The 230,686-nt window shown below is 35.5% G+C and carries 205 protein-coding genes, 10 tRNA genes, 1 other RNA gene and 1 riboswitch (2 of these 217 running past the window's edge); of the genes, 112 read left to right on the forward strand and 104 right to left on the reverse strand.

Annotated elements, in window-relative coordinates; genetic code table 11:
• Nucleotides 1-1,858 carry the 3' portion of a hypothetical protein gene (locus ACWPWS_RS17335; RefSeq protein ID WP_454047357.1) on the forward strand. The gene continues 1,367 nt to the left of window position 1, outside the view, so only the last 1,858 of its 3,225 coding nucleotides appear in the window; the start codon falls outside the window, past its left edge; it ends in the stop codon at nt 1,856-1,858.
• A gap of 78 nt (nt 1,859-1,936) precedes the next feature.
• Here the strand turns inward: ACWPWS_RS17335 and ACWPWS_RS17340 are convergent, their stop codons facing one another.
• Entirely contained in the window at nt 1,937-3,907 is a 1,971-nt protein-coding gene (locus ACWPWS_RS17340; RefSeq protein ID WP_454047358.1) for a T9SS type A sorting domain-containing protein, read from the reverse strand.
• A 198-nt stretch (nt 3,908-4,105) separates the two neighbouring features.
• On the opposite strand from ACWPWS_RS17340, the gene dusB reads away from it, so the two are divergent.
• Nucleotides 4,106-5,101 (forward strand): tRNA dihydrouridine synthase DusB, encoded by a 996-nt coding sequence (dusB, locus tag ACWPWS_RS17345; RefSeq protein ID WP_034694897.1) that lies wholly within the window; start codon nt 4,106-4,108, stop codon nt 5,099-5,101.
• Between the two features lie 52 nt (nt 5,102-5,153).
• Here dusB and deoC read toward each other — a convergent pair whose 3' ends face one another.
• The 5 genes from deoC to ACWPWS_RS17370 form a co-directional block, all read right to left on the reverse strand.
• Nucleotides 5,154-5,897 (reverse strand): deoxyribose-phosphate aldolase, encoded by a 744-nt coding sequence (gene deoC / locus ACWPWS_RS17350; RefSeq protein WP_309512805.1) that lies wholly within the window; start codon nt 5,895-5,897, stop codon nt 5,154-5,156.
• Nucleotides 5,898-5,901: 4 nt separating this feature from the next.
• A complete protein-coding gene (locus ACWPWS_RS17355; RefSeq protein ID WP_002976659.1) occupies nt 5,902-6,372 on the reverse strand; it encodes an Lrp/AsnC ligand binding domain-containing protein in 471 nt (156 codons plus the stop codon).
• A 27-nt stretch (nt 6,373-6,399) separates the two neighbouring features.
• Complete coding sequence (locus ACWPWS_RS17360; protein WP_309512806.1) at nt 6,400-7,335, reverse strand: endonuclease/exonuclease/phosphatase family protein; 936 nt, start codon at nt 7,333-7,335, stop codon at nt 6,400-6,402.
• Nucleotides 7,336-7,715: 380 nt separating this feature from the next.
• Nucleotides 7,716-8,387 (reverse strand): tRNA (guanosine(37)-N1)-methyltransferase TrmD, encoded by a 672-nt coding sequence (gene trmD, locus ACWPWS_RS17365; RefSeq protein WP_454047359.1) that lies wholly within the window; start codon nt 8,385-8,387, stop codon nt 7,716-7,718.
• Nucleotides 8,384-9,646, reverse strand: coding sequence for an NAD(P)/FAD-dependent oxidoreductase (locus ACWPWS_RS17370; RefSeq protein WP_454047360.1), 1,263 nt, complete (start codon nt 9,644-9,646; stop codon nt 8,384-8,386). The genes trmD and ACWPWS_RS17370 overlap by 4 nt, the downstream gene beginning before the upstream one ends.
• Before the next feature lie 66 nt (nt 9,647-9,712).
• On the opposite strand from ACWPWS_RS17370, the gene ACWPWS_RS17375 reads away from it, so the two are divergent.
• Entirely contained in the window at nt 9,713-10,576 is an 864-nt protein-coding gene (locus ACWPWS_RS17375) for a glycoside hydrolase family 25 protein (RefSeq protein WP_209787304.1), read from the forward strand.
• Between the two features lie 99 nt (nt 10,577-10,675).
• Here ACWPWS_RS17375 and ACWPWS_RS17380 read toward each other — a convergent pair whose 3' ends face one another.
• Nucleotides 10,676-11,188, reverse strand: coding sequence for a 5' nucleotidase, NT5C type (locus ACWPWS_RS17380; protein WP_454047361.1), 513 nt, complete (start codon nt 11,186-11,188; stop codon nt 10,676-10,678).
• A gap of 214 nt (nt 11,189-11,402) precedes the next feature.
• Here ACWPWS_RS17380 and ACWPWS_RS17385 point away from each other — a divergent pair, with 214 nt between their 5' ends.
• Nucleotides 11,403-13,295, forward strand: a complete 1,893-nt coding sequence (locus ACWPWS_RS17385; RefSeq protein ID WP_454047362.1) for an ABC-F family ATP-binding cassette domain-containing protein — start codon at nt 11,403-11,405, stop codon at nt 13,293-13,295.
• 162 nt (nt 13,296-13,457) lie between these two features.
• On the opposite strand, the gene ACWPWS_RS17390 is transcribed toward ACWPWS_RS17385, so the two are convergent.
• Nucleotides 13,458-14,513 carry a Gfo/Idh/MocA family oxidoreductase gene (locus tag ACWPWS_RS17390; RefSeq protein WP_454047363.1) on the reverse strand — a complete coding sequence of 352 codons (1,056 nt, stop codon included), beginning with the start codon at nt 14,511-14,513 and terminating at the stop codon, nt 13,458-13,460.
• Between the two features lie 180 nt (nt 14,514-14,693).
• Here ACWPWS_RS17390 and ACWPWS_RS17395 point away from each other — a divergent pair, with 180 nt between their 5' ends.
• The 3 genes from ACWPWS_RS17395 to ACWPWS_RS17405 all read left to right on the forward strand — a co-directional run bounded on the left by ACWPWS_RS17395 (nt 14,694) and on the right by ACWPWS_RS17405 (nt 18,448).
• On the forward strand, nt 14,694-16,979 hold the full coding sequence (locus ACWPWS_RS17395; RefSeq protein ID WP_209787298.1) for a TonB-dependent siderophore receptor: 2,286 nt from the start codon (nt 14,694-14,696) through the stop codon (nt 16,977-16,979).
• 95 nt (nt 16,980-17,074) lie between these two features.
• Nucleotides 17,075-17,590 carry a hypothetical protein gene (locus ACWPWS_RS17400; RefSeq protein ID WP_454047364.1) on the forward strand — a complete coding sequence of 172 codons (516 nt, stop codon included), beginning with the start codon at nt 17,075-17,077 and terminating at the stop codon, nt 17,588-17,590.
• Nucleotides 17,591-17,857: 267 nt separating this feature from the next.
• Nucleotides 17,858-18,448, forward strand: a complete 591-nt coding sequence (locus tag ACWPWS_RS17405; protein WP_034694879.1) for a hypothetical protein — start codon at nt 17,858-17,860, stop codon at nt 18,446-18,448.
• Between the two features lie 104 nt (nt 18,449-18,552).
• Here the strand turns inward: ACWPWS_RS17405 and ACWPWS_RS17410 are convergent, their stop codons facing one another.
• A complete protein-coding gene (locus ACWPWS_RS17410; protein ID WP_454047365.1) occupies nt 18,553-19,188 on the reverse strand; it encodes a peroxiredoxin in 636 nt (211 codons plus the stop codon).
• Nucleotides 19,189-19,283: 95 nt separating this feature from the next.
• Between ACWPWS_RS17410 and ACWPWS_RS17415 the strand changes: the two genes are divergently transcribed.
• Nucleotides 19,284-20,168: a mechanosensitive ion channel family protein gene (locus ACWPWS_RS17415; RefSeq protein WP_209787294.1), complete on the forward strand. Its 885-nt coding sequence runs from the start codon at nt 19,284-19,286 to the stop codon at nt 20,166-20,168.
• A gap of 106 nt (nt 20,169-20,274) precedes the next feature.
• On the opposite strand, the gene ACWPWS_RS17420 is transcribed toward ACWPWS_RS17415, so the two are convergent.
• Nucleotides 20,275-20,463 (reverse strand): hypothetical protein, encoded by a 189-nt coding sequence (locus tag ACWPWS_RS17420; RefSeq protein WP_454047366.1) that lies wholly within the window; start codon nt 20,461-20,463, stop codon nt 20,275-20,277.
• A gap of 64 nt (nt 20,464-20,527) precedes the next feature.
• Here ACWPWS_RS17420 and ACWPWS_RS17425 point away from each other — a divergent pair, with 64 nt between their 5' ends.
• Entirely contained in the window at nt 20,528-20,875 is a 348-nt protein-coding gene (locus ACWPWS_RS17425) for a hypothetical protein (RefSeq protein ID WP_454047367.1), read from the forward strand.
• Nucleotides 20,876-20,964: 89 nt separating this feature from the next.
• Here ACWPWS_RS17425 and sucC read toward each other — a convergent pair whose 3' ends face one another.
• From sucC to ACWPWS_RS17450, 5 genes are all read right to left on the reverse strand, one after another.
• On the reverse strand, nt 20,965-22,155 hold the full coding sequence (gene sucC / locus ACWPWS_RS17430; RefSeq protein ID WP_047386334.1) for an ADP-forming succinate--CoA ligase subunit beta: 1,191 nt from the start codon (nt 22,153-22,155) through the stop codon (nt 20,965-20,967).
• Nucleotides 22,156-22,285: 130 nt separating this feature from the next.
• Nucleotides 22,286-23,563, reverse strand: coding sequence for a chloride channel protein (locus ACWPWS_RS17435; RefSeq protein WP_454047368.1), 1,278 nt, complete (start codon nt 23,561-23,563; stop codon nt 22,286-22,288).
• A gap of 2 nt (nt 23,564-23,565) precedes the next feature.
• On the reverse strand, nt 23,566-23,952 hold the full coding sequence (locus tag ACWPWS_RS17440; RefSeq protein WP_047096689.1) for a DUF423 domain-containing protein: 387 nt from the start codon (nt 23,950-23,952) through the stop codon (nt 23,566-23,568).
• Between the two features lies 1 nt (nt 23,953).
• A complete protein-coding gene (locus ACWPWS_RS17445; protein ID WP_454047369.1) occupies nt 23,954-25,024 on the reverse strand; it encodes a hypothetical protein in 1,071 nt (356 codons plus the stop codon).
• Nucleotides 25,025-25,190: 166 nt separating this feature from the next.
• On the reverse strand, nt 25,191-26,519 hold the full coding sequence (locus tag ACWPWS_RS17450) for a hydroxymethylglutaryl-CoA reductase, degradative (RefSeq protein ID WP_454047370.1): 1,329 nt from the start codon (nt 26,517-26,519) through the stop codon (nt 25,191-25,193).
• A gap of 156 nt (nt 26,520-26,675) precedes the next feature.
• Here ACWPWS_RS17450 and ACWPWS_RS17455 point away from each other — a divergent pair, with 156 nt between their 5' ends.
• Both ACWPWS_RS17455 and ACWPWS_RS17460 read left to right on the forward strand, forming a co-directional pair.
• Nucleotides 26,676-27,935, forward strand: coding sequence for a putative DNA modification/repair radical SAM protein (locus tag ACWPWS_RS17455; RefSeq protein WP_454047371.1), 1,260 nt, complete (start codon nt 26,676-26,678; stop codon nt 27,933-27,935).
• Nucleotides 27,936-28,105: 170 nt separating this feature from the next.
• Nucleotides 28,106-28,864 carry a TIGR03915 family putative DNA repair protein gene (locus ACWPWS_RS17460; protein WP_454047372.1) on the forward strand — a complete coding sequence of 253 codons (759 nt, stop codon included), beginning with the start codon at nt 28,106-28,108 and terminating at the stop codon, nt 28,862-28,864.
• Between the two features lie 324 nt (nt 28,865-29,188).
• Here the strand turns inward: ACWPWS_RS17460 and ACWPWS_RS17465 are convergent, their stop codons facing one another.
• Entirely contained in the window at nt 29,189-29,989 is an 801-nt protein-coding gene (locus ACWPWS_RS17465) for a DNA alkylation repair protein (RefSeq protein ID WP_454047373.1), read from the reverse strand.
• Nucleotides 29,990-30,085: 96 nt separating this feature from the next.
• On the opposite strand from ACWPWS_RS17465, the gene ACWPWS_RS17470 reads away from it, so the two are divergent.
• From ACWPWS_RS17470 to gap, 4 genes are all read left to right on the forward strand, one after another.
• Nucleotides 30,086-30,427 (forward strand): winged helix-turn-helix transcriptional regulator, encoded by a 342-nt coding sequence (locus tag ACWPWS_RS17470; protein WP_309512818.1) that lies wholly within the window; start codon nt 30,086-30,088, stop codon nt 30,425-30,427.
• Nucleotides 30,428-30,509: 82 nt separating this feature from the next.
• Nucleotides 30,510-31,388 carry a DUF4846 domain-containing protein gene (locus tag ACWPWS_RS17475; RefSeq protein ID WP_454047374.1) on the forward strand — a complete coding sequence of 293 codons (879 nt, stop codon included), beginning with the start codon at nt 30,510-30,512 and terminating at the stop codon, nt 31,386-31,388.
• An 83-nt stretch (nt 31,389-31,471) separates the two neighbouring features.
• Nucleotides 31,472-32,458, forward strand: coding sequence for a 6-phosphofructokinase (gene pfkA / locus ACWPWS_RS17480; protein WP_105681473.1), 987 nt, complete (start codon nt 31,472-31,474; stop codon nt 32,456-32,458).
• Nucleotides 32,459-32,490: 32 nt separating this feature from the next.
• Nucleotides 32,491-33,495 carry a type I glyceraldehyde-3-phosphate dehydrogenase gene (gene gap / locus ACWPWS_RS17485; RefSeq protein ID WP_047386314.1) on the forward strand — a complete coding sequence of 335 codons (1,005 nt, stop codon included), beginning with the start codon at nt 32,491-32,493 and terminating at the stop codon, nt 33,493-33,495.
• 89 nt (nt 33,496-33,584) lie between these two features.
• On the opposite strand, the gene ACWPWS_RS17490 is transcribed toward gap, so the two are convergent.
• On the reverse strand, nt 33,585-34,418 hold the full coding sequence (locus tag ACWPWS_RS17490) for a hypothetical protein (protein WP_454047375.1): 834 nt from the start codon (nt 34,416-34,418) through the stop codon (nt 33,585-33,587).
• A gap of 158 nt (nt 34,419-34,576) precedes the next feature.
• Between ACWPWS_RS17490 and ACWPWS_RS17495 the strand changes: the two genes are divergently transcribed.
• Both ACWPWS_RS17495 and recA read left to right on the forward strand, forming a co-directional pair.
• Entirely contained in the window at nt 34,577-35,761 is a 1,185-nt protein-coding gene (locus tag ACWPWS_RS17495) for an oxygenase MpaB family protein (RefSeq protein WP_454047376.1), read from the forward strand.
• A gap of 463 nt (nt 35,762-36,224) precedes the next feature.
• Nucleotides 36,225-37,226 carry a recombinase RecA gene (recA, locus tag ACWPWS_RS17500; RefSeq protein WP_047419990.1) on the forward strand — a complete coding sequence of 334 codons (1,002 nt, stop codon included), beginning with the start codon at nt 36,225-36,227 and terminating at the stop codon, nt 37,224-37,226.
• A gap of 316 nt (nt 37,227-37,542) precedes the next feature.
• Here the strand turns inward: recA and ACWPWS_RS17505 are convergent, their stop codons facing one another.
• Complete coding sequence (locus tag ACWPWS_RS17505) at nt 37,543-38,976, reverse strand: hypothetical protein (protein WP_454047377.1); 1,434 nt, start codon at nt 38,974-38,976, stop codon at nt 37,543-37,545.
• Nucleotides 38,977-39,130: 154 nt separating this feature from the next.
• Nucleotides 39,131-42,031 (reverse strand): alpha/beta hydrolase family protein, encoded by a 2,901-nt coding sequence (locus ACWPWS_RS17510; protein ID WP_454047378.1) that lies wholly within the window; start codon nt 42,029-42,031, stop codon nt 39,131-39,133.
• Between the two features lie 152 nt (nt 42,032-42,183).
• On the opposite strand from ACWPWS_RS17510, the gene htpG reads away from it, so the two are divergent.
• A complete protein-coding gene (gene htpG, locus ACWPWS_RS17515) occupies nt 42,184-44,076 on the forward strand; it encodes a molecular chaperone HtpG (protein WP_209789273.1) in 1,893 nt (630 codons plus the stop codon).
• Between the two features lie 534 nt (nt 44,077-44,610).
• Nucleotides 44,611-45,006 (forward strand): helix-turn-helix transcriptional regulator, encoded by a 396-nt coding sequence (locus ACWPWS_RS17520; protein WP_454047379.1) that lies wholly within the window; start codon nt 44,611-44,613, stop codon nt 45,004-45,006.
• 289 nt (nt 45,007-45,295) lie between these two features.
• Here the strand turns inward: ACWPWS_RS17520 and ACWPWS_RS17525 are convergent, their stop codons facing one another.
• Complete coding sequence (locus tag ACWPWS_RS17525; protein ID WP_209787254.1) at nt 45,296-45,592, reverse strand: MGMT family protein; 297 nt, start codon at nt 45,590-45,592, stop codon at nt 45,296-45,298.
• A 73-nt stretch (nt 45,593-45,665) separates the two neighbouring features.
• Between ACWPWS_RS17525 and ACWPWS_RS17530 the strand changes: the two genes are divergently transcribed.
• The gene (locus tag ACWPWS_RS17530; protein WP_185097866.1) at nt 45,666-45,812 is read left to right on the forward strand and encodes a hypothetical protein; all 147 of its coding nucleotides are present in this window, start codon (nt 45,666-45,668) and stop codon (nt 45,810-45,812) included.
• A 369-nt stretch (nt 45,813-46,181) separates the two neighbouring features.
• Here the strand turns inward: ACWPWS_RS17530 and ACWPWS_RS17535 are convergent, their stop codons facing one another.
• The 5 genes from ACWPWS_RS17535 to ACWPWS_RS17555 form a co-directional block, all read right to left on the reverse strand.
• Nucleotides 46,182-47,156 (reverse strand): deoxyhypusine synthase family protein, encoded by a 975-nt coding sequence (locus ACWPWS_RS17535; RefSeq protein ID WP_105681482.1) that lies wholly within the window; start codon nt 47,154-47,156, stop codon nt 46,182-46,184.
• A 428-nt stretch (nt 47,157-47,584) separates the two neighbouring features.
• Nucleotides 47,585-47,965 (reverse strand): GreA/GreB family elongation factor, encoded by a 381-nt coding sequence (locus tag ACWPWS_RS17540; RefSeq protein WP_105681483.1) that lies wholly within the window; start codon nt 47,963-47,965, stop codon nt 47,585-47,587.
• A 295-nt stretch (nt 47,966-48,260) separates the two neighbouring features.
• Nucleotides 48,261-48,902 carry a hypothetical protein gene (locus tag ACWPWS_RS17545; protein ID WP_454047380.1) on the reverse strand — a complete coding sequence of 214 codons (642 nt, stop codon included), beginning with the start codon at nt 48,900-48,902 and terminating at the stop codon, nt 48,261-48,263.
• Nucleotides 48,903-48,949: 47 nt separating this feature from the next.
• Nucleotides 48,950-49,342, reverse strand: a complete 393-nt coding sequence (arfB, locus tag ACWPWS_RS17550; RefSeq protein ID WP_454047381.1) for an alternative ribosome rescue aminoacyl-tRNA hydrolase ArfB — start codon at nt 49,340-49,342, stop codon at nt 48,950-48,952.
• Between the two features lie 10 nt (nt 49,343-49,352).
• On the reverse strand, nt 49,353-50,381 hold the full coding sequence (locus ACWPWS_RS17555; RefSeq protein ID WP_454047382.1) for an AMP-binding protein: 1,029 nt from the start codon (nt 50,379-50,381) through the stop codon (nt 49,353-49,355).
• A gap of 99 nt (nt 50,382-50,480) precedes the next feature.
• Here ACWPWS_RS17555 and ACWPWS_RS17560 point away from each other — a divergent pair.
• The 5 genes from ACWPWS_RS17560 to ACWPWS_RS17580 all read left to right on the forward strand — a co-directional run bounded on the left by ACWPWS_RS17560 (nt 50,481) and on the right by ACWPWS_RS17580 (nt 57,291).
• A tRNA-Gln gene (locus tag ACWPWS_RS17560) sits at nt 50,481-50,551 on the forward strand.
• 607 nt (nt 50,552-51,158) lie between these two features.
• Nucleotides 51,159-51,899, forward strand: a complete 741-nt coding sequence (locus ACWPWS_RS17565; protein ID WP_454047383.1) for a hypothetical protein — start codon at nt 51,159-51,161, stop codon at nt 51,897-51,899.
• Nucleotide 51,900: 1 nt separating this feature from the next.
• Nucleotides 51,901-56,718 carry a leucine-rich repeat protein gene (locus tag ACWPWS_RS17570; protein ID WP_454047384.1) on the forward strand — a complete coding sequence of 1,606 codons (4,818 nt, stop codon included), beginning with the start codon at nt 51,901-51,903 and terminating at the stop codon, nt 56,716-56,718.
• Nucleotides 56,719-56,727: 9 nt separating this feature from the next.
• Nucleotides 56,728-56,928, forward strand: a complete 201-nt coding sequence (locus tag ACWPWS_RS17575; RefSeq protein WP_209787232.1) for a hypothetical protein — start codon at nt 56,728-56,730, stop codon at nt 56,926-56,928.
• A gap of 292 nt (nt 56,929-57,220) precedes the next feature.
• Nucleotides 57,221-57,291, forward strand: a tRNA-Gln gene (locus tag ACWPWS_RS17580).
• On the opposite strand, the gene ACWPWS_RS17585 is transcribed toward ACWPWS_RS17580, so the two are convergent.
• From ACWPWS_RS17585 to ACWPWS_RS17630, 10 genes are all read right to left on the reverse strand, one after another.
• Entirely contained in the window at nt 57,289-57,648 is a 360-nt protein-coding gene (locus ACWPWS_RS17585; protein ID WP_454047385.1) for a hypothetical protein, read from the reverse strand. The genes ACWPWS_RS17580 and ACWPWS_RS17585 overlap by 3 nt on opposite strands.
• A 129-nt stretch (nt 57,649-57,777) precedes the next feature.
• On the reverse strand, nt 57,778-58,410 hold the full coding sequence (locus ACWPWS_RS17590; RefSeq protein ID WP_454047386.1) for an HdeD family acid-resistance protein: 633 nt from the start codon (nt 58,408-58,410) through the stop codon (nt 57,778-57,780).
• Nucleotides 58,411-58,645: 235 nt separating this feature from the next.
• Nucleotides 58,646-59,752, reverse strand: coding sequence for an agmatine deiminase family protein (locus tag ACWPWS_RS17595; RefSeq protein ID WP_454047387.1), 1,107 nt, complete (start codon nt 59,750-59,752; stop codon nt 58,646-58,648).
• A 4-nt stretch (nt 59,753-59,756) separates the two neighbouring features.
• On the reverse strand, nt 59,757-60,098 hold the full coding sequence (locus tag ACWPWS_RS17600; protein WP_454047388.1) for a hypothetical protein: 342 nt from the start codon (nt 60,096-60,098) through the stop codon (nt 59,757-59,759).
• A 47-nt stretch (nt 60,099-60,145) separates the two neighbouring features.
• The gene (locus tag ACWPWS_RS17605; RefSeq protein WP_454047389.1) at nt 60,146-60,367 is read right to left on the reverse strand and encodes a hypothetical protein; all 222 of its coding nucleotides are present in this window, start codon (nt 60,365-60,367) and stop codon (nt 60,146-60,148) included.
• Nucleotides 60,368-60,603: 236 nt separating this feature from the next.
• A complete protein-coding gene (locus ACWPWS_RS17610; RefSeq protein WP_454047390.1) occupies nt 60,604-62,022 on the reverse strand; it encodes an amino acid permease in 1,419 nt (472 codons plus the stop codon).
• A gap of 260 nt (nt 62,023-62,282) precedes the next feature.
• Complete coding sequence (locus tag ACWPWS_RS17615) at nt 62,283-62,897, reverse strand: response regulator transcription factor (RefSeq protein WP_209787158.1); 615 nt, start codon at nt 62,895-62,897, stop codon at nt 62,283-62,285.
• Nucleotides 62,894-65,317 (reverse strand): ATP-binding protein, encoded by a 2,424-nt coding sequence (locus ACWPWS_RS17620; RefSeq protein WP_454047391.1) that lies wholly within the window; start codon nt 65,315-65,317, stop codon nt 62,894-62,896. The genes ACWPWS_RS17615 and ACWPWS_RS17620 overlap by 4 nt, the downstream gene beginning before the upstream one ends.
• A 114-nt stretch (nt 65,318-65,431) precedes the next feature.
• Entirely contained in the window at nt 65,432-65,863 is a 432-nt protein-coding gene (locus ACWPWS_RS17625) for a hypothetical protein (RefSeq protein ID WP_454047392.1), read from the reverse strand.
• Between the two features lie 283 nt (nt 65,864-66,146).
• Nucleotides 66,147-66,440, reverse strand: a complete 294-nt coding sequence (locus ACWPWS_RS17630) for a helix-turn-helix domain-containing protein (RefSeq protein ID WP_209787154.1) — start codon at nt 66,438-66,440, stop codon at nt 66,147-66,149.
• A gap of 183 nt (nt 66,441-66,623) precedes the next feature.
• Between ACWPWS_RS17630 and ccoN the strand changes: the two genes are divergently transcribed.
• The 5 genes from ccoN to ACWPWS_RS17655 all read left to right on the forward strand — a co-directional run bounded on the left by ccoN (nt 66,624) and on the right by ACWPWS_RS17655 (nt 78,429).
• The gene (ccoN, locus tag ACWPWS_RS17635; protein ID WP_209787152.1) at nt 66,624-68,903 is read left to right on the forward strand and encodes a cytochrome-c oxidase, cbb3-type subunit I; all 2,280 of its coding nucleotides are present in this window, start codon (nt 66,624-66,626) and stop codon (nt 68,901-68,903) included.
• A gap of 19 nt (nt 68,904-68,922) precedes the next feature.
• Entirely contained in the window at nt 68,923-69,810 is an 888-nt protein-coding gene (locus ACWPWS_RS17640) for a cbb3-type cytochrome c oxidase N-terminal domain-containing protein (protein WP_454047393.1), read from the forward strand.
• 291 nt (nt 69,811-70,101) lie between these two features.
• Entirely contained in the window at nt 70,102-75,129 is a 5,028-nt protein-coding gene (locus tag ACWPWS_RS17645) for a translocation/assembly module TamB domain-containing protein (RefSeq protein ID WP_454047394.1), read from the forward strand.
• On the forward strand, nt 75,129-77,456 hold the full coding sequence (tamL, locus tag ACWPWS_RS17650; RefSeq protein WP_454047395.1) for a translocation and assembly module lipoprotein TamL: 2,328 nt from the start codon (nt 75,129-75,131) through the stop codon (nt 77,454-77,456). Before ACWPWS_RS17645 ends, tamL begins: the two co-directional genes overlap by 1 nt.
• Nucleotide 77,457: 1 nt before the next feature.
• Nucleotides 77,458-78,429, forward strand: coding sequence for a YihY/virulence factor BrkB family protein (locus tag ACWPWS_RS17655; protein WP_454047396.1), 972 nt, complete (start codon nt 77,458-77,460; stop codon nt 78,427-78,429).
• A gap of 55 nt (nt 78,430-78,484) precedes the next feature.
• Here the strand turns inward: ACWPWS_RS17655 and argS are convergent, their stop codons facing one another.
• The 8 genes from argS to ACWPWS_RS17695 form a co-directional block, all read right to left on the reverse strand.
• Nucleotides 78,485-80,245 carry an arginine--tRNA ligase gene (gene argS / locus ACWPWS_RS17660; RefSeq protein WP_454047397.1) on the reverse strand — a complete coding sequence of 587 codons (1,761 nt, stop codon included), beginning with the start codon at nt 80,243-80,245 and terminating at the stop codon, nt 78,485-78,487.
• Nucleotides 80,246-80,384: 139 nt separating this feature from the next.
• Nucleotides 80,385-81,824 carry a SusD/RagB family nutrient-binding outer membrane lipoprotein gene (locus ACWPWS_RS17665; RefSeq protein WP_454047398.1) on the reverse strand — a complete coding sequence of 480 codons (1,440 nt, stop codon included), beginning with the start codon at nt 81,822-81,824 and terminating at the stop codon, nt 80,385-80,387.
• A 24-nt stretch (nt 81,825-81,848) separates the two neighbouring features.
• Nucleotides 81,849-84,875: a SusC/RagA family TonB-linked outer membrane protein gene (locus ACWPWS_RS17670; protein WP_454047399.1), complete on the reverse strand. Its 3,027-nt coding sequence runs from the start codon at nt 84,873-84,875 to the stop codon at nt 81,849-81,851.
• A 332-nt stretch (nt 84,876-85,207) separates the two neighbouring features.
• A complete protein-coding gene (locus ACWPWS_RS17675) occupies nt 85,208-85,654 on the reverse strand; it encodes a lipocalin family protein (RefSeq protein WP_454047400.1) in 447 nt (148 codons plus the stop codon).
• A gap of 56 nt (nt 85,655-85,710) precedes the next feature.
• Nucleotides 85,711-87,171 carry a SusD/RagB family nutrient-binding outer membrane lipoprotein gene (locus tag ACWPWS_RS17680; RefSeq protein WP_309512836.1) on the reverse strand — a complete coding sequence of 487 codons (1,461 nt, stop codon included), beginning with the start codon at nt 87,169-87,171 and terminating at the stop codon, nt 85,711-85,713.
• A 4-nt stretch (nt 87,172-87,175) separates the two neighbouring features.
• A complete protein-coding gene (locus tag ACWPWS_RS17685; protein ID WP_454047401.1) occupies nt 87,176-90,136 on the reverse strand; it encodes a SusC/RagA family TonB-linked outer membrane protein in 2,961 nt (986 codons plus the stop codon).
• A gap of 410 nt (nt 90,137-90,546) precedes the next feature.
• Nucleotides 90,547-92,163, reverse strand: coding sequence for a SusD/RagB family nutrient-binding outer membrane lipoprotein (locus ACWPWS_RS17690; RefSeq protein ID WP_454047402.1), 1,617 nt, complete (start codon nt 92,161-92,163; stop codon nt 90,547-90,549).
• A 24-nt stretch (nt 92,164-92,187) separates the two neighbouring features.
• Complete coding sequence (locus ACWPWS_RS17695) at nt 92,188-95,193, reverse strand: SusC/RagA family TonB-linked outer membrane protein (protein ID WP_454047403.1); 3,006 nt, start codon at nt 95,191-95,193, stop codon at nt 92,188-92,190.
• Between the two features lie 296 nt (nt 95,194-95,489).
• Between ACWPWS_RS17695 and ACWPWS_RS17700 the strand changes: the two genes are divergently transcribed.
• The gene (locus ACWPWS_RS17700) at nt 95,490-96,074 is read left to right on the forward strand and encodes a ribonuclease HII (RefSeq protein ID WP_209787098.1); all 585 of its coding nucleotides are present in this window, start codon (nt 95,490-95,492) and stop codon (nt 96,072-96,074) included.
• A 132-nt stretch (nt 96,075-96,206) separates the two neighbouring features.
• On the opposite strand, the gene yidC is transcribed toward ACWPWS_RS17700, so the two are convergent.
• The gene (gene yidC, locus ACWPWS_RS17705) at nt 96,207-98,006 is read right to left on the reverse strand and encodes a membrane protein insertase YidC (RefSeq protein WP_454047404.1); all 1,800 of its coding nucleotides are present in this window, start codon (nt 98,004-98,006) and stop codon (nt 96,207-96,209) included.
• A gap of 178 nt (nt 98,007-98,184) precedes the next feature.
• Nucleotides 98,185-99,792 carry a CTP synthase gene (locus tag ACWPWS_RS17710; protein WP_309512840.1) on the reverse strand — a complete coding sequence of 536 codons (1,608 nt, stop codon included), beginning with the start codon at nt 99,790-99,792 and terminating at the stop codon, nt 98,185-98,187.
• 153 nt (nt 99,793-99,945) lie between these two features.
• On the opposite strand from ACWPWS_RS17710, the gene ACWPWS_RS17715 reads away from it, so the two are divergent.
• From ACWPWS_RS17715 to ACWPWS_RS17740, 6 genes are all read left to right on the forward strand, one after another.
• A complete protein-coding gene (locus ACWPWS_RS17715; RefSeq protein WP_454047405.1) occupies nt 99,946-100,548 on the forward strand; it encodes a CDP-alcohol phosphatidyltransferase family protein in 603 nt (200 codons plus the stop codon).
• Nucleotides 100,538-101,341, forward strand: a complete 804-nt coding sequence (locus ACWPWS_RS17720) for a phosphatidate cytidylyltransferase (RefSeq protein WP_454047406.1) — start codon at nt 100,538-100,540, stop codon at nt 101,339-101,341. The genes ACWPWS_RS17715 and ACWPWS_RS17720 overlap by 11 nt, the downstream gene beginning before the upstream one ends.
• A gap of 4 nt (nt 101,342-101,345) precedes the next feature.
• On the forward strand, nt 101,346-102,383 hold the full coding sequence (locus tag ACWPWS_RS17725; RefSeq protein WP_454047407.1) for a patatin-like phospholipase family protein: 1,038 nt from the start codon (nt 101,346-101,348) through the stop codon (nt 102,381-102,383).
• Nucleotides 102,384-102,768: 385 nt separating this feature from the next.
• The gene (locus ACWPWS_RS17730) at nt 102,769-103,524 is read left to right on the forward strand and encodes an SDR family NAD(P)-dependent oxidoreductase (protein WP_454047408.1); all 756 of its coding nucleotides are present in this window, start codon (nt 102,769-102,771) and stop codon (nt 103,522-103,524) included.
• Entirely contained in the window at nt 103,506-104,807 is a 1,302-nt protein-coding gene (locus tag ACWPWS_RS17735) for a phosphatase PAP2 family protein (protein WP_454047409.1), read from the forward strand. Before ACWPWS_RS17730 ends, ACWPWS_RS17735 begins: the two co-directional genes overlap by 19 nt.
• A 3-nt stretch (nt 104,808-104,810) precedes the next feature.
• Nucleotides 104,811-106,511 carry a bifunctional alpha/beta hydrolase/class I SAM-dependent methyltransferase gene (locus tag ACWPWS_RS17740; protein ID WP_454047410.1) on the forward strand — a complete coding sequence of 567 codons (1,701 nt, stop codon included), beginning with the start codon at nt 104,811-104,813 and terminating at the stop codon, nt 106,509-106,511.
• Between the two features lie 99 nt (nt 106,512-106,610).
• Here ACWPWS_RS17740 and ACWPWS_RS17745 read toward each other — a convergent pair whose 3' ends face one another.
• Nucleotides 106,611-107,180 (reverse strand): YceI family protein, encoded by a 570-nt coding sequence (locus ACWPWS_RS17745; protein ID WP_105681519.1) that lies wholly within the window; start codon nt 107,178-107,180, stop codon nt 106,611-106,613.
• A 137-nt stretch (nt 107,181-107,317) separates the two neighbouring features.
• On the opposite strand from ACWPWS_RS17745, the gene radA reads away from it, so the two are divergent.
• Both radA and ACWPWS_RS17755 read left to right on the forward strand, forming a co-directional pair.
• Nucleotides 107,318-108,667, forward strand: coding sequence for a DNA repair protein RadA (radA, locus tag ACWPWS_RS17750; protein WP_105681520.1), 1,350 nt, complete (start codon nt 107,318-107,320; stop codon nt 108,665-108,667).
• A 223-nt stretch (nt 108,668-108,890) separates the two neighbouring features.
• Complete coding sequence (locus ACWPWS_RS17755) at nt 108,891-109,484, forward strand: acyl carrier protein phosphodiesterase (protein ID WP_454047411.1); 594 nt, start codon at nt 108,891-108,893, stop codon at nt 109,482-109,484.
• 241 nt (nt 109,485-109,725) lie between these two features.
• Here ACWPWS_RS17755 and ACWPWS_RS17760 read toward each other — a convergent pair whose 3' ends face one another.
• Both ACWPWS_RS17760 and ACWPWS_RS17765 read right to left on the reverse strand, forming a co-directional pair.
• Nucleotides 109,726-110,241: a DUF6702 family protein gene (locus ACWPWS_RS17760; protein WP_454047412.1), complete on the reverse strand. Its 516-nt coding sequence runs from the start codon at nt 110,239-110,241 to the stop codon at nt 109,726-109,728.
• 81 nt (nt 110,242-110,322) lie between these two features.
• Complete coding sequence (locus ACWPWS_RS17765) at nt 110,323-113,541, reverse strand: S8/S53 family peptidase (protein ID WP_454047413.1); 3,219 nt, start codon at nt 113,539-113,541, stop codon at nt 110,323-110,325.
• Between the two features lie 151 nt (nt 113,542-113,692).
• Between ACWPWS_RS17765 and ACWPWS_RS17770 the strand changes: the two genes are divergently transcribed.
• From ACWPWS_RS17770 to ACWPWS_RS17790, 5 genes are all read left to right on the forward strand, one after another.
• Nucleotides 113,693-114,271: a HupE/UreJ family protein gene (locus ACWPWS_RS17770; RefSeq protein WP_209787072.1), complete on the forward strand. Its 579-nt coding sequence runs from the start codon at nt 113,693-113,695 to the stop codon at nt 114,269-114,271.
• 67 nt (nt 114,272-114,338) lie between these two features.
• A complete protein-coding gene (locus ACWPWS_RS17775) occupies nt 114,339-116,726 on the forward strand; it encodes a M1 family metallopeptidase (RefSeq protein ID WP_454047414.1) in 2,388 nt (795 codons plus the stop codon).
• A 56-nt stretch (nt 116,727-116,782) separates the two neighbouring features.
• On the forward strand, nt 116,783-117,505 hold the full coding sequence (locus tag ACWPWS_RS17780; protein WP_454047415.1) for a DUF3108 domain-containing protein: 723 nt from the start codon (nt 116,783-116,785) through the stop codon (nt 117,503-117,505).
• Between the two features lie 155 nt (nt 117,506-117,660).
• Complete coding sequence (locus ACWPWS_RS17785) at nt 117,661-117,798, forward strand: hypothetical protein (RefSeq protein ID WP_454047416.1); 138 nt, start codon at nt 117,661-117,663, stop codon at nt 117,796-117,798.
• A 263-nt stretch (nt 117,799-118,061) separates the two neighbouring features.
• Nucleotides 118,062-118,196 carry a hypothetical protein gene (locus tag ACWPWS_RS17790; protein WP_262497574.1) on the forward strand — a complete coding sequence of 45 codons (135 nt, stop codon included), beginning with the start codon at nt 118,062-118,064 and terminating at the stop codon, nt 118,194-118,196.
• A gap of 72 nt (nt 118,197-118,268) precedes the next feature.
• Here the strand turns inward: ACWPWS_RS17790 and ACWPWS_RS17795 are convergent, their stop codons facing one another.
• Nucleotides 118,269-118,967, reverse strand: a complete 699-nt coding sequence (locus ACWPWS_RS17795; RefSeq protein WP_454047417.1) for a LytR/AlgR family response regulator transcription factor — start codon at nt 118,965-118,967, stop codon at nt 118,269-118,271.
• Entirely contained in the window at nt 118,960-119,928 is a 969-nt protein-coding gene (locus ACWPWS_RS17800) for a sensor histidine kinase (RefSeq protein WP_454047418.1), read from the reverse strand. The genes ACWPWS_RS17795 and ACWPWS_RS17800 overlap by 8 nt, the downstream gene beginning before the upstream one ends.
• A gap of 295 nt (nt 119,929-120,223) precedes the next feature.
• On the opposite strand from ACWPWS_RS17800, the gene ACWPWS_RS17805 reads away from it, so the two are divergent.
• From ACWPWS_RS17805 to ACWPWS_RS18045, 49 genes are all read left to right on the forward strand, one after another.
• Complete coding sequence (locus tag ACWPWS_RS17805) at nt 120,224-120,919, forward strand: DUF2490 domain-containing protein (RefSeq protein ID WP_454047419.1); 696 nt, start codon at nt 120,224-120,226, stop codon at nt 120,917-120,919.
• 23 nt (nt 120,920-120,942) lie between these two features.
• Nucleotides 120,943-122,229, forward strand: a complete 1,287-nt coding sequence (locus ACWPWS_RS17810; RefSeq protein WP_309512857.1) for a CitMHS family transporter — start codon at nt 120,943-120,945, stop codon at nt 122,227-122,229.
• 41 nt (nt 122,230-122,270) lie between these two features.
• A complete protein-coding gene (locus ACWPWS_RS17815) occupies nt 122,271-123,482 on the forward strand; it encodes a cation:dicarboxylate symporter family transporter (protein WP_309512858.1) in 1,212 nt (403 codons plus the stop codon).
• A complete protein-coding gene (locus tag ACWPWS_RS17820) occupies nt 123,469-124,260 on the forward strand; it encodes a TerC family protein (RefSeq protein WP_454047420.1) in 792 nt (263 codons plus the stop codon). Before ACWPWS_RS17815 ends, ACWPWS_RS17820 begins: the two co-directional genes overlap by 14 nt.
• A gap of 115 nt (nt 124,261-124,375) precedes the next feature.
• A complete protein-coding gene (locus ACWPWS_RS17825; protein WP_034696138.1) occupies nt 124,376-124,654 on the forward strand; it encodes a co-chaperone GroES in 279 nt (92 codons plus the stop codon).
• A gap of 103 nt (nt 124,655-124,757) precedes the next feature.
• Nucleotides 124,758-126,383 carry a chaperonin GroEL gene (groL, locus tag ACWPWS_RS17830; protein ID WP_309512859.1) on the forward strand — a complete coding sequence of 542 codons (1,626 nt, stop codon included), beginning with the start codon at nt 124,758-124,760 and terminating at the stop codon, nt 126,381-126,383.
• A gap of 343 nt (nt 126,384-126,726) precedes the next feature.
• Entirely contained in the window at nt 126,727-127,254 is a 528-nt protein-coding gene (locus tag ACWPWS_RS17835; RefSeq protein WP_454047421.1) for a DUF4365 domain-containing protein, read from the forward strand.
• Nucleotides 127,255-127,289: 35 nt separating this feature from the next.
• Nucleotides 127,290-127,739, forward strand: coding sequence for a hypothetical protein (locus ACWPWS_RS17840; protein WP_454047422.1), 450 nt, complete (start codon nt 127,290-127,292; stop codon nt 127,737-127,739).
• 373 nt (nt 127,740-128,112) lie between these two features.
• Nucleotides 128,113-128,331 (forward strand): hypothetical protein, encoded by a 219-nt coding sequence (locus tag ACWPWS_RS17845; protein WP_454047423.1) that lies wholly within the window; start codon nt 128,113-128,115, stop codon nt 128,329-128,331.
• Nucleotides 128,332-128,520: 189 nt separating this feature from the next.
• Complete coding sequence (locus tag ACWPWS_RS17850; protein WP_454047424.1) at nt 128,521-128,919, forward strand: hypothetical protein; 399 nt, start codon at nt 128,521-128,523, stop codon at nt 128,917-128,919.
• Entirely contained in the window at nt 128,916-129,302 is a 387-nt protein-coding gene (locus ACWPWS_RS17855; RefSeq protein ID WP_454047425.1) for a DUF6414 family protein, read from the forward strand. Before ACWPWS_RS17850 ends, ACWPWS_RS17855 begins: the two co-directional genes overlap by 4 nt.
• On the forward strand, nt 129,278-130,000 hold the full coding sequence (locus tag ACWPWS_RS17860) for a DUF6414 family protein (RefSeq protein WP_454048201.1): 723 nt from the start codon (nt 129,278-129,280) through the stop codon (nt 129,998-130,000). The genes ACWPWS_RS17855 and ACWPWS_RS17860 overlap by 25 nt, the downstream gene beginning before the upstream one ends.
• Nucleotides 130,001-130,023: 23 nt before the next feature.
• The gene (locus tag ACWPWS_RS17865) at nt 130,024-131,070 is read left to right on the forward strand and encodes a hypothetical protein (protein ID WP_454047426.1); all 1,047 of its coding nucleotides are present in this window, start codon (nt 130,024-130,026) and stop codon (nt 131,068-131,070) included.
• A 74-nt stretch (nt 131,071-131,144) separates the two neighbouring features.
• Complete coding sequence (locus ACWPWS_RS17870) at nt 131,145-131,552, forward strand: helix-turn-helix transcriptional regulator (protein WP_110008156.1); 408 nt, start codon at nt 131,145-131,147, stop codon at nt 131,550-131,552.
• Nucleotides 131,553-131,882: 330 nt separating this feature from the next.
• Nucleotides 131,883-132,512 carry a hypothetical protein gene (locus ACWPWS_RS17875; RefSeq protein ID WP_454047427.1) on the forward strand — a complete coding sequence of 210 codons (630 nt, stop codon included), beginning with the start codon at nt 131,883-131,885 and terminating at the stop codon, nt 132,510-132,512.
• 241 nt (nt 132,513-132,753) lie between these two features.
• Nucleotides 132,754-133,296 carry a hypothetical protein gene (locus ACWPWS_RS17880; protein WP_454047428.1) on the forward strand — a complete coding sequence of 181 codons (543 nt, stop codon included), beginning with the start codon at nt 132,754-132,756 and terminating at the stop codon, nt 133,294-133,296.
• Between the two features lie 27 nt (nt 133,297-133,323).
• Nucleotides 133,324-133,773, forward strand: a complete 450-nt coding sequence (locus tag ACWPWS_RS17885; RefSeq protein ID WP_454047429.1) for a hypothetical protein — start codon at nt 133,324-133,326, stop codon at nt 133,771-133,773.
• A 193-nt stretch (nt 133,774-133,966) separates the two neighbouring features.
• On the forward strand, nt 133,967-134,401 hold the full coding sequence (locus ACWPWS_RS17890) for a hypothetical protein (RefSeq protein ID WP_454047430.1): 435 nt from the start codon (nt 133,967-133,969) through the stop codon (nt 134,399-134,401).
• A gap of 242 nt (nt 134,402-134,643) precedes the next feature.
• Nucleotides 134,644-135,231: a hypothetical protein gene (locus ACWPWS_RS17895; RefSeq protein WP_454047431.1), complete on the forward strand. Its 588-nt coding sequence runs from the start codon at nt 134,644-134,646 to the stop codon at nt 135,229-135,231.
• A gap of 95 nt (nt 135,232-135,326) precedes the next feature.
• Nucleotides 135,327-135,968, forward strand: a complete 642-nt coding sequence (locus tag ACWPWS_RS17900) for a hypothetical protein (RefSeq protein ID WP_454047432.1) — start codon at nt 135,327-135,329, stop codon at nt 135,966-135,968.
• Between the two features lie 182 nt (nt 135,969-136,150).
• A complete protein-coding gene (locus ACWPWS_RS17905; RefSeq protein WP_454047433.1) occupies nt 136,151-136,696 on the forward strand; it encodes a hypothetical protein in 546 nt (181 codons plus the stop codon).
• A 69-nt stretch (nt 136,697-136,765) separates the two neighbouring features.
• Nucleotides 136,766-137,941 carry a Kelch repeat-containing protein gene (locus ACWPWS_RS17910; protein WP_454047434.1) on the forward strand — a complete coding sequence of 392 codons (1,176 nt, stop codon included), beginning with the start codon at nt 136,766-136,768 and terminating at the stop codon, nt 137,939-137,941.
• A 41-nt stretch (nt 137,942-137,982) separates the two neighbouring features.
• On the forward strand, nt 137,983-138,426 hold the full coding sequence (locus ACWPWS_RS17915; protein ID WP_454047435.1) for a hypothetical protein: 444 nt from the start codon (nt 137,983-137,985) through the stop codon (nt 138,424-138,426).
• A gap of 2 nt (nt 138,427-138,428) precedes the next feature.
• Complete coding sequence (locus ACWPWS_RS17920) at nt 138,429-138,944, forward strand: hypothetical protein (RefSeq protein WP_454047436.1); 516 nt, start codon at nt 138,429-138,431, stop codon at nt 138,942-138,944.
• 65 nt (nt 138,945-139,009) lie between these two features.
• Nucleotides 139,010-139,420 (forward strand): SMI1/KNR4 family protein, encoded by a 411-nt coding sequence (locus ACWPWS_RS17925; RefSeq protein WP_454047437.1) that lies wholly within the window; start codon nt 139,010-139,012, stop codon nt 139,418-139,420.
• Between the two features lie 81 nt (nt 139,421-139,501).
• Nucleotides 139,502-140,131 (forward strand): hypothetical protein, encoded by a 630-nt coding sequence (locus ACWPWS_RS17930; protein WP_454047438.1) that lies wholly within the window; start codon nt 139,502-139,504, stop codon nt 140,129-140,131.
• Between the two features lie 74 nt (nt 140,132-140,205).
• A complete protein-coding gene (locus tag ACWPWS_RS17935) occupies nt 140,206-140,715 on the forward strand; it encodes a YegJ family protein (protein ID WP_454047439.1) in 510 nt (169 codons plus the stop codon).
• Nucleotides 140,716-140,841: 126 nt separating this feature from the next.
• Nucleotides 140,842-141,438, forward strand: coding sequence for an SMI1/KNR4 family protein (locus ACWPWS_RS17940; RefSeq protein ID WP_454047440.1), 597 nt, complete (start codon nt 140,842-140,844; stop codon nt 141,436-141,438).
• A 72-nt stretch (nt 141,439-141,510) separates the two neighbouring features.
• Nucleotides 141,511-142,713, forward strand: coding sequence for a hypothetical protein (locus tag ACWPWS_RS17945; protein WP_454047441.1), 1,203 nt, complete (start codon nt 141,511-141,513; stop codon nt 142,711-142,713).
• 17 nt (nt 142,714-142,730) lie between these two features.
• Nucleotides 142,731-143,390: a DUF2461 domain-containing protein gene (locus ACWPWS_RS17950; protein ID WP_454047442.1), complete on the forward strand. Its 660-nt coding sequence runs from the start codon at nt 142,731-142,733 to the stop codon at nt 143,388-143,390.
• Nucleotides 143,391-143,400: 10 nt separating this feature from the next.
• Nucleotides 143,401-143,925 (forward strand): hypothetical protein, encoded by a 525-nt coding sequence (locus ACWPWS_RS17955; protein ID WP_454047443.1) that lies wholly within the window; start codon nt 143,401-143,403, stop codon nt 143,923-143,925.
• 97 nt (nt 143,926-144,022) lie between these two features.
• Complete coding sequence (locus tag ACWPWS_RS17960; RefSeq protein WP_454047444.1) at nt 144,023-144,499, forward strand: hypothetical protein; 477 nt, start codon at nt 144,023-144,025, stop codon at nt 144,497-144,499.
• 62 nt (nt 144,500-144,561) lie between these two features.
• Nucleotides 144,562-145,530 carry a hypothetical protein gene (locus tag ACWPWS_RS17965; RefSeq protein ID WP_454047445.1) on the forward strand — a complete coding sequence of 323 codons (969 nt, stop codon included), beginning with the start codon at nt 144,562-144,564 and terminating at the stop codon, nt 145,528-145,530.
• A 65-nt stretch (nt 145,531-145,595) separates the two neighbouring features.
• A complete protein-coding gene (locus tag ACWPWS_RS17970; protein ID WP_454047446.1) occupies nt 145,596-146,237 on the forward strand; it encodes a hypothetical protein in 642 nt (213 codons plus the stop codon).
• 60 nt (nt 146,238-146,297) lie between these two features.
• Complete coding sequence (locus ACWPWS_RS17975; RefSeq protein WP_454047447.1) at nt 146,298-146,843, forward strand: hypothetical protein; 546 nt, start codon at nt 146,298-146,300, stop codon at nt 146,841-146,843.
• Nucleotides 146,844-146,861: 18 nt separating this feature from the next.
• A complete protein-coding gene (locus tag ACWPWS_RS17980) occupies nt 146,862-147,245 on the forward strand; it encodes a hypothetical protein (protein ID WP_454047448.1) in 384 nt (127 codons plus the stop codon).
• A gap of 5 nt (nt 147,246-147,250) precedes the next feature.
• Nucleotides 147,251-147,907, forward strand: a complete 657-nt coding sequence (locus tag ACWPWS_RS17985; protein ID WP_454047449.1) for a hypothetical protein — start codon at nt 147,251-147,253, stop codon at nt 147,905-147,907.
• A 93-nt stretch (nt 147,908-148,000) separates the two neighbouring features.
• Entirely contained in the window at nt 148,001-148,465 is a 465-nt protein-coding gene (locus tag ACWPWS_RS17990) for a DUF2628 domain-containing protein (RefSeq protein WP_454047450.1), read from the forward strand.
• A gap of 112 nt (nt 148,466-148,577) precedes the next feature.
• Entirely contained in the window at nt 148,578-149,129 is a 552-nt protein-coding gene (locus ACWPWS_RS17995; protein WP_454047451.1) for a dihydrofolate reductase family protein, read from the forward strand.
• Between the two features lie 6 nt (nt 149,130-149,135).
• Nucleotides 149,136-149,510 (forward strand): VOC family protein, encoded by a 375-nt coding sequence (locus ACWPWS_RS18000; RefSeq protein WP_454047452.1) that lies wholly within the window; start codon nt 149,136-149,138, stop codon nt 149,508-149,510.
• A gap of 122 nt (nt 149,511-149,632) precedes the next feature.
• Nucleotides 149,633-150,151 carry a hypothetical protein gene (locus ACWPWS_RS18005; RefSeq protein WP_454047453.1) on the forward strand — a complete coding sequence of 173 codons (519 nt, stop codon included), beginning with the start codon at nt 149,633-149,635 and terminating at the stop codon, nt 150,149-150,151.
• Nucleotides 150,152-150,199: 48 nt separating this feature from the next.
• Nucleotides 150,200-150,637, forward strand: a complete 438-nt coding sequence (locus ACWPWS_RS18010) for a hypothetical protein (RefSeq protein ID WP_454047454.1) — start codon at nt 150,200-150,202, stop codon at nt 150,635-150,637.
• Between the two features lie 87 nt (nt 150,638-150,724).
• Complete coding sequence (locus ACWPWS_RS18015) at nt 150,725-152,335, forward strand: serine hydrolase (protein ID WP_454047455.1); 1,611 nt, start codon at nt 150,725-150,727, stop codon at nt 152,333-152,335.
• A 132-nt stretch (nt 152,336-152,467) separates the two neighbouring features.
• Complete coding sequence (locus ACWPWS_RS18020) at nt 152,468-152,851, forward strand: 5-carboxymethyl-2-hydroxymuconate Delta-isomerase (protein WP_454047456.1); 384 nt, start codon at nt 152,468-152,470, stop codon at nt 152,849-152,851.
• A 33-nt stretch (nt 152,852-152,884) separates the two neighbouring features.
• Complete coding sequence (locus tag ACWPWS_RS18025) at nt 152,885-153,385, forward strand: DinB family protein (protein ID WP_454047457.1); 501 nt, start codon at nt 152,885-152,887, stop codon at nt 153,383-153,385.
• Between the two features lie 405 nt (nt 153,386-153,790).
• Complete coding sequence (locus ACWPWS_RS18030; RefSeq protein ID WP_454047458.1) at nt 153,791-154,567, forward strand: alpha/beta fold hydrolase; 777 nt, start codon at nt 153,791-153,793, stop codon at nt 154,565-154,567.
• An 8-nt stretch (nt 154,568-154,575) separates the two neighbouring features.
• On the forward strand, nt 154,576-154,929 hold the full coding sequence (locus ACWPWS_RS18035) for a DUF2200 domain-containing protein (RefSeq protein ID WP_454047459.1): 354 nt from the start codon (nt 154,576-154,578) through the stop codon (nt 154,927-154,929).
• 142 nt (nt 154,930-155,071) lie between these two features.
• Nucleotides 155,072-155,197, forward strand: a riboswitch (FMN riboswitch).
• A gap of 92 nt (nt 155,198-155,289) precedes the next feature.
• On the forward strand, nt 155,290-155,937 hold the full coding sequence (gene ribB, locus ACWPWS_RS18040) for a 3,4-dihydroxy-2-butanone-4-phosphate synthase (protein WP_105681570.1): 648 nt from the start codon (nt 155,290-155,292) through the stop codon (nt 155,935-155,937).
• 135 nt (nt 155,938-156,072) lie between these two features.
• Nucleotides 156,073-157,071 (forward strand): T9SS type A sorting domain-containing protein, encoded by a 999-nt coding sequence (locus ACWPWS_RS18045; protein ID WP_454047460.1) that lies wholly within the window; start codon nt 156,073-156,075, stop codon nt 157,069-157,071.
• A 62-nt stretch (nt 157,072-157,133) separates the two neighbouring features.
• Here the strand turns inward: ACWPWS_RS18045 and ACWPWS_RS18050 are convergent, their stop codons facing one another.
• Nucleotides 157,134-159,218 (reverse strand): TonB-dependent receptor domain-containing protein, encoded by a 2,085-nt coding sequence (locus tag ACWPWS_RS18050; protein ID WP_454047461.1) that lies wholly within the window; start codon nt 159,216-159,218, stop codon nt 157,134-157,136.
• Nucleotides 159,219-159,387: 169 nt separating this feature from the next.
• Between ACWPWS_RS18050 and ACWPWS_RS18055 the strand changes: the two genes are divergently transcribed.
• On the forward strand, nt 159,388-160,140 hold the full coding sequence (locus tag ACWPWS_RS18055; RefSeq protein WP_454047462.1) for a DUF3575 domain-containing protein: 753 nt from the start codon (nt 159,388-159,390) through the stop codon (nt 160,138-160,140).
• 108 nt (nt 160,141-160,248) lie between these two features.
• The gene (locus tag ACWPWS_RS18060; protein WP_454047463.1) at nt 160,249-161,544 is read left to right on the forward strand and encodes an MFS transporter; all 1,296 of its coding nucleotides are present in this window, start codon (nt 160,249-160,251) and stop codon (nt 161,542-161,544) included.
• A gap of 60 nt (nt 161,545-161,604) precedes the next feature.
• Here ACWPWS_RS18060 and ACWPWS_RS18065 read toward each other — a convergent pair whose 3' ends face one another.
• Nucleotides 161,605-161,820 carry a hypothetical protein gene (locus ACWPWS_RS18065; protein ID WP_034696179.1) on the reverse strand — a complete coding sequence of 72 codons (216 nt, stop codon included), beginning with the start codon at nt 161,818-161,820 and terminating at the stop codon, nt 161,605-161,607.
• A 284-nt stretch (nt 161,821-162,104) separates the two neighbouring features.
• Here ACWPWS_RS18065 and ACWPWS_RS18070 point away from each other — a divergent pair, with 284 nt between their 5' ends.
• The 5 genes from ACWPWS_RS18070 to ACWPWS_RS18090 all read left to right on the forward strand — a co-directional run bounded on the left by ACWPWS_RS18070 (nt 162,105) and on the right by ACWPWS_RS18090 (nt 165,420).
• Nucleotides 162,105-162,767, forward strand: a complete 663-nt coding sequence (locus ACWPWS_RS18070) for a DUF4919 domain-containing protein (protein WP_454047464.1) — start codon at nt 162,105-162,107, stop codon at nt 162,765-162,767.
• 137 nt (nt 162,768-162,904) lie between these two features.
• The gene (locus tag ACWPWS_RS18075) at nt 162,905-163,756 is read left to right on the forward strand and encodes an alpha/beta fold hydrolase (protein ID WP_454047465.1); all 852 of its coding nucleotides are present in this window, start codon (nt 162,905-162,907) and stop codon (nt 163,754-163,756) included.
• Nucleotides 163,756-164,226: an RNA polymerase sigma factor gene (locus ACWPWS_RS18080; RefSeq protein ID WP_454047466.1), complete on the forward strand. Its 471-nt coding sequence runs from the start codon at nt 163,756-163,758 to the stop codon at nt 164,224-164,226. The genes ACWPWS_RS18075 and ACWPWS_RS18080 overlap by 1 nt, the downstream gene beginning before the upstream one ends.
• Entirely contained in the window at nt 164,216-164,809 is a 594-nt protein-coding gene (locus tag ACWPWS_RS18085) for a hypothetical protein (RefSeq protein ID WP_454047467.1), read from the forward strand. Before ACWPWS_RS18080 ends, ACWPWS_RS18085 begins: the two co-directional genes overlap by 11 nt.
• Nucleotides 164,806-165,420 carry a class I SAM-dependent methyltransferase gene (locus tag ACWPWS_RS18090; RefSeq protein WP_454047468.1) on the forward strand — a complete coding sequence of 205 codons (615 nt, stop codon included), beginning with the start codon at nt 164,806-164,808 and terminating at the stop codon, nt 165,418-165,420. The genes ACWPWS_RS18085 and ACWPWS_RS18090 overlap by 4 nt, the downstream gene beginning before the upstream one ends.
• Before the next feature lie 91 nt (nt 165,421-165,511).
• On the opposite strand, the gene ACWPWS_RS18095 is transcribed toward ACWPWS_RS18090, so the two are convergent.
• From ACWPWS_RS18095 to truA, 4 genes are all read right to left on the reverse strand, one after another.
• Nucleotides 165,512-167,269 (reverse strand): ABC transporter ATP-binding protein, encoded by a 1,758-nt coding sequence (locus ACWPWS_RS18095; RefSeq protein WP_454047469.1) that lies wholly within the window; start codon nt 167,267-167,269, stop codon nt 165,512-165,514.
• A gap of 131 nt (nt 167,270-167,400) precedes the next feature.
• On the reverse strand, nt 167,401-167,793 hold the full coding sequence (locus tag ACWPWS_RS18100) for a hypothetical protein (RefSeq protein ID WP_454047470.1): 393 nt from the start codon (nt 167,791-167,793) through the stop codon (nt 167,401-167,403).
• Nucleotides 167,794-167,807: 14 nt separating this feature from the next.
• Nucleotides 167,808-168,152 (reverse strand): hypothetical protein, encoded by a 345-nt coding sequence (locus ACWPWS_RS18105; protein ID WP_454047471.1) that lies wholly within the window; start codon nt 168,150-168,152, stop codon nt 167,808-167,810.
• Nucleotides 168,153-168,175: 23 nt separating this feature from the next.
• Nucleotides 168,176-168,931, reverse strand: a complete 756-nt coding sequence (gene truA, locus ACWPWS_RS18110; protein ID WP_454047472.1) for a tRNA pseudouridine(38-40) synthase TruA — start codon at nt 168,929-168,931, stop codon at nt 168,176-168,178.
• 88 nt (nt 168,932-169,019) lie between these two features.
• Here truA and lpxK point away from each other — a divergent pair, with 88 nt between their 5' ends.
• The 6 genes from lpxK (at nt 169,020) to ACWPWS_RS18140 (ending at nt 174,882) form a co-directional block, all read left to right on the forward strand.
• On the forward strand, nt 169,020-170,045 hold the full coding sequence (lpxK, locus tag ACWPWS_RS18115) for a tetraacyldisaccharide 4'-kinase (protein ID WP_454047473.1): 1,026 nt from the start codon (nt 169,020-169,022) through the stop codon (nt 170,043-170,045).
• Nucleotides 170,029-170,844, forward strand: coding sequence for a purine-nucleoside phosphorylase (locus ACWPWS_RS18120; protein ID WP_309512897.1), 816 nt, complete (start codon nt 170,029-170,031; stop codon nt 170,842-170,844). Before lpxK ends, ACWPWS_RS18120 begins: the two co-directional genes overlap by 17 nt.
• Nucleotides 170,845-171,038: 194 nt before the next feature.
• Nucleotides 171,039-171,554, forward strand: a complete 516-nt coding sequence (locus ACWPWS_RS18125; protein WP_454047474.1) for a TlpA family protein disulfide reductase — start codon at nt 171,039-171,041, stop codon at nt 171,552-171,554.
• A gap of 88 nt (nt 171,555-171,642) precedes the next feature.
• Nucleotides 171,643-172,098 carry a GNAT family N-acetyltransferase gene (locus ACWPWS_RS18130; protein WP_454047475.1) on the forward strand — a complete coding sequence of 152 codons (456 nt, stop codon included), beginning with the start codon at nt 171,643-171,645 and terminating at the stop codon, nt 172,096-172,098.
• Nucleotides 172,099-172,267: 169 nt separating this feature from the next.
• The gene (dinB, locus tag ACWPWS_RS18135) at nt 172,268-173,365 is read left to right on the forward strand and encodes a DNA polymerase IV (protein ID WP_454047476.1); all 1,098 of its coding nucleotides are present in this window, start codon (nt 172,268-172,270) and stop codon (nt 173,363-173,365) included.
• A gap of 44 nt (nt 173,366-173,409) precedes the next feature.
• Nucleotides 173,410-174,882, forward strand: a complete 1,473-nt coding sequence (locus tag ACWPWS_RS18140; RefSeq protein ID WP_454047477.1) for an alpha-amylase — start codon at nt 173,410-173,412, stop codon at nt 174,880-174,882.
• A gap of 50 nt (nt 174,883-174,932) precedes the next feature.
• Here the strand turns inward: ACWPWS_RS18140 and ACWPWS_RS18145 are convergent, their stop codons facing one another.
• The 3 genes from ACWPWS_RS18145 to ACWPWS_RS18155 all read right to left on the reverse strand — a co-directional run bounded on the left by ACWPWS_RS18145 (nt 174,933) and on the right by ACWPWS_RS18155 (nt 177,884).
• Nucleotides 174,933-175,100: a hypothetical protein gene (locus ACWPWS_RS18145; protein WP_158521389.1), complete on the reverse strand. Its 168-nt coding sequence runs from the start codon at nt 175,098-175,100 to the stop codon at nt 174,933-174,935.
• A 245-nt stretch (nt 175,101-175,345) separates the two neighbouring features.
• Nucleotides 175,346-176,686 carry a carboxylesterase family protein gene (locus tag ACWPWS_RS18150; RefSeq protein WP_454047478.1) on the reverse strand — a complete coding sequence of 447 codons (1,341 nt, stop codon included), beginning with the start codon at nt 176,684-176,686 and terminating at the stop codon, nt 175,346-175,348.
• 295 nt (nt 176,687-176,981) lie between these two features.
• Nucleotides 176,982-177,884, reverse strand: coding sequence for a helix-turn-helix domain-containing protein (locus ACWPWS_RS18155; protein WP_454047479.1), 903 nt, complete (start codon nt 177,882-177,884; stop codon nt 176,982-176,984).
• Nucleotides 177,885-178,015: 131 nt separating this feature from the next.
• Here ACWPWS_RS18155 and ACWPWS_RS18160 point away from each other — a divergent pair, with 131 nt between their 5' ends.
• Both ACWPWS_RS18160 and ACWPWS_RS18165 read left to right on the forward strand, forming a co-directional pair.
• Nucleotides 178,016-178,426 carry a cupin domain-containing protein gene (locus tag ACWPWS_RS18160; RefSeq protein ID WP_454047480.1) on the forward strand — a complete coding sequence of 137 codons (411 nt, stop codon included), beginning with the start codon at nt 178,016-178,018 and terminating at the stop codon, nt 178,424-178,426.
• Nucleotides 178,427-178,442: 16 nt separating this feature from the next.
• Nucleotides 178,443-179,495 carry an NAD(P)-dependent alcohol dehydrogenase gene (locus ACWPWS_RS18165; RefSeq protein ID WP_454047481.1) on the forward strand — a complete coding sequence of 351 codons (1,053 nt, stop codon included), beginning with the start codon at nt 178,443-178,445 and terminating at the stop codon, nt 179,493-179,495.
• A 52-nt stretch (nt 179,496-179,547) separates the two neighbouring features.
• Here ACWPWS_RS18165 and ACWPWS_RS18170 read toward each other — a convergent pair whose 3' ends face one another.
• A complete protein-coding gene (locus ACWPWS_RS18170; protein WP_454047482.1) occupies nt 179,548-179,976 on the reverse strand; it encodes a winged helix-turn-helix transcriptional regulator in 429 nt (142 codons plus the stop codon).
• A gap of 82 nt (nt 179,977-180,058) precedes the next feature.
• Between ACWPWS_RS18170 and ACWPWS_RS18175 the strand changes: the two genes are divergently transcribed.
• A complete protein-coding gene (locus ACWPWS_RS18175; protein WP_454047483.1) occupies nt 180,059-180,937 on the forward strand; it encodes an NAD(P)H-binding protein in 879 nt (292 codons plus the stop codon).
• Nucleotides 180,938-181,028: 91 nt separating this feature from the next.
• Here ACWPWS_RS18175 and ACWPWS_RS18180 read toward each other — a convergent pair whose 3' ends face one another.
• The 26 genes from ACWPWS_RS18180 to tuf all read right to left on the reverse strand — a co-directional run bounded on the left by ACWPWS_RS18180 (nt 181,029) and on the right by tuf (nt 208,647).
• On the reverse strand, nt 181,029-182,312 hold the full coding sequence (locus ACWPWS_RS18180; protein ID WP_454047484.1) for an alkaline phosphatase family protein: 1,284 nt from the start codon (nt 182,310-182,312) through the stop codon (nt 181,029-181,031).
• A gap of 110 nt (nt 182,313-182,422) precedes the next feature.
• Complete coding sequence (locus ACWPWS_RS18185) at nt 182,423-183,268, reverse strand: GNAT family N-acetyltransferase (protein ID WP_454047485.1); 846 nt, start codon at nt 183,266-183,268, stop codon at nt 182,423-182,425.
• A gap of 24 nt (nt 183,269-183,292) precedes the next feature.
• Entirely contained in the window at nt 183,293-183,898 is a 606-nt protein-coding gene (locus ACWPWS_RS18190) for a GrpB family protein (protein ID WP_454047486.1), read from the reverse strand.
• Nucleotides 183,899-184,030: 132 nt separating this feature from the next.
• On the reverse strand, nt 184,031-184,777 hold the full coding sequence (locus ACWPWS_RS18195; RefSeq protein WP_454047487.1) for a T9SS type A sorting domain-containing protein: 747 nt from the start codon (nt 184,775-184,777) through the stop codon (nt 184,031-184,033).
• 1 nt (nt 184,778) lies between these two features.
• Nucleotides 184,779-185,303, reverse strand: a complete 525-nt coding sequence (locus tag ACWPWS_RS18200; protein WP_454047488.1) for an ankyrin repeat domain-containing protein — start codon at nt 185,301-185,303, stop codon at nt 184,779-184,781.
• Nucleotides 185,300-185,845, reverse strand: coding sequence for a YceI family protein (locus ACWPWS_RS18205; protein WP_454047489.1), 546 nt, complete (start codon nt 185,843-185,845; stop codon nt 185,300-185,302). The genes ACWPWS_RS18200 and ACWPWS_RS18205 overlap by 4 nt, the downstream gene beginning before the upstream one ends.
• A 12-nt stretch (nt 185,846-185,857) precedes the next feature.
• Nucleotides 185,858-186,205, reverse strand: a complete 348-nt coding sequence (locus tag ACWPWS_RS18210; protein WP_454047490.1) for a hypothetical protein — start codon at nt 186,203-186,205, stop codon at nt 185,858-185,860.
• A gap of 1 nt (nt 186,206) precedes the next feature.
• On the reverse strand, nt 186,207-187,049 hold the full coding sequence (locus ACWPWS_RS18215; protein ID WP_454047491.1) for a DUF5777 family beta-barrel protein: 843 nt from the start codon (nt 187,047-187,049) through the stop codon (nt 186,207-186,209).
• 125 nt (nt 187,050-187,174) lie between these two features.
• Nucleotides 187,175-187,825: a Crp/Fnr family transcriptional regulator gene (locus ACWPWS_RS18220; RefSeq protein ID WP_209786951.1), complete on the reverse strand. Its 651-nt coding sequence runs from the start codon at nt 187,823-187,825 to the stop codon at nt 187,175-187,177.
• A 181-nt stretch (nt 187,826-188,006) separates the two neighbouring features.
• Nucleotides 188,007-188,312 (reverse strand): DUF3467 domain-containing protein, encoded by a 306-nt coding sequence (locus tag ACWPWS_RS18225; RefSeq protein WP_002976436.1) that lies wholly within the window; start codon nt 188,310-188,312, stop codon nt 188,007-188,009.
• A gap of 87 nt (nt 188,313-188,399) precedes the next feature.
• A complete protein-coding gene (gene rpoC / locus ACWPWS_RS18230; protein ID WP_105681603.1) occupies nt 188,400-192,665 on the reverse strand; it encodes a DNA-directed RNA polymerase subunit beta' in 4,266 nt (1,421 codons plus the stop codon).
• Between the two features lie 122 nt (nt 192,666-192,787).
• Entirely contained in the window at nt 192,788-196,609 is a 3,822-nt protein-coding gene (gene rpoB, locus ACWPWS_RS18235) for a DNA-directed RNA polymerase subunit beta (RefSeq protein WP_105681604.1), read from the reverse strand.
• Between the two features lie 441 nt (nt 196,610-197,050).
• A complete protein-coding gene (locus ACWPWS_RS18240; RefSeq protein WP_454047492.1) occupies nt 197,051-199,648 on the reverse strand; it encodes a T9SS type A sorting domain-containing protein in 2,598 nt (865 codons plus the stop codon).
• A gap of 29 nt (nt 199,649-199,677) precedes the next feature.
• Nucleotides 199,678-200,814 carry a hypothetical protein gene (locus ACWPWS_RS18245; protein WP_454047493.1) on the reverse strand — a complete coding sequence of 379 codons (1,137 nt, stop codon included), beginning with the start codon at nt 200,812-200,814 and terminating at the stop codon, nt 199,678-199,680.
• Between the two features lie 110 nt (nt 200,815-200,924).
• Nucleotides 200,925-201,344 (reverse strand): hypothetical protein, encoded by a 420-nt coding sequence (locus ACWPWS_RS18250; RefSeq protein ID WP_454047494.1) that lies wholly within the window; start codon nt 201,342-201,344, stop codon nt 200,925-200,927.
• Between the two features lie 371 nt (nt 201,345-201,715).
• Entirely contained in the window at nt 201,716-202,084 is a 369-nt protein-coding gene (rplL, locus tag ACWPWS_RS18255) for a 50S ribosomal protein L7/L12 (RefSeq protein WP_076781873.1), read from the reverse strand.
• Between the two features lie 46 nt (nt 202,085-202,130).
• Complete coding sequence (rplJ, locus tag ACWPWS_RS18260) at nt 202,131-202,727, reverse strand: 50S ribosomal protein L10 (protein ID WP_105681608.1); 597 nt, start codon at nt 202,725-202,727, stop codon at nt 202,131-202,133.
• A gap of 17 nt (nt 202,728-202,744) precedes the next feature.
• Nucleotides 202,745-203,437, reverse strand: a complete 693-nt coding sequence (rplA, locus tag ACWPWS_RS18265; protein ID WP_076354938.1) for a 50S ribosomal protein L1 — start codon at nt 203,435-203,437, stop codon at nt 202,745-202,747.
• 11 nt (nt 203,438-203,448) lie between these two features.
• Nucleotides 203,449-203,892: a 50S ribosomal protein L11 gene (gene rplK / locus ACWPWS_RS18270; protein WP_209786948.1), complete on the reverse strand. Its 444-nt coding sequence runs from the start codon at nt 203,890-203,892 to the stop codon at nt 203,449-203,451.
• 249 nt (nt 203,893-204,141) lie between these two features.
• Nucleotides 204,142-204,810, reverse strand: coding sequence for a hypothetical protein (locus ACWPWS_RS18275; protein WP_105681611.1), 669 nt, complete (start codon nt 204,808-204,810; stop codon nt 204,142-204,144).
• A 7-nt stretch (nt 204,811-204,817) separates the two neighbouring features.
• On the reverse strand, nt 204,818-205,465 hold the full coding sequence (locus ACWPWS_RS18280) for a hypothetical protein (RefSeq protein WP_454047495.1): 648 nt from the start codon (nt 205,463-205,465) through the stop codon (nt 204,818-204,820).
• Between the two features lie 12 nt (nt 205,466-205,477).
• A complete protein-coding gene (locus ACWPWS_RS18285) occupies nt 205,478-206,098 on the reverse strand; it encodes a hypothetical protein (protein WP_209786946.1) in 621 nt (206 codons plus the stop codon).
• A gap of 428 nt (nt 206,099-206,526) precedes the next feature.
• The gene (gene nusG / locus ACWPWS_RS18290; RefSeq protein WP_105681614.1) at nt 206,527-207,069 is read right to left on the reverse strand and encodes a transcription termination/antitermination protein NusG; all 543 of its coding nucleotides are present in this window, start codon (nt 207,067-207,069) and stop codon (nt 206,527-206,529) included.
• Nucleotides 207,070-207,088: 19 nt separating this feature from the next.
• Nucleotides 207,089-207,295, reverse strand: a complete 207-nt coding sequence (gene secE / locus ACWPWS_RS18295; RefSeq protein WP_002976410.1) for a preprotein translocase subunit SecE — start codon at nt 207,293-207,295, stop codon at nt 207,089-207,091.
• Nucleotides 207,296-207,307: 12 nt separating this feature from the next.
• Nucleotides 207,308-207,378, reverse strand: a tRNA-Trp gene (locus ACWPWS_RS18300).
• Between the two features lie 57 nt (nt 207,379-207,435).
• Nucleotides 207,436-208,647, reverse strand: coding sequence for an elongation factor Tu (gene tuf, locus ACWPWS_RS18305; RefSeq protein WP_105681615.1), 1,212 nt, complete (start codon nt 208,645-208,647; stop codon nt 207,436-207,438).
• 325 nt (nt 208,648-208,972) lie between these two features.
• Between tuf and ACWPWS_RS18310 the strand changes: the two genes are divergently transcribed.
• Complete coding sequence (locus ACWPWS_RS18310; RefSeq protein ID WP_454047496.1) at nt 208,973-210,472, forward strand: DUF4394 domain-containing protein; 1,500 nt, start codon at nt 208,973-208,975, stop codon at nt 210,470-210,472.
• Nucleotides 210,473-210,555: 83 nt separating this feature from the next.
• Here the strand turns inward: ACWPWS_RS18310 and ACWPWS_RS18315 are convergent, their stop codons facing one another.
• The 15 genes from ACWPWS_RS18315 to rpsU form a co-directional block, all read right to left on the reverse strand.
• The gene (locus ACWPWS_RS18315; protein WP_454047497.1) at nt 210,556-213,654 is read right to left on the reverse strand and encodes an efflux RND transporter permease subunit; all 3,099 of its coding nucleotides are present in this window, start codon (nt 213,652-213,654) and stop codon (nt 210,556-210,558) included.
• A gap of 69 nt (nt 213,655-213,723) precedes the next feature.
• A complete protein-coding gene (locus tag ACWPWS_RS18320) occupies nt 213,724-214,809 on the reverse strand; it encodes an efflux RND transporter periplasmic adaptor subunit (protein WP_454047498.1) in 1,086 nt (361 codons plus the stop codon).
• Between the two features lie 4 nt (nt 214,810-214,813).
• Nucleotides 214,814-216,055 carry a TolC family protein gene (locus tag ACWPWS_RS18325; RefSeq protein WP_105681619.1) on the reverse strand — a complete coding sequence of 414 codons (1,242 nt, stop codon included), beginning with the start codon at nt 216,053-216,055 and terminating at the stop codon, nt 214,814-214,816.
• A 212-nt stretch (nt 216,056-216,267) separates the two neighbouring features.
• Nucleotides 216,268-217,638 carry an ATP-binding protein gene (locus ACWPWS_RS18330; protein WP_454047499.1) on the reverse strand — a complete coding sequence of 457 codons (1,371 nt, stop codon included), beginning with the start codon at nt 217,636-217,638 and terminating at the stop codon, nt 216,268-216,270.
• On the reverse strand, nt 217,639-218,319 hold the full coding sequence (locus ACWPWS_RS18335) for a response regulator transcription factor (protein WP_105681621.1): 681 nt from the start codon (nt 218,317-218,319) through the stop codon (nt 217,639-217,641).
• 250 nt (nt 218,320-218,569) lie between these two features.
• A tRNA-Thr gene (locus tag ACWPWS_RS18340) sits at nt 218,570-218,641 on the reverse strand.
• 42 nt (nt 218,642-218,683) lie between these two features.
• Nucleotides 218,684-218,756 (reverse strand) — tRNA-Gly (locus ACWPWS_RS18345).
• 86 nt (nt 218,757-218,842) lie between these two features.
• Nucleotides 218,843-218,923: transfer RNA gene (locus tag ACWPWS_RS18350), tRNA-Tyr, on the reverse strand.
• A gap of 20 nt (nt 218,924-218,943) precedes the next feature.
• Nucleotides 218,944-219,017, reverse strand: a tRNA-Thr gene (locus ACWPWS_RS18355).
• An 89-nt stretch (nt 219,018-219,106) separates the two neighbouring features.
• Nucleotides 219,107-219,179, reverse strand: a tRNA-Gly gene (locus ACWPWS_RS18360).
• A gap of 88 nt (nt 219,180-219,267) precedes the next feature.
• Nucleotides 219,268-219,348, reverse strand: a tRNA-Tyr gene (locus ACWPWS_RS18365).
• Nucleotides 219,349-219,367: 19 nt separating this feature from the next.
• Nucleotides 219,368-219,441, reverse strand: a tRNA-Thr gene (locus ACWPWS_RS18370).
• A 109-nt stretch (nt 219,442-219,550) separates the two neighbouring features.
• Nucleotides 219,551-219,841 carry an HPF/RaiA family ribosome-associated protein gene (locus tag ACWPWS_RS18375; RefSeq protein WP_209786941.1) on the reverse strand — a complete coding sequence of 97 codons (291 nt, stop codon included), beginning with the start codon at nt 219,839-219,841 and terminating at the stop codon, nt 219,551-219,553.
• Nucleotides 219,838-220,725: a tyrosine-type recombinase/integrase gene (locus ACWPWS_RS18380; protein ID WP_454048202.1), complete on the reverse strand. Its 888-nt coding sequence runs from the start codon at nt 220,723-220,725 to the stop codon at nt 219,838-219,840. Before ACWPWS_RS18380 ends, ACWPWS_RS18375 begins: the two co-directional genes overlap by 4 nt.
• Before the next feature lie 78 nt (nt 220,726-220,803).
• Nucleotides 220,804-221,001, reverse strand: coding sequence for a 30S ribosomal protein S21 (gene rpsU, locus ACWPWS_RS18385; protein ID WP_045501128.1), 198 nt, complete (start codon nt 220,999-221,001; stop codon nt 220,804-220,806).
• A gap of 270 nt (nt 221,002-221,271) precedes the next feature.
• Between rpsU and ssrA the strand changes: the two genes are divergently transcribed.
• Nucleotides 221,272-221,673, forward strand: a transfer-messenger RNA (tmRNA) gene (gene ssrA / locus ACWPWS_RS18390).
• A gap of 247 nt (nt 221,674-221,920) precedes the next feature.
• Nucleotides 221,921-223,147 (forward strand): site-specific integrase, encoded by a 1,227-nt coding sequence (locus ACWPWS_RS18395; RefSeq protein WP_098972089.1) that lies wholly within the window; start codon nt 221,921-221,923, stop codon nt 223,145-223,147.
• A gap of 427 nt (nt 223,148-223,574) precedes the next feature.
• Here the strand turns inward: ACWPWS_RS18395 and ACWPWS_RS18400 are convergent, their stop codons facing one another.
• The 3 genes from ACWPWS_RS18400 to mads7 form a co-directional block, all read right to left on the reverse strand.
• On the reverse strand, nt 223,575-224,258 hold the full coding sequence (locus tag ACWPWS_RS18400; RefSeq protein ID WP_185117690.1) for a PP2C family protein-serine/threonine phosphatase: 684 nt from the start codon (nt 224,256-224,258) through the stop codon (nt 223,575-223,577).
• A 5-nt stretch (nt 224,259-224,263) separates the two neighbouring features.
• Nucleotides 224,264-229,543, reverse strand: coding sequence for a methylation-associated defense system ATP-binding protein MAD8 (gene mads8, locus ACWPWS_RS18405; RefSeq protein WP_228426233.1), 5,280 nt, complete (start codon nt 229,541-229,543; stop codon nt 224,264-224,266).
• Between the two features lie 109 nt (nt 229,544-229,652).
• Nucleotides 229,653-230,686, reverse strand: the 3' portion of a protein-coding gene (gene mads7 / locus ACWPWS_RS18410) for a methylation-associated defense system protein MAD7 (RefSeq protein ID WP_454047500.1). 523 nt of this gene lie beyond the right edge of the window; 1,034 of the gene's 1,557 nt are visible here — the last part of the coding sequence; the start codon falls outside the window, past its right edge; the stop codon is at nt 229,653-229,655.

Here is a 230,686-nt window from a genome sequence, read left to right on the forward strand (position 1 = left end):
TGATGTCAATTTATTTTCATCAAAAGATTCTGATCAGAATATGGGATATGCATGGCGTATTTTCGGAAATAAGAGTTTCACGAAAAATGCATGGAAAGGAACACCTAGTTTTGAATACCAATATATAGACAGGCAGTTTCATATCCTTGACCGTATCAATGATGTCGAATTCTCCAGAGACTTTAACCTTACCCAGGAATTTAATAAGAAGACCCAAAACAGGTTTATCTTCAGTTTCCTGAATAAATGGAATAATAAATCCACCTTAAATTACCGTGTCAATTATTTGAATGAGCAAAATTCTTATAAAGGGATCAAAAATGACCTGGACTTTGGCTGGCTTACAGGAAAGTTCTTTACCAAGGGTAATTTATCTTATCTGAATACAACTGCCACCCTTCAGGACACGAAGTTCATCCGTGGTGGAGTTTCAACAGAGTTTACCGGCAAAAAAGGAAGCTGGGCCGTTGGGGGAAGCATGGAACATAACGAGAAGAAATACAATGACACCCAACTTATGGATGTCACGAGTTTCAGCTGGAAGGAAATCTTTTTGCAAAAGAAAATCGGTGACAGTACAAGAACTAAGTTGCTGGCAAAAGTATACATGAGAGATAATGACTCGGTACGCGACAACAGGCTTCAGAATATGAACAATATTTTGGGAATTATGGCTGAAAGTCAGATTATCAAAACAGAAAGAACCTCCCTAAATGCTTTAATCCACTACCGAAAATTCTTCTACGCAGGTGCAGAAGGTGAAGTAACCCGTAATAATGATTTTGTTGTTGGAAACATCTTATACAATCAACAGCTTTTCAGAAATGGAATGCGTCTTCAGGCTTTCTATGAACTGGGGAACGGCCAGGAAGCCCAGAGGGAATTTCAATATATTAAAGTAACAGATGGACAGGGGGTTTATAAATGGACCGATTATAACGGAGATGGAGTGCAGCAGCTGGACGAATTTGAAATCGCTGAGTATTCTGATCTTGCACAATATATCCGTGTATACACTAATTCTGTAAGATATATTCCTTCCAATAAAAATAAATTACAGCTGGCTTTATTTGTTAATCCGGCAATTGTTTTCAATTCTGAGAACGGATTTTTAAAACGATGGAATTTCAATATTTCATTAAACTCTCAAAACTCTTTCTATAAAAAAGAAAAAGTGCTTGTTCTGAATCCTTTTGAAAAGAATAGTGATCAGATCCTTAAAAATCAGAATATTCTTGCTTCTGTACAGTTTAACCCAACCGACAAGTCAGGCTGGAATGGAAATTACAGGTTCATTACCAATGACAATCTCATTAATGCCAATTTCAGTAATGAAGAACGTGAGCAGACTTCTCATTTCCTGAATGTGGGATACTGGTTCAATAAAGAATTCAGAGTAGACTGGGAAAACTCAGTTCATGATATCCAAAACTCTTCACAATTATTTAAAACAAGAGATTATCGTCTCACTAATTTTGAAACCAAGCCTAAAGCAACTTATAAGTTCACAGATGCTATTCAGGCTGAATTATCTTCTGCTTTCCGCCAGAAACAAAGATTGGATGGTGAAGAACTTCTTAAAGCTTTTGATATTACAGGAACCATCCAATGGGAGCGTAGAAAAACGTCTATCCGTGGAAATTTCTCGTTCATCAGCAACAATTTTACCGGAAACAATTTCAGTATTGTAGGAAACCAGATGCTGGATGGGCTTAAGCCTGGGAAAAATCAGGTATGGAGTGTATTCATCCAACAGGCTATCAACTCCTTTATCCAGCTGAATCTTAATTACGAAGGAAGAAACTCAGGTGACCGGACCATTCATATCGGAAGTATGCAGGTAAAAGCAAGCTTCTAATTATGATGGTTACTTTATACAATAAAAAATCCCCAATATTATTGCTATTGGGGATTTTTCTGATTATTAGGGTATATATTATTTTTTAATAATTTTTAAAGACTGTGATCCTTTTTCTGTATTCACTTTTAAAATATAAACTCCTGCAGCAGCACGTCTCAAATCTACAGAGCCTTTTTCAGCGTTAATGGTTTCGCTGAGAATTCTCTGGCCTGAAACATTATACACTTCAATATCTTTAATTCTACTGTCATTATTGATATATAGGTAATCCACAACAGGATTCGGATAAACATTCACTGTATTCTTTTTCGCAGTTTCATTTACTGCCAATACGGCTGCTGTAAATTCAAAACTTCCGAGATCCGGTGTTAAAGCATTTCTTGTATTGCCATCTGCATCCAGTGTTACTTCAACTACCGGAGTTCCCTTATTATCAAGAGCTGCATTCCCTGTGGCTGACAAATGGAAATCAGTTGCTGATACGAATACCGGCAGCACATTCAATGAGTTTACATTTCCTCCGAATCCCGCCTGGATATCAGCAAGGGTGGCTTTTGCCAATCCTCCAATATACCCAAGATTGGTACCGGAAGAATAGAAATTATTATAATTAATAGTAGAAAAAACACTGCTGGCGGCTCCCGCATAAATAGCGTATCTGTCGCCTGCCTGAGTCTGGGTATTGACAAAAAGATTATTTCTGATATCAATACCTCCTGCACCGGTTACTCCACTTGTAATATTTAAAGCAGAGGGTCTTCCTGCAACAGTCTGGCTGACATTCATGACAACGGTATTATAATAAAGTTTATATCCGCCTCCTGCAGCGACAACAATCCCGTTTCCATTATCATTTACTCCTCCTGTTGTTGCATATCCATAACCGGCCACACCACTGACGATATTGTTGGCCACTAATGTATTGGAGATAAGACTTGTTGTGGACAGATAAATTCCCTGGGCTCCGTACCCTGAGACATTAGTATTTTTAACTCCATTTATTTTATTATTAATAATGGTCATTCCGGTTGTCAATGTACCTCCTGCATAAATACCTGCAAAAAGAGTCCCTGTTCCACTGGAATTAAAATTGGAAATCGTATTTCCGCTTACCATAATATTGGCTACAGCAGAGGCTCCTGTACTCCCTGAGGTGATCGTTATTCCGGAAGCTCCTCCCGCACCCGTTCCGGTATACCCAAGATTGGTTATGGTATTTGAAATAATTGAAGAATTGACTGTTGCTGTAGCAAACCAGATCCCTCTTTTAATTTCAGCATTGGTCGTTTCAAAGTTACCTAATGTGTTATTACTTACTGTTACTCCATCTGCACCCTGAACATAAATTCCTCCAAGACGGTTGGCATCTGCTCCCGAAGCACTTATATCATTACCCGTAACCAATGTATTAGCTCCATTACCAGCAGCTGTAGCAGCAAATAAATAAATTCCCATATAAGCTTTCTTCACAGCATTATTCTGAATAGTAACATTGTTAAAGAAGCCTCCCGTAGGTGTTGCTGCTCCGTCATACATTACCAAAGCTGAAGAATTATTCATTCCGTTGATAATATTAAGGTTTTTAACCATAATATTAGTATTGGCTGCAGCTGCAGAAGCCGCTATGAATGTAAGGACCTGCGGTGCTGTAGTAGAAGTGTTGGTAAGGGTAAGATCTCTTGTCGTTCCTGAAGCTGCATTGCTTCCGTCCAGGGTAATATTACTCCCCTGTATTCTCACTAAAGGCGCACTGGCAATATCCCCGGAAATAGTTGCCGTAACTCCTGTGGCAGGTTTTATAGCAACAGAAGTATAACTTGTTGCTCCGCCACTGGCATTCAGACTGGCTGTTGCCGTTTCCGTTGTGTTTGCTGTGATACTGATTGTAATTGCCCCCTGATGTGTTCCTGCGTTAATAGCATCAAATGCGCCCTTTAACGTAGTATAGGTTCCTGTAGCTGTTCCTGCCGTAGCAGAAATATTTACTTGTGAATAAAAATTTGATGAAACTAAAATTGCCATCAAATAAAATAGAATTTTTCTCATGACACTAATTTTTATTATACTAAATATAAAAAATAATTATCAATAAAATTCAATAAACATTGATAATCAGTTAAATATATTAAATAAAAATTAAACAGAATATCATAAAATCCCTTAAACAAAACAACACAAGCAAAACGCAATACCATATTTTAATTTAAAAAATATTGTTTTTTAAGAATTTCGTAAATTTGCACCATGATAAAAATAGGCAACATAGAACTGCCGGAATTTCCACTTTTGCTGGCTCCAATGGAAGACGTAAGTGATCCTCCGTTCAGACGTTTGTGTAAAATGCACGGTGCAGATTTAATGTATTCGGAATTTATTTCTTCCGAAGGGTTAATTCGTGACGCTATCAAGAGTCGTAAGAAGCTGGATATTTTCGATTATGAAAGACCAGTGGGGATACAGATTTTTGGTGGAGATGAAGAAGCAATGGCTATGTCCGCAAGAATTGTTGAAACGGTAAACCCGGATCTTGTAGATATTAATTTTGGCTGCCCGGTAAAAAAAGTTGTCTGCAAAGGAGCAGGAGCTGGTGTACTGAAAGATATTGATCTGATGGTTCGCCTTACCAAAGCCGTGGTAAGCTCTACTCACCTGCCTGTAACGGTAAAAACCCGTTTAGGATGGGACAGTACCAGCATTAATATTGATGAAGTGGCAGAACGTCTGCAGGAAACCGGAATCAAAGCTCTTACGATACACGCAAGAACCCGTGCACAGATGTATAAGGGTGAAGCAGACTGGGAACATATTTCAAGAATTAAACAAAATCCCAATATTGAGATTCCAATTTTTGGAAATGGTGATATAGATTCTGCTGAAAAGGCATTAGAATATAAACAAAAGTATGCATGTGACGGTATCATGATCGGGCGTGCTGCTATTGGATATCCATGGATATTTAACGAAATCAAACATTTCTTTAAAACTGGAGAACATTTACCTGAACCTACAATTTCAGACCGATTACTGGCTGTTCGCCAACATGCAGAATGGAGTGCTGAATGGAAAGGAGAAAGATTGGGATTGGTTGAAATGAGACAGCATTACAGCAATTATTTCAGAGGGATTCCTCATTTCAAGGAATTTAGAAAAAAATTCCTGGAAGTTTTCACTATGGAAGAAATGAACAGTCTGATCAAAGAGACTCAGCAGTTCTACGAAGAATACCAGGCTCAGCTATAAAAATAAAACCATCAGTAAAACTGATGGTATTTTTATTTAGAATCTAATTATATTAATATCCTTCTGATGAAGTTTCGTTTTTAATTAATCCCAGCGCTGAAGAGGTTCCAATTCTTTTAACTCCCATTTTAATCATTTTCTCAGCATCTTCAGGAGTTCTTACTCCTCCAGCTGCTTTTACAGGAAGTTTCCCAGCATTATTGAGCATAATGGTGATTCCTTCAAAGGTTGCTCCATTAGGCTTTCCTTCGGCAGTTTGGTAAAATCCTGTTGATGACTTAACAAAAATTTTCGACAGTTCATTTTCAGAAAAATTCTCTTCTGCCCAGGTAGAAATATTTTTAGTAAGATCTGCAATTTGTTCATCAGTCAATGCTGCGATTTCAATAATCCATTTTGCAATTTTATGATGCTCAAGAGATAATTTTGTACATTTTACAAATTCTTCTCTTACCAGTTCAATATTTCCCTGTAGATAAGCTGTATAATTAATAACAAAATCCAGTTCATCTGCTCCGTCTTCTATTGCTTTTGAAGCTTCTGCAAGTTTCTCATCAATAGAATACGTTCCTTCGTGGAAACCTATTACTGTTCCTACTACAACATTTGAATTTCTTTCCTGGATATATTTTTTGATCTCAGATACGTAATCCGGTCGAATCATCACGGCAAAAATACCATTATCTATTGCTTCCTGAGCAAGTTCTTTATCTTTTTGAAGTGTTTCTTCGTGGGAAATACCTGATTGTTCTGGTGTTTTCAGGTAAGTTGAATCCAAATATTGGGCTATGTTCATATCGTTATACTTTCAGTTGTCTGTAAATACCTTGTTCCAAAGATATAAAAGTTTCTGTTCTTGTTACTCCCTTCAGCTTTTGAAGCTTGCTAAGAATCTGCATTAAATGATCATTGTCTTTACAAAGAACTTTCAGGAAAATAGTATAATTCCCTGTGGTATAGTGGGCCTCCACTACCTCATTGATATCATGCAGAGATTTTACCACTTCCGGATAATGGCTTGGCTGATCCAGAAATACCCCGATGTAGGAAATCACTTTATATCCAATTTTCTTAGGGTTAAGAAATGATATTGAATTTTCAATAACTCCTGCATGTTCGAGTTTTTTGATTCTTTGATGCACTGCAGTTGTGGAAATTCCAACATTTTTTGAAATGTGGGCTAAAGATGTTTTAGCATTGTCCATCAACATGTAGATGATTTCTTTGTCAATAGAATCTAAATGGTAGCTTGTGTTGCTCGAATTTTTCATTTTCTACTTTTTTATTATTTATGTTTTTTAATGTAAATTTTTAAATTTTACAAAAACCGGAAAGTGATCGCTATATCCTCCTAAATACCGTGTACCAGCATATGTTCGGAAAGGCCGTCCTTCAAAATTTCTGGTTCTGCTGCGGATTTTTTCAGAATTAAATATATGGGCATCCTGAAAAGCCAGCGTCTTATTATCAAGTAAAGATCTTGACATAATGATCTGATCATACAACAATCCAGATTTATAATGAAAAGTAGAATAATTTCTTGTAGAAAACAATTGCTGAAAAGGGTTCACTAAAACCTTCTCATGGTCATTGTCATAGAGAATCTGTACTAAATTTTCATCATCCGGGTTTTCGTTAAAATCACCACACAATATAACGTGCTCTTTATCTGCGTCCACTATTTTCATAATCCGTTCCCGGACTTCATTCAATATAAAGGCTCTTTTAGGCTTATTGATATCTTTTTCGCGTTTAGAGGGAAGATGGGCGATAAAGACATTAATAATTTCCCCTTTATATTTAATTTTTGAAAAAAGTACGTCTCTGGTTGTGTCGTAATTTTCTGTGTTTTTATTTACTATTTCAAAAAAGAAAGTAATGGTTTCTGAATCTATTACCTCTACTTTATTTTTATCATATAACATGGCTACATCCACTTTTCTTTCGTCCATGGAATTATAATGTACAATTCCATATTCCGAATTAAAGGGTTCCATTTCTACAAGATCTTCCAAAACTTTCCTTCCGGAAACTTCAGATAATCCTATTACAAATGGCAATACATCATTTTCCTCCTTCATCAACTGAAATACGTGAGAGATTTTGAAAAGCTTATTTCTATATCTCTTTTCATCCCAATTCCTTAATCCTGACCGGGTAGGATCTAATTTGTGGACAGGTTTCGGATCGGGTAAAAATAAATTTTCAACATTATAAAAAGAGAACAGCTCCATCTACACTAATTTCTATACTTTTAATTTATTATGTTCTTTTTACTTTAAGATGTAAATTTATTATTTTTTTTCCAAATTTCCTCGATTTATCCTTAAAACAACAAATCAATTCCTCATAGAAAACATTTCAAATATAGTAAAAAATACCAATGAAATCAGCGATAATAAATTAATTTTTCAATTATTAGAGAGTTTTAGTATATTAGTCAAAATTGAGATAATATACAAAATCCGGAATAATAGAAATAAATTTTCAATTTAAAATAAGAAGTGTTAATGTTTTTCACACCTATTAAACTTACAACAAATATTATTCCATTCACCTATTATAAATGGAATTAAATACGCAGATCAGCATTAGATAAATGCTGACAATTTGTTTACAGTAAATCGGGACGTTTTTCCTTTGTAATTCTTACGGCTTCATCATGACGCCATTCTTCAATTTTTCCGGAATTCCCACTCAACAGGATTCTGGGAACTTCCAGACCTTTATAACTTTCGGGTCTTGTATAGATAGGCGGTGAAAGAAGATCATCCTGAAAACTGTCTGTTAAAGCACTCTGTTCATCATTTAAAACACCAGGAAGCAATCTGATGATTGAATCTGCAAGCACACAGGCTGCCAGCTCTCCGCCTGTAAGAACGTAGTCTCCAATTGAAATTTCTTTGGTAATATGAAGATCTCTTACTCTCTGGTCTATTCCTTTATAATGCCCACAAAGAAACATCAGATTCTCTTTGATGGAAAGTGAATTGGCAATTTTTTGGTTCAAAGTAACACCATCCGGAGTCAGATAGATAACTTCATCATAATTTCTTTGAGATTTAAGCTCTGAAATACATTTATCCAGTGGCTCCACCATCATTACCATTCCTGCACCGCCTCCGTAAGGCTCGTCATCAATTTGTCTGTGCTTATTAATCGCCCAGTCTCTCAATTGATGAAAATGTACTTCTACCAGCCCTTTATCCATCGCTCTTTTCAAAATAGAAGTTTTGAACGGACTTTCCATCAATTCCGGAAGTACGCTTATTATGTCAATTCTCATTGTAATGTTCCGTTTTTCTTAGTAGGTATAATAATTAATCTTAAAGAAGAATCTTTGTTGATATAGCTCCACATCCAGTTGAAGAATATGGCCAGCTTATTTCGAACGCTCAAAATTAGCATTAAATGGAGAAACATCCAGAAATACCACGCAAGAAATCCCTGGAATTTTATAAATGGCAGATCCACAACAGCTCTGTGCTTCCCAATTGTTGCCAATGAGCCTTTGTCATCATATTCATATTCTTTCCACTCTTCCTGACTTTTCTTTAAAAGATTTTTACCTAAATTTTTTGCCTGATTAATAGCTACGTTGGCTACCTGAGGATGTCCCTGTGGATATTTAGGAGTTTCCATATAGGCAATATCCCCGATAGCATAAATATTATCGTAACCCTGTATTTTATTATATCGATCTACAATATATCTGTTTCTTACTAATTTGTCTTCCGGAAAACCTCCTACCACATTTCCTGTAACTCCGGCTGCCCAGATGACATTATTGGAAGGAATTTCTTTTCCACTTTTCAAATGAACTTTATCTCCGTCATAATCTGTCACTACTTCTCCGCTCATAAAAGTGACCCCAAGATCTTTAAGATATTTTTCGGATTTCTCCTGAGCTTCACTGCTCATTACAGCAAGAGGTTTTTCTGTAGAACTTACCAGAATAATCTTCAGATGATCAAAGTTCATATAAGGATAATCTCTTGGAAGGATGTCTTTTTTCATTTCAGCAAAAGCTCCTGCCAGCTCTACTCCTGTTGGACCGCTTCCTACGATAACGATGTTCCAGTTACCGTCATCACTTCGGCTTTTTTCAATAATCAGTTTTTCAAAGGTCATCAAAACATGATTTCTGATGCTGATGGCTTCCTGGGTATTTTTCATTCCGAAAGCTTTTCCTTCCAGATCTTTGTTTCCGAAAAAATTAGTTTTACACCCTGTTGCAATGATGAGTTTATCATAGGTAAATTCTGCTTCGTCGGTAATCACTTTATGATTGGCAGGATCTATTTCTTTCACCTCTGTCATACGAAACTGGGTGTTTCTGGACTGCTGAAAAATCTTTCTGAAGGGAAAAGAAATGTTGGAAGGTTCTATCCTCCCTGAGGCTACCTGATAAAAAAGCGGCTGAAACATATGGTGGTTCATCCGATCGAGAACAATGACCTTTTTATTCTTGTTATTCAATGTTTTTGCAAGCTGCAGCCCCGCAAATCCTCCTCCAATAATGATGATTTTTTCGCGTGTTTCCATAATACACAAATTTACTGATTTTATTTTAGCATTTAGCAGTGAAAAAAGTTAGTTTTGCAAAACTTTATGACACCAAAAAAGTACACCAAAAAAACTGCCAAACAAGTCCATAAATCCAGACGGAAGAAGTATTTTTTCCGAAGATGGGTGATATTGGGCATATTAATCGTAGCATTGGTGGGAACAGGATTTTATTTAAAACAGTCTGTAAGCTACTATTATGCATTGTACTTTAATAAATTTAAGCATAAAAAACTTCATAACAGTGAAAAGGAAGCGGCAAGAATTCAGAGAATCCTAGCCAGCAATCTTGATAAAACCTATGGCTTTGATGTTTCTCATTATCAGAACCGGGAAGATATCAAATGGGACAGTCTGAGTATTGGAAATAAAACAATCCCGTTAGAATATGTTGTCATGCGCGCCACCATGGGAAACCGAAGTGCAGATAAGCATTTTGATGAGTTCTGGGAAAGTGCTAAAAAACATAATCTCATCCGTGGTGCCTACCATTTTTACAGAGCTGATGAAGATCCTGTGATCCAGGCAAATAATTTTTTAAAAAATGTAAAACTGGAGAGTGGAGACCTTCCTCCCATTCTTGATATTGAAAAAATCCCAAAGCGTAAAACCAATAAAAAACTGATTGAAGACCTGAAAGTATGGTGTAAAATCGTAGAAGAAGCCTATGGCGAAAAACCTATCATCTATACCTATTATCATTATTATAAAGATTTTCTGAAAGGTGAGTTTGAAGGCTATCCTTTATGGCTTGCCAATTACAATGATGTTCCGTCTCCTTCTCCCGACGATGAGTGGGATTTCTGGCAGTTTACAGAAAACGGAATTGTTCATGGGATCAATGCGAAAGTGGATCTTGATATTTATAATGGTAATTCGTGGTCGTTGAAAAGACTGACACTGGATTAGAAATAAAATAAGAAAGGAAGCTAGAAACAGGAAGATGGGAGTTAATGAAATGATGTCATCCCTTCCAATCTCCACCCTCCTTCTTCCAGCTTTAAAATTTTAAAGGATACTCATAATTTCTTCCCAGGAATGAACTCTTTCATAAGTATCATTTTCTATCAGTTCATTATGAGGCTGGGTAAATATCAATCTCTGCCCTGAAAAATGATCTAAATTTTTTGGATAATCATCTATCATAACATCTCCGGCAACCACTTTTTTACTTCCGCAAAGAACAATCTGCTCCCATGTGATGAACGGAAAATGTTCTGCCAGCCAATCATATTTTTCTCTTAAGCTGTTCGGAAATTCCATTCCTGCAGATACAATATACAGATCATATTTATTATTCAGATATTCTATTGCCTCACGGCTTCCTTTCATCACAGGTAAGGTTCTGAAAAAACCTACCTCATTTACATGTTTTTTCCCGTTTGGAAAAGACTCTATTTCAGGCTTACCAGTCAAATCACTGATTTCAATTTCTTTTCCTGTATCTCTTTTTTCAAATTGTACCAGCTGATGATATACATCCGCCATTACCCCATCCATGTCGACAATAACTTTTTTCATTACTTCAATCAGGTTTTGTGTTATGTATTACTATTTACAATTTAAATTTCATTGTGTTGATCAAATTTACTAATTAGTTTTTTCAGATAAGGAGCACAGTTTATTAAAAAATTATAAATATTCATTTTTATAAAAGAGCTTCCGGGAAGTTTTAGGCTACATTTTCGTATTTTTGCGGTTCAATTCAAAATTAAAATCAAACCATTAATTCCCAATGAATTACGTTTCTGCAGAAAATCTCACCAAATCTTACGGCATCAAAGTTTTGTTTAAAGACATTTCTTTTCATATTAATGAAGGAGATAAAATAGCTATTGTTGCCAAAAACGGAAGTGGAAAATCTACCCTTCTGAAAATATTAATGGGTAAGGAAATTGCAGACAGCGGAACTGTGATTATCAACAAAGATATCCAGGTAGTATTATTTGACCAGGAAATCAACTTTGATCCTAAGCTCAGCATTGAAGAATTTATGATGGCTCTTGATTCAGAACCTATCCTTGCGCTTAAAAACTATCATCAGTCACTTCATTCCACAGATCATGATTTTATTGAGAAAGCATTAGCGGATATGGAAGTTCATAAAGCATGGGATCTGGAAAATGAAATGAAACAGATTCTTTCCCAGCTTAAAATTACTGATCTGGATGCTAAAATGGGAACTCTTTCCGGAGGACAGATCAAACGTGTAGCTCTGGCTAAACTTTTAACAGAGACAAGAGCCGAGCACAGACACACTCTTCTTATCATGGACGAACCAACCAACCACCTTGATGTAAACATGGTGGAATGGCTTGAAAACTATCTGAATAAGGCAAAAATCACGCTATTGCTTGTTACTCACGACCGATATTTCCTTGACAGTGTTTGTGATATAATCTGGGAAATGGAAGATCAGAATCTTTATTTTCACAACGGTTCGTATGCTACTTATCTTGAGAATAAGATGATCCGCGAAGAGAATCTTAATGCTACGATTGATAAGGCAAACAACCTTTACAGAAAGGAACTGGAATGGATGCGAAGACAGCCAAAAGCCAGAACTACAAAATCAAAAAGCAGAATCGATGCGTTCTACGAAACTGAAAAGGTAGCCAAAACCGACACCAGAAAAGACGGGCTTGAGCTGGATTTTGAAATGAAGCGTCTGGGAAATAAAATTCTTGAACTCAAAAATATTGATAAAAGCTTTGGACCTAAAGTTCTTTTAAAAGATTTCAGCTACCAGTTTCAGCGTGGAGAAAAGGTGGGAATCATTGGAAAGAATGGTGCGGGAAAATCTACCCTGCTTAATATTATTCAAGGTCTTGAAAAGGCTGATAAAGGAGAAATTGAAACAGGAGAAACTATTTCTTTCGGTTATTTCTCACAAAAAGGTCTTGCTTATAAAGAGGATGAGCGTGTCATTGATTTCATCAAGGAAATTGCAGAATTTTATCCGCTAGCTAATGGAAAGAGTTTATCTGCTTCACAGTTTTTAAGATTGTTCTTATTTGATGATCAGACTCAATATTCTCCCATTTCTAAACTTTCGGGAGGGGAAAAAAGAAGACTTCACCTGATGTATATTTTGTATCAAAATCCTAACTTTTTGATTTTTGATGAGCCTACGAATGATCTGGATCTTCCTACGTTGACGGTTTTAGAAAATTTCCTTCAGCAATTCCAGGGATCTTTGATTATCGTTTCCCACGACAGGTATTTTATGGACAGAATTGTAGATCACGTTCTGGCTTTTGAGGGAGAAGGAAAAATCAGAGATTTTGTTGGAAACTTCTCAGAATACAGAGAAGCAAGAAGCCGCGAGGAAGCATTAGAAAAAAATACAGCTGTAAAACCTGAGCCTGTAAAAGAAGCAGTTTCTTCAGCAGAGAGTACTCAGCCTTCCCATTCTAAAAGAAAACTAACTTTTAAAGAACAAAGAGAACTGGAAACGATTGAAAAAGAAATGCCTGCACTGGAAGAACAGCGCACCAAAATTCTGGACAATCTCAACAACGAAGCTGATTATGAAAAAATAGCCAAACTTTCTTCGGAACTGGAAACTGTTTCAGAAAAACTGGAGAACCATGAAATGAGATGGCTGGAGCTTCAGGAACTCCTTTAATAATGATGAATTATGAATGAATTCAAGGTTTAAGGTTTAAGGTTTAAAAGTTAATAGTAATCGTGATTAGAGGTTTCCAATTCATTTACACTCAAACTCTCCAACCCTAAAACTCTCTAATTCTTTGAATTCATTCATAATTCACAACTCATCATTTATAATTTATAATTCAATTATTCTTTCTTCTTTTGCACTTTTCAGAGAAGCGTCAATGATTTTCATATTCTGAATAACTTCTCTTCCCGGAGATGGTAAGGCGTATCCAAAAACAATATGTTCATAGATCTGCTGGTAATAATCCATGTAGTTTCCGGCTTCAGTTGAAGTTAGAATTCTTTCTGTTTCAGAGTTTTCATTCAGGAAATTCAATATTCCATCAGATTCTTTCAAAGGCTGCGTCCATTCTTTTCCATACACAGGAATAGCGCCTGCTACCAATTCGTTTTCCTGATTATCTGTTCTTTCCTGCAGGAAAGTTCCTCGATCTCCGTGAATGGTATAAGCATAATGGCCTTCTTTACTGAAAACCGATGTTTTCAATCTCACTCTCAGATCATTTTTGTAGAATAACAGAATTTCAAAATAATCATTCGCAAATTCGCTTCCTTTCATCGAAAATACATCTGCAAAAAGCTTTTCAGGATACCCAAAATACAGTACAGCCTGATCTACCAGATGTGCTCCCAAATCGTGAAGTGATCCTGAGCCTACCTGATCCGGGCTTTCTTTATGCTGTTTTCCACTTGGAGTCGTACGGAATCTGTCAAAACGAATCTCTGTTTCTTTTATATTTCCTAATTTCCCATCAGCTAAAACCTTTTGAACCTGTAAAAAATCACGGTCGAATCTTCGGTTTTGATATACACTTAGGAACAATCCTTTTTCCTCAGCCAATTGAACCAGCTCTTCAGCCTCAGAAACATTTACTGTAAAAGGTTTTTCCACAATAATATTTTTACCGGCCTCCAACGCTTTTTTTGCATATTCATAATGGGTCTGAACAGGAGTATTGATAATCACCAGCTCTACATCTGCCTGCTGAAGCATTTCCTCCACAGAACGGTAAATGGTTGCTTCCGGATATTTTTCTTTTGAATCTTCCTTACTTCTTTCTACCACGGCAGACATAAAAAATCCCGGATGTTCCTTTAAAAAGGGAGCATGGAATACTTTTCCGCTCATTCCAAAGGCACAAAGCCCTGCTTTTACCAATTGCATATTATAATTTTTAACAAATATATTCATAAAAATTTCTCTATCCCTTAGCCTAAAGGCGCTATAGAAACAATCCATCTCACCAACTCTGAAATATGATTTAAATCATAAAATTATTTTTATCTATTCTAAACAAATACTTACATTTGCGCCTTATTTAAAACTGTTCTACATAAAAATAAAATGAAAAGACAATTACTTTCTTTAGGTCTTCTATTCATCGCTGTTTCAGTGAGTTCTCAGATGAAAAATGCTGAGGCAGATACCATCAGAACTCAGACTATTGAGGATATTAATCTTCATAAAACGGGAAATCCTAACCAGGCAAGAGCATTATCGACAAAATCAAATCTGACGGTAATGGAAAATCCACAGCCTATTGCTATTGTTACCCACGAAATTATTGAGCAGCAGCAGGCAAAACAATTGAGTGATGTTCTTCAGAATGTAAACGGTCTGTATATCACTTCATCCAGAGGAAATTCTCAGGACAGCTTTGGTGGACGTGGTTTCATTTTAGGAAATGATAACATTTTTAAAAATGGTTCAAGAATAAATAGCGGCGTTTTCCCTGAAGTAAGTGGTCTTGAAAGAGTAGAAGTTTTAAAGGGAGCCAACGCCATGCTTTTTGGTAATACAGCCGCAGGTGGTGTTATCAATATGATTACCAAAAAACCTAAATTCAATTTTGGTGGAAGCATCGGATTAAATGGAGGAAGCTGGAATTCTTATAAGCCAACTGTTGACATCTATGGACCTTTATCTAAAAACGTTGCATTCAGAATAAATGGAGCATATGAGCATGCCGAAAGCTTCAGAGATGTTGTAGAATCAGAGAAGTACTACTTTAACCCTTCATTTTTATTTAATTTAAGTGATAAGTCTCAATTAATTGTTGAGGCAGATTATCTTAAAAATAATTTCACTCCGGATTTCGGAATTGGGTCTATTACTGAAAAAGACCAAAGCTACAGATTGAATGACGCAGTTTCCAGAAACACTTTCTTCGGAACCGACTGGCAATATCAAAATGTACAGCAAGCTTCTACGAATGTAACCTTTAATCATCAGTTTAACGAAAGATGGTCTTTGAACGCTACTGCTTCTTACCAAAACTATACTAAAGATTATTTTTCTTCTGAAAGAGTACAATGGATATATGAAACTAAAGATGCAACTGTAGATCCCAACAGATTATCCTGGAAAAGACCTTTTGGTAGAACTTACAACGAACAAAATTATACTTCTGCACAAGTAAATATCAATGGTGAATTCAATACAGGAAGCATCAACCATAAAGTTTTAATTGGTTCAGATGCTGATTATAGCCAGGCAGATGCTTATGCTTATAATATTACAGCGCCTAAAAACCTTCTCTATTTAGATGATCCTTCAACATGGGGAAGTATTGATATGCCAAATTCTACTCTTAGTACAAGAAATAGAATCAATACAAGAAGAATCGGGATCTATGCACAAGATTTTATCAGCTTAACAAAGCAATTAAAAGTGATTGCTGGTCTAAGATGGTCTTATATCGAAAACATGCCTACACTGACCACTCGTTTTACATTAAATGATAAAATTGAAGTAGCAAATTCGTCAACCTCTGACAATGCATTTTCTCCAAAAGTAGGTTTGGTGTATGCTCCAAATGAAAACCTTTCGGTGTTTGCAACTTATACTAATTCATTTGCTTCAAATGCAGGATATACTTCAGATCAGTTTGGTACCGTAAATACCAACCAATCTGTTACTGATGTTCAAAATCAGTTAACTACTTTATCAAGACAAAGCATAAAACCTTCAACAGTTGACCAATACGAGATTGGAGTTAAAAAGAATTTCTGGAATAATGCTTTAGCGGTTAACTTAACGGCTTACCAGATCATGTACAACAATTACTATCAAACCTACTGGTTCGCTTCTGCTCCAAACGGAGCACCAGTAAATTCAACAGATACCAATCTTAAAGAATTTGCAGGAAATATGAGAAGCCGTGGTGTGGAACTAGATATTACTGGAAATCCTACAGAAAACTTATCTATTATCGGAGGTTTTTCTTATAATAATTCTGTGTACACAGACACTCCGGAAAAAGGATATGTTGAAAACCAAAGATTGGTAAGAACACCGGCTACAACAGCGAATGCTTCGGTTTTCTATAAATTTACAAACTACGTAAAAGGGTTAAAAATCGGTGCCGGAATTTATTACATCGGAGACAGAATCGCTGGATGGAATGATTCAAAATCTACAAATACAAGCAGAAACAACGTAAGTAGAATGTTTGATCTAAAAGATTACACAACGGTTTCTTTATCTGTAGGCTACGAGTGGAAAAAATTCTCTATTCAAGGAAAAGTGGGCAACCTGTTTGATGTTGTAAACTACAATGTTCACGAGAATTATTCAGTGAACCCTATCACCCCTAGAAACTACTATTTCACATTAACATACAGACTCTAGAATTCTTTATATAATAATTCTTTCATTAAAAGTGGAGATTGCATTTTTGCAGTTTCCACTTTTGAAATTTTAAAACAAAAACAAAACAATAAGATATGGATAAGATTAAAGACACAAGAAGCTTCATGAGAATTACCCACCGTTATCTGGGATATTTCCTTGCCGGAATTATGGCTGTATATTCATTAAGTGGAATTCTTCTGGTGTACAGAGACACTGATTTTCTGAAAAGCGAAAAGAAATATGAAAAAAACATCGCAGCTCATCTTACAGAAAAAGAACTCAAAAAAGAACTGAAGATGAAAGGCCTGGAAGTGGAAAAAACGGAAGGAAGTGTTCTTTATTTTAAACAGGGAACTTATGACAGTGCCACCGGAAAAGCCAAGTACTCAAAAAAGGAATTACCTTTCGTATTAGACAAAATGGTTTCTCTTCACAAATCACAGTCTAAAGATGCGATATCGCCTTTAAGCGTATTTTTTGGGGTTTCTCTTTTCTTTTTCGTGATCTCCAGTTTCTGGATGTTTAATCCTAAGACAAAAGCATTCAAACGCGGAATTAAGTTTACCATTGCAGGACTTATTATTTCTGTAATTCTTTTATTTATTTAAATAATATGAAAGCTGGATAAAGAAAAAACAACAGTTTTGAACATTAATGTCCTCATATCTATTTTTATCATTTTCATTTCAAAACGCTTGTTTTATTTTATTTATCGTTACGAAATCCGCAGAAAATATGTTAAAAAACCAAAATGTATCATCCTGGAAATCTTAACGTTTATTTAGAGAAATTACGTAAAATTAAGAGTCTGGCACATTTATTGTTTTTTCTATAATTCGTGAATAATAAACATTTAATTATTAAAATAATAAATTATGAAAAAACTTATTTTAACAGGGATATTAGCCGTAGCAGGCTTAACAGCAACTGCAAACGCTCAGATTCAGAAAGGTAATTGGATGGTAGGAAGTAGCATCGTAGCCAGTAATTTTGGTTTAAATACAGGCGGTGGATATAATATTTCACTACAGCCAAAAGCAGCTTATTTTATTCAAGACAATGTAGCAGTAGGAGGATATGTAGATTTAGGATTTAATAAAGTAACAAATGGATCGCCTACCAATTTTGTATATAAAGTTGGAGCTTTAGGTAGATATTATGTTTCTCCAGGAGAAAAAGGAGTAGATAACTTATTACACCACGGAAGATGGTTCTTCGAAGGTAATGTAGGTGTTGGAGGTACTTCTACTGAAGGATCTAACTCTACTACAGGTTTAGATTTTGGAGCAGGTCCTGGTTATTCATACTTCATTACACCAAATATCGGTGTTGAAGGTTTAGTAAAATATAATGGTGTTGCTGGATTTGGTAGCGAGGGATTAACTTCTACTTTAACTTTCAATGTAGGATTTAGCATTTATTTACCAACTTCTAAAGGTAAACAAATCATCAACGATGTTAAGTAATCGATCGATTTACAATACATAATTATAAAATGAAAGCGCCCCGGAATTTAATTTCGGGGCGCTTTTCGTACAAATTAAAACTAAACTATAAAAAATCAAATAAATCATGTATTCGGTTGTGGGGTATATCTTAGATACGGCTTTATTTCCGTTACCCCTTTTGGAAAAATTTCCCTGGCTTCTTCCGTAGAAATGGTAGGCGGTATAATAACATCTTCCCCATTTTCCCAGTTAACAGGAGTAGCCACCCTATAATTATCTACCAGCTGTAAAGAATCCAGCACTCTAAGGATCTCATCAAAATTTCTTCCTGTAGAGGCCGGATAGGTAATAATCAGTCTTACTTTTTTGGAAGGATCAATAATCAAAAGAGAACGTACAGTAGCCGTAGCGGAAGCATTGGGATGAATAAAATCATACAGCTCCGAAACCTTTCTGTCTTTATCAGCAATAATGGGAAACAAAACATGGGTATTCTGTGTCTCATTAACATCTTTCACCCAGTTTTGATGATCCTCTACTCCATCTACACTCAGAGCGATCACTTTAGTGCCTCTTTTATCAAATTCAGACTGCAGCTTAGCTGTATACCCCAATTCTGTAGTGCATACGGGCGTATAATCTGCAGGATGCGAAAACAGAATTCCCCAGGAATCTCCCAGATAATTATAAAAATTGATATCCCCTACAGATGATTCTGCCTGAAAGTTGGGTGCTGTATCTCCTAATTTGATTGACATAATGTTCATTCTTTATAGTCTACAAATTTAGTAGACTTTTTGGAACTGGCAAATTTTTTGTTGAAAATTTATATCTTTAATTAAAATTTTTATTCATGGAGAAAACCGGGCTCAGGTATGTAGATCTTGTTTATAAAGTATTGGAAAATTGGTATGTAACATTTGCGGAACTAACTCCAAAGCTGATTGTCGGAATTTTAGTATTTACCTTTTTTCTTATTAGCAGTAAATATTTAAGCAAAGGAGCCGTAAAATTATTCCATCAATTTTTCCCGAAAAGCAAAAAAGAGAGTTCTTTAGTAGCCTTAATCAGTGTATTCAGATTCCTGATTATGCTGATGGGAACATTTATTTCTCTGGAAATAATGGGTTTCAGTGGTTTTCTTTGGAAATTTATCGGAAGCTTAGGAGTGGCAGGGGTTATTGCAGGGGTTGCCTTGAAAGATCTTGTGTCAAGTATTTTCTCCGGAATGCTGATTGGCATTGATAAGGCCTATAAAGTAGGAGATTATATCACAATTGGAGCTCATTCCGGAACGGTACAGGAAATTGGGTTTTTAACCACAAAACTGCTTACTGATGACGGTAAGAAAGCCTACATTCCCAATCAGGTTGTCTTCAATGCTCCGTTTTATAATATTACCGCTTCCCCACAACGCAGGATTATTTTAAATTTTGAAATTCCTGCTGATGAAGATATCAGCAAAGCACAGAAAGGAATTCTTGATGTGATTAAAAACCTTGATAATGTGGATAAGTTAGATACTATAGAGGTGATCTTTACAGACCTTAAACAAGGGGCATTTAACCTGCAAGTGAAATTCTGGATAAAAGTAGGAGCTAACCTTGCTCAAATAAGAAGTAAGGCCTATTTAGGAATTAAAGAACGTTTTGATTTGGACAAAGTTCAGTTGGTAACACCAACCAGTATCAGCATTACCAATGGGGAATCTCTTCCTCCAGAAAATCATGACAAATAAATGCTTTTATATTCTGGCTTACTGATCGAATTAGATTATGCATTATAACCGTTTTATATTCAGTTTATTACCGTATAATTTCTTACTTTTATGTAAAGATCTTAATCTATAAAACAATGCCATCACAATCCAATTCATTCCACCCTATTGAATCAAAAACTTCAAAAAGGCTTTCTTTATTGATAAAAGTGGTTGGCATAGCGTTTTTAATTATGACTCCTTTATCCATTATCATAATGGCTATATTGGCATTTAATGCAAAAGAAATCTCAGGAGAAATAAAAATTGTTCTCATTGCCCTTTTTATAGCAATCCTATGTTTTTGTATCTGGATGCTCTTCCAGAAAAATGAAAAAAATATGACCACTCATATTATTGTTGATGAAAAAGGAATTCATCATTACTGCAACCGGAACATTGTACATTCCATAACCTATGCTGAACTTCACCCCAATCCGGAAACTGATCAATATGATGTATTATTGACAGAGTATGATGAATCTGCTCCTGGTTTATGTATCTATTTCTTTGAGCCTGAATTAAAAAAAGCTACCCGGAAGACTGTCAATTTAAATATTGACACCGTTATTACCAATGGAAATTTGTTACTCAAAAATTTTGTGAAAGGAATATTGATTTTCAGGCCAGATTTAAAAATTGCACCCAATGTTCTGGATCTTTACCGGCTGGAAGAATTCAGGAAATAAATCCTGTTAATTCAACGATTACCACTCAAAATAATAACAAAAAAACCGCTCCAGAAAGGAACGGTTTTTATTTATTTGAAAATTTCAGATTAAGCTAAAACTTCTTTTACTTTGTTTGCAGCTTCTTCTAAAGTAATTGCAGAGTGTACCGGAAGACCAGACTCGTCAATTAATTTTTTAGCTTCTACAGCGTTAGTTCCCTGTAATCTTACGATCAATGGAACCGGAAGGCTACCCATAGCTTTGTAAGCATCTACAACACCCTGAGCAACTCTGTCACATCTTACGATACCTCCGAAGATGTTGATCAAGATTGCTTTTACGTTTGGATCTCTTAAGATGATTCCGAAAGCAGTCTGTACTCTCTGAGCATCTGCAGTACCTCCTACGTCAAGGAAGTTTGCCGGGTTACCACCTGATAATTTGATGATATCCATAGTTGCCATTGCAAGACCAGCTCCGTTTACCATACAAGCAACGTTACCATCCAATTTTACGAAGTTAAGACCAGCTTCACCAGCTTCTACATCCATTGGATCTTCTTCTCTAGTATCTCTAAGCTCAGCTAAATCTTTGTGACGGAACAATGAGTTGTCATCTAAAGTTACTTTAGCATCTACAGCGATAATTTTGTTATCAGAAGTTTTTAATACCGGGTTGATTTCGAAAAGAGAAGCATCAATTCCTGTATATGCATTGTAAAGAGATGAAATAAATTTCACAAATTCTTTGAATGCATTACCTTCAAGACCTAGGTTGAAAGCAATTTTTCTAGCCTGGAATCCTTGAAGACCGATTGCCGGGTCAATCAATTCGTTGTGGATCAAATGAGGAGTTACTTCTGCAACGTGCTCAATATCCATACCACCTTCAGTAGAATATACGATTGTATTTTTTCCTTCAGCTCTATCTAAAAGAATAGAAACATAAAATTCTTTAGTTTCAGATTCTCCAGGATAATAAACATCTTCTGCAACCAAAACAGAGTGTACTTTTTTACCTTCAGCAGAAGTTTGAGGAGTTACCAACTGCATTCCGATGATATTCTGAGCGTTTTCTTTAAGTTTATCCATGTTTGGAGAAAACTTAACACCCCCACCTTTACCACGACCACCTGCGTGAATCTGTGCTTTTACAACCCAAGCCTGTGCTCCGGTTTCAGCAGTCAATTTTTCAGCAGCTGCTACAGCTTCTTCTACGTTGTTTGCAACGAAACCACGTTGGATAGCTACTCCATACTTTGATAAAATCTCTTTTGATTGATACTCGTGAAGATTCATATTATTTTTATTATTTTATTTTAATATTTAAAGGTTGACAAATTTACTAAAAAGACACGGAAGTTCAAGTTTATTGACTTAAAATTTAAAGTCTGATGGACTTGATTTTTAACATATCACTCCATTTCCCCTATTCTTCCGACAATTTCTCAGACTGAGATCCGATAAACGGAATTTTCGGAGCCAGGAAATATCCGGTAAGGCTGGCAAATAATATTGGCACAAAATAAGTAAATCCCGTTAGGGTTCCCAGAATAATTGTAGTACTCATCGGTGTTCTTGTTACGCAGGCATTGATCGCCGCCATACAGCTTACAATGGCTAATGTGGTATCTACGTTTGGAAACAAATTGTGAATAATTAATCCTAATGTAGTTCCTACAAAAAACAAAGGAATGATAAATCCACCTCTCCATCCGGAAGTTACAGTAATGGCAATAGCCAGTATTTTAAAGACCAGAATCAGGATTAAAAAATTCAATCCGAAGTTTCCTCCGATCAGCTGATTGATCTCGTTGTGCCCAAAGTATCTTGTAATAGGAAAATTATAGGCAATGATTCCTAAAATAATTCCTCCTACGAGTGTTTTAATATATATCGGGAACGCTCTGTATTCGAAAACTTTCTTGAAAAACTTAACGACAAAAATGAAAATCCACCCGAAAAGAGTTCCTACAATTCCGAACAATGTAGCATAAAGAAAATCATACACTCCGGTATAATGATATGCTTTCAGATCCCAGGTTGCTCCAATTCCTAAATGGATAATCAAAGCAAACATCAGATAGCTGAAACAGCTTGCTACCAACGCAGGAATAATGGCTTTATAATACTCTACAGCATGTTTATGATGCAAAATTTCCAAGGAAAAAAGACTTCCTCCAAGCGGAGCACCAAATAATGCTGTAAAACCGGAAGCCATCCCGGCAATACTCAAAGAACGCAGTTCTTCTCCCTTCAGTCTGAAAATTTTTCCCAGCCAGGTTCCCGTAGATCCTGTAACCTGCACCAAAGGAGCTTCAGGACCCAAACTTCCACCTGATGCAACACAAAAAAGAGAAGAAAGGATCATCGAAGGATTATTCTTCGGTTCCAGTTTTCCTTTATTGAATCTGATGTTGTTAACGATCAAATGAATTTCTCCGGGATCACCTATAAAATGGATTACCAGCCCGGCCAGCAAACCACAGATCGCCATGGTTGGAATAACTTGCCAACCTTGAAACTCAGCTAAAAATTCTGTAAAATGTTCCAGAACGATCCAATATCCTCCGGCAATAATACCGCCTACAAGGCCTGTGACAGCCCACATAAAAAAAGTGCGGCTGAACACAAACGGATTGAATCTGATAGGTTGATCTAAAAGATTGAATGTTCGTATTAACCGTCTTCTTCTGTTAATCTTCATTCCTAAATTCTGTTTTTAGCAAAATAAAAGATCAGCATTCCCCAGCTTAAGATCATCATTAAACCTCCAAGCGGAGTGATAGGGCCTAGGAATTTAAGATTCATTCCAAGATAATCCTGCATGCTCAGGAAATAGATGCTCACTGAGAATAAAAGGGTTCCTGCAATCATTAAAATGGAAGTCCACTTTTCAGCAGAAGTTTCAAATTTTAAAATATAACCAATGATCAGCAGGAAAAAAGCTGCATACATCTGATATCTCACTCCTGTTTCAAAACTTTCCAGTCTTTCCACAGCTAATATTTTCTTTAAAGCATGTGCTCCGAATGCACCCAGGATTACAGACACCATTCCGTAAACTGCTCCAAAAACTAAAGTAATTGTTTTCATTTTATAACTCTTCTAATTCTAGGGTTAAATATTTTTTTGTTTTCTCATCCTGCCAGGTTCCGATGATTTTCCTGCCTTGCAAATCTGCTTCCACCAAGGCTTTGAAAACCCACTGGTTGGTTTCTTCGCTATAATAATCGTTTTCTATAATAGAGATATGATTACCTTTTATCTTTCCGTTCCACTCAATCAGTTTTTTATTTTTCTCATACCAGTATTTTGCAGAGAAAGAACCATCATCATATACCTGATTGATCAAAACAGTAATGGAATACTTTCCATCGATCTTTCCCTTATACAATTTATTATTAAGACTTGTTATCTCTGTCTTTTCAGATCCGGAAATCAGGTTTTTAGCATAAGAACTCCAATATTTGTCAAGCTCTTTGTAAGAAAATTCTATCTCGTGACTTCCCAGATCATCCAGCGCCCGCATAGCATGGTTGGAACATCTTCCGGCAACAAAAGTCAGTTTATCCTTTCCAAAAAAATATTTGATGCCATTCAAAGTATACTCCATGAAACAATCTTCATACAGAGCAATCTGATCCTGAGTTTCTTCTGAAGGATTTTTTTCAGATTTTAGTTGGGTTAAAAAATCACCGACTCTTTTTTGAATTTTCTTTTGAATTAAACCATTGACCGTTTTAAAACTCCCTGCCTGAAATAAATCTTCAGGGTTGATATAGTTTCCGGTTCTCACATCGAAATTTTTCCAGTCTGCAAACTCTTCCGGATATGCACCAGAAGCTTCACCATTTATTGCAATACTCAGAATATTTTTAGGAGTTTCAATCTTGTCCCAACTATAAAAATAAACATAGTTTGAATAGGAATTGGTTGCTGTAGAAGCCAGTTTAAAAGGGTTTCCACCAGATCCGGGAACATATTCCAGCTGATCTACCTGCAGAAATGTATTGATTTTATTTTCTACTCTCGGATTTTCAGGATAAGAAACAACCGGAAAAACGGTATCTTCAGTTTTCGGCTGCAGATTACTTATTTTCACTTTTTGCTGTTGCGAAAAACTTAACCCGGAAATCAGTAAGAAAAATACAATACTCTTTTTCACTATTTTGATTTTAGATACATTAAAATAAACTTGGCAACCAATGTAGAAATTCCCAGTATGATAAACATATTGGCAAATCTCTTGGAACTTCTGAAACCTTCATTGTTTGTTTTCTTCAGAAAAAATCCAAAAAGAAGGAATACAATGGGCAAAATGATCTGTAACATTAGTTTTCTCTCATTCTGTTAAATTCATTGATCACCTCATGATGGCTCACCGTCTTATCTTTAAAATAAGTCACAAAATGCTGCTTTTCCTCCTCTGTAGCTCCCAATTGGTTCAGAATATTCAGTAAGTGCATTTTCATATGACCTTTCTGAATTCCTGTAGTAACCAGAGAACGTAATGCTCCAAAGTTTTGTGCAAGACCTGAAACAGCAAGAATACTCATCAATTCCTGTGCGGAAGGTTTTCCAAGAAGTGCTAACGAGAATTTTACCAAAGGATGAAGATTGGTAAGCCCTCCTACAACTCCTACAGAAATAGGAAGATCAATCCAGAATCTGAAAACTCCGTTATCTGTTGTACAGTGGGTTAAAGATCTGTACTGTCCGTCTCTCGCTGCATACGCATGTGCACAGGCTTCAGTAGCTCTGAAATCATTTCCGGTAGCAATCACAACAGCATCTACTCCGTTCATTACTCCTTTATTATGGGTTGTTGCACGGTAAGGTTCAATTTCTGCAATGGTAACTGCCTGTTTGAATTTAGAAGCAAATTCTTCAGGAGAAATTCCACTATCGTCTTTTAAATCTTCCATTTTACATGAAACCTCAGCTCTCACAATACAGTCAGGCGTAAAGTTGGAAAGGATATTCATTACAATCTGTAAAGAATTTTTTTCTTCTTGGGTAAAATCTTCACTGGTTGCCACTTCCTGTCTTAATGTTTTCCCGAACTGCTCAAGACATGAGTTGATAAAGTTTGCCCCCATTGAATCTACCGTATCAAAACTTGCTTTCAACTGGTAGTAATTGGGCATTTCTGCAGTTTTATCAACCAGGCTGATATTTAAAATACCACCACCACGTTTTCTCATGTTGGCTGTAATATCTTCCGTTGATTCGAGAAGTTTTTTCTTTAAACTGAAATTAAAGAAATGTAATAATTTATGAGGCTCTACATTAAAAATAAAGTGGGTGTGTCCCAACTTTTCTGTATTGATAATGGTAGTCTTAAAACCACCTTTGTCGATCCAGAATTTAGCGGCTTTGGAAGCTGCTGCTACTACAGAACTTTCTTCAACAGCCATTGGAAGAGCCAATAGTTTTCCATCGATTAAAAAGTTCGGAGCAATTCCGTACGGCATATAAAAATTGGAGATGGTATTTTCAGAAAACTCTTCATGAAGTTTCTGAAGATCTGCATCATCGTTCCAATATTGTTTTAATATATTTTGATATTCCTGGTTTCCTTCAAGATATTCGTTTACGAGCCATTCGATTTTCCCCTGCTTTGGAAGCTTGGAAAAACCTTCGATTGGTTTATGATTCATGATATAAACTTTAATGAGCCGTAAATATAATGATTTTGAGACTCTTTTTTGTTGATAACTTCTATGAAAAAAGATTGACATTTATCAATTTTGGAACTAAATTTGAACAATATTTAAATATAATTCCGATACAAAACATATCAATCATTTAAAAGTATGAATTTTGACCGCCTGAAAGAAAAGCTTGAAATCCTTGCTGATGCAGCGAAGTATGACGTTTCCTGTTCATCAAGCGGAGGAACGAGAAAGAATAAAAAGGGAGCTTTGGGAGACAGTTCCGCAAGTGGGATTTGTCATACCTATACAGAAGATGGCAGATGTGTTTCTTTGCTTAAAATTCTATTGACCAATCATTGTATTTACGATTGTGCTTACTGTGTTTCCAGAAGCTCCAATGATATTAAAAGAGCTGCATTTACAGTGGAAGAAGTGGTAGATCTCACCATCAATTTTTATCGCAGAAACTATATTGAAGGTTTATTTCTGAGTTCAGGAATTTTCAAAAATGCAGATACAACGATGGAGCGACTTGTAAGAGTTGCCAAAAAACTTCGGCTGGAAGAGAACTTTAACGGCTATATTCATCTTAAATCTATTCCGGGAGCGAGTGACGGCCTGATGCAGGAAGCCGCTTTGTATGCAGATCGTTTATCAGTAAACATTGAAATCCCTACAGAAAGCGGATTAAAATTATTGGCACCTGAAAAAAACAGACAGGATATGATCAGCCCAATGCGGTATATTCAAAAAGGAATCATTCAATATAAGGATGAAAAGAAAGTTCTGAAAAAAGTTCCCAAGTTTGCTCCAGCAGGACAGTCTACGCAGATGATCGTTGGAGCAACCAATGAAAACGACCTTCAGATCATCAAAGTTGCCGATCATTTTTATAAAAATTTTAATCTGAAAAGGGTTTATTATTCCGGATATGTTCCGGTTCTGGAAGATCAGAGACTGCCTTCTTTAACGACAGAAGTTCCTATGCTTCGTGAAAACCGATTGTATCAGTCTGACTGGCTGATGCGGTTTTATGGTTTTAAAGCAGAAGAGATTTTGGATCCGAATATGCCCTTCCTTGATCTGGAAGTAGATCCCAAATTAAGCTGGGCATTGCGAAACCTTCATCAATTTCCTATTAATCTTCAGACCGCCGAATATCAGATGATTTTAAGAATTCCGGGAATTGGAGTGAAAACAGCCCAGAAAATTGTCAGTGCAAGACGTTTCCAGGTTTTAACAATGGATCATTTGAAAAAATTGGGTGCTGCTGTAAACCGGGCGAAATATTTTATTGATTTCAATGCAGGGAATGCTTACCTAAGATATTTAACGGATAAAAACTTCAGAAAGCTGCTGATTGGGGGAAGCTCATCCAAATTTCATAATCAGTTTTCACAACAGCTGACTTTATTTTGATCCTGATATTAAACACAAGTCACACTAATATTTTCATGAATGATAACAAATTTATAATACAACACTACTGTCATTCTGACGAAGGAAGAATCTCTTCAATTAACCAGATTCTTCATTTCATTTTATTTCATTCAGAATGACAAACACAAATAAATTTTTAAATTAAATATATGACAACCCTACTCTACGATGGCAGTTTCGACGGACTTTTCACTGCGATATTTGAAGTTTTCGAATACCGTTATAAAGATGTAGAGATCACAAGTAGAGAAAGATTTCACCAGGAAAATATTTTTGCTGAGATCCATGAAGTTATTACCCAGACAGAAAAATCTGAAAGAGTTCTGAACAAACTGGAACAGAATATCGGAAAACAGGGCGTTTATAAACTTTTAAAAGTTTTTTTATCAGAAGAGCCCCATCTTGAAAACCTCATCTTGTCTGCGGTAAGACAATCTATGAAGCATCCCGAAGTAAATATCCTTGAAAATTTTGCTGATTCTGATATTTTGAAAATCTCTAAAATCGGGAAATCAGTAGACAGGGAAAGGCATAGAATGACCGCATTTGTCCGTTTTGAAAAAATGAAAGATGAAGTCTTCTTTTCCAAAATAGATCCTGACTTTAATGTTCTTCCATTAATAAGAAAACATTTTAATGACCGGTATCAGGATCAGAAATGGATGATCTATGATCTGAGAAGAAACTATGGAATTCTTTACGACCTGGAGAACTGTGATTTTTTCTATCCCGATGAGAAACTGGATTTCCATCAGTATCAGCAGAAATTTCATGATGAGGAAAAGAGTTATCAGGTACTTTGGCAACGCTATTTTACCAAAACAAATATTGTGGAACGAAAGAATATGAAACTGCATATTCAGCATGTTCCGAAAAGATATTGGAAGTATCTGACTGAAAAATGGTAGTCTGAAATTCCATATTGTGGATAACTTTTTTTTCGGCGAAGAAAAGAGGGAATTTCAAGTCCTCATTTTTTAATTTTTATTTAAACTATTAATTTAGTGACTGATAGAATCCACATTAATCAAAAACTCATATTGTGGATAACTTTTTACAGTTAACATACCGTTAACATTGAAAATATTTCAAAACAGTTCTTTCCTTAAAAACTAAGCAGATTAAGGCATTTCTAAAAGAATAAGGAATATGGGAATCTTATATAAATAAATGAAAACCCGTTATTTATGCAACAAGAATTGAAATCAACATTTCAAATTTGTGGATAACTTTTACTTTTTAATCGTTCGCAATGCTTTTTTGACGATATACTGCGTTTCTTTTGTGGGACTTTCCCGAAGCCATTCATCACAGATTTCCACCACGAACTCGGGTTGTGATTTACTTGCATCATTCAGCCAATTACCGACACTATCCTGCACATAGCGGGAAGAATCGGATCGTAAAGGTTCTAAGATTTCCAGTCCTAGCCCAGGATTTTGTTTTAAAGCATCAATATGTTCACACCACACTCCTCTTGGTCTGGTAGATTCACTGGCAAAGCGTCTCACATTTTCATTGTCATGCTGAGTCCATTCTGATAAAACAGATAAGCTTTCGACAAGATTTTTTGAAATATCCGGACGTACGGTCATCCAGCATATTTCCCTCACTCCAAAATGGGTATCAGAAGCAAACGGCTGGATTTTGTTTAATTTCTCTGTGAATGTCAAATTACGGTTTCTTCCGATCGTATAAGCAGCCCAGCATCGCACCAGATCTGCCGGATGGGTTGATAGCTTCAGCAGAAATTCTTCATCTTTATTATTTTCAGCCCAATGAAGCAAACCAATGCCAATGGTTTCATTGATGGTATTAACCGTTTGTTTTTTCAGTTGATCTACATTTTCTAAAATGGGTTTCAAATATTCTGTACGGTGATTCTGCTGAAGAAGATTTTCCAACAACAGCCTTTGATCTACCGCCAGCCATTCCGTAAGATTGGCAGTTTCAATTTCACCTTTGTTCAGTTGTTCTAAGATATCTGGTGGAATATCTTTGATGGAGCGGGCACCTTTTCGTTTTTCTGACATGCTGTTTTTAATGATTATCTTTACAAAAGTCTGAAAGTAAACAGACAAAAACAATAGCGCATATTTTTCACCCATAGGGATAAAAAAGTCAATTTTATGGAAACAAAGGAAAGAGCTGAAGAAAATAAAATCTGCCCGTTGGAAGTTGCAGTCAATACCATCAGCGGAAAATGGAAAATTCCTATTGTCTGGCAGATCAATGAAGGGAAAAAACGTCCCAGTGAATTTTTGCGTGGTATTGCAAAAGTGGACCGAAGAGTTCTGAATCAGCAGCTGACTGAAATGGTGGAAGATGGTATTTTAACGAAACAGTCTTTTAATGAACTTCCCCCAAGGGTTGAATACACTTTAACGGAACTTGGTGAAAAGCTGGTGGAAATCCTCTGGCAATTGAATGATTGGGGAAAACTTTTAATTCCGGAAAAAGAAAAGGGGTAAAGCAGGTTTCAAATCTTCATATTTTCAAAATCCTTATTGCCAGATATCTAAAAAAAATGATCTTTGTATCAACTAAAAACGCATGAAAAAAATTATCACAGGAATTACAGCATTTCTCTTTCTCACAGGCTGTACAAAAGAAAAACTGTCAGACCGTTTACTGGCTGAACCGGATCATAACGAACATTTAATTGCTGAAAATTCTCTAAAGATTCATAAGGATAAAAATACCATCCGGGAAAGATTTTCTCCACCGGAAGGATATGAGTGGATAGACGAAAAACCAGATTCTTACGGATATTTTATTGAAAATTTTAAGCTGAAACCTTATGACAGTCCAATTTTAAAATATGATGGTACTCCTATTTCTACCCAGCATCTTCATGAAGCTGTTTTTGATATTGATACGGGAAATAAAGATCTCCAGCAATGTGCTGATGCGGCAATCCGAATGAGAGCTGAATATCTTTATAAGGCGAAAAAATTTAACGAAATCAAGTTTCATTTTACCAGTGGTGATCTTCTCAGCTGGAACGATTATAAAAACGGAACGAGAGCTTTTGTCAGCGGAAATTCGGTCAGCTTTAGAAAAACAGCAGCTTTTGATGATTCTTATGGGAGTTTCAGAAATTACCTGGATCTTATTTTCAATTACGCAGGAACAATTTCATTAAATAAAGAAACAAAGCCCGTTACAAGAAATTCTGATCTGAAAACGGGAGATATTCTGATCACACCAGGCAGTCCCGGACATATTGTTTTCATTACCGGAGTTTGCAAAAATCAAAAAGGGGAAAGATTGTATTTATTAAGTGAAGGATTTACCCCAGCTCAGTCGGTTCATGTGCTTTCTAATCCGTTTAATCCCTATTTTACGCCCTGGTACGATCTTGACATCCATGCTGAAGAAACAAAAACTGCACGATATTTTTTTAAACCTACAAACTTCAGAAGCTTTTAATAATTTATATTCAAAACTATTGGAAAGTTACTACGATAATCTGAACTTGTTTTTGTAAATTTGTGTTCGAAATTTTTTACTTGATGAAAGAGAGTGCTGTAAAAAAGATTGCAGTTCTTACTTCAGGGGGTGACTCTCCGGGTATGAATGCGGCATTAAGAGCGGTAGTAAGAACCGCCAATTACTATAATATCGAATGCTACGGAGTGAGAGAAGGCTACAACGGTCTTATCAACAATGATTTCCTGAAAATGGGAGCCCGTTCCGTAAAAAATATAATCAACCAGGGTGGAACGATTCTTAAATCTGCCAGATCCGCTGAGTTCAGAACGAAAGAAGGCCGTCAGAAAGCTTATGACAATTGCATAAAGCTTGGAATAGACGGATTGGTTTGTATTGGTGGAGACGGAACTTTCACCGGTGCAAAAATCTTTAATGAAGAATTCGGAATCAGAGTAATCGGTATCCCGGGAACAATCGACAACGATATTTTCGGAACAGATAACACCATCGGATACGATACTGCTTTGAATACTGCAATGGATGCCATTGATAAAATCCGTGACACCGCAACGTCTCACAACAGAGTTTTCTTTGTGGAAGTGATGGGTCGTGATGCAGGTTTTATTGCTTTAAACAGTGGATTGGCAACCGGAGCTCTGGATATTTTAATTCCTGAGAAAAAAGACAGTATTGATGAGCTTTTCGCAAAATTCAGAGACGCAGAAAAAACCGGAAAAGCATCAAGCATTGTGGTTGTAGCAGAAGGTGAAAAACTAGCCAATGTATATGAACTTGCTGAAAAAACAAAACTTACCTTCCCTGATTATGACATTCGTGTAGCGATTTTGGGACATATGCAGAGAGGAGGTTCTCCAAGCTGTGCAGACAGAGTTTTGGCAAGCAGATTAGGCTACGGCGCTGTAACAGGATTAATGGAAGGACAAACGAATGTAATGGCCGGAATGCGTTCCAACGATCTTACGTATACGCCTATTGAAGAAGCCATTAAAAAACATAACGAAATCAATGAAGATCTTTTACTGATTTCAAAAATCTTAGCAATCTAATTATTTTTATAATCTAATAAAAACAAACTATTATGTCAACAATTAAAGTAGGTATCAACGGTTTTGGTAGAATTGGACGTCTTGTTTTCAGAGCAATGACTGAAAGAGACAACATTGAAGTTGTAGGAATCAATGACCTTATTAATGCAGAATACATGGCTTACATGTTAAAATATGACTCTGTACATGGTATTTTCCCAGGTGAAGTTTCTGTAGAAGGAAATGATCTTGTAGTAAACGGGAAAAGAATCAGAGTAACTGCTGAAAGAGATCCTAACAACCTAAAGTGGAATGAAATTGGTGCTGACTATATCGTAGAATCTACAGGTCTTTTCTTATCTAAAGATACTGCTCAGGCTCACATCAACGCTGGTGCTAAGAAAGTAATCCTTTCTGCTCCTTCTAAAGATGATACTCCAATGTTCGTAATGGGGGTAAACCACAAGGAACTTACTGATGATATCAAAATTTTATCAAACGCTTCTTGTACTACAAACTGTTTAGCTCCTTTAGCTAAAGTAATCCACGATAACTTCGGAATCGTAGAAGGTTTAATGACAACTGTACATGCTACAACAGCGACTCAGAAAACTGTTGACGGTCCTTCAGTAAAAGACTGGAGAGGTGGTAGAGCTGCTCTAAACAACATCATCCCTTCTTCTACAGGTGCTGCTAAAGCAGTAGGAAAAGTAATCCCTTCACTAAACGGAAAACTAACAGGTATGTCTTTCAGAGTACCAACTGTTGACGTTTCTGTAGTAGATTTAACAGTAAGAATTGAAAAAGCTGCTTCTTATGAAGACATCTGTTCAGTAATCAAAGCTGCTTCTGAAGGTGAATTGAAAGGTATCCTAGGATATACTGAAGATGCTGTAGTATCTCAGGACTTCGTAGGAGATAAGAGAACTTCTATCTTCGACAAAGATGCTGGTATCATGCTTTCTCCAAACTTCGTGAAACTTGTTTCTTGGTATGACAACGAAATGGGTTACTCTAACAAGTTAGTGGATATGCTTGTACACGCTGCTTCTTTATAATGAGTAATAAGCGATAAGCAATGAGTAATATAAAACCTTCCCCATTGGAAGGTTTTTTTGTTTGTTCTATGTTTACTAGATTCTTCCTTTTACTTTACCGTTTTATTATCTTTTTTTGGAGTTATAACAAAAGATATTGTTGCAGGAAAGTTATCTTTAAAATATTTGCCTACAGGATAAAAATCTAATTTTACAGTATACATATTCAAGAAGTTTATCCCCGCACCTATATTTACCATTGGAAGAATATTTTTAAAATTCTCATCAACTGATAAAATTTTATTATACTTTGAATTACCATAAAGTAGAGATGCTTTAGTTTGAAAGAAGATTGAGATATTTTTCTTTATTCCCATTCCAAATCCTCCTAATACTATTCCTGTATTATGGGTTAAAACAAAATCACTATCTGCAGTGTTTATCCTTGTAAGCTCAATACCTGTATTATGATATATATAAGCCTTCAATCCAAAAGAATCATCATTCCTCCCAATTGCAAGAATTGGATATTTAGCATTGATAAATAAGTTCCCTCCACCATTTTGAAGAGATGAAATCAATTGATCTTTTTTCATTTCATCTGTAGTCATATCATCAGTCTCACTTACTGTACTATTAAGTTGAAAGCCAATACCTACTCTAATTGCTCTAAAATAATCATTCACCACTTCTGAATTAAGAGAAAAATTTTTAAGATGAGTATTATAAACAACATTATTATTTTGAAATAATCGCGTCGAATCCTTACCTTCAAAAAAATCTTTAGCCGTTTTGCTATCTTTGTCATTAAATTTAGCAGGAAACCAATTAATTGTATCTGTATTTTCCCGTAAAGAAGTACCACTATTTAAGTTTGAAAATGAAAATTGAGAAAACAATTTCATACTTAGAAGAACGAACAGTAATAATAAATAAGTTTTCATGATTATTAATTTTGCTTTACACAAAGTTTCAAATTCTATAAATACAAGTAAATTACCCGTTTGTGGTATTTTTTCTAAAAATTTCTCCTGAATAGCTGATAAATCTCACCGGAAAACTTCAGCATAAAACTTGTACTTTTATAGATAAAGGAATGAACATGATACAACCTCGATTTAAAGATGCTCCTCACTTCAGAAACTTTTGGGAAAGTGGGAACGGAAAACTCCTTATTGAATTTTCCGGAGCAGAGGTGAATTTTGAAAAGTTTGAAAAATTTGCGCCCTATTTTCATCATGTGGATGAAATCGGTGATGAAGTGGTAAAAGAGGTTTATTTCACTAAAAAATTTCATGAGGCTTCCAGGGAAATTGAACAGTATATTAGAAATGGAGTTTCGGAAACAGAGGCAGTTCCTGAAAGTGTAAAAAAGCTTTTCACCCAAACTCAAAAAGTTCCCGAATGGCTGGATTATAACCTTCTCAAAAGTGGTGCTGAACTGTGTATGAGAAGTAACCTCGATTCTTTGATCTCCCTGAGAGATTATTGTCTGATCGGTGGTTACGACTACGCCTATCTCAACAAGCCATTGATTGTCACAGAAGCATTGAAAAAAGGAGCCGTAAAACGTCTTTCGGAAACGTTGGATTTCTGGGTGAATGCTACCCGCTACAATGCCCTTGAAATTCACGCAAAAGGCTATGAGTTTGCGATAAAAACCCGTTTGATCCACTCCTACGCCAGACTTTCCATAAAAAAACATTATAAAGACTGGGATACTGAAAACTGGGGAGAACCTATCAATTCGTGGGATATGATGGCAACGTATATCGGATTCAGTCTTGTCTTTCTTCATAGTCTTCATAAACTTGGCAATCGTTTTTCTATTGAAGAGGAGCAGGGAATTTTCCACCTTTGGAAATATGTAGGCTATCTTTTGGGAATTCCGGAACAGCTTCTTCCTGATGACAAGAAACAGGCTACAGAATATTTTTATTTATGGACCTCTGTTCAGCCGCCCTCGGATAAAGATTCTGTTCTGCTGGCTCATTCTCTGCTGGATGAATCTCTGGAAAATCCTATTTTAAAATTTGAATTCCAAAGGAAAAATTTAAGATACCTGCACATCTGCTGCACCTGGTTTCTGCTGGATAATGAAGTTTGTAAAAGATTACAAATCCCGGATGTTCCTTATAAAACGATGTTTCCAAAATCGAAAATACTCTTCAATAAAATATATGACAGTTTAGTAAGTCGTGATGCCAGAATACAAAGAGGAAATAAAGATCAGATAAAAGTATTGGAAGATTATCTGAATATCACCAAAAATTCAAATTTTCATTAAAGGTTTTTTTGGTTGGAAATCGCAAAGTTGCAAAGATTTTTAGACATTATGGTACTTTTTAAGGCGCAAGAAAATCGAAGATTTTCAGCAAGGGAAAGTATATAATTTTAGATGAAATTTTCGCAGATGAAGTAGATTATGAAGATTTTCATTAGCACCATTGTAATTTGCATAATCTGTGAGAGGTTAAGATATGCAGCATTCAATTTTATCGGAGATAAAATTTTTGCGTCTTAAAACAAAAGTATTATACATAAATAGCGCCTTTGCGATTTCCAATAAAAAACAGCTACTCTTATTTAGTAAAAACAATTTAGATACCACATTCCACATATGCTTCGTAATGAATAAGATCAGTAGTAAAAATTTATCATTTTTTAACTCTAAAAACAGCTTTCACGGATAAATAATATTAGCTTTTGATATTTAAATTATGTATTTTTGAGAAATTATTTTAATAGCGATGAGTAACATTGATGATAAGAAAAAAGCACTCGCATTAGTGCTTGACAAGCTAGATAAAACATATGGAAAGGGAACAGTAATGACTTTAGGTGATGAATCTATCGACAATACAATAGAAGTAATTCCTTCCGGTTCTTTAGGATTAGATATTGCACTAGGTATAGGCGGATATCCAAAAGGAAGAATCATTGAAATATATGGTCCTGAATCTTCAGGTAAAACAACATTAACCCTTCATGCTATTGCTGAAGCTCAAAAAGCAGGTGGTATTGCTGCATTCATTGATGCAGAGCATGCTTTCGACAGAACTTATGCTGCGAAATTAGGAATTGATCTTGAAAACCTGATCATTTCTCAACCTGACAATGGAGAACAAGCTTTAGAAATTGCAGATAACTTAATCCGTTCAGGAGCTATTGATATCGTTGTAATTGACTCTGTGGCTGCTCTTACCCCAAAAGCAGAGATCGAAGGTGAAATGGGAGATTCTAAAATGGGTCTTCACGCAAGATTGATGTCTCAGGCATTAAGAAAACTTACGGCTACGATTTCAAGAACTAAATGTACAGTGATCTTCATCAACCAGTTGAGAGAAAAGATTGGTGTAATGTTTGGAAATCCTGAAACAACTACCGGAGGTAATGCTCTTAAGTTCTACGCTTCTGTAAGAATTGATATCAGAAAAGCAAGTGCACCGATCAAACAAGGTGATGAAGCTATCGGTAGCCGTGTGAAAGTGAAGATTGTGAAAAATAAAGTAGCACCTCCTTTCAAACAGGCAGAATTTGATATCATGTATGGTGAAGGAGTTTCTAAAGTAGGTGAAATTCTTGATACTGCAGTAGATATGGGAATTGTAAAGAAAAGCGGTTCTTGGTTCAGCTACGAAGAGACTAAACTTGGTCAGGGACGTGATGCTGTAAAAGATGTTTTAAAAGACAATCCTGATCTTTCCGAGGAATTGGAAAACAAGATCAAAGAAGAAATGAAAAATAAATAATTTTTCAGAAAATAATAGAAAAGGCAGTCTTAGGATTGCCTTTTTGTTTTTAAATGATTCTGTTTTTTTAACGCAAAGCTTTCATTTGTATACTGTAATATTTTTAATAGAGCAAAGGATGGAATCAATTTCATTGATTCTTACTAAGCTAATGTATAATCACAAAGCTTAATCAGCGACAAAGTCGAAATTCTTTGCTTCCTGAAATAAACTTTCGAATCTCTTATTCCTTTGCGTTAAAATAATCTCTCAGTTTTTACAATAAAAAAGAGGTCATTCCTTAGAACAACCTCTTTAAGTTTTTATATTTTTAAAATTATTCAGCAATTTTACCTTGCAACTGAAGTGCTCCGGTCACTTTCATTCCTTTTGTAAGTGTTTCCAGTCTCATGTTTTCTTTATTCACAAAAGCATCAATGGTAAAGAAATCTTCATTTTCTTCATTCGTGATCAGCTTCAGTTTAAGAATATATCCTTTAACACTTCCATCATCAAGCAATTCTGTTTCCTTAAAGTCTACCAGCTGAGCAATAAAGTCAAAACATGCATAGTTAGGAAGATCCTGGCTTGGTACATAGGTTGTGAAATCTTCACTCATTTTGGTTCCATCTGGTAAATCAGTATTGGTATGAACATCAAGGATAAGAACAATTCCACTAACATTTACCTTCAGATGAAGCTGTGTCATGTATCTGTTTCTATTTTCAGCATAATCCGTAGCAAAAAACCATACTCCGAAAGTATCTCTTGCAGGCCCTGCTACAATCGCCTGTAAATTCAAAGCATTTTCCCATTCTCTGATTGATCTCGTTTCAAAATCCAAAGTATAATCAGTTTTCACTTCCGGAACGATAATACTTAGCTCCTCCGTTAAAATAGTTTTAAATCTTACCCCTTCAAATTCCGTTTTACTTTTAATATCATCTGACTGATCAGAAGACTCAGAGTGCATTAGAATAGCATTCAGATACTGACCGTAATCTTTAGTCTGAAAATTCTGATGACCAAAAATTCCGCTCCATGTATTCATAAGATTATGAACATTTGATTTTCTGATAATAATTCCTGCTTCATTAGTCATTTCAGGAGCTGCAACACCTTCTGTATGCTGGAAATAATTTCTGCCTTCAACCAACTGATGATTCATGATCTCATTATTTTCTTCGTGAGAAAACTCTGCGAAACCTTTATAAGTGACATTTTGGTTTTCAAAAATATATGGAAGTCCTGTTTTCGCTTTATCCGCTCCTGCAAAATGATAAGCAAGTGAAATTCCTTTGAACTCTCCTTCCTGGATTGCCGGAGTATGATTCCCATTATTATCAAACTGAGAATGGTACAGGATCATATAAGATTTAATCTTTCCTTCCTGAAGCTCACTTTCAAATTTTTCTTCCATCTGCGTGATCGCCTGTTGTGGAGAAAGCGCATAGGCATCCTCTGTTACCATATAAGCAAATCCTTCTACCTCACCATTTTCTTTTTCAAAAGCTGAAAGAGGAGTATATTCACCTCTTAACTGAAGTGCAATAGAATAGACGATATAATCATTATAAACTCTGATGTTTTCATACTCTTCATTTACTTTCGGCTCTGTTACTGGCTGTAAAGTGATTTCCGGAATTGTTTCCGCCACCTCTTCTACTGTTTCCTCTACGATCTTTTCCTCTGGCATTTCCATTTCCTGAACCGGAGTACTCACATTTTCCTGACTGTTATTCTTTTTCTTAAAAAAATCAAAGATTCCCATACTGTTATTTATAATTGGCGGTAAATATAATAAAAGCGATCAACAGACTCATCATAAAAAAAATGCCATTGTGTCAGTTTCTGCTTTGTCTTTCTGGAATTTATTTTGAAATAAAAACCCCCGGCGGAGCCTTTGGCTCCGCCGGTTTTTTTTATTAATTAGGTTTATCATCTGTAAGCTCAAATCCCCAATCTTTTCCTTTCTGGGTGGCTGGAATACCTTTCGTCATCCAGACCGGAGCTTTAGCTCCTTTAAGATAATAATCAAAAAACTGCTGTTCGCGAATTTGGATATCTTTTCTGTTCTGACGTTTGATGAGGTTATGATCATCACCATTATAATTCAGAAGCCATACTGGTTTTCCGAGGCGGCGTAATGCTGTAAACATTTCAATTCCCTGATACCAAGGTACTGCTCCATCTTTATCATTACTCATAATAACCACTGGAGTTTTTACTTTATCAATCGTAAAAAGTGGTGAATTTTTAATGTAAAGATCCGGTGCTTCCCATAAATTCTTTCCTAATCTGCTTTGAGATTTCTCATACTGAAACTGTCTGTTCATCCCTGAAGTCCATCGGATTCCTCCATATGCTGAAGTCATATTAACAACAGGAGCACCACTCCATGCTGCTGCATACATATTGGTATGAGCAATAAGATACGCTACCTGATAACCTCCCCAGCTTTGTCCCTGAATTCCGATTTTAGCAGCATCTACCCAGGAATTTTGCTTCAACTTTTCAACTCCGGAATTAATATACTCCATGGCAGATTCTCCTGGAAATCCATCTGTATAAGAAATATCAGGGGTGAAAACCAGATAACCGTTGCTCACAAAATAAGAGATATTTAATCTTGAAGGTGTCGGAGCAGGTGCCACATAACGGTTTAAGTTATCCGAAAGCTTTTCATAGAAATAAACAATCATAGGATACTTTTTATTCGGATTGAAATCTTCCGGTTTGTATAAAATTCCGGTAGAGGTATTTCCTTTTGGTGTCGTCCAGTTTACCAATTCATCTGTTCCCCAGTTATACAGGTTTTGCTGCGGATTTGTATTGCTCAGTTTTTGCTGTTCTGAAAAATCTGATGTCGAAAAAATATTTGGAGAATCCGTGTAAGATTCTTTTACTAAAATATATTCTTCAGCATTTTTTGCTTTCTGAAGACTTCTGTATCCCCATACGTTTTCCATCTGAATTTTTACAGGATCAGAATTCGACTGAATAGAGGTTTTGAAAATTCCGTTCGCCTTGGATGTATTATCAAATGCAGATAAATAGATTGATGATTTTCTGTTCAAACTTTTAATATCTTTATCTAAGACGTATGTTTCAAATGTTATTTTATGTTTACGTCCAAAACCATTGGTTATATTTCTCGGTTTTTTGGAACCATTCAGAAAGAACTCCCAAAGGTCGTAACGGTCTTTGATAATCACAGATTCATCTTTATCTGTCCAGGATGCAATACCATAAGAACTTGGAAAATCCGGCATATCAAATTCTTCGTCAACGAAAGAAACAGGTAATCCTGAATTCAGCGGAAGTGTTTGTTTTGTTTTCACATTGTAGCTCAGCCACTTCCCTTTTTCTCTGTCAAAAATCACCACAAAATTCCCAAGCGGAGATACTGCAACCGATCCATCCAGATTTTTAATGACTTCTGTTCTTTCCCCTGTTTTATTATCAATCAGAAAATAGGTCTTCTTGATTGAGCCTTCCCATTGTGAAGAAATACGGTTATTGATACTGGTGATACCCATCGCAAATTCAGCATTTCCTTCGTTTACCAGCCTTAATGTATCTAAGTCTTCACCATCAATATTTCTAAAGAAATCCGGTTTTTCCGTTTGCATTACTGCAGCGTAAGATTTCTTCAGATCATTTTTCAATTCTTTTAACTGCACCGTTTGCAGATAGTCATCCCTATAATTCCAGATATCTACCACAGCATGGTCGTTTGCAATCATCGCCGTATCTTTTGCGATAGGCTTTGGACTCACCCCAAAATACAGTTGTTTTCCGTTTTTACTGAAAATAAGCGAACGATTTTCAGAAATCACCCACCCTTTTTTCATGTTTGTATTTTCATTGGTAACAATTTCTTTTTTGTTTCCTTTAAAATTAAAGTAATACAACTGATATGATTTCACCAAATCATTCTGTGCTGAAGAAGTTCCCACATAAGCCAATTGATTTCCTTCTTCGTCAAAAGACAATTGTGAAAAATCACCTTCCATTTCAGAAATTGTATGGACTGTTCCTTTCTGCAGATCCACTACCTGTACGGCTTGAAATGCATATTTCTTTGGCTTGGATTTGTCTGTGTCCTTTTTATCTGCAGATTTTTCATCTTCCGAATCCTTACCTTCTTTTTTATCCTTTTTAGGTTTCTCTTCCGGCTTTTTAGTCACAAAAGCAAGCTGCTTTCCATTTTCACTGAACTCGTAGCGTATTACATTATCGTAGGTTGTACTTTTTCCATCCAAAAGATTTCGTACAACCAGCTGCAATGGCTTTACATTCTTATCTTCATCCTTATTTTCGTCTCCATCTTCTTTATCAGAAGCATCATCCGAAGATTTATCTTTTGTATTTTCAAGAAGATAAGCAACGTAAGAACCTGCTTTTTCAGGAACTTTAAAAGATTTTACATTAGGAATTTTCTCCGTTTTATCATTAAAAAAATCAACGATGGCAAGACTGTCTTTCGTTAATTTATTTTTTTTAAGCTTTTTATCTTTTACCGCTTTTATATCTTTATACTGGGGACGGATTTGAAAAACAGCAAACCTGGAATCATTTGTAAAATCCACTTTTGTGGCTCTTGCAAACTTCTTTGAGGTTTTATTTTTAACGGAATATAAAGAAAGGTTAGAATTTCCTTCCTGAGCATCCACAGAGTAAGCAACCCATTTTCCATCATTTGAGATTTTTCTCGAGCCGATATTTTGCCAGCTGTCATAAACAGAATGGTCTAAAGGCTTTTTCTGCGCATAAATCCAGGAGGTCATGATGAGCAGAATAAAAACTGTACATTTCAACTTCATTTTTAAAATATTTTAAGAATTAAAAATAAGGTATTTCTTCGACAAATTCGCATGATGAATACATTTCAGGCTAAAAAAATGTCATTCTGTCACATTCCTCATGGTGGTATTTTTTTTGAGAAGTATGTGGAATAATTAAAATATAAAATATGATGACTAAAGGAAATATTAATGTATCTGTGGAAAACATTTTCCCACTTATTAAAAAGTTTCTTTACAGTGACCACGAAATATTCTTGAGAGAATTAATCTCTAATGCGACTGATGCTACTTTAAAATTAAAACATTTAACAAGCATTGGGGAAGCAAAAGTGGAATATGGAAATCCAAAACTTGAAGTTAAGATTGATAAAGAGCAGAAAACATTACGCATTATCGACCAAGGTATTGGGATGACCAGTGAGGAAGTTGAAAAATACATCAACCAGGTTGCTTTTTCAGGAGCTGAAGAGTTTTTGGAAAAATATAAAGATTCTGCAAAAGATTCAGGGATTATCGGGCATTTCGGTCTTGGATTCTACTCTGCTTTCATGGTGGCTGAGAAGGTGGAAATCCTTACAAAATCTTATAAAGATGAACCTGCAGTACGTTGGATCTGCGATGGAAGCCCGGAATTCACTCTTGAAGAAACTACAGACAAAACAGACAGAGGTACAGAGATCATCCTTCACATCGCTGAAGATTCTGTAGAGTTTTTAGAAGAAGGAAAGATCCGTGAACTGTTATTAAAGTATAACAAATTCATGCCTGTTCCAATTAAATTCGGAACAAAAACACATACACTTCCTTTACCAGAAGATGCTCCTGAAGATGCTGTAGCTGAAACCGAAGAGGTAGACAATATCATCAACAATCCGGTACCGGCATGGACAATTGCTCCAAGCGAATTGACCAATGAGGATTATATGAAGTTCTACCACGAACTATATCCTATGCAGTTTGAAGAACCATTATTCAACATCCACCTGAATGTTGATTATCCTTTCAACCTTACAGGAGTTCTGTTCTTCCCGAAACTGAGCAACAATTTAAATATCGACAAGGATAAAATTCAATTATACCAAAACCAGGTATTCGTAACAGACGAAGTAAAAGGAATTGTTCCAGACTTCCTGATGCTTCTGAGAGGAGTAATTGATTCTCCGGATATCCCATTGAATGTTTCCCGTTCTTATCTACAGGCAGATGGTGCCGTAAAGAAAATTTCATCTTACATCACGAAAAAGGTTGCCGACAAAATGGCTTCTTTAATCAATGAAAACCGTGAAGACTACGAGCAAAAATGGAATGATATTAAAGTCGTTATCGAGTACGGAATTGTTACGGAAGAGAAATTTGCTGAAAAAGCAGACAAATTCACATTATATCCTACAACAGATGGGAAATACTTCCTTTGGGATGAATTGGTAGAGAAAATCAAGCCTATACAAACAGACAAAGACAATAAACTTGTGGTACTGTATGCAACGAATGCTGATGAACAGCACAGCTACATTCAGTCTGCGAGAGATAAAGGGTATGAAGTTCTATTATTGGACTCTCCTATTATTTCACACGTGATTCAAAAACTGGAAACTTCAAAAGAAAATATTTCATTTGCAAGAGTAGATGCAGATCATGTAAATAATCTTATCAAAAAAGATGAGCCGGTAATTTCAAAATTGAACGAAACTGAAAAAGAATCTTTGAAAAAGAATGTAGAAGAGGCTATTCAGGATTCTAAATTTACGGTTCAGCTTGAAGACCTTGACAGTAATGATGCTCCGTTCACTATTACACAGCCAGAATTTATGAGAAGAATGAAAGAAATGCAGGCAACAGGCGGAGGAGGAATGTTCGGAATGGGAGGTTTCCCGGAGATGTATAATCTTGTGGTGAACTCCAACAGTGAACTTTCTAATCAGATTTTAAAAACGGAGAATGCTGAGGAGAAAGAAAGCCTGATCAAATATGCGCTGGATCTTGCCAAACTTTCACAAAATTTACTGAAAGGAAAAGACCTGACAGATTTTATACAGAGAAGCTATAAGCAACTTGAAAAATAATACACAAGAGACTGTTTCATTTTGAAGCAGTCTTTTTTTATTTTTTTTAACCACAAAAGCCACAAAAGATTTTGGACACTTAAGGTTTTATTAATTAATTATCATACTGTTGGGAAGAGCACTTAAGTTTTTTGAAAATCTTAAATTTCCACAGATGTTTGTGGAGAGTTTTTTTGGAAACGCAAAGACGCTATTTTTTTATATACTATGTGTTTTAAGGCGCAAGGATTTTATCTCCGATAAAATTGTATCCTGCTAAGTCGTTATCCATTATTCTTGCTGAAAATCTTACATTGAGCGAGGTCGAAATGTTCTTGTGTCTTACAACAGTTTAAAAATAGAAATCCTTGCGCCTTTGCGCTTTTCCAACAAAACAAAAACAATCTTAAAAATCATCATCAATTAACACAACAAGATTAATATTATAAAGCTTTTCCGCCTTTTCTATTCGCTTTCATTGCTTTGCTCTACATTTTTTCTGTTTTCTATTGTATAGATTCTGCTTTTTTGCCATTTTTGTATAAAATGTCGGTCATGCAAAAAGAAAAATTACGTCTCATCAGAAAGCAAAAAGGCTACACTCAACAACAGGTAGCTGACTTCATCGCAACGGATGTATCAAATTACAGCAGAAAAGAAAGTGGTGATGTAAGGATTGTAAAAGATGAATGGGACAAACTTGCCCGTTTTCTGGATGTACCGTTTGAGGACATTTATGAAGAGGATGAAGCAACGCTTGTTGTTAATAATGATCATCCTGTGTTTAATGACAATTCTGGTACTTCTGCTGGGACAATTAATAGTCAGAATAATTATAGTAATATTCCAGGATCTATTATTGAAAACCTTCAAGGTTATATCGCTTTATTAAAAGAGGAAAATGAAAGACTGAAAGATGAACTGAAAGGTCTCCCAAAAGGAAGAAAATAATACGGTTTGAAACTGTAAAAATATAGATGTCACTCATATTAAGCTATGGAGTGACATTTTTTCTGTATTAATGCATGCTAGTTTTTTTTAACGCAGAGAACTAATGATTCGAATGTTTTATTTCAGGAAGCAAAGAATTCCGACTTTGTCGTTGATGAAGCTGTGTGGTAATGCGTTCGCTTAGAAAGAATCAATGGAATTGATTCCCTTTTTTGCTCTCTTAAAAATATTACAGAATACGGAGAAAATCTTTGCGTTAAAAAATTCTTTGATTTAAATCCTTTGAAATTTACAATTCAGTCAATGGATCCCAGAACAGTTTTTTAAAATTTTTTATTCTAAGATTTTCCACAGTGATTCCTTCTGCTTCCAGTTTAGGCTGGAATTCCGGGACAGATAATACTCCTGAGCTGGAAATCACACGGTGGGCAGGAACATCTTTCGGACATCCACCCATTGCTTTTCCTACATGCCTGGAATGATTTGGATAGCCAACAGCCTTTGCTATGGCTCCATAAGTAGACACTCTCCCTTTCGGAATAAGTCTTGCCACTTCGTAAACCTGTTGTTTGAAAATTTCTTCCATAGCTGAGTATTCTCTTTTTGCATCATTTTTGAACTCTATCAAATTCGATGATGTTTCATTAAAAGATAAAGATATGAAAAAATCATTTTTCAGGCTGCTGAATGCCGTTAATAAAAAAGTTCTTCCGAAGCTGAGTAAGAAAGATCCTAATCATCTGACTAAGGTTGAAAAGGGAATTCTGGCGTATCGTTATTTTGTGCTGGTGAATTCTTTGGATTGATTTTTCTGGATTTGTGTGAATGTTTTTCCCGCAGATGACACAGATTTTCACAGATTTTGGTGTTGAATTTTGGGAAACGCAAAGACGTAAGAATTTTATCTGAGATAAAATTGTATATCATTATTTATTTGAACCGTTAAGATCATTTAAGTTTTTAAGGGTATTAAGAGAATAGCTAAAGCTATTTTTTAGCTGTGTGCTTTATTTTTCATCAAAGATGAAACTTAATTTTTCTTATTCTTTTAATTTTTCTTAATGGTTTAAATAGTTTGAGCTATTAAAACAAATCTATTTCTAAATACTAAAATAAAAAAGCGCTCCAAATAAATTGAAGCGCTGATATTGTAACCTCTGATGAGATGTTTATTCTTAAGCGTTTTCTAAGATATAAGAGAACATTAATGGTGCACAGATTGTTGCATCACTTTCAACGATAAATTTCGGTGTAGTGATATCCAATTTACCCCAAGTGATTTTTTCATTTGGAACAGCTCCTGAATAGGAACCGTAAGATGTTGTAGAATCAGAAATCTGGCAGAAATAAGACCAGAAAGGAATGTCATGCATTTCCATATCCTGGTACAACATTGGAACTACACAAATAGGAAAATCTCCTGCGATACCTCCACCAATCTGGAAGAATCCAACTCCTTTTCCTGCAGAGTTTTTAGTATACCAGTCCGCAAGATAAGTCATATATTCAATTCCTGATTTCATTGTAGTTGCTGTAAGCTCTCCTTTGATACAGTAAGAAGCGAAGATGTTCCCCATTGTAGAATCTTCCCATCCCGGAACTACGATTGGTAAATTAGCTTCTGCCGCAGCAATCATCCAAGAATTTTCTCTAGGAATTTCATAGTACTGCTCCAATACTCCTGAAAGGATCATTTTGTACATGAATTCGTGAGGGAAATATCTTTCTCCTTTAGCTTCTGCGTCTTTCCAAATCTCTACGATATGTTTTTGTAATCTTCTGAAAGCTTCTTCTTCAGGAATACATGTATCAGTAACTCTATTTAAACCTCTTTCTAAAAGATCCCACTCATCCTGAGCCGTTAAATCTCTGTAATGAGGAACTCTTTCATAGTGAGAGTGTGCCACAAGGTTCATTAAATCTTCTTCAAGATTCGCCCCTGTACAAGAGATAAAATCTACTTTCCCCTGACGGATCATTTCTGCAAGAATTTTACCCAATTCAGCAGTAGACATTGCTCCAGCTAAAGTGATCATCATTTTCCCGCCATCTTTAAGATGGGCAACATACCCTTTAGATGCATCCACCAATGCAGCTGCATTGAAGTGCAGGTAATATTTCTCTATAAATTCAGAAATTGGTTTGCTCATTTTTTTAATTTTTGCAAAGATAAAACTTAAAAACGGAATGCAGTCAAAGCACTTGAAGAAAGTATCATAGAGAAGTATTTTTTTATCATTTGTTAAATGAGGAAGGTATAAGTTGTTGGAAAACGCAAGGACACAAAGGATTTTAAAGCTTTATGAATATTTAAGATACAGAGAAATCTAAGATTTTCAGCAAGGGAAAGTATCATTTTCTCACAGATCACACAGGTTTTTATATGATCTGCAAAATCAACGTGAGATAAATTATACAGTATAAAATTTCATCGAAGATAAAATCCTTGCACCTACAACTATTTAGTATTTAAAAAATTTGCGCCCTTACGTTTTCCAACACATTGCTATAAAAAAGCGCAGCTCAAATGAGCCACGCTTTCCTATTGTAATTTAACTTAATAATATTCAACAAAGGGTTATCCTTCCCAGGTTTCCACTTTCAGAATCTCGATTTTCCTTTCTCCGTCTCTGAAAGGCCAGTCTATCACATCTCCTACTTTATATCCAACGACTGCCAGGGCAATATCCGAAAGGATAGAATGTTTATTCTTTTTTAGCTTTTGTTTGGTAGAAGGCACAAATATATATTCATGCTCAAAATCTAATGTATGGTCTTTTAAGGTTACTTTTCTGTCAACGGTTACAATATCGGCAGGAAGATCTCTTCTCAAAACCTGTTTTGCCTTTCTAAGTTCTTCAGTTAATCTCTTTTCTTCTTCGATGCTCACTTTTTTTCTTCTGAGTGTATCTTTTATAGCATCATAAATTCCGGTGGTTACAATAATATGATTGGACATTTTCTTCAATTTTTTAAAATTAAATGCAGTTATTCCCTGATGATCCAATGTAGAATCCAGGTGTAGAACAGCCTTCTTCTATAGAAAACTGCAAAAAAGTAATACATAAAATCCGAATTGATTCCCTGTCTTGGATCCTGACAGGGCTTATAGGATGAAGTCCTTAGAACTTTTCAGAAAAGAATCTGTGTGAAGATAAAGTAAAGACAGCAGCAATCCTGACCGGCGGCGTTCTGCAGATAAAAAGATTGTTGCTGTCATTATCAATTATTATTAACTCTAACAAAGATACTGCTTAAAAACAGAATGTGGCGGCTGCACTTAAAGAAACTCTGTGCAAACCTTCTTTTTGATCACCATCAAATTTATAAGTGACTCCGTTATACTTCATTTTATTTAGGGTTCCACCGCTTAAACCTACTTTTGGGCCAATCAGAAAATTCTTGCTAACCTGATACTGATACCCAAGATCAACTTCTGCCCCGAAAGTAGTTCCTGTACCTTTTACATCTCCTGTTTTTGTGGTATAAGACATTACTCCCAACGCTACATCTGCAAATATTTTATGTCTTGTCGCCAAATGATTATTTGAAATAAGCCCGGAGAAACCGAAAAATGTAATATTATCCTTTGTCGTTACAGGAACAGACACGGGCATTCCATTTACATAACCAAGCAGAAATCCGTCACTGGATGCACTGTAATTAGAATATTTTAATCCGAATGCAAGACCATTTTTCACTTCATAATGGGCAGCAATATCAAAGTTCAATCCATTTTTCAGGTCTTTTACATATTCTTTTTCTTCCTTACTAAGTCCGGAAATTGTTTTTGCAGTTCTCCATGCGTACCCAACGGAAGGTCTTATGGAAAATTTCTGAGCGAAAGACATAATGGAGATTGAGAATACTCCAACTAAGATTAATTTTTTGATCATGGTTTTAAAAGTTTTCGCAAAATAATGCTTTCTGTGAGAGAAACAAGTTAAAACCTGAAGCGTCTGTTTTCTTTTTTATCTGAAAGTTTTTTCTTGCCATCCAGCCTTTTTTGCTTCTGCGCTTTTGAGGGTTTTGTTGCCGTTCTCTTTTTGGGAACAATGAGTGCTTTGTTTACGATTTCAATTATTTTTTCAATGGCTTTATTTTTATTCATCAGCTGGGTTCTGCTTTCGGAAACCGTCAGGAATAAAAAGCCTTCAATATTAATTCTGTTTTTCAGTTTATTATGAATCAGTATTTTTTCATCTTCACTAAAAACTTCTGATGCACTTACTTTCCAAAGCACGGTAACAGCAGTTTCCACTTTGTTGACATTCTGTCCTCCTGCACCACTGCTGCGGGAAGTTTTGAAACTGAGTTCTTTTGAAAAGTCTTTCATTTTTTGGTGACTAGAGGTTTATGTTGATGCTTTTATACAGTTCCATTCTGTTTACTTTCCCGTTAGGAGTTCTCGGAATTTCACTGATGAAGATAATTTCTTTTGGTTTATGGAAATTTTTATCAAAAGGGATTTCCATCACTTTTTTGATCACCTCATCAGATTTATTTCCTTCTATAATCAATATCAGTTTCTGACCCAAACTTTCATCAGGTAGACCCATAAACACCGCTTCATTCGGAAGTTCTTTTTTCACCAATGTCTCCAGTGTTTCCGGGAAAATTTTTGCTCCTCCTGAGTTAATCACATTGTCAATTCTTCCAAGGAATTTAAACTGTTTTTCATTTCTAATATCAACTAAATCATTAGTTTGCAGTTCAGCAGCATTTACATTGGGAGCAAAGATCTTCAGGCAACCTCTGTCATCTAAAGAAATAGACACATTTTCAAAAACAGTGAAATAGTCTTCCTGTTCCGGCATCAATTGTTTTAAGCCAATATGGGAAAGGGTTTCAGACATTCCATAGGTTTCAAAAATACGATTTGAAGAACTAAGATTCATTTGCAGAATTTTACTTTTCAGACTTTCTGAGACGGCAGCCCCTCCAATGATCAGGTTTTTAATCAGATGAAGCTTTTCCAGAGAGTTTTCTACCTGAAGAGGTGTCATAGCACAAAAGTCTATTTCTTCATCCAGATTTTCCACCGGTTTTAAAGAAGGTTCAGCAATTTTTAATTTTAATTTTCTTTCTATGGAACGGACAATCATCATTTTTCCTGAGATGTATTCTACAGGCAGGCAAAGTAATGCACTATCACCTTCTTTTAATCCCAGAAAATTACAGGTCATTACTGCGGAATTGATCATTTTCTTTTTCTCAATTTCAAAAATTTTCGGAACTCCGGTAGAGCCTGAAGTCTGAACATTTACTTCTGTTTTTTCTGAAAACCATTCTTCCAGAAAAATTTTCACTTTCTTTTCAAATTCCGTATCGAATGATAATTTATTAGTATTGAGATTATTGAAGTCTATCAGCATGTTTTCTGTAAATAAATTCTACAGTAAATTTAAAAAAAAAATCAAAAAGTTCTTGTATATAAAGAAAAAAGCTGTAAATTTGCACCACCAAAATAAAACAGACCTATAGTGTAACGGTAACACTCCGGTTTTTGGTACCGTCATTCGGGGTTCGAATCCCTGTGGGTCTACAAACCACTCTTTTTTTTAAGAGTGGTTTTTGTTTTTTGTTCTCTTTTGAAAAATAAAAAAGGATAAAAACTTAGAGCTGGATAAAAATAGGTGGCTTTATCAAAAAAATGATCAAACTCAAATCTGGTTCCTTATTTCAAATCACTTCCCAATAAAAATATATAGCTGCGATTACAATATTCACGAGTCCATTTATCGTGAATTGATTATTAATTCACACCGTCTTATCTCTGTTAAAAATACGTGTTACTGCAACTACAGAATAGTGAGGTCAAAAAACTTTTATAAGGACCAAAAAACAATGAAATTTGCACTCTAAAGAATGTGAATGATCATTGGAATCAAAAAAAAAATGCCAAGAAAAACAGTATAGAAAAAATGTAAAAGAATGTAGTTGATTTAAAATAAATTACAAAAAACATTGCGAAAATATATGTTTTCTAAGTTGCAACCATATTAATAATTCACTAATTGACAGTACGATAAAAGAGGGCGAAAATCAATAATTACCCAAAAGAAATAGACTTCTATTTAACGACAATAAGTCTATCAGGAACCAACTTTCCCTCAAATCATCAATTTTATAAAAACTAATTTTCAATAATAATGAAAGTACCATTAAAAACAATATTTAGCTGGTTTGAAAAGGGTGATATACCCACAGAAAATCAGTTTCAACAGACCTTTTCTTCATTCCGTCATTTAGATGAAAATATCAGGATGGATGAGGTAACGGGTTTAAATGAAACTTTTCAAAAAACGGTATCCAGCACAACTTTTACAAATCATCTGCAAGATGAAAGCGCACACCATTTAGTGCTCGCAAGACTTAATGCATCCAATCTTACTGCTAGCAATGTAGAAGAATGGAAAGAAAAATTAAAGATCAAACTGGCAGCCACTATAGACGATGGTGAAGAGACCGGAAATGTCTATACAAAGGAGCAAATCGGGGAAATTGTAAATATACTTCAGGCAAAAGATAATGAAATGCTTGAGCTGACTGCAAAAATCAACGAAATACTAACTTCGAATGATGATAATCTTGATAAGCTTCAGAAAATCGTAGACTACATCAAAGAAAACAGGGAGCAGATAGAATTGCTTAAAGGTTCAGGAGCAAATTCTTCCTTTGGAGGAATTTTAAGGCCTACTGATCATATTATTGTTAAGCCTGGATCAGCAAAATGGTTTTGGGCAGGGAGTGGAGTCTACGAAAATGCTTCAGGAGTTAAGGTTGAAAATTTCGGGATAATTTCCTATGACGGTTTGGTTTGGTCTGTTCTGGAGGTTAATATGCCAGGAGGTGGAACAGATGGTTTTATTGATTTAACACAAGAAGATTAAAATGAGATATACAGGAAGAATTTATTTTACAAATTATGAAAGATCAGATAAAGAAGTTGCAGATAACTTCATTTATCCCGTGATGTTCTTCATTAAAAATGAAGAGGGAAAAATCATTAAACAGATTGCATATTCAGCGTTAGGAGAAAAGTCAGAAAGTGAATATGGAACTGGTGGAGGAACCGGAGGAGCCAATGGAATTGTTTTCCGCGCAAAATCTGAAATACCTGCATCATTCATAAAATCATTTGGAAGCGAAGTTAAAATAGTTTTTTCGTGGTCATCCATCGACAGCGTTGATGGTAGTGTGACTGGCGGAGGAACTGCGAGTATTTTAAAGGGAAATACGATTCTATTTAATAAAAACATTAATCAGGGAGTCAATGAGATAGATATTACGTCATATATTTTGGCGGGAGATAATACAATAACGCTCAGTATCACCGATAGTTATGGTAATAATAGGAAATTAAAATATGATATTCAAACAATAGCACTTGCTTTAAGTACTACCTACGACAAGACCACTATTAATTCGGGACCAATCATTTTTCGATATATTCCAACCGGGAATGTAGAGAAGACGATTCATTTCAAATTAAATGGATCAGATCTTCCACCAGTAGTTACTTCAATAAATAACAAAGAGCTTCTTTATGAAATTCCAGCACAGTCTCACGGAGTTCATATTTTAGAGGTGTATATGACCGCTGATTTGTCAGGAGAGATCATTGAAAGCAATCACTTATTTACAGATATCATCAGTGTTGTTGCTGGTAATTTAACGCCTCTGGTTTCTTCAGCAAATAATGTTGCCGCTAATCAATATGCTCCAGCTTCGATTGAATATCTGGTGTATTCACCATCATCAAATTATAGCGATGTTGAGATTTTGGTCGACGGATTGAAGGTTTCAGAATTGGTAGTAAATAGAAGTTTGCAGAAGTTCACCTATACATTTATGGACTCAGGTGCACACACTGTAACTTTTAAATGTGGCAATGTCACGAAAAATACTTCAGTAGTTGTAACAGCGTTTGATATTCAGGTTGAAGCCGAAACGTTAGGCCTGGAATTATTTTTAAGCAGTCGAAACAGAAGCAATTCAGAGATTAACAAAAACGAGTGGAAATACAAAAACCTGTCATGTACTCTTACTGATTTTGATTTCAGCACCAATGGATGGGTTCAGGATTCAAAGGGTTCTGTGGCACTTAAAGTGAGCGGAAATGCAAGGGTTGAGATTCCTTTCAAGATTTTTGAAAATGATTTTAAAACAGGTGGTAAAACATTAGAATTTGAATTTTCAACTTCAGATATAAAAAACAGTGACAGTACTATTTTTTCTTGTAAAAATGGAAATGTTGGATTTGTTGCTACCTCAAATTCGTTTTCGTTCAGTTCTGAGCAGGACGGTACTTCCATATTTTTTAAAGAAGAGGAAAGGATCCGTGTAAGTGTAGTCGTTACAAAGGTTGCAGATCAAAGATTGGTATTTGTGTATATCAATGGAATTATATCTTCATTATATCAGTATAATTCATTAGACAGCTTTTTACAACAAGCTCCTCAAAACATTACCATTGGAAGCAGTGATTGTACTATTAATCTATACAATATCAGGGTTTATAATAATAATCTAAACGCGGATCAGATGTTGTCAAATTACATCGCTGACATGGATAACCTGGTTGAAAAAGTCAATATTTACGAGAGAAATAAATTGTACGATGCCTTCGGAAATTTGTCCTACGATAAATGTTTACAATCAATTCCATGCTTAACCATTGTTGGAGATCTGCCAACTTATAAAGGCGATAAAAAAACAATTGTTGGAGAGTATGAAAATGCTCAAGATTCTACAAAATCGTTTTCTTATGTAAATGCGAGTATTGATGTTCAGGGTACATCATCACAATATTATCCCCGAAAAAACTTTAAAATCAAATTTAATGGAGGTTTTAAAAATGGTGAAATAAATTCTTCAAAATACAAGCTTCGTGATAATTCATTGGCGGAAAAGACATTTACTTTTAAAGCCGATTTTATGGAGTCTTCTGGTTCTCACAATATTGGTTTGGCGAGACTTGCACAAGATTCCTTGAATCAATTGGGTTATTTAGTTCCACCACAATTAATTAATCCTGATATCCGTACTACGATGGATGGGTTTCCAATGCTTATATTTCACAGAGCGACACCAGATTCGGAGCGTATTTTCTTAGGAAAATATAATTTTAATAATGATAAGTCTAATGAAGCAACAACAGGTTTTACAGGGGGTCAGGAATGTTGGGAATTTTTAAACAATACGTCAGATAATACATTATTTATTGCTACAGATTTTCAAAGTGTAGACGGAAATGGTAAGCATTTATGGAAGAATGATTTTGAGGGAAGATATCCGGAAGATAATGAAGATACATCGAATCTTGAAGCTTTGCATACATGGATTGTGAGTTGCAAAAATAATCCTGCAAAATTCAAAGCCGAGGCTCAAGATCATTTTAATATTCAATTTTTACTGTTTTATTATGTATTCACTGAGTTTTTTGCAATGGTTGATCAGCGCGCTAAAAATCAAATGTTTGCGATGTATCCGGATGCGCAAGGAAACAACCGTTGGTATCTTATATTTTATGATAACGACACGGTTTTAGGTCTTAATAACGAGGGCCACAATGTGTATGATTATTGGGTGGAAGCTCACGACCAAGTAGGAAGTGGTTTTGTCTGGAATGGCGCGCTTTCAGAGCTTTGGAAACTGGTTGAAGTTGCTTTTGATACTGAAATTACCGCATTATACCAGCAAATGAGAACTTCAGGAATTCTGACTTATGATAAGTGTAATACTTATTTCAACACATTAGAATCTGACAAATGGGCGGAAAGTATTTTCAATGAAGATGCGAAATATAAATATATAGATCCTTTGGTTATTGCCGGGAACGGAAGTTACTTATACACCGCACAAGGCTCAAGAAAATCGCACAGGAATTATTGGTTATTAAATAGATTCAGATATATGGACGGAAAGTATGACACGTCTACTTTCTCATCTGATTATATCACGATGCGACTTTATACACCTTCGGGTACGCCTGTAGTTGCTCCCAATGCTAATTTTTTACTAACGGCTCAAAAAGACGGATACACTAAAATTAAATTTGGTTCCTATATCAACCGTGCGAGGCTTAGAAAAAATGTTGCATCTTTAGTTCAAGCTCCGGCTATTACTTTTAACGATACAGAAACCATTATTTATGGTGCATCTGCAATTAAAGATCTTGGAGATTTGTCAGGAAAGTATCTGGGTACTTTAGATGTTTCAAAAGCGACGAATTTGTCAAAATTACGAATAGGAAGTCAAATTTCCGGTTATTCAAATCAAAACTTGAGAAACTTGTTTATTGGTAATAATACAATTTTAGAAGAATTAGATATTTCAAATTGCCCAAATTTAAAACAGTCAATAGATTTAACTGCTTGTACAAGTATTAAAAATATTTCTGCTGCAGGAACAGGAATAACCTCTGTATTGCTACCTAAAGGCGGGTTGCTCTTTTCTTTAATTTTGCCAAATACAGCAAATACTTTAATATTAGATAATCAAAAATTTATTAAAAATTCTAATTTAACTTTTACGGCAAGTTCTATAAAAACTCTTGTAATTAAGGATTGTCCTTTAATTAATGTTAATGATATTGTTTCAAATCTTAAAAATTTGAGCAGAGTGAGAATTAATAATCTAAATGGAAGTAGTACTTCTAGCGAAAATTTCTTTCCACTTATAAATGCTAAAGGAGTTGATGATTTAGGTAATACAGCCCCACATTCTATCGTTGAAGGAAAATGGACTTTTACTAATATTTATCAAGAAGATAAAGATTTCATGGAAGCTAATTGGCCCGACTTTCATTTTACTTATACAAACATTACCAATTTTATTCAGATTTCGGATATAACAAGAAAAACTGCATTATTAAAAGCCTATGATACTAATGGTGATGGTGAATTAAGCTTTTCAGAGGCAAGATCTGTTACTGATATACCTGCCAGTAGTTTTAATCCTTTTATTAATTCAGAAACATTCTTAGGTGGAAGTTTTGATGAATTTAGATTTTTTACAAATGTAGAAACTATTGGAGATCATGCATTTGACAACAACTCATTGCTAAGTATAACTTTTCCACCCAATATCAAGAAAATAGGGAGAAATGCCTTTCAATTATACGAAACAAGTGTTATAAATGGCAACTTTGATAACGTTGAAGAATTGGGTATTTCCCCAATTATGGGAAAATACCTAGACATTAATTTGTTTAAAAATGTTAAGATTTACGATGCATATTCGTTTACCTACAAGTATCCCAAAGCTGGTAAGTACAATCTCCCTTATATCACGCGAATATTTCCGGAAATGCTTACCACGAATATAAACAATCCAAATGTTGAAGATTATGTTACTAATTTTATTGATCTTACAGGATGTACAAGTCTGGAAAGAATAGATTCATTTGGTTTAAGACTAAAATTAAGAACGGGTGAAAGTGAAATAACTATTATATTTCCCGCTTCTATTAATTATATGGCAAATGGCTGCATGCATCTGATTGCAGCTGGTGGTCAAACCAGTGTTAAAAAAGTAGTAGTAAAAGTATTGGCAACTACACCTCCTATTTTGGTAGGTACAAATCTCGTTTCTGATGGGATTATTATTGATAAAGTAGAAATTCATGTTCCTGCAGAAAGCGTTTCTGCTTATAAAACGGCAACCAACTGGAGCTATTTTGCCGCAAAAATTTATCCGATAACATAATAATAAAATATGACACAGACAGACAATATAATTAAAGCGGATCCTGGGAAATGCTTTAAAAGAAAAACAGATGGAGTTGTTTTTGGCGATGAAATCTATTTGGGAACGACTTATTATCTTGATGGAATTAAGCTTCAAGAACCCATTCAGGAAACTCCTGATGATTTTGAAGAAATTGATATTGAGGTGAAAACAGAAGAAATTAATTAATATGCTCAAAATACGACCGAATATAATAACGAATCAGTTAGAATAATACTATAATTACAAATATGTTTTTATGATGTTAGCTTTGATAGAACTATAAGGTCTTCAACTATTTGGTTCAGCATTTGTTCGCTTTGACTACAAACCATCCTTAAAAAGGATGGTTTTTGTTTTTATCCATCCATCAATTGTTATGGGAGTAAAAGTCTATTTTTTTTAAGGTAAACAGCAGAAAATTGAAAGAAGATATTTGTAAATAAGAAAAAAATATAAATTTGCATCACCAAAATAAAGCAGACCTATAGTGTAACGGTAGCACTCCGGTTTTTGGTACCGTCAGTCGGGGTTCGAATCCCTGTGGGTCTACAAACCATCCTTTTTTAAGGATGGTTTTTGTTTATAATAAGATTCATTATTTATCAATAATCTTCTACTTCCCAGGAATTTTAGAATAGATCCTAATTTAGACAAATCATGGTCTAAGATCTCCCGCTTATCTTTCACAACTTTCTGTAAAAATGCCCAATCTTCTACTAAGCTTCCTATCGTGAGATCTACTGGATCTTTATAAGGATCATATAATTCTTCGTCTGTTATATTCCAGTATAAATCTTTCTCAAATTCTACACAAGCTGTATCATTCTGTTTATTTAAATGCACAAGTAGAATATTGAGAAGCTTTTTTAACTCTGCGATATTTAATTTCACCTTTTTGGTTTCCATTCAGATATTTTTTTAATGATCATTAAGATCTATGACCTTTCTTTCACTTTTGTTTTAGCAGTTCTTTTATTCTCTAAAAATACAAAAAGACCCTTTGCAAGGCCTTTTATATTTAGATTTATTCGTTTATTATTTTTTAAGATCATCAATCTCTTCCTGTATCGATTTGATTCTGTCTCTTAATTCCTGGCTTATTTTTCCCGGAATCTTTTTGACTTTCCTTAAATCCAGAGCGAGCATAATGGAAGCAATTCCCATGAAAATGAAAGAAACGCCTGTAAGGGTTACTAACGAAATTCCTGTAAACACCGGATTAAATATCAGCAACAGAGAAAAAATGATTCCTCCTACACTGGCCAGCGCTACATTTCCCCAACTCATAATTCTCATGCTTTTCAGATCGAAGGCAAATCCTAATAATTGAAAGGAGCGAAACAGCAAAGTAAATCCTATCACAAAAGGAAGTACTGTCATAGAAATCTGAGGGTTTGCAATAAGATAAACCCCTATTGCAGTTGTTAATAATCCACTTACAAGAAACCAGCCCCATCCCTGTAAGGATTTACTGTTTTGCAAGGAAAAAAATATTTCAGTAATTCCTGAAAATAAAAATGAAACACTGAAAAAAATAGAAAGTGTAACATACGTTGCAAGGGGTACACTGAATACATAAAAACCACAGATAAGGAAAAGAATTCCAAAGATTAATGGGATGTACCAATGTTTTACAGTGTTGGTAAGGGTTTGAAATAAATTGGCCATAGGTGTCTTTTTTGGTCCTGCCTACTTTTTTGTAACGGTTTTCGGCTTATCCGCAGGTATTTCAAACAGATTATAATTTTCACCTGAATTTGAAATATATCCTCTTACCAATTTACGAAAAATAACCGAGGAACCTTTCAGATTCCGTGAATTGTTTTTACAAGAATCAAATGAAGCCATTTATTCAATTGACTTCATCTGATCTACAAAAAATTAATTTCAATATTCTTTAAATTTATCTTACCAGATTTCCGGCAGGCTGCTGCTGGGTTACACAATGCACCATTCCTCCGTTTTCATATAGGTTTCTTACATCTATTCCTATTACTTTTCGATCCGGATATTGATCCTGAATAATCTTATTGGCAATTTTATCATTAGGATCTCCATAATTCGGAACCAATACAACGGTGTTGGCTACGTAATAATTAACATAGGAGCCTTTTTCTTCCAACTGCTTTCCGTATGCTGTTTTCACTTTATTTTTGGTAGCTGGTACGTAGACTTTTTTATATTCTTTTCCGTTGACATTGGTTGCAGTATAAAGGGTATTGACATCTTTTTCAGAAAGTCCCAGCTCAAGAAGATCATCATCTTTCATGGTAAGCAGGGTATTATGGTTAATAAACTTCATAAAACCATCAATATGCATATCGGTAACATCCAGGCCTGTCACTCCTTCCAGCCAGATTACTTTGGATACTCCATAATAAGTTTCAAACATTTCTTCTGCTTCCTCCTGCGTGATGTCTTTGTTTCTGACAGCTCCTTTTTTCTGGCTGATTACAGAGCTTTTGCAAGCCATTAAAACACCATTCCCATCAGTTTCTACAGAACCTCCTTCGTTAACCATTTCTTCATTCAGGTTGATTACTTTTACTCCAAGGTCTGCCCCTATCTTTTGTGGAATTTCATCACAGTTTTCAAAATCAAATTTCTCACCCCATCCATTAAATCCCCAATCTTCAATAAGAACATTTCCTTTGTTGTCTTTTACGAAAATAGGTCCGTTATCTCTGATCCATACATCATCGGTAGGATAAACCTTAAAATCAACGTTCTTCATCGGAACTTTATTTTCCTCCAAAAGACGGATAATTCTGTTTTTTTCTTCATCATTATAGGCAATAATGTGAACTTTCTCGCCGTACTGAAGGGCTTTTGTCATATCTACCCATGTCTGCTCTACCCTTTTACGGTAAGTGATTCCATGTTGATAGTGATGCGGCCACTGCAGCCATGTTCCTTCATGTCGTGAAGATTCCTCTGGAAAATGATAGTCTGTCTGTGCCATACTTAGTATAAAACTCAATACAAAAGTGAGTGTGAATAATTTTTTCATATCATTAAAATTTCTTTCCTATAAATACCCCGAAATTGATATCGGTGTCAAAACTGCTTCCTGTTTGGGAAATATTGCTTCCTATACCCAATTGCATTTTTTTCTTATTTTCTATTCCTAAACGGATAATCTGACTACTGGACTGATGTTCTTTAAAACTGAAATCGGATTCTACAATCAACATGCTGTAAAGATTAAGCCGCTCATTGATTTTGGGAGTGTACTCCAATAAGGTATAAAGCCCAAGCCCGAATTCTTTTGCTTCAGTAGAATAGGTAAATGCAGGAAATACATTGATGGCAAAAACATCATTTTCTTTTCCATATGCCAGCCCTACAGACGGCATAATATCTTTGTCTGAAATATGGACTCCCGCAGAAACACCCAGGTTCTTTATAATTCCATAATTAATATTCTGATAAAGTTCGGGGTTACTTTTCCTGACTGATAATCGTAGCTCATGGTTCCTGAAGCAAAATAATTCCATTTTCCACTGAAATCTTTATTATAAATCCCAAGAAGTTCCGTCTCTTTATTTCCGCCATATGCCTGTATAGAAATTTGTGACTGGGCATAAAAAGGAAGTAATAAGATGAGGAGAAATATATTTTTCATTCTATTTGTTTTTTTAAGTTTTACATTGCAGCTTCATCATTATGATGATTTACAGGTGCAAAATTACATCTCTCAAAAAACCAAATCTTGTCCTAAATTGACATTCTTTTCATACAGAGAAAATAAAAGACAGGTGCTCTTATTTCCTATCTAATTTACAGAAAATAAAAACAAAAGAGGTGAAAACCGTATGATTTTCACCTCTTCCAAACCCATCTTAATGAGTTGTTATATTCTTATTTTGGTTTGTATAATTTATACATTACGAACAAAAAGCCAATCCATATCGGAATCAGGATCACCTGAATTTCCATTCCTGTGATACTCATCAGCCCAAGAATCAAAACCAAAAATGCAATACAGATATAGTTGGAAATCGGGTAAAATATAGAGGGGAATTTTGATTGAACACCTTCTGCATTTATAGATTTTTTAAACTTCAAATGGGTGTAGCATATCATCAGCCAGTTGATAATCAACGTAGATACAACCAAAGCCATCAGATATTCAAAAGCTTTTTCCGGTACTAATTTATTGATGATAATACAGATCCCGGCAAAACATGAAGAAATAATGATTGCATTGGTAGGAACTGAGTTTTTGTTCAGTTTTTTCAGGAATTTCGGAGCATTTCCCTGCTGAGCTAATCCGAAAAGCATTCTGCTGTTACTGTAAACACTACTGTTGTACACGGACAAAGCAGCTGTCAAAACAATCAGGTTAAGAACATTCGCAATTAATGTATTGAACTGTACAACCTTTCCAAAAAGACTGAATTCAAGACCATTCAGATTTTGAAATACCATTACAAACGGACTGGATCCTTCTGTAATATCTCTCCACGGACTTAATGAAAATAAGATCACTAAAGCACCTACATAGAAAATAAGAATTCTATAGATCACCTGATTGGTAGCCTGTGGAATTGTTTTTTCCGGATTTTTTGCTTCTGCAGCAGTAATCCCGATAAGCTCAAGTCCCCCAAATGAGAACATGATCATCGCCATTGCCGCAAATAATCCCGAATATCCGCTTTCTGTTTTATTAAATAATCCTTTCGGGAAGAATCCGCCATCATTCCACAGATTGGTGATCGTAGCTTTTTCTCCTCCAGTACCACTGATTAAAAGGTATACTCCAAAGATAATCATCGCAATAATAGCAACAACTTTTATGATGGAAAACCAGAATTCTGTTTCTCCATAAACCTTTACAGAAGCCAGATTAAGGGCATTGATGACTATAAAAAAGAATAAACTGGAAACCCAAAGTGGTATTTCCGGCCACCAAAAGTGGATATAATGCCCGATTGCCGTGAGTTCGGCCATACTTACCAGAATATAGAGAATCCAGTAGTTCCATCCGGAAGCAAATCCAGGGAAATTTCCCCAATATTTGTAGGCAAAGTAGCTAAAACTTCCTGATACGGGTTCCTGAACGACCATTTCACCGAGCTGACGCATAATAAAAAAGGCGATAATTCCAGCCAGGGCATAGCCTAAGATTACGGATGGTCCTGCCAGTACTGCAGCAGGTCCGATTCCTAGAAATAACCCTGTTCCTATGGCACCTCCAAGGGCAATTAATTGTATGTGTCGGTTTGTTAATCCTCTAACTAAAGTCTCGTTTTGTCCTGTTTTATTTTCGTTGCTCATTGAATGAATTATTCGGTCGCTAAATATATAAAAACTTTTCAGAGAAATTCACATTCCATGGGGCAAATTGACAATTTGTAATTCAGGGGACAAGAAAAAACCTTAACAATTTGCCAAGGCCTTTTCTGAGTGTAAATATAAAATCGTTGATCTTTTTTATTGCAATTGGTTTTAAAATTCTTTTTCGTAGAAATGTCCAACAATTTGCAAAAATTTCTTTTCAGCAGTTTCATCTCTTTAACAAAATTAAAGAAGTTGTATTAATGAATTTCGCTGTAGATTTCCAGCAATTCAACAAGATTGGTGATCTTTAATTTTTGATAAACCCTTCTTTTATAAGTTCCTACAGTAGATTCTTCAATATCAAGAGCATTGGCAATTTCAAGATTACCATTTCCTTTTGCCAGAAGATTAAAAACCTGCAGTTCTCTCTCTGATAAATTCTCAATGGCTTTTCGTTTTTTATTTCCTTTCAGCAATTCACTCAATATCTCCGGAGTGTAATACTGTCCATCTTTAAAGAGCGCCTCAACGGCTTTGACAAAATTTTCGGGATCACTTTGCTTATTCAAAAAACCGTTTGCTCCTTCTTCAATGTATTGCAACGCAATATTTTCTTTGTAGGATGTAAATATTAAGATGAGTGTGTCTTCAGCAATTACTTTGATCTCTTTCACCATTGATTTGAGAATACTTCCCGGAAGTTCAATATCAAGAATAACCAGATCATATTTTTCCGATTGTATTTTCTGTTTTACCTCATCATAGGTTTCTGCAAAATCGACCTCAAAATGGTTAAAATTTTTCTCCAAAATCATCGCGGTTCCAATTCTTACCACATGATGATCATCTGCAATGAGTATTTTTTTCGTCATATTTTAATAAAGATTTTAATGGTGGTTCCTTTCGGAGTATTTTTATGAAAAGTCATTTCGGAATTAATCTTCATGAGCAGCTGCACAACCATATGAAGACCTAATCCATAGTTTTTGAAAATCATATGTTCATCCTTTTCCTTTTTCTTAAAGAGCCCAGAATAGTAAATTCTCTGTTCCTCAGACATTCCGTTCCCTGTATCTGAGATATTGATTTCCAAATGGGACACTGTGGAAGCTGATGTGATGGTAATTTCTCCGTCTGAAGTATTTTTAACCGCATTATCTATGATATTGTGGAAAACTGCTAGGAGAATGTTTTTATTGAGCCGTGTTCTCAACTGGTGATCACAAAAGTTGTAGATAAATGTATTTTTCTGCGCTGCAATTTCTTCAAACAGTAATCTTTTGGTTTCAATCAGATCGTAAATAGAGTATTCTTCATTGGCTGTATTTTCCTGCTTGTACAGTTCTGTGTATTCTTTAAGTCTTAAAGTAAATTTATACAGCTGTTCGGAAGTTTTGTAAATACTGTCAAAATATTTTTTCTGTGTCTTCAAGTCCTGAGACTGATTGAGTTCCTGAGAAAGGAGGGCAATAAATTTCACAGGTGTGGTAATATCATGACTGATGCTTTCTACCAGTTTTTTTTGATAGTCGGACTCGTTTTTAAGTTTGTTATTCGTTTCGAGAAGTTCTTTGTCTTTATGAACAAGGGTATTTTTCAGCACTTTATTTTTCAGTCTTAAAAAATTGGTTCTGATCTGTACAATCACCAAAACAATGAAGATAATAATCCCAGCGATCAGTATTTTAAAGATAAACGTCTGATAAAAATAGGCTTCTACCTCTACAGGAATTGTTTTATACATAAATTTCCCTGTTTCGGAAGACAGAAACCGAACGAAAAGATTGTAGGTTCCAGGATCTATATTGGCCAACCGGAATGTTTTATCACTTTTAATATTTATCCATGAACTGTCTTCATTGTCAAGCTTAGCCTGTAAATAAATATTTTCCAAATCGGAATAGTAAGGAACATCAATATAGATTTCTGCATTTTTATACCCTCGTTCCAGAAAGAGTTTATCTTTAACCTCAATCATCTTTCCTTTTATCTTTGCTCTTTCCAGATGTATGTCTTCAAGCTTGGGATAATACGTTTTGACATTTTCAGGATTAAAAAATACGAATCCCTCCATGGAAGGAAATACAAACTGTCCATCTTTCAGAATGTGGGCACAGGGATTTGCACTTCCGTTGAATTCATTATTTAAAAGTCCCTGTTTTTTGGTGTATCGGTAATAAGTGAGATCTCCTTTCGGATCTTTTATATAGTGTAAAAGTAGATTTTTATTGATTTTAAACAATCCGTTATTGGACGGGATCCACAGATTGGAATTCTTATCTTCCAACAGATAATGGGCATTCGCCAGGAAGTCATTTTTATCAGACGGAACCCTGACTGTCTTTTGATCTTTTATTAAGTAAAGCCCTCTATTGTATGTGGTAAACCAGATATTTCCGTCTTTTGTCCTAATAATTTGTTTTACCGGAAGACCTTTTCCGATAAGCTTCACCACTTTATTTGCGGTAAGAGAATACACATATATTCCACCGCTGCTTCCCAGATAGAGAAAATTTTTATCATATCGGAGAACAGCATCTATATTATCTTTACAGGGAATGATTCTTTCAATTTCTTTAAAATGGTCTTTCTTAAACAGGTAGAGGTAAGACCCTTTTCCACTGACAAATGATGCCATATAAAGCGCTCCGCTTTTATACAGACCATCAAGTTCCTTATTTTTAAAAGAAATGGAATCATATTTTGTAAATCCGCTGTTCTTATATCTGATATAAATGGAATTATTTTCCCTGTAAACCAGATTTCCGGCATTATCTTCCAAAATATACCGTTTATCATAAGATTGGGGAGCGGGATATAGTCTTTCTGATGTATTCTGATAGTACCTGATACCTTCTGATGTCAGGACAGAATTATCTCCATAGGGTAATGCAGCATAGCAAACCTCATCCTGATAAGGTAAGTTCTTTCTGGAAACTGAAAAATCGGATAAGCTTAGGATTTTAAGCCCGTTAATAGAACTCCCGATGTATAACTTTCGGGCTGCTTCATCGTAAAACATAGCACCGGAAATATCTTTATTAATATCCTTATATTCCAGCAAATAAGTAAGCTTCAATTTTCCATCTGAAAATTCACTTCTGTATATTTTACCATGACTGATCATGAACACCTGTCCGGTAATCTGCTGCCAGTAAATTTTAGTTTCCGGATCCGTATAAACAGATGGTGCGTTGATATAAGAATATTTCCCCTGATAGAGCTGAAGAATTTTTTTATTCTCAGCATCAGCAACAAAAACGTAATCCCCATGAACAAACAATCGGTTCAATCTGCTTTGCGAAAATGCAAGATCAATTTTCGTCCTCTTCTTATTCTTCTTTTCAATATAGATAATTCCATTCTTTTCAAAATAATAAGAACCTGTATTTAAATGGATGAAAAACTAATCTACAATCGAAACATACCGTACCGTGAAATTATTTTTAAAAATCTGTTTGTATATTTTATTGTTTGTTTTATTTCTGAAATTGGATACCAGTCGGGAAGATATAATATGGGGGCTTCTATGGGAAATCATCAGAACATCTTTTTCAGAAGCATTAAAAACAGCAATACTGTCTTTTTGGATGTTTCCGGAGAAATCACCAAAACTTAAATTTTTAAGTTTAAAATTTTTGTACTCAACGAAATTACTTCCATCATACCGTACAATTCTGCCTTCCATAGACAGCCATATAAAACCATACTTATCTTTTACAATGTCCTTGATGCTGTTTTGAGGTAAACCATTGTCCATGTTGTACCACTGGGTAGTATAGCTTTGCCCGTTGACACTTAAAAAAAACAAAAGTGAAATAAAGTAAAGAAGCTTCATTCAATAGGGCAGCGTTATATTTAAGACAAATATATTATAGAAAATCAAATCTATTGTAAATATTTATCCACAATTATGTGAATTTTTCTCTACATAATTATTTATGAATAACATATCTATTATAATAAATTTGAAAACACTAAACACTTGTTCCCGTCAGTGCCTCATAAGACATCTGCTAGAAACACAGTCTTTTTTGTCCGAAAAAACATGATCTCCTTCTGTCCGGGGAGATCATTGTTTTATGAGCGTTAAAATGTAATATAAAGGGAAAGGGTAAAGCTTATAACAATTCTTTCGGAATCGAAATATTATTCTTTTTCATGTACTCCAGAAGATTTTGATATTTATCTTCATAGGCATCATTACCACATTTATGCGAAATACTACAGATATCCGATGGCTTGATGTCTAAAATATCCGATATTTTAGTCAGTATCTCCAGGTTGATCTTCACTTTGGAATTCTCAATATCGGAATATGCTTTTTGGGATATGCCCATTTCAAAAGCCATATATTCCTGCGTAAGATCTCTGCTCCTACGTATTTTCCTGATATTTTGTCCACATACTTTCATCGTTTTTGTTTTAGTAGTTTTCGGTATATTTTAGAAGATTATCTATTAGCCTCTAACAAAGTTAATAAATACCTTTGGCAAAACATTACACACGTTACATGATATTTATTTTCAATATAGAAAAGGCCTAAAAATAAGGTTTTTTCAGAGAAAATATCACTTCGGTAAACACTATTGGAATTTATGGAGACGCAAAAATTTAATTATGACAATAATATTGTCAGAGCATTCCTCTATGCGACTATCGCATTCGGACTTGTAGGATTTCTGCTGGGGCTTACAGCTGCACTGATGCTTTTTTATCCTGAATTACCTGAATTTTTATTCGGTACGGATGATACAACTATTAAAAGCTTGGCTTCGGGTAATATTCAAGGACTGATCAACACTCAGGGAGCCATGGGCTTCGGAAGAATCAGAATGCTTCATACCAGTGCGGTAATTTTTGCTTTCGTATGTAACTCCTTTTTCTGTGGTGCTTATTACAGTATGCAAAGGCTTCTTAAAACCAGAATGTACAGTGACACGCTTTCATGGCTTCACTTCTGGTCTTGGCAGTTTATGATTGTAAGTGTAGTGATTACATTCCTTATGGGAATCAATACTTCTAAAGAATATGCTGAACATGAATGGCCAATTGATATCTTAATTGCTTTTTCCTGGATCATTTTCGGAATCAATATGTTCGGAACTATTGCCAAAAGAAGAGTGAGACATTTATATGTTGCTATATGGTTCTATCTTGCAACCTGGATCGCTGTAGCAATGCTTCACATCTTCAATAATCTGGAAGTTCCGTTATCTTTCACAAGCTGGAAATCTTATTCTGTATATGCAGGTGTAAAAGATGCATTAGTACAATGGTGGTATGGGCACAATGCAGTAGCATTCGTATTAACCACCCCTGTATTGGGTCTGATGTATTATTTTATGCCAAAAGCAGCTCAACGACCGGTATTCTCATACAAATTATCCATCATTCACTTCTGGTCGCTGATCTTCGTATACCTTTGGGCCGGGCCTCACCACCTGCAATATACAGCTTTACCGGCATGGGCTCAGGCTGTGGGAACAGGATTCTCTATCATGCTGATTGCTCCATCATGGGGAGGAATGCTGAACGGTCTTCTTACCCTGAGAGGAGCCTGGGATAAAGTAAGAGAAAATCCTATTCTAAAATTCTTTGTCGTGGCGATTACCTGCTATGGTATGGCTACTTTCGAAGGACCTTTATTAGCAACAAAATCATTAAATAAAATTGGTCACTATACCGACTGGGTTATTGGTCACGTACACTTAGGAGCTCTTGGATGGAATGGTTTCATGGCATTCGGAGTGGTATATTACCTGGTTCCAATCATGTGGAGAACACCACTTTGGTCTAAAAAATTAGCCAACTGGCACTTCTGGCTGGGAACATTAGGAATTATCTTCTATGCTGTTCCGATGTATATTGCGGGATTCACACAGGGATTGATGTGGAAACAATTTAACCCGGACGGAACCTTGTTATGGAAAAACTGGCTGGACACTGTTACAGCAATCATACCTTACTTTAAAATGAGATTCTTAGGAGGTGTATTTTATCTTTCAGGAGCTATTTTAATGGTGGTCAATGTTATCAAAACAATTAAAGCTGGTTCATTCCAGAAAGAAGTTCCTGCGGAAGCTCCTGCATTAGCCAATATCGGAAGCTCAAGAAAAGAAGGCGAGGGAGTGCACTTATGGTTGGAAAGAACTCCTACTCTCCTTTCTGTATTAGCTTTCATCACTGTAGCAATCGGTGGATTGGTGGAAATTGTCCCGACCTTATCCCTTAAACAAAGTGTTCCCAACATTACAGCAGTAAAACCTTATACTCCATTGGAACTGGAAGGTAGAGATCTGTATATCCGCGAAGGCTGTAATGCGTGCCACTCTCAGATGATAAGACCTTTCCGTGATGAAGTAGTAAGATTTGAAGGAAAAAACGGACAGTATTCCAAAGCAGGAGAATTCGTATATGACAGACCATTCTTATGGGGATCTAAAAGAACAGGACCGGATTTACACAGAGAAGGAGGAAGAAACCCGGATTCATGGCACTTCAAACATATGTATAACCCAAGAATTACTTCTGCCGGTTCCATTATGCCACGTTTCCCATGGTTAATCACCAATAAACTGGACAAAACAGAAATGGTAGACAAAATGAAGCTGATGAAAAATGTCTTTGATGTTCCTTATACAAAAGCACAGATTGATTCTGCCAACCAATGGGCGGATAACCAGTCAAAAGCAATTGTACAGAGAATTTACGCTGAAGCAACAGACGTAAAAGATCAGATGGTAAAAGAAAAAACAGCAAAAGGATCTGCCTATGTACCGCTGGAACAAAGAGAAATTGTAGCCATGATTGCTTACCTGCAAAGATTAGGTACAGACATTAAAACAACCCAGGTACAAACCGCAAGCGTAGAGTAACATTTAAAATTGAATTGCAATGAAAACGAGAACTCCAATTTCAATATATATCGCCACAACGATAGGTTTAACGATCATGGCCTTTGAAATGTTCGCCGGAGATTCAGGATATTTTTCTTCTCCTTTTTTCTGGGCGCTGATATTAATCGCCGTTATCCTTCTGCTGATTATGAATTCTATTGGAGATCTGGTGGAAAATGAAAATTTCAACAGATTATCTGAAGAAGAGAAAAAACAATACCTGGAAGAGAAAAAAGTTCCGTATTACCAGAAATTATGGAACTCTGCCTTCAAAAAACAAACTGCTACGGAAGAAAAAGATATCCTTATCGACCATGGTTTTGACGGAATTACAGAGCTTGACAATTCTCTTCCGAAATGGTGGATCGGTCTGTTCTGGTTCGGATGTATCTTCTGTGCCGTGTATCTTTTTGCCTTTTCTTTTACAGATTATGCCCATCCGGATGCAGAATATACCAAAGAAACAAAAACGATGTTAGCTTCCATTGAAGAGTATGAAAAAACCGCACCTCAGATTAATCTGGAATCGGCAAAATACAGTGCTGATAATATCGCAGAAGGACAGGAACTTTTCAAAACGAATTGTGTTACCTGCCATGGAGACGGTGGAAAAGGAGGCATAGGACCTAACCTTACCGATACCCACTGGATCAATATTAAAGAAAAAAGTTTATTTAAAAATGTTTTCTGGATGCTTGAAAACGGCTCTCCTAACAATCCTACCATGAGACCTTTCATCAAAGAAGGAACTATTACCGGAAGAGATGCTGAAAAAATTGCCGCTTACATTTATCATATCAACCAGGAAACCGCTCCTATCACAACGGCACAAGGTGGTGCCGCTCCTCAGGGAGAAGAAGTGAAATGGGAAAACGGAAACAATTAAAATTATTATCTATCATATAAACCATGCCACGCCCCCATTACAACTACTAACATTTGAATTTTCATTTTTGCTAACTAACCTTTTCAACATTAAAAAAATGATAAAAAGGGGGCGTTTTTTAAAATAACAATCACTGCCTTGACCCGTCTTACTCAACTATTCACTTGACAACTACAAACTAGAAATTCCATAAAAAGACAGCCAAGGCAGGATTTTTGCATTCGCAAAAGTGTACCACAACAAGGACCAAATAAAATAGTATTATTATCTTTGTTAGAAACCACTTCGCATTTGAAACTGAAAATCAACACTACAAAACTTTTAAGGCGTATTGCAATAACCATTATTTCAATATTGGTTCTTCTTACCCTGTTGATACTAAGCTTAAGACTTCCTGCCGTCCAAAACTTTATCAAAGACAAGCTCATTGTTTATCTGGAGAAAAAAATAAAAACTCCGGTAAGCCTCGAAAGAGTTTACATCGGATTTCCCAACAGCCTTGTCATGGAAAATCTCTACCTCAAAGGGCAAGATGTAGATACCCTTCTGGCAGTAAAGAAACTGGATGTAGGGTTACACATGCTGAAACTCCTTAATTCTACAGCAGATATTACTTCAGTCAATATGGAAGGTGCCCGTGCTCATGTGGTACGGAAACCGGATGGCAAATTCAATTTTGATTATATTATTGATGCATTTGCGTCCAGCGATAAAGAAGAAAGCCCTTCCAAGCCCTTTATTATTTCTCTTGATAAAATCAATTTAAAAGATATTGGAGTAACCTTCAACGACCAACAGTCAAAGAATGACATCAAACTCTATTTTAAGTCATTTGATACCAGAGTCAAAACTTTTGATCTCAGCAAAAACAAATATGCAGTTAATGACATCAATCTTGACGGATTAAAATTAAAGTTAAAGCAGGGACTTGTAGAAGAAGTTGCTCAAAAAGTTGAGAAAAAAGTAGATTCTCTCAATGAAAAGAAACCGATGAATATTGGATTGAGAGGCATTAAACTTACTCATTTCGATATTGATTACGGTGACGAAAATACCAAAACATTCGCAAAAGTTATATTTAAAGAACTGAGCACAAAGGTTAATAAACTTGATCTGGAAAACAATGCCTATCATGTAGCCAATGTATTTCTTTCCGGAGCAGACATCAATGCCAATCTCTATCTTCCCGCTCAGAATGCCAATCCGAAAAAAACACAGGAATCTGAGATTTCCAAAGCTTCCGATCAGGATAAAGCCATGAAACTTCTCTTAGGGAAACTTGTTTTGAATGATGTAAAGGCAACTTATAACAATACCGCTATTGCTCCAACAAAACAAGGTATAGACTTCAATCATCTTAATTTTTCAAAAATGAATGTTGAGGTAAGAAGCTTCAAAATGGAGAACAATACTTTTGCAGGAACTGTAAATTCTGCAGAAATCAAAGAAAACAGAGGCCTGGATATCCAAAAATTCAATACGGATTTCGTGTATGCAGAAAAGGAAGCTTATCTCAAAGACCTTTATCTTCAAACCCCGAAAACAGTATTGCGTGATGAGGTTATTTTAAACTATAACTCCATTGATCAGCTTAGCTCAAACTTAGGTGCTGTAAAGATTTCAGCCAATATCAAAGATTCAAAAATAGGATTTTCTGATATTCTGAACCTGGTTCCAACTTTAAGAAATACGGTTCCATTCAACAAATATCCAAACGCTGTTCTCAATGTAAATGCTAACGTAAAAGGAAGCGTCAATGATCTTTTAATTCAGGATCTTAAAGTTTCCGGGCTTGATCAGCTGAGGGTAATGGCATCCGGGAAAATCAAAAATGCGATGAATCCTGATCAGTTATATTATGATCTGAGAATCGGAGAATTTTCTTCCAGTGCCAAAACGGTATTCAATCTTGTTCCTAAAAATACGATTCCTTCCAATATTTCGCTTCCTTCCCATTTCAGCATTAAAGGAAATGCAAAAGGAACAACCAAAGTGGTGAATACAGATCTGAACCTCTACTCTACTTTGGGAAATGCAGCCATCATCGCACAGGTAGACATGCGAAGAAAGAATCACGAACTCTATGATGTAAAAGCCAATCTTCAGGGAATACAGGTAGGAAAAATTATTCAGAATAAAGATATTGGTCCAATCACCGCGCAAATTGCCGCAAAAGGAGAAAGCTTTGATTTTAAAAATGCCAAAGCGGATTTAAAGGGGTATGTTGCTTCTGCCGTTTACAAAGGATACCGTTATCAAAACATGAACCTTACCGGAAAGATCAACAAAGGAGCATATCATGTAATTTTAGATTCCAAAGATCCGAATGCCAGTTTACAGCTGACTGCTTCCGGAGTGTATGATGAAAAAAATCCTACGGTAAAAGTGAATGGAGAAGTCATCAAACTGGATGTCAACAAACTTGGTTTCTATGAAAAACCGATGATTATTGCCGGAAAAATTGATGGAGATTTCACCAGCTTAGATCCCAATAACCTGAACGGATACTTAAACCTTAAAGATTTTGCATTCTCCGATACGAAAGAAGTCTATCCCGTACAGGAAGTCAATCTGAAAGCTTCATCTACTCAGGATTCTACCCAGATTGTTTTTAACTCTCAGGTGGCAGATATTGAACTGAAAGGTAAATATAAGCTTACCCAGATCTTTGGTGCGTTAACGAAAACTGTGAATCAGTATTATCAGTTCCAGAAGCCGGATAAAAGCCAGAAAATTGATCCGGGGCAGCATTTTACCTTTACCGCCAAAGTAAAAAATGATGATCTGATCAGAAAATTTGTACCGGAATTAAAAGATTTTGAAACCATCAATCTGACAGGAAACTACGATGCAGATTCTCAAAAAATTGAAATTGACGGACAAATTCCAAGGTTACTGTATGGTGAAAATACCATTGAAAAAGGAGCCTTGAAAGTCACCAATGAAAACCAGGCATTGCAGTACAGCCTTAATGTTGCCGCATTAAAAAGCTCGAGCTTTTCTTTAAATAAAATTACTATTGATGGTGATGTTGCTGACAATACCATTCGCTACAATGTTACGACAAAAGATGAGAAAGATGCAACCCAATTCCTGATTGCCGGAAATGCAAAATCACTGAATGACATTACCGAAATATCTCTGAACCCGAACGGACTTAAACTTAATTATACGGATTGGAATGTTGCAGAAAATAACAAAATCCAGATCAGTGATAAGGGAATTCTAGCTGATAATTTTATTCTCTCCAATGGAAACAGTGAAATCGCGGTTCAGTCGGAAAGCAGCAGCCCAAGTAGTCCTTTGAATATTTCGTTGAAAGATTTCAAGATTGAAACCATTACGGAACTTATCAAAAAAGATACGGTTCTGGCAAGAGGAACCATCAACGGGACAGCACAACTTCGTGATGTGACTAAAAATATGACCTTCACTTCGGATCTGAATATTTCAGACTTAATCGTCTATGGAAGCCCTGTCGGAAATCTTGCGGTAAAAGTGAACAATGCTTCACCGAAGATTTTAAATGCAGATATTGCCCTTTCCGGAAATAACAATGATGTAAAAATCCTGGGTGATTACAATACTTCTTCCAGTACTTTTGATCTGAATATGGCGATCAATCAGCTTCAGATGAAAAGTATTCAAGGGTTTTCAATGAATGCGATTACCAATACGGAAGGTTATCTCTCAGGAAATTTAAAGATCACCGGAACTACTGCTCAACCTAATATTTTAGGAAAAGTAAAATTCAATGATGCCGGATTGGAAATTGCCAAAACGGGAAGTGATTTCAGACACCTGAGTGATGAAATAGATTTTACGAACCGGGGAATCGAGTTTGATAAATTTAAAATTAAAGATAAAGACGGAAATGCTCTTGTTGTAGACGGAGAGGTTCTGACACAGACTTACAGAGATTTTGCCTTTAACCTGAATGTGAATGCTAAAGACTTTAAAGTAGTCAATTCAGAAAAATCCAATGATGCAATGATGTATGGTGTTCTTGCTATTGATGCCGGACTTCATATCCGCGGAAACCTTGATCTTCCAAAAGTAGATGGAAGACTAAGCGTGGCAGACAATACGGATTTCACTTTTGTTCTTCCTCAATCCAGCCCTACTTTACAGGAAAGAGATGGTATTGTAGAATTTGTGGATCAGGATCAGGTGGTTTTAAACAAAACAATCAAAGCAGATTCTCTTAATGCGCAAAGCCGTATCAAAGGGATGGATGTGAGTGTTAATATTGAAGTCAGCAAAGAAGCAAAACTGTCACTGATCATTGATAAAGCCAATGGTGATTTTGTACAGCTCCAGGGTGAAGCAGAATTAACCGGAGGAATAGATCCGTCAGGAAAAACCACATTGGTAGGAGTATATGAAGTGGAAAAAGGAAGTTATGATCTTTCTGTGAGTTTCCTGAAACGTAAATTTGACATCCAGAAAGGCAGTACCATCACATGGACCGGTGAACCTACAACGGCTCAAATGGATATTACGGCCGTTTATAAAACAGAAGCTCCGCCTATTGACCTTGTAGAACAGCAGATCAGTGGAGAAAGTGCTTCAACATTGAACCAGTTTAAGCAGAGAGTTCCTTTCAATGCTTTATTAAAAATGAAAGGGGAATTATTGAAACCTCAGCTTTCTTTTGATATCACTACAGATGAAAAAAATAATTCTGTATCTACGAATGTGAAAGATGTTGTAGATCAAAAGCTTGCCCAGATCAGAACTCAGGAATCTGAGCTGAATAAGCAGGTGTTTGCCTTACTTCTTCTGAACCGTTTTATCGGAGAAAATCCATTTGAAAGTGGAGCCGGAATGTCTGCAGAGACCATGGCGAGACAGAGTGTGAGTAAAATTCTTTCTCAGCAGCTGAACAATCTTGCAGCAGGTCTGATCAAAGGAGTAGATCTTAATTTTGGTCTTGATTCTTCAGAAGATTATTCCAGCGGAGAAAAAAATACGCGAACTGACCTGAATGTAGATATCAGTAAAAAATTATTGAATGACCGACTGAAAGTAACGGTAGGAAGTAATTTCGGACTGGAAGGTCAGGCCCGTCAAAATGAAAATATGACCAATATTGCGGGTAATGTTTCAGTAGATTACAGCCTTTCTAAAGATGGAAGGTATATGTTACGAGCTTACCGTAAAGATGAGTATCAGGTGGCTCTTCAGGGGCAGATCATAGAAACCGGAGTCGGATTCATTATTACATTGGATTATGACAAATTCCGCGAGATTTTCCAGAAATCTAAAGAGAAGAAGCCTAAAAAAAATCAAAATAACCAAGTGGTAGAATTTAAATAATGAGTAATAAGTTCCATATATATTGTAAGTATCTGTTGGTTTCCGGAATGGCATCCACTGTGGTCTCGTGCAGCAATACCAGGTTTTTGAAAGAAGGCCAGATGCTTTACACGGGAGCCAAAGTAAAGATTGAGAATGGTACGATTTCCAAAAAAGAAAAAAAAGATCTTCAGGCTGCTTTGGAAGCCAATCTTACTCCAAAGCCCAATTCTACGTTTTTAGGACTGCGCCCAAAGCTGTATTTCTATAATATAGCCAAGGAACCTAAAAAGGATAAGGGTTTTAATTACTGGCTAAAATATAAAGTGGGTGAAAAGCCCGTATTATTGGGCGATGTAGACCGTGAGTTCAATAAAGATATTATTGAGAATTATTCTGAAAATAAAGGGTATTTCAATGCTAAAGCTTCTTATGATACGGTTTCAAAGAATAAAAAAGCTCAGGTTATTTATACGGTAAGACCAGGTTCCAGATATCTGATTGACGGCGTAAAATTTCAGAAAGATTCTACACTGGTTAATCAGGAAATTCAAAGCCTTACTGATAAAACGCTTCTTAAAAACGGAAGACCATTTGATCTGGATGTTATCAAAGCTGAAAGAGACAGAATTGACAACAGGTTAAAAGAAAGAGGTTTTTATTATTTCCATCCTGATAATATTATTGTTCAGGCAGACAGTACGGTGAGCAAAAATCATAAGGTGGAACTTAATGTAAAACTGAAAGACAATACACCTGATTTAGCCACACAGCAGTTTAGCATTGATAATGTTATTGTATTTCCCAATTACAACATTCAGGACGTAAAAGATGGTAAATACAGTATACCGATGGACAAAGATTCTCTTGCCAAATATCGTTTCGACGACATTTACGTTATTGATCCTCAGCATAAATTCAAACCGAAAATTTTTGACAGAGCATTATATTTCAAAAAAGGAGATCTTTACAACCGCTCTAATCATAATCTTACCCTGAACCGATTAATCAGTCTGGGTGTATTCAAATTTGTAAAGAATGAGTTCATCGTATCTGACTCTTTAAGCCATAAATTTGATGCGTATTACCTATTGACCCCAAGACAAGTCCAGTCGCTGCGCCTGGAAGCATTAGGAAGAACGAACTCTGCCAACTACGCAGGTAGTGAGCTGAACCTTAACTGGACTCACAGAAACTTTTTCCGTGGTGCCGAGCAATTCAAAGCTGCCATCTACGGAGCATTTGATTTCCAGATGGGAGGTGCCCAAAATGCCAATAATATTTTCCGTGCCGGAACAAACGTACAACTTTCTATCCCGAGAATTGTAGCGCCATTCCGTTTTCACTCGTCCAGTGAATTTGTTCCCAGAACAAATATTACATTGGGATATGAATTCCAGAACAGAACACAATATTACACGCTTAATAATTTCACCGGATCATTCGGATATGTGTGGAAAGAAAATGCAAGAAAGGAACATGATCTGAAAGTGATTGATATTACATTGGTTTCTCCTGCCAATGTCACGGAAGAATATCTTGCTAAATCTGACAAAAATCCTGCTATGGCACGAGTTGTAGCCAAACAGCTTATTTTCGGTCCTACCTATTCTTATACCTACACCAATACGATGCTGCCAAGAACCAATACCTTTTACTACAAAGGAACGCTTGATCTTGCAGGAAATATTACAGGTCTGGTTACCGGAGCTGATGTAAAAAAGGACAAAGAGAAGAAAATATTTGGGATTCCTTTCAGCCAGTATGTAAAAATTGAAAATGATTTCCGATTCTATCATAAGTTTACTGAAAAATCTTCACTGGCAACGAGATTTATCGGAGGAATCGCTTATCCATATGGAAATTCAGAATTTATTCCTTTCTCTAAACAGTTTTTCTCAGGAGGGAGTAACAGTATCAGAGCATTCCGTGCAAGAACATTAGGGCCGGGAAGTTTTGACCCGAGAACAATAGATCCGAGTATTTACTTTGATCAGTCCGGAGATATCAAACTGGAATTAAATGCTGAGTACAGAGCCAATCTTTATAAATTTTTAAATGCTGCCGTTTTTGTAGATGCCGGAAATATCTGGCTGCTTCACGACGACAAAGACAGACCGGGAGCAAAGTTTTCCAAAGATTTTTTAAATGAAATTGCGGTGGGAGCCGGAGTAGGTCTGAGACTGGATTTTTCTATCCTGATTCTAAGACTTGATCTTGCGATGCCATTGAGAGTTCCTTACTATCAGAAAGGAGACAGATGGACCTTCGACAAAATAAACTTTGGAGACTCAAGCTGGAGAAAAGATAACCTTGTTTTTAATATTGCCATCGGATATCCTTTTTAATATGATCAAAAATCTTAAATTTTTCTGGGAAGTTCTTAAAGATACATTTACTGAATGGAACAATTCTACTGCATCAAAAGATTCAGCAAGTCTTGCCTATTATGCTATCTTTTCTATTCCGGGATTATTGATTATTATTATCTGGGTCCTTGGAAACTTCTTTGGTGAAGAAGCCATCCGCGGGCAGATCAGCACACAGATCAGCGGTATCATGGGACCTGATGTTGCTAAAAGCATTGAAGGCATGCTGGCAGGTGCTCTTATTGATAAAAAGAATATTTTTATGAAAGCGGTAGGAGTGGGATCATTGGTTTTTGGTTCTACTACACTCTTTTTTCAACTTCAGCATTCTTTAAATACACTTTGGGAAGTAGAAGCTGCTCCAAAGAAAGCGTTGCTTAAATTTTTACTGGACAGAGCGAATTCTTTAGGGATGATTCTTATTCTGGGATTTCTTTTGATGATCACCATGATTTTATCTTCTCTGATCAGTCTGTTTAATACGATTATCACCCAATATTTTGGTTTTGAAACGTATATGCTGGTAGAAACCGTGAATTTCGCTGTAGGTTTCGGCCTGGTCATGCTCTTATTTGCTTTAATGTTTAAAGTTTTGCCGGATGTTTTGGTCAGTTGGAAACCGGTATGGAAAGGAGCTTTTCTTACTACTGTTTTATTTACGCTGGGAAAATTTTTATTAAGTCTTTATTTTAATCAGGTAAAACCTACCTCAGCCTTTGGCGCTGCCGGAACAGTGATTCTGATTATGATGTGGATCAACTACTCCTGTATGCTGATATTCTTTGGTGCAGAATTTACCAAAGTTTATACTTACAAAAAAGGATATAAAGTTGTTCTTTCCAAACATGCACGGTGGACTCCAGCCAAACTGTACGCTGATAGTTTGAAACAGATGAAAGATAATCAAGAAGAGACCAAAAATCCAGAAACTTCGGAATCAAAACAATCTTAGTATTAAATAGCTCTATAATAAAAAAGCCTCCTGAAATTCAGGAGGCTTTCTGTTTTTACATTCTGTTTACTGTTCCGATTCCCAGCAACTCTAACGATTTTTTGATCGTCTTTGCTGTGATATCTGAAATATTTAAGCGGAATTGTTTTAAGTTTTCATCTTCCTGATTCAGAATTGGATTATTCTGATAGAAAGAGTTATATGCCTTAACAAGATCGTAAACGTAGTTGGCAACCAAAGCCGGGCTTAATGTTTCCGCTGATTTAGCGACTACAGTTTTAAAGTTGGCCAACTGCATAATCAATTCTTTTTCAGATTGATTCAATTCAATATCTGCAGTCTCTGTTTGTAAAGCACCCGCTTTAGACAATAACGACTGAATACGTGCATAGGTATATTGAATAAACGGACCTGTATTTCCATTAAAATCAATACTTTCTGCAGGATTGAAAAGCATTTTTTTCTTAGGATCTACTTTAAGCATGAAATATTTCAATGCTCCCAATCCTACTGTTTCATAAGATGCTTCTTTATCTTCTTCTGAAAGAGTTTCCAATTTTCCTAACTCCTGAGCTTTAGATTTTGCCGTTTCGTACATCTCCTGCATCAGATCATCTGCGTCTACTACAGTTCCTTCACGGGATTTCATTTTACCTTCAGGAAGTTCTACCATTCCATAAGAAAGGTGGAACAACTGATCTGCCCATTCGTACCCTAATTTTTTCAGGATTTTAAATAAAACCTGGAAGTGGTAATCCTGTTCGTTTCCTACTGTATAGATCAGCTTTTGGATATTATTTTGCTTGAAACGCTCCACGGCTGTTCCAAGATCCTGTGTCATATAAACTGATGTACCGTCTGAACGAAGCAATAGCTTCTGATCAAGTCCCTCATCGGTAAGGTCACACCAAACAGAACCATCTTCTTTCTGATACAAAACTCCTTTATCTAATCCCGCCTGAATGAGATCTTTTCCTAAAATGTACGTGTTGCTTTCATATTGAACCTGATCAAAATCAACTCCTAATCTTTTATAGGTTTCATTGAATCCTTTGTAAACCCATGAATTCATCTCTGCCCAAAGTGCTCTTACAGTTTCTTCACCATTTTCCCAATCCAAAAGCATTTTCTGAGCTTCTTTCATTACCGGAGCATCTTTTTTCGCCTGCTCCTCTCCTACACCTTGGTTTACAAGATCTGCAATTTCTTTTTTGTAGTTTTTATCAAATTCTACATAGTAGTTTCCTACAAATTTGTCTCCTTTTGTATTGGTTGTTTCAGGAGTTGCTCCGTTTCCGAATTTTTCCCAGGCCAACATAGATTTACAGATATGAATTCCTCTATCGTTGATGATCTGAGTTTTAATCACATCATATCCGGCTTCTTTTAAAATCTGAGCTACTGAAAATCCTAATAAATTATTTCTGATATGCCCTAAGTGCAATGGTTTATTAGTATTCGGTGAAGAATATTCTACCATCACTGTAGCATTTTTCTTTTCTATAGTAGAGAAGTTATTAGTTACTGATCTGAAGTTGTCTACAAACAATTGGTTTTTAACTTTAACATTCAGGAAACCTTTTACCACATTAAAGCTTTCAAAAATTTCCGTCTGCTCTGTCAAAGCTTCACCTAATTCAATCCCGATGCTTTCAGGATTTTTTTTCAATTGTTTTACCAACGGAAAAGTGACAATGGTAAAATCTCCCTCAAATTCCGTTTTATTTTCCTGAACTTCCAGCTTGATGTCTTTTAACTGATATACGTTTAAAATGACCTCCGAAAGTTTTTCTTCTATAATATATTTAATATTCATGTTTCTAAATTCTCTTTTTAATGCTTATCGCCGAAACATTTTACCGTGTGTTTCCGCTCAAAATCCAAGTTACAAATATACGGAAATAAAAAAACCGCCCGAAGGCGGCCAAAATATATTAAATGTTAAAAAGTATTTGTTAAAATTTATCCCAGAATAGTTTGGTCGTTGCTTTATCTCCTCCTATTGCTGCAGCCGCTGCTGAAACATTATCGAAGTTTACAACATACTCCTGATCGGAATATAACATTCTATAGGGCACACCTCCTATCTGACTGTTGGGTGGAGTCTGAAGAACCGGATAATCTAGTCTTCTAACAAAATTCCATGCAGAAAAAGGATTATTCCACATAGCAATCCAAGATTCGTATCCAATAGATTTTTTCCAGTTTGCAGCATCTAATGGATGAGCAGCGATATAAGCAGCAGCATCTGTGGACGAAACTCCATTTTCAGTCATTGATGTTTGCAATGCTGATGCAAATAAAGCTACTGCTGTATCGCCGACATTATATCCTCTGGCTGAAGCTTCGGCTTTCAAAAACTGAGTTTCAGTATAGCTAAAAAGTTTTGCAGGCGCATTTGCTACAGTAAAGCTTGGGTTTATATGAGAGTTACCCGAATATGAATTCTGAGAACCATATATACCTCCTTTAAATGTACCATTAGTTAATGGAGTGAAATAAGCATTTCGCCTAGGATCTAAATTTGTATTCATTGGAGTAACTAGTACTGAAGAAGGAATAAAATCATTTCTACTTGATGCCACTAAATCATCGAATAAAGGATTTGAAAATGTTGCCCCATCAAATGTTAATGAAAATGAAGAAGCTTCAGAATCAATTACTCCAGCAGCTATAGCAGCTTCAGCTACGGATTTAGATGTTGCAGGATCTACATCAGCTAAATTTATAGCTAATCTTAATTTTAAAGAATTTGCTAATTTTTTCCATTTAGACATATCCCCTTTATAAACTAGATCGGCTGTTTCATAACTTGTTTTGGTTGCATCAATTTTTGATATTGCTATATCTAATCTTTTAATAAGGTCCAGATAAATAGATTTGGCATCATCATATTTAGGAGACTTAATTGTTTCTGCCTGTAAAGCCTGGGTATATGGTACGTTGCCATAAGTATCAACAATATTTTCCCATACGAATATTGAGGAGATTTCTAAAGTAGCCCATTTATTATTTACAATACTATCATCCGCATTTAGTTCAGCAGGCAGGTTTTTCATTGCCTGATTTAAACTATTCAGAGCATAAACATACATTCTATTAAAATGAGATCTAGGTTGTGCTCTAGTAATTAAATTATAATTGGTTTCTTGGGTATAAGTTGTTTCTGTCCATTGCTGTGTAAAAAATCTGTAATTATTGAAATTCACACTACCAGTATACATATAATAAAAAGCTTGATATAGACCTGTAGCAAGCAAATTACTTGAAGGTACTACGGACGGGTGTTTAGGATCTTCATTCAACTGTGTGACATCACTCTGGCAAGAGTTGATCATAAACAATGATGAAACCAAGGTACCTGATAATAATATATTTTTTATCTTGTTATTCATAATAATTATAAATTATATTAATATTTAGAATTTACATGTGAAGTTTATTCCTACCTCTCTAGTAGTTGGTAAAGCCCCTATAGATGAACCATAAGAATATAACCCTCCCATCTGTGTTGCTTCCGGATCTGCATAAGGTAAATTTTTATGAAGAATCCATAAGTTTCTTCCTACTAATGAAATTTTAGCATCATTCATAAAAGTATTAGCGATTAATGTTTTAGGCAACGAATATGTAATACTTGCTTCTCTTAATTTTACAAAAGAGCCATCATAAACAAATCGTTTACCTGGTGCATTATCATAACTATCATTTGGATTCATATCATAACCTGCTACATCTACCTGAGCTTGGGTGGTATTTACCTGACCATTAGGATTCACTCCCTGAAGTACAACTCCATTTGTTCTATACCCATCCACAGCCGTTTCAGGATACAAACCACTAGCTAAGCCATAATATAAATCTGATGAAAAGATGTCACCTCCATGTCTTACATCAATCAGGAAGCTAAGAGATATATTTTTATATCTGAATGTGTTTCTTAATCCTCCTGTCCATTTTGGCTGTGTATTACCAATAACTCTATTATCTTCTTTTAAATATAGCCCTGTAGTGGGATCAACAACCTTTTGTCCATTCAGGTAAACATAATCTGTTCCGAAGATATCTCCCCACGGATTTCCTACAGAAGCAACAATAGTTGCTCCAACCATACCCACTAATGGATACACTTTCAAACCGTCTTCCAAGGCCACAACTTTACTTGTATTTTTAGCCCAATTGGCATCTACATCCCAAGAAAAATCTTGTGTTTTTATGGGTGTAATCCCTAAATGAACTTCAACTCCTTTGTTATTAATTTGTCCAGCATTGATTGCCGCCGCTAATTGTCCTGATCCGGAAGATATATTAGGTGTAATAATCTGATTAGATGTTTTAGTATCATAATAAGCGGCATCTAATATAATTCTGTCTTTTAAAAAGTGTACTTCTGTTCCAAATTCAAATTCTTTAGATCTTTGAGGTTTAAGATCTGGATTAGGCAATGTGGTTTGAGGTTTATATATTCCAATCTGTCCATTGAATGAACCCGCTGTGAAATATTGTGGTGCCAATTGGTATGGATCAGCAGTACCTCCTACTTCAGCATAATTCCCTCTTACTTTCCAGAAATTTACAATAGAGTTTTGAGATTTAAGCAGCTCTGACAATATCAATGATCCGGAAAGAGAACCATAATTATATTTATTATTCTGTTTAGGAAGAGTTGAACTTACATCTCTACGGAATGTTCCATCCAAATAGAAAATTTTATTAAAATCAAATGAGACTGTTGCATACAGGCTATTCGTTTGAATAGTTGAAACATTTTCTACTGGATTTAATTCTGGTTTTAACGAATTATCCAAAGAATATAACCCAGCTTTTATAAGTCCCCCTTCTGTTGATGCTTCGGTTGAACTTGCATTATTTCTACGCACTGTCCCTCCAACAATACCACTCATGTTTAACCAAGGAAGCAAATCATATTTATAGTTGGCAAAAAGATCATAATTGATCTCTCTTCTTGTCAAATCATATCTGTCATAACCTGACCCTACACTTTTTTGTGAAATCCCAAATGCCTGAGGATATGATCCTACAGCCAATCTTCTTTCAAAAAGTAAATTGGTATTATCATAACTAAATTTACCTGTAATATTTACATGGGAATCAATATCATAAGTTAACTGTGCATAAGTAAATATTCTGGTTCGATCATCAGATTCATAATTCTTGTATCGTTGAAAATATGGGTTATTCCAAAACGCAGGAGTTCCATTAGCTGCAGATTTTCTATTCCAGGTTACATTTCCATAATTATTAGCGGCTGTAGGATTGTTAATATTGTTATTATATGAATTTTGTAACGCAACTACATCCACGTTGGTTTGCCACCATTGTCTGAATCCTGTAACAATGTTATCACTATATCCAGTTTCAGTACGGCCAATTGTACCTTGCACAGTTAAGGTTGAATAAACTGTAGCATGTAACTTAGATGTCAAATCATAATTAATCTTAGTAGATAAAGTATTCTTTCTTAAATTCGAATTTGGTAATAATCCATTAGACAGATTATTATCATAAGTTAAATTAAAATTAAATCCTTTACTCCCCTTAGATAAAGCTATTGAATTTATATACGACATTGGGGTTTCAAAAAATTTTAAAGGTCCGTTTTTGGCTGCTACCCACGGTGTTGCCTTACCATAGTTTGGTGATGTAGGATCAAAAGAATCCCATTGATAAACCAATTTATTTGGATCATATTCCGGGCCCCAAGAAGCATCTTCACCAAAATTCACGTTATTAATTCCATTTGCTCCCGTCCCATAATAAAAAGATGGATCATACCCGGCTCCATATCTGGTTTGATAAGTAGGGAATGTAGATTTATCTATAAAACCGGCTTGTACAGACGATGATAATGTAACTCCCCAGGATCCATCTTCTTTACCTTTGCCATTTTTGGTTGTAATTACAATCACCCCATTTAAGCCTCTTTCTCCATATAATGCAGAAGCAGCAGCTCCTTTCAGTACATTTATTGATTCAATATCTTCCTGGTTGATATCGGATAAGGCATTCCCTAAATCAAACCCTCCATTCGCACTACCTGAAAATGTAGAAGTATTATTTACCGGAGATCCATCAATTACAATTAATGGGTTACTTCCTTGCAGAGATTTAACACCTCTGATTACTAAATTGGTTGCGCCACCAAAGTTGGAATTGGTATTAACATTTAATCCAGCTACCTTTCCAGAAAGCTGCGAAGCTACATTTCCAGTATTAGTAGTTCCACCAAATAATTTATCAGCTTTTACTTCCTGAGAGGAATATCCAAGAGCTTTCTTTTCTCTCTTAATACCTAATGCAGTTACTACCACACCTTCAATCTCTTTTGTCTGTGTAGTAGTATCTTTTTTCTTCTGCTGGGCATTTACAATAGCAACGGAAGAAGATAATACAACGACAATTAGACTCATTGTTAGTTTCTTCATATCAAATTAATTTTTACTCATCAAAATTGTATTTTTATTAACAATTCAACAAGTAAAACTTGAAAAAGTTAAAAATACAACAGAAAAAACCAGTAAAAACCAATAAAACAATTAAAAAAAAACATTAAAAATAAAAAATTGAATAAAAAAAATAACATCAATATTTCAATTGATGCCATTTAAATCCACCTCTCAACAAAACCACATAACACATTGAATAAGTGACCAATATAAATACAAAAACCAAATTTAATTCCCAAAATTCTTTATTAAAACGATTACAAATAAAAAAAACCGCCAAAAGGCGGTTTTTTATACATAAACAAGAATATTTATTCTTTTCTGAAAACAAGGACAGCCTCGTCATTCCCAGGCGTATTATCCAGGTTTTTACTGTTGTCATTAATTCTTAATTCAGTATCAGAATAAGACTGTACTACTTTTTTCATTGTTTTAGTAACTCCAGCATCTGTATAAGTGATTGTAAGTGTATTATATAAACTATCATAAGCCCATTTTCCTACAAAAGAATCTGATAAATTACAATTTCCTGAAATCCCTGATTCATATCGATCATAGGCTCCTGAGAAATCGGCATTAATCATGATGACTCCTTTGTCTTCACAATCATTCAATGCAATAGTTTTACCTCTGAATTCATATTTAAATGGTCGCCAGGTTCCGTTTATACTTACATTATTGGCTACTACATGAGTATCATCATCACTAGAACATGAAGCAACTCCCATTAATAAAAGAATTCCAATAAAATATTTCATAATTAAGTATTTTCTACATCCGGTTATCATTATCATTAACCGGATTATTATTCACATTAAAATTTATCCCAGAAGATCTTCGTGGAAACTTTATCTCCTCCAATTTTTGTTGCAGCTGCATTTACGTTAGTTGCATTCAAAAGATATTCCTGGTCGGAATAACGCATTCTAATGGGAACAGCTTCTACTCTGGAGTTTGAAGGGTTTACGAATACCGGGAAGTCTAATCTTCTTGTAAAGTTCCATGCCTGGAAACCTTTATTAAACATGGCTACCCATGATTGCTCTCCAATTGATTTTTTCCAATTAGCAGCATCATATGGATTAGCCAAAACATAAGCTTCAGCATTGGCAGTACTAACACCATATTCTGTCATAGAAGCCCTAATTGCATCAGAATATAAAGTGGCAGCAGCTCCTCCCACACTGAATCCTCTTTGTGCAGCTTCAGCTCTTAAAAACATAATTTCTGTATAATCTAACAAGAATCCCTGAGCATTTTCCCCTGAAATAGCATTCGTAAAATGAGAATATTGTCCGAAAACGTTTTGCTTAGCATATTTTCCTCCAATATATACACCTCCCACAGTGGTAAACCAAATGGCTCTTCTTGGGTCATTTTTACCATTCATAAAATTCATTAAGACATCAGATGGTAAAAAGTCATTTCTACCAGACTGAATCACATCCTGATAAACAGGGTTTGATAATAAACCTGAAGGGAAAGTCTGTAATCCGAAGTTATCTAACTTCTCGGTAAATAATCCACCTGAATAAGCAGCTTCCGCATAAGTTTTAGCTAAAGCAGGTTCAACATCAGCAAGGGTAACCGCCAGTCTGAATTTCAAAGAATTACCCATTTTTTTCCATTTTGACATATCTCCTTTATAAATCAGATCATTGGAATATCCTGTACCTGAAGTATCGATCATAGCAAGAGCTGCATCTATTCTTTTAATAAGATCAAGATAAATCGTTTTTGCATCATCATAAGGAATTTCTGAATTTCCCGGATTTTCTGCAGTTGCCTTAAGAGCTCCAAAATAAGGAACATCTCCATATGTATCTACTAAATTGGCCCATGCATAAGCATTTACCAATTCAATCATAGCAATATTATTGTTTTTTGCAACACCACTTACTCCCTCGTTATCAAGAAACCTTCTGGCATCTCTCAATGCTGAAAGAACTCCTGGAGAATTTACTGTAGCTGAAGAAGAAGCCATCATACGATTGTAATGGTTTCTAGGAATCGGTCGTGATACCATATCATATCTTGATTCATCAATATAGGTTGTTTCTGACCATTGCTGAGTAAAAAATCTGGTAATATTACGGTTAACATTAACATTCAATATTTGATCCAGTAAAACCTGTTCGGCACTTGCAAAAAGTACTCCGGAAGGCACTTCCGTCGGGTGCTTAGGATCTTCATTCAATGAAGTAATCTCTCTTTCACAAGACGTAAAAGTTAATGATAATGAAGCTAAGCCTATAATTAAAAATATTTTTTTCATTTTTTTAGAATTTTAAAGTTATATCTATTCCAATATCACGAGTCGTAGGCAGCACCCCGATAGACTGTCCTTTTGCAGCTAATCCGTTACCTGTACCAGCTTCCGGATCAGCGTATGGTAAATTCTTATGGATAATCCATAAATTTCTACCTACAATAGATATTTTTGCATCTCGAATAGAAGTATTCGCTAAAATAGATTTCGGCAATGAATATCCTATACTCGCTTCTCTTAATTTCACATAAGAAGCGTCATATACGAATCTCTTGTTTGGCATAACACCATACCCGTCTACACTACCAGCAGAGGTTGGGTCACCTGCAACAGTAGTATTGACATTTCCATTAGGATTCACTCCCGGATTGATCACTCCACTTTCTCTATAATAAGCGGTCTCTTCATATAAACCAGTGGCTGTACCATAGGCCATATCCGGCGAATATACATCTCCTCCCTGTTTTACATCAATAAGGAAACTTAAAGAGAAATCTTTATAACGGAAACTGTTTCTTATACCTCCTACCCAGTCTGGGGTAATATTTCCAATAACCTGGTTGTTATTTCTAAGATAATTTCCGCTCACCGGATCTACAATTTTGTTACCATTGGCATCATATTGATAATCTGATCCTACCAACGCTCCAAAAGCTTCACCTACACGAGCATTCAAAGACACTCCATTCTGATACGTTGCCATTAGATAATTCTGTGAATTACCGTTTAGAGCAATAACTTTATTTTCGTTCTTAGACCAGTTCACATTAACATCCCAGGTAAAGTTCTCTGATTTGAATGGAGTACCATTCAACTGAACTTCGATACCTTTATTATCAATTTGTCCGGCATTTACTAAGAATGTTCGGTATCCTGTAGCTGAAGATACGGGCAAATTGATAATCTGATCAATCGTTTTGGTCTTATAAATAGCGATATCAAATCCTAATCTATTTTTGAAGAACTGAGCCTCCATACCAAATTCGGTTTCTTTAGACCTTTGAGGTTTCAAATTAGGATTCGCAAGGAAATAAGGCTGATCAAACAATCCTTCTCCTCTTGCTTTAAATGTATTTGCTAATCTGTAGTTAGATGTTGAAGAACCTACCTCTGCGTAGTTCCCTCTTACTTTCCAGAAGCTAAGCCATGGTTGCTTTACGAATTCTGATAAAATAAGGGATCCTGTTGCTGAATAATAATCATAGCTATTATTTCCTTTTGGCAAGTTAGACGATTGGTCTACACGATAAGTACCATCTACAAATAAGAAGTTCTTATATCCAAATGATGCTGTTGCATATAAACTGGAAGTAACCCATTTTGCATAATTTTCATCAGGTGGGAGTATAGTTCTTATTGAGTTGGAAATTGCAAACAGTCCTGGTTTAGACAAGCCTCCTTCCGTACTCATATAAATATTGTCAATAAGGTTTCGTCTAACGTTCCCTCCAAAAATACCACTAACATTTAAGTCAGGAGTAATATCAAATTTATAGTTAGCAAATAAGTCAAAATTCATTTCTGAATTTTTAACATTTGTTCTTGCATACCCAGAGCCTACATTAAGACCTGAAGCACCAAATACCTGTGGCAATGATCCGTTCATTAATCTTTCTTCTACAACCATCTGCAGATCATCATAAGATAATTTCCCGGTAATACCAAAGTTTTTGGAAACGTCGTACTTTAATTGTGCATAGCTAAAGATTCTTGTTCTATCATCTGACTGATAACTCTGGTATCTTTGGAAATAAGGGTTATTCCAATACTGAGGAGTTCCATCAGTTGCAGAGGTTCTGTTCCAGCTGAAATTACTGTTGCCATTGTTTTGGTAAGCATTTCTTAATGCAGCTACATCCACATTGGTTTGCCACCATTGTCTAAAACCAGAAACAATATTATCTGAATACCCTGTTTCATTACGTCCTCTTGTACCTTGTAATGTTAATGTAGTAAAGACTGAAGCGTGGAGTTTATCTGTAAAATCATGGCTAAATTTTGCAGAAATTGTATTTTTTCTTAATTCTGAATTAGGCATCAGACCATTGGAAAGCATATTGGAATAGGATAAGGAAAGATTTGAAGTTTTATTTCCTTTTTCAATGGTAAGTGTATTAACGTATGTGACTGGTGTTTCAAAGAATTTAATAGGTCCGTTTTTAGCGGCTACCCAAGGTGTTGCTTTACCATAGTTTGGAGAAGAAGGATCAAATGAATCCCATTGATAAACCAATGAATTAGGATTAAACACAGGACCATAAGATGCATCATCCCCGAAGTTAGCATAATTATATCCTCCAGGCCCGGGATCTTCATTCCAAGATTCACCTCCATATCCAGCTCCATATTTTGTCTGATATTTAGGGAATGTAGATTTATCAATAAAACCAGCCGTAATTCCTGAGTTTAAAGTAACTCCCCAGCTTCCGTCATTATTCCCTCTACCACTTTTGGTCACAATAAGGATAACCCCATCACTTCCTCTTTCTCCGTATAAAGCAGATGCTGCTGCACCCTTTAGTACGTTGATTGATTCAATATCTTCCTGGTTGATATCTGATAAGAAATTACCATAATCGAAAGGAGCTCCTGTTGTTACAGTTGTATTATTTACAGGGGAACCATCAATTACAATAAGTGGAGAACCTCCGTTTAATGATTTGTATCCTCTGATCAAAAGGTTGGCAGACCCGCCAAAGTTGTTATTTGTATTTACCTGTAGTCCGGCTACCTTACCTGAAAGAAGAGATGCTACGTTACCTGTATTGGTAGTTCCACCAGTTAACTCTGCTGCTTTTACTTCTTCAGAAGCATAACCAAGAGATTTTTTCTCTCTTTTAATCCCGAGTGCGGTTACTACCACACCCTCAATTTCTTTTGTTTTAACAGTATCATTCTTTTGCTGGGCATTGGCAACAGCTATAGAAGAAGATACTACTAAAACAAGAAGACTTGCTGTTAGTTTCTTCATATCAAATTAATTTTTGTGACTGTACAAATTTGTAAAACTTTCTTAATACCACAAAGAAAAATGTAGAAAAATTGAAACTTATTCAATATTTTAGAATAAAAACAATCAATAAATTATTAAAATAAGTTAAAAATAAAACATTTAACAAAAACCCCTCATTTAAAACTTATTTTTTTTTAAGAAATAATAACAATCATTTAAATTGATAGAATCTATAATAATTTACACTCCTAAAGAAGTTAAATAAACTGAATGTCAATAACTTGAAAATCGAAAAAAGAGAAAAAATATCTATATCCATTACAGATGCTATGTTGTGCATATTTTCCTAAATAAAGAAACTTTTGCTTTTTAAAACAAAAAAAACCGCCCGAAGGCGGTAAAATATATTAAAATTGTTTTATAAAAAATTAGTTCTGATTCCAGAATGGAGTCGTTTGGTTCTTAGTAAAACACTGAGCATTTGAAATCTGAGGAACGTTCGCTGAGTTAGCTACATATTCAGATGACGGATACATCAATCTGTATGGTTTATTAGGCTTCGCTGAAGTTGTTGCCATAGGAGTAACCGGGAAACCAGTTCTGTTATAATCAATAAATGATTCCGTAGGGTTAATTCCAGCAGTAGCTAACCATTTTTGAGTCATGATCGCTTCAATCTTATTATCGTTAGTACCAATCCATCCTAAACCTACTTTTGCTTGGATTGCTGCTTTGTATGTAATAAAGTCAGCATTCGTTGCATATAAATAGTCAAAAGATGCTTTGATACCATTTTCGAAATTCTCCTGACCATTCAATGAGAGAATACCTGGGTATCTAACCGCTGCTTCAGCCTGAAGAAACTCACTCTCTGAACGGGTCATTAAAACACCAGATTTTGCAGACCCAACAGCTGTCAGCTGAGCAGTATTACCAGGGGTTCCATTTCCAAATATCCAACCATTGCCAAATCTCGAAACCGTTGTAAGATCAGTCGGAGCTCCAGGCTGTCCTGGTGTAGCACCTTGTCTAACTCCTTTTACAACTGGTTGACCATTATAGGTAACTAAAGAGAACATTCTTCCTCTTCTACCATCTTTGATATTATTGAACTTCTGATAAACATTATCTGTCATATTATAAGGGTTACCATTAAGACAAGTAGCAATATGTTCAGATGCTGTAAATAATGTATAGTTCTGCAGCTGAGAATTAGAGCTGTTTCTTACATAGTATCCATAAAAAGGGTTCTGCTGATCATCATTAGCAGCACTGTATCCAGGATTTACTAAAACATCTTTTTCAACAAATTTTGCTCCTGCTAAAGTTTGAAGTTGCTGATCTCTAAAAGCAGCCATAGAACCCGTTACTTTAGACATTCTAACCAGCATTCTTAGTTTTACAGTATTCGCAAGACGCTTCCAGTTATCCATTGTTCCCTGGAAAACAATATCAGTAGCACCTAGTTCAAGAGCAGCAGCGTTGTCATTTTCAATAAGGGTAATTGCATCATTCAAGCCAAGAATTAATGATCTGTAGATTTCCTCATCATTATCGTATTTTGGAGTTGCATTAGCCTGCCCCATAAATGCCTGGCTATAAGGAGCATCACCATACAAGTCTACAATAGTCTGCATATAAAATGCTTTCATCACTTTTGCAGCAGCTACATAATTATCATATTTATGGTTAGAATTATCAAACTTCTCAATAGCAACAAAGTTGCTTACGTTTCTATAAATCCCATCCCAGATCTGTGGATAAAAAGAACTATCTACATTTAATGTATATTCGTTACCAAATGGAGCTCCAAAAGAATAAGAGTTACCAGCATAAGAGTTCATCATAAGCCCTCCAAATCTATTCATCCATGTAGCTTGTGTTCTGTAAGTCTGAGCAACAGCACCAGGAAATAATAAAGTTGGTGTAATAGCTTCCGCATGAATATTATTTGGATTTTCATTAATATCCAGATAATGATCACATGAAGTCAACGTCATTGAGGTAACGATTAAACCAAGTATTGTATATTTAAATTTTTTCATTTTCAAGTAATAATTAATTAAATTTTAGAAAGATGCTTTAAGGTTAAATCCAAAGCTTCTAGTTGATGGATACTGCGTTGTATAAGCAAAACCTGCAGCATTCCCTGTTGTACTTGCAGTTTCCGGATCAGCATAGTTTCTGTTATTATCTGCGTACTTAAAGAATGGGTTTCTTGAATAAACACCAATTGTTAATGAGTTCAAGAAAGTTGAGCTTAATACTGATCTTGGTATATCATAACTTAACGCAATTTCTCTAATCTTCAATGCAGTTGCATCAACTACCAGGTTTTCACCTACAGCTCTATACGCACTACTTGAGAAATAGTTAGTAACGTTTGTATACGTTCCTGCACCTCCTACTGGCGTATTATTTGGAGTGTAAATCGGGTTAGCAGCAGTTCCTGTATTCTGTACTGAATTAGGAACAACATATCCTTGAGTTCTGTCAAACTCAGCTGACTCCTCTAAACCTCCTGTAAATGCAAGTAAGTTTTTCGTAAAGGATACAAATTTACCCCCTTTTCTAAAATCTCCCATCGCAGATAAAGTAAATCCTTTATACTTAATGTTTGTAGAGAATCCAAGAATATAATCAGGAGTTGCTCTTCCTAAAACCTGAAGATTACTTGTTGTTAAAGGATTTCCTTTAGAGTCAACAATGATTCTTCCCTGATCGTCTCTCTGGAATGCGCTTCCTTTGATAACCGGGAAATCAGAACCTTTCACAGCAAAGATACCTACTGCTGCTGAAGTACTGCTTAATAAAGATACTTCATCAGCTCCATCAGCTAATTCCAATACTTTAGATCTATATGTAGAGTAAGACACCTTCATATCCCAAGTAAAATCACTTGTTTTAATTGGCGTTATTCCTAAATCAAGTTCAAGACCTCTTAGTCTCATTTTACCCACATTATCAAGAATACTTGTTAATCCAGATGTACTTGATGCAGTTCTTGCAGTAATTAAGTCATCAGTTGTAGATTGGTAAACAGAAGCATCTAATCTGATTCTATCTTTCAGGAATCCTAGAGACATTCCGAAATCTAAAGTATTAACAAATTCAGGTTTAATATCTACCGATGTAGGCGTTTGATTATTAATATATGAACTTAATCCGTTAAATGGGAACCCTGTCGGGAATACTCCGATTTCATCTGTTCTGTAAGGATCTACTGCAGTTGTGTTACCTACTCTTGTATATGATCCGGTAATTTTTGCGTAGTTAAGAATATCTCCTTTTAAGTTAGCAAATGCTTTAGTTGGCACAAAAGACAAACCTACCGAATAATAAGGATAAACCGGGTTTGTTCTTTTTCCTGTGCTATAAGGTCTTGTTGACAATACTGAAGACTGCTCAATTCTAAATGTAGAGTTTAAGAATAAATAATCATTATAGCTTAAATCTAAATTCGCAAATCCTGCAATAATTCTACTGTTTGTCTGATAGTTATCAAGATTAGCACTAGAGAAAGGATCTGGATTAAGTACATTTTTAATGTGATACCAACCTGGAATATCTAAATTATTACCTCCTACAGATGTTACATTGTAAGTTCTGTCCTGGATGTTATTACCAATGTTAAACTTCAATCCGATTTTATCAGTTAACTCATAATCAAAGTTAATCATTAAGTCACCATAGTAATTTCTTTCTTTAGAAGTACTTTCATAGAACCAAGAAGTGATATCACCATTTCCTAAATCACCAAAAGTAACTCCGTCGATGGATGCTCCAGGAAGGTTATATGTATTAGTAAAAATAGCACCATCATTATGTCTTGTATAAGTCATCCCTCTAGTCGTAACGTTTCCGTTATACGTAATGTTGATGTTCTTATTCAATTCATAATCTAAACCAAGGATAGCACTAAAGTAATCACTACGTCTGTCATATCTTTCGTGATCAATTGTCCAGTATGGGTTTACAGCATATCCTGTGTAATACCCTTCAATTCCACTATTTCTATACAGTTTAATGTTGTTATTAGTTGGAGTTTGAAGAATATCATCATATAATGATGAGTTTGTAGTGGATATTATTCTATTGATATAGTTGATGTTACCATCAATTTTCAATTTTCCTATTTTCTTTCCAGCTTTAAAAATAAAACTGTTTTGTCTTAATTTATCACCCTCAACTACGAAATTATTTTCTGTTCTGTTAGCAGAGAAGGACACATATGAATCAGATCCACCTGCTGTTGCTGTAATTCCGTTTTGGGTTAATACTCCTGTTGAAAAGAATTTATTCATGAAATTCTTCACTGGAGCATATTTTTCATAAATAAATGAACCATCAGCCTGTGGAAGACCTGAAGGCATCATTGTTCCTCCGATAGCCGGATTGTCATAAGCAGCTCCCCAAGACATGTTTTCCCATGGCACATAGTTTGTACCACCGTAATCCACATCACTCCATCCTTCATCCTGAACTCCTTTACCGTACTTCTGCTGAACTTTTGGAAGCATGAAAACATTAGAGATATCAATAGACGAATTGAACGTCATCTGAAGTTTCTCAGATTTTGTTCCTCTTTTTGTCGTCACAATAATTACCCCGTTCACCCCTTGCTGCCCATAAAGAGCTGCTCCTTGTAAACCTTTAATTACGTTGATGTTTTCGATTGCTTCTGGTGGTATCTGCTGTAAGATGTCAGCAGATGAAATAACGTTATCAATTACAATTAACGCTTGGTTATTACCCGTGATAGATTTAGCACCTCTTAAGACAACTCTATAGCTAGGATCCACACCATTGTTTGTCAAATTGATTTGTAAACCTGAAACCTTACCCGTCAATGCCTGTACAGCAGTTGGTGCTGACGCCTGATTCAGTTCTTTTGTCGTTACAACTTGCTGTGTATTTGTTATCGCATCAGCCTTTCTTTTGATACCTAAGGCTCCGGTAACAACTATCTCCTCTATATTTTTGGTTTTTAGAGTATCTTTCGTGTTTTGGGCTGATACCATCATAAATGACGACGACAGTACCACCGCGAAAACACTCGCAGTTAATTTCTTCATATCAAATTCAATTATTTTTACAGATTACAAATATGTGAAACTTTCACAAAATAACCAAAGAAAATGTTAAAATTTTATAATTAACAAAAACAAAAGCATTTAACACATGCCAAAACTAACAACTAATTAAAAAAATATACATTATTTCATCAATATGAAAAACACATACAATTAGCAACCCCAATAAAAAAAATTAAAAACAGTAAATTATACTTGTTATAACAATAAAAACAGTAAAAAACACACAAAATCACTTCCTGCAAAATTTTATATTTTTGCATTTATAGAAACAATTCATGGAGCTAATAAAAAACTGGTCAAACCTTTACATTGAAGCCGGATGTGATGAAGTAGGAAGAGGATGTTTAAGCGGTCCGGTAGTAGCAGCAGCGGTAATTTTAGATGATGACTTCAAACAAAATCTGGTGAATGATTCAAAAAAATTAACATTTAAAACCCGGATGGAGCTGGACCATTATATCAAAGACAATGTAAAAAGCTATGCTATTGCAGAACTTCCCCCATCCTTTATTGATGAACATAATATCCTCAATGCAAGCATTCATGCCATGCATCGTGCACTGGACAAACTGAGTATTACACCGGAACTTATTTTGGTAGACGGGAATAAATTCCATCCCTATAATTATATTCCTCACCAATGTATCATTAAGGGAGATTCCAAAGTTTTATCTATTGCTGCAGCTTCCATTCTTGCCAAAAATTACAGAGACCAATTAATGATCCAGCTTCATGAAGAACATCCGGAATACGGCTGGGATACCAATTTTGGCTATGCCACAAAAAAACACCAGGAAGCCCTTATAAAACATGGTCCAACAGTCCATCACAGACAATCTTTCAGGCTGAAATATGATTGAAAACCTCTCATTTTCAATTATTAAATTCGCATATGACAATTAGAAATTTAAAATCTTTCTAAATAAAAATTATTATAAAAAAAGAGAAGCAATACTGTATTGCTTCTCTTTTTTAAGATATAATTAAGAAAATTATTTCTTTTTACTTCTTTGTTGCTCCTGAGTCTTTTGCTGCTCCTGAGCCTTCTCCATCATCTCTCTCATTCTCTTCTGGAATTTACCTTCTGCTTTTGGTTTTTCCTTGTTAGACTGAATCTGAGCATGGATTTTCTTTTCATCCAAAATCACATATTTAATAACAAGGATGATTAAGATGTTAATCGCATTCGATACAAAATAATACCATGAAAGTCCTGAAGCCGAAGTGTTAAGGAAGAATAAGAATGTAACCGGGAAGATGTACATTAATACCTTCATATTTGGCATTCCTTCCTGTTGAGGCTGCTGCATATTTCCTGAAGTCATTACAGTATAGATTAAAATAACAACGGTACAAGCTAATGCAAAAATACTTAAGTGATCTCCAAGGAAAGGAACTTTGAACGGAAGCTTGATCAAATCATCATAGGCTGTCAAATCCTTTGCAAACCAGAAGCCTTGCCCTCTAAGATCAATAAAGTTCGGGAAGAAGCGGAATAATGCATAGAAGATAGGAATCTGAACTAATGCCGGTAAACATCCCGCCATCTGGTTTACTCCCGCTTTTCTGTACACTTCCATTGTAGCCTGCTGTTTCTTCATCGGATCTGCATCCTTAAACTTAGCGTTTACCTCATCAATTTCCGGACGGATTACCTTCATCATCGCACTCAATTTATGCTGCTTATACATAATGGGTGAAAGGATTAGTTTCACAATGATTGTCATTACGAAAATTACCCAACCTGCTGATAATCCCCACGCAGCAATAATACCATATAACCACATGAAGAAATAACGGTTCATCGCTCCGATGAATGACCAACCTAGCGGAAGGATTTCATCAAAGTTTTTATCATAGGATTTAAGCAAAGGTAAATCCAATGGCATAAAATACCATGTAAAGTCCTGGTTCAGCTCACTTCCTGTCATCTGAACGAAGCCTTCATAGTTGAGTTTCTTCAAATATTCACCTTCTTCAACATTTTCCTGGTTTCCTTTACTTTGGGTGAATCCGTTTTTCGCTTCAATTACTGAAGTGAAGAACTGCTGCTTTACCCCAATCCAGTTAAGAGTCTCCTTTTCTTCTTCCATCGTTGTTCTTCCATCATAATCATAGTCTTTATAATTATTGAAAGCATAAGAAAATTCTGAGTGAGATTGCTCCTGAGCTCTACCTTTCTCTAAGTTTCTTACATTGTAATCCCAGATGAAATCTGCTTTATTATCGGAAGTAATTTTGGAAAGTCCCTGAGTTCTTACTTTAAAATCAAGGGTATATTTTGGAAGTAGTGTGTAAATGAATTGAATTACAGCACCATTATAATCTGCAGTTAAGGTTACAGCATTTCCGTTCACAGAAGGTGAGAAAACTAAATCTTTAGTATTAACAATCTTTCCTGTTTTATCTTTAAACTGAAAACCGTAGTTTGAATTATTCTTAGTGATCAGATAAAGTGGCTGATCAGCATTGTCTGTTTTGTGGTTGTAGGCTTTATATTTTAAAAGCTCTACTTTGGAAACCTGTCCTCCTAAGCTTGAAAATTCAAGTTTCAGTTCATTATTTCCAAGACTTGCGGTCTGGATTGCGTTAGGAGTTACATTTGGATTGATATTGTTTGCCTGAGTTTGCTTTACGGCATTTTTAGCCTGTTCCGTTTTCTGCTCCTGAGCTTTCAACTCCGCTTCTTTCGTTTGTTTGTTCTGGAAATAGAACATAAAACCGAAGAGAACAAGGCATAAAACCGCGAAACTAATCATTTGCTTCTTATCGATTCCGTTGTTTTGTTGCATTTTATTTTATATTAAAATTTTAAATTTAAAATGTACGTACTGGTGTACGTAATTTGAGCTGACAAAAATACTGTTTTTTTATCAAAACTCTATGCTTTACGTTGTTACTATATAATAAACTCAAGCTGAGAATAATCAGCCTGAGTTTATGTGTAGACGTTTATGATAAAATTTTACCTTATTTCTTTTCGCAAGCCTTAATGAAAGCTCTGAATAAAGGATGCGGTGTCGCTACCGTACTTTTATATTCCGGGTGATACTGAACTCCCACATAGAATGGATGATCAGGTAGTTCAAGTGCTTCTACCAAACCAGTTTCAGGATTGGTACCTGTAGCAAGGAAACCGTTCTTTTCAAACTCCTGAAGATAATCACTGTTGAATTCATAACGGTGACGGTGTCTTTCAGAGATATTTTTGCTTCCGTAGATATCATAAAGCTTAGAACCATTTTTCAAAGAACACTTCCATGCTCCCAGACGCATTGTTCCACCTTTATCTACCACATTTTTCTGTTCTTCCATCAAGGAAATTACAGGATCTGGAGTTGCTGTATCAAATTCCATAGAGTTTGCTTTTGTATGTCCTAAAACATTTCTTGCAAATTCAATCGTCATAATCTGCATTCCTAAACAGATTCCCAACATCGGAATTTTATTTTCTCTCGCATATTTTGCCGTAAGAACTTTTCCTTCAATCCCTCTGTCTCCGAAACCTGGAGCTACAAGGATACCATTTACTCCTTTCAGAGTATCTTTGATATTTTCCTCCGTGATATCTCCACTGTATACCCATCTTACTTTTACTTCAGTTTCAAGGTCAGCTCCTGCATGTTTGAATGCTTCAGCAATAGAAATATAAGAATCCTGAAGGGAAATATATTTTCCAACTAATGCAATTTCAACAGTTTTCTTTGGATTTTGGAATTTTTTAAGGAAACTCTTCCAGTCTTTTAGATCAGCATCTTTATCACTCTTCAGATCAAGTTCTTTCAATACTACATCATCGAAATTCTGCTTCTGAAGATACATTGGAACTTCATAGATCGTTTCAAGATCTTTACATTCGATAACATTATCTAAAGGAACGTTGCAGAACTGAGCCAGTTTTGCTCTCTGATCTTTAGGAATTTTGTGTTCTGTTCTACATACTAAAACATCAGCCATAATCCCGCTTTCCATCAACTGACGAACAGAGTGCTGGGATGGTTTTGTTTTTAATTCTCCACTTGAAGCCAGGTAAGGCAATAAAGTCAGGTGGATTACCATAGAATTACGCTCTCCCAATTCCCATTTCAGCTGGCGAACAGTTTCAATGTATGGTAAAGATTCAATATCCCCTACCGTTCCTCCGATTTCAGTAATGATGATATCGTAGTTCTGTTTTGAAAGGATTTTAATTCTACGTTTGATTTCGTTAGTAATATGAGGAATTACCTGAACTGTTTTTCCAAGGAAATCTCCTTTTCTTTCTTTTTCGATTACAGTCTGGTAAATTTTTCCTGTAGTAACGTTGTTGTTTTGGGATGTAGGAGCATCAAGATAACGCTCATAATGGCCTAAATCCAGATCCGTCTCCGCACCATCTTCAGTTACATAGCACTCTCCGTGCTCATAAGGATTCAAAGTTCCTGGGTCGATATTGATATAAGGATCTAATTTTTGGATCGTTACATTAAAGCCACGTGATTTTAGTAGAAGTCCCAGAGAAGCAGAAACGATTCCCTTTCCCAAAGATGAAGTTACACCTCCTGTCACAAAGATGTACTTTGTATTCTTTTTACTCATTAGATTAGGTTTGTGCAAAGTTAGGGGAAAAAGAAATACAAAGCAATCTTTTACATTTTGAAAATGGTAAAACATCCTTCAAACAATCATAAAACCTGATAAAAATTTTTATCTATATTTGGTATAAGCAAATGAAACAAAGCTATAACCATCATGATTTCCGTATATAAACTAAAACCAAAATTCCAGCAGCTCCTCACTCCTGTTTTGTTATTTTTTCATAGAAATAAAATTACAGCCAATCAGATTACGATCAGTTCTATTCTCTTATCCGTGGTTATTGGGATACTGTTCTGGAATGCGGATATTTCGAAATGGTTCTTATTAAGTCTTCCCGTGGGATTGCTTCTGAGAATGGCTTTAAATGCTTTGGACGGAATGATGGCCAGAAAATTCAATCAGACCAGCAAACTCGGAGAGGTTTTGAATGAAGTGGGTGATATTGTTTCCGATGTCATTATATTTTTTCCTCTTCTTAAGTTTCAGCCTGAGAGTTTATATCTTATCGTTGTCTTCATCGTTCTTAGCATCATTAATGAATTTGCAGGAGTAATGGGAAAAATCGTAGGAAAGGAACGCCGTTATGACGGACCTATGGGAAAAAGTGACCGTGCCCTTATCCTTGGATTGTATGGTTTACTCACCCTTTTCGAAGTAAACATTACCGTTGTTTCCCCATACATTTTTGGAATTATCATTGTTTTACTCCTGATCAGTACCTATACACGCCTTAAGAGATCTCTGAATGAAGCCTGAAGAAAATAAATTTGCAGATGTTCCTTTACGGGTAAAAACATGGATCTACATCATTATTGTTTTTGCGCTGGGAGTTTCACATCCTCTTGCTATGACCATTTTGGTTTCATGGATAAGCTTTCAATGTTTTTTTGAATTTTCAAGGATGTTCAAAATTTATGATTCTCCACTTGCTCCTTCAATTTTCATAAGTGTTTTACAGTTTTTCCTGCTCTATTTTTTGAATACTGACGTTTACCTTTTGTACAGTTTCCTTATAACAATCCTTATTGTATGCCGTTCTGTACTGAAAGGTTCCTCCGTAAAACAGATATACGGAATTTCCATTGCCTTATTAATATGCCTTATCGCTTTTCCGAATTTGCTATGGATAAGAAATCGTTTTGATGGGTTGAATGCCATTATCTTCATTGTAGTAGTGACTGAACTGAACGATGTATTTCAATATCTGATGGGAAAGTTTTTCGGGAAACATAAAATAACGCCTCAAATCAGTCCCAACAAAACACTGGAAGGGCTTATTGGTGGTATTTTTATTACGATTATCCTGAGTAACATCTTAGGGCATTTTCTGCTTACAACAAATATGGTAACCAATTCTATTTTAGGACTTGTTCTGGGAATTTCAGGATTTTTCGGTGATATCTTCATGTCTTATGTAAAAAGAAAAACCGGCGTAAAAGATACCGGAAGCCTGCTTCCCGGACATGGTGGTCTTCTTGACAGAATGGACAGCCTGGTTTTTAATGCGCCTTTATTCTTTTGGTTATTTCCTCTTCTGATAAAAAATTAATGCCATGGAAGAAAAATTTAAAAGAGCTGTTATTTTTTCAGGAGGCGGAACAAGGCTGATGATTTATCTCGGAATCTTCGCTGCACTGGAAGAACTGGATCTTAAACCGGATCTCCTGATTGCTTCCTGTGGTGGATCATTTGCAGCGACAATCATCAATGCTTTTCCTGATCATCTTTCCCGGAAAGAATACCTGACATCTGAAGAATATTTTCAGTTTGTTTCAGGAACTGTATTGACAAAGCAGAGAAAACTTTCACAAATCGGATTTTTCTCACTAAAAAAACTTCTGGATAAAAGAAAAGCCCCATTCATTGAAGATGTTTTCAACCGATATCTTGTTGAAATGCCCCAAGATCTATCCAAATGTTTTCCAGCCATCAAAAATGTTCAGTTTTCAAAAGAAATACCTACCCTAATTATGGGTTCCGAGATTCTTTTTACCCCAAAAGAATGTGGACAAAAAAGAAATGAAAAAAAATTATATCAAAAAACAATCTTCACAGATCCGGAAACAGCAAAGAAGATTTACCCTGAACAAATTGTCAGTCATTCTGAAAGCTTAAAAAACAGTGCTGTTGAAGAAACGCTCAAAATAGTTACTACCCTTTCCATGCTTGAAAGTACCCGAGCTTCTATTTCCGATATGTTTTATGTAGAACCTGCATTTCTTCAGGGGAAATATTTTGCTGGCGGAGCTATAGATCTTGTTCCTGCAGAATTAAGTCAGCACCTCGCACAGGAAATCATTACCGAAAAAAAACAAACATACAATCCCGTGGAAGAAGCTCTTGTACGTTCTGTCCTTGGATTCAGTGGAAATGAAAGACTTGCAGAGACAAACCAACTTTTATCAGGCCTCCAAATTGATACCATCAACATAAAACAGGAACTGGAAGGACATTATCTGAAAAAAGGAATTGACTGGAGAAAATTTGAAATCAGTTTTTCGTTTCCTAAAAGTTACCAACAATTTGTGAAAGACATGGAAATACAATGGCAATATGGATTTGATCAGACAATAAAAACTATTAGAAAGTGATGACAAATCCTCCAACTGAAGACGGGAAAATTCCCCTCCTCCGGAGGGGTGGCGAAAATTCAAAGAATTTTTGACGGGGTGGTTTTTAACACATAGTTTTAAGTTTCGGCTAAAGCCAATGGAAATGCAACCTATTGTGATCACGGGCTAAAGCCCGTGCTTATTGAATATCTTCGTTTTATAAATTATACTAAAACCATTAATAAAGTTTAAGAAAAATAGCAGAGTTAAGATGAATCATCCTGATTTTTAAGCTTAAAGCAAAGCACATCTTCATATTCTAAACATCTTAAAAAAATCTTAATGTTTCAATCGTTAAAAACATTCACCTTATTTTCACTTTTAAAATCTATTTTTACATAGAATTGAAAACCACAAAACACTCATGAACGTTTTTATCGCAGGCGGAACTTCGGGTATTGGCTATGCACTGGCCAGACACTATCTTTCTAAAGGATACTGCGTAGGAATCTGTGGAAGAGATCTTACCAAAATCCCGGAGAATGATTCTAAAGATATAAAGGCTTTTCAGACAGATGTTTGTGACATCAACGCCCTGTTATCCACATTACAGTCTTTTCTTGTGGATAAAAATGAACTTGACATTTTCATTAACTGTGCAGGAAGCTATGCAGAAGATGTAGCAGGAAGAATTTCGTACGAAGAGGCTGAAGAAATGCTCCAGACCAATATTCTGGGAACCGTTAATTTTTTCGAGGCAGCAAGAAAAGTAATGAAAAATCAGAAAAAAGGAAGTATTGCCGTGATTGCTTCTGTTTCAGGGATATTGGAATATGAAAATTCCAGTCTTTATACGAAGACAAAACGTTCTGTAATACAGATTGCCGATGCGTATCACCGCGCACTGAAACCTTTCGGAATTTCCGTCACTACAATTGCTCCGGGATATATTGATACCGAAAAATTAAGGCAGCTTAACCAAAATGACTTAAGTAAAAAACCATTCCTTACGGAGGTAGAAACTGCAGTTTCCATTATCTCAGAAGCCATAGAAAAACAAAAAAAGCTTATTATTTTCCCAACAAAAATGAAGTGGATGATGAAATCTTTATCCCTACTTCCTTCTTCTTTATTAAATATCATCATGTTCAGAAAAGCCCAATGGATGAAAAACGACTGACAATACAACGAAAGCTGTACGCCTTGATTCTGTGTTCCATTGTATTTATGATGGTTTACAATTTTACAGCATGGTATATTTCAAAACTGACTGATGTTCCGTCCTTCGTCTTTAATTTTGAAAAGTACATTCCATTTATTCCGTGGAGCATTATTCCTTATATGACCAGCGGAATCTTTTTCTGTCTGGTATTTTTTTTCTGTCAAAATAAAGAGCAGCTTAAAGTTTTAACACAGCGTATGCTCTTCGTAACGGTTGTTGCCGGAATTTGCTTCTTATTATTTCCCTTAAAATTTTCCTTGGCCAAACCTGAAATCAACGACTTGGTTCTGGGATATTCTTTTCAGTTTTTAAAAGTATTTGATTCTCCTTTCAATCAGGCTCCGTCCCTTCATATTGCCTATGCTTTTATTTTCTGGTCTGTTTTCAGGAATTTAAAAAAAGGAAGATCATTCGTAATGCTTTGGCTTATTATCCTGGGAATTTCTACGTTGACAACGTATCAGCATCATTTCATTGATGTCATAACCGGAAGTATTCTTGCCCATTTTTGTTTTATCATCTTTCCTTATCAAAAAAATAATTTTCTGTATAGAAATTTTCATATCGCCAACCTCTATTTTTTATCAGGATGGTGTATTATTTTAATCGCATTTCTGGCTAATCAATTCATCGGAGAAACAGGGTTGTTATTTCTTTGGCCAGGGTTGATGATTATTCTGATTGGGTATCATTATCAGAAAAACAACATCTTCTTTTTAAAAAATAAAGCAGGACATATTCCATGGATAAAAAAGATTTTCTATATCCCATATCTGTTAATTTACAGGATATTTTGGAGGTTTTTCCGGAAAAACAGAACTCCCCTGGAAATTATTCCCCAATTATATATTTCATCTAGACCTGATCGTGAAAGCATACAAGATTTCGGAATTAATAAAGCAACATTTGTGTATGACCTGTCAGCTGAAATAGAAGAACTCTCTATCATAAAAGATACAGCAGTTTATCATTCTTTTCCTTTTCTGGACATTGGAACATTTGATAGTTCTGAAACCCAAAAGCTGGTTACTGAAATCACAGAATATTATCAGCAACTTCCGCAGGACGGCAAGATTCTGATCCATTGCACAATGGGATTCACAAGAAGTTCGGCAATCGGAATTTTAGTAATCAAAAATATTCTATCTTTACCTCTTACAGAAGCAATAACCATGATGAAAACCCACAATAAGCATGCGGTCATACCTACTTATCTGGAGGATTTTCTGAAAAAATTTTAATCTATGAACAGCGGACATTTTACAAGTTTTGACAACAGTGAAATTTTTTATCGTGAGTGGAATTATCAACCTCAGCAGAAGAGTATCATCATGATCCACCGTGGACATGAACATTCTGAAAGACTAAATGATATTGCACAATCTCCCCAGTTTTCAAAATACAATATCTTCGCATTTGATCTTCGTGGGCATGGGTATACGAAAACCCAAACCTCATCTGTTTTTATGGATTATGTAAGAGATTTAGATGCTTTCTCTCAATTTATCAATTCCCAATACGATATAAAAACGGCAGACATTTTTGTTGTAGCCAATAGTATAGGCGGAGTGGTAGCTTCTGCATGGGCTCATGATTTTGCTCCTTCTATTGCAGGAATGGCTCTTTTGGCTCCAGCTTTTAAAATCAACCTCATTGTTCCTCTTGCTAATGAAATGATTACGTTAGGAACAAAGCTTAAGAAAGGGCTGATCATTAAAAGCTATGTAAAATCCAAAATGCTGACTCATGATCCTGAACAGCAAAAAGCATATGATACAGATCCTCTGATCTCAAGGTCTATTGATGCAAAACTTCTTATTGATCTGGCAAAAGCAGGAAAACGTCTGGTAGAAGATGCTGAAGCTATAGATACTCCGACTTTAATTCTGGCTGCAGAAAAAGATCATGTGGTTTTCAATAAAGATCAGAAAATATTCCATGAAAAACTGGATACAGATTTGAAACATTATGAAGTGCTGCCTGATTTCTTCCATGGGATTTTATTCGATACCGGAAAGGAAAAAGTATACGATAAAATTGTGGATTTTGCTGAAAAATGCTTCAACAGAGCAACGAAGCAAAACTCTCTTTCTCCTGACCCTTTTTCCATAAAAGAATATAACGATCTGCAAAATAATGTCGGAAATAATCTGAATTTTAAAATGCAGAAATTTTCTTTAGGAAAAATCGGGAAACTAAGCAATGGAATGGCCATTGGTCTGAAATACGGCTTCGATTCCGGAGCTTCGCTGGATTATGTATATCAGAATCAACCCAAAGGCAAATTCGGGTTTGGAAAAATGATGGATAAAAACTACCTCAATGCAATCGGCTGGAAGGGAATCCGCATCAGAAAACAACATTTGCTGCAGCTTTTGGAACAAAATATCAAAACACTAAAACAACAGGGCAGACCAGTGAAAATATTGGATATTGCAGGCGGAACAGGAAATTATTTGTTCGATATCAAAGAAAAATATCCGGACGCAGAAATCGTTATCAACGAATTTGTAAAATCCAATATTGAAATCGGGGAAAAGGTGATTAAAGAAAAGAATTATCAGACGATCAGATTTACCAATTTTGACTGTTTTGATCCGCAAACCTATCAAAAACTGAATTTCAAGCCTAATATCACCATTGTATCGGGGATTTTTGAACTTTTTGGAGATAATGAAATGGCAAGTAAAGCAATTCAGGGCGTGAATTCTATTTCGGAAAAGAATGCCTTCATCATTTACACCGGACAACCATGGCATCCTCAGCTGAAAATGATTGCCTATGTACTGAATAACCATCAGAACAAAGACTGGATTATGAGAAGACGCTCACAGAAGGAGCTGGACAGAATGATGGCTTTTAATACCATTCAGAAAGAAAATATGCTGATTGATGATTTTGGAATTTTCACTGTTTCTTCCGGAAAAGTAAACGTTTCAGATTAATACTATTTTCCATTCCCGCAGATTCTCTGACCGGTTTTTATAAACAAAAAAGGTTTTCCATTAGAACGGAAAACCTTTTTATATTTTATGGGTTGAATATTATTGCTTCACCAGTTCAAAGTAAGCGGTTACTTCAACATCTTTTGCAATACCTGCTCCTGTAGGATCATATTTGATTCCATAATCCAGACGGTTTACAGTAAACTTGGTCTGAATCCCCATAATTTGTTTTCCGTCTTTATTTTTTGTAATCCCACCGAAGGTAACCGGAGCCGTAATATCTTTCTCCACTCCCTTGATCGTCAGTTTTCCTTTAACAATATAGTTGTTGTTTTTATCTTTTGTAACGGAAGAGCTCTTAAATTCAATGGCAGGATATTTCGCCACATCGAAAAACTCTTCACTTATAAGATGTCTGTCTCTCATATCTACTCCGGTATTAATGGTGGAAGCACTTATAGAAAAGCTTAAATCAGCATTATCCAGATTTGCCCCACTACTCGCCATCCTTCCGTCAAACTTATCGAATCTTCCCTGTACAAAGCTAATTCCCATATGTTTAATATTAAAATTGATGGAAGAATGCATATGGTCTACATCCCACGTACCTTGTGCAAAGGCAACAACACTTAAAAACACAAACACGAAAGATAAAAATACTTTTTTCATTGTAATGATATTTTACATTAATATTTTAATTGAATGAGGCTAATATATGAAAGATATTTCTACCATGCATGGATTAGTTTTTAATATTAAGTTCAATTAGATTCTGAAAAAAAAATGCTTTTTTATACCTTCGCAGTATGGCAAAACTGAAAACAGCATATTTCTGTCAAAACTGTGGAACACAGTATCCTCAATGGCTGGGACAATGTAAAAACTGTGGGGAGTGGAATACCTTAGTAGAAGAGGTTGTTGAAAAACCTTCTCACAAAAATCCTCCTTTCTCAAAAACAAAACAACATGTCATCAATATTGTTGAAGTGGAAACAAGCGAGGAACCGAGAATAAAAACACCTTCCGAAGAACTGAACCGCGTTTTAGGAGGTGGAATTGTTTTAGGCTCCGTTACTTTGATTGGTGGCGAACCGGGAATCGGGAAATCTACCCTTCTGCTTCAGCTTGCATTGAAAATGAAGAAAAAAATCTTCTATGTTTCCGGGGAAGAAAGTGCATCTCAGATTAAAATGAGAGCAGACAGGCTTACGGATATTCAAAATCCGAACTGTTTCCTTTTTACAGAAACGTCATTGGAGAAAATTCTTCATGAAGCAAAAAAACTGGAACCGGATTTCATGATCATTGATTCCATTCAGACGCTGCAGTCTCAACTGATAGAAAGCTCTCCCGGAACCGTCTCTCAAATCCGGGAATGTTCCAATGAGATTATCAAATATGCCAAAGAAAATAATACTCCGGTTTTCCTTGTAGGCCACATCACCAAAGACGGTCAAATTGCCGGCCCAAAAGTCCTGGAGCATATGGTAGACGTGGTTCTGAATTTCGATGGAGACCGGAATCACCTTTTCAGATTGTTGAGAGCCAATAAAAACCGTTTTGGTTCTACTGCCGAAATTGGTATTTATGAAATGGTCTCCCAGGGATTGAAAGAGATTAAAAATCCTTCTGAAATTCTGATCACCAAAAAATTTGAAGAACTGTCCGGAAACTCCGTTGCCGTAACACTGGAAGGAAACAGGCCTATGCTTCTTGAGATTCAGGCATTGGTAAGCACAGCTGTTTATGGTACTCCTCAAAGAAGCTGCACCGGTTTTGATTCAAAAAGGCTCAATATGCTTTTGGCTGTACTGGAAAAAAGAGCAGGTTTTCAATTGGGAGCAAAAGATGTTTTCCTGAATATTACCGGAGGGATAAAAACAGATGATCCGGCACTGGATTTAGCGGTCATTGCTTCTGTTCTTTCCTCCAATGAAGACATTGCCATTTCGGAACATTACTGCTTTGCCGGAGAAATTGGTCTGAGTGGAGAAATACGTCCTATAGCCCAGGTAGAACAAAGAATTACTGAAGCTGAAAAGTTGGGATATGAAAAAATATTCGTTTCGAATCTTAATAAAATTCCGAAGAGAAAATTTGGAATAAAGATTGAAGAAGTGAGCAAAATTGAGGATTTTCACGAGAGACTTTTTTAATGTGAATGGTCAATTTTGCTTCGCAAGGTAATGGTCAATGAGGATGTAGATAAAAAAATTCACAAGCGAAGCGAACTCACTATAGGGGAAACTGCCAATGGTCAATTTTGCAAGCAAGTAAATTGTCAATTGGAATGTGGATAAAAAATTCACAAGCGAAGCGGATTCACTATTCACTATTCACTTTTATCAAACATTCACATTTAATTCATACCTTTAAATTATGAATTATCTGGCGCATTCTTTTCTTTCTTTTACCGACGGACAGATCGTGGGGCAGTTTCTTGAAGATTTTATCCGCAACAGGGATCGTTTTTCTTTCCCGAAAGATATTCAGGACGGAATTACCCTGCACAGAGCTATTGATACTTTTACAGATTCCCACCCTGCCATTCATGAAGCCAAAAAAGTGTTTGCTCCTTTGGTAAGATTGTACGCAGGTGCATTTGTAGATGTTTCTATGGATCATTTTGTAGCCAACGATTTTTCTTTACATACGCTTGATGGCTGGAAAGCTCATTCCCTTCGAGTGTACCGTATTTTGAATGCCAATGAACAGTGGCTGCCCGAAAACTTCAAAAAAATGCTTGTTAAAATGGAGCATGATAACTGGCTTTATAATTATCGTGAAGACTGGGGAATTAAATTCAGTATTCAGAATGTACTTAATAAAGCAAAATATCTTGATAAGGACATTCCTGTTTTTGAAGCTTTTTTAAAGAATAAAGAGCGTCTTCAGCAATGCTATGATGATTTTTTTCCTGATCTGCTCGCCCATGCAAAAGGTATCAATACCTTGATTCAGCTGGAAAATTAATATTTTCGAATTGGTTAAAACACAAAGTTCATGTCAAATAGCTTATCAGAAGTGAGCTAAGAAAGCGACAAAGTCGCTGACTAAGCTGAATGGATATGAATAAGCTTAGAAGGAATCAATGAAGTTGATTCTACCTTTGCTCCCTTAAGAACATCACACAACAGGTTAAATCTTTGCATCAAACGAAAATAATCTAAACCGAATTGTAATTCTACTTGTCTTTTAGAGCTTTATAATAGGTTTAAAATTGCTTATAAAGATAACGGTTAGGATAAGTAAGTTTTTCGCTTCTTCTTTCTCCATTCACAATAATATGGACAATATTGATCTGATCATCAAAAAGGTTATACAGAAAGCTTACCGCAGTTTCTACTTTTTTGGGAGTGGATACAGTTTCAGATTCCAGAAATACATTTACCGATTCCTGGTCTTCTTCATACCCTATGTAGTTGACCTTCAAAAATCTATTGTCAACTTTTAATTTGAAATATTCTGAACAATATTTTTGCAGGGCATCATTCAATTTTGCTTTGTATTGTTCGTCATTAAAATGAAAAGCACCTCCATATTTTTTCCCTAAGCCATTTTCCATATCATCAAGGAAAAACCTTCCTGTCACTTCAAATGTTCTGGATTTTGAATTATAATTAATTTCCACAGAGCCTACATGGTAGGGATGAACAGCCTCATCGCTTACAAAACTCTGAAAGACGATGGTTATCAATACAAGGAATCCCCAAAAAAACTTACGTGACATGAATTTTATTTTAAGCAAATATAAAAAAAGCAACAGTTATAGAAACTGCTGCTTTTTTAATTGAAATTGATTACTGAATTTTTATTCTTTAATCACCTTTTTCGTAATTTTCGTATTATCCTCCAATACAATGGTGAACAGATAAGTTCCTCTTACCAGTGCTGAAACATCAATTTTACCTGCGTTGGTGTTGACATTTGCTGTTTTAACCAGTTTTCCTGAAGCATCATAAATAGTCACTGCTCCTTTAGAGTGTCTGCCCAACACTACATTCACAAAATCTTTCGCAGGATTCGGAGTGATATTCACCTCTGCATTGATCTTAACATCTGCTGTTCCCAGTGTTGTACCTGTTTTAACAAAATATCCGCCAAAACCTGTCGTCTGGAAGCTCACTTCCCAGTATTGGTAGGTATCATTCCAGATAATATCTGCAATATCAGGGGTGATAATCGCTGCAGTTCCTCCAAAAGAAGCTACTGTACCTGTGGTACTTGTTCCTGTGTATTTTTCAATAAGAAGATTGGCTTTATTGGCAACATCGGTAGGTGAAGTTGGTAATTTCACTCCATTGGTAAGATTATAAGCATCGAAATCACTCTGCTTAAAGTATAAAGTTACTTTACCGGTTGCAGTCGTAGTGTTTGCATCCGAATTGATTTCATATCTTCTTGCCACATAGTTGGGCTGTGCATTATCCACCCATACTTTTGAGGTTACATTTCCTGTTACGGTACTTGCTGCTTCTTTTTCTACTCTTGCTATAAGCTGGCAGGTATTTGTAAAATAGTTATATCCATTGGCTACCGTGCTGGCTTTCGTCTGGTTGGAAGTTGCTAAATTCTTCACTTCAGCTACATTTTCATACACTACAGCCCTCATTTTAAAGTCAAATGTTCTTGAAGTCCATGCTGTACCATCTGTAGATGTTTTAGATCTGTTATTAACTACTGCATTTTCAGCCTTCATGGCGATTCTTCCTCCCAAACCATTGACCACAATATAAAAATCTTTTCCGGTAACCATCTGTATATTCAGATCGGAAAGACTCACATAGTTCCAGGTAAATCTCTGTGTATTATTAAGCCACGAAGTAATCGTTTTAGTAGCTATAATATCCCCGGGATTCCCATTGGCATCCACTTTTCTGATTTGAATATCCACCGGAATATCAGAAGGAAGTGAAGTTCCCGTTAAAAACGAAAATCCTCCCAGTTTTCCTGTTAATGTTGGGGTATATCTGACAGCAAGAGCTATATTATCAAAATAATAATTTGATTCTGTATTGGCAATGATATAAGGTTCATCATACCCTACTGTTTCAAAATTAGATTTCACACATCCCAGTTCATCGGTAACGGCTTTATAAATATCTAATTTACCATATCCCCATCTCATATTCGGAACAGTACCGGTTGCCCCATCCATTCTTGCGTTAGCTGTAAGACGGGCTTTCACCTGTGCTGCTGTTAATGCGGGATTGGCCTGAAGCAATAATCCTACTGCTCCTGCTACTCCTGGTGAAGACATACTGGTTCCCTGGTTTTTCACATAATAGTTGGTTCCTGCAATAATATCTGTAGCTCCGGGAGAAGAATCAGCCGATCTGGTTGAAATCACATTCTGGCCGGAAGCCGCAATCTCCGGTTTTTGAACCCCATCTACTCGTGGCCCTTGCGCACTGAATGATGATATGGATTCCTGTGGAGTAAGGGTATAATAACCGCTCGTTCCGCTGTACCAGCTTGTTCTTCCTAAATATGAAGCTACAGTAATGGCATTAGAAGCATTCCCGGGAGACCCTACAATATATTCATTATCACCATTTTGCAAAGTCGTACTCACTCCCTGGCTGTACAACCAGCCATGTGTAGTAATCTGCTGGGTTCCGTTATTGGTAATTTCTAAGGTATAATTTCCCTGAACGTTTGTAGTTCCGGAAGTTCTGGTTATCACCATCTGAACATACCGCTTGTTGTTATCATTCCCCCAGTAGTTATACATTGTTGCTGTAAGCCCTCCTCCCAATATACTGTGAGCAGTAGTTGTGCTTATATTCTGTGTATACTGTTGTCCGTCCGGAGTAGTTAGTTTTGCTGTAACAGGAGTATTATCATTGGCATACATAATAAATGAAAATACTGAAGTTGCAGAAGTATTGCTTGAAACGGTAAAGGCATACGTCTGTGCCGCACCAGCCGCAATATCAAATTTCCTATGAAGATTGGCTCCATAATCATTACCTGCAGAAATAACCACTACTCTACCAGGTCCTGAAGTGGTAAAATTGTTCACCGCTACCTCATGGCTGGAAGTTCCGTCATGAGCAGTTCCCTGTCCGCCAATACTCATATTGACAACAATAGGTTTATTAAGCGCTGTTGCTACGTTTTTAAAATAGGTTAAAGCATTAATGGTATTTGTTGTAGGAAAAGATCCGTTGCCACCTTTTACAAATACAATATCTGCATCAGATGAAAATCCTTTATGTCTTTTATCCGTAAATGCAGAGCCATTGCCGGCTGCCGTCCCCGAAACGTGAGTTCCGTGTCCGTTGGTATCATTTTCACGCACAAATCCTGTTGGTGTTCCATCCAACTCATCTTCAATCTGTGCTCTTGTATACTCTACACCTGTTGAAAATCCTGTAGGGGTTGTCTCTCCTGCTTGTGCTGTGAGTGTCTGATCCCAGATGGAAACAATTCTGCTTTTGGTCTGATCATTGGCTTTTCTGAAGTCCGGATGTTTCCAGTCTATTCCACTATCATAAATTCCGACTAAAACACCAGTTCCGTTATAAGCTGTGTTATTGAAAACTCCATCCTGCAAAAGACTTGCTCCGGACTGAGCTCTGCTCACATCATTATGAAGTTCGTCAAACTCAGGAGCCATTACTGAAGTTACATAAGGAAGTTTCGTAAGCCGTTCAAGATCATCCATGGAGACCAGAGCAGTAGAAAATGTTGGCAGCTGACTTTGGATCAGGAAACCATCAGCCTTCAGTTTTTCAGGCTCTTTCGTATAGATAATACATGAATACATAGTCTGAGCTCCCTTTGAAGTCACTACCAGATGCTGGTCAAGTTTCATATCGGGACGTTCCAACTCTTTTACGGCTCTTCCATTGGTAATATTTTCTTTATTTTTCAATAAAATATCAAACCGGGAGTCCAATTTCTGTACCTGACCGTAAAAAGCGTAGGAATATAATCCCAAAAAGGCTGCTGTAGCATTTCTAAGAAGCTTCGCTCCTCCAGGTGGAATGTTTACATTTGTAGAAAATAATTTTTTAATATCCATATTTCATTTTTATGCAATACAATTATACAATTTTTATTCAATACATAAATAGTATAAATTATTAATAAAAATCAAGCGTGAAAATTAAACCAAACAATAAAACCAACCCCACTTTAACAATATATTCAAAACATAAAATTTTTTAATCAAAATGCAGGATTTCCTTTTTTATTTAAACCTTGGATGGGAACATATTATTTCTCTGGATGCTCTGGATCATCAGCTTTTTGTACTGGCATTGATCGCTGTTTATTCCTACAGTGACTGGAAAAAAATCCTGATTCTGGTGACTGCATTTACGATAGGACATTCCATTACATTAGCTTTGAGTATTCTGGATGTTTTCAGAGTTCCTTCTGACTGGGTTGAGTTTTTAATTCCTTTAACCATTGTTCTGACTTCTTTGGATAATATTATCATGAAAAATCAGAAACAAACCTTGATGCGGGCCAATTACTACCTCGCATTAATCTTTGGACTTGTTCACGGAATGGGATTCGCCAATACAGCAAGAGTAATGATTGCAAAAAGTCAAGGTATTGCTTTACCGCTATTGGGTTTCAATATAGGTCTTGAGCTTGGCCAGATTGTAATTGTTGCTGCGATTTTAATCATCCTGTTTATTTCGCTCAATCTTTTTAAAGTGAATAAAAAAGACTGGATTCTTTTTGTTTCTTCCGGGGTATTTGCTTTATCCCTGAAAATGACTCTGGAAAGAATTCCGTTTTAAAAGTTAAATATTTTTATTATTTCAGCAGCTAATTCCTATCTTTGATCATTAATAAATCATTTCGGTTATGAAACTAAAAGTTGTTATACTTTCACTTTCTGTATTTGCATATACAGGTTTCACCGCACAAAATATTCAGAATAACCCAGGCAGCAACCATGGCAACAAGTTTGAGCAGCTGGGAACGATTCTACCAACACCCAATATTTACAGAACAGCTTCAGGAGCTCCCGGACACGGATACTGGCAAAACAGAGCCGACTATAACATTTCCGCTTATCTGGATGAGGATAAAAGAAATCTGAAAGGTTCGGAAACAGTTACGTACTACAACAATTCTCCGGATGAGCTGGATTATATCTGGTTGCAGCTTGATGAAAACGAACACTCAAATATCAGAAATGCCGGATATGACGCTTCATCTGTTCTTCGTCCTTCCACTACAGATCAGCAGCTTAAAATTTCTGAGCTTCCTGTGAAAGATAATGGCTATGGAGTAAATCTTGAAAAAGTGACTGATGCTTCAGGGAATCCTTTGAAGTATACCGTTAACAAAACCATGATGCGTATTGATCTTCCCAAAGTTTTGAAAAAGGGAGAAAAATTCGTTTTCAAAGTAGACTGGAATTACAATATCTCTAACAGAATAAAGATGGGAGGCCGCGGCGGTTACGAAAACTTCCCGGAGGATGGTAATGATCTGTATACAATAACACAATGGTATCCAAGAATGTGCGTGTATAGCGACTTTCAGGGATGGCAGAACCATCAGTTTACCGGAAGAGGTGAATTTGCTTTGGTTTTCGGAGATTTTAAAGTTTCTATGGATGTTCCTGCCGATCATATTGTAGGAGGAACCGGAGAATGTAAAAACTACGATCAGGTATTAACAGCTGATCAGTTATCAAGATACAGAAAATCTGAAAATGCAGCGGAACCCATCGAAATTGTAACATTGGATGAAGCTAAAAAAGCAGAGAAAAATCATTCAAAGCAAAGAAAAACATGGATTTTTGAAGCAAAGGATGTTCGTGATTTTGCATGGACTTCTTCCAGAAAATTTGTCTGGGACGGAATGCGTGTAACGATCCCTGAAAACAACAACAAGGTAATGGCAATGAGTTTTTATCCAAAAGAATCTTATGGCCTTTACAGAAAGTTTTCAACAAAAGCTGTAGCGCACACCATTAAAACCTATTCAGAATTTACCATTCCTTATCCATATCCTGTAGCACAGTCTGTAGAAGCATCTAATGGAATGGAATATCCGATGATCTGTTTTAATTTCGGGAGAACTGAGAAAGACGGAACATATTCTGAAGGAACTAAAAACGGGATGATCGGTGTAATTATCCATGAGGTTGGTCACAACTTTTTCCCGATGATCATCAATTCTGATGAAAGACAGTGGGCATGGATGGACGAAGGTTTGAATACATTTACTGAATATCTTACAGAAGAGAAGTGGGATAACAAATTCCCGTCTAAAAGAGGACCGGCATGGACGATCGTTGACTACATGAAACTCCCGAAAGATCAGCTGGAGCCTATCATGAGTAATTCAGAAAATATTGTTCAGTATGGACCGAATGCGTATTCAAAACCTGCTACAGGACTGAATATTCTTCGTGAAACAATCATGGGAAGAGAGCTTTTCGACAAAGCATTTAAAACGTATGCTAAAAGATGGGCATTCAAACATCCTGAACCTGCAGATTTATTCCGCACCATGGAAGATGCCAGCGGTGAAGACCTTGATTGGTTCTGGAGAGGCTGGTTCTACGGTACAGATCCTGTAGATATCGCTATTGATAAGGTAACGGTAGCTGTTCCTAATCTTGAATCTGATCCAAAAGCAGCTGCAGAAGTAAAATATCAGGTTGAAAAACCTTTGGTTAACAGTTTCGAAGACCTTTCAAAAATCAGAAACAGAGAAGATAAGAATATCAAATTCCATGTAGACGGAGATAAAGATCTTCAGGACTTCTATTACAGATACGACAGAGGCCAGGAAAAGGTAGATAATAATAAGGAATACACTGTAAAACCAGCAGCCAATCTTCCTTTAGATGCTAAGGATAAAGAGAAATTCAAAAATATTACAGGCTATCAGATAGACTTTGTGAATAAAGGCGGACTGGTAATGCCGATCATCCTTGAATTCACTTTTGAAGACGGATCAAAATTATATGATAAATCTGCGGCTCAGATCTGGAGATTGAATGAGCAAAAGATTTCCAAGACGTATTATTTCGACAAAAAATTAAAATCTATTCAGCTTGATCCAATGAGAGAAACGGCTGATATTGATACCACTAATAATGTTTGGAGCAGTGCCGGATCTGGCAGCGAAACTTCAAAATTCCAACTTTTTAAACAAAAACAGAAAGGAGGAACTGTAAGAGGAGGCTCAACCGGAAAGGTTAATCCAATGCAGGCTTCAGGAAAGAGTTAAAAAACAAAACGTTGTAACTTTTAACAAATACAGCACTACTTATTATTAAAAAGATCATGAGAACTATTCTTTTCCTTTTAATACTAAGTAGTGCTAATTTTTTTTCTCAAAAACTGCTTACGCCAGAAAATGCTGGAATCAATCCAAAATTAATACAAGATGAAACTTCCGAAGCTCTATGGTTTGCAGAAAATGCAGGAACAAAAATAGAAATAGGACGCATTACCACCGAGACAAAAAAACTAAACAAAACAGATCTTCTGATCAGAACAACTGTACAAATGAAACAGGCTCCTGATGCAAAATGGACAGATTCTACCCTTGTGAAAATATCGAATTTCACCCCTATTTATCATTCTTCTTACAATATAAACAGAGATACGGTTCTCAAGTCTGGGAAAGATAAAGTCACCGGATATTATCTGGATAAAAAATCTCAGAAAAAAGATATCATTGAAATCCCCGCTGTACATTATTTTGATAGCAGCAGCTATGCAATGCTGATACGCTATCTTCCTTTGAAAGAAAATTACACTGCTGAGATTTCTATTTTCGATTACAATCCAAAATCTGAGAAAAAAGGAATAATGAAAGCCTATATTCTGGATACTCAAAAAGCAGAATATAAAGGAAAACCGGTTTGGGTAGTCAAAACAAATGATGATATCAGCAACAAAACAGCTACCACAACCTATTATATTGACCCTGCAACAAGAAAAATTGTAAAACAGGATATGGATATGGCAGGAAGAAAAATGTCTTTGGAAATAACTCAGTAAATTATTGAAAACCAAACACCAACACCTGTTTTTCGTCTATAAAAAATATAACAATCTGGCTTAAAAAGTTTTATATTTGAATCACCATAAACACCAAATGTCAAAAGCCTGATTGACTTTAAATGCTCAGGAACGTACAAATCAAAATATTACTTATGAAAAATGCCAGATTACTAAGCAGAGATGCTCAAAAAACAATCAAAGGCGGAATTGCTGCCAGATTGGTATGTTGCGAACGCGACGATAATGGAAAATGTACTTTATGGATCGGGCCTGGACAAAACTGTCCTTAGTTCTATCATCTCATAACAATTTTGAAGAAAGCCGGAAGTTTCCGGCTTTCTCTGTTTACATTCTCAACCTGAAGTATATCTATTACCATTGAAGAAAAACCATTATCAACTGATAATCAAAATTTTATTTAAAAAAAATATCAATAAAATATATCACATCATAAGGAAAATTACTATCTTTGATTCTCTTATTTTACACCAAGTGTCAAAGTCCTGATTGACTTTAAATGTTCAGGAACGTACAAATCAAAATATTAATAACTATGAAAAATGCTAAATTATTGAGCAGAGACGCTCAGAAATCGATCAACGGCGGAGCAGCAGGACGCGTTTGCTGTGAGTACAATTACAAAGGACAGTGTATTCTTTGGATTGGACCTGGACAATATTGCCCATAGTTCTATCATCAGATAACAGTTAAAAAAAAGATTGTTTCAAAAGTCAAGTTATTGGGTTTTGAAACAATCTTTTTAGTTTAAATATGCTTTCACATTCTTTTTATAGGTTCTTCCCAACGGAAGCTCTTCTCCGTTTTTCAGAAAAACATGACTGGAATTATACGAATTGATATGTTCTGATAATACAATATAAGACTTGTGAATTCTGATAAAACCGAAATGCTGAAATTTTTCCTCAAAATTTGACATTCTCTCCAGAATCATATACTTTTTCAAAGGGGTCATCAGCACAATATATTCCCCGAATCCCTGTATCCAGAGAATATCTTTGAGAAAAACCTTATTCATCACATAATTGGATTTGAACATAATATAGTCTTCCTGATGATGATTGTTTGCCGAGTTTTTAAACTGAACAAAATCTCTTGCTTTATTCACCGCTTTTCTAAAAGTATCAAAATCCACAGGCTTTATAAGATAATGTACAACATCCAGTTCAAATGCTTTCACTGCATATTTTGTTTCCAGCGTCAGAAAAATACACAGCGGAGGATCGGGAAGCTGCTGTAAAAGCTCTACCCCATTGATTCCAGGCATATTGATATCGAAAACCACCAGATCCACTTTGTTGGTTTTCAGAAAAGCCAGCGCTTCTTCCGGTTTTTGAAAGGAAGCCAGCAATTCAACATCTTCAAGCTGATCACAATATTGTTTTACAAGCTGCAATGCAGGATATTCATCATCCACATTAACGATAGTCAGGTTAGCCATTGATAGTAATTGTTAAAGCAATTTTATATTGATCATGTTCTTTCGGTCCGGAATAAAACTCATACTGATCAGGATAAAATTTTTCCAAGATATGAATAATTGCCTCATTACCCAATCCGTGATAATTAGATTCAGCTGCATGAATTCTATCTTTCCCTACAGAATTTATAATTTCAAAATACAATTCAGAGCGCTCAATATTACAGAATAATTTTATAAAACCATGAGCATCCTCTCCTATTGCTGAGTGTTTTAAAGCATTTTCAAATAAAGTAAGAAGCACAGCAGACGGGATTTCAGCAACGTCAAATTCTTCCTGCTCTTCAATATCCATGACAATATCAAGCTGATTATTATATTTAAGCTGGTACAACGCAGCAAGCGCTTTCAATGAAGAAAATTCCTGGGAAACGGTTACTTTTTCTTTTCCGCTGTCATAAATAATATACTTCAGAAGTTTACTCAGCTGCAAAATAGAATCTGAGGTCTTCTCCGAATGGGTAAAACTGTTCGCGTATATATTATTAAGGGTATTCAGCAAAAAATGAGGATTCAGTTTAGACTTCAGCAAATCAAGATACAGCTGATCTTTCTCTTCTCCAAGAGTGATCACATCCTGTTCTATTAAAAATTTGTCTTTGGTAATTCCCAAAAAAGATCCCACCAGAATGATGATTCCCTGTGAAATGTACACATTGTACAGAAACCCAACGTGATAGCCCTTTCCACTGAAATCCATCTGAAAAACAGCAGGCTCCCACAAAATCCTGAAAAGGCTGGAAACCAAAAAGCAGATTAAAGCATAGAGAATAAACTCCGGATACTTATTGGATAAATAAAACCGGGGAACCAGATAATAGTACACCAGATAATAAATCCCAACATTGAAAATTGTATTCAAAATAATGCTTATCACCAACTGAGTTGAATCCAGGAAGTAGTTTTCGGTGAAATAAGTCATCAAAATGAAGATAAAAAGGAAAAAAATATGCTGAAACCTCAACAAAAATTTCCAACGGTACTTCATAAGGCTTTCCAGAATCTTACCGCTAAATAAAATCCTGATAATCAATAATATAATAATAAAATTAATGATTAAAAACATAATCCATACCTTATTTTGAAACGCATCAAATATATAATCTTTTTGTCTCAAAATGCAGTTCGTTGAGAAAAACTGTCATTGATTGAAAAAATCCGGGCCCGCTCTTTCGAATAAATATATTTGAGAAACCGCAATATTAATCAAATATTTCATGAAACTTAATATAAAATTAACGCTTATTTTATCATTTTGCCTGGTAAATGGTCTTTTATACAGTCAGAGTAAAGACAATTATAATATGTGGTTTCAGTACCTGATGTCTGCAAAGATTACTGATAAAAGTACTTTAACTGCACTTACGCAATACCGTTCCTTTGACCTGGCTTACGACACAAGACTTTTCCTTGTGAATGCTTATGTAGACTATGAAGTGGCAGAAAATATAAGACCTGCCGCAGGAGCGATGTTTTTGATTCTTGAATCTTATAATGCTGACGATTCTAAAAAGATTCGCTACGAAAAAAGGCCATTTCAACAGGTAACCGCTGATTACTACATTGGCAGAACCTCAATATCCAACCGGCTTAGAGTGGAAGAACGCTTTATCAGTAACCCTGATGAATTCGAGGTAAGAATCCGATACCTGATCTCTGTGAGAATTCCTTTCAATAAAAAAGGAGAAAAAGAAAAACTCTATGGTATTCTTAAAAATGAAATAAGAATGAATATTGATAAAACAGAGCCTTTCGACAGCAATCGTATTACTGCAGGCCTTGGAATAAAAGTAGGGAAAAATTCTGCTTTGGAACTCGCCTTTATCAATCAGATGGAAACCGGAAAAACAAGCAATTACGGATTCATAGGCTTCAGAAACAGCTTTGACTGGAGAAAAAAGAAACAACAATAACCTCACTAACATTATACTATATTATGCTTACATTTCTTGGTTTTTTAATGATTTTCATCTTCATGATCCTCATCATGAACAAAAAGATGACCCCGCTTACGGCTTTAGTCCTTGTACCTGTACTTATCGCTGTGGTGGCAGGATTCGGGCCTGACCTGGGGAAAATGATGAAAGATGGAGTAAAAGAAATAGCACTTACGGGGGTTATGCTGATTTTTGCCATCCTGTATTTCAGTCTGATGATTGATACCGGGCTTTTTGAACCTCTTGTGAATGCCATACTAAAGGCTGTAGGAGATAATCCGGTAAAAACAACCATCGGGACTGCCCTTCTCACCACACTTGTTTCTTTAGACGGAGATGGCTCTTCCACTTACATTATTGTGGTGGCAGCATTACTCCCGCTTTATAAAAAACAGGGCATGAACCCTTTAGTTCTGACCTGTATCATCATGCTAGCCGGCGGAATTATGAATATTTTACCATGGGGAGGACCAACTGCCAGAGTAATGAGTTCTCTAAAACTGGGACATACTGAAATTTTTGTTCCTATGATTCCGGTAATGCTGATCGGGCTGGTATGGGTATTCTTTGTTGCCTATATTTTAGGAGTCAGAGAGAAAAAAAGAATCAGCAAACATGGTAAATACACCAAATACAGCGGACAGGATATTGCTGGCGAAAATGACCCCGCATTAAGACGTCCGAAACTTATTATTATCAATCTGATCCTGACCATTATTTTGCTTTGTGTGATGATTCTTGACATTATTCCTTTGGGAGTTGCTTTTATGATTGCTTTCTGTATTGCTTCCGTGATCAATTATCCTAAACTGAAAGACCAGCAGAAGATTATTTCAAAACATGCCGGAAATGCTTTATCTGTGGCGGGAATGATCTTCGGTGCAGGAATTTTCACAGGTATTCTGAATGGTACCGGAATTATGAGTTCTATGGGAAATAGTATCATCAGTATCGTTCCAAAAACCTGGGGTGGCTATCTGAACATTATCACCGCCATATTCAGTGTACCGCTTACCTTTTTCCTTACCAATGATGCTTATTATTTTGGAATCCTTCCAGTCATTACAGCTACAGGCAGCCAGCTGAATATTCCACCTGATATTTTGGGACGTGCCAGTCTTGTAGGACAGGCTTCTCATTTATTGAGTCCTCTGGTTCCTTCCACTTATCTGCTGGTTTCACTGGCAGGTGTTGAATTCTCTGACCACTTGAAATTTACCTTAAAGTGGGCTATAGGATCATCCATCGTAATGTTGCTGGGTGCTTTGGTTCTTGGTATTATATGAGGTTATATCTTTGAATTCTGTAATCTTATCCTAAAACTAGAATGATGAAAACTGCCAAGCAAAAAACATTTACAGACTCTTATTTAAGAAATCTTACGCTTTATGTGTTCACAGCAATCATTTGTGGAGCATTAACCGGTTATTATTTTCCGGAAATCAGTAAGCATCTGGAAACGGTAAGCAGTTACTTTTTCATGCTTCTTGAGGTTTTGATTATTCCGGTAATTTTTATTGCTGTAACGTATGGAGTAAGCTATATTTTCAGCACCAAAAATGCTTTTAAAATTGTAAGTCAGATGGTTCTGTATTTTATAATCATCACCTCCATCAGTATTGTATTGGGGATCGGATCCGGTCTTCTTTTAAAACCGGGAGCCAATACAGGGATTATTCTTTCTTCACACAAGGCGTTACCTGAAAGATTTCTAACCAGGACTACGAATCCATTACATATCAGCAACTATGTACTTTTTCTTTTACTCTCCATATCTGCGGGAGTTGTAATTGGCCTTTCAAAGAAAAAAAATAACATTCTTAAAGCTATAGACGTAGGAAGGAACTTGTTTTTCAAACTCATCAAGTATGTGTACCTGTTTCTCCCGATAGTCATTTTCTCTAATATCGCTTACGGAATTTCTGTATACGGAATTAATACTTTACTCCCGTTAAGTAAGATTGTTGCCACAGTATATCTTACCTGTGTATTTTTCATCTTCGGGATATTAGGGGTTGTAACAGCTTATTTTAAAATTAACCTTTGGGATTTTTTAATCAGCATCAAAGAAGAAATCATTCTTGTTATCGCAACGTCTTCATCAAAGACCGCCTTCCCAATGATCTTTGATAAAATGGAATCACAGGGTTATGACCGGAAAATTCTCCGCCTTATTATTCCTCTAGGATACAATTTTAATCTGGCCGGAGCTTGTATCTACCTTTCAATTTCATGTATTTTCCTGATCCAGTTTTATAATATTCCTCTTACCATAAAAGATTATTTCTGGCTTTTTATCACCATTTCCATTGCTTCAAAAACAGCTTCAGGGGTACCGGGATCCGGTTTTCTTGCCCTGATGTTTACCTTAAGCCGTTTTGGAAAAATCCCCACCACAGATCTTGCCCTTTTATACAGCGTAGACCGCTTTATGAATGAAGCCAGATCGGTTACCAATTTCATAGGCATTTCAGTTTCTGCTGCCATTATTTCAAAACTTAATCAACATTCTATTCCCTTAAAAAATGACATTTCCTGATTTTACCCTCCTTTTCAATGACATCTTACAAAACCCTGCAAAATCTTTAGCCATTATCGGCAATCTCATCCTGATTGAAAGTCTCCTTTCTGTGGACAACGCCGCAGTATTGGCCACCATCGTAATGGATCTGCCCAAACATCAAAGAAAAAGAGCTTTGAAATATGGAATCCTGGGTGCTTATCTATTTCGGGGACTTGCTCTTATTTTTGCGTCTGTACTGATTTCCGTTTGGTGGCTGAAACCACTGGGAGGATTATACCTGATCTATATTTCTCTGGACTGGCTGATCAAAAAGATGAAAAATAAAAACGATGAAGAAAGTGCAGACGAAAGTCCTGACAAGGAATCCAGCTGGCTGTATAAAAATTCCATCGGGCTGCTGGGGCAATTCTGGGCAACCGTTGCGATTGTAGAAGTAATGGACCTTGCTTTTTCTATAGATAATGTTTTTGCGGCAGTTGCTTTCTCTGATAATTTACTTCTGATTACCCTCGGCGTATTTATAGGGATTTTAGCGATGAGATTTATAGCGCAGTGGTTTGTCCGCCTTATGCAGGTATTTCCTTTCCTGGAAACTGCCGCATTTATTGTGATTGCTATTTTAGGAATTAAACTAAGTTTATCTTTATTTGAGCACTTCTACCCTGCCACCGCATTCGCTCAATTTCTAGGCAGCCATACCATGGAAATTTTAGTTTCCGCCATTACCGTTCTTTTGTTTGTAATTCCTGTAGTGACCAGTTATCTTGTTGGATTTCCAGCCCGCAAAAAATAATTTTTCTGCCAAATTTTCACATTCGGAAATAAAAGTCTGCCATTTCAGCCACCATGGTCTCATGGCATACATTTAGAGAATTACAACACAGAAATAATTAAAAAATAAATATATTATGTCAGTAAACTTTAAACCATTGGCAGACAGAGTTCTGGTAGAGCCAATCGCAGCAGAAACTAAAACAGCTTCAGGTATTATCATCCCGGACACTGCAAAGGAAAAGCCGCAAGAAGGTACTGTAGTGGCAGTAGGCCCTGGTAAGAAAGATGAGCCTACAACAGTTCAGGTAGGTGACAAAGTTCTTTATGGAAAATATTCAGGAGCTGAATTGAAGCTGGAAGGTAAAGATTATTTAATCGTAAGAGAAGCTGATTTATTAGGAATTATTGGCTAAGATTTAAGATCACAGACATCAGATTTCAGATTAAAAAAATCAAATTAAAAAACTTTTGTTAGCTGTCTAATATCTGACATCTAACATCTAATATCTAATCAAAATGGCAAAAGAAATAAAATTCGATATTGAATCAAGAGACGCTCTAAAGAGAGGGGTAGATGCATTGGCTAATGCAGTAAAGGTAACTTTAGGTCCTAAAGGTAGAAACGTAGTGATCGAAAAATCTTTCGGTGCTCCACACGTAACTAAGGATGGTGTGTCTGTTGCAAAAGAAATCGAACTTGAAGACAGAGTAGAAAATATGGGAGCTCAAATGGTAAAAGAAGTAGCTTCCAAAACTAATGATATCGCAGGAGACGGTACTACTACCGCTACTGTATTGGCACAGGCTATCGTAAGAGAAGGTCTTAAGAACGTAGCTGCAGGTGCTAACCCAATGGATCTTAAAAGAGGGATCGACAAAGCTGTAACTGCAGTTGTTGAAAACCTTAAAGCGCAGTCTCAGGCTGTTGGAGATTCTACAGATAAAGTAAAGCAAGTTGCTTCTGTATCTGCTAACAATGATGAGACTATCGGTGCATTAATCGCTGAAGCTTTCGGAAAAGTTGGAAAAGAAGGTGTAATCACTGTAGAAGAAGCTAAAGGTATTGATACAACAGTTGATGTTGTAGAAGGTATGCAGTTCGACAGAGGATACCAGTCACCATACTTCGTGACTAACCCTGAGAAAATGTTAGCTGAACTAGAAAACCCATATATCCTTTTAGTAGAGAAGAAAATCTCTTCAATGAAAGAATTGTTACCGGTTCTTGAGCCAATTGCACAAGGTGGTAAGTCTCTATTGATCATCTCTGAAGAAGTGGAAGGTGAAGCTTTAGCTACTTTGGTAGTAAACAAACTAAGAGGTTCTCTTAAAATTGCAGCTGTAAAAGCTCCGGGATTCGGAGACAGAAGAAAAGCAATGTTAGAAGATATCGCAATCCTTACAGGTGGACAGGTGATCTCTGAAGAGCAAGGTTTCACAATGGAAAACATCTCTTTAGATATGCTTGGAACTGCTGAGAAAGTAACGATCGACAAAGACAACACTACTGTTGTAAACGGTGGTGGTGACGAAGCAAAAATTAAAGGAAGAGTAGCTCAGATCAAAGCTCAGATGGAAACTACAACTTCTGACTACGACAGAGAAAAACTTCAGGAAAGATTAGCTAAGTTAGCTGGTGGTGTTGCTGTTCTTTATGTAGGTGCTGCTTCTGAAGTAGAAATGAAAGAGAAAAAAGACAGAGTAGATGATGCATTACACGCTACAAGAGCGGCTGTAGAAGAAGGTATCGTTGCAGGTGGTGGTGTTGCTTTAGTAAGAGCGATCTCTGCTTTAGAAAGCCTTACAGGAATCAATTCTGACGAAACTACAGGGATCAAAATCGTGAAAAGAGCGATCGAAGAGCCATTAAGACAAATCGTTGCTAACGCAGGTGGAGAAGGTTCTGTAATTGTTGCTAAAGTAGCAGAAGGAACAGGAGACTTCGGATACAATGCGAAAACTGACGAGTATGTTCACATGCTTGAAGCAGGAATCATTGACCCAACTAAAGTAACAAGAGTTGCCCTTGAAAACGCAGCTTCTGTATCTGGAATGCTTCTTACAACTGAATGTGTAATCACTGAAGTAAAGAGCGCTGAACCAGCTATGCCAATGGGTGGTGGAATGCCAGGAATGATGTAACAGCGTGTCGCTAAGACAATTTAATATACTAACCGTTCTACGTTGTAGGGCGGTTTTTTATTGTTTTTTCAGTTAAATATGGTTTCCCGTAAGGAAATCTTTATTTAACATTTTAAATTAGCAAAATTTAATTAAATAATATACACCATTTACAAATCGTAATATGTAGAAACTATTCTCAATTTATAATATTTAAATTTGATTCTATACCATAGTGAAGATTATAAGATACAACTTCTCTTTTTAATGGATTATTTTTTTATTACTGCCGTTGAATTATATATATTATTTAATTTATAAATCCAAATTTCACTTAATTTACTAAAACTAATAAATACTTACAATGAACAACTTTCCAAAATATAATAATCAAAGATCAATTGGTGATAAAGGAGTATCACTAGCAAGGTATGTAATAGAACATGAACTTAATTGGATGTTTAGGGAAAATCATTTAGAAAATGATTTTGGAATTGATGGATATATAGATATTATAGGTGAGGAAAATAGTGTAACAGGAAAATCCATCGCTATCCAGATAAAAACAGGGGAATCATTTTTTAAAACAAAAACTACTACTGGATGGACTTTCTATGGAGAGAACAAGCACCTGAATTATTATACAAACTTAGATATTCCGATTATAATTTTCATTATTGATTTACAAGAAAAAAAAATTTATTGGGAATATTTTGATATTGATAAAACATCTGATACTAAGACTGGTTGGTCTTTATTAATACCTAGTAGAAACATATTAGGAATATCATCTAAAAAAGATTTGTTAGAAATTGCAGGTGACGTTATAGATTATATGCCACAAATTGAATATCAATGGAAAATTAATGAAGAATTAAAAAAAGTGATGTGATACTCTTAAATATAAGCCAAAAAGAAATTCTCAACATGGATACTTCTGGTCTTACAGATTTGTTAAAAAAATTAACAATTAATGATGAAATAATAAAAAAATCAGAAGGGAAACTATCTTTTTTTATCGATGGGTACAATCATGATTCAAGAGAAATTTATGAAATTGAGGAGGTAAGAAATTGGATTGCTAAAGTGTTTGAAGATTTTAAATACTGGGGATACTTCCTGGACATGAGAAAAGAGTTTATTAAACTTACGGGTATAAGATTATTAACAGTATGTCTATGTGATTGTAAAATAATAAGTACAAATGCAGATAATACAATTAAAAATGTAGAATATGACGTTCGCCAATCCGCAGATATTATGATAAAAATTTTTCAATGGTTAAATGAATTTACGGATAAATATCGCCTACCTATGGAGGTTAATAGGAGAAAAAGTGATGAAGTCACTTTTGCATTTACAGGTCACTTAAAATAATTTTCTCAAATATGAAAAAGTATTCAATCTGGTGAAACAATAAAAGATTAACAAACTCTGAAGCTAAAAAACTCAAAAAAGCAAATTCTCATTAATATTATAAAATTGAAAACCTAGCTTCTGTTTCCGGAATGCTTCTAACAACAGAATGCGTTATCACTGAAGTGAAGAGCGCTGAACCAGCTATGCCAATGGGTGGTGGAATGCCAGGAATGATGTAATAGCGTGTCGCTAAGACAAATTTAATATACTAACCGCTCTGCTTTTGTAGGGCGTTTTTTTTATTTTATGGTTTCCCGTAAGGAGATATTATCTTTAAACCTTAAATTGGTCAAAATATTATTATAGATAATTCTTAATTTAAAAAAAAACTATGAAAAAACATGTATTTATTATTAAACAGCTTTTTCCAATAAGTGAAAAATCACAAGCAAAGATTCTTGCAAAATTTGAATTTTATGCTGAGTCAATAGAAGATGCTGAAAAATTTAAGGACAGCCTTTCACAACTTTTTAGTAATTCAGCCCCTATAAAAACTTCACCAAGAAATGAATATATGATTTCTTTGGATGAAGAGATCACGGAAATTTAAAACTCAATAATATGAAATATTAAATATGAAAAGGAACGGATATTTGGTTTTTCAGCAGTAAAGAACCAGGTTTGTTAATTGGGTAGGCAATAAAAAATAAGGAAATGAAATACTTAATCTTCAAAAGTGAAAATGAAGCTTTTGAAGAAATATACTTCCTATTTTTTTCAGAATAAAATCAATTATTATATGATTAAAACAAAATGGTTAATTTACACAGTTATTATTGGATTAATTCCTTTTTTAATTAGAACTATTATCGCTCTTTTTGATAAACTAGGAAGTCTTGATTATTGGATAAATGAAGTTGATTTTATCAGTTTTGGATTAATATTAAATCTTTCTGTAATTAATGAACTGGAAGATAAAAATCTACAGGATAAAATATGGAAGTCTAGAAATATCGGTTTTGCTATTGTTTTTCTAATTTTATTTTCTGCAATTTTAGCCATTGTCACCTATTCAGATTTTAAAGTAAATAAAGATTTAGATAAAACCGTTGTTAAATGTTGCTCAGTTATCCTATCTGTAATAACCTTTATATTTAGTTATTCAATTTATAATCGCCTAAATACTTTACAGCAATGAATACTATATTAATTATTGTAACCTCTATTGTTTCTATTTTAGGCTTAACACTCTCAATTAAAACAATAATTGATACAAGGAAAAAATATTATCAGGAGTATTTAGAACGGAAAAAAATGAAAAAAATTAGATCATTTATCTATTTAGATAATTATAAAATGTATTCTATTTCTTCACAAATTTTTGAAGGATTAACAGAGTATATTTTAAAATCAGAAAATACAAATACAAAAGAAAAGGAAGAACAAAAAGGACCATTTTTTAGCGGAAGAGTTCTAGCTGATATTATTGAGAAGGACACAAATTATACAGAAAAAAATTTCTTCATGATTTTTCATATAATTTATTTGAGGAAGCACTGCAAAAGGATGACAGAGTTTTAGAGATTAACAAATCAAATATTTCAACGGAATTAGATAAAATTCCTGATTATAGTTTTATAAAAATTACATCAAATGTAGTCTTTAATGATTTAGAGACAATGGAGAAAACTATATCAAGTTTTAACCGAATGGGAGGAGCTTTAGGTTTTATAACACTAAAAGCAAAATACGATGAGTTAATGAAAGAAGCTCAAGAAGATTTTAAAAATATAAAAGATAGAAATCAAAAATCTAATGCCATCCATACTTTAAAAAATAAAGCTTCTTTTAAAAAAGTTTTGATAGACGAGGGGTTAAATCTAGATGATGACTACTTAAAAAACATGGAATATTTAATCCAATATGGTTACCATAGACAATTTGAAGTTCAATTGCCCCTTTCAAATTCAGATAAAGTAAGCCTTTTTAGTGCTCAATTAAACAGGAATAATTTGAAAGAAAGTGAAAATAATATTGTTAAAAAATACTCTCGAGAATCTGAAAAAGAATTTACCTTATTTGGAATTGTAACTCAAAAAATGACAAAAGAAAAAAAAGAAGAAATGTTTGAAAGTTTGAAGATCAATAACGAAGATCCAAATTTGAAAGAAGCAATGTTTAATATGATAAAGCAATTAAGTAACCTTGAAAATACTTTTGTTGGGAAATTGGATTATGAATATGTAATTGATCCAATTGCTTTGTACATAGAAATATAAAAACGGTAGATTTTCATGAAATTATGGAACAATCAGAATTTATAGAACAACAGAAAGAATTAAATAGACTTACTTCATTAATTTCCCAAGGTGCAACAATTAAAGATTGTTCACATCCATTAAAAGATGAATGCCGTTTACCGATAAAGAGTGCTCATAGCTTGCAACGACAAGGTTCATTAAAATTATTGGAAAAAACAATCAATGGAAATTCCTTCATATATTGTCACACTGAAAGGCAAATAAATAAGAAGTATGGTTTTTTAGACCTTAAACCAATTGGAAGAAGGGATGCTTCAACATTTTATGGCTTTTGTGATTTTCATGACACGGAGCTTTTTAAAGAAATTGAGAATGATCCTGAAGCTACTGATATTAATAATAATCTACATTGCTTTTTGCATACTTATAGGTCATTTTCTCACTCTTATCATAGGAAATATGAAGAATACAAACTTTTTACATCTTCAGAACCAGAAGTACTTAAATTTTTAAATAAATTTTACGGAGGAGACGTAGAAAAGGTAACTCAAGGTGTAAAATTAGCACTTCACGACTTAGAAATTCCAAAAAAACGTTTAGATGAAATGCTGATAAATAAAAGCTATGAAGAGTTAGAATATTATTGTTATGAATATCCATATCGATGTCCAGTTGCATGTGCTGGTGTAACAACTCCAGGGCATTTCAAAAATGGTGATCCATTTAATTTAAGTGAGAAGGCAGATATTTCATATTCAGATATTTTCACAACAGTCTTACCCTTTGCAGAGAGGACAGTTATTATTTTAGCAGCATTTCCAGAGGATTTATTAGCGATAAAATATTTAGACGAATTGGATAATATTTCTACCGAACTTGAGTTTCAGAAATATTTATCATTTCACATAATAAACAATCTTGAAAATGTATACATATCTCCAAAATTTTATGACAGAAAAGATTATAAATGGAGGCAAAGTTATTGTCAATTAATTAATATTATTTCTAATAAGTATTCTCCTTATATTAGGTATAATAAAGGATTTTCTGTTAACTATTTTGCTTATACAGAAAAAATAGAATCTTAATTAAATATACCCTCACTCCCCCATTTCCTATCCCCCAACTTTTACTTATATTTGTTTCTATAACGTACACAAATATGCAAAACAAAAAAATACATCAGGGGAGAAATATCAAGCGTTTTCGTGAGATGTTGGGCATCAAGCAGGAGGCTTTAGCTTTTGATCTTGGGGAAGACTGGAACCAGAAGAAGATTTCGCTTTTGGAGCAGAAAGAAACTATTGAAGATCCTTTATTGAAAAGAATTTCTGAGGTATTAAAAATTCCTGTGGAAGCTTTTCAGAATTTTGATGAGGAACAGGCAATCAATATTATTTCTAACACTTTCGATAACTGCCAGCAACCAGCTTCTATTTTCTATAATTCTACACTTAATCCTGTGGATCAATTAATCAAAGTACACGAAGAAAAAATTGCGCTGTACGAAAGAATGCTGAAAGAAAAAGATGAGATGATGGCCAGACTGGAGCAGTTGATTCAGAAATAAAAACAAAACTAATAACCAATAGTTCAAGAAACCCAGCTCCGCAAAGTCTCCCGACTTTGTGCTTTCCAAAAAAATAGAATCCGAAGTCCCCCACTTCGGATTCTCTATATCCCACATCTAAAATACCCCGACTGCCCTCTACCACACAAAAGGCTTCGTGCGGTAGCAGGGTATTACTGTAATTCGGGATTGAATGTTATCAGTAGAACTATTTGTTTCAGAAATCTTTGTAATTTTGCACGGATTGTGCTTCGGATGTCCCGAAACTACAGCAATACCCGAAACGTTAGCAGAAATTTTATCATATACATCGCTTATCAAGCAAAACTTATGAAATTAAAACCAATTATTATTTTATCATCTGTACTTTTACTTACAAGCTGCGTAAAAGTTTGGAATCAGATGAGTGAATTGAAGCCACTTGAAGATTACTCTACTCAAAACGTAAATATCCAAGAAAAAAATGTGATGGATGCGAAAATCACTTTCATTAACGATAAAACGATTGATGGAAAAATTAGAGGTCAAAAAAATATAATTTATGGATTTCTAAATGAAACTTCAATAAACAAATTTCTTCAAATTTATGATAAGACAGGAAAAAAAGAATACATCTATTTCCAACTCCTAAAAGAAATGACGATTAAAGATTATAACGGAAACGAAAGAAGATTTGTGAATAGAGGTTCTGAATATAAATCTTTGCAGGAGAACTTTTATGATGGAAAAATTAAATGGTTTAGAGAATATTACAATAACGCATATGATGGAAGCGTTCAGATAACAGACCATTTCATCAATGAAAAAAATCAAGAAGTAAATGTTGGCACATTCAATAGTATGAAAAATAAACTGAAAGAAATTACCTCTTCAAAACCTGAATTATCTTCAAAAATTGAAAATACATCAACATTTAACAAAGAAACTGTTATTAGAATTTTAAAAGAATATGAACAATAGGAAAAATTTCTGATAACATCGGTTTTGCAATAGTGGGGCGAACCCCAAGCTCCGAAAAGTCTGGAGACTTTGCACCATCATAAAAAACAAAAATCCGAAGTCGGGAGACTTCGGATTTTTTTATAATTACCCCAACTAAAATACCTCTACACCTTCATTTTCTATCCCCAGCTTTTACTTATATTTGTTCCTGATTAAAAACAAAACTAATAACCAATAGTTCAAGAAACTTATACTCAAAATGAAATTAAACATTAAACTTTTCTCCATCTTTATTCTTCTTCTGGTTTCCACCTTTTCATTTGCCCAAAAGAAGACTCCTTTTCAGATCAATGGAGAATTATTTGAGGTTCCTGGAAAATGGGAATATAAAAATCAACTGAAATCATCCGGACAATTTCACCTAAGCAATAAAGACGAAAAAATAAATCTGCTGATTTCAGTAAGAAAACCTGAGAAATTTGAGTTTTATAAAGAAGGTATAACGGAAAAAGAATTGCTGAATGCATTTTACCAATGGGAATATGATTACTGGGCATCTTCCAATGGAGTGAAAGCAGAAGTTTCTGAAGTAAAGCGAAACGAAGAAAAAAATTATATCATCTGGAAAATTATCATAAAAGATAAATCTCAGGATGTTAGTAAGGACCTTACTTCCTATTTACTGTATGCCGTTAGAAACAACAATCTGATTTCATTCAATCTAACCAATAATACAGATAAGAAGAATCCCTTAACTGAAACGGAATCGGTTAAACTTCTTGAACAAACTTATTTGAAATAAAAAACAAAAACTAATAACCAACCCTTCATGAAACTCTATACTTTAATAGTAGGAATACTCTTACTATTTTCCGGTTGCACAAAAAAAGACCAATACAATGTTGGCCAGGAATGGAATTACAAAACCCGCCCCACAGAAAAAAACTCAACGCTTACAATTTTAAAGATTGAGGAATACCCTGAAACCGGAAAGGTAATTCATATTTCCATCAGTGGTTTGAAGATTAAAGATACCAGTAGTACCACAGGTTTTGCAGACAAATTCACACATATTCCCATATCAGAAGAAGCTTTGGATAAAAGTGTCACCAGTCTGAAAAATGAGACCGGCAAAAAACCAGATTCCCTTGAAATGAACGGATATTCTTACTGGAAGAAGGAGTTTGATAATGGCAATGCCGGGATATTTACGATTCCTGTTTCGGAGATTGTAAGTACAATGGAAAAATCTATTGTTGCAGGGGATTATACCAAATAATATTCAACACTTCCCCGACGCTTTTTTTCAGTTATACGATCATACAATATAAATTCTCATGAAATCAAGAATTCTCTTTCTTATTATTATTTTAATTTCTTACAGTTGTTCATTAAATAAATATGGTAACGTTCCTGTTCAAAGTGAAATTGATCTTTCCTTTAAAAGCTTCAGTGAAATTAAAAAAGAAGAAATGGATAAAGAATCAAAAGATATTACTCTCGGATATTTTTGGGGAATTGGAGAAGATATCTATCCCGCTTTTCAAAAATATAAGTTTGAAATTCCCAGATCATATCAAAGAAACGAAAACAACTTCATCCTTAAAGTAGATTATTTTTTCACAAAAGATGAGCAAATCAAATTCAAGTCTTATGAATGGAATGAAAATGAAAAAATTGAAACTTCGAATGAAATGTTTAACGAAAAATTCCACGAAATAAAAAAATATATAACTGAAAATCTTGGAAAACCATCCCTTGAAGTATATGAAGATTTAGAAAAATCTAAAGAGGAAATGGTAAGGGATGATATAAAATGGCAAAGTAAAAATCTGAACGCCTACTTATTTCGTTTCAGAGGAAAAGGTGGATTTGATCAAATACGTTTGGCAATTTATTGTGATTAAGAATATTGTTATGAACAGAAGAACATTAATAAAACAAAGCTATACAGCATCCTGTTTTGTTTCCCGCAACTTGTATAAGACTTCCGGAGGCCTCGGGAGATTACAAACAAAGTTGTTTTTAACTTCCGGAGAATTCGTTTGATGACAAACATAAACGTTTGAGACTTCCGGAGAACTCACTTAATGAAAAACAGAATTGTATGTATTCTGATTTTAAAATCATCTATGTATATTTGAATACCATGAAAAATTTCACACTGTTATTATTTTGTCTTATAATTTTATTCTCCTGTAATAAGAAAAATGGTGATCACAAAATTGAAAAACCTAAGGCTGTTCTGATCAAAATAGGATACTACCCTACGTTTCATCTTCCTGCTGAAACCATCTTAAATTTTAATGAAAAATATTTGATTTTTTACAGCCCAGTTTCTTATAACCCACCATCACCTCCGCCTCCATCAAAGGAAAATGGAGAAAAATGGAGTGCCGAAGAAGAGAAAGAACATCTGGAATACCTTAATGAAAGGCCGCAACTGCAACCTTTTAAAATTACACTCTCACAAAATGATATCGACCGAATTCAACGAATATCAGGTTCCTTCACTTCAGAAGATTTTAATGATAAAGATTTAAAACCCGCAATGGATGGGATGTCAACAAACATTATCATTGTATACTCCAATGGAAAATTAGTTCAAATCAACCCTATGAACGCTCCCAATGAAAAGCAAAGGGCATTATATGGAGAGATTTTAGATCTCCTCATAGAAAAGAATACGAATAAGAATGATGCTGTTATTTTACAGAAAATAAAAGGATATCACTGATTGACAGCTATTTTTCCAGTTCTATCTCTATAGACACTCTCTGATGTTAATTTAATATCTAAATTTGGATGTTTGTAACAAAAAACAAATTAAGAATGAAAATGAATTGCAACAAATGTAAAAATGAAGTGATTACTCTAAACTTTTCTGAAGAACAAAAGCTTGATCTTTATATTTTGATGCAAAACGATTTAAAAGTATTTACTGAAAAAAAATTAATTGACGAATTCAATGTAGATAAAAAGGAAGCAAAAATCATTATTCAACATTTAAACAATAGAAATGGCAGATGTGCAGAATGTGAGTTTGAAGAATTGAATGGAGAATATGTTGAATGTCCCAATTGCGGTGCTTTTAATTATAATCTTAATGAACCCGTGTTTAATATAGAATTTTGCAGTCACTTAGAATGGTCTCTGGATTTTAACAACATTGAAAATGAAAAGATAAAATATTATGCTAAGAATTTTTGGTGTGATGGTATAAGTCATTTACCAGAAGACTCAAAATCTTTACTTTATCATACTATTGAAAACAGCAAGCAAATCATAACAAAAGCCTGGATTGGATATGGTGGTGATGAAATTTATGAAATGAAAATCAAGTTTGGGAAAAAAGCTATAGAAAATTATAAAAATAATAAAAGTTTAATCGAATGTATTCCAAAAAATAATGAAAATCCGAATTGGATAAAATTATTTATGGAAGATAAAAAGATTGAAATTCAATTAAAATAATAACTGTTGCTAACATGAATTTGTACCATGTAGAAGATAGTAACCTCGCTCCAAAAAGTCTCCCGACGTTGCAGAAATAAAATAAAATCCACCACCGCACTAATTTTTATCCCCAAACTTTCTCTTATCTTTGTTTCAATAACGATCTGATCAATGCTGACGACGTAACACCAAAACAAAATATGGCAACAAAAGAAGAATTCTGGGATAGGAAAAAGAAATTAAATGATGATTTTTTCGTGATGGGCTCCGTGGCCCATCCTGCAACTGAAGAACAAATCAGAAAATATGAAGAAAGCACAGGATTTATCTTCAGTGAAGATGTTAAGGATTTTCTGACCTCTTTCGGGTCCTTACTATTTGAAGTGAAAGAAGAGATCTGGAAACGTCCCCAGGAATTTGATGTTCTTCCAAGCTGGAAATTCGGATATGGATTTTTTGTGTACGGACTTTCGCAGGATGAAGAAATGCCTTCCTGGATGGGATTTGAAGAAAAACATCAGGAAGCCCTTGAGTATAAAGAAAAGCCATTGGGACAACTGTTTTTCAAGCGCAGTGGAAATCTCTACAGGGCATATACCGACAACGGAATCATAAAAATTGAGTATGACAAATACGACGAGGAAGATCATGAAGTATTTGAAGGAAATATTTATGATTTTTTAATTGAAGAAATTAATAATTTAGAACAGGATTATCTGGAATACATTAAGGAAGGAAAATCCTGATGTATTTGTACACAACCTTATAACTCCTGACTTTACACCTATAAAACAAAAACACTAAACTTTATACCATTGAAAACAAAATTATTATTCCTTTCATTTTTAGGATCAATACTAGCCCATACACAAACCCTTCATTTTAAGAACCTTAAAGATATGTCTACAGGCAGAGGGGCCACAGCCAGTGTAATTGTGGATGACAATATCTATGTGAGCAACGGGTATCAGGACAAGGGAGCTAACGCCAATTATATTGAGAAATATAATATTACGGATAACAAATGGAGTGTTCTCAATACTACTCTGCTTTCCAAAAAATTTGCTAATTCGGAGACTTACCATAATAAAATTTATATTTTTAACGGTTGGGGAAACAGCCATCTTGAAATTCTGGATCTTGCAACCAATACCATAACGAAGGGAGCTGTTAATCGTTTCTACACAGGAAATGCAGGTTCTGCCATTCATAACGGCAAAATATATGTGTTTGGGGGCAGCGGACTCAACGGAGCGAAAACCACTGTATTTTCTAACAGATTCCAGTATTATGATATTGCTTCCGATACATGGCATCCATTACCCGATATGCCCACAGCCAGAGAAACAAAGGGCAAAATTGTGAATGACAAGCTTTATGTCATTGGTGGTTTTAACGGTACCTCATCCCGCCTGATCAATGTTTACGACCTCAACACGAATCTCTGGACGGATCAATATACGATGCCCGCCGGGATATCGGGACACTCATTAGCCGTATCCGGTAATAAGATCTTTATTGCAGGAGGCTATAATAATCAAACTTTTCTGGCCTATTTTGATACAACAACCAATAAATTCCATCAGTTGTCATCCAACATGATTCCCAGAAGACATGCTGCAGCAGAGGTACATAACAATACTTTATACATTATCGGCGGAAGTACGACATCTATCACCAAATCAGCGATTAAAAGTATACAAGCAGCTGATATTAGTGAAAATGCACTCTCTTCAAACGCAGCCAATGAAAATTATGAAACTAAAACAAGAGTCTATACTAATGCACAAAAAGACGGTTTTGTGATCAGTAATAAAAATAACAGCAATCAGTTTGAATTTACCGTTTACTCCACAGATGGAAAGGAAATACACAAAGGTTTTGCCTATTACAACAGAAATATAGATTTATCCAGAGTACAAAAGGGAACTTATATTTTTAGTTTTAAAGATGAGAAAGGGGTTTTGCAGCAGATTAAAATTTTCAGATAATCATACCTTACAATCATCCATTAAAAAATACAATGATTACAATGAATTTAAATTTTAGCAGTGCTAAAATAGATGAGGCAGTTAGAAAGAATTCAAAAAGAAGCTCAATGATACTGGATTTAGCCAACACAGCTTCGTTGGCTACTGATGGAAAATTATTCTATGGCAGGGAATTTAAAAATAGAATTGAGGTTGCCAGAATAAAAAATCCTATCACATCAATCCTTCCTATTCTCATTATTGTTTTTAAAAAGAATGACCTTCAAAATCCTAAATTAAGACTAAGCTTTTTGGGATACTTTTGGTTTTCAATTCTCACCTTACTATTTTTATGGGCTATCATAAAAAAAATTATTGATCCTGATTTCCCGGGGGATCTTGAATTGGCTATATTTTCAGTTCTATTTTTTTACTCATTATTCGCAATAGAATTTTACTTCACAAAAAAGGTTTTTGAAAGACTAAAACTAAGAATCAGTAAATAATCATGAAAAACAGAGTTCTCATTTTATTTATTTTAATTTTATTTTTGGGGTGTAAAAAACAAGAATTTGATGAATTTGATTTTTCTTATGGCAATAGTTTTGAGACAGATTTCTCAATAAAATTCAGCCATAAAAATGATTCGATTTTTTTGTATGAAAATTGGGCTCCGGAAAACAACCAATTACCAAAAAACAAAACCAGCTATCTTTCAGTCCTGAATAAAAGTCAAAAATTAAAACTGGATAGCTTTATTTCGAAGATAGATTTCAAAAGTTTAGACACCTTATATTTTGAAAAGTATCAGGATGGGGAATATTATAATTTCTTTATTAGAAAAGGTAAAATAAGGAAAACTATAAAAGTTCATAGTCTGAATGCACCCCAATCATTAAGCAGTTTTGCCCATTGGATCTATCAAACAAAAAAAACATTAAAATTAACGGAGACACAACGAAGTTTTGAGTTTAAAAGTAAAAACATTTATCCTGAGCCTCCCCTCTTTAAATCAAAAGACTAAAAAAAATAAAATAAACTTATATAAATGAGTTCAAAAGGTGGAAAATACCCGCATCTCTTATCATTATGATACAACTCCGAATCGATACAATTAAAGAAACATGGATAAGTGAAAATATAAAGCTTAGCCCACCCGCAACAACAGAAGATATAAAAGCTGTCGAAGAAATCCTTGACTTTCAGTTTCCGGATGATTGTAAAGAATTTTATTTAAAGCTGGATGGCTTTGCAGATTGGGACTGGACAAAGAATATGTTTTCCATCTGGCCCTTAGCAAGAATTCTCGAAGAATACCATAACGAAAGTGATAAGAGCTTCATTGTATTTGCAGACTATCTGATTAACTCCCACCATATCGGTTTTGTAAAAGGGAAAAAAGGGATATTTAAAAATACGCATGAAATACCTGTGAAGATAGCGGATACTTTTTCTGAAGCAATCTTTCTTATCAATTCAGATGCAGATATTCTGTATTGATGTCAATCTTTAGCTTAGACAGTTTTTTTATCCACAAATATTTTCTTGTTATTCGTAGATTTGGGGACTAATAATCATGATATGAACGCTCAGGAACTTCAAACATTACTCACCGAAAGAGCTGAAAAATTTCATCTTAAAAATGAAGCATTTCATACGCTCCACAAAATACTCTCAGAAGATCCTGAAGAACTGATAGGAGGCTTTGCCCGTCACGAAATTACTTTTGTATTTGAGGGATACCAATACCTGATTGAACAGCAATACCAGGAACCTATTATCCGTGCAAGAATAAGTCTTTGTGTGGAAAATGAAATCTATCTTAAAAACCTGGAACCCATTGGATATTATGATCTTGAAATGGATTTTGATGGCGAAATAGTGGACGACTGGTTTGTCATTGAGAAGGAAAAATACCTGAAAGATATCGGAATCATTTCCTATTTTCAGGAGATGAACAAAAAGATGCCTCCTCAATATTTACGTAGAAACCACAGTGAATATAAATTTGTTTCCTATATTTCCTTAATTGGAACATTATTCATCAGCAAAGAATTTGAAGGAGCCGGAGTATTTATCAACAGAGCAAACACTTATTTAAATAACACCGATAATGTATTACCAGATAAAGATTATTTAAAAAAATGCCGGTATTTCCTGAAAATAATGACCCACTACTTACTAGAAAACAATTTGTTATCAGAAAGTTAGAAACAAAGATTGATGGATAATAAGACCAATGACTAATAATTAAGAAATGTAAATTAAAACGATCAGATTAAATAATGCATTTTAAATATCCAATCTACCTACTTTTAGGCCTTATAGCAGTAAGCTGTCAAAGAAAAGATGAAGTTGTAAAAAGAGACAATGAACCTGATATTCATATTCTGCAAGGAGAAGACCATGAAATGAATACAGCCATAGAAAATGCCCAGAAATCATTATACAAGTTCAAAGAAGCAATACAAAGCCCAAACCCTGATTATTACAACTTTGCACTGAAAGAAAGATTTACCACTGGTGATTCCGGAGGTGAACATATCTGGATAAGCGCAGTTCAATATTCTGGTGATAAATTCTATGGAATTGTAGACGGAGATCCCATTTCAACAACAGAAGTAAAACTGGGAGATACTATTGAGATTGATCAACGCAATATTACAGACTGGATGTATATTGATAAAAATATTGTAAAAGGAGGCTATACTACCAGGGTTTTAAGAAAAAGAATATCACAAAAAGAACGTGAACAAATGGATAAGGAAAATGGTTTTACTTTTGAGAACGAGTAAAAATGTCACTTTCTCCTCAACATGTTCCAGCTTTCTAAATCAGGACAGAACAAATGAAGCTTTTGAGGCAATTGGAGGTCATCAAAATGGAGTAACCGTGAATAGAATAAATAAATTCTTTTGTAAATGAAAAAAAGACAATTTAAAAAACTGGACAATTCAATTTCAAGTTTTCAATGGATAAAAAAGAAAAGTGAAAAATATTGGCAGAAAGTAGATCTGATGGAATGTTGGGGATTCCAGATTCAGGAAGGCAGTACATGGAAAAAAGGATTGTCAGAGTCTGAATTGGAAGATTTTCAGAAGCAACTGAACATCACTTTTCCGGAGTCATTAAAGAACTATTACCGGACGATGAACGGACTTGATAAACCGGGAATAGATAATAATGGGGGTGAAGGAGAAATTGATTTTGGTCCTACCTTTTATTCATATCCTGAGGACATTCCCCTCATAAAAGCAAGAATTGAATGGATAATGGAAGCCAATCGTGTGACAGAAGATATTTTGAAGAACCAAAATGTTCCTCCAATTATCCCTTATTTAGGACATCGGTTTTTAATACTGGATCATGAAGAACATGTACTTTCAATGTTTGGCAATGATATTATATTTTGGAGAGATAATTTATCAAAAGGAATTGCAAGTGATATTTTTTTACTTCGCCATGCTGAAAAAAAGAAAATTGATACAAGCTCATTTTGGAACAAAAAAATTGGGTAGTTAACAACTGATTTTAGTTTAAAATTTTCCCACTCGAACCAATACATTAAGCTCTTTAGCCAGAAACAAACTATGGAAATTAAAGTTGCCCGCGAAAAATATAAAATCATTGGCAAATACTTTGATCCTGATTATGAACGGGAAAATGAAGCCTTGACTGAATTCAAAGCCAATAATCAGAATTTATCCGATCAACAAACAGTTGAATTACTAAATTTTCTTCAAAGTGATTCTGAAATGCCCGGCAAATATTTTGTTGCTGACTTACTTTATTTATACAACAGCTTCAGCAGAGAGCTATTTGAGTCTCTATTAACAACAGCAATACATTATAAAGATCCTAGTTTCAACAGAATATTTCTGATACCTTGTCTGAATGCATTTGGAACTAAAGCTGTTGCCAATTACCTTGTTGATCAATTCAGCAAAGGAGACATCATCGAGCGTATAGGGATTTCTAATTTGATATATTGGCTAAAGCCACAAGGAAATAGCGAAGCAGACCAATTGCATCATACTATTTTAGAAAGAGCCAATAACACATCCAATTTAATTGAGCTTTATCATTATAAGTTACAATATGGAAACAAGCTCAATCATATCACTAATATCCCGGACAATGCTGAAAATCTTATTAAAGCTATTAAGGGGAATAAAGAATATGAAGAACTATTATTTAACAAGCTTGGCTGGATAAAAAACGCCCCAATACTCATTGAAAACAAAGGAATACAAACAGACCTGTTTTACGTTCCTCCATTTACACTCAATGAAGGGGAAATTATTATTATAAATCTTTTCCACGGACCACACTTTTATGAAACGGAAATGTTTCTTAAAGATCTATTATGTGGTAAAACAAACCATGAAAGTGTTATCATCCATAAAAAGATGACTTTTGCTGAACATTTCAGAGAATCAAATTTCAGAGACATTTTTTATCCTATGACGGTGGGAAAATATTTAAGAAAGAACACCAACCCAGCCAGTCCCTATGCAGCAAAAATTTATGAAACGGAATGGATAAACAAAAAAATAAAAGTAAATAGTATTACAGGTACCCCAAGACAATTATTAACTTTATATGCAACGCTTTCAAAGACAAATAATATTGTTTTTGATTTAGTAGGTCTGGTTCCTGAGGGAGCGAAAGAAACTTATAAAATAGTACAGGAAGTAGTAAAAAAAGGAGGTTCAGCCATTTTACTTGATGGATATGATGATATGAAAAACAACTGTACAAAATATATTGAACTGCAATGGAAACAAGCATAACTTCTCTAAATAACAACATGAAAAAAGCATTTGAATTCCTTACCCATTTAAAAGAAAACAATAATCGTGAATGGTTTGCTCAACACAAATCTGAATACGACACCATTGTAAAAGAAAACAAAGTTTTTTTTACCCACATTTATAATACCCTTCAGGAGCATGATCAGCTCAAGGGAATCCATATTTTCAGGATTTATAATGACGTTCGTTTTTCCAAAGACAAGACGCCGTATAAACCCTATTTCGGAGTGGGATATTCCCGTTCAAAACCTATGCTGAGAGGCGGATATTATATTCAGCTGGAACCGGGTAACAGTTTTGTAGGCGGCGGTTTTTGGGGTCCGGAAGCCAAAGATTTACTTCGTATCCGTAAAGAATTTGAAATCAGCAGTACAGAAATTGAAAAAATTATCTCTGACAGAACTTTTATACAATATTTTGGAGAACTTAAAGGTGACGCTGTAAAAACAGCCCCACGAGGTTTTGATAAAAATCATCCGGCTATAGATTTGATCAGAAAAAAGCAGTTTCTGGTGATGCGGAAGTTTACCGATAAGGAAGTCTTATCTGACAATTTTCAAAAAGAAGCACTGCAAACCTTACTTGCCATGCGTCCTTTTTTTGATTATATGAGTGAAGTGCTGACCACGGATTTGAACGGGGAACCTTTGTTTTAAAATAAAAAAAATGAAATGGATCCTGCAAATTTTAATTTTATCCATCATTGATTTTCTCCTTATCTGGACCTGGTTCTACAATATTGATCCAGATCCTAGCATTTCAATTGCAGTTGTAATAATTTACCCCGTATTATTTTTCAGTAATCTGCTGGCAGGAGGTATTTTGTGGATAACAAAGAAAAGAAACTTATCGCTGCTGTTTATCATCAATTCTGTTGTTGCAGTTGTAATTGCCAGTTTTCTTTGGTTAAATGCTATCAGAAGACACCAAAATCGAATTTGGATCAGCTATAGCTTTCCTCACAATACAAAAAATTATCATATTGACATTCATAAACCCAATAATACATTTACAATCACAGAATATGAGAATCCGGGAAGTTCCTGGATATTTCAGGAAGGAATTTGCACTTATGAAAGCGGAAAAATAATTTTAAAAACAGATTCTACCGTATATAATATTGAACACAATGTATTAATAGGATTTACAAAAAATAAAATACAGTTAAAAAGGAATAATAATCCTTTATAAAACATGCTCCAATAAAGCCATGAAAAAAACGTCCTTATTCATTTTCGCGTCCTATATAGTATTGAGTTGTTCTGAGAATTCTCAGAAAACAAAATTCATGGATTTTCGAAGTTTTGCATTTCAGGCTCCTAAAGACTGGAGCAAACTGAAAATGGATGCTTATGATAGTAATGCCGGAATTATCGTCACAAAAAATAATGATTCGATTTTCTACGATTATGGACCTTATTTCTATTCATTAGAAGAAAATATCACGATTATTAGCAGAAAAGATGTCAACGAACTTCTGACTGTGAATCCACAGGCTGATACAATAGCATTTATTATCATTGATAAAAATTCAAATAGAGAAGATTTTGTCAAAAGTAAAATAACCTATAAAAAAATTAATGGGTACAAGGCCAAAATAGTAGAGCCCAAACAAGTGGGAAAAGGAATGACGGGAATTTATATCGACAGCCTCAAGACTGAATCAATAGGAAAAATCGGATTCAATCTATATGGCACAAATTTGAAGAAAGAAAGTCAGATAGAACTTTTACAAGCAATTCAAACATTAAAGTTCAGAAAATAATATTTGGAGTACATAAAATCCGGATCCTCTTTTTTGTATTTTACCCCAATTAAAAACAACCCATGAAAATAAAAATACTTCTACTCCTTTTATTAATTGTCAATGCTGTCAAGGCACAAATCACAGAGAAAATCACCATTCCTTCCGGTGTGGTTTATCACTATGCTGATGATAAAACAAATGAGAAAGCAAAAAAAATGCTTACTGAGAGCCTTACCAATACACTCAATAATGATCTATTGGGAAAAAACTTAATTATAGGTCCAACTCTTTGGAAAAGATTTAAAAATATTGAAAGCTTAAAAACGATACCTGACAGTTTGATTTTCCACATAGATGATATAGAAATTGAAGGAAAAATGGCAAAGAAACTGGATGACTCAAAAAAGATATGGAATGAATTTAAAAAAGAAGTTTCTGGAAATTATAAGATCAGAAAGGCCAATGAAGATGAATTAAAATATTATTGGTCCACCATTTCGTTTGACATCCAGGAGCCTTTATTCATTCTGCAAACCGAAAATCATGAATACATCGTAAATTTCCTAAAAGAAAAGCTGAAATTATTCTGGCTTGATGAGTTTCCCAATAAAAATGCTTACAACAATCCCATTGATAACGGAACTTATACAACGGAGGGAACTTTCAAAAAGTATAGAAATGGTAATGAAGTGTACATGACCGATAAGGGAAACAAGGAAACAAAACTTGAAAAAGTACTCTTCTTAAGCAGTGAGCCTGAAATACAGGCCAATTTTTCCATTGAGGATATTCAGACTATTATAGAAAAGACCAACAGAATCTTTGAGAGCCTGTTCAAAAACTCTACGAAAGAAGGAAAAATAATGGTTCAATTTGAATTAGGAAAAAAGAAGAATGACATCCAATATGCAGTTAAAGATGATCTGGATCTGGAAATTATGAAAGAATTCGAAAAACAGGTCAATGAAGAAAAATATCCCAATTCCAAGAAAAATACAGTGAAATTTCAGCTGGTTTATAAGGTCAATTCTTATAATGACACAGAATAAACGATCTTTTATTCTATTTCCCTATTCACTTATTTGTAATTTAGTCTCTTAGAAAAAACAAAACCATGAAACTGTTTATTTTATTTTCTCTTCTTTTTATTTCCGGTATAGTAACCGGACAAGAGAAAGAATATCCATCCATCAAAAAAGGAGATTTTCCGGAAGGCGTTTATATGACACTGGAAGATGTTTTAAATAAAAAACCTTCTTCCACCGAAGAAGTCTATTTCAAAGTTTGTGAAAAATGTGATTCTCTTGCTCTGCCGGAAAAGGCTCTTTTTTACTTTAAGCAAAAGAATAAAAGGGTTAAATTTCCGCTAGCCGTTTCGCATAAAGGTGAAATGTATTTTCAGACCTATAGAAAATATACCAACAGGGACGACAAAGGATATGATCCTGACCAATATTCAAGATTTTGTAAAGTCCTGAATTATGGAAGATTCATTTATTTTGAAGAAAATATGAAAGGCTTATGGTCTAAAGCATTCTTAGGGGCATTAAGTCCTCTTGCCAATTCTATCAATGGAAAAACTAAAGGAATTGTTTTAGATTTAGACAATAAAGAATTTAATATTCTCCAAGATTGTGATGATTTGAATGATTTCCTGTCAGCCCATAATATTCCGCAAATCCCGTGTAACCCGGAAGCGTATACCATTGGAGATTTGAGAGCAAAAATTGAAGAAATCAATCTGCCTTACCGATAGATTTACATTTACAATATATTTAAAGCCGTTGTAAGAACGATTTTATTATTATAAAAACCGATGAAAAAAATACTCACTCTACTCATATTATTTCCATTTATTTTTCTGTCAGCTCAGGATAATAATGATAATATATGTAAATACTTATCTGAAGAACTTAAAGAGAAACCTTTAGAATGCATTGATAAGTCGACCATTAAAGAAAATAATGAAGTCTATCAGTTTTTCAAATGGTCTGCATTTCGAGAAAATTATTTACTCAGAATAGAAAAAACAGGACATAAATATATTCTTGTCAAAAAGAAAATATATACAAGTCAATATGATCAGAAAACAGGTGAAAAAATAGATTCAAGATTTAAAATTCTTGTACAGAAAAATTTAACCCAAAAACAATATGTACAATTCATGAAGCTATTGTCTGAAAATCATTTTTGGCTTAACAATAATTATGAAGTTCCTACTACGTGTACAGATGGAAGTGGTATAATTATTTATGCAGTGAAGAAAAACAGTTTATTAAAAATGAGCAATGGCAACTGTGCTCCTCAAGATGAATATATGAATAATATGTATCAAAAAATCATCGAACTATTTAATGTATAGAAGAATAAAAATATCAAGTTGAAAATTTTACAAATAATTGGAATTTTCCTGGTAATCGGAATTCTAAACACTCTTATTTCCGGTGAATTTATAAAACTACTGAAGCTTCCCAGTGGAGATGTTGCAATGATTCCTATTGGAGTTATGACCATATCAGGTATTTCCTTAGCTGTCTCAACAATTCTAACTTCAATCATTAGTATTCAAAAGCAGCTCAGTCTTACAATATCCCTCCTGATCTACCATATTATTTACTTTATAACTGTTACTTATTTTGGATTAGAATGGCCGATTGCAAATTTTTCTTTTACGAATATTGATCTATTTATTATTCTCATTGGATTTACAGTATGGGGATTTACTTTTGCAACTATAAAATTTCTTCAATTAAGAAAAAAATAAACCCCATGAAATTCAAAGTTTTTTTACTCTCCCTTTTATTATTTTCTTTAAAAGTTTTAGCCTGCAAATGTAATGGAGAACCCACTTTAAAATCTTCGTTCGAAAATGCTGACTTTGTATTGATTGGTGAAGTATATGATATCTCAGAAGTGCCTTCAGGATTCAAAACTGTCCAAAACATTCTGAGCAAAGTCAAAATAAATAAAGTCTACAAATCAAATGATTATGGAGAGTTCTATCAGCAGACTGCTACCATTTTCGGATCTCCACTTCATTCATGTAATGTTCTTTTTACCCAAAAAGGAAAATATCTGATTTTCGCCTATGAGGAAAAAGATACCGGATTGCTCCTCTCCGATCATTGTTTTGTACAAAAAAGATTAGACGAACTTTCTTCTGCAGAATTACAAGAACTGGAATCTTTAAGTTCTCAGTATAAAAAATTATCTGAAAATTCCGATACATCCCATCATGCTGAACTTACAGATTTGATTGTGGACGACTCCAATCAATCCGATAGAAAGGTCAATGAGCAAAAAATAGAAATATCATCACTTAACCAACAAAATAATAAATATAAAGTTATTATTTACATAGCCACTTTTGTGATTATTATGCTTCTGATAGCACTAATTTTGTTACGCAGAAAAACTCGGCATTGACATGAATGACAGGAGATTGTTTGTTGTGAAAATCATGTGAAAACCAATATACCTATATTATTTCAACCAACATAAAATTTTATGAATTTAACTATGAACCCAATTCAACAATATGAAAATTTCTTTCAGGAAAGTAGTCCATATTATCTTGAAAAATTAAATCTTTTTGAAAAAGGAAAAAAATTCACCTTTAACTATGCTGCTTTTTTCTTTGGCGTATTCTGGTTTCTCTATAGAAGAATGTATCTGGAAGCCATACTCATTTACTCATTCTTCTTTGTTGAAGGCTGCTTTGAAAAATTTTTCTTAGCCCCAATAATTGGAGTGGAGCAAACCAAACTGGTTGGCTATATTATTACAATTTTCATGCTTATTATTATAGGTTTTTGGGGAAATCTTCTTTACCTCAACAAAGCAAAGAAAACAATAGAAAAAGCAGAAGAAAAATTTCCGGAATATGAACAGCAAAAAAAATATTTGAGCAAAAAAGGAGGAACAAGCTTTCTGTACGTAAGTATTTTATTGATTATAATAATTGCCTCAATGGCTTTGAGTTAAATATTTATTTAAGTGTTGAAAATCAAAGAATAATACAAACCTTATTTTTAGTAAAAAAAGCAAAACATCCCTATCTTTATCGTTATTTCCAACTCATACCTATCTTAAAAAAATGAAAAAAATAATACTAGACCTTGCCACTACATTAGACGGATTTATCGAAGGACCCAACGGAGAAACCGATTGGTGTATCATGGATGATGATATGGATTTTAATGGATTTCTTTCCGGAATAGACACTATTTTTTACGGAAGGGTAAGCTATGATGCCTGGGGAAATTATCAGCCGGAAGAAAATACAGATCCGGAAGAACAAAAAGTTTGGGAAGAAGTTCATTCAAAAAATAAATTTGTCTTTTCCAGTCAAAGCAGAGAAGATGAAAATGCTGTTTTTATCAGTTCTGACATTGCAGAAAAAGTTTCAGAAATAAAAAATCAGGGCGGAAAAGATATCTGGCTGTATGGAGGAGCAAGTCTTATTAAAACTTTTATTCAGAACAATCTTATTGACACCTATAGGATATCCGTTCATCCGGTCGCTCTGGGGAAAGGAAAACCTCTTTTTGAAGATTTGAAAGAAAGATTAAATTTAAAATTAATTAAAACCAATGTATTCAGATCCGGTGTAGTACAGCTTATTTACGAACCACAGACTCAAAATTAATACAAGATGAATGCTCGCTTTAGTACCATTATTCTGTATGTAAAAAATGTTTCGTTGCTCGCCCATTTTTATGTAGAAAATTTTAATCTGAAAGTGATAGAAGAAGATCCAATATGGGTTTTGCTTGATGCTGGAGGTGTTCATATCGGGTTACACAAAATCGGAGATCAGTATCTTGATCAAATAGAAGAAGGCCATGTGTTTGACAACAATACTAAAATTGTTTTTGAAATTGATGTTGATATAGAATCTGCAAGAAATGAGTTGGTCTCAAAAAACATCCGCATGAGAGAAATTAAAACCTTTGAGAATTATCCTTTCCTGCTTTGTGACGGAACAGATCCTGAAGGAAATGTATTTCAGTTAAAAAATAAAAAATAAAACTAATCAATATGATGCTAAAAAGAAAATCATCAGTATCCCATTAATTCGGGATGATTCCAGAGTTACAGATAAAAGAATTCGATATCAGTTCAAAGGGAAGTACTTTGAAAAATTATAATATGAAAAAGATCATCGCAGCCACCAGTTTCATTCTCATTCTCACTTTGTTTTACTATCCCGTTTTTGACGACAAAAAAATTTCATTTGTCATTATCTTTCTGTGTTTTGTTGTGCTTATATTTTCAGTAGCCAAACTCTATTCCCCTGACGAAGAAAAAGATTATGATTCATTTGAAAAAGAAATGGACAGACTGCATAAAGATGATGGAATATTTCAATATACAAATGATGGCTTCTATTTTAAACAAAATAGCCTAACAGAATATATAAAATGGGATGAAATTGTTTCCGTACATTCCTTCAGTATTCCCTCTCCATTTGGTAAAAGGCAGTCTGGATTGGAAATTACCACTAATGAAAAAAACTATGAATTTGATCATGCGGTAACACCCGGAATAGTAAAATTAACTGATCAGCTTTATGATAATCTGCCAAATTGTGAAGAGGATTCGCCGACAATAAGAATTAATAATTTCGGACTTAAGAAGGCAAAATTGTATGAAAGAAAAGTACTATAATAAACATTCTTACTTATGCCAGTCATCTTTAAAATTAAAACAAGAGTTATGATAAAAAAGACCGATCAATCCAAGCACCGTATCTGTATTTCAAAAATAAAAAGAAGTACCATTAAACCTTACGACGCCTTTCAATGGACAAAATTTCATGAAGACAACCAATCATTTTTCAATACATATCCTGACCTATATGTAGAAATTAATGATGAAGAACTTCTAATTTGTTCGACCATCATTGACTCCAATAATTATAGTATTCTGACGACACAAAAACTCATCACATCCGAAAACGGAGTCTTAGAATCCGGTCTCATTATGCATGCAAAAAATGAGCTGTACGGAAATTTTAAAGGACACGGAAATGAGAAACTCACTTTTGGAAAAATTATTGTTGAGCATGGAAAAATCATAAGATATTTTATTGAAACGGGAAAAGCATCCATGATTATGATTTATGGGGTTAAAACATTAATTCAAATTAAGTAGAATCCTCTTTAGATAAGTAGTAATAAAATAGTTTTCAAATTCCATGTAATATTATCACACTTAAAAGTGTCTTATTTAAAAAATTACATGAGATCTATTTTAACCTGTATCGCTTTATTGCTTGCAGTACATCCCCTTTTTTCACAGAAATCTAAAAAACTGGAAGAACTATTCTCAACGTATGAAAAGGCAGGATTGTTCAATGGTTCTGTTCTGATTGCTGAAAAAGGAAAAATCATTTTTGAAAAAAGCTACGGCTACAGAAATGCTCCTAAAAAAGAGAAAAATACCAATAACAGCCTCTACAGGGTTTTCTCCACCACAAAAATGTTCACCGCAACAGTTATTTTTCAGCTGGAAGAACAGGGAAAATTATCTCTGAATGACAAGCTGTCCAAATATTACCCTGACTTTCCGAAGGGCGACAGTATTACCATTGCCAATCTGTTATCTCATACTTCAGGAATTCCCAATGATACCAACTCTGAATATACTGTAGATGAAGAAACATTTTTACAATATATTTCTGCAAAACCTCTGAATTTTTCCCCTGGTAAGGATTGGGATTACTCCAATTCCGGATATTATATTCTTGGCTATATTATTAAAAAAGTTACAGGTCTGAATTATGATGAAGTCATAGAAAATAATATCCTGAAACCTCTGAAAATGGATCACAGCGGATTTCATTTCAACAACGTTACCGATGAAAATAAAGCATTCGGATATGAATTTTTATCTGATAACCTGTCAAACGAAGCATTACGTTTTAAAACAGATCACCCTTTTGGCGCAGGAGCAATGTATTCTACCGTAGAAGATTTGTTCAAATTCAATGAAGCGCTCAAGAACTACACCCTCCTGAAAAAAGAAACCTTAGAAAAAGCTTTCACACCCTATCTTAAGGATCATTATGGTTTAGGTTTCCAGATTTCAACTGTTTTTGACAAAAAAAGAATGGGTCATGATGGCGGCGGACCTGGCTACAGAAGCAGATACTATAGAGTCCTTGAAGATGATATTTGTCTGATTGTTATCTCAAATTCAGAACTGTCACACACCGATTTTATTCTTCCTTTGGCAGAAAAAATATTGTATAATAAACCTTATCGCATTCCAGCCATTGCAAAAGTGAGTGCAGAGGATTTAAAAAAGCTGGAAGGTGTTTATTCTACAGAAAACTCAAACTTCTACATAAAAAGTTCTGATGGACGACTGGTTTTCAAAGAAGGCAGTTACCCAAGAAATGCGCTGTTACCAAAAAGTAAAACATCATTTCAGCTTGATGAAAAATTCACCTGTACATTCCAGCCGGATCAAAATGGAAAAATAGAGACTCTTGTTATTCATTTTTGGGATGGAACAGTGAAAACAGCCAAAAGGAATACCCATAATCTTACCTGGGGAATTATAGGAAATGCGACTCCTAACGGCTGGGACGGAAAAGACATTCCGCTACAGACTGATCTTAAAAACCCCAATATTTATTTTCTGAGAAATTATAAACTGAATAAGGGTAATCTTAAATTCAGATTTAATAACGACTGGGGATACAGTTTGGGACTGAACAATGATGATAAAAGTATTGCCTTTGATGCCTATGATTTTCCCATCAAGGAAGAAGGAATGTATGATATTGTTCTCGACATGACCCATGCAGTGCAACCACAATACAGCATAAAAAAATCTGTTCAATAAAACCTGCATCCACAAAGTAAAAAATACATATTTTCAAACCGTTCTAAAAACAGAACGGTTTTTATTTTAGATATCCGTTGATATTTTTTATTACTTTTATCTTACACAAAATCAAACCACAAAATATAATCTATGCCTCATTTTATTATAAATTGTTCACAGGATATTATTCATCAGAAGACTCCTGATGAGTTAATGGATGCTATTTATGAAGTGGCCCATGCAACAGGCCTTTTTGCGCCCAACGATATTAAAGTCAGAATTCAACCCTATCAGTATTACAGATTAGGCAATGGCAAAAAAAATTTTCTGCATGTGTTTGGATATATCATGCAGGGACGCAGTACGGAACAAAAAGCTGATCTCTCAAAACAAATCTGTACCCGACTTTCAGAATTACTGCCTGATATTTCTTTTCTTTCTGTAAATATCAGTGATTTTGAAGCGGCAACATACAGTAACAAAGCACTCATTAATCCTGAAAACACGGATAAAAACAGGCATTTCGGTTTATAACATTCACCTTTACACCAACTAAACATTAATCATATGAGCCTAAAAACATTAGTCAGCAAAAGTGCACAGTACAACAATTGGGTAGTCAATAAATACATCGACTGGTTATCCACAAAGTCTGATGAACAACTCAACCAGGAAATAATTTCAAGCTTCCCGACTATTTTAAAAACGCTACACCATATCTGGCAAACACAAGAATACTGGTGGAGCCATATTTCTGAAAACAATGATTTTGATTTTACAAAAACAACAGAAACCACCAGCAAAGAAGATGTTTTCAATGCCATAAAAAACAATTCACAAAAGCTGGTAGATTATGTGGAAAGTCTGTCTGAAGAAGATCTTTTAAAAAATGTAAAGATAGAATCCCAATGGTTTCAGTCTGATTTTTCCAAATACGAATATATCCAGCATGCCATTCTCCACGGAACATACCATAGAGGGCAAATTGTAACGATGGGAAGAAATATCGGAATAACAGACGCTCCCATGACCGATTTCAATTTTTGGAATATTTATAAAGATCAGTAATAAAATCAACGGGTTTGTGGATAGTCTGAGGTAAAATATCAGCATCATCACAGAAATACAATTAAACAACTGATTTCAAACAATTTGCATTAAAAACATCCAGTTATCCACATTTTTAAATATTTGTGGATAACTTTACATGTATCTATTTACCCCTGTGGATAAACTATGGATAACTTTTCCCATCATTGAAAAATCGCACCGTAACAAACTGTATTTCTTTACTTTACTATAAATATAAATTTTCGTGAAATTTCCACAATAGAAAATCATGTTGATAAGTTCTGTGGATAACTTACCAACATTTTTTAACAGGGATCTTGATTTATCCACTAATCTCATTCATATAGGATCACTGTGATTTTGTAAATTTGGTTTATAATACACCAATACTTACAATTATATATGGAAAAATTTGCAATATCATCAGACGGTCAGAAAATTCATTATAAAGAATCCGGAAAAGGGAATACAACATTGATCTTCATCCACGGATGGCTGGGCAATACCGAATGGTGGGAAGACCAGCAGAAATATTTCAGCAGCCAGTATCATATTGTACAAATGGATCTTGCAGGACATGGAAAATCTGATTCTTCCAGACAGGAATGGACAATCACAAGATATGCCGATGACATTAAAGCGGTTGCTGATGCTGTTCATTCAAATGAAATTATACTTGTAGGACATTCTATGTCCGGAGCTTATGTGCTTGAGGCTTCATTGAAAATCCCACAGGCGAAAGCGTTAATTCTGATTGATACCCTGAAAAATTTAGATGAATCTTATACGGAAGAACAGACTGAAGATGTTTTATCACAGTACAGAACCGATTTTAAATATACTGTGGAAAACATCCTGCCGCAATATCTGTTTGCCGAACAAACTCCTTCTGACGTAAAGGAAAGACTCCAGCACGAATTTCTTCAGAATGACCCTGAACTGGCAATCAATGTACTCAGACCGCTATACAAAGCTGATACGAATACAATTGCAAAGCAGGTTCAGGTACCAGTGATCGCCATCAATTCGGATGCTTCTCCTACCGATGCGGAAGCCAATCGAAAATATCTGAAAAACTATGACTACGTGACCATTGAAGGAGTTGGACATTATCCTATGTTGGAAAAGCCAACTGAATTCAATACTATTCTTGATAACGTTATCAAAAAACTAATCTAATATTTACCATGCAAAATACCAGAATTTTCGCAACAGCATTCTCCAGCGTTTACCCGCATTATATTCAAAAAGCCGAAAAAAAGGGACGCACCAAAGAAGAGGTACATGAAATCATATTCTGGCTGACGGGATATGACGAAAAAAAACTGCAGGAAATACTGGATCATAAAACTGACTTCAAAACATTTTTTGAACAGGCTCCACAGCTGAATCCCAATGTTTCATTAATTAAAGGAGTCATTTGTGGATATCGTGTGGAAGAAATTGAAGATGAACTGATGAGAAATATCCGGTATCTGGACAAAATGATTGATGAACTGGCGAAAGGAAAGAAGATGGAAAAAATATTAAGAGCTGTTTAAAAATAAATACTCCTTTACAAATTTATAAATCTGAAAAATATCTTCTCCAATTCAAAAAACTTCCCGAAATTAGCGGTCTGTGCGTTAAAACTATTCAATGAAATAAAAATTTAAATTACAACATACAGCAAAACTTAGTATAAGTTTTCTTCGGGGCAGGGTGAAATTCCCTACCGGCGGTTACAGTCCGCGACTCCTTTCTTTTGAAGGGACTGATCTGGTGAAATTCCGGAACCGACAGTTAAAGTCTGGATGGGAGAAGAAAATGAGATGATCAATAAGATTCCTTATGGACTCTTGTTGTGTCGTATTTCATTTCCATGTACCGAAGACTATTTTAACTTTTAAAAGTAAAATAACATGGAAAAATTATTAGAACAATTCGGAGCTACCTCCAGAGAACGTGTAGAAAAAGCACTTCAAACATTACAAAAGGGAAAAGGTATTCTATTAGTAGATGATGAAAACCGCGAAAACGAAGGCGATATCATCTTTCCCGCTTCCACTATTACAGAACAGGATATGGCACTTTTGATCCGCGAATGCAGCGGCATTGTCTGCTTATGTATTTCTGAGGAAAAAAGCCGCCACCTCAACCTTCGTCCAATGGTGGAAAACAACAATTCAAAAAATCAAACGGCATTCACAATTTCCATTGAAGCCAGAGAAGGTGTGGAATCAGGTGTTTCAGCAAGAGACCGTGTAACAACAATCAGAACAGCGGTAGCATCAGATGCAGAAGCAGAGCATATTGCAAGCCCCGGTCATGTTTTCCCCCTGATTGCCAGAGAAGGTGGTGTATTTGAAAGACGCGGGCACACTGAAGGCAGTGTAGACCTTGTAAAAATGGCCAATCTGGGTGATGATGCCGTACTTTGTGAACTGACCAATGAAGACGGTTCTATGGCAAGACTTCCTGAAATTGTGGACTTTGCCATCAAAAAAGGAATGAGCGTGGTGACCATCGAAGATATTTATGCTTACCGTAAAATGGTAATGAGCAACTAAACTTAAAGATTTTTAACGCACAGAGCCGCCTGCTGATATGATCAGCAGGCGTTTTTATTAAAAATTTAACAAAAAACAAATAAAATTAATATTTGAATACTATTTTTTAATTATTTTTAACAAAAAATTCTGACTATGAAAAAATCTTTACTCCTTTTACTAGGAGCGTCTGCCATGATGTCTGCGCAGATCACGCTTACAAAAGCATCCAATGATCCTATTTCCGGAAACGTTATCAATTATAACAATACAGCCGGTACCGTAAACAACTCTGCAACAGGACCAAACGCAACATTTTCAAATGGAGGACTTACGATGGGAGCTGCGTCACAAACAACCTATTCCACTCCTACTTCTACTGAAATAGCAACGTTCCCGGGTTCTACTCTTAAAATGGTAGATGGAGGAACAACCGTTTATTACAAAGCGTCAACTACTAAACTGGAAATTACAGGAATTGTAAACACACAGGCAACTTTAAATTTTAGTGTGGATAATGGTACTCATATTAATTATCCAACAACGTACGGACCAACACAGAACGATACCGCGAAAGGTACTTTTTCCTCATCTTCTGCCAGCGGATTATTCAGTGGTACAATGACTGCTATTTCTGATGCATATGGAACTTTAATTATAGGAAATCAAACATACAATAATGTTCTGAGAGTAAAATTCACACAGAATTTCAATCTCTATTCAGCTCTGGATGTTACTTATTCTAACCCTATCGGAACAATTACCAATATAGCATATTCTTATTACGATGCTTCTCACAGATATGCACTGCTTAATTCTACAAGCGGAAATATCAGCATTCCATTGTTGAGCATCAATCAGAATGTAAAAACTACATTTGCATTAAGTGAAACATTCCTTGCCGTAAACAATGCTGCGAAAAAAGAAAACTTAGTAGTTTATCCAAATCCTGCACAGGACTTTATCGGTTTCAAGGGAAATACAGATAATTACTCTAAAGCTAACATTTACAGTCTGGATGGAAAACTGGTTAAAACTTCAGAGGTAAAATCTGGAAACATACAGATTTCAGACCTTCCGCCAGCATCTTATTTCATTGAGGTCAGTGGAAAAAATGCTGCAGAAACAAAGAATACAAAATTCATCAAGAAATAATAAAACAAAATCCCCGCTCCTACCAATGAGCGGGGATTTCTTATTAACATTCAAACTTGCATTTAAAAGGTTGCAGCAGGAGCAGTTTCATTATTAAGCTTTCGCTGAATCTCTGTTTTTTTCCCTTTAGAGAAATCATAGCTTAATCCTAATACAAACATGGATTTGTTGTTCATAATCTGTGTATGAATTTTATAATCAACCAAACTTTCCGGTAAACTTTTCGTTTTATATTCAGAAGGCATTCCTATCCAGTACATACCTGTGGAAAACGTCCAGTCTTGATGCTTATAGCTTACAAAAACATTATTCTGGTTTTCATTTGTATTCAGGAAAGCTCCATTAAGGCTATATACCGGAATATTGAACTGATACTGCACTGAGAAAGATTTATATTCTGATGAAAGCGAAAAATAGTTTCCTAAATAATCATTTTTTATCAAAGCACCTGTACTTGTCCTTACGGTTTCAGAAGTTGGGGTGATTACAGCTTTTACAACAAATAAGCTGTTCCCAAAGGGTTTATAAGATCCTGTCAGCTGTATTCCGTATCGCTGTCCGTTCTTCCCGTTTTCATAAGTCAGTGCATATCCTCCCAATATATCATCCTGAACATAATACTGGTTAATCACACGGTTGGTATACCTGTAAAACAAACCTGCATTAAAATCAAAATATTTATTATTAAAAGAATAGGTCAGGTTATTAGAAAAAACCTGTTGTGATTCTAAAAAAGGGTTTCCTCTCTGAACAATATTAGGAGCCAGCTGTACCACATTACTACTCAAAGCATTACTCCATGGACTCACTGGATTGTAGCTTGCGGTAAAACGAAGATTCTGATTACCTTTAACCTGATAAGCTAAAATCACCTTCGGAGTAAAAGTCCATTCATCAAAAGTATTCTCTGCACTTTTGTTATGGATATTCGTAAGACCAGCTCCGATGCGGTAACTGAATTGATTCACTTTTCCTGCAAATTCGGTATAAAAATACTGTTCCAGATAATTGACACTGTATTGAGAATATCCGGCAAGGTTATTCAGATCATTGGAAATAGAAGACCTTGAAATACGATATCCGGATGAAAGTTTTCCTGCTTTGAAATCATGTGTATGAGCAAGCTCTCCCACCATACTCGTCTGTTTGGCTTTCAGCATCATATCATTATCATACACAGACAATCCCGAACCTACCACCCATTCTTTGGCTGTTTCTGTAGTATTTGTAGTATAATAAGAACCCACCACATTAATACTCAACTCATCTTTTTCACTAATTTTTTTTGAATAATAAAGATCCAACTTCGGAATTACATAGTCTGAGCCATTATTTTTAAACATACTGTGCTCTTCCCTCAGGTTATCTTCAGTAAAGACACTCTGCCCCACTCCTTTTGAAAACCTGTTGAAAATATCCATATTCAGTTTAGCCTGAAAAGCATAATTATCGGGAACAAGTCTTGTATAACGCAAAGCAATATTCTGGAAAGTATATCCGAAATGATCTGTTCTGTTTTCATCAGAACGGTAATGTTTTCCGTTCAGCTGATAGTCGTAGATACTGTTTACCCTTCTGTCATTATAATCTCTCAGATTCAAAGAATATTCCAGTCCGAAATTATTTTTTCCTTTTGTATAATTCGCGTAGGCCGAGCTATTCACAAACCCGGTATTTAAAGCAGTAGAAATATCAGCTCCGAAAACATATCCTGTTTCTGTAGATTTTGTAAGAATATTAACTACCGTATCTGCTCTCGTTGCCCATCTTGCAGGCGGAATGTCATAATACTCTACCTTTACCACCTCACTGGGTGCAACACTCCGGATCTGCATATCTGTAGCTTCAATACCGTTAATAAGGAACAGTGTAGTTCCTCCTTTCGTACTGGTAATGGTATTTGCTACCGGATCCAGCTGCAATTCCGGAAGTGTACGAAGAAGATCTTTTGCGTATCGGGCTTTTTCCAGAGCTTCTTTGTCAAAAGTATAAACAGCTTTGTCTGCAAACAGCTTTTTACGTTGTGATTTCAAAATAACTTCCTGAATTTCTTTGCTGGCCACAGCATCAGCCGTATCATTTTTCGTCTCTTGTGAAAACATAAAAGTGCCGCAAATAAAAAAGATGGTATATATAGTTTTTTTCATGTCTGAAGATGAATTATACCATTAAAACAATCAATCCCTCATGTTTGTTACATTTATAATGGCAGATCAATTAAAAAGCAATGAATAAGTTTTCTTCAAAATTTTAGTTATTATGTTAAATCCAGCCCGTTTTTTGCTGGTATTTTTTTACATCACAAAATATAGAGTCATGAAAAAAGTATTCATATTAATTCCGTGCTTCCTGTTTTCTGTATTGGGGGCTCAGGAAATTCAGAACAGTTCAGCAGAGAAGATGAATATCATCAAGACCAATGTCACGGCTTATGCATTCCGAAATATCAACCTGTCTTATGAACGGGCAGTCAACCAATGGTTTTCCGTGAATATTGGTTTCGGAACTATGCCGGAAGGGAAAGTGCCTTTTATCAATGCCTTTCTGAAAGATGAAGATGAGAAAAGATTCCAGAATCTTAGGGTAAAAGCGACCAATTTCACTATTGAGCCGAGGTTTTATATCGGAAAAGGCTATGGAAAAGGATTTTATTTTGCTCCCTACTACCGTTATTCAAGTGTAACATCCAATGCTTTTGATTTTTATTATGATTATAACGGTCCGAATGGAGTCACATATCAGGTACCACTTAAAGGACAGGGAGATACGAAAGGGAACAGTGGCGGATTAATGGTCGGCGTACAATTCTTTCTAACCAGAAGCCAGAATCTTGTACTGGATTTTTGGATCGCAGGAGCTCATTATGGAAGCGGAAAGGGAGATTTTACCATGACTTCAGATTATGTACTGACTCCTGATATGCAGGCTCAGCTAAAAAAAGAAATTGAAAATCTGGATATTCCATTTGTAAAATATACGGTAGAAACGAATGCCAATGGCGCCAGAATAAAAGTGGACGGCCCTTGGGCGGGTTTCCGAAGCGGACTTTCCATTGGGTATAGATTTTAAAAAATACAATCCTTTATGTATACCAACCGTTCTTTTCCAGAGCGGTTTATTTTTTTCTGAAATTTGTATCTTGGACGTTATAATTAACAAAACTTTCTGGAAAATATCATGATGAATTCGTCCACTATTACTACCGCTCAAAGAATTAAAGCCATCATAGGCGGATCTATCGGAAACCTTGTGGAATGGTATGACTGGTATGCGTATGCTGCCTTTGCCATTTATTTTTCCCATTCATTTTTCCCGGATTCTGACCTGAATGCCCAACTGATGAATACTGCAGGAATATTTGCTGTAGGCTTTCTTATGCGTCCTATCGGTGGATGGCTGTTCGGTAGCATTGCGGATAAGATCGGAAGAAAAAAAGCGATGACTCTTTCTGTTCTTCTTATGTCTTTTGGGTCTTTACTGATAGCTCTTACGCCCACTTATAAATCTATAGGTATTCTGGCTCCTTTATTACTTTTATTGGCAAGACTACTTCAGGGGTTGAGTGTTGGCGGTGAATACGGAGTCTCTGCAACCTACCTCAGCGAAATGGCAACACAGGACAGAAGAGGATTTTATTCAAGCTTTCAATATGTCACTCTGATTGGCGGACAGCTTATAGCACTGGGAATTCAGCTTATTTTACAAAAATTACTTCTGACTGAAGCTCAGCTTGAAGATTGGGGCTGGAGAATTCCTTTTGTAATTGGGGCTATGCTTTCTATCATTGCATTATACCTAAGAGCCAACCTTCATGAAACGGAAGCTTTTGAAAATAAAAAAGAAATCAGCGAAAAGAAAAAAGGAACTGTAAAAGAGCTTCTGAAACATCCTAGAGCCCTGCTTACCGTTGTAGGCCTTACTTTAGGAGGAACATTGGCATTTTATACCTACACCACCTATATGCAGAAATTCCTGGTGAATACAGTACATCTTACCAAGGAAGAGTCTACACTGGTTTCTTTTATTTCACTATTTATTTTCGCATGCCTTCAGCCTGTATTTGGAGGACTGTCTGACAAGATTGGAAGAAGGCCGCTTCTTTTAGGATTTGGTATTCTGGGAACGCTGTGTACGGTTCCTCTTCTTACAGCATTGAGTACAACTACTTCAATATGGAGTGCATTTTTTCTGATTATGGCAGCATTAATTATTGTAAGTGGATACACCTCCATCAATGCAGTGGTAAAAGCAGAACTTTTTCCTTCCGAAATCAGGGCACTTGGTGTGGGTCTGCCTTATGCGATTACAGTGGCTATATTTGGAGGAACAGCAGAATATATTGCCCTTTGGTTTAAAAAGATTGGTTCAGAAGAATACTTTTACTGGTATATTACCGGATGTATTCTTTTTTCTCTGGTCGTTTATATAGGAATGAAAGATACTAAAAAGAATTCTACACTTGATCAGGATTGATATTCCTGTAATTTATAAAAAACGTTCGCCGCAGAGAATCTGCGGCGAACGTTCTATTTTTTAATGATAAGCCTGTTTAAATTTTTCAATCATACTGTCCAGATTATGGCGCTGGACATAGATGCTCTTTACCTCTTCATACCTCGGCGATTTGTAGAAAACCTCATGGAAATCCATACTCCCGTTTCCTACTTTTACAACTTTCTGTACTTCGATATTCAACTTTCTCAATTCGTCTTTGAAGACTTTAAATTCATCTTGGATACTACTGCTCATTAATATTTTTAGTTTTTTAGTTAAAAATTCCATTTACCCCTTCAAATGTTAGGGGTAACATCTCAAATTCCGAATAAAGTTAGTAAATTTATTAACACAAAGTAACACTTTGATAATATTTTATTATTTTTTTTACAAATAGCCAATCGATATTAACCGATTGATACATATTCCGTATTTTTACGATCATAAAAAAATATAACAACCTTATACAAACTATGAATATTAAAGCATTTTTCTCTTTATTCTTTTTACTACTGCTTAGTTTCCTGCATGGTCAAAAAATGGAATTCAAAGCACCGGATTATGCTGCCATTCAAAAAAATATTGAGGATAAAAATTCAGAGTTCTATTATCCGAAGCTTTTAAAAAGATTAAAACAGAACGATACCCTTCTTACCAGCAATCAATATCGTCATCTTTATTTCGGTTACACGTTTCAAAAAGGGTATGAACCTTATAAAACAGGCAAGAGGGCTGAAGAGGTTGCCAAATATTATCGTGGAGAAGGTATTTCGCAAAAAGATCTTTCTAAAGGAATCCAGCTATTTCTGGATGCTTTGGATGAAAATCCTTTGGATCTGCGCGCTATGAATTATCTTGCTTATCTGTATCATTTGAATAAAGATGATGTCACTGCTGAAAAAATTGCAGGAAATTTCCACGGACTATTAAACGCCATTCTAACTTCCGGTGACGGGCTGAAATGTGAGACAGGCTTTCATGTCATTTCCGTAACAGATGAGTATGTTCTTTTAAACAGATTTCAAATGGAAACAAAATCACAAAGTATAAAAGGGAAATGTGACTATCAGGAGTTTGAAAAAGACAAATATAAAATTCCAGGATTTTATTTTGATATCAGCCGATTCTATGGAAGAATATTGGAGTATTTAATTCCTATATTTTATAATTCAAAAATAGCAGCTATCATTTTTTTTAAATAAATTTCATGTGATTTCCCCCTAATAATAAGGGTTCCGGAGAAGGAGAAATATTTTTCCAAAAAAATAAATAAATTTTGTGTAACATTTTTTGAAGGTTCGTCTCTAAAAGACAAATAAACTTTAAAACTTTAGAAATCATGAAAAAATTTACATTCCTTCTTATCATCATGTTATTTTTTTTAGCGGTATGCAATATATTCGGTCAGGAAACTACCTATCCGTTTGAAGTTAAAAAAACTGGAAAAGGGAATCAGTCATTAATTTTCATTCCGGGATTTGCCTCTTCAGGAGATGTATGGAACGAAACCACTGCAAGATTTGAAAAAAACTTCACCTGTTATACTTTAACAATGTCCGGATTTGCCGGAACTCAACCACAGGCAGACGCCAGCTTTAAAGATTGGGAAAAAGGAATTGCTGCTTATATCAGGGATAATAAAATTGACCAACCCATCATTATTGGGCATAGTATGGGAGGCGGCCTGGCTTTGGCTATTGCAGCTGATTATCCTGAGCTTGTAGGTAAAATTGTAATCGTAGACACTCTTCCCTGCCTGGCAGCAATGGCTGATCCTAATTTTACCTCAAAAGAAAACAACGACTGTACTCCTGTCATTACTCAGTTAACCGCTATGAATGATGAACAGTTCCGTAAAATGCAGACTCAGGCTATGCCACGTCTTCTGGCAGATAGTTCTATGCAGGAAACTGTAATCAGCTGGAGTATGAAATCTGACCGAAAAACTTTTGCTAAAATGTATTGTGATTTTTCCAATACCGACCTCAGAGACAAAATAAAAAATATACAATGTCCTTCTCTTATTCTTTTGGAGTCTTTTTTTGTCAATCTTAAGCCAACCATTGAAGGACAATACAAAAATTTAAAAAATGCCAATATGCAGTACGCTTCAAAAGGATTGCATTTCATTATGTATGATGATAAGGATTGGTATTTTAATCAGCTTACTCACTTTTTATCTGCGAAATAATGGTTTTTGAAGAGATATACGAACTCTACTGGCAAAGGATATTCCGTTTATGCATGGGATATGTGAACGACACCAACATTGCTCAGGATCTTGCTCAGGAAACATTTATCATTGTATGGCAGCAGCTCCCGAAATTCAGGAATGAATCCAGCATAGGAACATGGATCTTCAGAATTGCCTCTAATAACTGCCTCAGACAGATTGAAAAGGAAAAGAAGTTTACCAAAACTGATCTGCCCATTAATTTGGAAGAGAAAAAGCAGGAATCTATGGAACCTCAGATACAAATGCTGTATCAGTTTATTTCGGAGCTGCCTGAAACAGACAGAATTATTATTTCATTGGAACTGGAAGAGATAAAACAGACTGAAATAGCTCATATCGTAGGACTTTCAGAATCCAACATCAGGGTAAAGATTCACAGGATAAAAGAAAAATTAACGCAAAAGTTTAAAGAAAATGGCTACTAATATTGATTTCAAAAATATATGGAAGCAGCAGACTTCCAACAAACCTAATCTGGAGGAGCTTCTTGGAAAGCTAAAAAAATTCAGAAACCAGAATCTGCGCCGGCTCATCTTTGCTAATATTGGATTAATCGCTACTTCATTAGTAATTCTTTTCATCTGGTATCGTTATCAGCCGGAAATGATCACAACAAAAATCGGAATCGTGCTTGTAGTTCTGGGTATGGCTATCTTTCTATTGGCCTATAACAAAATGTTTATGATATTTTACAAAATTGATCAGACTCAATCTAACCATGAATATCTACAAAGTTTATATCAGGTAAAAAGCAAGCAAAAATTCATGCAGACCACCATACTTAACTTGTATTTTATCATGCTGTTTCTGGGAATATGCTTTTATATGTATGAATATACTTCAAAAATGACTCTTGGTTCTGCTGTTTTGACTTATTCAGTAACCTCTTTATGGGTAGCCTTTAACTGGTTTTATTTAAGACCCAGAACCATAAAGAAACAACAAGGGAAACTTGACGAATTAATTAATAAATTTGAAGAGATCAATAATCAATTAAAAGAATCATGATTTCTTCTGACAACAAAAACCACTGGGAAAATGTATATGAGACCAAAAATCCTGATCAGGTAAGCTGGACTCAGAAAAAACCTCAAACCTCTCTTGATTTTATAAAATCTTCCGGATTGGGAAAAGATGCCCGCATCATTGATATCGGCGGCGGAGACAGCAACCTTGTTGATTTTCTTCTTGAGGAAGGCTATGAAAATATTACCGTGCTGGATATTTCCGCCAAAGCTCTGGAAAAAGCACAGGAAAGACTGGGAAATGCTGCCGGTAAAGTAAAATGGATTGCTACAGACATTACCGATTTTGAACCTACTGAAGTTTATGATATCTGGCATGACAGGGCTGCTTTTCATTTCCTGACAACACCGGAAAATGTTTCAAAATATGTAGATATTGCAGAAAAAAATGTGGATAACTTTATGATCATTGGAACTTTTTCTAAAAATGGTCCCACCAAATGCAGCGGATTGGATATTCAGCAGTATGATGAGGAATCATTAACAGAAAAATTTGAAAAAAGTTTTAAAAAGTTACAATGTATTACCGAAGATCACACAACCCCTTTTGAGACCGTTCAGAATTTTGTGTTCTGCTGTTTTAAAAAGCATTAATGAATTGTATATATTTTTATTTAAATATAAAAAAGAGAGTCGGTAATGACTCTCTTTTTTGTTTATCTAAACTTTGAAACAGTTCTTCAAATTATGATTCTTTTTCTTCTTCCACTTCCACTTCATGACGAAGCTGAGCTTTGTAAAGAGTGGCGTAATATCCGTTTCTATCCAGAAGCTCAAGGTGCTTTCCTTCTTCTACAATTTTACCGTGTTCCATTACAATGATCTTATCCGCTTTTTCAATGGTGGAAAGTCTGTGGGCAATAATAATGGATGTTCTGTTTTTAGTAATTTTTTCTGTAGCTCTCTGAATCAGCTTTTCACTTTCGTGATCAATGGAAGATGTTGCTTCATCCAGAATTAAAATTTTCGGATCTGACAAATAAGCTCTCAGGAAAGACAACAGCTGTCTCTGCCCTAAAGAAATGGATGAACCTCTTTCACTCACTACATAATCATATCCGCCAGGAAGCTGCTGAATAAACTGATCCACCTCAATCTCTCTGGCACCAGCTTTTATTTTTTCAAGCGTGATACTGTCATCTCCAAAAGCAAGGTTTTCAAAAATACTTCCGTGGAAAAGGAAAACATCCTGCAATACCACTCCGATATGGCTTCTCAGGTTATAAAGCTCATAATCTTTTAAATCCACATCATCAATCAGAATATTCCCGGAATTGATATCATACAATCTTGTGATCAAGCTGATGATGGTAGATTTCCCGGCACCCGTTGCCCCAACGATAGCTACCGTTTCTCCCGGATTCACCTTAAAATCTATCCCTTTCAGTACTTCCTGTTTTTCATCATAGGCAAAATGTACTTTCTGGAATTCAATTTTTCCGGCAAAGTGGTCTTTCTTCACTGTTCCGTTATTCGGCATTGAGTTTTCTTCATCCATCAATCCCAATACTCTTTCCGCTCCTACAATTCCTCGCTGGATATTATTAAAGCGGTCTGCAATCTGTCTCAAAGGGCGGATCAGCATTGAAATATACTGGATAAATGCAATCACTACTCCGGCACTGATGGTAATATAACCTCCATAAAAAAGGATAAATCCTATAAACAATGACGAAATAAGTTCTACTACCGGAAAGAACAATGAGAATATAAATACAGTTCTCAGTAATGCTCCTTTCAGTGTAATATTGATATCATCAAATTTCTTAAACTCAGATTCCTGTCTGTTGAATACCTGAATAATCGGCATTCCGGCAAGCCTTTCCTGAACAAAAGAGTTCTGATTGGATGTCCAGTTTCTTTCATCCCCAAATGCTTTCTTAAGTCTTTTCTGAAAGAATCTTGTAATCATTACCATCAAAGGTAAAATAGCCAGTGTAATATAACTCAGATGAACATTGGTACTGAACATCATGACTAATACAAACAGAATTCTCAGAATATCCCCGAATACCATCAGGAAACCATCGGTATAGACAGTCGCAATAGTTTCCACATCTCCTACGGCACGCGTTACCAGCTGTCCGATAGGAGTTTTATCAAAAAATGAAGTCTTGAAATAAATCAGTTTGGCATAGAGCCGCTCTCTGATATCTCTGATTACATTCTGCGAGATAAAATTTGAAAAATAAACCAGGAAAAAGTTTAAAATAGTTTCTGCAAATACCAATCCTACAAGGATATAGATATGCTTCATCATCAAAGCTTTATCATGGAGCTTTGTAATGTCATTATCCACCACCTGCATTGTAAGATAAGGCCTGTAAGTAGAAACGATAGAAAGGAATATAGAAATTATAAGGGTAAGGATGAACCATGAACGAAATTTCATTCCGATAAAGAACAGCCTTTTTATAATTCCCCAGGTATCTTGTTTTTTCATTGTACGAATCGAAAGAAAGAATTAAAATAAAATTCTATGCAAAAATAAGACTTTATAACCGGACTGCCTTTACAACTTTTGCAAATCGTCATAGAAAATTTCAGATACCTACCATTTACAATATGAATATATTAAGCGTTCTTTTGTATCCAGCCCAGAACATATTCTGCTGCTGCTTCCCAATTTTTTTCTCCACAGATAAAGTGACTTCTGCCTGCAAATTCTTTAAAATCTACAATACTGTCGGAATCTTTATAAGTTCCCGCAATTTTTTTTGAAAATTCAGCAGGAAAAATTTTATTATTAGAGCCTGCAATGAACAATAATGGCTGATGAGGTTTCTTTAGATCTGATTTAGCAGAAGCTTTGAGTAAAGGATCTCTTGCCAGTTTTCTACTTTCGGGAGCGGCAACCTTTTCATACAATGTATCACTTTCTTCTTTAGAATAATTATTAAAAAAAGCTTTGTGACACCAATCTTTCGATCCTAAAAACGGACTGTTTCCTTTGAAAAAGTTAACCACAGGCCAAACAATTTTTACTGATCAATCGTCTTTCCTATTTCTTCAATTTCAATGACTGATTTTGCTGGTTTTTCTTTTAGAAATTTATTTTCAAGAAATTTATAAACTCCCCAAACAGCAAGAATAGAGATTAACCAGCCGACCATATTCACTCCCGAAAATCCTGTATAATTTACATTATCTACGGATTCAGGATCTGTTATTCCCAAATACACACCGTAACTCATCCCTAACACAATCTGGGTTCCCAGATAAATTCCAATAGCCAAAACACCGTATTGCCATTTTGTTTTTCCAAATCTTTCGGCTAATTGTGCATAATATCGGTAGGCACCAATAAGAATAAAAATTGATAACATGATGAGTATTTTGTTTTTAGTTTTTATTTAAAATCGTATCCCACATCCACCAGATACAGCCCGTGTCCCGGAGCTGAAGTACCTGCTGCATTGCGGTTTTTATCTTCAATTACTTTACGGAGATCTTCCGGTTTCAGCTTTCCTGTACCAATTTCCACCATCGTTCCGACAATAGCACGAACCATATTTCTAAGAAAACGGTTGGCAGAAACTGTGAATTTCAGCTCTGTTCCGTTTTGCTCCCATTCTGCTTTGTACATTTTACAGATATTAGTTTTGTTGTCGGTTTTTAATTTGGCAAAACTGGTAAAATCTTCATATTCAAAAAGAATCTTACAGGCTTCGTTCATTGCGACAATATCCAGAGATCTTTTCCAGTGCTGCCATGCAGATTCCTGGGTAAACGGATTTTTTTCCAGTGAGATATAATATTCGTAGGTTCTGTAAGTCGCATCAAAACGGGCATGAAAATCATCTTTTACCGGAAAAATCCTTTTAATGGAAATATCAGGCGGAAGAAAACTGTTCAGCCTGCGTGTAAGCTGATCATCCAGTTCTTTTTCCGTATCAAAATGGGCAAATATCTTTTTGGCATGAACCCCGGTATCAGTTCTTCCCGCTCCTGTAGTTTTAATCTCTTCGCGCAAAACTGTAGACAGCGCTTTTTCCAGTTCTTCCTGCACAGAAATGGCATCCGGCTGTATCTGATAGCCGAAATAATTCTTCCCGTTGTAAGAAAATTCAATAAAGTATCTCAATGTATTGTAATAACTCCACAAAAATACTTTAATTTAACGAAATATTTGTTGAAAAGTCTTTGAGAATGTTGCACCAAATGCTTACGAAAATTCCTATTTTTGCAATCGTATGAAAAGATGGTACCTTTATCCTTTTTCCCTTGGTTATCATTTGGTAACGGGTATCCGGAACACAATGTATGATCTGGGAGTTTTTAAGTCGACAAAATTCAAAACACCGATAATCAATGTCGGAAACCTTTCTGTGGGCGGAAGCGGGAAGTCACCTATGGTGATGTATCTTGCCCAGTTCTTATCCAAACATTACAGAACCGGTGTGCTTTCACGAGGCTATGGAAGGCTGACCAAAGGTTATGAAGTAACCAATTACGAAAGCAACTACAAAATGGTGGGTGATGAAGCCATGCAGCTTTTTGAGCGTTTTAAAAACCGTTTTGTTATTGCCGTTTCGGAAGAACGTGTTCCCGGAGCTAAAAAAGTAATTGATGATATGGATCTTCAGGTTCTTGTATTGGATGATGCCATGCAGCACAGAGCTATTAAGGCTGGATTCAATATTCTGATGACTGATTTTAACGATCCTTTTTTTAAAGATTATGTGCTTCCTGCCGGAGACCTCAGAGAATCGAGAGCTGGATATAAAAGAGCCAATATCATCATGGTCAGTAAATGTCCTGATGAACTGACAGAGGAAACAAAAAGGTATTATATTTCAAGAATAAGACCTTCCTATGGGCAGAAAGTCTTCTTTTCATCCATTGGTTATGACGAAAATGTATACGGAAAAGATAAAATGCTTCCGGATAACAACCTGAATTATTATGATATTTTACTGATTACCGGAATTGCTAATCCAAAACCACTTCTGGAACATCTGGCAAAATTCTCAAAAAGGGTGAAGCATTTAAAATTCAGGGATCATCATAATTTCACCGATGATGACATTAAAAAAATCCTTGCCGAATACAAAAAACTAGGAGAATATAAACTGATATTAACCACAGAGAAAGATTACGTACGTCTGAAAACTTTTGACTATCTTAGAGAAATTGTTTACTACTGGCCTATCAATGTACTTATTGATAAGAAAGAAGAATTCAATCAAATCATCTTGGATTATGTTAGAAAAAATTAAAGAGACCGCGGATTTTATTAAAAATATTATTCAGGAAACTCCTGATTTTGCGGTTGTTTTAGGATCCGGACTGGGAAAATTACAAAATGAAGTAGAACCAATCCATATTTTAGAGTACAAAGACATTCCTCATTTTCCACAAACTACAGTGGCTGGACACACCGGAAAACTGATTTATGGAATATTGGAAGGGAAAAAAGTACTGATGATGAGCGGCCGTTTCCATTATTATGAAGGACATTCAATGGAAACCGTTACTTTCCCGATAAGAGTTTTTCATCTGCTGGGAATTCAAAATCTTATTCTTTCCAATGCCTGTGGAGGAGTAAATCCTGCTTACAGCGTTGCAGATATTGTCATTCTGAAAGATCACATCAATATGATGCCTGAGCATCCTCTTCGCGGAAAAAATATAGATGAACTTGGACCACGTTTTGTGGACATGAGTGAGCCTTACAACAAAAAAATGATTGCTGTGGCTGAACAGGCAGCAGCAGAACATGACATTAAAATTCATCAGGGAGTTTACGTTGCCCTGCAAGGACCTACTTTTGAAACTCCGGCTGAATACGGAATGATTAAAGCTATTGGTGGGGATATGGTAGGAATGAGCACGGTACCAGAAGTCATCGTTGCCAGACATATGGAAATGGATGTTTTCTGTATTTCCGTAATTACAGATCTTGGCGGTCCCGATGTAGCGTTTGCCGTTTCTCACGAAGAAGTTTTGAATGCCGCCAACAAAGCAATGCCGAATGTAATTTCCGTTGTCAAAGGACTGATTAAAAACTACCAGTAAATAGCACAGCTCAATATTACAACTGAAGACGCAATATTCCCTTTCTGTGGAGGGGTGGTAAAAATTTAAATAATTTTTGACGGGGTGGTTTATCCTATAGAAGCCATCAATATTATAAATTTTTCCTAATTCCCCAGAAATCAATCTCAGATTGCAATTCATTGTTTAGATTTGTACAAATGAAATTGTTCAAGATGAGAAAGTTGATATTAATTTTTATGATGGGTATTTTTGGGATAAGCTATTCACAAAAAGTCCCTGCTACCCTTAAAACAGGATTTTCAAAAGAAGCTTTACAGCAAAAACTGGAAGATGAAGAAGGAAAAGCCATTACCATTCAGCAGATTCTAAATCAGCATAAAGGAAAAGTTTTAGTCATTGATTTTTGGGCAGGATGGTGCAGAGATTGTTTAAATGCCCTTCCAAAAGCTAAGGAATTAGAAGAAAATAACAAGAATATTGATTTCGTATTTCTATCATTAGATCGTTCAAAAGAAGGGTTTGAAAAAAGTCTTGAAAGATTTGATATGAAAAACAAAGAAAATTATTGGTTTTCTACAGGCTGGAAAAATGATTTTAACAATTATGTGGATCTTAACTGGATTCCCAGATATATGGTTATTGATCAGAAATCTTCTATTGCAAAATATTATGCAATTTCCCCCGAAGACCCAGAACTTCAGCAAACCATTGACAAGCTTTTAAAATAATTGTCATTTATTTTAATCTGAAAAAACATAAAAACTCATTGAAAATCATAGGTTTCAATGAGTTTTAAAATTTTATTTATTTAACACCATGATCACAAGAGAAGCTACAGAAAAGGATTTAGAAATTCTTTTAGAATTTGAACAGGGAGTGATTACCGCTGAAAGACCTTTCAACAGTACACTTATTGAAGGAGAGATCCATTATTATGATTTAAAATTTCTGATCCAATCTCCTGACGCAACTGTCATTGTTGCTGAAGAGAATAATGAAGTCTTTGCATCCGGATATGCTCTGATTAAAAAGTCAGAAAAATATTACAACCAATTTGAAAAGTATTCTTATCTGGGTTTTATGTATGTAAAGCCGGAGCATAGAGGGAAAGGAATCAATAAAGTAATTACCGATGAACTCATTTCCTGGTCAAAATCAAGAAGAATCAGTGAGGTAAGACTTGATGTATATGCTCAAAATGAATCTGCTATCAAAGCTTATGAAAAGGCAGGTTTTGAACCTCATCTTCTCACCATGAGACTGAAGAATTGATGATGGAAGGCGGGAGCTGGAAGCTGGAAGTTATTGACGCGTTATTAATTACTACTTCGTTTTTTATTATTTAGTGAGCAGTTCTTTAATTTCCTTATCGAGTAATATTAACTTCCCTCTTCCAGCTTCTAGCTTCCTTCTATAAATAAAGGAATCCATATCTTTGTATATGGATTTTTCTTTGCCGCTTCGTAAAATTATTCATGTGGATATGGATGCATTCTATGCTTCTGTGGAGCAGCATGATAATCCTACATTGAAAGGCAAGCCGATTGCTGTAGGAGGCCAGCATCGCGGGGTCGTTGCAGCAGCAAGCTATGAAGCCAGAAAATATGGTGTTCGCTCTGCAATGCCTAGTAAAACAGCCAAAGAAAAATGCCCTCAGCTTATTTTTGTTCCTCCCCGATTTGCCCGGTATAAAGAAATTTCAAAAAAAATCCGGGAAATTTTCTATGAATATACAGATCTGGTAGAACCTTTATCTCTGGACGAAGCCTATCTGGATGTCACTGAAAATAAAAAAGGTATGGAATCTGCCAATCTGATTGCCAAAGAAATTCGTCAGAAAATTTTTGAACAGACGGGACTTACCGCTTCTGCAGGAATTTCAGTCAATAAATTTTTAGCTAAAGTAGCTTCTGATATTAATAAACCGAATGGCCAGAAAACCATTCATCCTGACAAAATGGAGCATTTTCTGGAAGAGCTTCCGGTGGAAAAATTTTATGGTGTTGGCAAAGTTACGGCTAATAAAATGTTTAGTTTAGGTATTTATAAAGGAAAAGATTTAAAGAAGAGATCACTTGAAGATCTGGTAAGGCTCTTTGGAAAATCTGGTCAGCATTATTATAATGTGGTACGTGGGATTCATACTTCTGAAGTAAAACCTCATCGGATCCAAAAAAGTGTGGCTGTGGAAAGAACTTTTTTTGAAGATCTTTTGGATGAGCAACAGATCAATGAAAAGCTGGAAAGCCTTGCAGAGGAAATCCATCAAAGATTACAGAAAAATAATATTCTCGGAAGAACTTTAACCTTAAAAATAAAATATAAAGATTTCTCTCTTTTTACAAGAAGTATAACCAGAGAAGATTATTTTTCATCTCCGGAACAATATTTCAATACCGGAAAAAAGCTCTGGGAACTTCGTCCCTTCGATAAAGCTGTACGCTTGCTCGGATTGTCTCTCTCTCAACTGAATACAGAAGAAAAAAAGCAGGTTTCCGTTCAACTAAAAATTCCGTTTGAAGAATTTGAAAATGAATAGGTCATATTTTTTTGCTAACTTGTATTGATCAAATCAGCAAATCTATGAACCCAACCATGATCCAATTTTTTCACTGGTATTCTGAAGGAGACGGAAAATTGTGGAAAGAAGCCGAAAAACAGGCCAGATATTTAGCAAAACTTGGGATTACTTCTGTATGGTTTCCTCCTGCCTACAAAGGGACAAATGGCGGTTATTCCATTGGATATGATGCCTATGACCTGTATGATCTTGGAGAATTTGATCAAAAAGGAACCATTCCTACCAAATACGGGACTAAAAACGATTATACAAAAGCCATTAAAGCTTTAAAGAAACAAAATATAGAAGTCATTGTAGACATTGTTCTGGGACATAAAGCAGGCGGTGATGAACTGGAAAAATTCAAGGTCGTAAAAGTAGATGAGGAAAACAGGGAAAAAGTAATTTCCGATATCATCGAAATAGAATCATATACCAAATTCACCTTTCCCGGAAGAGGAAAAAAATATTCTGATTTTGAATGGAACTTTACCTGTTTCAGCGGTGTGGATTATGCGGAAGGGATGGATTCTCATATCTATAAAATACAGTCCGAATATGGAAATGACTGGGAGGAAATGATTGATGACGAGAAAGGAAATTACGATTATCTGATGTATAATGATATTGAACACCGGAATCCTTTTGTGCGGGAAGAATTGAACAATTGGGCAAAATGGTATTTTGATCAGACAGATTTTGATGGAGTAAGACTGGATGCTTTAAAACATATTTCTTTTGATTTTTATAAAGAGTGGCTTTCTCTGCTTCGTTCCAATTCCGGAAAAAATATTTTCGCTGTAGGAGAATACTGGGCTCCGGGATATCTTCATCTGCTTCAAAAATATATTGAAGTGACGGAAGGCTGCATGAGTCTTTTTGACAGCTCCCTGCAGAACAATTTTCACAATGCCTCAAAAGAAGGCGGTTCTTATGATCTCCGAAGAATTTTTGATGAAACCCTTACTCAGGCAGATCCTATGCATGCTGTAAGTTTAGTTGCAAATCATGACACACAACCTCTGCAGGATCTTGAAGCTCCTGTAGAACCATGGTTTAAACCTATTGCCTATGCCCTTATTTTGTTGAGAAAAGATGGTTATCCATGTGTATTTTATCCCGACCTCTATGGAGCTCATTATGTGGATAAAGACAGAGAAGGTAATGATCAGGAAATTTTCATGCCTAAAGTAGATGGCATTGAGGCGCTATTAAAAGCAAGAAAAGATCATGCTTATGGTGAACAACATGATTATTTTGAGGATGCCAACTGCCTTGGCTGGATACGTACAGGAGATGATCAACATACCGGATGTGCTGTTGTTCTAAGCAATAAAGAGTCTTACCATAAACCTATGGAAATGGGAACACTGTATGCCGGAAAAAAATTTAAAGACCTTTTGAAAAGATGTAAAGATAAAGTGATCATTGATGAAAACGGCTGGGGAAATTTCCCTGTTCCGGCAGGAAATGTAAGCGTCTGGATTCCTGAATAAGAGCCTTGTCAAGGTTTAAAACCTTGACAAGGCTTTCTTTCAATAGAAAATTAACAATAAATATATCGGCAATTCCAGATATCTATGGCCCACTCGCAACATTGTCCGTCTTCGTTGGAAGTACAGCACACTTTGCCCCAGTTTAAATCTCCGGCTTTTAAAGTCTTCAATTCCTCACGGTTAAGTTTTCTTACTTTGAACTCTTTTTTCGTTTTCATAATGATTATTTTTTATGGTTTAGTTATTAAATATACATTAAAATTTATAATTATGAATAAATAATACACATCAATCACACGAATAAGCATACATAATTCATATAAAAACAAACAGATATTAAAAGAGTGATAACCACCCCGTCAAAAATTCTTTGAATTTTTGCCCCCCTCCAAAGGATGGGAATGTTTATGCCTTCAGTTGGGATAATTGTTAAGATTAGAGATGTTATAAGCTTGCTGTATAACTACATTTTTCTGAGTTCCAGAATTTCTGGTCTTTCGGAGGTGTCAGCGATTTTTCCGGTGCGGGCAAATTCCGCCCAGAGAGCTCTTAATTTTTCACCATGCTCATGAATACGGCTCCATGGAATATCTTTCAGCAGTTCGGATGATTTCCAGGCTGATTCATTTCCAAAAATCAAAGGAAGATCAATACAATGTGGTGCTCCGATAGGGTTGTCTTTCAATTTTGAATGAATTCTGAAGAGATAAACATTTCCTCCGGCGTCAGAAATATTCTGAGCAAACTGTTTTGCCGGAGTTCCGTAAATCAATTCTGTAGTTTTTTCAACCGTTTTATCCATAATTTTTAAGCCCAATCCTTTTCCGAAATATTTGTTTAAAGCCTCGGAAGTTTTAAGGTAAAATGCAGTTTCGTCATTATTTAACCCTATCAGTATGTCATATTTTGGAGCATTCTTTTTCCACATGTCCAACGACTCTTCTTCTTTACATAAGGGGAAGAATCCATATTGGGTACCAAAGGGCATTGCCGCTTTCAAACCATACTTCATCACTGACGGTAAAAATTTTCCGTACTCATCCATCATTTTTAGAACATCGGTTTCATCTTTCAATACTTCTGTTTTTTTCAGAAATTCCGCAGACATTTTCTGTCTTTTATGACGAAGCCCCAACGGAGCACTCTGAATAATCACCCGCTGAAATAAATCTTCTATTCCTTCTGAGATCATAAGATGGGCAATGGCATCACCTCCTGAAGACTGGCCGAGAAGGGTAATATTATTTTCATCACCTCCTAGCTCTGCGATATATTTTTTAATCCATCTCAATGCTTCCATCATATCCAGCAGTCCAAGATTCGCAGGTCTTTTTTCATTTCCTCCCAGGAAGCCAAAAAGCCCCAAACGATAGGAAACCGTAACTACGATGATATGTTGTTCTTTCACCCATTCGGCAGGATCGGCAGTAGCAAGATCACCACAGCCAATTTCATGAGAACCTCCATGAATCCAGACTACAACAGGTAATTTTTCATTTTCAGATATGATTTCCGGACGGGTTATGGAAAGGTATTGCGTAGCTTCATCAGCCTCGAAACTTTCAACAGGAGTTGCTCCTATCATTTTTTCCACAAGCGGACTCAAAGACTGTGGACAAACCGGAGTTTTTTCAGGAGAAGTAATAAATGATGATGAAGAATATTCTAGAGAAACAGGTTTTTGAAACCTTTCAGAACAGGCATAGCGAATACTTTTAATTCTGATTATTCCATCTTCTTTTAATGCAATAATTCTCCCGAAGCGAGTCTCGAAAATAGTAGTGTTCTGCTGATTTGGTGTCATCTTTAGAATGGTGAAAACTTTTCTCTCTAAATTTAATTATTTAAACACAAATTTTATGAATTATTATGGTGTTATTCATGTTAAGAATCTAAAAATAGTTTAAACACAAATTGCACAAATGAAAACACTAATGTCCACTAATTATCATAGTGTTATATGTGACATAATCAGTGTTATCCGTGTTTAAAAAATCCAAAAATAATTTAAACACAAATTGCACTAATGAAAACGCTAATGTCCACTAATTATTATGGTGTTATTTGTGAAATAATTAGTGTTATTCGTGTTAAAAGAATTAGTTCAGGATTTTATACTCACTTGGAGAAATTCCCACTTTGGTTTTAAAAAGTCTTGTAAAATGTTGTGGATATTTAAAGCCTAAATCATAAGAAATTTCGCTGATTGTTTTTGCCTGATCCAGAATCTGTTCTTTGGCGATATCAATAAGTTTGTTGTGAATAAATTCCTGAGCGGAAATTCCCAGTTCTTTTTTGATCAGATCTCCGAAATAATTGGCAGAAAGATTCAGTTTTTCTGCAAAGTAATTCACCATAGGGAAACCAATATTTTTGGGATTTTCGGATTTTAAATAATCATCTACAAGATTTTCAAATTTCCCAATAACTCCCTGGTTGATATGATCTCTTGTAATGAACTGGCGGTCATAAAAACGCATGCAGTAATTCAGGAACAGTTCAATATTATTAACAATTAAAGATTTGCTGTGTTTATCAATAGCCTGCTCCAGTTCCAGTTTTATATTTTTAAAACAATCCAGCACAACTTCTCTTTCTTTTTCAGAGAGGTGGAGCGCTTCATGTACATCATAAGAGAAAAACGAATAGTCTTTGATATTCTTCCCTAAGTTGGTTCCTTTTATTAAATCCGGATGAAAAATTAATGCGAATCCTGCAGGCTGAACATGTCTGTCTTTATTATAAATTCCATAGGTCTGCCCCGGAGCAATAAAAACCAATGTCCCTTCCTGGTAGTCATAGCTGTGTTTTCCATACTGCATGTCTCCGCACATTACATCTTTCAGGAAAACGGTATAAAACCCAAATTTTCTTTTATACTGACAAATAGGATCGGATTTGGAAAAATCAATCACACTCACCAAAGGGTGCAGCGTTTCATGATTGGCCATTTTATTATATTCCGAGACCGTATTATAGATTTCAACCTCCTGATTTTCCATGAAGTATATTTTTATTACTATTCAAAATTACCACTTTCATTTGTAATTAAAATGAGGTCTGTAAAATTGGTAAGTAATTCGGTAATCTGTATAAGTCTGGTTTAAGTGAAAGTTTCGACTTTTGTACCGTTATGGAAACTTTTAATACCAACATTTTTCCAAAAGGAGAAAAGGCTTCCCCAGATTATTTTTCCGGCGGAACAGCGTGGGTTCATATCCTTAAACCCAATGAAGACAATTTGAACTGTCAGATCGGAAATGTGATTTTCGAAGCAGGATGCAGAAACAACTGGCATTCTCATGGAGGCGGACAGATTTTAATCGTGACCTCAGGAACAGGATTTTATCAGGAAAAAGGAAAACCAGCACAGGTTTTAAACCCTGGAGATGTTGTTAATATCCCTCCGGATGTTATCCACTGGCATGGAGCAGCTCCTGATAGTGCGTTTACCCATATTGCCATCAATCCTAATACCCAACACGGAATCGTAGAATGGCTGCAGCCTGTAACAGATGAAGAATATAATAATTTATCAACCTAAATAAACTGAATATAAAATGAGTACAATCACAGTAAAAGCTTATGGTGCAGAGTCTACCACAGCAGATCTGAAAGAAATGAATATTGAAAGAAGAGAAGTAACCTTAAAAGATGTAGAGATTGAAATTCTATACTGCGGGGTATGCCACTCTGACCTTCATACAGCAAGAAACGACTGGGGCGGATCTTTGTATCCTGTAGTTCCGGGACATGAAATCGTGGGAAGAATCACAAAAGTAGGAAGCGAGGTTTCCAAATTTAAAGTGGGTGATCTTGCTGGAGTAGGATGTATTGTAGATTCGTGCGGACATTGTGACAGCTGCCAGCATGATCTTGAGCAATATTGCCTGAATGGTTTCACAGGAACATACAATGGAAAAGACAAGCATTTGGGAGGTCATACTTTTGGCGGATATTCTCAAAAAGTAGTTGTTGATTCCCACCACGTTTTAAAAGTACCTGAAAATCTTGACCTTGCTGGTGTAGCACCTCTCCTTTGTGCAGGTATTACCACATGGTCACCTTTGAAACACTGGAATGTAGGTCCTGGTTCTAAAGTAGCTGTTGTAGGTTTGGGAGGTCTGGGCCACATGGCTATTAAATTAGCAAAAGGACTGGGAGCTGAAGTTACTTTATTCTCCAGAACTCCGGGAAAAACCGATGATGCTAAACAACTGGGAGCTGATCATGTTATTATTTCTACTGATGACGCACAAATGGATTCTGTAAAAGGGAAATTCGATGTGATCATTGATACTGTTCCTTATGTACATGATGTAAATCCGTATGTAGCCACTTTAAATATCAACGGAACCCATGTTCTTGTGGGATATCTTGGAGGTTTAGAGCCTATCCTTAATACGGTTCCGATGATTATGGGAAGAAAATCTGTAGCAGGTTCAGTGATCGGTGGTATTGCTGAAACTCAGGAATTACTTGATTTCTGTGGGGAGCACAATATCGTTTCAGAAATTGAAATGATCAAAATGCAGGACATCAACGAGGCATATGAAAGAATGTTGAAAAGTGATGTGAGATACCGTTTCGTGATTGATATGCAGTCTTTATAATTCTTCTATAGAATATTAACAGAAACAGGCTCTTCAGATCGAAGAGCCTGTTTTATTTTTTCAGATTTTGGCTAAAAGTATTCTGATCCTGATTTTTTATATATCTGTTTCCTTCGGCACATTGGTTATCATTTCTTTCCATGTCCTGAAAAGCCCATGCTGCCATGGCATCAATAACGGGAGCCAGTTCATTACCCGCTTCACTCAGTGTATAAGTCACATGAGGCGGCACTACAGGTTTTGCTGTTCTGATAATTAACCCGTCAGCTTCAAGCTGTTTTAGATGCTGGATGAGCATTTTTTCCGTTACGGCAGGAATTGCTTTTTTCAATTCGCTGTATCTTTTTTCTCCTGTGGAAAGATTAAACAGGATGATTGGTTTCCAGAACCCGCCAATTCTTTCCATAACATACATTACAGGACAATCCTGCACTGTTTTTTTATTCTCCTGAATGGTTGAACTTTCTTTGATCGCTGTCATATCTACATACTTTAGGGTAAGTACTTGTATAAAAGTAAGTACAAATATAACTTTGTTCTCAGAAATAAAAAAATATTTACATATGAAAATTATAATCACAGGATCACTGGGAAACGTAGCTAAACCATTAGCACAACAATTAATTGCCGAAGGACACAATATTACAGTAGTAAGCAGCAGCGATGCCAGAAAACAGGATATTGAATCTCTGGGAGCAACGCCAGCTATAGGATCTATTACAGACGTCAATTTTTTAACGCAAACATTTGATGGAGCTGATGCTATTTTTGTCATGACACCTCCGGCTATCAGCCCGGATAAGATTGTAGAAAACACGACCAATGCAGGAAAAAATTATGCTGAAGCTTTAAAAAATGCCAATGTAAAAAAAGCTGTAATGCTAAGCAGTGTAGGAGCAGAATCACCGGTAGAAAATGGCCCTATTGCAGGTCTTCACAATATTGAAAAATTATATAATGAAGTGGAAAATACCTCTTTTACTTTTTTAAGAGCCGGATATTTTTATAATAATTTTTTCAATGATATTCCTTTAATTCAAAATGCAGGAATTATTGGAGGTAATTATCCTGCAGGTATTGAAGTACCGGTGGTACATCCCAATGATATTGCCAAAGCAGCCGCTGAAGAACTGGTAAAAGACGGAAATACCAATACAATCAGATATATTGTAAGTGATGTAAGAAAAGCTTCTGATTTTGCGAAGGTTCTGGGAACTTCTGTTAATAAGCCTGAACTTCCATGGGTAGAATTCTCTGATGAAGAGTCTTTAAACGGAATGCTTCAGGCAGGTTTACCGGAAGATATGGCCAAACTGTATGTTGAAATGGGACGAGGAATAAGAACCGGTGTGGTACAAAAAGATTTTATTGATCATGGTTCTCCCGTAACAGGAAACATCAAGCTAGAAGATTTTGCGAAGGAGTTTTCTTCTAAATTCTAATTTCTTTTGTCTTTTCAAGATTGAGAAAAATAGAATCGGCGCACCTTTGGTGCGCCGATTCTATTTTTAATATGACATCTTAAGTTTAAGATTATTTTTTCTCTTTCAGGGTTTCTTTTAAAACGTTCAATTTTCCGTCAATGGGCTGATCTATTTTTAATCCTAAAACCTCAGCAACCAAAGGATAAACATTGATATTGGCAAATTCGTCGATCACCAGATTATTTTTAAATTCCGGTCCCCAGGCAAAGAAAGTAGCTTTCATTTCCGGAACTACTTTAGGATTGTAACCGTGCTTTCCAACAGAGGTTTTCTTGCCTTTTTCCAGGAAGATTTTAGGAGCTTTTGGAATCAGAAGAATCTGCCCTATTCTGTGGTACTGATCATCTCTTGTGGCAAAGTGCAGATATCTAGGCAGTTTTTTATCCAGATATACTTCGTAATCATCTGTTTTGTTAGCTTTAAGTTCTTTATAAACCGCTTTTACCTCTTCCGGATTTTTAACGTAAACTCTCAGCAAAGTCTGGGAATTGTAAATATCAAATCTGTTTTTATCCAAAAGAACAGCCGGAATTTCCAAAGGTGTACCTCCATCTACTTTGATCATTCCGTGGTCTGAAACAAAAATAAAGTTGACATTCTTTAATCCTAAATCATTTACTTTCTGAACAAGGTCACCAATGGCCTGATCTATCAGATGAACAGCATTTTCCGTTTCTTTGGTATCCGGACCATAATGATGTCCGCTTCCATCCACTTCCGGAAAATATAATGAAATAAAGTGAGGTCTTTTATCTTCCGGTAATTTCAGCCAGTTTACAACTTTTCCTACTTTTTCAGAAGGAGTAAATTTCTCGTGATACGGATAATAGTAAGTAGGTCTTATTCCTCCTGCATCGCTGGCAGATCCCACCCACATTAAAGAAGCTGAGATCATTCCCTGTTTTTCAGCAAGTCCCCAAAGCGGAGTTCCTCCATACCAGCTTCCGTCCTCAGCATTTTTTTTGTTGCTCATTGCATAGCCTTCCTTTCTCTTGTAATCGTAGAAAAAGTTATCAATCAGGCCATGGTGAGAAGGATAAAGTCCGGTGATTAAACTCCAGTGGTTGGGAAAAGTAATACTGGGATAGCTTGGAATCATTGCTTCAGCCTTTACACCTCCATTAGCCAGCTTCAAAAGATTTTCAGCATTGTATTTTTGGGCATAGTCATAACGGAAACCATCCGTAGATATCATAATTACGTAAGGCTTTGCCTGGGCTTCCGTACTGTTTTGTCTTCCCGGTATAACAACCTGGGCTGTATCAATATTGACCTGTTGTGCAAAAGCTGTAAAGGAAATTAGCAGCAGTAAAAAATGGATTCCTCGCTTCATTATTTAAAAATTTTCGGCAAAGTTACATCCTATACTTCTCCCCGAAAAGTTTAAGAGATTAAAAGTATATTAAAACCTTCTTATTTTTTCTGAGTCAAAATTACTCCCTGTTAAATAGATCTTTTCATTTCAAATTGTGACAACCAATTGTTCAGTCCTATTTTTTCGCTAAGGAATTTACTGGTGTTTTCTGAGGAGTCATCTACATTATTCAAGGCTATTGTCTGTCCGTTATTTTTTTCTCTAATAGCATTAAAAAGCATTGTCCCAATTCCACGGTTTCTATACTTCTTATCTACGGCAAACTGATATATTTTTTTTGCGGCAGGACCATAAACGATATATCCAGCCAGCTGATCTCCATCATAAGCTCCTAAAGTGATATAGTTTTCCGGCATTGGCTCTAATACGAATACAGATCCCTGCCAGGAAGGTTCAATATCCCAAAAAGAACATAACACATCCCATTGAAAGTCTTTGAGATCTTTTATCACTACTCCGGTATTTTCTTCTCCATGCTTGATGTTTCCATTAAAGCAAAGCAGCCTTCTGACAATGCTGAATCCTAAGTTTTCATAAGCTCTGATTGCAGGCTGATTTCCTTCAATAACTTCAAGCAGTAATGTATTGGCATTTCTTTCTTTTAAAATGGGAATAATAAAATCGTACATTTTTCTCACCAATCCTTTGCCTCTACTTTCCGGAACAACTCCTGTACCTCCGTTGTAGATAATCTTTTCACCATTTTCAACTTTTTCAGCCTGAAGAATAAAGCCTACCAATTTTCCATTTTCAAATGCTCCGGCAGAAAGATTCATATCCAATTTTTCGGCAGCTATTTTAGCAACAAGCACGTCTTTGGTTAAATGAAATGGGACTACATAATCAGAAAATGAATGGTTGAATACTGATAAAAGCTCATCAATTGTAATATTGGTTAAGGTTTTAAATTCCATAAATATTTAAAATTTATATAGTAATTATGCTTTACTCTGTTGATTCAAATACCATTGGATGGCGTTACGTTCTTCTCTTTTTATAAATGGGTCTTTTTCCTGATTATAATCATTCCCGTCAAACCATTCTTTTTTACTCAATTCCTCTTTCAGTTTTTGATATTCTTCCTTTACCTCCGGATGAGTACGAAGATAATCCCTGAAAGCCAAATGGCGAAGCCAGTGTTCTGAAGAAGTTGGAATAACGTGAATATGAGCAATACGGAGCTGATGATTGTGAATTCTCTCAGGAATTTCATCCTTTGAATAAATTACATCAGGAAATCCTAATGCATGGGCATGATCTGTAAGTTTAATAAAGAAACGGCGATATGGCATATCTTCATTATACTTTTCGTAATAGACATAATCTTTTCCTTCCAGTAAAGGAGGAACTTTATCAAGTTCTTTTTCATCCTTTACCCCAATCATAATATCAATAACTGGTTTTGCAGATAAACCTTCCACAGATGTGCTGCCAATATGTTCAATTTCCGGATTCAAAAAACCTATACAGTTCTCGAGTTCTTTTTTGATGGTTTCAAACTGTTTTTTCCAGAAAGGATTGTATTTTTCAAAAGTAACTTTCATAGGTATCCAGATATTACACAAATATAAAAATTTTCTCAGCAAACTCCCTAGAATTAATACTTAACAAAAAATGACACCCCTGAAAAATCAGAGGTATCATTGCTAAATATTTAGGTGTGCTTTTTCTAAAAATTATTCTTTAATCAGTTTTTCGTAAGATGTAGTTCCATCTTTAAGCTGAATTTCAAGATAGTAGCTTCCTGACTTCAGGTCTTCAACATTGATACTTTCACCCTCCGGTTTCACTGATTTTATCTTTCTTCCGGTTGCTTCATAGATATCAACACTTCTAATTTTATCAAAGTTTTTGAAGTTTACCGTTGATTTCGCAGGATTCGGGTAAAGATTTACCTTCTTGCTATTGGAAGCAATTTCGTTAGTAGATAAACTCGCTGCTGTCATGGTTAAAGAAGCATATCCTCTTCCTGCATCATGATATCCTAAAGAAGTTCCGGTACTTTTACGGGAATAAAAGATATTGATTGTTCCGGCAGCATTGGCAATCGCAAAATCTCCTGCCCCACCTGAAAGGGATCTTGTTGCCACTACAGTTCTTGTACTTCCGGAAATGGTATTGGAAGTTTCCGTCCAGTCCTGAGAAGCATCTGCATTAGGTGTTGTCATCCCAATAAATGTATAATCTCTGTTCGCCGATGTATTATAAATAAACCCGTCTGAACCTGGAGCCATTCCTACAGTTCCAAAACCTATTCCCAACATAGAGTTGCTGTCACCTGTTACCGTAATCGTTACTCCGGTTGGAGTCGTATCTAATTTCACCGTCATAGCTGTACTGGGTAGATTTACAACGCCTGACGAAAACTGTGCCCATGCAAAATTAGCAAGAGCTAAACTAAGTACTAGTAAAGTTTTTTTCATATCAATTTTTAAAAAGGTTAATAATTTCTTTGTTGTTGGTTTGCAATGCATATTCAAAAGGAGTCATTCCCATTGAATCTTTTTTTGTTTTATCTGCTTTATATCTAAGCAGCTGCTCTATCAGTTCTTTATTTCCGGATTTTACAGCCCAGAATAAAGGAGTGTATCCCGTAGCATCCGCAATATTGGGATCCGCTTTTTTCTTTAACAGGTGTTCTACCAGATCTTTGTTGTATTTAATAGCAAGACCGGCAAGTGCTGTTCCTTCACGGCTTTTGTAGTTGACATCTTTTACGTTATCAATCAGAAAATCTGCAACGCCTGTATTTCCTCTGTAACATGCTAAAATAAGAGGTGAAAATCCGTTCTCATTAGTTTGATTAATGATATCCGGATTTTGTTTCATCAACTCCTGAACTTCAGTTACGGTTCCTCTTCTGGCAATATCAAAAATTGATTTTGCCTTTTCCTGAGCAGAGATCAATGAGCTCAGGAACAGTCCAAATAGTAAGATTAGCGGTCTCATTGTTTCACCATTATATAGTTGTATTCAATATTGACATTTTCAGCCACTTTCTTAGTCACCATTTTAGGAATGGTAACTTTATAATCAGCAGGTCTGGCCATAAATCCACCCTGCATATAGATTTTTCCGTCTTTTGCATATAGAGTGGCTGCAGAAGCAACAGCTTTGTCTACACCGTGAAAGTTTAACGTTCCCTGAACGGTATATTTCTGAGGACTTGCCGTAAGTTTTGTTTTATCAAAGTTGACTATTTTCCCTTTGAAAGTTGTTTTCGGATATTTTGCAGATTCTGCATAGCTTTCATTGAAATGCTCTTCCATTAATTTTGTTTTAAAATGAAAGTTTTTAACCGTTGAAACTGATGCCATCTCCCCATTGTCTGCGTTCAGAATCACAATATTATTGTCATCCTGGGCAAAAATATCATCAAACAAAGGAACCGAAGCTTCAAAAGTCACTTTTCCTGTTTTAGAACTGTATTTTTGTGCTGAAGCATACCCTGCAGAAAAGAGTAATACGCTTAATAATGCTAATTTTTTCATATCAATTTTTTTTTAATTTTCATTTAATCCGTCAGCTTTCCACTTGATGAAAATATTGATCTGGGTAGCAGATAAAGATCCTCCCTGTGGCATTTTCCCGGGATCACCGTTAGGCCTTTGGATACGATCCAGAATTCCGTCTATATTGTTTTTTACCTGATCATAAGTAACAAATGGTTTAAAACTTCCTGCAGAATGACAGCCTATGCAATTGTTATCCACAATGGGTTTTACGTCTGCTGTATATTTTACCGGAGCAGTGATTGGTGTGTTGTCAGAAATCTCTTCATAAGTTCTGCTGTCACAAGCCATCAGTATGATTGCTGATGACAATATCAATAAGGATGTTAGCTTTTTCATATTAAAAAACTCTATAAAGATTAAACCCAAAGAAAATATGTCCCTTTCCCCATGCTCCTGTGGCATTGGTAAGATATCCGATATCTGAATTTATCTGGGAGTTTGTTAGTAAAAGCTGGAACACGTGTCCTCCTGTTTCTATATCCACCCCTAATGATAAAGGATTTTTATAAAAACTGTGATCGTCAAAATTCACAAAGTACTCTGCATTCAGAGAAACTCTTTTTGAGATTTTGTAGCGTCCTCCCAAACCTGCCAGAAACTGGTTTTTGTTTTCAATAGTAGGTTCGTAAAGATTTTTGTGAACGAAGGAAGGGGTAAGCTGTACGGAAAGCTTATCACTGAACCTTCTCGAGATTAATGCCTGTGTAAGATAAGAAAGCCTGTCATTGAATTTCAGGTGTGGATACGTATCTTTATCCAGTTCAGTATTGGCACCCATTACATTGTACCCCACAATATCCACCGGAAAGTTTTCACTTTGTTTTACCAGTCTGTATTTCACTGCTCCTTCAAACGTTTTCATATTCGTTTCTCTGGAAAGGCTTACAGATACTGCATCTGAGATGCCATAGATAACACCTAATTTGGTGGAAGCATGATCCAGGCCAAAAAAGTCTTTAAATCCTGCGCTTATATCTCCAAATCTATGGGCAACGATAATGTACCATTCTTTTTTGGCAGCCAGTTTTGTAGATTGCCCTGTAACAATCTGAAGAGCTTTGAAGGCGGGTTGTGAGGTTTCTGTGTTGGTTTTCACCGTGTCAATATCTTTCAACAGATCTTCCTGTGCAAAGACAAGACCTGAAGAAAATACCGACAAAAATAAGAGAGTTTTTGTCATATACAATTTGAATTAAATTATGATATAACAAACTTATCGAGTTCTCAATTCAAAAATAGGTGATAAAAGTCACCACTCAAATTGTTTTTATCAATGATAGAAATAAACAATTCAAACAAATAAAATTAGATCATCCTAACATTTTCATTTACAGGAACTTTTATTCCTTCTTTGGTCTGAGCGATTTCACCTTCGCTTTCAATTTTTTTCAAAACTCTGCTCACAACTTCTCTGGAAGTTCCCAAACTGTTGGCAATTTCGCGATGGGTGATCTTAATAGGGTTGCTTCCTGTGGTTGAAATCTGCTGTTTAATATAATTCAGCACTCTCTTGTCAAGCCTGTGAAATACGGCATCATTTACCATATTCATAACTTCTGAAAATCTGCGGTCATATTCATGATAAAACAGTTTATTGATTTCCGGAAATTTAATCAGCCATTCATGCATTATGGAAACAGGGATGAGAATAGCTTTTGAGTCTTCTTCTGCTACGGCATATACTCTGCTGATATAATCCGTCAAAATAGAAGAAAACGTCATAAGGCAACTATCTTTAGGTTTAATATAATAGTAGATGAGTTCTCTTCCATCATTAAGGGTAAAAACCTTGATAGATCCTTTTATTAAGAAAGGAACAAACTTATTCTTCTGTCCTTCTCTTATGATTTCAGTTTTTGCTTTTATATCAATGGCAACAGCATGCTTTTCGAGCTCGGATAAAAAATCAGTGCCCAGAAAGCCAAATTTACTTACAGCGAACGAGTTATCAATCATATCTTATATTTTCTGCTTTTTCTTAAACAAAGATATAAAATTGCTATATCGTTACTATATATTTTTACCTTATTAAAGAAAATTAACAATTAAAAAGATTTTAATCTCCTTTACTTAGGGGGTAGAATAAAAAAATGCCCTGGAAAACCAGGGCATTCTTTATATTATTGTAAAAGAAATCTTACGCTTGAACGTTGTTTCCTCCTAATACGAAAGGCTCAACTTCTTTGATTTCTCCGAACTGCTGCTCGTAGTTAGCGATGTTCTGTTGAAGAGCGTTTAATACTCTTTTAGCGTGAAGTGGAGCAAGAATTACTCTTGATCTTACTTTAGCTTGCTGAACACCTGGCATCAACTGAATAAAGTCTACTACAAATTCAGATGGAGAGTGGTTTACTAAAGCTAGGTTAGCATAGATACCAGCAGCTACCATTTCGTTTAATTCGATGTTGATGTTTCCGTCTTGTGGATTTTGATTGTTGTCCATTGTTATAAATTATGTTTTTAAAATTCGAAATTTGAGATTGTGAAAATATAAAAATAATTTCAAATCCCAAATTTCAAATCATTAATTTTAGTTAAGGTCTTCGAATTCTTTCTTAGAACCAACAATAACGTTCTGGTACTCTTTAAGACCTGTACCTGCAGGGATTCTGTGTCCTACAATTACATTTTCTTTAAGACCTCCAAGATTATCTACCTTACCAGCAACTGCTGCTTCGTTAAGAACCTTAGTTGTTTCCTGGAACGATGCTGCAGACATGAATGACTTAGTCTGAAGGGCTGCTCTGGTAATACCTTGTAATACAGGTGTTGCTGTAGCAGGAAGAGCTTCTCTTACTTCTACCAAGTTTTGATCTTCACGTCTTAATTTAGAGTTTTCGTCTCTTAATTCTCTTGCGTTAATCATCTGACCTGGGCTGAATTCTTTAGAATCACCAGCATCTACAACTACTTTAAGACCGAATACTCTGTTGTTTTCTTCCAAGAAATCATACTTGTGCTCAAGAGCTCCTTCAAGGAACTGAGTATCACCTCCATCAACGATAGATACTTTCGTCATCATCTGTCTTACGATAATTTCGAAGTGCTTGTCGTCAATTTTTACCCCCTGTAGACGGTAAACTTCCTGAATTTCGTTTACTAAGTATTCCTGAACGGCAGTTGGACCTTTAATTCTTAAGATATCTTCCGGTGTAATAGAACCGTCAGAAAGTGGAGAACCTGCTCTTACGAAGTCATTCTCCTGAACAAGAATCTGGTTAGAAAGTTTTACCAAATAGATTTTTCTTTCTCCAGTTTTAGCCTCAACAATAAGTTCACGGTTACCTCTCTTGATTTTTCCGTAAGAAACTACCCCGTCGATTTCAGTAACAACCGCTGGGTTTGAAGGGTTTCTTGCTTCGAATAATTCGGTAACTCTCGGAAGACCTCCGGTGATATCCCCTGCTTTTGCAGATTTTCTTGGGATCTTGATTAAGACTTTACCCGCCTTAATTTTTTCACCATCGTTAACCATTAAGTGGGCTCCTACCGGTAAGTTGTAAGCTTTTTGCTCAATACCTTTAGAGTCTACCACTTTCAAGGTAGGTACGGCTTTCTTATTTCTAGATTCAGAGATTACTTTCTCTTCAAATCCTGTTTGTTCGTCAATTTCAAGCTGGAATGAAATACCCTGGATGATATCCTCGTATTCTACCTTACCTGAAGTTTCAGCAATGATAACCGCGTTATATGGATCCCATCTACAGATTGTATCTCCTTTCTTCACTTTATCACCTGGTTTCACAGATAATATAGATCCGTAAGGTACGTTAGCTACCATTAATGGAGTTCTTGACTCATTATCAGCAACTAATCTGAATTCTGTTGAACGAGAAACTACAACCTCAGCTGTATTACCGTTTTCATCTTCAGAAGTAATTGTTCTTACTTCGTCCATTTCAACGATACCATCTCTTCTTGCAACGATAGATGGATTTTCTGATACGTTTCCTGCAGTACCCCCTTGGTGGAAAGTTCTCAACGTAAGCTGAGTACCTGGTTCCCCAATTGACTGTGCTGCAATTACACCTACCGCTTCACCCATGTGAATTACTTTACCTGTTGCCAGGTTTCTACCATAACATTTTGCACAGATACCTTTCTTAGCTTCACAAGTTAATGGTGAACGAACTTCAACAGCTTCTAATCCTGCTTCTTCAATTCTCTTAGCTAATTCTTCGATGATTACCTGATCTGCACTCGCAATAAGCTCGTCAGATTCCGGATCATAGATATTATGAAGGGAAACTCTACCTAAGATTCTTTCAGAGATTCTTTCAACGATCTCGTCATTTTTCTTAAGTGCAGTAACTTCTGTACCTCTCAGCGTTCCACAGTCATCTTCTGTAACGATAACATCCTGTGCAACGTCTACCAATCTTCTCGTTAAGTAACCAGCATCGGCTGTCTTAAGAGCGGTATCCGCAAGACCCTTACGAGCACCGTGGGTAGAGATAAAGTACTCTAGAATCGAAAGACCTTCCTTAAAGTTTGCAAGGATCGGGTTTTCGATGATCTCCGCTCCGGTAGATCCGGCTTTCTGCGGTTTTGCCATCAAACCTCTCATCCCTGATAACTGACGGATCTGTTCTTTAGAACCCCTCGCTCCAGAGTCAAGCATCATGTATACAGAGTTAAATCCACCTTGGTCAACTTTCATTCTGCTCATGATCATTTCAGTTAATCCAGCGTTGGTATTTGTCCAAACGTCGATTACCTGGTTATAACGTTCTGTATCTGTAATTAGACCCATGTTATAGTTAGCTCTAATTTCGTCTACAGTTTCAATAGAAGTAGCAATCATCTGCTTTTTCTCAACAGGAACTACAATATCCCCTAGTGAGAAAGAAAGACCTCCTTTGAATGCGTTTGAATACCCTAAGTCTTTCATTGCATCCAGGAACTTCACAGTTGTAGGGAAATCTGTATCAGCAAGGATCTTACCGATAACGTTTCTCAATGATTTTTTCGTAAGAAGTTCATTGATATATCCTACCTGCTTAGGTACAATCTGGTTGAACAGGATTCTACCTACAGAAGTTTCGATCAATCTTGTAACGATTTCACCATCTTCTTTGATAGGCAGTCTACATCTTACTTTAGCATTTAAAGATACTCTACCTTCAGCATAAGCGATTTCCGCTTCTTCAGGAGAATAGAATGCAAGACCTTCTCCTTTTACTTTCATCGTCTCAGTAGAGCTTAATTCTTTAGTCATGAAATAAAGACCAAGAACCATGTCCTGAGATGGTACTGTAATTGGAGAACCGTTTGCAGGGTTCAAGATGTTTTGAGAACCTAACATCAATAACTGAGCTTCAAGGATCGCTTCTGGTCCTAATGGCAAGTGTACTGCCATCTGGTCACCATCGAAATCGGCATTGAAGGCCGTAGTTACTAACGGGTGTAGCTGGATTGCTTTACCTTCGATCATCTTAGGTTGGAAAGCCTGAATACCCAATCTGTGAAGAGTAGGTGCTCTGTTCAATAGAACAGGGTGACCTTTCATCACGTTTTCAAGGATATCATAAACTACCGGTTCTTTTCTGTCGATAATTCTCTTTGCAGATTTTACTGTTTTTACAATACCTCTTTCAATTAGTTTTCTAATGATGAATGGTTTGTAAAGTTCAGCTGCCATATCTTTAGGAATACCACATTCGTGAAGCTGTAAGTTTGGACCTACAACAATTACCGAACGCGCAGAGTAGTCAACCCTTTTCCCCAGTAGGTTCTGACGGAAACGACCTTGCTTACCTTTCAATGAATCAGAAAGTGATTTCAATGGTCTGTTTGATTCAGATTTTACTGCAGAAGATTTTCTTGTGTTATCGAATAATGAATCTACTGATTCCTGAAGCATACGCTTCTCGTTTCTCAAGATTACTTCAGGAGCTTTGATCTCCAATAATCTTTTCAAACGGTTATTTCTGATAATAACTCTTCTATAAAGGTCATTCAAGTCAGAAGTTGCGAAACGTCCTCCATCCAATGGAACTAATGGTCTTAATTCTGGTGGGATAACAGGAAGTACACGCATGATCATCCACTCTGGTCTGTTGATCATTCTTGTATTAGCACCTCTTAATGCTTCTACAACGTTCAATCTTTTCAGTGCTTCAGTTCTTCTTTGTTTTGAACCTTCGTTGTGAGCTTTGTGTCTCAAGTCGAAAGACAATGCATCAAGATCAATTCTTTTTAATAGATCTTCAACAGCTTCAGCACCCATTCTGGCGATGAATTTATTTGGATCAGAATCATCAAGATACTGGTTTTCTACAGGAAGAGTTTCCATGATATCAAGGTACTCTTCTTCTGTAAGGAATTCCATATTTTCAAAATCAGAACCGTCTAATTTTTTAGCAATACCCTGCTGAATCACTACATATCTTTCGTAGTAGATGATCATGTCTAATTTCTTAGAAGGAATTCCTAAAAGGTATCCGATTTTGTTTGGTAATGAACGGAAATACCAGATGTGTGCAATTGGAACTACAAGGTTGATGTGCCCGATTCTCTCTCTTCTTACTTTTTTCTCAGTAACTTCTACTCCACAACGGTCACACACAATCCCTTTGTAACGAATTCTCTTGTATTTACCACAAGCACATTCGTAATCCTTTACAGGACCAAAGATTTTCTCACAGAATAGCCCGTCTCTTTCAGGCTTGTGAGTTCTGTAGTTAATAGTTTCCGGCTTTAGAACCTCTCCTCTTGAGTCTTGCAAAATAGACTCAGGTGAAGCTAAACCGATGGTTATTTTATTAAATCTACTTGATTTATTTTTATTTGACATAATTTTTTTTAGATTTTAGATTTCAGATTTCAGATTTCAGACGAAATCATCATTCCAAATTCAAGGATTATAAAATTTTTAGAGTGCCATAGTCTGACATCTTGTGTCTGACATCTGATATCTTACTCCTCCAATCTTACGTCTAATCCAAGACCTTGTAACTCGTGAAGTAATACGTTGAATGATTCTGGAATACCTGGTTCAGGCATAGATTCACCTTTCGCAATTGCTTCATAAGTTTTTGCTCTACCAATCACGTCATCCGACTTCACAGTAAGGATCTCTCTCAGGATGTTAGATGCACCGAATGCTTCAAGTGCCCAAACCTCCATCTCTCCGAATCTCTGACCTCCGAACTGAGCTTTACCTCCTAACGGCTGCTGAGTAATCAATGAGTAAGGACCAATAGAACGTGCGTGCATCTTATCATCTACCATGTGTCCTAGTTTCAACATGTAAATGATACCTACTGTCGCAGCCTGAGTAAATCTTTCTCCGGTACCACCATCATAAAGGTGAGTGTGACCGAATTTAGGAAGACCTGCTTTCTCAGTATATTCAGTAATCTGATCAAGACTTGCTCCATCAAAGATTGGCGTAGCGAACTTCAATCCTAATTTTCTACCAGCCCATCCAAGAACGGTTTCGTAGATCTGACCGATGTTCATACGAGAAGGTACCCCTAGTGGATTCAATACGATATCTACTGGTGTTCCATCTTCCAGGAATGGCATATCTTCTTCACGAACGATTCTTGAAACGATACCTTTGTTACCGTGACGTCCTGCCATCTTATCTCCTACATTCAGTTTACGTTTCTTAGCGATGTAAACTTTAGCCAACTTCATGATCCCTGCCGGAAGCTCATCTCCGATTGAAATTGCAAATTTCTCACGGTTTTTAACTCCCTGGATGTCGTTATATTTGATTTTGTAATTGTGAATTAATTGTTTGATCAATTCATTTTTATCAGCGTCAACTGTCCAGTCTGCACCGCTAACATTTACATAATCTTCAACTGAAGTTAATAACTTGTGAGTAAATTTCACACCTTTACCGATGATTTCTTCGTCAAGGTCATTTTGTACCCCTTGAGAAGTTTTACCGCTTACCAGTGTATTTAATTTTTCAATTAAAGTATTTCTCAACTCATCAAATTTAGCCTTGTAAGTGTTTTCAATTTCTTCAAGTCTAAGTTTTTCTTCAGTTCTTTTCTTTTTGTCTTTAATGTTTCTAGAGAACAATTTCTTGTTGATAACAACTCCTCTTAATGAAGAGTCAGCTTTCAATGAAGCATCCTTCACATCACCAGCTTTATCACCGAAGATTGCTCTAAGAAGTTTTTCTTCAGGAGTCGGGTCAGATTCACCTTTTGGAGTAATTTTACCAATCATGATATCTCCAGGTTTCACTTCAGCACCGATTCTGATCATACCGTTCTCGTCAAGATCTTTAGTAGCTTCTTCAGATACGTTTGGAATATCTGCTGTAAGCTCTTCCATACCTAGTTTGGTATCACGAACTTCAAGAGAGTACTCATCTACGTGGATTGAAGTAAACCAGTCTTCACGTACAACTTTTTCGTTGATTACAATTGCATCCTCAAAGTTGTATCCTTTCCAAGGCATGAACGCTACCACTAAGTTTCTACCAAGAGCTAATTCTCCTTTTTCAGTAGCATAACCGTCGCAAAGTACCTGTCCTTTCTCCACTACATCACCTACTCTTACGTTTGGTCTTAGGGTAATGGTTGTACTCTGGTTAGTTTTTCTGAACTTAGTAAGTTTGTATGTTTTAGTAGCAGACTCAAATTGTACTAAATCTTCGTCTTCGCTTCTTTCGTATTTGATGGTAATCTTGTCAGCATCTACATACTCTACAGTACCTGTACCTTCAGCATTAATTAAGATTCTTGAATCTCTTGCAACTTGTTGCTCAAGCCCTGTACCCACGATTGGAGCCTGTGGCTTCAATAGAGGAACGGCCTGACGCATCATGTTAGATCCCATCAATGCACGGTTCGCATCATCATGTTCCAAGAATGGAATTAATGAAGCAGAAATACCAGAAATCTGGTTTGGTGCTACATCGATAAGGTTCACCTGAGCTGGTTCAACTACCGGGTAGTCACCATCTAATCTTGCAATAATTCTGTCTGTTAAGAAATCACCGTTATCGCTCAATTCAACGTTTGCCTGAGCAATTACCTTGTCTTCTTCGTCTTCTGCATTTAGATAGATAGGATCAGCGTTAAGATCAATCTTACCACCGTCTACTTTTCTATATGGAGTTTCAATGAAACCTAGGTTGTTGATTTTAGCATAGATCCCTAGAGATGAAATCAAACCGATGTTTGGTCCTTCCGGAGTTTCAATCGGACAAATTCTTCCGTAGTGAGTATGGTGAACGTCACGAACCTCGAAACCTGCTCTTTCTCTTGATAAACCACCAGGCCCTAGTGCAGATAATCTTCTCTTGTGAGTGATCTCTGATAGAGGGTTGGTTTGGTCCATGAACTGAGAAAGCTGGTTGGTACCGAAGAATGAGTTGATTACAGATGTTAATGTCTTAGCATTTACAAGATCAAGCGGAGTAAAGATTTCGTTATCTCTAACGTTCATTCTTTCCTTGATTGTTCTTGCAATTCTTGAAAGACCTACACCGAACTGTCCTGCCAATTGCTCACCAACAGTTTTAATTCTTCTGTTTGATAAGTGGTCAATATCATCCACATCCGTTTTTGAGTTTACTAACTCAATTAAGTGTCTTACGATTGCAATGATATCTTCCTTTGTAAGAACTTCGGTTGTAGTTGGGATGTTTAGACTTAACTTTTTGTTTAGTCTGTAACGTCCTACTTCACCTAAAGAGTATCTCTGCTCAGAGAAGAATAATTTTTCAATGATTCCTCTTGCCGTTTCCTCATCTGGTGGATCTGCGTTTCTTAACTGACGATAAATATACTCTACCGCTTCTTTTTCAGAGTTAGTAGGGTCTTTTTGTAATGTATTCTGAATGATTGAGAATTCGTTGCTGTTTTCTTTGTGAATCAAGATAGATTTCACTCCAGCATCCAGGATAAGATCTAAGTGTTCTTTTTCAAGGATTGTTTCTCTATCCAGGATGATCTCGTTTCTTTCGATAGAAACTACTTCACCTGTATCTTCGTCTACGAAATCTTCGAACCAAGTGTTCAATACTCTCGCAGCCAATGTTCTCCCTTCCACTTTTTTAAGGGCAGCTTTAGAAACTTTCACTTCTTCAGCAAGGTCGAAGATTTGAAGGATATCTTTATCAGATTCGTATCCGATAGCTCTTAATAAAGTTGTTAATGGTAATTTTTTCTTACGGTCGATATACGCGTACATTACGCTGTTGATATCTGTTGTAAATTCCATCCAAGATCCTTTGAAAGGGATAATTCTTGAATAGTAAAGTTTGGTCCCGTTCGCGTGGTAAGTCTGTCCGAAGAATACACCAGGTGAACGGTGAAGCTGCGTAACGATAACTCTTTCAGCACCATTGATAATGAAAGACCCACTTGGCGTCATATAAGGAACCGGACCTAAATATACATCCTGAACCACAGTTTGGAAATCTTCGTGTTCCGGGTCAGTACAATACAATTTAAGTCTAGCTTTTAGAGGAACTGAATAAGTAAGTCCTCTTTCCACACACTCATCAATTGAATAACGTGGAGAATCTACCAGATAGTCTAAGAATTCTAATACGAATTGGTTTCTTGAATCCGTAATTGGGAAATTCTCTTGGAAAGTCTTGTAAAGAGCTTCTGTCTTTCTGGCTTCAGGAAGTGTATCAAGCTGGAAAAATTCTCTGAAAGACTCAATTTGGATATCCAAAAAGTCTGGAGTGATAATTTTTCCTTTCGCTGATGAGAAATTAATTCTCGGATTTCCTTGAGTTGTTGATTTTGTTTTACTCATAAAACTTTTAAGAAAGGGTTAAAAAATATTTTGATTCATTAAAAAATATCAGAAAAGAACAAGAAACAAGGTAAAAGCAAAAGGTAAAAGTGTTTTTGGCGCTCACGAAGGACCTTAGAACTCTTTTAACGCTGTACTTGGCTCTTTCTAACTGCAACACTGGTATATCTTTTCACAGCGTAATGCAAAATATTTTTATTACTTTTGAGGCTATATTACCGCAATATCTATACACACGAAATCCCTTTCATGTTTTACACAATGAAAGAGTTGATTTTCAGTATTTTATAAATTTACAAACAATTTTTCGCGCCAAAAGAGGGGCAAAGATACAAAAAGTTATCCACAATAACAAATAAATCCTCTCATTTTGAGACTCTTAAAAATAAGAGAGACTGCCCAAAATGAGCAGTCCCTCCACAACACAAGCTAATCTTATGATTATTTCACAATAACCTTATAAGATTTTATTTTCGATTTAGTTTCTATTTTTATCATATACAGCCCTGTTGGAAGTGAAGAGGTATCAATACCAGTACCGGCATTGAATTTACCTGTCTTAACAACCTGACCCTGTGCTGAGAATAAAGTATATGTTCCTTCTTCCGCTGATGTAATGCTAAGGATTTCTCCTGCTTTTACCGGGTTTGGATATACTTTCACATCATTGGCCGCTTCAGTAATTTCAGCAGTAGTGATCTTAGCAGCGGTGTTGGATGCATTTTTCAGCAACGAAGCATAAGGTGAAAGCGGTGAGCCCGGAGATCCTCTTTTCACAAGATCTGTATCTACCACAGCCTGAATTCCATCTTTATCTTTATCGTTGATCGTAGAGATAAATCCTCCTCCTAACGTATCAAGGTTTGCTTTTCCGATCTGATAAAGGTCCGGATCTGAACCATTGGACGTAATATCCAGGAAGTCCGGTTTATCATCACCATCTGTATTTTTGATTGGATATTTCAGTACGCCTGAATCAGGTGATGTTTCCAGAATATCTGCAATTCCGTTTTTACCTACCGGAACATTCGCATCAATAACGCCGTTTCGATCTGCATCGATCTGATTGATTACAGATGTTGGAATTCCAGATTCAAATAAATCCAAGATACCATCATTATCGGAATCCAGATCAAGATAATTAGGAACAGAATCTCCTAATACTGGTGTCAAAAGGATATCTCCTTCGTTATCATCATCCTGAAACTTACCATTGTTATCAAAATCCTCTACCGCATCCGGAATCCCGTCATTATCAGAATCCAAATCACAGGCATCTACAATACCATCTCCATCTGTATCCAGTGCAGGAGATTTGTCATTTACCGCCGTACAGCCTTCTGCACAATCAGGAATTCCGTTTCCGTTATTATCTATGCTGTCATCTCCTCCCTGGCACTGATCAAAGCAGTTCGGAACACCATCGTTATCATCATCTCTGCTCGCAAAAGCATTGTAGATATAATAATTTTGAGGAATACGAATCGCTGTTCCGCTATTGAACGTAATCTTGATACGGTTGAAAGGTTTTGTAGCTTTTCCTCCAACATAGAATTTATTTGAGTTAGTAGTGAAGAAGTTCCCGCTGATAAGGCTTCCCGAACTTGTAAAGGTATCAGTCAAAGTATTTCCGTTATACAATGTCACGGTGATATTTTCCAGAACACTTACTCCAAGAAGATTTCCTGCTTTTTCTACCGTAAATCCAGCCATTGTATTGACAGGAAGTACTGAATTGCTGCTTACCGTTGCAAATGCAGAGAAAAGACTAAATATAGACGCAGCCGGAACAGTAGCTGTTGCATAATTGGATGGATTATTATCTACAATCGCTTCCGGATTGGTCATTTTAGCTAAAATAAGGCCAAGGAAACCCGGACCTGATGTCCATGCAGGACCTGTAACCAAATTCCCAGGTACAGCAGAACCGCTTGTCTGGATTTTATCATCACAATCGCAGGAAACAGGTTCTTCAAAAGCATAATATACTTTCATCGCTCCTAAATTAAACCCTAGTGTTTGGGTAATTTTCAATCTTACTTCATTGAAAGGCTTAGTACTGGTTAATGTAACTTTCTGTTTTCCTGAACCATATCCCAACACTTTAATATTAATCAGGCCTCCTCCGTCAGACAGTTGTTTTGAGTCCTGAAGCTGACCGAAAAGATACGTTTCTATGGTAATATTTTTTAAAAACTCAGCACTTAGGAGTTTTCCCTGATCATCAGGCTCTATTACAAAACCGGTTCTGTTCCCTGCAGGATATACCTGATTTTTATCGAGAACTCCTACTGAATAAGATCCTAGTAACCCTATCGGCAATACGATTGATCCATAAGAGTTTTTATTTCCATCTCCAATTCTTTCTTTATTCTGAACATAAGAAAGCGGAGCCAGGAAACTGCTGCTTCCGGATACATTTCCATCCACACCACTTCCAGCAATAATGTCATCGCAAATACCATTATTATCCGTTGGCACTTTTGCAGGGTCAAATGCAAATGCATAATATACATTCATAGCACTGAATACAGAAAGAACATTGGTTTGGTACAATCTTACTTCATCAAATTCTTTTGAAGTCTTGAAGTGCAGGAATATTCTGTTTTTGCTTCCCCCGAATGCAGGTACCGACAAAAGTGTACTGCTGGTTGTTGTTTCCTGAAGAACTCCATTTTTATAGGTACTGATCCTCAAAGAGCTCAGAAGATCCACCGTAATAAAACTTGTTCCCAGGTCTACATTGAATCCGGTAATATATCCCGCAGGATATGTTGTATTTTTATTTTTTACAGATATTCCGTTTCCACTTAACAGAGAAGCGAAATTTCCCATACTTACACTGTTATCAAGACTGGCATCTACTACAGGATTCATACTTCCGTTATAGCACGCAAGACAAATCCCTGAATTGTTGACAGGCTTTGCCTCTACACCCATTCCTCGGATTGGTTCATAGCCCTGCTGCGCAAACAGTACTGCCGACATCATCAATGTCATGAGCATCGCAGCTAGCTTTTCGAATAATTTTCTGGTCATTTTTTATTTTTTTAAGGTTTGTGTTTTTATTAATTGTAAAGGGCTTTCCAATTGCTACCATTACAGCCTTCATGTACTTTAGCCGTTGTATTATAACGGATTGCACCTTCCTCAGCCGTAGTACACGTAGCATTAGCACCGGAAGCAATTCCTTTCATCTGAATCGCAGCACCTGTAGAAGTTGCTGCAGTAGGAGTCATATTGATTCCTACTATGGTATCTGTTCCATTTCCTTTATTGAAGAAAACGTGTACTTTGTTGGCATAAACCATTTGTCCCGCAGCTGCCTGTCCCGAAAATCCTATCGCAAAAGCTTCTGTACCGCTTGCTGTATTGGCAGAACCAACAGCTACATTGTTTGTAGATGTTGTGTTTCCACTCCCAATGGCAATTCCGCCATTATTTGTATGATTATTCCCAACAGTCAGCCCCGTCAATCCCGTTACTGTATTCAGATTTCCAAAGACTAAATTATTGGCTCCTGTTGCACTGTTATTATTCCCTATTACTTTAGCACCATTATTCGCTGTATTGCTTAATCCAATGGCTACAGCCGGAAAATTCCCCTGCGCAGAGACTACATTGTCTTTTCCCAGCGCCACATTTGAAGAGGTACTGTTTGTAAGGGTATTATTTGAGCCCCAAGTTACTGAAGCATAGGGACCTGTGGCAGAATTAGAATTACCTCCCTGTAGAGTTCCGTTTATATCCAGAATTCCTTTTACATTTTTCTGGGTAGCCAAGACTAAGTTCTGACCGTCATTTGTTCCTAAGTAATTTCCACTCCCAATGTCTGTTCCTAAAGCAGCAGTTGTTGCTGTTGTTCCGGTATTTCCTACTGTTCGCCAGCTTCCGCTTAAGCTATTCCATTTGGTACCGTCAAAATAATAGTAACCTGGAGAAACGACATCTACAGTTTGTCCTGTAGGTGCTGTTTCGGCTGATGAAACATATACTATGGCTCCTGTTTGAGCTGTCGTATAATTTTTAGCTTTTAATTGTACCCCTGTAAGCCTTGGAGCAATAACTCCGTCAAACTTACTGGTATTGGAAGGTGATCCTACGATATCAAAGGTTGCCTGAGCTTGATTGGTATTAATCCCTACCTGAGCGAATGTGGACAAGCCAACTGATAAAAGAGCGATGGTTAATAATTTGTTTTTCATTTGTAATGATGTTTGCTGTTTTTATGTGTATGTGTTTTTTTGAAAGGGCAATTTTCGGGCGTTCTCATTTAAATACTAAATGAAATGACAGATTGTACTGTAAGAAAGCGTTAAAAATTGTAAGAAATAGTATCAGAAAGGGAATGGATTGGTTTATCAGGAATCTTTATGATAAACTTAAAACCGTCTACAAGTTTAATGGAATTACTGTAGAACTTTTTAACTTCTTTAAATGCCAGAAAAATACTCTCTTTATAGTTCCGGTATGAATGATTCCATGTATTGGATAGGGCTACAAGTTTTATGTTGCCGGGGAAAGATAAATGAAGATGGGTGTTGTTAAAGAAACAGAGATTATATTGGGAATCTTTGTCAAAGAATACATAAGCTTCCTTTTGATAGACAGGCAATTTACTGATAGCTGTCAAATGATTTTCTGTTTCAGCACGCAAATGAATTGAAACATCAGCTAAGTAGGGCTGCAGGTAGGTATTAATATCTGTACGGTATGATAACTCAGGTTTTATCATCTTAACAGATATAAACTTAGCGTTTATTTTTCCTACAGCCGCCAAAAGCAACAAAAGAGTAATCTTATGGCCGTAGGAAAGAAAGTAATTTCTATCCAATTATGTTGTGTTTTTTTCGATACAAATATAATATTTTTTCAATCAAAACAACGTTTTATTAATAAAAATTCACACAAAATAAACAAATAACCAAATTAAAGTAAAATATTATGTTAATTTTTGAAAAATAGCCAATCATAATAAAATATATACAAACAAGAGTCAACAATATTAAAATACAATTATGAAATAAGACATGAATTTACAAAGACTTACATACCAAAAAAAGCCCGGGCAAATGCCCGGGCTTCTATATTTATAATAAAATTGAATTATTTCAATTCTACTTCAGCACCAGCTTCTTCTAATTGCTTCTTAAGAGCTTCAGCTTCGTCTTTAGAAACACCTTGCTTGATTGGAGCAGGAGCACCATCTACGATATCTTTAGCTTCTTTAAGACCAGCACCAGTTAAATCTTTTACTAATTTAACGATAGCTAATTTAGAAGCACCTGCAGACTTAAGAATTACGTCGAATTCAGTCTTTTCTTCAGCAGCTTCACCTGCACCACCTGCAGCAACAACTACAGCAGCAGCAGCTGGCTCAATTCCGTACTCATCCTTAAGGATAGCAGCTAATTCGTTTACGTCTTTTACAGTTAGGTTTACTAGCGTTTCAGCTAAATTTTTTAAATCTGACATTGTTGTAATGTTTTTGTTGATTATTTATTTAATTTTTTGAGAGTAATTATTCAGCAGCTGGCGTTTCGTCAGTGCTTTCTGCAGCAGGAGCTTCTGGAGCTTCAGCAGCAGGAGTTTCTTCTACCACAGGAGCAGCAGCTTCTTCAGCTTGAGCTTCTACAGTTTCAGATTTGTTTTGAAGAGCAGAAACAACTCTTTGGATTGGAGACTGAAGTAATCCGATGATTTCACCGATCATTTCTTCTCTAGACTTGATGCTTACTAGAGTATCAAGGTTGTTGTCACCAACATAGAAAGTTTCTTGAACAAAAGCAGACTTCAAAGCCGGCTTCTCGTCTTTCTTTCTAAAATCTTTGATTAATTTTGCAGGAGCGTTAGCTGTCTCAGCAATCATTAAAGCAGAGTTACCTTTGAAAGTTTCAAACATTTCAGAGTAGTCTACTCCTTCAATTTGCTCCATTGCTTTTTGTAAAAGTGTATTTTTTACTACTTTTACTTTGATATTTTGCTTGAAAGCCTGTCTTCTGAAATCTGAAGATTTAGCAGCGTTCAAACCATTTAGATCTGCTACGTATACTACTTTTGCATCCTGAAGCAAGTCTTTGATCTCTTGTATTGCTACAACTTTTTGGTCTTTTGTCATTGTCTTAGGATTAAATATTAGTTAACAGATTTTGTATCAATTGCAATACCAGGGCTCATTGTAGAAGACAAATAAATGCTTTTTACATAAGTTCCTTTAGCAGCAGTTGGCTTCATTTTGATCAATGTAGAGATCAATTCCTGCGCATTTTCTTTGATCTTAGCAGCATCGAAAGATACTTTACCAATACCAGCGTGGATGATACCATACTTGTCTACTTTGAAATCAATTTTACCTGCTTTTACTTCAGTTACTGCTTTACCAATTTCCATTGTTACAGTTCCTGATTTAGGGTTTGGCATTAAACCTCTTGGACCTAATACTCTACCTAATGGACCTAATTTACCCATTACAGCTGGCATAGTAACGATAACGTCAACATCTGTCCAACCGTCTTTGATTTTTTGTAAATATTCGTCTAGACCTACATAGTCAGCACCAGCAGCTTTAGCTTCTGCTTCTTTATCTGGAGTTACAAGAGCTAATACTTTAACATCTTTACCAGTACCGTGAGGAAGAGATACAACACCTCTTACCATTTGGTTTGCTTTTCTTGGGTCTACACCTAATCTTACAGCGATATCTACTGAAGCATCAAACTTTGTAGTGTTCACTTCTTTTACAAGAGCTGAACCTTCTTCAAGGTTATAGATTCTTCCTTTTTCTACTTTGCTTAAAGCTTCCTTTTGCTTTTTAGTTAATTTTGCCATTTCTTTAGGTTTTAAGCGTTAGTTGGTTTAGTTCCTGTTACTCTTAATCCCATAGATCTAGCAGTACCTGCAACCATAGAAAGAGCAGAGTCCAATGTAAAACAGTTAAGATCCGCCATTTTATCTTCAGCGATTTTCTTTACTTGTTCCCAAGTTACAGAACCTACTTTGTTTCTGTTTGGTTCACCAGAACCTCCCTTGATTTTAGCTGCATCCATTAACTGGATTGCTGCAGGTGGAGTTTTAATAACGAATTCAAAAGATTTGTCTTCGTATACTGTAATTACTACAGGTAAAACTTGCCCTGGCTTATCTTGGGTTCTTCCGTTAAATTGCTTACAAAACTCCATGATGTTCACACCTGCAGAACCCAATGCTGGACCTACTGGTGGAGAAGGGTTAGCTGCGCCACCTTTCACCTGAAGCTTTACCATTTTAAAGACTTTCTTAGCCATTGTTTGTTTTTTAAATTTGAATAATTAATGAGTTTGGAAGCATTTATTATTCAGCAGGTTATCCTACTCACTTATGATAAACCTACTTTTTGGACTGCAAAAGTATAAAATATTTTTGAAATAGCAAACGGAAATTGCTGATTTTTAAAAAGTTTTAAAGAAAAAAAAATAAATCATGACCATCACCAAAACAAAAACGGTCAGGGAATTCCAATGACCGTTTGATATATTTTTAACAGGAAATATTAATTAAAAACCTGCGGGTTTGTTAATCGTCTGGGTAGAACCATCATTTCCTCCCAGGTCAGCATTGATGTCGCTGATATTCTGTTTTTCAATCAGTCTTCTATAGGCCATCAGATAAAGATCAACCGTAAAGTTGTTATAAGTTCTGGATGGAGTGGATGAACTCACTGCAAGAATTCTGCTGTCTGTAAATCTTGCTCTTACATGCCATGTCCCGTTACTTTTGAAAGCAACAACATCTGGTGATCCCTGCTTATTATCATTCACACCATTGTCTCCATAATCAAGCATTACGTTGGTAGTTCCATCATTCAGTTTGAATGAGTAGTTGTGAAGGATAACCAAAAAATTGTTTGCATCAATTTTGGTATCATAATCTGCAATTCCTGTTCCCGATACTCCTGTAAGCGTAAGCTTAAGGTAATTGAAAAGTCCGCTGCTTTCCAAAGAAGGATCATACAATTGTAAACCATTTTGTGAAGTGGCTAAAAAGCTACCTCCCGTCATGGTAGGTTCTCCCGGATTTCTTAGATATAGAGAATTCGTATATGTTTTTCCGTTAACATCAAGTGTTTCCGTAGGGTTAGCTGTATTCACTCCTACTTTTCCTTTCTGGGCATTCAAAAATATCCCCAGACACATGATTATTGTGATATAAATTTTTCTTTTCATAGTTTTTTTATTGAAGTCCTAGAGGTGTATTATTTGAAACTCCTGAATAAGCAGGTGAAGCGGATGCTGAAACAGAACCATTGAAAGTTCCCCAGTCTTTAACCAATGATTTTTCAAAGACATTTAAGGTAAGTGTCCAGGTACCATTTTGGGAAGAAACAGTTCCTGCTCCTTTAAAAGCCAAATTAATAGCATGATATTTTATACCACCGCTGGTTACCTGAGTAATTTCAGTTGCATAAGAACCATATGATTTGGGATTGGTGGTGGTATTCGCTGCTGAAACCGCTCCTGTAAAAACAGCACCTGTAATAGCCACAACATATTTACCCGCATCTAATCCTGTATTGAGGTTTACCACTTCATCTTGTCTTACATTTTTCAATACAACATTATACATATTTACAGGTGCTACATTACGGAGCGTTATATCCAACAGCTTCACCTTACCTACCGGTGAAGTATCTTTTGAACGGGTAAGAAGAAGATAATTTCCGCTTGCCTTTGTATTTTCAGTATCTATTAAATAGGATTCTACTAATGTCTCTCCTTCAACATCCAGGGTACCTTTAGGTGTTTTAGTATTGATTCCTACTTGGGCACGCATGCTTAAAGCGGCAAAACCCGTAAAGAGTATCGCAATAATTTTTTTCATATAGTTTATGTTTTATTGAATTAAAGGAGCTGCTGCAGCACCCGTAGTTGAAGCATTAAGGTTTTGTGTAGTAGTAAAATCTTTGGCATATGATCTGTCAAATACCAATAAGTTCAGTGTCCAGACTCCTGTTGGAAAAGAGTTATCAGGAGCAAATCCCTGGTAATCCGCCTTAAGCTTCCATGTTCCTCCCGAAGAATACGCAAAGATCTGAGGCATTGGGGTCACCCAGTCTGCTGTATAAGTTCTTGTAGGCTGTGTAAATCCAAAAGAAGAGATCACGACCAAAAACTTGTTGGAATTGATCTTTGTGTCAAACTGATTTACCCAATCCTTGTCTGAAGGGTCGCAGGTAATTTTAAACTGAATAAGATTAATTGGAGCCGGTGAATTAGGTACAAAAGAATCATTGTACGCTGTAATTTTGTTTTCCGGAGCCGGAGATTTAATAATGAAAGTGTAATTCTCGTCCGCTTTCAGTTTCTCCATGGGCTGCTTGAAAACAATTCCTGATGTCTTCATTGTACCGTTCACGGTAAGTTCCTTTTCCGGTGTAGCAGTATTGATACCAACCTGCGCACTCGTGAGCATTGATACACTCACTAGAATGATCATCGAAATAATTTTTGTCATTGGGTTATGTGTTTATATAAGACTTGTGTTTTACTAATTCAGGTTTTACTTTTTTTATTAAAAGCATAAATGCTCCATACAACTGCAAGCAGTGTATAAAATAAAAAAATATAAAATTTTTGGATTAGTTACCATGTTGTTGCAAGAAGTATGCCATCTGAAAGTGAATTAAGCATAAGGAAAGGACTTCGATCTGCAAAAACAAATCTATTCCCAATATGGTGATTATTAAATTAAAGGGAAGCTCTTTGCAGGCGTAACTAACAGAAATTGAGAATTAAAGAATAGAAGAAAAATAATTATGAAAAATCATACAAAAATACATTTCTTCATAATCGTTAATTTACACCGGTCTATAAATTAACAGAAATGGTGTAAAGCAAAAAGACCGCTTAATAGCAGTCTTTTTTATATTTTATAAGTAATTATTATACTTTTTCTACTTGCATGTAGCTTAGTTCCATTGGAGTTTTTCTCCCGAAGATCAATACAGAAACTTCAATTTTCTTTTTGTCTTCAAGAATCTTCTCAACTGTACCATTGAATCCGTTGAAAGGACCATCGATCACTTTAACGTTTTCACCTACTACATAAGGAATCTCAACATCGCTTGCAAATTCTGAAAGTTCATCCATTCTTCCAAGCATTCTGTTAACCTCTGATTTTCTCATTGGAACAGGATCACCACCTTTTGTCAAACTTAAGAAAGAAATAACTCCAGGAATATTCTTAATAGCGTGAGGAATCTCTCCCATCAGGTCAGCTTCAATCATCAAGTAGCCAGGATAGTAAGGTCTCTCTTTAGGAACTTTTTTACCGTTTCTAATTTGGATCACCTTTTCCATAGGAATAACCACTTGAGTAACGTACTGTTCAAACCCTAGACGTTTGATTTCTGTCTCAATATAGTTTTTCACTTTATTTTCCTGTCCGCTGATAGCTTTCAGCACATACCATTTCAATTCGCTCATTATGGAAAATACTTAATTATTAATTGAACAAGTTGATTAGCATTCCTATTATGTTGCTGATTGCTTTTGAAAACAATTCATCAACTCCAAAGGTAAATAAAGCCAGAATAACTGTCGCAATAGTCACTACAATTGTAGAAGACTGTAGGTCAGCCCATTTTGGCCATTCAACTTTATGTCTGAATTCGTTATAAGAACCTTTTAAAAAATCGACAAATGAACTCATAATTTATATTTGCACGGGCACAAGGATTCGAACCCTGATCAACGGTTTTGGAGACCGGTATCCTACCATTGGACGATGCCCGTAGATTAAAAGCTCCGTAAAGAAATTCCTTACGGAAGCTTTTTATATTTTTAAGATGATTAGTCTATGATTTCAGTAACCTGACCTGAACCAACTGTTCTACCTCCTTCTCTGATCGCAAATCTAAGACCTACGTTAAGAGCGATTGGTTGTAACAATTCTACAGTGATCTCTAAGTTATCACCAGGCATTACCATTTCTACACCTTCTGGTAAGAAGATCTCACCTGTAACGTCAGTAGTTCTTACGTAGAACTGAGGACGGTACTTGTTGTGGAATGGAGTGTGACGTCCACCTTCTTCTTTAGAAAGGATATAAACAGAAGCTTTGAATTTCTTGTGTGGCTTAACTGAATCTTTCTTAGCGATAACCATACCTCTCTTGATGTCAGTTTTTTCAATACCTCTCAACAATAGACCTACGTTATCTCCAGCTTCACCTCTATCTAGGATCTTTCTGAACATCTCAACTCCTGTAATAGTAGAAGTTAATTTTTCATCACCCATACCTACGATATCAACTGGATCACCAGTGTTGATAACACCAGCCTCGATTCTACCAGTTGCTACAGTACCTCTACCTGTAATAGAGAATACGTCTTCGATTGGCATCAAGAATGGCTTATCAGTATCTCTTGGTGGTTGCTCGATCCAAGTATCAACAGCATCCATTAATTCTTCTACGCTTTTGAACCACTTATCTTCTGTGTTAGCAGGAGATGCAGTAGCAGCTGTAAGAGCACCTAGAGCAGAACCTTGAATTACTGGAGAGTTATCTCCGTCAAATTCGTAAGTAGACAATAAGTCTCTAAGTTCCATTTCAACAAGCTCTAACAACTCAGGATCGTCTACCATGTCAACTTTGTTCATGAAAACAACGATTCTAGGTACGTTTACCTGACGGCAAAGTAGGATATGTTCTCTAGTCTGAGGCATAGGACCGTCAGTTGCAGCACATACTACGATAGCTCCATCCATCTGAGCAGCACCTGTTACCATGTTCTTAACATAGTCGGCGTGACCTGGACAGTCAACGTGAGCATAATGTCTTTTTTCAGTTTCGTATTCGATGTGAGCAGTATTGATAGTAATACCTCTTTCTTTTTCTTCTGGAGCAGAGTCAATTGCAGAGAAGTCTTTTTTCTCAGCAAGACCTTTGCTAGCTAATACAGCAGAAATAGCAGCTGTAAGAGTAGTTTTACCATGGTCAACGTGACCAATAGTACCAATGTTCAAGTGTGGTTTGTTACGATTAAACGTTTCCTTTGCCATGATTTAAAATTATTTATTTATTGTTTTTCAAATTTTCGGTGTGCAAATATAATGAATTTTTAAATACCAAAAACTTTTTATTAAAAAAACTTTCAATATTCTCATCCAGTGAAGGACAAACCTTATATTTCAACGTATTGAGACTGCAAATTTACACATTTTTCCGGATTGAAAAAAATCATTAGAAACGTTTTATTAAAAAATATAAACTATCTAGCTAATTATGAATATAATAAGCGATAAAAAAATATTCAGACAATCCTTATATTCTTAAATCCATCTTGCTTTTTTTCTCGTAGATATAGTAACAACTAAAATTAATATTATGAGAAAACTATTACACATGTGTTTGGCTTTGTTCACGATTGCAGCACTATTTTCATGTGACAATTCAGATGAAAACCCTATGTCAGAGAACATGCCTCAGGGTCCGGATCTTATGGTATATGGAATAACAGCCATGAATGAACTTGTTTATTTTAATTCCAACAATCCGAAAGCCTTCACTTCAAAAACAATTGTAACAGGTGTTCCTTCGGGAGAAAAATTGTTAAGTATAGATTTCAGACCTGCCACAGGAGAATTGTATGCAGTATCAAATGCCAGTAAATTATATATAATCAATACCACCAATGCTTCAGCAAGAGCTGTAAGCACAACAGCGTTTGCTCCTTTGATTTCCGGAACAATTGCTTCTATTGATTTCAATCCTGCCGTTGATAGAATCCGTTTGGTAAGCAATACTGGTCAAAATCTACGTCTGCATCCGGAAACAGGTGCTGTTGCAGCTACTGATTCTAATATTAATGGAACAGGGAATCCCTCTATAACAGGGATAGCTTATACCAACAGTAAAGCAGGTGCTACTACAACTATTTTATATGACATTGATCCGGCATTAGGAAAATTATATAAACAAGACCCTCCCAATAATGGCAGTTTAATAGAGGTAGGGAACCTGGGAACTACTTTTACCGGACAAGCTTCTTTTGATATTAAATTTGATAACAATACTGCATTGTTAGCTTTCAATGATAAACTACATATTCTGGATCTGAATAATGGAAAAGCAACTTCAATAGGTTCTCTTCAACAGGCAATTATTGATCTGGCGATTCCTACAGAACCGGTAGCCTATGCTGTTGACAATTCAAATAATCTTCAGATTTTCAATCCCAACAGCCCGATGCCTGTTTCCAAAACAATAGCAGGGTTACAAAGCGGTGAAAATATTTTAGGAATAGATTTCCGTCCTGTAAATGGACAATTGTATGCATTGGGAAGCTCAAGCAGAATCTACACTATCAATTTGGGCACAGGTGCCGCTACTGCTGTGGGAGCATCTCCATTTTCTACCTTACTTTCCGGCACGGATTTCGGATTTGACTTCAATCCAACAGTTGACAGAATAAGAGTAGTAAGCAATACAGGACAAAATCTCCGTCTCAATCCTAATGATGGAACAATTGCTGCTGCAGATCTTACACTGAATCCTGGAACTCCCATGATAAGCGCAGCTGCTTATACCAACAACTTTGCCGGAGCTACCTCAACAACCTTATTTGTGATTGATCATAATACGGATAAATTATATCAGCAAAACCCTCCTAACAATGGAACTTTAGTAGAAACAGGTTCTCTAGGAATTAATATTACCAATGCTAATGGTTTTGATATTGGAAGTATGAGCCAAAAAGCATATTTAATGGCATCAGTAGGTTCCTCTACAAAAATTTATACCATTAATACAACAACAGGAGCTGCTACATCAGTCTCTGATTACCCTAATTCTGTAAAAGCTTTTACAGTAGGGCTAGGATTTTAAGCTCATCCTATTTTATTTCAATAATGGAGCAGCGCGGAAAACTTTGTTTTCCGCGCTGCTGACTAATATAAATGAAAGATAATTTAAATATTACCGAGCTTTTTTGTTCTGTTGAAGATCCAGAAGATAATTGGGAAAATAAGCAGGGTAAGCACTGTTGCAGTAATCAGTCCTCCGATAATGACAATTGCCAGAGGTTTCTGGGATTCTGATCCGATCCCTGTAGACAATGCCGCCGGCATAAGCCCGATGGAAGCCATGAGTGCTGTCATAATAACAGGTCTGGTTCTGGATTTCACTCCATTTAAGATGGCGGTGTCTATATCCATCCCATCTTTAACATTCTGATGGAATTCTGTAATAAGAATCACCCCGTTCTGGATACAAATTCCCAGAAGGGCAATCATCCCTACCCCGGCAGAGATTCCAAAGTTGATTCCGGTAACATGCAATGCAATAATTCCTCCTATTAAAGCAAAAGGAACATTCGCTAATACCAGAAGAGAATCTTTCATATTTCCAAACAGAATAAACAAAAGGAAGAAAATCATCAGGATACTCACTGGTACTACCTGCGCTAATCGGTGCGAGGCGCGCTGCTGATTTTCAAACTGGCCCGTCCATCCTACAGAATAGCCGTCCGGAAGTTCAATCGTTTCTACCTTTTTCTGGGCATCCGCAATAGTACTTCCCAAATCTCTGTCACGAATTGAAAATTTAACGCCAATATATCGTTTGATATTGTCTCTGTAAATAAATGCGGCTCCGTTATCTTTAACGATGGTACTTATTTCTTTTAAAGGAATTTTTGCTCCATCCTGTGTAGGCACCATCAGAGCTGCAATATCATTTTCATTGGTTCTGTATTCCTGAGAATAACGAAGACGGATCGGAAACTTCCTTTCTCCATCAAACATTTCTGAAGCCGTTTTTCCACCAAAAGCCATTTCCAGTACTGCCTGTGCATCTGCCGGCATTACTCCGTAAGCTGCCATTTTATCTCTGTCAAGTACTACGCTTACTTCCGGCTGCCCGATATTTTTAATAATTCCGGGATCTTTTACTCCGTTTACATCTTTAATCTTCAATAAAACCTCATTGGCTAGCTTGTCCAGGGTTTCCAGATTATCACCATAAATTTTAATTCCATTTTCTGCTTTAAAACCTGCTACGGCTTCTGCTACGTTATCCGAAATCGGCTGGGAATAGTTAAATGTAATTCCCTGATAACTTCTGAGTTTTTTGTCTATTTCGTTGATTAATTCGTCATAAGTGATCTTACGTTTCCATTCTTCTCTTGGTTTAAGATTCACAGCAAACTGTACGAATCCAAATCCATTAGGGTCTGTTCCGTCATTACTTCTTCCTGTCTGTGCGAGAACATCTGTTACTTCGGAAAAGCTCATAATGTCTTTCTTTAAAAGATCTGCTGTTTTCAAAGATTCTTTTAACGAGGAACTCATTGGCATTTCTGCGGTGATCCATAATGAACCTTCATTCAACTGTGGCAGGAATTCTGTTCCTAAAAATTTTCCGGAGAATAAAGTCAAAGCCAGAAAGGAAATCGCCACGATCATACTCGTTTTTTTATGCTTAAATGTTAGATTAAAGCCTTTCAAAACAATTCTGTCCCAGAAATTAACAAACGGGTTATTTTTTTCTCTTACATTTTTATTCAAAAGAATATGGGAAAGAACAGGAACCAGTGTCAGCGTAAATATCAAGGCTCCTATTAGTGCAAATCCCAACGTAAAAGCCAAAGGAGAGAACATTTTTCCTTCCACTTTCTGGAATGAGAAAATAGGAATCAGGGACGTAATGATAATTAATTTTGAAAAGAATATTGCTTTTCCTAATCCGGTACCGGTTTGTTTGATCCAGCCTCCTTTTGCCAGCTTATTAAATTTCTCGGTACCGTACCGTTTCGCTTTATGATCCAGCATCACGAAGAGGCCTTCTACCATGACGACGGCTCCGTCAATGATAATCCCAAAGTCTACGGCTCCCAGCGAAAGCAGGTTGGCACTCATTCCGGCCAGTTTTAAACATAAAAATGCAAACAGTAAAGATAAAGGAATGATGATGGAAACAATCAAAGTTGTCCTCCAGTCTGCCATAAAGATGAGTACAATTACGGTTACCAATACAATTCCTTCAATAAGGTTGTGCATCACGGTATGAGTAGTAAAGTCCATCAGATTATCACGGTCGTAGAAAGTAACCATTTTGACATCTTTTGGAAGTATTTTTTCGTTAAGCTCTTTAATTTTTGCCTTTACTCCCACCAAAACTTCTCTTGGATTCTCTCCTTTTCTCATGACAACGATTCCTTCCACGGTATCATCATGATGATTCAGGGCAGCCTGTCCTACCCTGGGCATGGAGCTTTCATGAACTTCTGCTACATTTTTCACCAAAACAGGGTTTCCACTGTCATTCTGAATGGTAATATTTCCAATATCAGCCACTGATTTCACTAATCCTATTCCTCTTACTACATAGGCCTGCCCATTTTTTTCAATGACATCACCTCCTACATTCAGATTGCTTTTGGTGACCGCATCATATACCTGAAGCGGAGTAAGATTATATTTATCCAAGGCTCTGGGATCGATACTCAGTTCAAAAACTTTATCCTGTCCTCCAAAAACATTGATATCAGCAACACCGGGAACCCCTCTTAAAGAACGGTCTATCACCCAGTTTTGCAGGGTAAGCAATGCCCGGGAATCTTTTGTTTTACTTTCCAGCGTATATCTGAAAATCTCTCCGGTAGGCCCGTAGGGTGGCTGTACTTCAGGGTCTACCTCATCAGGAAGGCTAATGGTTCTTAATTGGTTATTAACCTGATTTCTGGCAAAAGTATCATCCACCCCGTCGTCAAACAGAATTTTAACAATGGAAAGCCCAAACATGGTGGTACTTCTCACACTTGTTTTTTTCTGAACCGGGCTCATCGCCAATTCGATGGGTGTAGTGACAAAACGTTCTACTTCTTCTGCACTACGCCCATTCCATTGGGTAATGATGACAATCTGGGTATTGGTTACATCCGGAAAAGCTTCAATAGGCATATTTTTAAAACTTATAAAACCGGAGATGGCTAAAATCGCAACCCAGATAAAGGTAAATGCTTTATTTTTTAATGAAAAAGCAATTATATTTTTAATGAATTTATTCATGATAGATAAATTGATGACCTAAAAAAGCCGTTAAAGAAAAACATAGATATTCTTAATGGTTTAATAAGACTAGCTGTTCAGCGAGCGGTATATCAGCAGCTGGTTGTTGGTTATCACTTCTTCCCCTTCTTTCAGACCGTCTGCAATATAGGTAACGTCACCTACCTGTTTTAATACTTTTATCTCTCGGATTTTCACATCTGTTCTGGATTTAAAAATCACGACAAAGCTTTTATTATCATCAAAAATCACAGCTTTGGAAGGGATCGCCAAGGTGGTACTGCTTTCAAGGCTGGAAACTTTTATAGTGGCTTTACTATCGGGAATTAGCAATCCGTTGGCATTATCCAGGACAACTCTTGCCTGCATAGCATTGGTCTGCGGATCAATAATTTTGAATATTTTATCAATTTTCCCGTCAAAAACTTTATCCGGATAAGAGAGAGTGGATACCTGAGCCTTCATTCCAAGACTGATCTTATCAATATCAGATTCGTTCACATTCATGATTGCCCAAACATTGGTGGTATTGGCAACATCAAAAATATTATCACTTCTGTCACTTCTCAGCTGCATGTCTTTATTGATACTTTTCTGAACAATATAACCGTTGATGGGTGCTACTACACTGTATATATTTCCGGTTTTCACATTATAAACCGTACTTACTGCAGCAGCTCTCTGCAATTGGTCTTCTGCTTTTTGAAGTTGGCTTTTAGCTTCCAGAACATCTCTTTCTGTATTTAGTTTTCCTTCGTACAACTCTTTGGCAACGCGAAGATTATTTTTTGCTACTACCAGATCTGTTTTGGCATCGCTTACATCCTTTTGAATTTCTGCAAGCTCAGTACTTCTGATCGTTGCCAGCACCTGCCCTTTTCTTACGTAGTCTCCCAGTTCAACATTTACCCTCATCACATTTCCTCCTACCAGCGGGTAAACATCTATATAACTGTTTTTGTCGGCAGAGATTTTTCCGTAAAAGCTATATTCATCTTCTATATTCTTTCTCTCAACTTTTGCAAGGGAAATAGAACTCAACATTGTGTTGCTAAGCTCAAATCCTTTTTTAGCGTGAATATTTTTCTCTTCCTCTTTTTTTGAACAGGCCAATAATGAAACGACCATCAATGCGGGGATAATATATGTTTTCATGATTTTAATAGAAGATTTTCGTTTGTATGAGTTGATTAAGCTGCTCCGCAGATTGCATGATTTCATTTTTCATATCATAGATCTGAAGAGCTGTTTCTCGGTAACTATCCATAAAGTCCGTGAATTCAATCAGGTTGACATTTCCTTTTCTGAAATTGTTCAGCATTCCGTTGTAGACAAGTTCCATATTCTGAAGATCCGTAGTTTTCACATCCAGAAGCTGGTCATACTGAGCTTTCCATGTTTTATAAGCAGACTGAACTTTCGTTTCAAGAGTCAGTTTCTGAAAATCTGCATTTTTCTGGTTCTGCTGAATGGCATAATTTGCTTTTACCACATTACCCTGATTTGCTTTCCATAATGGCAAAGGAATTCCCAATGTCAGATTCGCTTCATTATTAAAAGTTCCGCCTGCCTGGTCCCATGCAGCACCTACAGTAACATCCGGTACATTCATTGATTTCTGCCACTGGGCATACAGCTTACTGTTATCAATAAGTTTTAAATTGTATCTGTAATCTGCATTATTTTCCAGAGCTTTACTTTTCAGTTCTTCTTCATCACCAAAAGGCTGGGCTGCCAGCGCATCTTTAGCTTCAGTTTCAGACATCACAGGCTCTATCTCTTCCGAAGTTCCTGTCAAAACTTTTAGATTCTGTTCAAAATCAAGGATATTTTTATTGATTTCCAGTTTATCATGATTCAGCTGGATCACAATACTCTGTAGTCTTACAGCATCTTTAAGGGAAACATTTCCTTTTGCTGATTGTGCACGATAGGCATTTAAAAGATCATTCATATACCCCAGCTGCCTGTTGGTATTCTCCAGTTTCAGTTTTTCATAGTAAAGGTTGAAATAGGCAGAACGGAGCTGAGATCTTAGATCCACCAGCAATTGTGAAAACTGAAGCTGGGCAAGCTCTTTATTGGATTTGGCAAAAGCAATTTCGTTTTTCTTTTTGCCTCCCATATAAATCAATTGAGTAATGCCTGCTCCTTTGGAATGTCCTACATCAAAAAACTTTTTATCCTGAGGGTTGTAAGCATTAAACTGTCCGCTTAATTGAGGTAATTCCCAGATTTTAGCCTGCAGAATATCCGCATCAGCCATATTGATGTTATATTGTTCGGCGAGCAGCTGGAGGTTGTTCTTCTGAAAGGCTTCTTCGCATTCCAAAAGAGACATCTGCTGTTGTGCTGCCATGAATGAGGAAATGGCGAGGCACAGCACTGCAATTCTGTTCATTATTTTTCTTTTTAAAATACAAAATTGCTTTGATGCGATTAAAAGATACTTAAATGACGCTTAAAAAAATATTAACATGGGCTTAAACAGGACGTTTATGGTAAAAATCGGCAGATGAAAATAATATATTTTTCTCCAATCATTGAATTTTATAGTAAAAAACTTAATCCAGAGTTTAACAAAAAAGCAATCGTTTTCGTAACCAGTTGCCTTTAATTGTATTTTTTAAAAAATAATGTAAACTTATTCATGCAATCCTCAGGTGAAGAGTACTTAATATCTGCATCGTGGTATTCCAGGATTCTTTTGACAATTCTAAGACCTAACCCGGATCCTGCTATATTCTGAGCATTATTTCCTCGCGTAAAAGCTTCAAACAATTTAGCTTGTTCTTCTTCGGGAATTGTATTTCCATGGGAAATGACTTCTACAAAAAGATTGTCATTCGTTTCAGTTATTAATACGTTTACTTCAGTATTGTCCGAATATACAGCCGCATTTTTAAAGAGATTAATAAAGACAATCACCAATAGTGATTGAATTCCTTTGATCATCAGAAAAGCATTCTCAGAATTATCTTCATTAATCAGGAAGTCCAGCTTAAGTTGTGGATAACTTTTCTCTACCGCTTCAAAGGCTTCGAAAATAACTTCATCAATCCTTACTTCCTCATAAATACTCTGAATATTTTCTTTATCAAATTTCGTAAGCAGTAAAAGTGAATTCGTAAGATCCGATAGCTGGTATACATCCCGCTGAATCTGTTTTAGAGAAGAAAGGGTTTCCGGGGAATGTTCCTCAAATTTAATCAGATTCTCCAGCTGAAACGCCATTCTTGTTATAGGTGTTCTGATCTCATGGGAAGCACTTGCCGTAAAATCCTTTTGCGACTGAAATACATCATCCAGCCTTCCGATCATCGTATTAAAAGATTTTGCAAGAACACTTACTTCATCATTGGATTGTTCCACAGGAATCTGTGTGGTTAGTTTGTGAGCCGTAACTTCAGAAATTTCTTTATTCAGGTCTTCCAGCGGACGTAGAAACTTTTCTACAAAATAATAACTGAAAAAACCAATAAGCATGGTGCTCATCACATAAGCCGTGATCAAAAGATATTTAAGATATCCCAACTTGGATTTCCCGTTGGTATCAAAGGCACTCGTAAGAATATAATAGTTTTCCCCATTAATGTTTCTGAGCGCAGCATAGATCTCCGGAACCGTCTTTTCTGTATAGATAATCTTTTTCTTATCCAACTCTTTAAGCATTGCACTGTCCCAGATGACATTCCGGTCTTTGATGGTACTGTAGATCAATTCTTTTTTTTCGTTGAAAATTAAAATCTTTTCATTCAAAAGAATATTGTCAGAGTTTTCATTGAAAAAAACGGGAGCTTCCTCTTCAAAGTCTTTAGATTTTGAGATGAAATGAGACGTAAACTCAAGCCTCTGCCTGAATCGTTCTTTAAACTCATCCCTTCTGAAATCATTAAAAGATAAATAAATTACCGCCATCACCATTCCAAAAAGCAATGAAAAGGCGATACTGATCGTTAAAGCTATCTTCCTTTTTAAAGACATTTATAATGGGCTTAGGTAGTATCCGAAACCTGAACGGGTATGGATGAGTTTTATTTTAAAATCTTTATCAATTTTTTTCCTCAGGAAATTGATATAAACTTCTACCGTGTTGGTATTGGTATTAAAATTATGTTCCCAGACATGTTCTGTGATCTGCTGCTTGGAAACGGTTCTTCCCTGCGCTTCCGCAAGATAAACCAACAGCTGAAATTCTTTTAGGGTAAGGGTGATTTCATTTCCTCCACGATACACTTTCTGTTCTGTTTTATTAATGATAAGATCATCAATTCTGAGAATATCCTGATCTGAATTATCAGAAGGAGCTTTTCGTCTCAGCAGTGAATTGATTCTTAAAAGAAGTTCTTCAAACTGGAAAGGCTTTACAAGATAATCATCTGCCAGCCTGGTGAAGGCATCTTTTTTATCAGAGATATCTCCGTACGCCGAAATGATAATGATTGGGGTATTTTTATCAAAAGAACGGATCGTCTGGCATACATCAAGTCCATTTATTTTAGGAACATTAATATCCAGCAGATACAAATCGTAAGTATTGTTTTTTATCTGGCGAAGAAAAGTCTCTCCGTCATAGATCTTATCACAGTTAAAATTATTTGATTCTAAAAATCTGCAAAGTTCTGCAGACAGAATGAGATCATCTTCCAATAAAAGAATATTCATCAAAAATTTATTTTACACGAATTTAACGAAAATTTTACGATTGTGATTCTAAAGGTGAAGTAAAAGTTTTCATGACCGCCAATATATATTCCTTACAGATCAAAAAAACTTATGAAAGATTGGAGTCACATTATTTTGGAAGTTATCTAAACAGATGCTTAACGGTAAAATGCCCAGATCAACAAATGAATTTCTTTTGAGTGTAAAAATTGGGTAAAAAAAAATCCCGAAGAAATTCGGGAAAATCGAGAGCCAACTACGGGACTTGAACCCGTGACCTCTTCCTTACCAAGGAAGCACTCTACCGCTGAGCTAAGTCGGCATCAACTAAAAAAATCATACTGAGTAGCATGATTTTTTGTTGAGCGGAAGACGGGGGTCGAACCCGCGACATTCAGCTTGGAAGGCTGACGCTCTACCAACTGAGCTACTTCCGCAATTTTGTTTCCAAAATTATTGGTAAACGCTGTGCAAAACTAAGAAAACTTATTTAATCTTGCAAGTTTTTTATTAATATAAAATGTGGGGAGAGCAGGATTCGAACCTACGAAGCCGAAGCAACTGAGTTACAGTCAGTCCCATTTAGCCACTCTGGAATCTCCCCAGATATTTTATATTAAAATGAGCCTCCAGAGGGATTCGAACCCACGACCCCGAGATTACAAATCACGTGCTCTGGCCAACTGAGCTATGGAGGCATTTTAATAAAAGACTGAAAGTGATTGAGAAACTCTACTCTACACGTTTCAGTGTTAAAAAAAATCACTTTTATTGTGTGATTTTATTGAGCGGAAGACGGGGGTCGAACCCGCGACATTCAGCTTGGAAGGCTGACGCTCTACCAACTGAGCTACTTCCGCAATTTTGTTTCCAAAACCATTGGTAAACGCTGTGCAAAACTAAGAAAACTTATTTAATCTTGCAAGTTTTTTTTATAAAAATATAAAGTGGGGAGAGCAGGATTCGAACCTACGAAGCCGAAGCAACTGAGTTACAGTCAGTCCCATTTAGCCACTCTGGAATCTCCCCAAAAAGTTTATATTTTATGAGCCTCCAGAGGGATTCGAACCCACGACCCCGAGATTACAAATCACGTGCTCTGGCCAACTGAGCTATGGAGGCAAATATAAAAAAGAATTCAAAAGATCGCTGTTCCTTTTTTGCGAGTGCAAATATAGAACGGATTTTTTGAATTCTCAAATATTTTATAAACTTTTTTTAACTTTTTTTCCTATGCCATTTCTTTTTTCTTGATTAATAGCTTTTTAGCTGTATCAACACAAAGGTCCAAACTTTCTTCAAAACTCGCAGATGTCTTCTTTACTACGATATCGTCTCCCGGAACCGCCAAAATAATCTCAGCTGTTTTATTCGCTTTATCAGCGTTATTTTCTACTTTTAAAAATACCTTACAATCTTGAATTTTGTCATAAAAGGTATCCAATTTGCTTACTTTTTTGTCGATGTGTGACTCTAGTGGTTCGTGTGGTGTTAAACCAATTGATTGAACTGAAATCTTCATAATTCTTCTTTTTTTGATGCTCGAGGATGAGCCTGATTAAACACTTTTTTCAATTGTTCAATATTAGCATTCGTATAGACTTGAGTACTGGCAAGACTGGAATGCCCTAATATTTTTTTCACTTTGGAGATCTCCGCCCCATTATCCAAAACGTGTGTAGCAAAGCTATGCCGAAGGATATGAGGACTTCTTTTTTCTTTCGTTGTTACAAGACTAAGGTACTTATTAACTACCACATAAACAAATTTTTCGTTGAGTTTTTTCCCTTTCTTATTGACGAAAAAATATGATTTAAATTCTGTCTGTGGATTTCTTATTTCCAGATAACTTTTAAGGAGTTCAGACAATTCGTTGGAAATAGGGATTACTCTTTGCTTATTCCCCTTTCCTATTACTTTTAATTCATTTCCATATAAGTCAACATTCTCAAATATCAGGCCACAAAGTTCGGCTTTACGCATTCCGGTCTGATAAAGAACCTCCATAATGCATTCTTCAAGCAGATCATGCACCTGTTGGAAGATTCTTTCATTAAGGTCTGTCATTTCCTCTTTAGATATAGGAATCTGTTTTTCAGCATAAAACTTCAGAGAAGAGATTCCTTCTGTTGGGGAAACTTTAATTTCTCCTATTTTTAAAAGGAAAAGATAAAAACTGCGGAGAGAAGATAGTTTTCGATTGATACTTCTTTTGGAAATATTATTTTCGCTCAGTTCAACAATAAAATTTCTGATAATTTTCTTGTCTGCTTTGGCTAAATTGTCGGAAGATTCTGTTCGGAGAAAGAAATGGGAAAAGTCTTCAAGGTCTTTTTTGTAGCTTGTAATAGTATGAGGAGAATATCTTTTTTCGAATTGTAAGTATTCTAAAAACTTTTCCAGCATCATAGGTATAAAAATAAAAATTCACTCCTCAAATATAAGAATTTAAGAAGTGAATTAATATATGGTTAAGAAAAAATCTTAAGCCTGCTCTTCTTTGCTAAGCGCTCTTTGTTTGTAAGCAGCTTTTAACTTAGATTGTCTCAAAGTTACAGAAGGCTTGATAAAAGCTTGTCTAGATCTTAATTGACGAACAGTTCCTGTTTTATCAAATTTTCTCTTGTATTTTTTTAAAGCTCTGTCGATGGATTCACCATCTTTTACTGGAATTATTAACATATTTTACATCTCATTTTGGATTGCAAAACTAGGCAATTTTTCTTACAACACAAAATATATTACCATAAACAATCACTTCATTATCTAAAGTCATCTTAAAAACCTATTATTAAAAGCCATTAACTCATAATATTTATGTTATCCACAATGATTCAAAATTTAAATCTAAATGGCTTCAAATTGGTCATCATACACCATAATTTTCATTAAAATCGTTCATATTAATGAAATATAAACAAAAAGCATTATCTTTGCATTCACTTTATTCATGGGGTTGACTGGTTTCGACAGCAAGACCAATGGGTAAGTAAGCATGCAGAGAACCGTAGCGCGATCTCTATAATCCCTTGCTACAAAATTTTAACTGGCAACGAAGAGTTCGCTCTTGCAGCTTAATATCGAAGTATAGTAGATCAAGCGTTTTCCCGAAGATTTCAGTAGGGAAGCAAGATATTCCACAAATGCTCTGTTCTGCGGCGTTTGATTCTGGGATATAGGAATGCGGGAATAAGGCTTTAGAAGCTTTGGCTAAAGCTCGAAAAATTTAGAAGATAAGTTGGAAGTTGGGTGTCTATCCTCTGCTTTCAATCGAAAACCAATGTTAGAATAAGCATGTAGAAAGCTTATGTATTGCTTGTTTGGACGAGGGTTCGAATCCCTCCAACTCCACCAGGTGGGAAACCAAATTAATCTAAAAGCCTTTAAATCCTAGTATTTAAGGGCTTTTTTATTTTTTGAGTTATCAAAATATACCAAAGAAATACAAATCGAACGTGAGTCATTCGGTGAGTCGTCTTTAGGCAGCATTTTGACTCACCGAATTCTCATTAAACAGCTTATTCATCAGCCTGTTCAATGATTGAACATCTTGTAGGTTTAAAGGTTCAGCAATATTATTAACCTTTAAAATTAAAATGTTATGCAAACCTACAGCTTACTGTTTTATGCCAAAAAGGCAAAAAACAACCCTGAATTATCAACAATTTACATGAGAATCACTGTTGCCGGAAGACGAACGGAAATTTCAACAGGACAAACGGTAAAAACTCCTCAATGGAGTATAAAATTAGGAAAGGTATCAGGTAATAGTCCCAATGGTAAACAATTAAACTCCTTACTGGAAAGCTTCAGAGCTAAATTATTTGAATGCTATAATTCCTTGTATAACGAAGGCAAAGAGATAACTTGTGAAAATCTTCGAAATAAATATTTAGGAATTGAAGAAAAAAAAGTTACTCTTATTGAAGCTTTTAAAGATCACAACTCAAAGGTAAAGGAACTTATAGATAGAGAATTTTCTAAAGGAACGTGGAAACGGTATGAAACATCATTACGACATACTCAGGCATTTTTGAAATGGAAATTTAATCTCAGTGATATTGATGTCCGTCATATTAATCCCGGATTCGTTGCAGATTATGAGTTTTACCTACGTACTGTTAGAAACTGCTCCAATAATTCTGCTGTAAAATACATTAGAAATTTTCAAAAAATAATCAATATTTGTCTCAACAATGAATGGATTAGCAAAAACCCCTTTATAGGTTATAAATCTAAAATAGAAAGCGTAGATGTCAGATTCTTAACTGATATTCAGCTACAAAAAATCCGTGAAAAGAATTTTAATTCTGACAGATTAAGAGTAGTCCGTGATATTTTCGTATTCTGCTGTTTTACTGGTTTAGCCTATATTGATGCCAAGAATCTTACTAGAGATAAAATAACAAAAGGAATTGATACAGGGTTATGGATAAAAACTAAAAGGGTTAAAACAAAGGTCGAAGCCAGTATACCCCTGCTACCAGAAGCACAGGAAATTTTAAGTAGATATGAAAATCATCCGAAATGTGTAAATGAAAATACTGTTTTACCGGTACTAAGCAATCAAAAGATGAATGGGTATTTAAAAGAGATTGGAGACTTATGTGAAATTGATTTTGATATTACTTTTCACACGGCAAGACATACATTTGCTACTACGGTTACCCTCAATAATGGTGTACCTTTAGAGACCGTAAGTAAAATGCTTGGTCATGCCAACATTCGAATGACGCAGCATTATGCTAAAATACAAGATAAAAAAATTGGAGAGGATATGCTGGTATTAAAAAAAATATTGATAAAAGAAAAAAAAGAAGTGTGTTGAAGATGTAAACCATAGTACTGCCACTCTTCCTCCAATTGCAATAAAAGCATTTAAATTGGAAGAAACACTTTTCCACAAAGTGTGTAAGCTAAAAAGTTAGGCTTGGATTTTCATAATCTGAGTCCTTTTTTATTTTAAAGTTTTCAGGAAAAAGTTGTATTGGTTGAATACTAAATTTTATAAGGAAAATCAAAAGATTAAAATGACTGATAAGTAAACAGTGTTTATCGTCTTTTTTTATTTTCTTTTTAAATGTGTTTCCTTTTTTTTGAACAGATTACTATGGTCAATTTTTCAAGATTCTACACTTTAGCTCATCACAAATACACAAGGGATATTACTTGTATAAACGCAGCGTTATCAGACTAATATTAAGCTGATAACATTCCATTCAAATTAATGAACGATGAGTCATATCGATGGATGCCTAAAATGCAATGGTAACAACAGAATAATTATCTTGTGCCTCTTTGAGAAATTGGCTTTCTAGTTCTTGCAAGCCATTTCCTTTCTTAATATATTCAAGTATCTGTTCGACAGAAATAGTATTATGCACCCCATCTGAACAAATAATAAAAATGTCATCTTCTGAAAACCGGATGGACTGATATCCGATACTAGATTCAGAAGGTTTTCCTGATATAGATCTAGTTACGATATGTTTATATCGCTCTAAAGATTTCTCTTCTTTTATGCTGTCGGATTCTAATAGGCTATTTATTAGTGTATGACTCTTGGTCTGAAACAAAACTTTATCCTTACTTACTAGGTAAACCATTACGTCTCCAACCCAAAAAAAATGGGAGATATTTTTATTTACAATAATACCGCCTATCGTAGCACCAGATTTAATATTATTTTTGATATTGAATTGTTTGATCGCCAAATTGGCTTTTTGAACAGCTTGCTGTATATTTTGTTCATTGATGTTGTCAGCATAATTGAGGAATGTAAAGATGTTCTCAGAAACAATCTTTGCAGCTTCATCTCCTCTATCATAACCACCCATACCGTCAGCAATAAGAAAAAAAGAAGCACCAGACTCTAACTTGTCAATGCAGATAAAATCTTGATTACTTTCTCTTTTTCCTGTTCCTGTTATCTGTTGCATTTTCATTAGTTTCCTGTGGCCTTTTTTGTTGCTCCTCCGTGATTAGTAACTCTTGGTCTTGTACTTATTTTTACCGGCTTTGTTGTTATACTTTGTTCAGATGCTTTGGAAGCCCATAGGAAGCCTTCACCAGGTTTCAAGACACTCATATCAGCAGAAGTCAAACTATTCAATTGAGTCAAGGATTTTTGAATATGCTTTAACCATTGTGGAGAGTTAAACTTATGGAGTAATACAATACTGCTTAATTCAATGATTTCATTTGGTAAGCTTGGTGGATCTTGACTAGCAATCATTATACTGACTCCTTTGTGCCTCATTTCTCGAATTGCTGTAACTATATTATTGGTCAAGTCCTTATTGTCCATATATTTATGAGCTTCGTCAAAAACAATGAACTTGTTAAAATGCTTGTCATTAAAAGTTTTTACCCCTGAAAAAATATTAAGCATAATCACAAATAACCCTAACGCTTCGTCCTTAACAATAAACTCATCTCGTAAATCTACAATGACTAATCTCCCCGGTTTCAAAACTCCTTTAAGAAAGAAACTATCATCAATATATTCTTGGGCAAAACTAAGTTTCTGCCTAGCTAAAGATTTTTGAGTGTTTGAAAGTAGTTCAGATGTCTCCACACTTTCTCTTAATCCTTCCAACGTAATATTTCGACGTTGTTCTTTCATCATAAATTTCAATTGTTTAATATATGATGAGTCGTTTCCCACTGCACCTAATAAAAACATCCAGTCTTGAACATTCAGCTCTTTAGAGTTAAAGGCTATAGGTTCAACCTGAATCGATGGAAATTCTTCTCTACGCTCGTCAACTTTATCCGAAGGAGTTAATATAACAACATCTTCTATCTTATCTGGTTCAGCACTATATAATTCTTTTAATTTCTCTAACTCAGTTGGGTTAGTATTAGCATTAATCATCGAAGTAAATTCCGGTTCGTAGTCCATACTTTCACTATAATGGAATATAACGCCCGCTAAAGGAGAAGGAAGCTTATTGATGTTCGAAAATTGCTTTAACACCATTTCGCTAATCGTACCGATTGTATAACTTTTTCCTCCACCTTGAACTCCAAATAAACTTATGGTATTGGTTTCGGACAGATCTATAGCAATTTTTTTGTTATGTATTGATGTACCGATAATTCCAAACTGATTAGAAACGCTATTTTTTCCTACAATAATATCAAATTCAGGTGTATTGTAAGTTGTGTCATTCTTTTCGGGAACAACTTGATTACTCTTTTCCTCTTCGTTAGATTCTGTTGGTCGGTCAATTGTAGATTCGTTATTATCCTTTTCAAAAGAGTCTTCTACGTCCTTTTCAGTTGAGTCCTGAATGTCTTGATTGCCTTTTTTCTGTTCGTCAGAAGATACCTTAAGTTTTGACTTAAACTTCTGTATAAATGGCTTTAACTTGTTGTTAGATTCGAATGCAGAAACCAATTCTTTATTAAGTTCTGTATCCTCCAATCTCTTAGTATTCAAATCAGAATCCGGATCTAAAATATCACTTATTAGTTTATGACCAAAAGTAAAAATGGTTGTATTGTCATCGAAATTTTGCTTTTGATGTTTTTGTTCAAAAGAAAAGTCGAAGATAAATCCTAATCGGATGAATTTTATTTCAAATCCATTATTAAGAGTTTGAATAAAATCAATATAGCTATTATAAGCATTTTCAGACAGATAATTATATCTATAAGCTCTTTCAATATAAAAGCTGAATAACGATTTTAATTCCTTGTTTTTTATTTCACGGTCTAAACGATCATTACTCTTGTAATCATTTGGATCAAAGTGATATTTGATTGTAGCAATTGTATTATCAATTTGCTCAATCATTCTCGTCTTTAATTCTTCTCGTTCTGCTATTCCTAAAGAACTTCTACATTTTATTTCTAAAACAGCTATTTTTATTTCTCTTTTCTCCTTGTTTATCGTAATAAACAAATTGTCTGCACGACTTTTAGAGTTTGTATTCAGGCTCTCAAAAAGATTTTGATGCAAATCAATCGGAATAAGAAATGCATTCTCCAACAAACCTTTTTTCTCCAAAACTCTTTTAGAAAAAGCGGTACCTATAGCTTCAAAAGCTTTGTTTTTTGAAGAGTTTAGTTGCAATACCAAAGAACTACTGATTGCTCTTAAATCTTCAAGAATAGTTTGGATCTTACTTCGGCTTTCAGCACTTTCCATATTTAATCCGAAAGATTCAAAATGAGGACTTAATAATCCTATTATCTCACTTGAAGGCTTAGTGGTAAGATAAGAGGAAATACCCGACACTTCTTCGCCAGGAACATAGTCTAATAGAAAAGGAATTTTCCCATTTTCAGAAGGCTGATCAAAAACTTGAGGACCTAAGTTTTTATCAAATGTAATTACCCAATCCGAATATTCGTGTAAATGTGCTAATAACACTTGATCTCTGTTCGTCAAACTTAATTGTGTAGCAGGAACAGCCTCTGTAGCATGGAAAGCCAAAGAACCTGACGTAAAAACCTGATACGAATTGTAAAGTTTATTAATCAGATTTTCTTTTGTATTTTCAATTTTGACATAATTATTCCAAGTTATTTTTTCAGGCTCCTGAATGATTTCAACATCAGTTGCTGGGTCAATAATTAAGCTGTTCAGATAAGCAGATTTATAGAATCTGTACGGTTTGTATAAAGTGATTTTTGTTGCAAATGGATTGACTAAAAAACTAATATGAGCATTGTAAATCTCTGGATTTTGTACAAAATCATTGATATTGTTAATAGAAAATCTCAATTTAGGAAACAATCTATTTTTTGAAGGCTGAGAAAATAGTTCGGCTTCTTCACTAATGTTTGTTTCAGGATTAAGTAAAGCTTTTAAAGCCAATCCGTGTTCAATCAATGATTCTTGTCCTACAAAAATTCGAACTTCAAACTTGGTATTGTAGTATTCAGGATACTTACTCACATCTACAAATGCATCAGCAAACACCTCAGCATCACCAACATTAAATAAATTAATGATTAGCATATCTGTATATGGATGTTGTATTAAAAAATTCTTTAGATGTTTAATTACTAATGTTTTACTAACATCATTATGAACGATATTTCCAGGATCAATATTCAATAAATGTTTAAAATAGTGTTTTAATTGATGTGAAATAGGAACAAGCGAATCATTTGGATTCAGTGTAAATACATTAATATAAATTCCCCAGCCGAAACTTAGTTCTCCAAGGTATTCATAGTTCATTAATTGACTGGGATCAACTAATACCAATGGATTGTTGCTCGGAATCAATTCTCCTAAAAATAAGTTTTCCAAAGATTGCCATTCCTTGATATGGTCATTATATTGAAGTGTCTTATTAAACCATTCCTCGAATTGGTCAATAAGATTCATAAACCAAGTCAACCTAAGTGGGTGAAGTGGCGATAATAAAACCGCAGAAACAGAACCTTCAGTTGGTAATTTTGTTTTAATTTTTACCGTATCCAAAAACTGGACTTCTGCGTAAAGAAGCTTGATATTTTCCTTGTCTTCTTCTGAAACTTCGGATTTTTCAATCTTTTTATTAAGATTTACTAACCAATTATTGTAATGTTCTAAATAGGCATTAATATCCTCTTTTAAATCGTAAAGATTTGTAGTTTCCAACACACCGTTCTCAGAATTATTTGAGTTTTTGATTTTCTCAAAAACAACTTTTCGTGATTCTAATAACTTCTTTGGAGCTATATCTGTCAAACTACTAATCCTGTATTCAATATTTTGTAATCCCAGCGTAGTGTTATTATTACTAATGGTCACGTTCGTAAAACCAAAGTGTTGACTATTATTCAGAATCTCATTTTCTATCAATCTTAGCTTTGATGACAACATAATTTGATAATTATGCTTATTTGAATAATTGATATGAAAGATAGATGATAATTTAAGTTTATCATCATTTAGCCAAGTGTTAGATTGATCGCTTGGAGTAGGACTATTTATAACAGTGTCTTGTCTCAGACCATCAATATTGTATTTGAAAAATGCTTGAAGAACATTGTTCAACTTATCTTTACGTATTGTTTCTTCTTTTTCGGTATTACTGTCAACTGCATAGTCGAAATCCTCCGAATCGCATTTCAATTTATAACGAAGTTCTTTTTTACTTTCAGGAGAAAATTCATTCTCTTCCCACTCTCGTTGTATCGAATCTTCATAAAAATCATCATTTACATTTAAAACATTCCCCAATTCATCTTCCGCTAATACTTTAAAAAAATATGAACCTTCCTCAATATTATTCGCATTGAGTTCTATTTTAGCTTCTCGATAGGCTTGTTTAGCATTTGTATTTTTTAATTTTCTAATCGTGATTATTTCTTGACCTGAAAAACCATCCACAGCCATTAAAACAACCCTGAAGTATTTCAATTCTTCAATATCTTTTGGTTCAGGTGTAGTTTTAAAACGAATAGTAACTTTTGGGTTAGAAGTCCCATCAGATAGAAGAACTTTTTTACCTTCCTCAATAGTAAAATCTGTTGATCGAATTTCAACAATTTCCAATTTTACTTCTTTAAAATTAAGACTTGGAATTTCCCATTTATCAAACCATAATTTGGGGTATTTTTCTCCAATTAACGCTACAAGCCTATTCAATGAAGTAATATCCTCTTCATCTTTGAATAACTGTATAAAATCTTTTTGAAGTGAATCTTTTTTTATTTGAAGCTCATCAACTCGGTCATAAACAGGTTTATTAAAAGATGCAAGTATATTACAACTTGTAATATTTAGATTAAGTCTTGAACGAATCAGATTCTCGTCTTCAACCAATTTAAGATCTGGCAACAAGTCTAAATAAAACAGATTTCGCCCAATACTTTCTTTTGTAAATAACTCCATTTCTAATGCTAAAAGATAGCTCAACAAGCTTGTTCGATTAGAGTTACCAATATAGTTAATCACGGTGCGAACAAATGCAGACAGCTCCTCTGGAATTTTATTCTGAAGTTTGGCAGCTAAAATAGGCTCTATGCGTTCCAAAGAAATTTCTTTAAACGTAGCATTGCCATAAGAATCTTCTGCAGCGGTTCTGCTATTTGAAGGAACAAGAATAAGCAATGGTTTTTTCTGCTGATTTCGCAATTCGATTAGTTTCGTTGCAGAAATATAATAATTACCTTGTTGTGTTTCATCAACAATATAAGTATCTAAGTTCTTGAAATGTGTTGCAATAACTTCCCAAAGCGAAAATAATTGCTCATTCCCCAGACCTGTAATTTTCATACAATGTCCCGGTTTAGCATTCTCGAACTCATTTTTGTATAGTTCTACAATTAGTTCGATGATGTATTGATAGTAACGTGTTAAAATATTGACGTTCATTATTTTTTAATTATGATAGTTCGTAACGAGGCCTTATTTTTTGCAGGATGTATGCATCACTTAAATCATTATAAAAGCCTATCTGCCTCAATTTTATTTTAAAGGCTTCTACATTTTCTTTAAACGCTAAGTGAGTATGAAGATCCGTGTTTTGAAAACGTTCTTCCTCTAATCCATTTATAATTAATCCATAACGTTCTTTCAGATTATTCATCAATTCTTCAATAGACAAGCTTTGAGTAATAAACTTATCGCCTTCCAAATGCAAAACCTGTATTTGAACCAAAGCTTCTAATAATCTGGTTCCAAGCATATATCTTCGAGGATATTTTTTACTTCTTCCTTGAGCTAAAAATCCTCTTTCGCTATTTTTTTGTGATAAACTGTCTAATAATTCTATGTGATCCTTATGTAAGCGTTTTCCTCTCACTTTTAAAAGTAATTCAACGTATCTATCAAAATAGGTCGTTTCATATTTTACCATTTCGGCGAGTAAGTCTTTATCATCTTCGTCTTGCTCATTATAGACGATATCCCAATACGCCTCAAACTTCGTTTCGTATTGATTCAACTCATTTTTAAGAACTTCCAACGCTTTTTCTATGCTATCCGAATTGGATTCGTCTAACTTTAGTTTTTGGATAATACTATTAATTTTAAATGTAGCTTTGATGTATTTGTATAGTGAATTATATGTTTTTTCCGCTTCAGCTATTGCAATAGAAGAAACTTTACTTTCAAAATCGTCTGTAGCATCAATCACAATATTCCAATCATCAACAACATCTTTTGTTCCCACCTCAATCATTTTTGGCAATAAATAAATGACTTTATTTATATACAAAGCGAGGTGAAATGAAGTAATTGTTTTCAGATAATCAATCAAAATATTTCTCGGGATTTTGGATTTATACACCAACAATCTTCGAACATCATCGCAAAATAATTCTGCTTGTTCTATTAAAAGAGGTTTTACTTTATTGAGCGTTGTGTTACTCTCCATAAAGCCAGGATTCACATTCTTTATCAAATATAAAATTCCCA

This window comes from Chryseobacterium sp. Marseille-Q8038, assembly GCF_965111995.1.

Excerpts from the sequence above, each read along its gene's own strand:
- ACWPWS_RS18200 (WP_454047488.1), bottom strand. The coding sequence starts at position 185,303 with ATGAGACCGCTAATCTTACTATTTGGACTGTTCCTGAGCTCATTGATC.
- ACWPWS_RS17840 (WP_454047422.1), top strand. The coding sequence starts at position 127,290 with ATGGATACTTCTGGTCTTACAGATTTGTTAAAAAAATTAACAATTAAT.
- ACWPWS_RS17420 (WP_454047366.1), bottom strand. The coding sequence starts at position 20,463 with ATGAGAACAATTTTTATTTCTCCTGAGATTTCTTTTGCATTAAATGCC.
- ACWPWS_RS17915 (WP_454047435.1), top strand. The coding sequence starts at position 137,983 with ATGAATTTAAATTTTAGCAGTGCTAAAATAGATGAGGCAGTTAGAAAG.
- tuf (WP_105681615.1), bottom strand. The coding sequence starts at position 208,647 with ATGGCAAAGGAAACGTTTAATCGTAACAAACCACACTTGAACATTGGT.
- ACWPWS_RS17875 (WP_454047427.1), top strand. The coding sequence starts at position 131,883 with ATGAAATTAAAACCAATTATTATTTTATCATCTGTACTTTTACTTACA.
- secE (WP_002976410.1), bottom strand. The coding sequence starts at position 207,295 with ATGAGTTCATTTGTCGATTTTTTAAAAGGTTCTTATAACGAATTCAGA.
- ACWPWS_RS18400 (WP_185117690.1), bottom strand. The coding sequence starts at position 224,258 with ATGCAACAGATAACAGGAACAGGAAAAAGAGAAAGTAATCAAGATTTT.
- ACWPWS_RS17950 (WP_454047442.1), top strand. The coding sequence starts at position 142,731 with ATGAAAAAAGCATTTGAATTCCTTACCCATTTAAAAGAAAACAATAAT.
- groL (WP_309512859.1), top strand. The coding sequence starts at position 124,758 with ATGGCAAAAGAAATAAAATTCGATATTGAATCAAGAGACGCTCTAAAG.
- ACWPWS_RS17790 (WP_262497574.1), top strand. The coding sequence starts at position 118,062 with ATGAAAAATGCTAAATTATTGAGCAGAGACGCTCAGAAATCGATCAAC.
- ACWPWS_RS18075 (WP_454047465.1), top strand. The coding sequence starts at position 162,905 with ATGAAAAAATTTACATTCCTTCTTATCATCATGTTATTTTTTTTAGCG.
- ACWPWS_RS17595 (WP_454047387.1), bottom strand. The coding sequence starts at position 59,752 with ATGAAAAAATTATTCACACTCACTTTTGTATTGAGTTTTATACTAAGT.
- ACWPWS_RS17845 (WP_454047423.1), top strand. The coding sequence starts at position 128,113 with ATGAAAAAACATGTATTTATTATTAAACAGCTTTTTCCAATAAGTGAA.
- ACWPWS_RS17665 (WP_454047398.1), bottom strand. The coding sequence starts at position 81,824 with ATGAATAACAAGATAAAAAATATATTATTATCAGGTACCTTGGTTTCA.
- ACWPWS_RS17565 (WP_454047383.1), top strand. The coding sequence starts at position 51,159 with ATGAAAGTACCATTAAAAACAATATTTAGCTGGTTTGAAAAGGGTGAT.
- arfB (WP_454047381.1), bottom strand. The coding sequence starts at position 49,342 with ATGAAAGACTTTTCAAAAGAACTCAGTTTCAAAACTTCCCGCAGCAGT.
- ACWPWS_RS17425 (WP_454047367.1), top strand. The coding sequence starts at position 20,528 with ATGACCACTCATATTATTGTTGATGAAAAAGGAATTCATCATTACTGC.
- ACWPWS_RS18130 (WP_454047475.1), top strand. The coding sequence starts at position 171,643 with ATGATCACAAGAGAAGCTACAGAAAAGGATTTAGAAATTCTTTTAGAA.
- ACWPWS_RS17505 (WP_454047377.1), bottom strand. The coding sequence starts at position 38,976 with ATGGGAATCTTTGATTTTTTTAAGAAAAAGAATAACAGTCAGGAAAAT.
- rplL (WP_076781873.1), bottom strand. The coding sequence starts at position 202,084 with ATGTCAGATTTAAAAAATTTAGCTGAAACGCTAGTAAACCTAACTGTA.
- ACWPWS_RS18005 (WP_454047453.1), top strand. The coding sequence starts at position 149,633 with ATGAAAAAGATCATCGCAGCCACCAGTTTCATTCTCATTCTCACTTTG.
- ACWPWS_RS18205 (WP_454047489.1), bottom strand. The coding sequence starts at position 185,845 with ATGAAAAAATTAGCATTATTAAGCGTATTACTCTTTTCTGCAGGGTAT.
- ACWPWS_RS17340 (WP_454047358.1), bottom strand. The coding sequence starts at position 3,907 with ATGAGAAAAATTCTATTTTATTTGATGGCAATTTTAGTTTCATCAAAT.
- ACWPWS_RS17475 (WP_454047374.1), top strand. The coding sequence starts at position 30,510 with ATGAAAAAAATTATCACAGGAATTACAGCATTTCTCTTTCTCACAGGC.
- ACWPWS_RS17885 (WP_454047429.1), top strand. The coding sequence starts at position 133,324 with ATGAAACTCTATACTTTAATAGTAGGAATACTCTTACTATTTTCCGGT.
- ACWPWS_RS17360 (WP_309512806.1), bottom strand. The coding sequence starts at position 7,335 with ATGGAGCTGTTCTCTTTTTATAATGTTGAAAATTTATTTTTACCCGAT.
- ACWPWS_RS18020 (WP_454047456.1), top strand. The coding sequence starts at position 152,468 with ATGCCTCATTTTATTATAAATTGTTCACAGGATATTATTCATCAGAAG.
- ACWPWS_RS17970 (WP_454047446.1), top strand. The coding sequence starts at position 145,596 with ATGAAACTGTTTATTTTATTTTCTCTTCTTTTTATTTCCGGTATAGTA.
- ACWPWS_RS18050 (WP_454047461.1), bottom strand. The coding sequence starts at position 159,218 with ATGAAAAAAACTATATATACCATCTTTTTTATTTGCGGCACTTTTATG.
- ACWPWS_RS17855 (WP_454047425.1), top strand. The coding sequence starts at position 128,916 with ATGAATACTATATTAATTATTGTAACCTCTATTGTTTCTATTTTAGGC.
- ACWPWS_RS17460 (WP_454047372.1), top strand. The coding sequence starts at position 28,106 with ATGACAACCCTACTCTACGATGGCAGTTTCGACGGACTTTTCACTGCG.
- ACWPWS_RS17400 (WP_454047364.1), top strand. The coding sequence starts at position 17,075 with ATGGATAAGATTAAAGACACAAGAAGCTTCATGAGAATTACCCACCGT.
- ACWPWS_RS17760 (WP_454047412.1), bottom strand. The coding sequence starts at position 110,241 with ATGTCACGTAAGTTTTTTTGGGGATTCCTTGTATTGATAACCATCGTC.
- ACWPWS_RS17510 (WP_454047378.1), bottom strand. The coding sequence starts at position 42,031 with ATGAAGTTGAAATGTACAGTTTTTATTCTGCTCATCATGACCTCCTGG.
- ACWPWS_RS17870 (WP_110008156.1), top strand. The coding sequence starts at position 131,145 with ATGCAAAACAAAAAAATACATCAGGGGAGAAATATCAAGCGTTTTCGT.
- ACWPWS_RS17710 (WP_309512840.1), bottom strand. The coding sequence starts at position 99,792 with ATGAGTAAAAAGAATACAAAGTACATCTTTGTGACAGGAGGTGTAACT.
- dusB (WP_034694897.1), top strand. The coding sequence starts at position 4,106 with ATGATAAAAATAGGCAACATAGAACTGCCGGAATTTCCACTTTTGCTG.
- ACWPWS_RS18275 (WP_105681611.1), bottom strand. The coding sequence starts at position 204,810 with ATGAAAAGAAAAATTTATATCACAATAATCATGTGTCTGGGGATATTT.
- ACWPWS_RS18195 (WP_454047487.1), bottom strand. The coding sequence starts at position 184,777 with ATGAAAAAAACTTTACTAGTACTTAGTTTAGCTCTTGCTAATTTTGCA.
- ACWPWS_RS18035 (WP_454047459.1), top strand. The coding sequence starts at position 154,576 with ATGCAAAATACCAGAATTTTCGCAACAGCATTCTCCAGCGTTTACCCG.
- ACWPWS_RS18380 (WP_454048202.1), bottom strand. The coding sequence starts at position 220,725 with ATGCTGGAAAAGTTTTTAGAATACTTACAATTCGAAAAAAGATATTCT.
- ACWPWS_RS18180 (WP_454047484.1), bottom strand. The coding sequence starts at position 182,312 with ATGAAGCGAGGAATCCATTTTTTACTGCTGCTAATTTCCTTTACAGCT.
- ACWPWS_RS17410 (WP_454047365.1), bottom strand. The coding sequence starts at position 19,188 with ATGTCAATCAAATTAGGAGATACAGCACCCAACTTTCAGGCAGAATCA.
- ACWPWS_RS18210 (WP_454047490.1), bottom strand. The coding sequence starts at position 186,205 with ATGAAAAAGCTAACATCCTTATTGATATTGTCATCAGCAATCATACTG.
- ACWPWS_RS17440 (WP_047096689.1), bottom strand. The coding sequence starts at position 23,952 with ATGAAAACAATTACTTTAGTTTTTGGAGCAGTTTACGGAATGGTGTCT.
- ACWPWS_RS17715 (WP_454047405.1), top strand. The coding sequence starts at position 99,946 with ATGATTTCCGTATATAAACTAAAACCAAAATTCCAGCAGCTCCTCACT.
- ACWPWS_RS17470 (WP_309512818.1), top strand. The coding sequence starts at position 30,086 with ATGGAAACAAAGGAAAGAGCTGAAGAAAATAAAATCTGCCCGTTGGAA.
- ACWPWS_RS17390 (WP_454047363.1), bottom strand. The coding sequence starts at position 14,513 with ATGCAATTGGTAAAAGCAGGGCTTTGTGCCTTTGGAATGAGCGGAAAA.
- rplK (WP_209786948.1), bottom strand. The coding sequence starts at position 203,892 with ATGGCTAAGAAAGTCTTTAAAATGGTAAAGCTTCAGGTGAAAGGTGGC.
- ACWPWS_RS17740 (WP_454047410.1), top strand. The coding sequence starts at position 104,811 with ATGAACAGCGGACATTTTACAAGTTTTGACAACAGTGAAATTTTTTAT.
- ACWPWS_RS17385 (WP_454047362.1), top strand. The coding sequence starts at position 11,403 with ATGAATTACGTTTCTGCAGAAAATCTCACCAAATCTTACGGCATCAAA.
- ACWPWS_RS17490 (WP_454047375.1), bottom strand. The coding sequence starts at position 34,418 with ATGAAAACTTATTTATTATTACTGTTCGTTCTTCTAAGTATGAAATTG.
- yidC (WP_454047404.1), bottom strand. The coding sequence starts at position 98,006 with ATGCAACAAAACAACGGAATCGATAAGAAGCAAATGATTAGTTTCGCG.
- ACWPWS_RS18245 (WP_454047493.1), bottom strand. The coding sequence starts at position 200,814 with ATGAAAAACAAATTATTAACCATCGCTCTTTTATCAGTTGGCTTGTCC.
- ACWPWS_RS17450 (WP_454047370.1), bottom strand. The coding sequence starts at position 26,519 with ATGAATCATAAACCAATCGAAGGTTTTTCCAAGCTTCCAAAGCAGGGG.
- pfkA (WP_105681473.1), top strand. The coding sequence starts at position 31,472 with ATGAAAGAGAGTGCTGTAAAAAAGATTGCAGTTCTTACTTCAGGGGGT.
- ACWPWS_RS18165 (WP_454047481.1), top strand. The coding sequence starts at position 178,443 with ATGAGTACAATCACAGTAAAAGCTTATGGTGCAGAGTCTACCACAGCA.
- ACWPWS_RS17590 (WP_454047386.1), bottom strand. The coding sequence starts at position 58,410 with ATGGCCAATTTATTTCAAACCCTTACCAACACTGTAAAACATTGGTAC.
- ACWPWS_RS17520 (WP_454047379.1), top strand. The coding sequence starts at position 44,611 with ATGCAAAAAGAAAAATTACGTCTCATCAGAAAGCAAAAAGGCTACACT.
- rplJ (WP_105681608.1), bottom strand. The coding sequence starts at position 202,727 with ATGACAAAAGACCAAAAAGTTGTAGCAATACAAGAGATCAAAGACTTG.
- ACWPWS_RS18315 (WP_454047497.1), bottom strand. The coding sequence starts at position 213,654 with ATGAATAAATTCATTAAAAATATAATTGCTTTTTCATTAAAAAATAAA.
- ACWPWS_RS17945 (WP_454047441.1), top strand. The coding sequence starts at position 141,511 with ATGGAAATTAAAGTTGCCCGCGAAAAATATAAAATCATTGGCAAATAC.
- ACWPWS_RS18375 (WP_209786941.1), bottom strand. The coding sequence starts at position 219,841 with ATGAAGATTTCAGTTCAATCAATTGGTTTAACACCACACGAACCACTA.
- ACWPWS_RS17465 (WP_454047373.1), bottom strand. The coding sequence starts at position 29,989 with ATGTCAGAAAAACGAAAAGGTGCCCGCTCCATCAAAGATATTCCACCA.
- ACWPWS_RS18170 (WP_454047482.1), bottom strand. The coding sequence starts at position 179,976 with ATGACAGCGATCAAAGAAAGTTCAACCATTCAGGAGAATAAAAAAACA.
- ACWPWS_RS17825 (WP_034696138.1), top strand. The coding sequence starts at position 124,376 with ATGTCAGTAAACTTTAAACCATTGGCAGACAGAGTTCTGGTAGAGCCA.
- rpoC (WP_105681603.1), bottom strand. The coding sequence starts at position 192,665 with ATGTCAAATAAAAATAAATCAAGTAGATTTAATAAAATAACCATCGGT.
- ccoN (WP_209787152.1), top strand. The coding sequence starts at position 66,624 with ATGGAGACGCAAAAATTTAATTATGACAATAATATTGTCAGAGCATTC.
- ribB (WP_105681570.1), top strand. The coding sequence starts at position 155,290 with ATGGAAAAATTATTAGAACAATTCGGAGCTACCTCCAGAGAACGTGTA.
- ACWPWS_RS18285 (WP_209786946.1), bottom strand. The coding sequence starts at position 206,098 with ATGACAAAAATTATTTCGATGATCATTCTAGTGAGTGTATCAATGCTC.
- ACWPWS_RS17630 (WP_209787154.1), bottom strand. The coding sequence starts at position 66,440 with ATGAAAGTATGTGGACAAAATATCAGGAAAATACGTAGGAGCAGAGAT.
- recA (WP_047419990.1), top strand. The coding sequence starts at position 36,225 with ATGAGTAACATTGATGATAAGAAAAAAGCACTCGCATTAGTGCTTGAC.
- ACWPWS_RS17395 (WP_209787298.1), top strand. The coding sequence starts at position 14,694 with ATGAAAAGACAATTACTTTCTTTAGGTCTTCTATTCATCGCTGTTTCA.
- ACWPWS_RS18140 (WP_454047477.1), top strand. The coding sequence starts at position 173,410 with ATGAACCCAACCATGATCCAATTTTTTCACTGGTATTCTGAAGGAGAC.
- rplA (WP_076354938.1), bottom strand. The coding sequence starts at position 203,437 with ATGGCAAAATTAACTAAAAAGCAAAAGGAAGCTTTAAGCAAAGTAGAA.
- trmD (WP_454047359.1), bottom strand. The coding sequence starts at position 8,387 with ATGAGAATTGACATAATAAGCGTACTTCCGGAATTGATGGAAAGTCCG.
- ACWPWS_RS18155 (WP_454047479.1), bottom strand. The coding sequence starts at position 177,884 with ATGGAAAATCAGGAGGTTGAAATCTATAATACGGTCTCGGAATATAAT.
- ACWPWS_RS17935 (WP_454047439.1), top strand. The coding sequence starts at position 140,206 with ATGCATTTTAAATATCCAATCTACCTACTTTTAGGCCTTATAGCAGTA.
- ACWPWS_RS17545 (WP_454047380.1), bottom strand. The coding sequence starts at position 48,902 with ATGATCAAAAAATTAATCTTAGTTGGAGTATTCTCAATCTCCATTATG.
- ACWPWS_RS17605 (WP_454047389.1), bottom strand. The coding sequence starts at position 60,367 with ATGAAAAATATATTTCTCCTCATCTTATTACTTCCTTTTTATGCCCAG.
- ACWPWS_RS17800 (WP_454047418.1), bottom strand. The coding sequence starts at position 119,928 with ATGACTTATTTCACCGAAAACTACTTCCTGGATTCAACTCAGTTGGTG.
- ACWPWS_RS18325 (WP_105681619.1), bottom strand. The coding sequence starts at position 216,055 with ATGAACAGAATTGCAGTGCTGTGCCTCGCCATTTCCTCATTCATGGCA.
- ACWPWS_RS18220 (WP_209786951.1), bottom strand. The coding sequence starts at position 187,825 with ATGATTGATAACTCGTTCGCTGTAAGTAAATTTGGCTTTCTGGGCACT.
- ACWPWS_RS17375 (WP_209787304.1), top strand. The coding sequence starts at position 9,713 with ATGACACCAAAAAAGTACACCAAAAAAACTGCCAAACAAGTCCATAAA.
- ACWPWS_RS17940 (WP_454047440.1), top strand. The coding sequence starts at position 140,842 with ATGAAAAAAAGACAATTTAAAAAACTGGACAATTCAATTTCAAGTTTT.
- ACWPWS_RS17965 (WP_454047445.1), top strand. The coding sequence starts at position 144,562 with ATGAAAATAAAAATACTTCTACTCCTTTTATTAATTGTCAATGCTGTC.
- ACWPWS_RS17770 (WP_209787072.1), top strand. The coding sequence starts at position 113,693 with ATGCAGGATTTCCTTTTTTATTTAAACCTTGGATGGGAACATATTATT.
- deoC (WP_309512805.1), bottom strand. The coding sequence starts at position 5,897 with ATGAACATAGCCCAATATTTGGATTCAACTTACCTGAAAACACCAGAA.
- ACWPWS_RS17890 (WP_454047430.1), top strand. The coding sequence starts at position 133,967 with ATGGATAAAGAATCAAAAGATATTACTCTCGGATATTTTTGGGGAATT.
- ACWPWS_RS17735 (WP_454047409.1), top strand. The coding sequence starts at position 103,506 with ATGGATGAAAAACGACTGACAATACAACGAAAGCTGTACGCCTTGATT.
- ACWPWS_RS17895 (WP_454047431.1), top strand. The coding sequence starts at position 134,644 with ATGAAAAATTTCACACTGTTATTATTTTGTCTTATAATTTTATTCTCC.
- ACWPWS_RS18065 (WP_034696179.1), bottom strand. The coding sequence starts at position 161,820 with ATGAGCAGTAGTATCCAAGATGAATTTAAAGTCTTCAAAGACGAATTG.
- ACWPWS_RS17725 (WP_454047407.1), top strand. The coding sequence starts at position 101,346 with ATGGAAGAAAAATTTAAAAGAGCTGTTATTTTTTCAGGAGGCGGAACA.
- ACWPWS_RS17570 (WP_454047384.1), top strand. The coding sequence starts at position 51,901 with ATGAGATATACAGGAAGAATTTATTTTACAAATTATGAAAGATCAGAT.
- ACWPWS_RS18280 (WP_454047495.1), bottom strand. The coding sequence starts at position 205,465 with ATGAAAAAAATTATTGCGATACTCTTTACGGGTTTTGCCGCTTTAAGC.
- ACWPWS_RS17495 (WP_454047376.1), top strand. The coding sequence starts at position 34,577 with ATGATACAACCTCGATTTAAAGATGCTCCTCACTTCAGAAACTTTTGG.
- ACWPWS_RS17720 (WP_454047406.1), top strand. The coding sequence starts at position 100,538 with ATGAAGCCTGAAGAAAATAAATTTGCAGATGTTCCTTTACGGGTAAAA.
- radA (WP_105681520.1), top strand. The coding sequence starts at position 107,318 with ATGGCAAAACTGAAAACAGCATATTTCTGTCAAAACTGTGGAACACAG.
- ACWPWS_RS17695 (WP_454047403.1), bottom strand. The coding sequence starts at position 95,193 with ATGAAGAAATTAACTGCGAGTGTTTTCGCGGTGGTACTGTCGTCGTCA.
- ACWPWS_RS17530 (WP_185097866.1), top strand. The coding sequence starts at position 45,666 with ATGAAAAAATCATTTTTCAGGCTGCTGAATGCCGTTAATAAAAAAGTT.
- ACWPWS_RS17700 (WP_209787098.1), top strand. The coding sequence starts at position 95,490 with ATGGAGCTAATAAAAAACTGGTCAAACCTTTACATTGAAGCCGGATGT.
- ACWPWS_RS18145 (WP_158521389.1), bottom strand. The coding sequence starts at position 175,100 with ATGAAAACGAAAAAAGAGTTCAAAGTAAGAAAACTTAACCGTGAGGAA.
- ACWPWS_RS18095 (WP_454047469.1), bottom strand. The coding sequence starts at position 167,269 with ATGAAAAAACAAGATACCTGGGGAATTATAAAAAGGCTGTTCTTTATC.
- ACWPWS_RS17555 (WP_454047382.1), bottom strand. The coding sequence starts at position 50,381 with ATGCTGATAGACTTCAATAATCTCAATACTAATAAATTATCATTCGAT.
- ACWPWS_RS17405 (WP_034694879.1), top strand. The coding sequence starts at position 17,858 with ATGAAAAAACTTATTTTAACAGGGATATTAGCCGTAGCAGGCTTAACA.
- ACWPWS_RS18055 (WP_454047462.1), top strand. The coding sequence starts at position 159,388 with ATGAAAAAAGTATTCATATTAATTCCGTGCTTCCTGTTTTCTGTATTG.
- ACWPWS_RS17880 (WP_454047428.1), top strand. The coding sequence starts at position 132,754 with ATGAAATTAAACATTAAACTTTTCTCCATCTTTATTCTTCTTCTGGTT.
- ACWPWS_RS18070 (WP_454047464.1), top strand. The coding sequence starts at position 162,105 with ATGGAATTCAAAGCACCGGATTATGCTGCCATTCAAAAAAATATTGAG.
- ACWPWS_RS17925 (WP_454047437.1), top strand. The coding sequence starts at position 139,010 with ATGATACAACTCCGAATCGATACAATTAAAGAAACATGGATAAGTGAA.
- ACWPWS_RS17815 (WP_309512858.1), top strand. The coding sequence starts at position 122,271 with ATGATGAAAACTGCCAAGCAAAAAACATTTACAGACTCTTATTTAAGA.
- ACWPWS_RS17745 (WP_105681519.1), bottom strand. The coding sequence starts at position 107,180 with ATGAAAAAAGTATTTTTATCTTTCGTGTTTGTGTTTTTAAGTGTTGTT.
- ACWPWS_RS17805 (WP_454047419.1), top strand. The coding sequence starts at position 120,224 with ATGAAACTTAATATAAAATTAACGCTTATTTTATCATTTTGCCTGGTA.
- rpoB (WP_105681604.1), bottom strand. The coding sequence starts at position 196,609 with ATGAGTAAAACAAAATCAACAACTCAAGGAAATCCGAGAATTAATTTC.
- htpG (WP_209789273.1), top strand. The coding sequence starts at position 42,184 with ATGACTAAAGGAAATATTAATGTATCTGTGGAAAACATTTTCCCACTT.
- ACWPWS_RS17355 (WP_002976659.1), bottom strand. The coding sequence starts at position 6,372 with ATGAAAAATTCGAGCAACACAAGCTACCATTTAGATTCTATTGACAAA.
- ACWPWS_RS17775 (WP_454047414.1), top strand. The coding sequence starts at position 114,339 with ATGAAACTAAAAGTTGTTATACTTTCACTTTCTGTATTTGCATATACA.
- ACWPWS_RS17680 (WP_309512836.1), bottom strand. The coding sequence starts at position 87,171 with ATGAAAAAAATATTTTTAATTATAGGCTTAGCTTCATTATCATTAACT.
- sucC (WP_047386334.1), bottom strand. The coding sequence starts at position 22,155 with ATGAATCTTCACGAGTATCAATCAAAAGAGATTTTATCAAAGTATGGA.
- ACWPWS_RS18120 (WP_309512897.1), top strand. The coding sequence starts at position 170,029 with ATGTTAGAAAAAATTAAAGAGACCGCGGATTTTATTAAAAATATTATT.
- ACWPWS_RS18085 (WP_454047467.1), top strand. The coding sequence starts at position 164,216 with ATGGCTACTAATATTGATTTCAAAAATATATGGAAGCAGCAGACTTCC.
- ACWPWS_RS17960 (WP_454047444.1), top strand. The coding sequence starts at position 144,023 with ATGGATTTTCGAAGTTTTGCATTTCAGGCTCCTAAAGACTGGAGCAAA.
- ACWPWS_RS17810 (WP_309512857.1), top strand. The coding sequence starts at position 120,943 with ATGCTTACATTTCTTGGTTTTTTAATGATTTTCATCTTCATGATCCTC.
- ACWPWS_RS18185 (WP_454047485.1), bottom strand. The coding sequence starts at position 183,268 with ATGGAATTTAAAACCTTAACCAATATTACAATTGATGAGCTTTTATCA.
- ACWPWS_RS17575 (WP_209787232.1), top strand. The coding sequence starts at position 56,728 with ATGACACAGACAGACAATATAATTAAAGCGGATCCTGGGAAATGCTTT.
- ACWPWS_RS17600 (WP_454047388.1), bottom strand. The coding sequence starts at position 60,098 with ATGCCGTCTGTAGGGCTGGCATATGGAAAAGAAAATGATGTTTTTGCC.
- ACWPWS_RS18215 (WP_454047491.1), bottom strand. The coding sequence starts at position 187,049 with ATGACAAAAACTCTCTTATTTTTGTCGGTATTTTCTTCAGGTCTTGTC.
- ACWPWS_RS17730 (WP_454047408.1), top strand. The coding sequence starts at position 102,769 with ATGAACGTTTTTATCGCAGGCGGAACTTCGGGTATTGGCTATGCACTG.
- ACWPWS_RS17625 (WP_454047392.1), bottom strand. The coding sequence starts at position 65,863 with ATGAAGCTTCTTTACTTTATTTCACTTTTGTTTTTTTTAAGTGTCAAC.
- ACWPWS_RS17865 (WP_454047426.1), top strand. The coding sequence starts at position 130,024 with ATGGAACAATCAGAATTTATAGAACAACAGAAAGAATTAAATAGACTT.
- ACWPWS_RS17930 (WP_454047438.1), top strand. The coding sequence starts at position 139,502 with ATGAACGCTCAGGAACTTCAAACATTACTCACCGAAAGAGCTGAAAAA.
- ACWPWS_RS18320 (WP_454047498.1), bottom strand. The coding sequence starts at position 214,809 with ATGAAAACATATATTATCCCCGCATTGATGGTCGTTTCATTATTGGCC.
- ACWPWS_RS17785 (WP_454047416.1), top strand. The coding sequence starts at position 117,661 with ATGAAAAATGCCAGATTACTAAGCAGAGATGCTCAAAAAACAATCAAA.
- ACWPWS_RS17835 (WP_454047421.1), top strand. The coding sequence starts at position 126,727 with ATGAACAACTTTCCAAAATATAATAATCAAAGATCAATTGGTGATAAA.
- ACWPWS_RS17955 (WP_454047443.1), top strand. The coding sequence starts at position 143,401 with ATGAAATGGATCCTGCAAATTTTAATTTTATCCATCATTGATTTTCTC.
- ACWPWS_RS18030 (WP_454047458.1), top strand. The coding sequence starts at position 153,791 with ATGGAAAAATTTGCAATATCATCAGACGGTCAGAAAATTCATTATAAA.
- ACWPWS_RS18080 (WP_454047466.1), top strand. The coding sequence starts at position 163,756 with ATGGTTTTTGAAGAGATATACGAACTCTACTGGCAAAGGATATTCCGT.
- ACWPWS_RS18225 (WP_002976436.1), bottom strand. The coding sequence starts at position 188,312 with ATGGACAACAATCAAAATCCACAAGACGGAAACATCAACATCGAATTA.
- ACWPWS_RS17975 (WP_454047447.1), top strand. The coding sequence starts at position 146,298 with ATGAAAAAAATACTCACTCTACTCATATTATTTCCATTTATTTTTCTG.
- ACWPWS_RS18150 (WP_454047478.1), bottom strand. The coding sequence starts at position 176,686 with ATGACACCAAATCAGCAGAACACTACTATTTTCGAGACTCGCTTCGGG.
- ACWPWS_RS17610 (WP_454047390.1), bottom strand. The coding sequence starts at position 62,022 with ATGAGCAACGAAAATAAAACAGGACAAAACGAGACTTTAGTTAGAGGA.
- ACWPWS_RS17640 (WP_454047393.1), top strand. The coding sequence starts at position 68,923 with ATGAAAACGAGAACTCCAATTTCAATATATATCGCCACAACGATAGGT.
- ACWPWS_RS18175 (WP_454047483.1), top strand. The coding sequence starts at position 180,059 with ATGAAAATTATAATCACAGGATCACTGGGAAACGTAGCTAAACCATTA.
- ACWPWS_RS17585 (WP_454047385.1), bottom strand. The coding sequence starts at position 57,648 with ATGGAAACCAAAAAGGTGAAATTAAATATCGCAGAGTTAAAAAAGCTT.
- ACWPWS_RS18060 (WP_454047463.1), top strand. The coding sequence starts at position 160,249 with ATGATGAATTCGTCCACTATTACTACCGCTCAAAGAATTAAAGCCATC.
- ACWPWS_RS17435 (WP_454047368.1), bottom strand. The coding sequence starts at position 23,563 with ATGAAGATTAACAGAAGAAGACGGTTAATACGAACATTCAATCTTTTA.
- ACWPWS_RS18045 (WP_454047460.1), top strand. The coding sequence starts at position 156,073 with ATGAAAAAATCTTTACTCCTTTTACTAGGAGCGTCTGCCATGATGTCT.
- ACWPWS_RS18330 (WP_454047499.1), bottom strand. The coding sequence starts at position 217,638 with ATGTCTTTAAAAAGGAAGATAGCTTTAACGATCAGTATCGCCTTTTCA.
- ACWPWS_RS17415 (WP_209787294.1), top strand. The coding sequence starts at position 19,284 with ATGGAGAAAACCGGGCTCAGGTATGTAGATCTTGTTTATAAAGTATTG.
- ACWPWS_RS18015 (WP_454047455.1), top strand. The coding sequence starts at position 150,725 with ATGAGATCTATTTTAACCTGTATCGCTTTATTGCTTGCAGTACATCCC.
- ACWPWS_RS18240 (WP_454047492.1), bottom strand. The coding sequence starts at position 199,648 with ATGACCAGAAAATTATTCGAAAAGCTAGCTGCGATGCTCATGACATTG.
- ACWPWS_RS17675 (WP_454047400.1), bottom strand. The coding sequence starts at position 85,654 with ATGAAATATTTTATTGGAATTCTTTTATTAATGGGAGTTGCTTCATGT.
- ACWPWS_RS17370 (WP_454047360.1), bottom strand. The coding sequence starts at position 9,646 with ATGGAAACACGCGAAAAAATCATCATTATTGGAGGAGGATTTGCGGGG.
- ACWPWS_RS17755 (WP_454047411.1), top strand. The coding sequence starts at position 108,891 with ATGAATTATCTGGCGCATTCTTTTCTTTCTTTTACCGACGGACAGATC.
- ACWPWS_RS17850 (WP_454047424.1), top strand. The coding sequence starts at position 128,521 with ATGATTAAAACAAAATGGTTAATTTACACAGTTATTATTGGATTAATT.
- ACWPWS_RS17985 (WP_454047449.1), top strand. The coding sequence starts at position 147,251 with ATGAAATTCAAAGTTTTTTTACTCTCCCTTTTATTATTTTCTTTAAAA.
- ACWPWS_RS17765 (WP_454047413.1), bottom strand. The coding sequence starts at position 113,541 with ATGGATATTAAAAAATTATTTTCTACAAATGTAAACATTCCACCTGGA.
- ACWPWS_RS17920 (WP_454047436.1), top strand. The coding sequence starts at position 138,429 with ATGAAAAACAGAGTTCTCATTTTATTTATTTTAATTTTATTTTTGGGG.
- ACWPWS_RS17655 (WP_454047396.1), top strand. The coding sequence starts at position 77,458 with ATGATCAAAAATCTTAAATTTTTCTGGGAAGTTCTTAAAGATACATTT.
- gap (WP_047386314.1), top strand. The coding sequence starts at position 32,491 with ATGTCAACAATTAAAGTAGGTATCAACGGTTTTGGTAGAATTGGACGT.
- ACWPWS_RS18105 (WP_454047471.1), bottom strand. The coding sequence starts at position 168,152 with ATGTTATCAATTTTTATTCTTATTGGTGCCTACCGATATTATGCACAA.
- ACWPWS_RS18125 (WP_454047474.1), top strand. The coding sequence starts at position 171,039 with ATGAGAAAGTTGATATTAATTTTTATGATGGGTATTTTTGGGATAAGC.
- ACWPWS_RS17380 (WP_454047361.1), bottom strand. The coding sequence starts at position 11,188 with ATGAAAAAAGTTATTGTCGACATGGATGGGGTAATGGCGGATGTATAT.
- rpsU (WP_045501128.1), bottom strand. The coding sequence starts at position 221,001 with ATGTTAATAATTCCAGTAAAAGATGGTGAATCCATCGACAGAGCTTTA.
- argS (WP_454047397.1), bottom strand. The coding sequence starts at position 80,245 with ATGAATATTAAATATATTATAGAAGAAAAACTTTCGGAGGTCATTTTA.
- ACWPWS_RS18335 (WP_105681621.1), bottom strand. The coding sequence starts at position 218,319 with ATGAATATTCTTTTATTGGAAGATGATCTCATTCTGTCTGCAGAACTT.
- ACWPWS_RS17670 (WP_454047399.1), bottom strand. The coding sequence starts at position 84,875 with ATGAAGAAACTAACAATGAGTCTAATTGTCGTTGTATTATCTTCTTCC.
- ACWPWS_RS17905 (WP_454047433.1), top strand. The coding sequence starts at position 136,151 with ATGGCAACAAAAGAAGAATTCTGGGATAGGAAAAAGAAATTAAATGAT.
- ACWPWS_RS18160 (WP_454047480.1), top strand. The coding sequence starts at position 178,016 with ATGGAAACTTTTAATACCAACATTTTTCCAAAAGGAGAAAAGGCTTCC.
- ACWPWS_RS17455 (WP_454047371.1), top strand. The coding sequence starts at position 26,676 with ATGAATTTTGACCGCCTGAAAGAAAAGCTTGAAATCCTTGCTGATGCA.
- ACWPWS_RS17900 (WP_454047432.1), top strand. The coding sequence starts at position 135,327 with ATGAAAATGAATTGCAACAAATGTAAAAATGAAGTGATTACTCTAAAC.
- ACWPWS_RS18000 (WP_454047452.1), top strand. The coding sequence starts at position 149,136 with ATGAATGCTCGCTTTAGTACCATTATTCTGTATGTAAAAAATGTTTCG.
- ACWPWS_RS17615 (WP_209787158.1), bottom strand. The coding sequence starts at position 62,897 with ATGACGAAAAAAATACTCATTGCAGATGATCATCATGTGGTAAGAATT.
- ACWPWS_RS18190 (WP_454047486.1), bottom strand. The coding sequence starts at position 183,898 with ATGAAAGTTACTTTTGAAAAATACAATCCTTTCTGGAAAAAACAGTTT.
- ACWPWS_RS17685 (WP_454047401.1), bottom strand. The coding sequence starts at position 90,136 with ATGAAGAAACTAACAGCAAGTCTTCTTGTTTTAGTAGTATCTTCTTCT.
- lpxK (WP_454047473.1), top strand. The coding sequence starts at position 169,020 with ATGAAAAGATGGTACCTTTATCCTTTTTCCCTTGGTTATCATTTGGTA.
- ACWPWS_RS17525 (WP_209787254.1), bottom strand. The coding sequence starts at position 45,592 with ATGGAAGAAATTTTCAAACAACAGGTTTACGAAGTGGCAAGACTTATT.
- tamL (WP_454047395.1), top strand. The coding sequence starts at position 75,129 with ATGAGTAATAAGTTCCATATATATTGTAAGTATCTGTTGGTTTCCGGA.
- ACWPWS_RS17990 (WP_454047450.1), top strand. The coding sequence starts at position 148,001 with ATGAACCCAATTCAACAATATGAAAATTTCTTTCAGGAAAGTAGTCCA.
- mads8 (WP_228426233.1), bottom strand. The coding sequence starts at position 229,543 with ATGAAAATTACAGGTCTGGGGAATGAGCAATTATTTTCGCTTTGGGAA.
- ACWPWS_RS17780 (WP_454047415.1), top strand. The coding sequence starts at position 116,783 with ATGAGAACTATTCTTTTCCTTTTAATACTAAGTAGTGCTAATTTTTTT.
- ACWPWS_RS17995 (WP_454047451.1), top strand. The coding sequence starts at position 148,578 with ATGAAAAAAATAATACTAGACCTTGCCACTACATTAGACGGATTTATC.
- ACWPWS_RS18250 (WP_454047494.1), bottom strand. The coding sequence starts at position 201,344 with ATGATAAAACCTGAGTTATCATACCGTACAGATATTAATACCTACCTG.
- ACWPWS_RS18395 (WP_098972089.1), top strand. The coding sequence starts at position 221,921 with ATGCAAACCTACAGCTTACTGTTTTATGCCAAAAAGGCAAAAAACAAC.
- ACWPWS_RS18090 (WP_454047468.1), top strand. The coding sequence starts at position 164,806 with ATGATTTCTTCTGACAACAAAAACCACTGGGAAAATGTATATGAGACC.
- ACWPWS_RS17795 (WP_454047417.1), bottom strand. The coding sequence starts at position 118,967 with ATGGCTAACCTGACTATCGTTAATGTGGATGATGAATATCCTGCATTG.
- ACWPWS_RS17540 (WP_105681483.1), bottom strand. The coding sequence starts at position 47,965 with ATGTCCAATCATATTATTGTAACCACCGGAATTTATGATGCTATAAAA.
- ACWPWS_RS18010 (WP_454047454.1), top strand. The coding sequence starts at position 150,200 with ATGATAAAAAAGACCGATCAATCCAAGCACCGTATCTGTATTTCAAAA.
- ACWPWS_RS18025 (WP_454047457.1), top strand. The coding sequence starts at position 152,885 with ATGAGCCTAAAAACATTAGTCAGCAAAAGTGCACAGTACAACAATTGG.
- nusG (WP_105681614.1), bottom strand. The coding sequence starts at position 207,069 with ATGAGCGAATTGAAATGGTATGTGCTGAAAGCTATCAGCGGACAGGAA.
- ACWPWS_RS17820 (WP_454047420.1), top strand. The coding sequence starts at position 123,469 with ATGACATTTCCTGATTTTACCCTCCTTTTCAATGACATCTTACAAAAC.
- ACWPWS_RS17690 (WP_454047402.1), bottom strand. The coding sequence starts at position 92,163 with ATGAAAAAATTTAAATATACAATACTTGGTTTAATCGTTACCTCAATG.
- ACWPWS_RS17535 (WP_105681482.1), bottom strand. The coding sequence starts at position 47,156 with ATGAGCAAACCAATTTCTGAATTTATAGAGAAATATTACCTGCACTTC.
- ACWPWS_RS18310 (WP_454047496.1), top strand. The coding sequence starts at position 208,973 with ATGAGAAAACTATTACACATGTGTTTGGCTTTGTTCACGATTGCAGCA.
- dinB (WP_454047476.1), top strand. The coding sequence starts at position 172,268 with ATGGATTTTTCTTTGCCGCTTCGTAAAATTATTCATGTGGATATGGAT.